General features: G+C 35.1%; 244 protein-coding genes, 1 tRNA gene and 1 pseudogene. 74 read left to right on the plus strand and 172 right to left on the minus strand.

What is annotated here, in order from left to right:
• Positions 1-10,821, minus strand: a 10,821-nt coding sequence (locus tag IJE64_RS05680; protein ID WP_292783275.1) for an Ig-like domain repeat protein, incomplete at its 3' end; no start/stop codon positions are given.
• Between the two features lie 875 nt (positions 10,822-11,696).
• Here IJE64_RS05680 and IJE64_RS05685 point away from each other — a divergent pair.
• From IJE64_RS05685 to IJE64_RS05705, 5 genes are all read left to right on the plus strand, one after another.
• Positions 11,697-15,986 (plus strand): right-handed parallel beta-helix repeat-containing protein, encoded by a 4,290-nt coding sequence (locus tag IJE64_RS05685; protein ID WP_292783277.1) that lies wholly within the window; start codon positions 11,697-11,699, stop codon positions 15,984-15,986.
• 152 nt (positions 15,987-16,138) lie between these two features.
• Complete coding sequence (locus tag IJE64_RS05690) at positions 16,139-16,591, plus strand: DUF308 domain-containing protein (RefSeq protein ID WP_292783279.1); 453 nt, start codon at positions 16,139-16,141, stop codon at positions 16,589-16,591.
• A 152-nt stretch (positions 16,592-16,743) separates the two neighbouring features.
• Positions 16,744-17,412, plus strand: a complete 669-nt coding sequence (locus IJE64_RS05695; RefSeq protein WP_292783282.1) for a hypothetical protein — start codon at positions 16,744-16,746, stop codon at positions 17,410-17,412.
• Positions 17,413-17,485: 73 nt separating this feature from the next.
• Positions 17,486-17,770 (plus strand): hypothetical protein, encoded by a 285-nt coding sequence (locus IJE64_RS05700; protein ID WP_292783284.1) that lies wholly within the window; start codon positions 17,486-17,488, stop codon positions 17,768-17,770.
• Positions 17,771-17,903: 133 nt separating this feature from the next.
• On the plus strand, positions 17,904-19,142 hold the full coding sequence (locus tag IJE64_RS05705; protein ID WP_292783287.1) for a KamA family radical SAM protein: 1,239 nt from the start codon (positions 17,904-17,906) through the stop codon (positions 19,140-19,142).
• Positions 19,143-19,181: 39 nt separating this feature from the next.
• On the opposite strand, the gene IJE64_RS05710 is transcribed toward IJE64_RS05705, so the two are convergent.
• The 3 genes from IJE64_RS05710 to IJE64_RS05720 form a co-directional block, all read right to left on the minus strand.
• Positions 19,182-20,210: a tRNA-dihydrouridine synthase gene (locus IJE64_RS05710; protein WP_292783289.1), complete on the minus strand. Its 1,029-nt coding sequence runs from the start codon at positions 20,208-20,210 to the stop codon at positions 19,182-19,184.
• A gap of 91 nt (positions 20,211-20,301) precedes the next feature.
• The gene (locus tag IJE64_RS05715) at positions 20,302-21,216 is read right to left on the minus strand and encodes a hypothetical protein (protein WP_292783291.1); all 915 of its coding nucleotides are present in this window, start codon (positions 21,214-21,216) and stop codon (positions 20,302-20,304) included.
• Positions 21,217-21,327: 111 nt separating this feature from the next.
• Positions 21,328-22,665 carry an NCS2 family permease gene (locus IJE64_RS05720; RefSeq protein WP_292783294.1) on the minus strand — a complete coding sequence of 446 codons (1,338 nt, stop codon included), beginning with the start codon at positions 22,663-22,665 and terminating at the stop codon, positions 21,328-21,330.
• 213 nt (positions 22,666-22,878) lie between these two features.
• On the opposite strand from IJE64_RS05720, the gene IJE64_RS05725 reads away from it, so the two are divergent.
• Positions 22,879-23,433 (plus strand): manganese efflux pump MntP family protein, encoded by a 555-nt coding sequence (locus tag IJE64_RS05725; protein ID WP_292783297.1) that lies wholly within the window; start codon positions 22,879-22,881, stop codon positions 23,431-23,433.
• A gap of 566 nt (positions 23,434-23,999) precedes the next feature.
• Here the strand turns inward: IJE64_RS05725 and IJE64_RS05730 are convergent.
• A complete protein-coding gene (locus IJE64_RS05730) occupies positions 24,000-25,013 on the minus strand; it encodes a hypothetical protein (RefSeq protein ID WP_292783300.1) in 1,014 nt (337 codons plus the stop codon).
• Positions 25,014-25,088: 75 nt separating this feature from the next.
• Positions 25,089-26,171, minus strand: a complete 1,083-nt coding sequence (locus IJE64_RS05735) for a tyrosine-type recombinase/integrase (RefSeq protein ID WP_292783302.1) — start codon at positions 26,169-26,171, stop codon at positions 25,089-25,091.
• 362 nt (positions 26,172-26,533) lie between these two features.
• On the opposite strand from IJE64_RS05735, the gene IJE64_RS05740 reads away from it, so the two are divergent.
• A complete protein-coding gene (locus tag IJE64_RS05740; RefSeq protein ID WP_292783305.1) occupies positions 26,534-27,649 on the plus strand; it encodes a chitobiase/beta-hexosaminidase C-terminal domain-containing protein in 1,116 nt (371 codons plus the stop codon).
• A gap of 224 nt (positions 27,650-27,873) precedes the next feature.
• On the opposite strand, the gene surE is transcribed toward IJE64_RS05740, so the two are convergent.
• Entirely contained in the window at positions 27,874-28,689 is an 816-nt protein-coding gene (gene surE, locus IJE64_RS05745; RefSeq protein WP_292783307.1) for a 5'/3'-nucleotidase SurE, read from the minus strand.
• A 226-nt stretch (positions 28,690-28,915) separates the two neighbouring features.
• On the opposite strand from surE, the gene IJE64_RS05750 reads away from it, so the two are divergent.
• Positions 28,916-32,458 (plus strand): DUF1565 domain-containing protein, encoded by a 3,543-nt coding sequence (locus IJE64_RS05750; protein ID WP_292783308.1) that lies wholly within the window; start codon positions 28,916-28,918, stop codon positions 32,456-32,458.
• A gap of 419 nt (positions 32,459-32,877) precedes the next feature.
• On the opposite strand, the gene IJE64_RS05755 is transcribed toward IJE64_RS05750, so the two are convergent.
• The 7 genes from IJE64_RS05755 to IJE64_RS05785 form a co-directional block, all read right to left on the minus strand.
• A complete protein-coding gene (locus IJE64_RS05755; protein ID WP_292783310.1) occupies positions 32,878-34,455 on the minus strand; it encodes a glycosyltransferase family 39 protein in 1,578 nt (525 codons plus the stop codon).
• A gap of 134 nt (positions 34,456-34,589) precedes the next feature.
• Positions 34,590-35,429 (minus strand): pyridoxamine kinase, encoded by an 840-nt coding sequence (locus tag IJE64_RS05760; RefSeq protein ID WP_292783312.1) that lies wholly within the window; start codon positions 35,427-35,429, stop codon positions 34,590-34,592.
• Positions 35,430-35,549: 120 nt separating this feature from the next.
• A complete protein-coding gene (locus IJE64_RS05765; protein ID WP_292783314.1) occupies positions 35,550-36,671 on the minus strand; it encodes a hypothetical protein in 1,122 nt (373 codons plus the stop codon).
• Entirely contained in the window at positions 36,661-37,794 is a 1,134-nt protein-coding gene (locus tag IJE64_RS05770) for an oligosaccharide repeat unit polymerase family protein (RefSeq protein WP_292783317.1), read from the minus strand. Before IJE64_RS05770 ends, IJE64_RS05765 begins: the two co-directional genes overlap by 11 nt.
• A gap of 65 nt (positions 37,795-37,859) precedes the next feature.
• Entirely contained in the window at positions 37,860-38,834 is a 975-nt protein-coding gene (locus IJE64_RS05775) for a DUF116 domain-containing protein (protein ID WP_292783320.1), read from the minus strand.
• 67 nt (positions 38,835-38,901) lie between these two features.
• Entirely contained in the window at positions 38,902-39,528 is a 627-nt protein-coding gene (locus tag IJE64_RS05780; RefSeq protein ID WP_292783323.1) for a TetR/AcrR family transcriptional regulator, read from the minus strand.
• Positions 39,529-39,622: 94 nt separating this feature from the next.
• On the minus strand, positions 39,623-40,876 hold the full coding sequence (locus tag IJE64_RS05785; RefSeq protein ID WP_292783326.1) for a zinc ribbon domain-containing protein: 1,254 nt from the start codon (positions 40,874-40,876) through the stop codon (positions 39,623-39,625).
• 150 nt (positions 40,877-41,026) lie between these two features.
• On the opposite strand from IJE64_RS05785, the gene IJE64_RS05790 reads away from it, so the two are divergent.
• From IJE64_RS05790 to IJE64_RS05805, 4 genes are all read left to right on the plus strand, one after another.
• Positions 41,027-41,689: a class I SAM-dependent methyltransferase gene (locus IJE64_RS05790; protein WP_292783329.1), complete on the plus strand. Its 663-nt coding sequence runs from the start codon at positions 41,027-41,029 to the stop codon at positions 41,687-41,689.
• Between the two features lie 80 nt (positions 41,690-41,769).
• A complete protein-coding gene (locus IJE64_RS05795; protein WP_292783332.1) occupies positions 41,770-42,729 on the plus strand; it encodes a PLP-dependent cysteine synthase family protein in 960 nt (319 codons plus the stop codon).
• Between the two features lie 23 nt (positions 42,730-42,752).
• Positions 42,753-43,667 (plus strand): hypothetical protein, encoded by a 915-nt coding sequence (locus IJE64_RS05800; protein ID WP_292783335.1) that lies wholly within the window; start codon positions 42,753-42,755, stop codon positions 43,665-43,667.
• A 13-nt stretch (positions 43,668-43,680) separates the two neighbouring features.
• Positions 43,681-43,860: a MarR family transcriptional regulator gene (locus IJE64_RS05805; protein ID WP_292783338.1), complete on the plus strand. Its 180-nt coding sequence runs from the start codon at positions 43,681-43,683 to the stop codon at positions 43,858-43,860.
• Between the two features lie 23 nt (positions 43,861-43,883).
• Here the strand turns inward: IJE64_RS05805 and IJE64_RS05810 are convergent, their stop codons facing one another.
• Together IJE64_RS05810 and IJE64_RS05815 are read right to left on the minus strand one after the other, a co-directional pair.
• A complete protein-coding gene (locus IJE64_RS05810; protein WP_292783340.1) occupies positions 43,884-44,213 on the minus strand; it encodes a hypothetical protein in 330 nt (109 codons plus the stop codon).
• Positions 44,214-44,225: 12 nt separating this feature from the next.
• Positions 44,226-45,674: an NAD(P)/FAD-dependent oxidoreductase gene (locus tag IJE64_RS05815; RefSeq protein ID WP_292783343.1), complete on the minus strand. Its 1,449-nt coding sequence runs from the start codon at positions 45,672-45,674 to the stop codon at positions 44,226-44,228.
• A gap of 117 nt (positions 45,675-45,791) precedes the next feature.
• On the opposite strand from IJE64_RS05815, the gene IJE64_RS05820 reads away from it, so the two are divergent.
• Positions 45,792-46,055, plus strand: coding sequence for a zinc ribbon domain-containing protein (locus tag IJE64_RS05820; RefSeq protein WP_292783346.1), 264 nt, complete (start codon positions 45,792-45,794; stop codon positions 46,053-46,055).
• Positions 46,056-46,074: 19 nt separating this feature from the next.
• Here IJE64_RS05820 and IJE64_RS05825 read toward each other — a convergent pair whose 3' ends face one another.
• On the minus strand, positions 46,075-46,803 hold the full coding sequence (locus IJE64_RS05825; RefSeq protein ID WP_292783349.1) for a hypothetical protein: 729 nt from the start codon (positions 46,801-46,803) through the stop codon (positions 46,075-46,077).
• A 117-nt stretch (positions 46,804-46,920) separates the two neighbouring features.
• Between IJE64_RS05825 and IJE64_RS05830 the strand changes: the two genes are divergently transcribed.
• Together IJE64_RS05830 and IJE64_RS05835 are read left to right on the plus strand one after the other, a co-directional pair.
• Positions 46,921-47,370 carry a MarR family winged helix-turn-helix transcriptional regulator gene (locus IJE64_RS05830; protein WP_292783352.1) on the plus strand — a complete coding sequence of 150 codons (450 nt, stop codon included), beginning with the start codon at positions 46,921-46,923 and terminating at the stop codon, positions 47,368-47,370.
• 15 nt (positions 47,371-47,385) lie between these two features.
• A complete protein-coding gene (locus tag IJE64_RS05835; RefSeq protein ID WP_292783355.1) occupies positions 47,386-48,777 on the plus strand; it encodes an MFS transporter in 1,392 nt (463 codons plus the stop codon).
• A gap of 39 nt (positions 48,778-48,816) precedes the next feature.
• Here the strand turns inward: IJE64_RS05835 and IJE64_RS05840 are convergent, their stop codons facing one another.
• On the minus strand, positions 48,817-49,275 hold the full coding sequence (locus IJE64_RS05840) for a pyridoxamine 5'-phosphate oxidase family protein (RefSeq protein WP_292783359.1): 459 nt from the start codon (positions 49,273-49,275) through the stop codon (positions 48,817-48,819).
• Between the two features lie 48 nt (positions 49,276-49,323).
• Here IJE64_RS05840 and IJE64_RS05845 point away from each other — a divergent pair, with 48 nt between their 5' ends.
• A complete protein-coding gene (locus tag IJE64_RS05845; protein ID WP_292783361.1) occupies positions 49,324-49,800 on the plus strand; it encodes a GNAT family N-acetyltransferase in 477 nt (158 codons plus the stop codon).
• A 39-nt stretch (positions 49,801-49,839) separates the two neighbouring features.
• On the opposite strand, the gene IJE64_RS05850 is transcribed toward IJE64_RS05845, so the two are convergent.
• The 4 genes from IJE64_RS05850 to IJE64_RS05865 are packed head-to-tail and all read right to left on the minus strand — an operon-like array spanning position 49,840 to position 52,366.
• Positions 49,840-50,568, minus strand: a complete 729-nt coding sequence (locus IJE64_RS05850) for a flavodoxin family protein (RefSeq protein WP_292783363.1) — start codon at positions 50,566-50,568, stop codon at positions 49,840-49,842.
• Positions 50,569-51,183, minus strand: a complete 615-nt coding sequence (locus tag IJE64_RS05855; RefSeq protein ID WP_292783366.1) for a GNAT family N-acetyltransferase — start codon at positions 51,181-51,183, stop codon at positions 50,569-50,571.
• A 4-nt stretch (positions 51,184-51,187) separates the two neighbouring features.
• Positions 51,188-51,796 carry a TetR/AcrR family transcriptional regulator gene (locus tag IJE64_RS05860; protein WP_292783368.1) on the minus strand — a complete coding sequence of 203 codons (609 nt, stop codon included), beginning with the start codon at positions 51,794-51,796 and terminating at the stop codon, positions 51,188-51,190.
• Between the two features lie 51 nt (positions 51,797-51,847).
• Positions 51,848-52,366: a YgjV family protein gene (locus tag IJE64_RS05865; RefSeq protein ID WP_292783370.1), complete on the minus strand. Its 519-nt coding sequence runs from the start codon at positions 52,364-52,366 to the stop codon at positions 51,848-51,850.
• A 56-nt stretch (positions 52,367-52,422) separates the two neighbouring features.
• Between IJE64_RS05865 and IJE64_RS05870 the strand changes: the two genes are divergently transcribed.
• A complete protein-coding gene (locus IJE64_RS05870; RefSeq protein WP_292783372.1) occupies positions 52,423-52,989 on the plus strand; it encodes a hypothetical protein in 567 nt (188 codons plus the stop codon).
• A gap of 139 nt (positions 52,990-53,128) precedes the next feature.
• Here the strand turns inward: IJE64_RS05870 and ung are convergent, their stop codons facing one another.
• The 9 genes from ung to IJE64_RS05915 form a co-directional block, all read right to left on the minus strand.
• On the minus strand, positions 53,129-53,788 hold the full coding sequence (gene ung / locus IJE64_RS05875) for a uracil-DNA glycosylase (protein ID WP_292783374.1): 660 nt from the start codon (positions 53,786-53,788) through the stop codon (positions 53,129-53,131).
• 7 nt (positions 53,789-53,795) lie between these two features.
• Complete coding sequence (locus IJE64_RS05880; RefSeq protein WP_292783376.1) at positions 53,796-54,224, minus strand: tetratricopeptide repeat protein; 429 nt, start codon at positions 54,222-54,224, stop codon at positions 53,796-53,798.
• Between the two features lie 31 nt (positions 54,225-54,255).
• Positions 54,256-54,960, minus strand: a complete 705-nt coding sequence (locus IJE64_RS05885) for an alpha/beta hydrolase (protein ID WP_292783378.1) — start codon at positions 54,958-54,960, stop codon at positions 54,256-54,258.
• Between the two features lie 7 nt (positions 54,961-54,967).
• Positions 54,968-55,402, minus strand: a complete 435-nt coding sequence (locus IJE64_RS05890) for a hypothetical protein (RefSeq protein WP_292783380.1) — start codon at positions 55,400-55,402, stop codon at positions 54,968-54,970.
• 1 nt (position 55,403) lies between these two features.
• Positions 55,404-56,546: a toxic anion resistance protein gene (locus tag IJE64_RS05895; RefSeq protein WP_292783382.1), complete on the minus strand. Its 1,143-nt coding sequence runs from the start codon at positions 56,544-56,546 to the stop codon at positions 55,404-55,406.
• Between the two features lie 9 nt (positions 56,547-56,555).
• Complete coding sequence (locus IJE64_RS05900) at positions 56,556-57,155, minus strand: zinc ribbon domain-containing protein (RefSeq protein ID WP_292783385.1); 600 nt, start codon at positions 57,153-57,155, stop codon at positions 56,556-56,558.
• 9 nt (positions 57,156-57,164) lie between these two features.
• Entirely contained in the window at positions 57,165-58,085 is a 921-nt protein-coding gene (locus tag IJE64_RS05905; RefSeq protein WP_292783387.1) for a hypothetical protein, read from the minus strand.
• 75 nt (positions 58,086-58,160) lie between these two features.
• Positions 58,161-58,604: a D-aminoacyl-tRNA deacylase gene (gene dtd, locus IJE64_RS05910; RefSeq protein ID WP_292783388.1), complete on the minus strand. Its 444-nt coding sequence runs from the start codon at positions 58,602-58,604 to the stop codon at positions 58,161-58,163.
• 4 nt (positions 58,605-58,608) lie between these two features.
• A complete protein-coding gene (locus IJE64_RS05915; RefSeq protein ID WP_292783390.1) occupies positions 58,609-59,565 on the minus strand; it encodes a malate dehydrogenase in 957 nt (318 codons plus the stop codon).
• Positions 59,566-59,729: 164 nt separating this feature from the next.
• Here IJE64_RS05915 and IJE64_RS05920 point away from each other — a divergent pair, with 164 nt between their 5' ends.
• Positions 59,730-60,380 carry a hypothetical protein gene (locus IJE64_RS05920; RefSeq protein WP_292783391.1) on the plus strand — a complete coding sequence of 217 codons (651 nt, stop codon included), beginning with the start codon at positions 59,730-59,732 and terminating at the stop codon, positions 60,378-60,380.
• On the opposite strand, the gene IJE64_RS05925 is transcribed toward IJE64_RS05920, so the two are convergent.
• Positions 60,377-60,799, minus strand: a complete 423-nt coding sequence (locus IJE64_RS05925) for a zinc ribbon domain-containing protein (protein ID WP_292783392.1) — start codon at positions 60,797-60,799, stop codon at positions 60,377-60,379. The genes IJE64_RS05920 and IJE64_RS05925 overlap by 4 nt on opposite strands.
• Positions 60,800-60,904: 105 nt before the next feature.
• Here IJE64_RS05925 and IJE64_RS05930 point away from each other — a divergent pair, with 105 nt between their 5' ends.
• Complete coding sequence (locus tag IJE64_RS05930) at positions 60,905-61,699, plus strand: amidohydrolase family protein (protein WP_292783394.1); 795 nt, start codon at positions 60,905-60,907, stop codon at positions 61,697-61,699.
• A 5-nt stretch (positions 61,700-61,704) separates the two neighbouring features.
• Here the strand turns inward: IJE64_RS05930 and IJE64_RS05935 are convergent, their stop codons facing one another.
• Genes IJE64_RS05935 through IJE64_RS05945 form a run of 3 tightly spaced genes read right to left on the minus strand, consistent with a single transcriptional unit; the run spans position 61,705 to position 63,856 of the window.
• Entirely contained in the window at positions 61,705-62,124 is a 420-nt protein-coding gene (locus IJE64_RS05935; protein WP_292783395.1) for an NUDIX domain-containing protein, read from the minus strand.
• A gap of 39 nt (positions 62,125-62,163) precedes the next feature.
• Positions 62,164-63,162: a GGGtGRT protein gene (locus tag IJE64_RS05940; protein WP_292783397.1), complete on the minus strand. Its 999-nt coding sequence runs from the start codon at positions 63,160-63,162 to the stop codon at positions 62,164-62,166.
• Position 63,163: 1 nt separating this feature from the next.
• Positions 63,164-63,856, minus strand: coding sequence for an iron-sulfur cluster assembly scaffold protein (locus tag IJE64_RS05945; RefSeq protein ID WP_292783398.1), 693 nt, complete (start codon positions 63,854-63,856; stop codon positions 63,164-63,166).
• 150 nt (positions 63,857-64,006) lie between these two features.
• On the opposite strand from IJE64_RS05945, the gene IJE64_RS05950 reads away from it, so the two are divergent.
• Together IJE64_RS05950 and IJE64_RS05955 are read left to right on the plus strand one after the other, a co-directional pair.
• Positions 64,007-64,303 carry a putative quinol monooxygenase gene (locus IJE64_RS05950; RefSeq protein ID WP_292783400.1) on the plus strand — a complete coding sequence of 99 codons (297 nt, stop codon included), beginning with the start codon at positions 64,007-64,009 and terminating at the stop codon, positions 64,301-64,303.
• A 187-nt stretch (positions 64,304-64,490) separates the two neighbouring features.
• The gene (locus tag IJE64_RS05955; RefSeq protein ID WP_292783401.1) at positions 64,491-65,273 is read left to right on the plus strand and encodes an NAD(+)/NADH kinase; all 783 of its coding nucleotides are present in this window, start codon (positions 64,491-64,493) and stop codon (positions 65,271-65,273) included.
• Here IJE64_RS05955 and IJE64_RS05960 read toward each other — a convergent pair.
• A complete protein-coding gene (locus tag IJE64_RS05960) occupies positions 65,266-65,505 on the minus strand; it encodes an ATP-binding protein (protein ID WP_292783403.1) in 240 nt (79 codons plus the stop codon). The two genes, IJE64_RS05955 and IJE64_RS05960, sit on opposite strands and share 8 nt — an antisense overlap.
• 39 nt (positions 65,506-65,544) lie before the next feature.
• The gene (locus IJE64_RS05965) at positions 65,545-66,087 is read right to left on the minus strand and encodes a flavodoxin family protein (protein ID WP_292783406.1); all 543 of its coding nucleotides are present in this window, start codon (positions 66,085-66,087) and stop codon (positions 65,545-65,547) included.
• Between the two features lie 78 nt (positions 66,088-66,165).
• Here IJE64_RS05965 and IJE64_RS05970 point away from each other — a divergent pair, with 78 nt between their 5' ends.
• The gene (locus tag IJE64_RS05970; RefSeq protein WP_292783409.1) at positions 66,166-66,888 is read left to right on the plus strand and encodes a PD-(D/E)XK nuclease family protein; all 723 of its coding nucleotides are present in this window, start codon (positions 66,166-66,168) and stop codon (positions 66,886-66,888) included.
• A 16-nt stretch (positions 66,889-66,904) separates the two neighbouring features.
• Here the strand turns inward: IJE64_RS05970 and IJE64_RS05975 are convergent, their stop codons facing one another.
• From IJE64_RS05975 to IJE64_RS05990, 4 genes are all read right to left on the minus strand, one after another.
• Positions 66,905-67,168, minus strand: a complete 264-nt coding sequence (locus tag IJE64_RS05975) for a hypothetical protein (RefSeq protein WP_292783412.1) — start codon at positions 67,166-67,168, stop codon at positions 66,905-66,907.
• Between the two features lie 5 nt (positions 67,169-67,173).
• Positions 67,174-67,599 (minus strand): class I SAM-dependent methyltransferase, encoded by a 426-nt coding sequence (locus IJE64_RS05980; RefSeq protein WP_292783415.1) that lies wholly within the window; start codon positions 67,597-67,599, stop codon positions 67,174-67,176.
• Positions 67,599-68,078 carry an isoprenylcysteine carboxylmethyltransferase family protein gene (locus IJE64_RS05985; RefSeq protein ID WP_292783417.1) on the minus strand — a complete coding sequence of 160 codons (480 nt, stop codon included), beginning with the start codon at positions 68,076-68,078 and terminating at the stop codon, positions 67,599-67,601. Before IJE64_RS05985 ends, IJE64_RS05980 begins: the two co-directional genes overlap by 1 nt.
• Before the next feature lie 290 nt (positions 68,079-68,368).
• Positions 68,369-70,105 carry a Na+/H+ antiporter NhaC family protein gene (locus IJE64_RS05990; protein WP_292783420.1) on the minus strand — a complete coding sequence of 579 codons (1,737 nt, stop codon included), beginning with the start codon at positions 70,103-70,105 and terminating at the stop codon, positions 68,369-68,371.
• Positions 70,106-70,373: 268 nt separating this feature from the next.
• On the opposite strand from IJE64_RS05990, the gene IJE64_RS05995 reads away from it, so the two are divergent.
• The 5 genes from IJE64_RS05995 (at position 70,374) to IJE64_RS06015 (ending at position 74,002) form a co-directional block, all read left to right on the plus strand.
• Positions 70,374-70,892 (plus strand): hypothetical protein, encoded by a 519-nt coding sequence (locus IJE64_RS05995; protein WP_292783423.1) that lies wholly within the window; start codon positions 70,374-70,376, stop codon positions 70,890-70,892.
• Between the two features lie 56 nt (positions 70,893-70,948).
• Entirely contained in the window at positions 70,949-71,899 is a 951-nt protein-coding gene (locus tag IJE64_RS06000) for a ketopantoate reductase family protein (RefSeq protein ID WP_292783426.1), read from the plus strand.
• A 201-nt stretch (positions 71,900-72,100) separates the two neighbouring features.
• Positions 72,101-72,586, plus strand: a complete 486-nt coding sequence (locus IJE64_RS06005; RefSeq protein ID WP_292783429.1) for a hypothetical protein — start codon at positions 72,101-72,103, stop codon at positions 72,584-72,586.
• Positions 72,587-72,626: 40 nt separating this feature from the next.
• Entirely contained in the window at positions 72,627-72,902 is a 276-nt protein-coding gene (locus IJE64_RS06010) for a hypothetical protein (protein ID WP_292783432.1), read from the plus strand.
• Between the two features lie 59 nt (positions 72,903-72,961).
• On the plus strand, positions 72,962-74,002 hold the full coding sequence (locus IJE64_RS06015; protein ID WP_292783436.1) for an acyltransferase: 1,041 nt from the start codon (positions 72,962-72,964) through the stop codon (positions 74,000-74,002).
• A 24-nt stretch (positions 74,003-74,026) separates the two neighbouring features.
• Here IJE64_RS06015 and IJE64_RS06020 read toward each other — a convergent pair whose 3' ends face one another.
• The gene (locus IJE64_RS06020) at positions 74,027-74,299 is read right to left on the minus strand and encodes a hypothetical protein (protein WP_292783439.1); all 273 of its coding nucleotides are present in this window, start codon (positions 74,297-74,299) and stop codon (positions 74,027-74,029) included.
• 9 nt (positions 74,300-74,308) lie between these two features.
• Positions 74,309-74,506, minus strand: a complete 198-nt coding sequence (locus IJE64_RS06025; RefSeq protein WP_292783442.1) for a hypothetical protein — start codon at positions 74,504-74,506, stop codon at positions 74,309-74,311.
• 118 nt (positions 74,507-74,624) lie between these two features.
• On the opposite strand from IJE64_RS06025, the gene msrA reads away from it, so the two are divergent.
• Both msrA and IJE64_RS06035 read left to right on the plus strand, forming a co-directional pair.
• Positions 74,625-75,518, plus strand: coding sequence for a peptide-methionine (S)-S-oxide reductase MsrA (gene msrA, locus IJE64_RS06030; RefSeq protein WP_394355593.1), 894 nt, complete (start codon positions 74,625-74,627; stop codon positions 75,516-75,518).
• A 4-nt stretch (positions 75,519-75,522) separates the two neighbouring features.
• A complete protein-coding gene (locus tag IJE64_RS06035) occupies positions 75,523-75,921 on the plus strand; it encodes a hypothetical protein (protein ID WP_292783448.1) in 399 nt (132 codons plus the stop codon).
• On the opposite strand, the gene IJE64_RS06040 is transcribed toward IJE64_RS06035, so the two are convergent.
• Positions 75,908-76,888 (minus strand): Mrp/NBP35 family ATP-binding protein, encoded by a 981-nt coding sequence (locus IJE64_RS06040; RefSeq protein WP_292783451.1) that lies wholly within the window; start codon positions 76,886-76,888, stop codon positions 75,908-75,910. The genes IJE64_RS06035 and IJE64_RS06040 overlap by 14 nt on opposite strands.
• Positions 76,889-76,916: 28 nt before the next feature.
• Positions 76,917-78,248 carry an FAD-dependent oxidoreductase gene (locus IJE64_RS06045; RefSeq protein ID WP_292783454.1) on the minus strand — a complete coding sequence of 444 codons (1,332 nt, stop codon included), beginning with the start codon at positions 78,246-78,248 and terminating at the stop codon, positions 76,917-76,919.
• Between the two features lie 91 nt (positions 78,249-78,339).
• On the opposite strand from IJE64_RS06045, the gene IJE64_RS06050 reads away from it, so the two are divergent.
• Positions 78,340-78,969: a CatA-like O-acetyltransferase gene (locus tag IJE64_RS06050; RefSeq protein ID WP_292783456.1), complete on the plus strand. Its 630-nt coding sequence runs from the start codon at positions 78,340-78,342 to the stop codon at positions 78,967-78,969.
• Here the strand turns inward: IJE64_RS06050 and IJE64_RS06055 are convergent.
• The 13 genes from IJE64_RS06055 to IJE64_RS06115 all read right to left on the minus strand — a co-directional run bounded on the left by IJE64_RS06055 (position 78,966) and on the right by IJE64_RS06115 (position 90,220).
• The gene (locus IJE64_RS06055) at positions 78,966-79,448 is read right to left on the minus strand and encodes a hypothetical protein (RefSeq protein WP_292783459.1); all 483 of its coding nucleotides are present in this window, start codon (positions 79,446-79,448) and stop codon (positions 78,966-78,968) included. The two genes, IJE64_RS06050 and IJE64_RS06055, sit on opposite strands and share 4 nt — an antisense overlap.
• Positions 79,449-79,454: 6 nt before the next feature.
• On the minus strand, positions 79,455-80,144 hold the full coding sequence (npdG, locus tag IJE64_RS06060; protein ID WP_292783461.1) for an NADPH-dependent F420 reductase: 690 nt from the start codon (positions 80,142-80,144) through the stop codon (positions 79,455-79,457).
• Between the two features lie 8 nt (positions 80,145-80,152).
• Complete coding sequence (locus IJE64_RS06065; protein ID WP_292783464.1) at positions 80,153-80,704, minus strand: DUF2284 domain-containing protein; 552 nt, start codon at positions 80,702-80,704, stop codon at positions 80,153-80,155.
• A 263-nt stretch (positions 80,705-80,967) separates the two neighbouring features.
• Entirely contained in the window at positions 80,968-82,332 is a 1,365-nt protein-coding gene (locus IJE64_RS06070) for an MATE family efflux transporter (RefSeq protein ID WP_292783467.1), read from the minus strand.
• Between the two features lie 4 nt (positions 82,333-82,336).
• Positions 82,337-83,701 carry a CCA tRNA nucleotidyltransferase gene (gene cca, locus IJE64_RS06075; protein WP_292783471.1) on the minus strand — a complete coding sequence of 455 codons (1,365 nt, stop codon included), beginning with the start codon at positions 83,699-83,701 and terminating at the stop codon, positions 82,337-82,339.
• Between the two features lie 4 nt (positions 83,702-83,705).
• Complete coding sequence (gene thpR, locus IJE64_RS06080; RefSeq protein ID WP_292783473.1) at positions 83,706-84,263, minus strand: RNA 2',3'-cyclic phosphodiesterase; 558 nt, start codon at positions 84,261-84,263, stop codon at positions 83,706-83,708.
• Between the two features lie 8 nt (positions 84,264-84,271).
• On the minus strand, positions 84,272-85,402 hold the full coding sequence (locus IJE64_RS06085) for a 3-dehydroquinate synthase II (protein WP_292783476.1): 1,131 nt from the start codon (positions 85,400-85,402) through the stop codon (positions 84,272-84,274).
• 8 nt (positions 85,403-85,410) lie between these two features.
• On the minus strand, positions 85,411-86,202 hold the full coding sequence (locus tag IJE64_RS06090) for a 2-amino-3,7-dideoxy-D-threo-hept-6-ulosonate synthase (RefSeq protein ID WP_292783479.1): 792 nt from the start codon (positions 86,200-86,202) through the stop codon (positions 85,411-85,413).
• 220 nt (positions 86,203-86,422) lie between these two features.
• Positions 86,423-86,935, minus strand: a complete 513-nt coding sequence (locus tag IJE64_RS06095; RefSeq protein WP_292783481.1) for a trans-aconitate 2-methyltransferase — start codon at positions 86,933-86,935, stop codon at positions 86,423-86,425.
• Complete coding sequence (locus tag IJE64_RS06100) at positions 86,928-87,773, minus strand: pantoate kinase (RefSeq protein ID WP_292783483.1); 846 nt, start codon at positions 87,771-87,773, stop codon at positions 86,928-86,930. The genes IJE64_RS06095 and IJE64_RS06100 overlap by 8 nt, the downstream gene beginning before the upstream one ends.
• Positions 87,774-87,798: 25 nt before the next feature.
• The gene (locus IJE64_RS06105; RefSeq protein ID WP_292783486.1) at positions 87,799-88,344 is read right to left on the minus strand and encodes a flavodoxin family protein; all 546 of its coding nucleotides are present in this window, start codon (positions 88,342-88,344) and stop codon (positions 87,799-87,801) included.
• An 81-nt stretch (positions 88,345-88,425) separates the two neighbouring features.
• A complete protein-coding gene (locus IJE64_RS06110; protein WP_292783488.1) occupies positions 88,426-88,932 on the minus strand; it encodes a flavodoxin in 507 nt (168 codons plus the stop codon).
• Positions 88,933-88,996: 64 nt separating this feature from the next.
• Complete coding sequence (locus tag IJE64_RS06115; protein ID WP_292783490.1) at positions 88,997-90,220, minus strand: FprA family A-type flavoprotein; 1,224 nt, start codon at positions 90,218-90,220, stop codon at positions 88,997-88,999.
• 85 nt (positions 90,221-90,305) lie between these two features.
• On the opposite strand from IJE64_RS06115, the gene IJE64_RS06120 reads away from it, so the two are divergent.
• Both IJE64_RS06120 and IJE64_RS06125 read left to right on the plus strand, forming a co-directional pair.
• Positions 90,306-90,971, plus strand: coding sequence for a histidinol phosphate phosphatase domain-containing protein (locus IJE64_RS06120; protein ID WP_292783494.1), 666 nt, complete (start codon positions 90,306-90,308; stop codon positions 90,969-90,971).
• Positions 90,968-91,432 (plus strand): DUF2115 family protein, encoded by a 465-nt coding sequence (locus IJE64_RS06125; protein ID WP_292783497.1) that lies wholly within the window; start codon positions 90,968-90,970, stop codon positions 91,430-91,432. Before IJE64_RS06120 ends, IJE64_RS06125 begins: the two co-directional genes overlap by 4 nt.
• Here the strand turns inward: IJE64_RS06125 and IJE64_RS06130 are convergent, their stop codons facing one another.
• The 5 genes from IJE64_RS06130 to metG are packed head-to-tail and all read right to left on the minus strand — an operon-like array spanning position 91,433 to position 97,210.
• Positions 91,433-92,101 (minus strand): 2,5-diamino-6-(ribosylamino)-4(3H)-pyrimidinone 5'-phosphate reductase, encoded by a 669-nt coding sequence (locus IJE64_RS06130; protein ID WP_292783500.1) that lies wholly within the window; start codon positions 92,099-92,101, stop codon positions 91,433-91,435.
• A 9-nt stretch (positions 92,102-92,110) separates the two neighbouring features.
• A complete protein-coding gene (locus IJE64_RS06135) occupies positions 92,111-93,124 on the minus strand; it encodes a glycosyltransferase 4 family protein (RefSeq protein ID WP_292783502.1) in 1,014 nt (337 codons plus the stop codon).
• A 36-nt stretch (positions 93,125-93,160) separates the two neighbouring features.
• On the minus strand, positions 93,161-93,625 hold the full coding sequence (locus IJE64_RS06140; protein WP_292783505.1) for a helix-turn-helix domain-containing protein: 465 nt from the start codon (positions 93,623-93,625) through the stop codon (positions 93,161-93,163).
• Between the two features lie 7 nt (positions 93,626-93,632).
• The gene (locus IJE64_RS06145; protein WP_292783507.1) at positions 93,633-95,210 is read right to left on the minus strand and encodes a DUF530 domain-containing protein; all 1,578 of its coding nucleotides are present in this window, start codon (positions 95,208-95,210) and stop codon (positions 93,633-93,635) included.
• An 11-nt stretch (positions 95,211-95,221) separates the two neighbouring features.
• A complete protein-coding gene (gene metG / locus IJE64_RS06150; RefSeq protein WP_292783510.1) occupies positions 95,222-97,210 on the minus strand; it encodes a methionine--tRNA ligase in 1,989 nt (662 codons plus the stop codon).
• 158 nt (positions 97,211-97,368) lie between these two features.
• Here metG and priL point away from each other — a divergent pair, with 158 nt between their 5' ends.
• Both priL and IJE64_RS06160 read left to right on the plus strand, forming a co-directional pair.
• On the plus strand, positions 97,369-98,712 hold the full coding sequence (priL, locus tag IJE64_RS06155; protein WP_292783513.1) for a DNA primase large subunit PriL: 1,344 nt from the start codon (positions 97,369-97,371) through the stop codon (positions 98,710-98,712).
• Positions 98,705-99,322 (plus strand): CatB-related O-acetyltransferase, encoded by a 618-nt coding sequence (locus IJE64_RS06160; protein ID WP_292783516.1) that lies wholly within the window; start codon positions 98,705-98,707, stop codon positions 99,320-99,322. The genes priL and IJE64_RS06160 overlap by 8 nt, the downstream gene beginning before the upstream one ends.
• Here IJE64_RS06160 and IJE64_RS06165 read toward each other — a convergent pair.
• The gene (locus tag IJE64_RS06165) at positions 99,311-99,826 is read right to left on the minus strand and encodes a hypothetical protein (RefSeq protein WP_292783520.1); all 516 of its coding nucleotides are present in this window, start codon (positions 99,824-99,826) and stop codon (positions 99,311-99,313) included. The two genes, IJE64_RS06160 and IJE64_RS06165, sit on opposite strands and share 12 nt — an antisense overlap.
• Positions 99,827-99,913: 87 nt before the next feature.
• Between IJE64_RS06165 and priS the strand changes: the two genes are divergently transcribed.
• Positions 99,914-100,891, plus strand: coding sequence for a DNA primase catalytic subunit PriS (gene priS, locus IJE64_RS06170; RefSeq protein ID WP_292783523.1), 978 nt, complete (start codon positions 99,914-99,916; stop codon positions 100,889-100,891).
• On the opposite strand, the gene IJE64_RS06175 is transcribed toward priS, so the two are convergent.
• Positions 100,892-101,476 (minus strand): thymidylate kinase, encoded by a 585-nt coding sequence (locus IJE64_RS06175; protein WP_292783525.1) that lies wholly within the window; start codon positions 101,474-101,476, stop codon positions 100,892-100,894.
• Positions 101,477-101,489: 13 nt separating this feature from the next.
• Complete coding sequence (gene cofH / locus IJE64_RS06180; RefSeq protein ID WP_292783528.1) at positions 101,490-102,632, minus strand: 5-amino-6-(D-ribitylamino)uracil--L-tyrosine 4-hydroxyphenyl transferase CofH; 1,143 nt, start codon at positions 102,630-102,632, stop codon at positions 101,490-101,492.
• A 154-nt stretch (positions 102,633-102,786) separates the two neighbouring features.
• On the opposite strand from cofH, the gene comD reads away from it, so the two are divergent.
• Both comD and comE read left to right on the plus strand, forming a co-directional pair.
• Entirely contained in the window at positions 102,787-103,278 is a 492-nt protein-coding gene (gene comD / locus IJE64_RS06185; RefSeq protein WP_292784114.1) for a sulfopyruvate decarboxylase subunit alpha, read from the plus strand.
• A 4-nt stretch (positions 103,279-103,282) separates the two neighbouring features.
• Positions 103,283-103,822, plus strand: coding sequence for a sulfopyruvate decarboxylase subunit beta (comE, locus tag IJE64_RS06190; RefSeq protein ID WP_292783531.1), 540 nt, complete (start codon positions 103,283-103,285; stop codon positions 103,820-103,822).
• 62 nt (positions 103,823-103,884) lie between these two features.
• Here the strand turns inward: comE and hdrA are convergent, their stop codons facing one another.
• The 7 genes from hdrA to IJE64_RS06225 all read right to left on the minus strand — a co-directional run bounded on the left by hdrA (position 103,885) and on the right by IJE64_RS06225 (position 111,146).
• Positions 103,885-106,194 (minus strand): ferredoxin:CoB-CoM heterodisulfide reductase subunit HdrA, encoded by a 2,310-nt coding sequence (hdrA, locus tag IJE64_RS06195; protein WP_292783536.1) that lies wholly within the window; start codon positions 106,192-106,194, stop codon positions 103,885-103,887.
• Positions 106,191-107,132 (minus strand): ferredoxin:CoB-CoM heterodisulfide reductase subunit HdrB, encoded by a 942-nt coding sequence (hdrB, locus tag IJE64_RS06200; RefSeq protein WP_292783538.1) that lies wholly within the window; start codon positions 107,130-107,132, stop codon positions 106,191-106,193. Before hdrB ends, hdrA begins: the two co-directional genes overlap by 4 nt.
• On the minus strand, positions 107,116-107,730 hold the full coding sequence (gene hdrC / locus IJE64_RS06205) for a ferredoxin:CoB-CoM heterodisulfide reductase subunit HdrC (protein ID WP_292783541.1): 615 nt from the start codon (positions 107,728-107,730) through the stop codon (positions 107,116-107,118). Before hdrC ends, hdrB begins: the two co-directional genes overlap by 17 nt.
• 9 nt (positions 107,731-107,739) lie before the next feature.
• Positions 107,740-108,993 (minus strand): methanogenesis marker 16 metalloprotein, encoded by a 1,254-nt coding sequence (locus IJE64_RS06210; RefSeq protein WP_292783543.1) that lies wholly within the window; start codon positions 108,991-108,993, stop codon positions 107,740-107,742.
• Positions 108,994-109,005: 12 nt separating this feature from the next.
• A complete protein-coding gene (comA, locus tag IJE64_RS06215; protein ID WP_292783545.1) occupies positions 109,006-109,776 on the minus strand; it encodes a phosphosulfolactate synthase in 771 nt (256 codons plus the stop codon).
• Positions 109,777-109,908: 132 nt separating this feature from the next.
• On the minus strand, positions 109,909-110,196 hold the full coding sequence (locus IJE64_RS06220; RefSeq protein ID WP_292783548.1) for a UPF0058 family protein: 288 nt from the start codon (positions 110,194-110,196) through the stop codon (positions 109,909-109,911).
• Positions 110,197-110,429: 233 nt separating this feature from the next.
• Positions 110,430-111,146, minus strand: coding sequence for a UPF0280 family protein (locus IJE64_RS06225; protein WP_292783550.1), 717 nt, complete (start codon positions 111,144-111,146; stop codon positions 110,430-110,432).
• A 45-nt stretch (positions 111,147-111,191) separates the two neighbouring features.
• Between IJE64_RS06225 and IJE64_RS06230 the strand changes: the two genes are divergently transcribed.
• Entirely contained in the window at positions 111,192-112,568 is a 1,377-nt protein-coding gene (locus tag IJE64_RS06230) for a 2,3-diphosphoglycerate synthetase (RefSeq protein WP_292783553.1), read from the plus strand.
• A gap of 15 nt (positions 112,569-112,583) precedes the next feature.
• On the opposite strand, the gene IJE64_RS06235 is transcribed toward IJE64_RS06230, so the two are convergent.
• Positions 112,584-112,844, minus strand: coding sequence for a transcriptional regulator (locus tag IJE64_RS06235; protein WP_292783555.1), 261 nt, complete (start codon positions 112,842-112,844; stop codon positions 112,584-112,586).
• A gap of 132 nt (positions 112,845-112,976) precedes the next feature.
• Here IJE64_RS06235 and mtxX point away from each other — a divergent pair, with 132 nt between their 5' ends.
• Genes mtxX through IJE64_RS06250 form a run of 3 tightly spaced genes read left to right on the plus strand, consistent with a single transcriptional unit; the run spans position 112,977 to position 115,270 of the window.
• A complete protein-coding gene (gene mtxX, locus IJE64_RS06240; protein WP_292784116.1) occupies positions 112,977-113,690 on the plus strand; it encodes a methanogenesis marker protein Mmp4/MtxX in 714 nt (237 codons plus the stop codon).
• 51 nt (positions 113,691-113,741) lie between these two features.
• Positions 113,742-114,506, plus strand: coding sequence for a polyprenyl diphosphate synthase (gene uppS, locus IJE64_RS06245; protein ID WP_292783557.1), 765 nt, complete (start codon positions 113,742-113,744; stop codon positions 114,504-114,506).
• Positions 114,507-114,508: 2 nt separating this feature from the next.
• Positions 114,509-115,270 carry a TatD family hydrolase gene (locus tag IJE64_RS06250; protein ID WP_292783559.1) on the plus strand — a complete coding sequence of 254 codons (762 nt, stop codon included), beginning with the start codon at positions 114,509-114,511 and terminating at the stop codon, positions 115,268-115,270.
• Here the strand turns inward: IJE64_RS06250 and IJE64_RS06255 are convergent.
• Genes IJE64_RS06255 through IJE64_RS06275 form a run of 5 tightly spaced genes read right to left on the minus strand, consistent with a single transcriptional unit; the run spans position 115,267 to position 117,247 of the window.
• Positions 115,267-115,635, minus strand: coding sequence for a hypothetical protein (locus tag IJE64_RS06255; protein ID WP_292783561.1), 369 nt, complete (start codon positions 115,633-115,635; stop codon positions 115,267-115,269). The two genes, IJE64_RS06250 and IJE64_RS06255, sit on opposite strands and share 4 nt — an antisense overlap.
• Entirely contained in the window at positions 115,636-115,947 is a 312-nt protein-coding gene (locus IJE64_RS06260; RefSeq protein ID WP_292783564.1) for a hypothetical protein, read from the minus strand. It abuts the gene before it with no gap.
• A 7-nt stretch (positions 115,948-115,954) separates the two neighbouring features.
• Positions 115,955-116,341 (minus strand): carboxymuconolactone decarboxylase family protein, encoded by a 387-nt coding sequence (locus tag IJE64_RS06265; protein ID WP_292783570.1) that lies wholly within the window; start codon positions 116,339-116,341, stop codon positions 115,955-115,957.
• Between the two features lie 16 nt (positions 116,342-116,357).
• Positions 116,358-116,855, minus strand: coding sequence for a Flp family type IVb pilin (locus tag IJE64_RS06270; RefSeq protein ID WP_292783572.1), 498 nt, complete (start codon positions 116,853-116,855; stop codon positions 116,358-116,360).
• A complete protein-coding gene (locus tag IJE64_RS06275; protein WP_292783575.1) occupies positions 116,852-117,247 on the minus strand; it encodes a hypothetical protein in 396 nt (131 codons plus the stop codon). The genes IJE64_RS06270 and IJE64_RS06275 overlap by 4 nt, the downstream gene beginning before the upstream one ends.
• Positions 117,248-117,342: 95 nt before the next feature.
• Between IJE64_RS06275 and cobM the strand changes: the two genes are divergently transcribed.
• Positions 117,343-118,095, plus strand: coding sequence for a precorrin-4 C(11)-methyltransferase (gene cobM, locus IJE64_RS06280; protein WP_292783578.1), 753 nt, complete (start codon positions 117,343-117,345; stop codon positions 118,093-118,095).
• A 55-nt stretch (positions 118,096-118,150) separates the two neighbouring features.
• Here cobM and IJE64_RS06285 read toward each other — a convergent pair whose 3' ends face one another.
• From IJE64_RS06285 to hypA, 8 genes are all read right to left on the minus strand, one after another.
• A complete protein-coding gene (locus IJE64_RS06285) occupies positions 118,151-119,095 on the minus strand; it encodes a methionine synthase (protein WP_292783587.1) in 945 nt (314 codons plus the stop codon).
• Positions 119,092-119,406, minus strand: a complete 315-nt coding sequence (locus IJE64_RS06290; protein ID WP_292783598.1) for a DUF1894 domain-containing protein — start codon at positions 119,404-119,406, stop codon at positions 119,092-119,094. The genes IJE64_RS06285 and IJE64_RS06290 overlap by 4 nt, the downstream gene beginning before the upstream one ends.
• A complete protein-coding gene (locus IJE64_RS06295) occupies positions 119,407-119,865 on the minus strand; it encodes a DUF1890 domain-containing protein (protein ID WP_292783601.1) in 459 nt (152 codons plus the stop codon).
• Between the two features lie 13 nt (positions 119,866-119,878).
• Entirely contained in the window at positions 119,879-120,961 is a 1,083-nt protein-coding gene (locus IJE64_RS06300) for a hypothetical protein (protein ID WP_292783604.1), read from the minus strand.
• 40 nt (positions 120,962-121,001) lie between these two features.
• Positions 121,002-121,074 (minus strand) — tRNA-Ala (locus IJE64_RS06305).
• A 53-nt stretch (positions 121,075-121,127) separates the two neighbouring features.
• Positions 121,128-122,159, minus strand: coding sequence for a DUF354 domain-containing protein (locus tag IJE64_RS06310; protein WP_292783606.1), 1,032 nt, complete (start codon positions 122,157-122,159; stop codon positions 121,128-121,130).
• A gap of 19 nt (positions 122,160-122,178) precedes the next feature.
• Entirely contained in the window at positions 122,179-122,835 is a 657-nt protein-coding gene (hypB, locus tag IJE64_RS06315; RefSeq protein WP_292783609.1) for a hydrogenase nickel incorporation protein HypB, read from the minus strand.
• A gap of 16 nt (positions 122,836-122,851) precedes the next feature.
• Complete coding sequence (gene hypA, locus IJE64_RS06320; RefSeq protein ID WP_292783612.1) at positions 122,852-123,229, minus strand: hydrogenase maturation nickel metallochaperone HypA; 378 nt, start codon at positions 123,227-123,229, stop codon at positions 122,852-122,854.
• Between the two features lie 167 nt (positions 123,230-123,396).
• On the opposite strand from hypA, the gene IJE64_RS06325 reads away from it, so the two are divergent.
• On the plus strand, positions 123,397-124,539 hold the full coding sequence (locus IJE64_RS06325; RefSeq protein ID WP_292783615.1) for an aldo/keto reductase: 1,143 nt from the start codon (positions 123,397-123,399) through the stop codon (positions 124,537-124,539).
• A 309-nt stretch (positions 124,540-124,848) separates the two neighbouring features.
• Here IJE64_RS06325 and IJE64_RS06330 read toward each other — a convergent pair.
• A pseudogene (locus IJE64_RS06330) lies at positions 124,849-127,419 on the minus strand (DEAD/DEAH box helicase); the annotation flags it as partial.
• A 326-nt stretch (positions 127,420-127,745) separates the two neighbouring features.
• On the opposite strand from IJE64_RS06330, the gene IJE64_RS06335 reads away from it, so the two are divergent.
• The 3 genes from IJE64_RS06335 to IJE64_RS06345 are packed head-to-tail and all read left to right on the plus strand — an operon-like array spanning position 127,746 to position 132,155.
• Positions 127,746-130,220: a DEAD/DEAH box helicase gene (locus IJE64_RS06335; protein ID WP_292783620.1), complete on the plus strand. Its 2,475-nt coding sequence runs from the start codon at positions 127,746-127,748 to the stop codon at positions 130,218-130,220.
• A gap of 11 nt (positions 130,221-130,231) precedes the next feature.
• The gene (locus tag IJE64_RS06340; RefSeq protein ID WP_292783626.1) at positions 130,232-131,449 is read left to right on the plus strand and encodes a PD-(D/E)XK nuclease family protein; all 1,218 of its coding nucleotides are present in this window, start codon (positions 130,232-130,234) and stop codon (positions 131,447-131,449) included.
• Between the two features lie 25 nt (positions 131,450-131,474).
• Positions 131,475-132,155: a DUF169 domain-containing protein gene (locus IJE64_RS06345; RefSeq protein WP_292783629.1), complete on the plus strand. Its 681-nt coding sequence runs from the start codon at positions 131,475-131,477 to the stop codon at positions 132,153-132,155.
• Here the strand turns inward: IJE64_RS06345 and IJE64_RS06350 are convergent.
• The 3 genes from IJE64_RS06350 to IJE64_RS06360 form a co-directional block, all read right to left on the minus strand.
• Entirely contained in the window at positions 132,147-132,800 is a 654-nt protein-coding gene (locus tag IJE64_RS06350) for an NTP transferase domain-containing protein (protein WP_292783632.1), read from the minus strand. The two genes, IJE64_RS06345 and IJE64_RS06350, sit on opposite strands and share 9 nt — an antisense overlap.
• A gap of 24 nt (positions 132,801-132,824) precedes the next feature.
• Positions 132,825-134,012: a hypothetical protein gene (locus IJE64_RS06355; protein ID WP_292783634.1), complete on the minus strand. Its 1,188-nt coding sequence runs from the start codon at positions 134,010-134,012 to the stop codon at positions 132,825-132,827.
• An 89-nt stretch (positions 134,013-134,101) separates the two neighbouring features.
• Positions 134,102-135,388 (minus strand): Mur ligase family protein, encoded by a 1,287-nt coding sequence (locus IJE64_RS06360; RefSeq protein ID WP_292783636.1) that lies wholly within the window; start codon positions 135,386-135,388, stop codon positions 134,102-134,104.
• Between the two features lie 126 nt (positions 135,389-135,514).
• On the opposite strand from IJE64_RS06360, the gene IJE64_RS06365 reads away from it, so the two are divergent.
• Positions 135,515-135,910 (plus strand): nuclease, encoded by a 396-nt coding sequence (locus tag IJE64_RS06365; RefSeq protein ID WP_292783638.1) that lies wholly within the window; start codon positions 135,515-135,517, stop codon positions 135,908-135,910.
• Positions 135,911-135,936: 26 nt separating this feature from the next.
• Here IJE64_RS06365 and IJE64_RS06370 read toward each other — a convergent pair whose 3' ends face one another.
• The 8 genes from IJE64_RS06370 to IJE64_RS06405 all read right to left on the minus strand — a co-directional run bounded on the left by IJE64_RS06370 (position 135,937) and on the right by IJE64_RS06405 (position 145,127).
• A complete protein-coding gene (locus IJE64_RS06370) occupies positions 135,937-138,684 on the minus strand; it encodes an AAA family ATPase (protein ID WP_292783640.1) in 2,748 nt (915 codons plus the stop codon).
• On the minus strand, positions 138,681-139,949 hold the full coding sequence (locus tag IJE64_RS06375; RefSeq protein WP_292783644.1) for a DNA repair exonuclease: 1,269 nt from the start codon (positions 139,947-139,949) through the stop codon (positions 138,681-138,683). Before IJE64_RS06375 ends, IJE64_RS06370 begins: the two co-directional genes overlap by 4 nt.
• 174 nt (positions 139,950-140,123) lie before the next feature.
• Positions 140,124-141,626 carry an ATP-binding protein gene (locus IJE64_RS06380; protein ID WP_292783648.1) on the minus strand — a complete coding sequence of 501 codons (1,503 nt, stop codon included), beginning with the start codon at positions 141,624-141,626 and terminating at the stop codon, positions 140,124-140,126.
• A complete protein-coding gene (locus tag IJE64_RS06385; RefSeq protein ID WP_292783651.1) occupies positions 141,620-142,693 on the minus strand; it encodes a DNA double-strand break repair nuclease NurA in 1,074 nt (357 codons plus the stop codon). Before IJE64_RS06385 ends, IJE64_RS06380 begins: the two co-directional genes overlap by 7 nt.
• A 65-nt stretch (positions 142,694-142,758) precedes the next feature.
• The gene (locus IJE64_RS06390; protein WP_292783653.1) at positions 142,759-143,511 is read right to left on the minus strand and encodes a geranylgeranylglyceryl/heptaprenylglyceryl phosphate synthase; all 753 of its coding nucleotides are present in this window, start codon (positions 143,509-143,511) and stop codon (positions 142,759-142,761) included.
• Positions 143,512-143,631: 120 nt separating this feature from the next.
• Positions 143,632-143,778 (minus strand): 50S ribosomal protein L40e, encoded by a 147-nt coding sequence (locus IJE64_RS06395; protein WP_292741479.1) that lies wholly within the window; start codon positions 143,776-143,778, stop codon positions 143,632-143,634.
• Positions 143,779-143,937: 159 nt separating this feature from the next.
• Complete coding sequence (locus IJE64_RS06400) at positions 143,938-144,471, minus strand: DUF367 family protein (protein ID WP_292783655.1); 534 nt, start codon at positions 144,469-144,471, stop codon at positions 143,938-143,940.
• A gap of 11 nt (positions 144,472-144,482) precedes the next feature.
• Positions 144,483-145,127, minus strand: coding sequence for a hypothetical protein (locus IJE64_RS06405; protein ID WP_292783657.1), 645 nt, complete (start codon positions 145,125-145,127; stop codon positions 144,483-144,485).
• 126 nt (positions 145,128-145,253) lie between these two features.
• Between IJE64_RS06405 and IJE64_RS06410 the strand changes: the two genes are divergently transcribed.
• The 4 genes from IJE64_RS06410 to IJE64_RS06425 are packed head-to-tail and all read left to right on the plus strand — an operon-like array spanning position 145,254 to position 147,135.
• Positions 145,254-145,961, plus strand: coding sequence for a hypothetical protein (locus tag IJE64_RS06410; protein ID WP_292783660.1), 708 nt, complete (start codon positions 145,254-145,256; stop codon positions 145,959-145,961).
• Between the two features lie 12 nt (positions 145,962-145,973).
• On the plus strand, positions 145,974-146,507 hold the full coding sequence (locus IJE64_RS06415) for a nicotinamide-nucleotide adenylyltransferase (protein WP_292783663.1): 534 nt from the start codon (positions 145,974-145,976) through the stop codon (positions 146,505-146,507).
• Positions 146,508-146,556: 49 nt separating this feature from the next.
• On the plus strand, positions 146,557-146,994 hold the full coding sequence (locus IJE64_RS06420) for a molybdenum cofactor biosynthesis protein MoaE (RefSeq protein WP_292783665.1): 438 nt from the start codon (positions 146,557-146,559) through the stop codon (positions 146,992-146,994).
• A gap of 3 nt (positions 146,995-146,997) precedes the next feature.
• Positions 146,998-147,135: a hypothetical protein gene (locus tag IJE64_RS06425; RefSeq protein ID WP_292783667.1), complete on the plus strand. Its 138-nt coding sequence runs from the start codon at positions 146,998-147,000 to the stop codon at positions 147,133-147,135.
• Positions 147,136-147,151: 16 nt separating this feature from the next.
• Here the strand turns inward: IJE64_RS06425 and IJE64_RS06430 are convergent, their stop codons facing one another.
• Together IJE64_RS06430 and IJE64_RS06435 are read right to left on the minus strand one after the other, a co-directional pair.
• Positions 147,152-147,358 carry a molybdopterin-binding protein gene (locus IJE64_RS06430; RefSeq protein WP_292783669.1) on the minus strand — a complete coding sequence of 69 codons (207 nt, stop codon included), beginning with the start codon at positions 147,356-147,358 and terminating at the stop codon, positions 147,152-147,154.
• A gap of 23 nt (positions 147,359-147,381) precedes the next feature.
• Entirely contained in the window at positions 147,382-147,588 is a 207-nt protein-coding gene (locus IJE64_RS06435) for a molybdopterin-binding protein (RefSeq protein ID WP_292783672.1), read from the minus strand.
• Positions 147,589-147,932: 344 nt separating this feature from the next.
• On the opposite strand from IJE64_RS06435, the gene tsaA reads away from it, so the two are divergent.
• On the plus strand, positions 147,933-148,418 hold the full coding sequence (gene tsaA / locus IJE64_RS06440) for a tRNA (N6-threonylcarbamoyladenosine(37)-N6)-methyltransferase TrmO (RefSeq protein ID WP_292783675.1): 486 nt from the start codon (positions 147,933-147,935) through the stop codon (positions 148,416-148,418).
• 26 nt (positions 148,419-148,444) lie between these two features.
• Here the strand turns inward: tsaA and IJE64_RS06445 are convergent, their stop codons facing one another.
• Together IJE64_RS06445 and IJE64_RS06450 are read right to left on the minus strand one after the other, a co-directional pair.
• Positions 148,445-149,476, minus strand: a complete 1,032-nt coding sequence (locus IJE64_RS06445) for a M42 family metallopeptidase (RefSeq protein ID WP_292783678.1) — start codon at positions 149,474-149,476, stop codon at positions 148,445-148,447.
• A gap of 211 nt (positions 149,477-149,687) precedes the next feature.
• Positions 149,688-150,764, minus strand: coding sequence for a Coenzyme F420 hydrogenase/dehydrogenase, beta subunit C-terminal domain (locus tag IJE64_RS06450; protein ID WP_292783681.1), 1,077 nt, complete (start codon positions 150,762-150,764; stop codon positions 149,688-149,690).
• Positions 150,765-151,011: 247 nt separating this feature from the next.
• Between IJE64_RS06450 and IJE64_RS06455 the strand changes: the two genes are divergently transcribed.
• Both IJE64_RS06455 and IJE64_RS06460 read left to right on the plus strand, forming a co-directional pair.
• Positions 151,012-151,770: a flavodoxin domain-containing protein gene (locus IJE64_RS06455; RefSeq protein WP_292783684.1), complete on the plus strand. Its 759-nt coding sequence runs from the start codon at positions 151,012-151,014 to the stop codon at positions 151,768-151,770.
• A gap of 120 nt (positions 151,771-151,890) precedes the next feature.
• Entirely contained in the window at positions 151,891-152,037 is a 147-nt protein-coding gene (locus IJE64_RS06460) for a hypothetical protein (protein ID WP_292783688.1), read from the plus strand.
• Positions 152,038-152,153: 116 nt separating this feature from the next.
• Here IJE64_RS06460 and IJE64_RS06465 read toward each other — a convergent pair whose 3' ends face one another.
• The 4 genes from IJE64_RS06465 to IJE64_RS06480 are packed head-to-tail and all read right to left on the minus strand — an operon-like array spanning position 152,154 to position 155,574.
• Positions 152,154-152,786: a hypothetical protein gene (locus IJE64_RS06465; RefSeq protein WP_292783691.1), complete on the minus strand. Its 633-nt coding sequence runs from the start codon at positions 152,784-152,786 to the stop codon at positions 152,154-152,156.
• Between the two features lie 60 nt (positions 152,787-152,846).
• Positions 152,847-153,017, minus strand: a complete 171-nt coding sequence (locus IJE64_RS06470; RefSeq protein ID WP_292783694.1) for a hypothetical protein — start codon at positions 153,015-153,017, stop codon at positions 152,847-152,849.
• A 3-nt stretch (positions 153,018-153,020) separates the two neighbouring features.
• The gene (locus tag IJE64_RS06475) at positions 153,021-154,526 is read right to left on the minus strand and encodes a HEAT repeat domain-containing protein (protein ID WP_292783697.1); all 1,506 of its coding nucleotides are present in this window, start codon (positions 154,524-154,526) and stop codon (positions 153,021-153,023) included.
• Between the two features lies 1 nt (position 154,527).
• Positions 154,528-155,574, minus strand: a complete 1,047-nt coding sequence (locus IJE64_RS06480) for a ribonuclease H-like domain-containing protein (RefSeq protein WP_292783700.1) — start codon at positions 155,572-155,574, stop codon at positions 154,528-154,530.
• 324 nt (positions 155,575-155,898) lie between these two features.
• Here IJE64_RS06480 and IJE64_RS06485 point away from each other — a divergent pair, with 324 nt between their 5' ends.
• Genes IJE64_RS06485 through IJE64_RS06495 form a run of 3 tightly spaced genes read left to right on the plus strand, consistent with a single transcriptional unit; the run spans position 155,899 to position 157,581 of the window.
• Entirely contained in the window at positions 155,899-156,282 is a 384-nt protein-coding gene (locus IJE64_RS06485) for a hypothetical protein (protein WP_292783703.1), read from the plus strand.
• A gap of 10 nt (positions 156,283-156,292) precedes the next feature.
• Positions 156,293-157,042 (plus strand): 4-phosphopantoate--beta-alanine ligase, encoded by a 750-nt coding sequence (locus IJE64_RS06490; RefSeq protein ID WP_292783706.1) that lies wholly within the window; start codon positions 156,293-156,295, stop codon positions 157,040-157,042.
• Positions 157,042-157,581: a nucleoside monophosphate kinase gene (locus IJE64_RS06495; RefSeq protein ID WP_292783709.1), complete on the plus strand. Its 540-nt coding sequence runs from the start codon at positions 157,042-157,044 to the stop codon at positions 157,579-157,581. The genes IJE64_RS06490 and IJE64_RS06495 overlap by 1 nt, the downstream gene beginning before the upstream one ends.
• Position 157,582: 1 nt before the next feature.
• Here the strand turns inward: IJE64_RS06495 and IJE64_RS06500 are convergent, their stop codons facing one another.
• From IJE64_RS06500 to rnc, 22 genes are all read right to left on the minus strand, one after another.
• Positions 157,583-158,263 carry a diphthine--ammonia ligase gene (locus IJE64_RS06500; RefSeq protein ID WP_292783712.1) on the minus strand — a complete coding sequence of 227 codons (681 nt, stop codon included), beginning with the start codon at positions 158,261-158,263 and terminating at the stop codon, positions 157,583-157,585.
• A gap of 6 nt (positions 158,264-158,269) precedes the next feature.
• Positions 158,270-159,031, minus strand: a complete 762-nt coding sequence (locus tag IJE64_RS06505; RefSeq protein WP_292783715.1) for a hypothetical protein — start codon at positions 159,029-159,031, stop codon at positions 158,270-158,272.
• 122 nt (positions 159,032-159,153) lie between these two features.
• Entirely contained in the window at positions 159,154-159,582 is a 429-nt protein-coding gene (locus IJE64_RS06510; RefSeq protein WP_292783718.1) for a hypothetical protein, read from the minus strand.
• Entirely contained in the window at positions 159,579-160,445 is an 867-nt protein-coding gene (locus IJE64_RS06515) for a prepilin peptidase (RefSeq protein ID WP_292783721.1), read from the minus strand. Before IJE64_RS06515 ends, IJE64_RS06510 begins: the two co-directional genes overlap by 4 nt.
• A 93-nt stretch (positions 160,446-160,538) precedes the next feature.
• Positions 160,539-162,140, minus strand: coding sequence for a CTP synthase (locus IJE64_RS06520; protein WP_292783723.1), 1,602 nt, complete (start codon positions 162,138-162,140; stop codon positions 160,539-160,541).
• Positions 162,141-162,245: 105 nt separating this feature from the next.
• Positions 162,246-163,031, minus strand: coding sequence for an alpha/beta hydrolase family protein (locus IJE64_RS06525; RefSeq protein ID WP_292783727.1), 786 nt, complete (start codon positions 163,029-163,031; stop codon positions 162,246-162,248).
• Between the two features lie 8 nt (positions 163,032-163,039).
• A complete protein-coding gene (locus IJE64_RS06530) occupies positions 163,040-163,210 on the minus strand; it encodes a hypothetical protein (protein WP_292783731.1) in 171 nt (56 codons plus the stop codon).
• A gap of 9 nt (positions 163,211-163,219) precedes the next feature.
• Positions 163,220-163,627, minus strand: a complete 408-nt coding sequence (locus tag IJE64_RS06535; RefSeq protein ID WP_292783734.1) for a GNAT family N-acetyltransferase — start codon at positions 163,625-163,627, stop codon at positions 163,220-163,222.
• Positions 163,627-164,982 (minus strand): MATE family efflux transporter, encoded by a 1,356-nt coding sequence (locus IJE64_RS06540; RefSeq protein ID WP_292783737.1) that lies wholly within the window; start codon positions 164,980-164,982, stop codon positions 163,627-163,629. Before IJE64_RS06540 ends, IJE64_RS06535 begins: the two co-directional genes overlap by 1 nt.
• A 4-nt stretch (positions 164,983-164,986) precedes the next feature.
• Positions 164,987-165,607: a flavodoxin family protein gene (locus IJE64_RS06545; RefSeq protein ID WP_292783739.1), complete on the minus strand. Its 621-nt coding sequence runs from the start codon at positions 165,605-165,607 to the stop codon at positions 164,987-164,989.
• Positions 165,608-166,819: a cofactor-independent phosphoglycerate mutase gene (locus tag IJE64_RS06550; RefSeq protein WP_292783743.1), complete on the minus strand. Its 1,212-nt coding sequence runs from the start codon at positions 166,817-166,819 to the stop codon at positions 165,608-165,610.
• Positions 166,820-166,851: 32 nt separating this feature from the next.
• The gene (locus IJE64_RS06555) at positions 166,852-167,871 is read right to left on the minus strand and encodes a homoserine dehydrogenase (RefSeq protein WP_292783746.1); all 1,020 of its coding nucleotides are present in this window, start codon (positions 167,869-167,871) and stop codon (positions 166,852-166,854) included.
• 8 nt (positions 167,872-167,879) lie between these two features.
• Entirely contained in the window at positions 167,880-168,365 is a 486-nt protein-coding gene (locus IJE64_RS06560) for an amino acid-binding protein (protein ID WP_292783749.1), read from the minus strand.
• 13 nt (positions 168,366-168,378) lie between these two features.
• Positions 168,379-168,594 carry an Asp-tRNA(Asn) amidotransferase subunit GatC gene (gatC, locus tag IJE64_RS06565; protein WP_292783752.1) on the minus strand — a complete coding sequence of 72 codons (216 nt, stop codon included), beginning with the start codon at positions 168,592-168,594 and terminating at the stop codon, positions 168,379-168,381.
• Positions 168,595-168,701: 107 nt separating this feature from the next.
• The gene (locus tag IJE64_RS06570; protein ID WP_292783754.1) at positions 168,702-170,156 is read right to left on the minus strand and encodes an asparagine synthase-related protein; all 1,455 of its coding nucleotides are present in this window, start codon (positions 170,154-170,156) and stop codon (positions 168,702-168,704) included.
• A 52-nt stretch (positions 170,157-170,208) separates the two neighbouring features.
• Entirely contained in the window at positions 170,209-170,934 is a 726-nt protein-coding gene (locus IJE64_RS06575) for an ABC transporter permease (protein ID WP_292783757.1), read from the minus strand.
• A 13-nt stretch (positions 170,935-170,947) separates the two neighbouring features.
• Positions 170,948-171,868 (minus strand): ABC transporter ATP-binding protein, encoded by a 921-nt coding sequence (locus tag IJE64_RS06580; protein WP_292783759.1) that lies wholly within the window; start codon positions 171,866-171,868, stop codon positions 170,948-170,950.
• A gap of 136 nt (positions 171,869-172,004) precedes the next feature.
• Positions 172,005-172,823, minus strand: a complete 819-nt coding sequence (locus IJE64_RS06585; RefSeq protein ID WP_292783761.1) for a DUF4013 domain-containing protein — start codon at positions 172,821-172,823, stop codon at positions 172,005-172,007.
• An 8-nt stretch (positions 172,824-172,831) separates the two neighbouring features.
• A complete protein-coding gene (locus tag IJE64_RS06590; protein WP_292783763.1) occupies positions 172,832-173,563 on the minus strand; it encodes a DUF4013 domain-containing protein in 732 nt (243 codons plus the stop codon).
• An 11-nt stretch (positions 173,564-173,574) separates the two neighbouring features.
• Positions 173,575-173,811: a helix-turn-helix transcriptional regulator gene (locus IJE64_RS06595; RefSeq protein ID WP_292783765.1), complete on the minus strand. Its 237-nt coding sequence runs from the start codon at positions 173,809-173,811 to the stop codon at positions 173,575-173,577.
• Positions 173,812-174,278: 467 nt separating this feature from the next.
• Complete coding sequence (locus IJE64_RS06600; protein ID WP_292783768.1) at positions 174,279-175,745, minus strand: homoserine O-acetyltransferase; 1,467 nt, start codon at positions 175,743-175,745, stop codon at positions 174,279-174,281.
• The gene (gene rnc, locus IJE64_RS06605; RefSeq protein ID WP_292783771.1) at positions 175,738-176,415 is read right to left on the minus strand and encodes a ribonuclease III; all 678 of its coding nucleotides are present in this window, start codon (positions 176,413-176,415) and stop codon (positions 175,738-175,740) included. The genes IJE64_RS06600 and rnc overlap by 8 nt, the downstream gene beginning before the upstream one ends.
• Positions 176,416-176,576: 161 nt before the next feature.
• Between rnc and IJE64_RS06610 the strand changes: the two genes are divergently transcribed.
• Positions 176,577-176,912 (plus strand): hypothetical protein, encoded by a 336-nt coding sequence (locus IJE64_RS06610; RefSeq protein ID WP_292783774.1) that lies wholly within the window; start codon positions 176,577-176,579, stop codon positions 176,910-176,912.
• Between the two features lie 40 nt (positions 176,913-176,952).
• On the opposite strand, the gene IJE64_RS06615 is transcribed toward IJE64_RS06610, so the two are convergent.
• From IJE64_RS06615 to IJE64_RS06625, 3 genes are all read right to left on the minus strand, one after another.
• Entirely contained in the window at positions 176,953-177,363 is a 411-nt protein-coding gene (locus IJE64_RS06615) for a hypothetical protein (protein ID WP_292783777.1), read from the minus strand.
• Between the two features lie 156 nt (positions 177,364-177,519).
• Positions 177,520-177,708 carry a 50S ribosomal protein L37e gene (locus IJE64_RS06620; protein WP_067042784.1) on the minus strand — a complete coding sequence of 63 codons (189 nt, stop codon included), beginning with the start codon at positions 177,706-177,708 and terminating at the stop codon, positions 177,520-177,522.
• A gap of 49 nt (positions 177,709-177,757) precedes the next feature.
• Complete coding sequence (locus IJE64_RS06625; protein WP_116591755.1) at positions 177,758-177,988, minus strand: LSm family protein; 231 nt, start codon at positions 177,986-177,988, stop codon at positions 177,758-177,760.
• A gap of 299 nt (positions 177,989-178,287) precedes the next feature.
• Here IJE64_RS06625 and IJE64_RS06630 point away from each other — a divergent pair, with 299 nt between their 5' ends.
• The 3 genes from IJE64_RS06630 to arfB are packed head-to-tail and all read left to right on the plus strand — an operon-like array spanning position 178,288 to position 180,016.
• Positions 178,288-178,776: a type II toxin-antitoxin system antitoxin SocA domain-containing protein gene (locus tag IJE64_RS06630; protein WP_292783779.1), complete on the plus strand. Its 489-nt coding sequence runs from the start codon at positions 178,288-178,290 to the stop codon at positions 178,774-178,776.
• A gap of 55 nt (positions 178,777-178,831) precedes the next feature.
• Positions 178,832-179,314, plus strand: a complete 483-nt coding sequence (locus tag IJE64_RS06635) for an RNA-binding protein (protein ID WP_292783781.1) — start codon at positions 178,832-178,834, stop codon at positions 179,312-179,314.
• Positions 179,315-179,323: 9 nt separating this feature from the next.
• Entirely contained in the window at positions 179,324-180,016 is a 693-nt protein-coding gene (arfB, locus tag IJE64_RS06640) for a 2-amino-5-formylamino-6-ribosylaminopyrimidin-4(3H)-one 5'-monophosphate deformylase (protein ID WP_292783783.1), read from the plus strand.
• A 26-nt stretch (positions 180,017-180,042) separates the two neighbouring features.
• Here arfB and IJE64_RS06645 read toward each other — a convergent pair whose 3' ends face one another.
• Positions 180,043-180,393 carry a hypothetical protein gene (locus IJE64_RS06645; RefSeq protein ID WP_292783785.1) on the minus strand — a complete coding sequence of 117 codons (351 nt, stop codon included), beginning with the start codon at positions 180,391-180,393 and terminating at the stop codon, positions 180,043-180,045.
• Positions 180,394-180,459: 66 nt separating this feature from the next.
• On the opposite strand from IJE64_RS06645, the gene IJE64_RS06650 reads away from it, so the two are divergent.
• Positions 180,460-181,059 carry a YigZ family protein gene (locus IJE64_RS06650; RefSeq protein WP_292783787.1) on the plus strand — a complete coding sequence of 200 codons (600 nt, stop codon included), beginning with the start codon at positions 180,460-180,462 and terminating at the stop codon, positions 181,057-181,059.
• Positions 181,060-181,077: 18 nt separating this feature from the next.
• Here the strand turns inward: IJE64_RS06650 and IJE64_RS06655 are convergent, their stop codons facing one another.
• The 5 genes from IJE64_RS06655 to IJE64_RS06675 all read right to left on the minus strand — a co-directional run bounded on the left by IJE64_RS06655 (position 181,078) and on the right by IJE64_RS06675 (position 184,056).
• Entirely contained in the window at positions 181,078-181,188 is a 111-nt protein-coding gene (locus IJE64_RS06655; protein WP_292783789.1) for a rubredoxin-like domain-containing protein, read from the minus strand.
• A 9-nt stretch (positions 181,189-181,197) separates the two neighbouring features.
• Positions 181,198-181,317, minus strand: coding sequence for a rubredoxin (locus tag IJE64_RS06660; RefSeq protein WP_292783792.1), 120 nt, complete (start codon positions 181,315-181,317; stop codon positions 181,198-181,200).
• Between the two features lie 79 nt (positions 181,318-181,396).
• A complete protein-coding gene (locus tag IJE64_RS06665) occupies positions 181,397-181,555 on the minus strand; it encodes a rubredoxin (protein WP_292783795.1) in 159 nt (52 codons plus the stop codon).
• 59 nt (positions 181,556-181,614) lie between these two features.
• The gene (locus IJE64_RS06670; protein ID WP_292784118.1) at positions 181,615-182,190 is read right to left on the minus strand and encodes an acyltransferase; all 576 of its coding nucleotides are present in this window, start codon (positions 182,188-182,190) and stop codon (positions 181,615-181,617) included.
• A gap of 1,017 nt (positions 182,191-183,207) precedes the next feature.
• Positions 183,208-184,056, minus strand: coding sequence for a DUF1002 domain-containing protein (locus tag IJE64_RS06675; RefSeq protein ID WP_292783798.1), 849 nt, complete (start codon positions 184,054-184,056; stop codon positions 183,208-183,210).
• A 244-nt stretch (positions 184,057-184,300) separates the two neighbouring features.
• Between IJE64_RS06675 and IJE64_RS06680 the strand changes: the two genes are divergently transcribed.
• From IJE64_RS06680 to IJE64_RS06690, 3 genes are all read left to right on the plus strand, one after another.
• On the plus strand, positions 184,301-185,107 hold the full coding sequence (locus IJE64_RS06680; protein WP_292783801.1) for a DUF169 domain-containing protein: 807 nt from the start codon (positions 184,301-184,303) through the stop codon (positions 185,105-185,107).
• A 54-nt stretch (positions 185,108-185,161) separates the two neighbouring features.
• Positions 185,162-185,851, plus strand: a complete 690-nt coding sequence (locus IJE64_RS06685) for a hypothetical protein (protein ID WP_292783804.1) — start codon at positions 185,162-185,164, stop codon at positions 185,849-185,851.
• A gap of 268 nt (positions 185,852-186,119) precedes the next feature.
• Positions 186,120-186,818, plus strand: a complete 699-nt coding sequence (locus tag IJE64_RS06690) for a thymidylate synthase (RefSeq protein WP_292783807.1) — start codon at positions 186,120-186,122, stop codon at positions 186,816-186,818.
• Between the two features lie 12 nt (positions 186,819-186,830).
• On the opposite strand, the gene IJE64_RS06695 is transcribed toward IJE64_RS06690, so the two are convergent.
• From IJE64_RS06695 to IJE64_RS06785, 19 genes are all read right to left on the minus strand, one after another.
• The gene (locus tag IJE64_RS06695) at positions 186,831-190,505 is read right to left on the minus strand and encodes a C1 family peptidase (protein ID WP_292783810.1); all 3,675 of its coding nucleotides are present in this window, start codon (positions 190,503-190,505) and stop codon (positions 186,831-186,833) included.
• Between the two features lie 110 nt (positions 190,506-190,615).
• Complete coding sequence (bsh, locus tag IJE64_RS06700) at positions 190,616-191,593, minus strand: choloylglycine hydrolase (RefSeq protein WP_292783812.1); 978 nt, start codon at positions 191,591-191,593, stop codon at positions 190,616-190,618.
• A gap of 9 nt (positions 191,594-191,602) precedes the next feature.
• A complete protein-coding gene (locus IJE64_RS06705) occupies positions 191,603-193,012 on the minus strand; it encodes a nicotinate phosphoribosyltransferase (protein ID WP_292783815.1) in 1,410 nt (469 codons plus the stop codon).
• A gap of 76 nt (positions 193,013-193,088) precedes the next feature.
• Positions 193,089-193,634: a rubrerythrin gene (gene rbr / locus IJE64_RS06710; protein ID WP_292783818.1), complete on the minus strand. Its 546-nt coding sequence runs from the start codon at positions 193,632-193,634 to the stop codon at positions 193,089-193,091.
• 104 nt (positions 193,635-193,738) lie between these two features.
• Positions 193,739-194,284, minus strand: a complete 546-nt coding sequence (gene rbr / locus IJE64_RS06715; protein WP_292783820.1) for a rubrerythrin — start codon at positions 194,282-194,284, stop codon at positions 193,739-193,741.
• Positions 194,285-194,395: 111 nt separating this feature from the next.
• Positions 194,396-195,367 carry a methenyltetrahydromethanopterin cyclohydrolase gene (mch, locus tag IJE64_RS06720; protein ID WP_292783823.1) on the minus strand — a complete coding sequence of 324 codons (972 nt, stop codon included), beginning with the start codon at positions 195,365-195,367 and terminating at the stop codon, positions 194,396-194,398.
• Between the two features lie 136 nt (positions 195,368-195,503).
• A complete protein-coding gene (locus tag IJE64_RS06725; RefSeq protein ID WP_292783825.1) occupies positions 195,504-197,777 on the minus strand; it encodes a BspA family leucine-rich repeat surface protein in 2,274 nt (757 codons plus the stop codon).
• A 99-nt stretch (positions 197,778-197,876) separates the two neighbouring features.
• Entirely contained in the window at positions 197,877-198,377 is a 501-nt protein-coding gene (locus IJE64_RS06730) for a nitroreductase family protein (RefSeq protein ID WP_292783828.1), read from the minus strand.
• Positions 198,378-199,934, minus strand: a complete 1,557-nt coding sequence (locus IJE64_RS06735; protein WP_292783831.1) for a ClC family H(+)/Cl(-) exchange transporter — start codon at positions 199,932-199,934, stop codon at positions 198,378-198,380.
• 85 nt (positions 199,935-200,019) lie between these two features.
• Positions 200,020-200,337, minus strand: a complete 318-nt coding sequence (locus IJE64_RS06740; protein WP_292783834.1) for a transcription factor S — start codon at positions 200,335-200,337, stop codon at positions 200,020-200,022.
• Between the two features lie 71 nt (positions 200,338-200,408).
• Positions 200,409-200,810 (minus strand): hypothetical protein, encoded by a 402-nt coding sequence (locus tag IJE64_RS06745; protein ID WP_292783837.1) that lies wholly within the window; start codon positions 200,808-200,810, stop codon positions 200,409-200,411.
• A gap of 8 nt (positions 200,811-200,818) precedes the next feature.
• Positions 200,819-201,250, minus strand: coding sequence for a hypothetical protein (locus IJE64_RS06750; protein WP_292783840.1), 432 nt, complete (start codon positions 201,248-201,250; stop codon positions 200,819-200,821).
• Positions 201,251-201,367: 117 nt separating this feature from the next.
• Positions 201,368-201,688, minus strand: a complete 321-nt coding sequence (locus IJE64_RS06755) for a DUF2149 domain-containing protein (RefSeq protein WP_292783844.1) — start codon at positions 201,686-201,688, stop codon at positions 201,368-201,370.
• Positions 201,689-201,695: 7 nt separating this feature from the next.
• The gene (locus IJE64_RS06760; RefSeq protein ID WP_292783848.1) at positions 201,696-202,340 is read right to left on the minus strand and encodes a MotA/TolQ/ExbB proton channel family protein; all 645 of its coding nucleotides are present in this window, start codon (positions 202,338-202,340) and stop codon (positions 201,696-201,698) included.
• Positions 202,341-202,353: 13 nt separating this feature from the next.
• Positions 202,354-203,061 (minus strand): DUF2162 domain-containing protein, encoded by a 708-nt coding sequence (locus IJE64_RS06765; RefSeq protein WP_292783851.1) that lies wholly within the window; start codon positions 203,059-203,061, stop codon positions 202,354-202,356.
• 144 nt (positions 203,062-203,205) lie between these two features.
• Positions 203,206-203,685 (minus strand): hypothetical protein, encoded by a 480-nt coding sequence (locus IJE64_RS06770; protein WP_292783854.1) that lies wholly within the window; start codon positions 203,683-203,685, stop codon positions 203,206-203,208.
• Positions 203,686-203,693: 8 nt separating this feature from the next.
• Positions 203,694-204,317 (minus strand): energy-coupling factor ABC transporter permease, encoded by a 624-nt coding sequence (locus IJE64_RS06775; RefSeq protein WP_292783857.1) that lies wholly within the window; start codon positions 204,315-204,317, stop codon positions 203,694-203,696.
• Entirely contained in the window at positions 204,317-204,781 is a 465-nt protein-coding gene (locus tag IJE64_RS06780; RefSeq protein WP_292783859.1) for a hypothetical protein, read from the minus strand. The genes IJE64_RS06775 and IJE64_RS06780 overlap by 1 nt, the downstream gene beginning before the upstream one ends.
• Positions 204,782-204,865: 84 nt before the next feature.
• Positions 204,866-207,421 (minus strand): FmdE family protein, encoded by a 2,556-nt coding sequence (locus tag IJE64_RS06785; protein ID WP_292783861.1) that lies wholly within the window; start codon positions 207,419-207,421, stop codon positions 204,866-204,868.
• A 518-nt stretch (positions 207,422-207,939) separates the two neighbouring features.
• On the opposite strand from IJE64_RS06785, the gene IJE64_RS06790 reads away from it, so the two are divergent.
• Together IJE64_RS06790 and IJE64_RS06795 are read left to right on the plus strand one after the other, a co-directional pair.
• On the plus strand, positions 207,940-209,241 hold the full coding sequence (locus tag IJE64_RS06790) for a phenylacetate--CoA ligase family protein (protein WP_292783863.1): 1,302 nt from the start codon (positions 207,940-207,942) through the stop codon (positions 209,239-209,241).
• A gap of 8 nt (positions 209,242-209,249) precedes the next feature.
• Positions 209,250-209,681, plus strand: a complete 432-nt coding sequence (locus IJE64_RS06795) for an acetolactate synthase (protein WP_292783866.1) — start codon at positions 209,250-209,252, stop codon at positions 209,679-209,681.
• A 105-nt stretch (positions 209,682-209,786) separates the two neighbouring features.
• On the opposite strand, the gene IJE64_RS06800 is transcribed toward IJE64_RS06795, so the two are convergent.
• The 3 genes from IJE64_RS06800 to IJE64_RS06810 form a co-directional block, all read right to left on the minus strand.
• On the minus strand, positions 209,787-210,770 hold the full coding sequence (locus tag IJE64_RS06800; protein WP_292783868.1) for a beta-ribofuranosylaminobenzene 5'-phosphate synthase: 984 nt from the start codon (positions 210,768-210,770) through the stop codon (positions 209,787-209,789).
• A gap of 89 nt (positions 210,771-210,859) precedes the next feature.
• Complete coding sequence (locus tag IJE64_RS06805) at positions 210,860-211,510, minus strand: adhesin (protein ID WP_292783870.1); 651 nt, start codon at positions 211,508-211,510, stop codon at positions 210,860-210,862.
• A gap of 43 nt (positions 211,511-211,553) precedes the next feature.
• Positions 211,554-212,054, minus strand: a complete 501-nt coding sequence (locus IJE64_RS06810) for a ferritin (protein WP_292783873.1) — start codon at positions 212,052-212,054, stop codon at positions 211,554-211,556.
• A 108-nt stretch (positions 212,055-212,162) separates the two neighbouring features.
• Here IJE64_RS06810 and nudC point away from each other — a divergent pair, with 108 nt between their 5' ends.
• Positions 212,163-212,954, plus strand: coding sequence for an NAD(+) diphosphatase (gene nudC / locus IJE64_RS06815; RefSeq protein ID WP_292783877.1), 792 nt, complete (start codon positions 212,163-212,165; stop codon positions 212,952-212,954).
• Here nudC and IJE64_RS06820 read toward each other — a convergent pair.
• Both IJE64_RS06820 and IJE64_RS06825 read right to left on the minus strand, forming a co-directional pair.
• On the minus strand, positions 212,925-214,103 hold the full coding sequence (locus IJE64_RS06820) for a MalY/PatB family protein (protein WP_292783879.1): 1,179 nt from the start codon (positions 214,101-214,103) through the stop codon (positions 212,925-212,927). The genes nudC and IJE64_RS06820 overlap by 30 nt on opposite strands.
• Complete coding sequence (locus IJE64_RS06825) at positions 214,090-214,608, minus strand: nitroreductase family protein (RefSeq protein ID WP_292783883.1); 519 nt, start codon at positions 214,606-214,608, stop codon at positions 214,090-214,092. Before IJE64_RS06825 ends, IJE64_RS06820 begins: the two co-directional genes overlap by 14 nt.
• Before the next feature lie 60 nt (positions 214,609-214,668).
• Here IJE64_RS06825 and IJE64_RS06830 point away from each other — a divergent pair, with 60 nt between their 5' ends.
• The 3 genes from IJE64_RS06830 to IJE64_RS06840 all read left to right on the plus strand — a co-directional run bounded on the left by IJE64_RS06830 (position 214,669) and on the right by IJE64_RS06840 (position 219,586).
• A complete protein-coding gene (locus tag IJE64_RS06830; RefSeq protein ID WP_292783886.1) occupies positions 214,669-215,154 on the plus strand; it encodes a DUF308 domain-containing protein in 486 nt (161 codons plus the stop codon).
• Between the two features lie 298 nt (positions 215,155-215,452).
• Positions 215,453-218,593 (plus strand): C1 family peptidase, encoded by a 3,141-nt coding sequence (locus IJE64_RS06835; protein WP_292783888.1) that lies wholly within the window; start codon positions 215,453-215,455, stop codon positions 218,591-218,593.
• Between the two features lie 582 nt (positions 218,594-219,175).
• Entirely contained in the window at positions 219,176-219,586 is a 411-nt protein-coding gene (locus IJE64_RS06840) for a hypothetical protein (RefSeq protein WP_292783891.1), read from the plus strand.
• Between the two features lie 848 nt (positions 219,587-220,434).
• Here the strand turns inward: IJE64_RS06840 and IJE64_RS06845 are convergent.
• Together IJE64_RS06845 and IJE64_RS06850 are read right to left on the minus strand one after the other, a co-directional pair.
• Positions 220,435-221,229 carry a hypothetical protein gene (locus tag IJE64_RS06845; RefSeq protein ID WP_292783893.1) on the minus strand — a complete coding sequence of 265 codons (795 nt, stop codon included), beginning with the start codon at positions 221,227-221,229 and terminating at the stop codon, positions 220,435-220,437.
• Between the two features lie 149 nt (positions 221,230-221,378).
• A complete protein-coding gene (locus IJE64_RS06850) occupies positions 221,379-222,011 on the minus strand; it encodes a flavodoxin family protein (RefSeq protein ID WP_292783896.1) in 633 nt (210 codons plus the stop codon).
• A gap of 149 nt (positions 222,012-222,160) precedes the next feature.
• Here IJE64_RS06850 and IJE64_RS06855 point away from each other — a divergent pair, with 149 nt between their 5' ends.
• Positions 222,161-223,456: a dicarboxylate/amino acid:cation symporter gene (locus IJE64_RS06855; RefSeq protein WP_292783898.1), complete on the plus strand. Its 1,296-nt coding sequence runs from the start codon at positions 222,161-222,163 to the stop codon at positions 223,454-223,456.
• Positions 223,457-223,698: 242 nt separating this feature from the next.
• Here IJE64_RS06855 and serS read toward each other — a convergent pair whose 3' ends face one another.
• Positions 223,699-224,976, minus strand: coding sequence for a serine--tRNA ligase (gene serS, locus IJE64_RS06860; protein ID WP_292783901.1), 1,278 nt, complete (start codon positions 224,974-224,976; stop codon positions 223,699-223,701).
• Positions 224,977-225,096: 120 nt separating this feature from the next.
• A complete protein-coding gene (locus IJE64_RS06865; protein WP_292783904.1) occupies positions 225,097-225,468 on the minus strand; it encodes a helix-turn-helix domain-containing protein in 372 nt (123 codons plus the stop codon).
• Positions 225,469-225,650: 182 nt separating this feature from the next.
• Between IJE64_RS06865 and IJE64_RS06870 the strand changes: the two genes are divergently transcribed.
• Together IJE64_RS06870 and IJE64_RS06875 are read left to right on the plus strand one after the other, a co-directional pair.
• Positions 225,651-225,824, plus strand: a complete 174-nt coding sequence (locus IJE64_RS06870; protein ID WP_292783907.1) for a hypothetical protein — start codon at positions 225,651-225,653, stop codon at positions 225,822-225,824.
• A 165-nt stretch (positions 225,825-225,989) separates the two neighbouring features.
• Complete coding sequence (locus IJE64_RS06875; protein ID WP_292783909.1) at positions 225,990-226,319, plus strand: hypothetical protein; 330 nt, start codon at positions 225,990-225,992, stop codon at positions 226,317-226,319.
• 48 nt (positions 226,320-226,367) lie between these two features.
• On the opposite strand, the gene IJE64_RS06880 is transcribed toward IJE64_RS06875, so the two are convergent.
• The 6 genes from IJE64_RS06880 to IJE64_RS06905 form a co-directional block, all read right to left on the minus strand.
• Positions 226,368-226,718, minus strand: a complete 351-nt coding sequence (locus tag IJE64_RS06880) for an arsenate reductase family protein (protein WP_292783912.1) — start codon at positions 226,716-226,718, stop codon at positions 226,368-226,370.
• Between the two features lie 22 nt (positions 226,719-226,740).
• Positions 226,741-227,385 (minus strand): HAD family hydrolase, encoded by a 645-nt coding sequence (locus tag IJE64_RS06885; RefSeq protein ID WP_292783915.1) that lies wholly within the window; start codon positions 227,383-227,385, stop codon positions 226,741-226,743.
• Positions 227,386-227,439: 54 nt separating this feature from the next.
• The gene (locus IJE64_RS06890) at positions 227,440-228,630 is read right to left on the minus strand and encodes an MFS transporter (RefSeq protein ID WP_292783916.1); all 1,191 of its coding nucleotides are present in this window, start codon (positions 228,628-228,630) and stop codon (positions 227,440-227,442) included.
• Between the two features lie 221 nt (positions 228,631-228,851).
• The gene (locus IJE64_RS06895; protein ID WP_292783919.1) at positions 228,852-229,277 is read right to left on the minus strand and encodes a hypothetical protein; all 426 of its coding nucleotides are present in this window, start codon (positions 229,275-229,277) and stop codon (positions 228,852-228,854) included.
• 69 nt (positions 229,278-229,346) lie between these two features.
• Positions 229,347-230,084, minus strand: coding sequence for a type II CAAX prenyl endopeptidase Rce1 family protein (locus IJE64_RS06900; protein WP_292783922.1), 738 nt, complete (start codon positions 230,082-230,084; stop codon positions 229,347-229,349).
• Positions 230,085-230,441: 357 nt separating this feature from the next.
• On the minus strand, positions 230,442-230,651 hold the full coding sequence (locus tag IJE64_RS06905; RefSeq protein ID WP_292783925.1) for a hypothetical protein: 210 nt from the start codon (positions 230,649-230,651) through the stop codon (positions 230,442-230,444).
• Positions 230,652-230,686 lie beyond the last annotated feature (35 nt).

A 230,686-nucleotide genomic window follows, 5' to 3' on the forward strand; every position in this document is an offset into this window, starting at 1 on the left:
GTATGGTTCGAAGCTACCGTTTTCGTAGGTCACTCTGCTGTGGATCTTATCGTTGATAGCGAATTGGATTGTGACATTGCTGATTGGGTTGCCGTTTATGTCAAGCAACTCGGTAGCGTAGGTCATACCTGTTTCGCCAGCTTTCTTATCGATAGCGTAACCTTTAATGGTTATTGAGTTTCCTGTGATGTTGAATCTGGATTCGGTTCTAACGATTGCAGGGGAAATTCCTTTCAAGGTAACTGAGAAGGAGGTTGGAAGTATTCCTTCATTTCCTGCATATTTCAACTCAACGCTGCCTGTTGCATTTTCAATTGCGACAGCACCATTGGAATCTGTCATGGCATTGACTGTCATGCCACCCATAGTGTATGTTACATTTGCATTGGCAATTGGAACTCCATTAGCATCTTTTAGAACAGCTGTAATTACCTTATCACAGACAGTAATTTCACTAAATTCACTTGCAATAGGCACAACATGGGAAACAGTGAATTCCTTAACAGTGGAGTTTGCGTTAAAGTCATTATCACCAAGGTATTTGATTGAAGCTGCGTAATTGCCGTCAGGCAGTACTATGCTGTATTTTGCTTTGCCATCTTTTACGGTAATGTAGACAACTTCACCACCGATATCGAACTCGACAAATCCGCTAGCATTATAATCAACTTCTACATCGATAGTGGCAAGGCTTCCATCAACGCTAACATCAGCGAAAATGCTTGTGTTCTTCTTGATGTGATCAACAACGGCAAATTCTTTTGAAGTGGAATTTGCATTGAATTTTTCATCACCCATGTAAGTTACAATAACATTGTAGTCTCCTGCAGGCAGATTAGTATTGAATGTTGCCACACCATTGTTTACCACAAGATAAACCGCATTGCCATCGATATTGAACTCAATAAGACCACTGGCGGAACTGTCAACCTTAACTGTAATTGTCACATCATTTTCAACTGCATCCACATCTACTGAAATTGTAGTGTTTTTCAGCTTGACATCCTGCTTGATTACCGTAAATGAAACAGAAGTGCTTGCATTATTGAAGTTATCATCACCAAGATACACAACACTGGCATTGTAGGTTCCCGGAAGGAAATCATAACTGAATAATGCTTTTCCGTTTTCTACAGGAACAATGAATGTCTGACCTAAAACAGCAATGGTAACATAACCTGTAGCATTCTCATCAACTCCGACTTCAATGCTTACAGTTCTTTCATCAACTTCAGGAACAGCATTTATGAATGTATCCTTTTTGATGTGGCCTACAACTGTAAATTCTTCAACAGTACTGTTAGCATTAAATTGGTTATCACCCAAGTAGGTTATTAGAACTGTGTAGTCTCCAGCTATTAAAACATCGTCAAGAATCGCTTTTCCATCTTTGAGTGCTACATAAACAATGTATTCTTCAGCGCCTGTAACATCAAATTCCACAAATCCTGTGGCATTAGAATCAACATTAACAGTTATTGTTATATTGTTGTCAAATATTTCAATGTCTGCAGTGACACTTGTGTTTTTAAGAACATCAACTATTTCAAATGTGACATCAGTTGAATTAGGGTTGAATTCTTCATCACCTAGATATGTTACAGTCAAGGTGTAATTTCCCACCTGATTAACACCTAATTGCATAACTGCTGTACCATTGTCGATTTTAGCATACATTGTTTCATTTTCAATTGTAAATCCGACAAAACCAGTAGCATCCAGATCAACTTGAACTGTCACAACAACAATATGACCATCAATGACAACATCCGAAGTTATTGTTGTATTCAATTTGACATGGTCCCTGACTGTAAATTCTTTTGCGGTTGAATTAGGATTGAATCTGAAATCTCCCAGGTAGGTAGCAGTAACATTATAGTCACCACCAGCCAATACAACATCATATACCGCTTCACCATTGTTTACTGCAATGTAAACTGCATTGCCGTCAATTACAAACTCGACAAGACCAGTTGCTGACTCATTAACTTTAGCAATAATGCATACGTCATTTTCCATCGCACCAACAACAATCTCAATGCTGGTGTTTTCCAGAGTAACGTTCTGCTCAACTACAGTGAAGGAAACAATAGACATATTGCCGTTGAAGTTATCATCACCAAGATAGAATACCTTGCCCATGTAAGTTCCAGCAAGGAAATCAGCAACTAAAATCGCTTTACCATCATTAACTGGAGCATAATACTTTTTACCAGCAATGTTGAACTCAACAAAGCCAGTAGCAGAATATTCATTAAGCACAACAGTCACAGCAACTTCATATCCGTCAACAGCAACATTACAATTAATGGTAACATTCAACATTACATGACCTGAAACTGTGAAATATTCGACAATTGAATTTGAATTAAACATGTCATCGCCCATGTATGTTGCAACGACTGTGTAATCTCCAGTCGCAAGCACATCATTCATTACTGCAATGCCATTTATGACATCAGCATAAACAACATATTCTTCACCACCTGAAACTTCAAACTTAACGATACCAGTGGCATCGGAATCTACATTGACGGTGAATGTGACATTATTTTCAATGCTTGAAACATCCAATTCAACAGTAGTATTCTTCTTAGCGGCTTCAACAACAGTGAAAAGCACTCTAGTGCCGTTTTCATTATAATCATCATCGCCAAGATATGTCACTTCAACATTGTAGCTTCCAGCAGGCAATACATCAGTGTAAGTTGCCACTCCATTTTCAACTGCTATATACATGACTGATCCGGATTGCCTTAAGCTGACAAAGCCTGTAGCGTTTTCGTCAACATTGACTGTTATTGTTACCCTGTTACCGTTTACTTTAGCATCGGCACGGATTGGAGTGTCCTTTTTGACGTGGCCCTGTATAGTAAAGCTTTCTGAAGTGATGTTGGAGTTGAATATGTCATCTCCCATGTATGTTGCAACGACTGTGTAGTCACCAGGTGTAAGGAAGTCTTCCATTACTGCAACACCGTTTATGACATCAGCATAGACCGTGTAGTCTTCAGTACCTGAAACCACAAAGCGGACAATTCCAGTTGCATTTGAATTAACATTGACTACGAAAGTTGCATAATCTTCAACACTTGAAACATCCAATTCAATTGAAGTATTCTCTTTTACAGGATCTACAATGACAAATTCCAAAGAGGTACTGTTTTCATTATAGTTGTCATCACCAATGTATCTGACTGCAATGTTATAGCTTCCTGCAGACAAAGTATTACTCAATGAAGCAACACCATTTTCCAATGCTAAGTAAATGATGGAATCCCTGGATGTTAGTTCTACAAATCCTGTTGCGTTTGGATTCACATTAACGTTGATTGTTACGAGATATCCATTTATTTTCACATCAGCATTGATTGTAGTGTTCTGCTTTGTGTGTCCTTTAATAGTGAAGCTTTCAGAGGTTACATTGGCATTGTATTTATCATCACCCACATATGTCGCAATTACAGTGTAATCACCATCATCTAGAATATCTACAAGTATCGCTTTACCATCAATGACATCCGCATATACCATGTATTCTTCAGTTCCGGTTACTCTGAATTTGACAAGACCAGTAGCATCAGAATTAACCTCCACAGTATAAACGACATCATTTTCATAGGAAGAAACATCCAAACTAATTGGAGTGTTATCCTTTACAAGGTCAACAATTGTAAATGTTACTGCAGTGCTGTTTTCATTGTAGTTGTCATCACCGAGATATGTTAAATCCACATAGTAACTTCCGGCAGCCAAAGTGGTAACCAATGAACCAGTACCATCGGTTAATTCAATATTAGCAATTGTATCACCCAGTTTTACCCTAACAAATCCAGTAGCATCAGAATCAACATTAACAGTTATAGTCACATGATAACCATTAATATTGACATTGGCATCAATTGCAGTATCCTGCTTTACATGACCTTTGATTGTAAATGATTCTGCTGTAATATTAGTGTTGAACCTTGCATCGCCCATGTATGTCGCAATTACAGTATAATCACCAGCAACCAGAATGTCTTCAAGTATTGCTTTACCATTTATGACATCTACATATACTGTGTATTCTTCGGTTCCGGTCACTTCGAATTTGGCAATGCCAGTAGCGTCAGAATCAACATCCACAACATAAACAACATCATTTTCATCAATCACAACATTTAAATCAATGTCCGTATTTTCTTTTACAGGGTCTACAATGACAAATTCCAAACTGGTACTGTTTTCATTGTAGTCGTCATCTCCAATGTATCTGATTGCAAAGTTGTAGCTTCCTGCAGACAAAGTATTATTTACAGAAGCAACACCATTCTTTAATGCCAAATAAATGATGGAATCCTTAGTTGTCAGTTCTACAAATCCTGTTGCATTCGGATTCACATTAACACTGATTGTTGCGAGATATCCATTTATTTTCACATCAGCATTGATAGTAGTGTTTTTCTTTGTGTGTCCTTTAATAGTGAAGCTTTCAGAGGTTACATTGGCGTTGTATTTATCATCGCCAACATATGTCGCAATTACAGTGTAATCACCAGCAACCAAAGTGTCTACAAGTATCGCTTTACCATCAATGACATCAGCATATACCATGTACTCTTCAGTTCCAGTTACTCTGAATTTGACAAGACCAGTAGCATTAGAATTAACCTTTACAGTATAAACAACATCATTTTCATAGGAAGAAACATCTAAACTAATTGGAGTGTTCTCCTTTACAGGGTCAACAATTGTAAATGTTAATGCAGTGCTGTTTTCATTAAAGTCATCATCACCGAGATATGTTAAATCCACATAGTAACTTCCTGCGGCCAAACTGGTAACCAATGAACCAGCACCATCGGTTAATTCAATATTAGCAACTGTATCTGCCAATTTTACTCTAACAAATCCTGTAGCATTCTGATTTACATTAACAGTTATGGTTACACGATAACCGGTGATATTGACATCAGCATCAATGTTTGTGTTCTGTTTTTCGTGTCCTTTGATTGTGAATGTTTGTGTTGTGATGTTGGTGTTGAATCTGTCATCGCCCATGTATGTTGCGATTACGGTGTAGTCGCCGGCATCCAATATGTCATCCAAAACTGCCTTTCCGTTTATGACATCTGCATATACTGTGTATTCTTCAGTTCCAGTTACTTCGAATTTAACGATACCAGTAGCATCAGAATCAACATCCACAATATAAGTGACATCATTTTCATTGCTTATGACTTCTAAACTGATATCAGTACTCTCTTTTGCAGGATCAACAATAACAAATTCCAAAGACGTACTGCTTTCATTGTGGAGGTCATCCCCAAGGTATTTGATTTCTACATTGTAATTACCCACAGGCAATGTATTATTGAGGGATGCGCTGCCATTTTTCAATGCCAAATAACATGCGAAATCATCATATGCCAAATAGACAAATCCATCTACATTAGGATTTACATTAACGGTTATTGCTGCATGATAACCATCTATTTTCACGGTTGAATCGATTGCAGTATTGATTTTTAAAACATTTACATTAACTGTATCGTTGAATGCGGCAGTATAGTTTTCATTGCCTTGGTAGGTTACATTTATTGCATATTCCCCAATTTCCATACCTTTAAATCTGAAAGTTTCAGTTTTCACATCTTCGGTTAAGTTGAATTCAAATGTGTTATCTCCAATCTTTATTGTGAATTTGCCTGTTGCATCACTGGTCGCATTAACAATAACGTCACCAGGATAGACCACATCAGCTGTGACCACATTAATTGTCGGAGTGTATTTGACGAATATGTTTAGCGATTCGGTTGTTTGTGTGTGATTTTCATCCACAATGGTGGTAATGTTTAATGTGTAATCTCCGGATGTTAAATCATTGAGTTTTATTGCGGTTTGATTTTTTGTGATTTTACTGATTTCTGTTGCATTTTGGTAGAGCTTTGCAGTGAAATCATCTGAATTTACCAATTCGATTTCCACAATCACATTCCAATAGTCCAAATAGGTGACATTTTTAATTATAACATCTGAATCTGCCTTTAAAACATTGACTTTAACGCTATCATTAAACGCTTGTGTATAATTTTCAGTTTCATCATATGTTACATTTATAATGTATTCCTGTGCTTTTAAGCCACTGAATGTTAACTGTTTGACCTCATTTACTGTTAAGTTTATTTCTTCTGCAACATTTCCTATTTTAACTGTGTAATTTCCAGCCACATCACTTGTAACATTTACAGCAACATCGCCCGGATAGGTCACATCTTCTGTAACAACCATGATTGTCGGTGTCGCTTTATTTACAGTGAATGTTTTTGTATCATTGCTTGAAACGATGCTTCCATTTCCCATGTTTGTAACTGTTATGGTATATATGCCTGCTGTTAAATCAGGAGAAACGATATAATCTGAAGTTAAATTCTCAAAAACAATGCCTCCAGTTTCATTAGTTATTGTCACATTGATAATTGTAGGATTTATGACCTCATATTCAATTGTAATATTTCCATATGTGAATTCATCCTGTGTTGTTGTGATTGTAGTGCTGCTTGGCAGGAACACTTCACTTCTTGTAACGGATGAGGTTTCAAAACTTGCTTTCAATGACCCTTTAATTGCTTTTAAAAGGTAGTCCACTTCCGCATATCCGTTTTCACCTAAAATAATGCTGTCAGCCACTGTTAAGTTTTCATTGGTTAATGTAATGTTAATTTGTGGCATTTTGCAGTTTCCATCAGTAGTAATTTTGTTATTTTCAAATAGGTTGTTTAATGTGATGTTTGCAGTTCCCTCGTTCATTGTCATGTCTAAAACATACCAGTTATTGACATCCACATCATCATTTACATTAGCCAATTTTTGATTGAAATCTGTTATGTTATTTCCCCACCAGTTATAATCTGCATTAACATTACTGCTAAACCATGATCCCTTATGATAAATGATTGATTTTGCATTATCTTCAAAAAAGACACAGTAATTGACAGGAGTTGAATCTTCATCCGTGTATATGGCGCTTCCTTCATCTGATGCGGAATTGCTTATGAATACTGACTGGGATATTGTTCCGCCTTCAAAAGTAGCGTAAAGCGCTCCGCCGTCTTTTGCTTGGTTTTTGATGAATGTGGAGTTTCCAATACTGCTTTTCTTGGCAGCAATATACATTGCCCCTCCATTATTCTGAGCACTGTTTTTTGAGAATATGGAATTGTCAACGGCATGTTGTTCGTTTTTAGTGAATTTTCCTTCGAAGAAGTAGATTGCCCCTCCATCTTCGTTTGCGGTATTTCTGATGAAAGTTGAATCAATCACTTTACCGTAATCGTAATCCCAGTAGATTGCTCCTCCGCTTTTTGCAGTGTTGTTTTCAAAGGAGCTTGAATCAACAGTTCCGTAATTTGCATTCCAGAAGACTGCTCCACCACCATTTGTAGCAGTGTTGTTTGTTAATTCACAATCAGATAGTTTACCATACCGTTTATTCCAATAGACAGCTCCGCCATCTTTCGCGTTATTGAGTTTAAATTTGCTGCCAGTTACAACACCATCTACATCATTCCAAAAGACTGCACCGCCTTCACTGCCAGCATTATTGTTTTCAAATTCACAATCAGATATTTTACCGTTCTTTTTATCCCAGTAAACTGCTCCACCATCTCCGGTAGCAGTATTGTATCTTAAGGTACAGTTTTCTACTGCAGCATCAATAGCATAAACATATACTGCACCACCTGATTTTGCACGGTTATTGGTGAATGTTGTGTTGGTAACTGTCATGTTTTTGCCTTGGAGGTATAAAGCACCTCCATCTCCTGCGACATTACCTTTAAACAGTGAATCTTTTATTAATCCATTTTGTCCAGCCCATGTTATTGCTCCGTTTAGAGCCCCGGTGTTGTTTTCAAAGGTACAGTTGTCGACCACACCATCATGTCCGCTCCAGACAACAGGCCCGTCATATCCACCCACATCTTCATTGCCTCCATTTACAAGAATGAGATTTTTCAATGTTACTCTTTCACCGGATACTGTAAATATTAATGATTTGCCGAGGGCGTTTATGGTGTGTCCGTTACCGTCAATGGTTATATTTGTAGCCCTTATGGTAATTCCACCGACACTGTCAATGCCTTCTGTGAAAGTATAATCCCTGTCAAGGACAATGGTAGAATTGTCATCAGCAAGAGATATTAAATCATTCAACAAGTCGAACTCTCCTTTTTGAGTGAAATTAACAGTGTAATTAACGTTTTCATAACTTGCTGTTAAAAATGCAGGTTTGGAAAGCATATAAACTCTGATTTGGATTTCACCATCATCAACGAAATCAATGCTTCCCTGACTGCTTGACATGTTGACAAGATATAATCCAATACTTATGTCTGGTAAAGTGTATCCGCAATTCCTTATGACTCTTTTATTGACATTGTCATATACGTTGTTTAGGGAAACATTTGCATAGTCATACATAAGTGTCATGTTTAAGAAATACCAAGTATTGGCATCAAGATTGACCTTATATGGACTGTTGAAATTGTCTGCAGTATTTCCTAACCAGTTATAATCCAAGTAGCATTCATGAGGTTGGCTTTCAGCATAAATTTCATATTCTGATTCGGAATTGATAATAATATTGTTTGTAACATTCAGTTTATTCAAAGTCTTTTTGGCATGAATGATTTTGTCAGCATCATTTTGAATAAAAATTGAACCGTTGATTTCCACATTCGAAGTTGAATTCAAAAGAATTAAGCTTTCGCCACCAACGTTATTGACAAATTTGGCATTATTTAAAACGCAACCGCCTTCAACGTTTAGGATTGAAGTGTTGTTTGCGATATTGCCCAGGAAGTAGCAATCATTTAAAACACAAAAGTCCTCAATGTTTAGGATTGAAGTGTTGTTTGCGATATTGTCAATGAATTGGCAGTCATTGAATTCACAATTGCAGCTGATTATGATATTTTCACTGTTTTGTTCAAATGTACAATTGTTAAATGTGATTTTCTGAGCATTTATGGCGTTTATCGGAATGTTACAGTTGACAAAAGTAATGTTATTGAATGTAATGTTGGCGAAAGGATTATTTATTTTGAATGCTGTACGGTTATTTCCATTAATTACATGTCCATTACCGTTTATTGTCAGACTTTTATCAATTAAAATTCCTTCACTGCCAATGTGTGAATCTCCGGCTTCACTATATGAAAAATCATTCTCCAAGGTTAATGATTCTGTTGCCTGAGTAACATTTGATTGAAGCGCAGTAAATGAAACAGGAGATGTTTGATCAAATTTAAAAACATATTCATAACTCATAAACTTGAAAGTTATTTCCCCATTATGAATTGACTCATTGGGAGTATATTCAAAAGAATGTTTGTTTAGGTCAAAGCCTATCTTGTTTGTATTTAGAGTACCTGTTGTTGTTTCAATAGTGAACTCTCTTGAAGGGAAATTGAACCAAATCGGTAATGTTTGAACGTATGTGAAATGTCCTGTTATAACATAGGGAGAATCTACATTCTTAACATATTCAAGTTTTAATTTCATTTCATTATTTATATAAATTTCCCGCCACTCTTTATCTTTTTTAATGTCATGTCCGTTTGGGAACCAGCATTCAGTGAAACCTACGGCATAAAATGAGGTAAAAATGGAATCCCTTGCAAAAAATATACAACTGGCAAAGGTATCTTGATTATCGGTTGTTTTATAAGGATAATCATATGAGCGAAGGCAAAACTCCATATAAGCATCTTTTCCCACCTCGGCGGTGTTCTTATCGAAAACTGAATACTGTATTCTTGGGTAATATTCCCTGGCGAAAATTGCACCTCCATCATCCTCAGCGCTGTTTTCTAGAAAAACACAGTGAAATACACCATCATTACCGTTAACACGTGCATATGCATAGATTGCACCTCCATCAGTATCGGCATGATTTTTATAAAAATAACAGTTTATCATTTCATTATGACAACCATTTGTGTAAATTGCTCCACCATAGTCTCCCTGATTACTGATAAAAGTCGAATCCCTAACTACATTGCTTCTTGAATATAACTCCCATGGATCGCCATCATGTTCTGTGAAATAAATGGCTCCCCCATAGTCTTTGGCTTTATTATTTTCAAAATAACAATTTCTGATGGTTGACTCTCGTACATCAAATTCTATAGCGCCACCATGGTCATCGGCGGCATTATTGGTGAATCTGCAATTTAGTATATTTGTTCTAACATATTCAGCATATATTGCACCACCGTCATCAGCATGGTTATTGTCAAAAGTACAATCAACAATATCTAATGTAGCTTCATTCCCTCGTTCACTTACACATCTTATTGCACCCCCACTGGTCCAGGTGACATCACCATTTTTAAAAGTAATGTTATTCAAGAACACATGTTTTTGCTTACCTAATTCTATATCAAAAATACGGTCTTTACCTTGCCCATCAAGATAATGGCCGTTTCCAACAATTGTAATGCTTTTAGAAAATTCAACGGTAGTAGTATCCTTATAAGCATAATCTTTATCCAAATAAATTGTAGAACCCTCTTCAGCACCGTTAATTAAGTCCTGCAAATCTTTAAAGCTGCCTTCATCGGCACTTAATTTGTCGCCGTCAGCAGCTGTCAAAATACTGTTGTTTTCATCAATCTGATTTTCGGTTGATTTTAAAACATCAACGCTTTCTATTGTCTGTTCGTTCGTAAGTTCGCAGATTGTACCTGTATCGTTTACCTCATTTGCGGCAGCCGTTGCCAACGAGAAAAACATGACAAGCAAAATTGCTGAAATTACCAAAATTTTGTTTTTCATGAATCAAAAACCTCATTTTTTTCAAATTTTAAAATATTTTCAATATAATATCTATTTTATTACTCATAGAATATAACAATTTTGAAAAATGACTAAGACTGTCAAAATTTATCTTAAAATATATATTATTCAATCATTTAATTTTTTAGGGCATTATCTGATTGGATGCTCATCTATAGTTATGAATTTCTTTTTTGTGTTTTTTAAGCATAGTCTTGCACATATAACATTCTATTCAGCCGTTTTGGTATTTTTCTAATTTTCTTTTGCATGTTTTTTCATGAAAAAAGAGAATGAATTTGTTTCTTGGGAAAAATTAACTGAAGATAATTGATTAGCATATCGTAATGCTTTTTAAAAAGAGTTAAGATGTAGACATTCCACCTGATAACAGTTACTATTAAAAAATCTGTTCTTAAAAAGCTTAAAGCAGATAAAATACCTACAATAATGTTCATGGCAAATACATGATTAATTATAATTAATTTATAATCTCGTGTAATATATATTTATCAAATCTATTTCATTTTTTTGCATTTTAAACCATTATTTTTCTAAAAATAGTTATATATAAATATATTCGTTGATAAATTATTAAATATATTTCATATTTTTTAAATAAAAAATCACTATTTTGTAATATGAGGGTTATTATGAAAAAGATAATACTAATTTTAACGTTAATTCTTTTAGCATTTTTCAGTATGGCCAGTGTATGTGCGGAAAATGTGAATGATACTGTGATATCCAATCAAGACGATTCATAAATTGAATTAACTGCAATAAAGGATAATATAGAATCAAATATTGATGAAAATCAAGCTATTGGAGAAAATAATGTAATTGACGAAGAGGATAATGGAACATTTACTGCATTGCAAGAAAAGATTGACAAAGCGGAAAATAATTCCACAATAATATTTGCAAATGATTATGCTTATGATAATGGATTTACAGCAAATGGAATTTTAATTAACAAAAGTTTAACAATTGACGGAAAAGGTTATATCATTAACGCTAACCACCAATCAAGAATATTTAATATTACAGCAGCCAATGTTACTTTGAAGAATATCAATTTCATTAACGGTAATGCATCTTATGGAGGGGCTATAATTTGGAACAATGCCGATAATGGAAAAATTACCGATTGCCTATTTGAGAATAACGAAGCTCATGATGGTGGGGCCGTATTTTGGGATAGTGGAACCGAAGGAAGAATAATTGGGTCTACATTCATAAGTAATAATGTAATTTGGAGAGGTGGAGCAATACAGATAGTCAATGCAAGCATTTGTGAAATCAAGGATTGTACGTTTGATAATAATAGTGCTAATAGGTCTGCTGGAGCGATATATGTAAATAACTGTAGTTGTGTCTCCATAGACAATTCAATATTTGAAAACAATGAGGTTAATTACTCCGGTGGAGCCATATATTTCGATGGTGACAATGGTGTAATTTCCAATTCAAATTTCACAAACAATAAAGCTCGCTATAATGGTGCTACATGTATGAATGGTGAAAATGGAAATGTAGTCAACTGTGTATTCACTGACAATTTTGCAACGGAAAGTGCAGGAGCACTGGGATGGGAGAGAAAAGGAAATGGAATCATTGAAAAGTGCACATTCACAGGTAACGCTGCACCAATAGGTGGTGCCGTATATCAAAACAGTGCAATCAACGTTTCCATAATAAACTCAATATTTGAAAGCAACACTGCAAGCAAAGATGGTGGGGCCGTATTCTGGGATAATGGAACCGAAGGAAGAATAATTGGATCCACATTTAAAAGCAATAATGCATCTTACGGTGGAGCCATTACTTGTGAAAACGAAAATCTAACAATTACAAACTGTAATTTTATGGATAACATCGCTTCCCGTCATGGTGGTGCAATTTTCTTTAATAATACTGGTACTGTAGAAAATTGTAATTTTACCTATAACAATGCAACCAAAGGTAATGGAGGTGCCGTTTGGATTAGATCAGGCAGTTTTGAAAATTGTTACTTTACCGATAACAATGCTTCCAATAGAGGTGGAGCAGTATACATTTTTGATGACGGCAATGTAACAAATTGTAATTTTGATGAAAACGTAGCTTCTGGCCGTGGCGGGGCACTTTACTTCTATACCGGAGGCAATGTAGAGAACTGTAATTTCACTGAAAACACCGCTTCCGACGATGGAGGTGCAGTCTACATCCATGATGAGTCAAGACTAATAAACTGTAATTTTGTCAATAACACAGCTTCCGATGGAGGTGCAGTTTACATTAATAGCAATGCTATTGTGGAAAATTGTGATTTTACTGATAATGTTGTAAACGATGGTAATGGCGGTGCAGTCTGGATTGGATCAGGCAGTTTTGAAAATTGTTACTTTACCGACAACAGAGCTTCCAATAGAGGTGGAGCAATTTACATTTTTGATGACGGCAATGTAACAAATTGTAATTTTGATGAAAACGTAGCTTCTGGCCGTGGCGGGGCACTTTACTTCTATACCGGAGGCAATGTAGAGAACTGTAATTTCACTGAAAACACCGCTTCCAACGATGGGGGTGCAATTTACTTCTATGACAAGTCAACAGTAACAAATTGTAATTTTATTGATAATGTTGCTTCTGGATGGGGCGGTGCTATAAGGATGCATTCCGGCAGTGTTGAAAATTGTGATTTCATTGACAACATTGCTTCTAATAACGGTGGTGCCATTTGCTTTAATGGTGATAGTAGCGTAATTAATTGTGAATTCTACGAAAACTGTGCAGACTATGGTGGAGCAATATGGAGTACAAACAATACCCTCGTAACCAATAGTAAATTCAATAAGAATACTGCCATAAGCGGAGGAGCAATTTATTCAAATAATGACGTGACTATTGAAAATTGCCAATTCAGCCAGAATGATGCCGACCATGGCGGAGCAATATTCACTTATTCCGGTGCAAATGTGACCGACTGTGAATTCATCGGAAATGGTGCAGACAACGGCGGAGCAATAGCTGCAATAACAGAACTGTATGTAAATAAAAGCGGATTCTTTGCAAATGAGGGTGATAATGGTGGTGCGATTTTTGCTGTTAACAATACTGTCATCGAAGATTGTGTATTCTACGATAACCATGCAGAATATGGTGGTGCGGTTTACCTTGTTCAAGATGGAACTGTAAACGGCAGCAGTTTCTCACTAAATGCGGCCGATTACGGTGGAGCAGTCTACAGTAACTCCACATTGTCAGTGGCAGACTCCAAGTTCATAAACAATAATGCTATAACCGGAGGAGCAATCTATGCCAATGAAGGCGAGTCAACCATATCAAATTCCACATTCAGCTACAATGAGGCATACGAGGGCGGTGCAATCTACAACAACGGTAGCAGTTCAACTATAATTGGATCCGGATTTGCATACAACACTGCTAAATATGGTGGAGCAATCTACAATGGTGCAGAGGATGCATTTATAAAAGGCACTACTTTCACAGCTAACAATGCAGAACATGGTGGAGCAATCTACAATATGGAATATATCGATATTTCAAACTCCAAATTTGAAAACAACACTGCGAAATACGGAGGTGCAATAGATAGCTATGACATTGGACTAGATATAAGAAACACAGACTTCACAAACAACACTGCTGCAGTATATGGTGGAGCAATCTACAATGAGAACTCCGAAATAGACATAGCATACTCCAACTTCACAAACAACACTGCAGAATATGGTGGAGCAATCGAAAACAGGTATTACATAACTATGGATAATTGCAGACTGGAAAACAACAACGCAAGACAGGGTGGAGCAATCGACAATGATTTAGGTGAAACAACCATAGAAAACACAGAGTTTACACAGAACACCGCAGGATATGGTGGAGCAATCTATAATGACAATGGTAAAACAACCATTAAAAACACAGAGTTTACACAAAACACCGCAGGATATGGTGGAGCAGTCAGAGTTTATGAGGGTGAAATAAGTATAGAAAACGCAGACTTCACAAACAATAGTGCTGCAGTATATGGTGGAGCAATCGACAATGATTTTGGTGAAGCAACCATAGAAAACGCAGACTTCACACAAAACACTGCAAGATATGGTGGAGCAATCAGCAATGATGGAAAAGCAACCATAAACGGTTCCAAATTCACTGCCAACAATGCAACTGAGGGTAATGCAATTCAAACCGAAACCGACATTTCAATCAGCAATTCCGAATTCATCAGCAATGGCGAAGATTGCATAGATGTTGGAGGTGGTGCCAAAATAACTTTAAATAACATTTCAAGTGATGTTCAATTGGTAAACGATGCAATAAGCATGAAAATCCTTGAAGCTGAAGATGTCATTTACGGCAATGACGTCAACATTAAAGTTCAGGTAAAAAGCAGTGCCATCGATCCAGTAAACAGTGGCAAAGTTGTTGTTAAAATCAATAATGTTGAATATAGCGTTGATGTAAAAGATGGAATCGCAACACTTGTTATTTCTAAATTAGATGCTGGAACCTACAATGCCAATGTCACATACATTGACAATGAGGGCATGTCACGAGCAGAGATTCCTGTCAATTTCACTGTCAATATAAAAAATATCAAAATTTATGCAAATTCCGCATCATATGTCATTAACTATGGCGGAACATACAGTGCAGATTTCATAAATGTAAATGACAACGATACAGTGACATTTACACTAAACGGCAAAAACATTGGAACATCAACTATCATAAATGGAGCTGCTTCAATAAAATTGACTGTAAATATCTTAAAAACCGCAAAAGCCGGTCAAAAGAACATGGTAATTACAATTGAAAACAGCAATTACTCTCCAACAAGTAAAACTGTCAAAATTACCATCAATAAGGAGAAAACAAAAATAACCGCTAAAGCAAAAAAATTCAAAAGAACAACAAAAACCAAAAAATACACAATAACCCTGAAAAACAGCAAAGGAAAAGCAGTTAAAAAAGTAAAAGTTTACTTAAAAGTTAAGGGTAAAACATACGCTGCTAAAACCAACAGCAAAGGTAAAGCAACATTTAAAATTACCAAATTAACTAAAAAAGGAACTTACAAAGCAGTCATCAAATATAAAGGAAACGGCTACTACAACAAAGTAACCAAAAACATTAAAATTAAAATAATGTAGGTGCAACACGCATCTACTCCCCTTCTTTTATTAGTGTAGCAATAATTAAATAGTCTAAAAAAGATATTTAAATGTAAAGAGCGTATTGCTTTTTGAATTTTTATATTTTTCACTTGAAAAAGTGGATATAACAAATTTTAGGAGGAGAAAATATGGAGTCAAATCAAATATCTGGAATATTGTCTGTAATTTTAGGATTAATCTTTATAATTTGCCCTATTTTTGGTGTTGCAGCAGTGTCTGTTCTTATTGGAGTAAGCTTAATATTCTTAGGTTTAATACTTATTCTAAGTGGATTTAGAGCACTTAATGTCATTATTGGAATTTTAGCCATTGTAGTTGGGTTAGTATTCGTATTTAACATTGCCGCATTGTCATTCCTTATAGGATTGCAATTCTATGTTATCGGTATCCTATTAATCTTGGCAGGTATTGCCGGTCTTATTTCAGATTCAGAAATGCCCAAATTTGCTTCAGTTGTGGTTTTAATCCTTGGTTTAATATCAATTGCTTTTGGAGCATTTTCATTTGGCAATCCAATGTTTGTTGCTATTCTTATAGGTGTGGCTTTAGTCATCGAGGGAATAGGATTATATCTACAATAGGGATCTAATAAGCAATCTTCGGATTGCTTTTATTTATATTTTTAAAGTTTTTCATTGAATTTTTTTATTTTAAATCTACTTTTTATTTGATATTTTTTAGGCAATTTTATATTAAACTTGTTATAAAAATATGTTCAACCAAGGTGATTAAATTGGACAGAAACAAGAAAATCATAATTGTCATATTGCTTATAATTTTAGTTATTCTAGTTTTATTTGTCGGATATGCATGGTTAAATAAGAATGTGGAATACAGAACAATCTATTTGAGCAACGCCACAACAATTGAAGTTCCTGCATCTGATGAAGCGAATTTTGTTGAGGATGATTTGGGAATCAAATACTACCAGGATCCCAAATATGATGTAAGCATCATCAGTTGGAACAGCCAGGAAGAGCTGTCTATTACGGGGGCTGTGGATGTTTCCGCTCAATTTGAAAAGCAGAAGGGAGGAAACACTCCAACAGTGGAGGATGGCGTTCCTATATATTATAACCCTGATACTGGCATGTATTGTATTGAAACTGGAAACGACACCACACACGACAACATATTGATAATGTGCAAGGACAAGGACATTGCTTTGAAGATGTATCATTCCATAAAATATGGGGTTTCAAGCATTAACAATGATGACGGACCTACCTTAACTCCAACACCGACCAATACGTCACAAATCGATGATTCGGAAGATTTGGATTATGATGACTATGACTACAATGATTACGACTATGATGATGATCATTCCAATAGTAATCACAATAATAATCCCGGCACTTCTGACGATTCAAATCCTAATGTTGAAACGACGACGGGATAGATGATTATAGCAAAAAATATTTCACAAAGAATACATAAAAGAAATTTAGATGATTTTAAAGGGGGATAAAAACATGTTTGAATGTCCAAATTGCGAATATGAAGTTGATGAGAATAATCTTGAATATGAATGTCCCTACTGCGGGGAATATGATGAGCTGTACGCTTTTGTGAGATGTGAAAACTGTGAAACCCTTTTTACAGAAAGTGGGGATTATTGGGAATGCGAAAATTGCCACAATGAAGGCATAAGCAAGCCAAAACCCAGATTCATAGATTATGATGACTATGATGATGACTACTGCGATGACGGAATTCCCGATGTCAACCAGGGTTGGCTTGGAGAAAACTACGGCTAGAGCATTATCATGTTATAAAAATGAAGATATTAGTTTTCAATTAAATTCAAATGTGGCCAATGCACCCCTCAACAAAAAATATATTATATAGATTAACAATAATATAATATATAAACTATAATAATATTACAAGATGAGGTATGATAATATAGACATCAATAGAGAAAAATCTTTAATCCGCTCAAATGAACTTGATGAAATAGCTATTGATGATATTGAACACAAATCAAAAGTTAGAACAGGATTCAGTGAATTTTCCAGAAAGATATATGATGATACAAAAAGCAAAATCCTAAAGGAATTGGATGCAACCGAAGAGGACTGGAACGATCCCAAATGGCAAATGAAAAATCGTATCAGCACTGTTGATGAAATCACAAAATACACAGACCTTACCGAAGAGGAATATGAGAACATAAAAAAGGTAAGTGAAGAGTACAGGTTTGCAATAACCCCTTATTATTTTTCACTGATTGATTTCAATAATCCCAATTGCCCAATAAGATTACAGTCTTTTCCAGACATAAGGGAATTGGATGAAGGCGGAATATTGGACCCGATGAATGAGGAACAGTCCAACCCGTCAGGAAGGATAACCAGAAGATATCCAAACAAGCTAATCATTAATGTTACAAATGCATGTCCTATGTACTGCAGGCACTGCCAACGCCGCAGGCTGATAGGCAAATCCGATAAGAACACTCCTAAGGAAGACATTGACGAGTCAATCGAATTCATAAAAAACAATGAGGCAATCAGGGAAGTGCTGGTTACAGGCGGAGATGCATTAATGTTGAGCAACAGTCAACTGGAAAGGATATTCCACAAATTGTCCCAGATAAGCCATGTTGAGGTAATAAGGGTAGGTACAAGAACATTGGCAACGCTCCCATATAGAATAGATGAGGAATTGGCCGTCCTTCTTAGAAAATACAGGGTTCAGCTGGCCACTCAATTCAATCATGCCTGTGAAATCACTCCTGAGGCAGTTAAGGCAATTGACATGCTTGTGGACGAGGGGGTTCTTGTCAGAAACCAGATGGTTCTGTTGCATAATGTGAATGATGACAAGTACTGCATTCAAAAGACAAATGAGGAATTGCAGAAATATCGCGTAATTACATATTATCTCTTCCACCCTAAAGACGTGAAAGGCATCAAACACTTCCAGGTTGACATTTCCAAGGGACTGGAGGTCATGAAACATTTGGAAGGAAGAACAAGCGGAATGTGCAAGCCGACATATGTATACAATTCACCTAACGGGCTTGGAAAAGTGCCTTTGGTTCCAATGCAAAATATCGAAAACGAGGAAAAGGGCTATAAGTTCACAACATGGGAAAACAGGACATTCATACAGTATTTCAAATGATTTAATAGTGAATGAACTTCCCATATAATTTTTTTTATATTATTTTACATTCAATGATGCTTTTGGATATATAAAACAGGTCGAGGTTTTCTTCCAGTAGCAGTTATTGCAGGTTTTGCATTTCACCTCTCCATCGCCGTCAATCTGCCAATCAACCAAAAAGCTGGTGTCTGCAACAAAAGGGCGCTGCATGGAAATGAACTCTACTTTTGTCTTGTTAAGTATATTGTTGATCTGCTTTTGGGTTCTAACGCCTCCTCCCATAATGACCGGAATGCTTACGTTGTCAATAATGTCGTTGCAGGCGCTTGCCAGAATTTTCTTTTCATAGTTTTCACGGGAAAAGTATTGGGGTGAGCGTGGACGTGTAATCTGAAGTGAATCCACTCCATTATCCTCAAGTATTTTAGCTATTTCCACTGTATCCTCAACAGTCATTCCTCCCTTTTGGATGTCAAAGGCGTTCAGGCGACAGTTGATGTGAAGATTGGTGTTCTGCTTGATTACTTTTATTATCTCCAAGACTATCCTTAAGCGGTTGTAGGTGTTTCCTCCATATTTGTCCTCCCTCTTGTTGAAATAGGGATTGATGAATCTTGTCAAAAAGTAATAGTTTCCCAAAGCTATCTGAACACCATCAAAACCCGCATAGTCTAATTTTTTACATGCTATGATAAAGTCTGTCTGGATTTTTCTGATATCCTCAATTGATATCTTTTCAACAGCAATGTGCTGTTCGGTGGGTTTATTGTACTGTACAAAACCAAGCTGTGCAAAGATGGGAACATCATATAGATGAACTAGATCTGTCAAATCCTTTGCCTCGCGTACAAATTGATTGTAGTTTAAAGTATTCGAATACTTGCTGAAAACATCCTTGGGATAAAGGGAGTACAATTCGGTAATTATCAATCCAACACCGCTAGCGGCAAGATTTTCATACCTGTCATATATCTCAGGAGTTAAATTTCCAGGCTGTTCTCTTTGGGATTCCCACAAACCTGTCCTGACAATTCTGCTGTTAAGTTTTAAATTTCCAAATGAAACAGTATCAAACAAATCTTTCATGTTTAATTATTTGATTAAAACAAGTATAAAAAAATTATTATAAAGTAAAAAAAAGGATTAGGAAATTATAGTTTTCCTAAACATTGTGTTCTTATATGAATATTATTAAGCAAACAATCAATATTGCTAAAATTGAAAGCAATCCATTATTCATATTAAAATCGAAATAGCTTGTTTCATTTTCAACATTGCCATTTGTTTTTGAAGTGTTTGATTCGCTTGAACCAACTTCATTGATTTTGCTTAAATCAATCTTTTTTTGCACTGGATTTAAATTGTGACCAATGTTTGAAGAGTAGGAATCTCTGTTTTCATCGCCAGCAGATCCTGAAGTAGGAGCTGCATAATCAGCCAATTGAGATGATTCTTCTTCAAAAGGATAACTGCCATCTACTGATTTTCCTGCACCTAAAGAATTAGCGTAATATCTGGTAAAATTACCATAAGCTAATTTTTTGTATACAGTATTATTGGATAACTCATCAATGTATCCATAGTCATAATACCAATCATCAGGATAAACTTCTCCATCCCAATAATCGTCATCTAGGTCTTCGTCGTCCCAGTAATCATCATCGTCCCAATAATCATCGTCTAGGTCTTCGTCGTCGTCCCAGTCGTCGTCATCTTCCCAGTCATCATCGTCTAGGTCTTCGTCGTCGTCCCAGTCGTCATCATCTTCCCAGTCATCATCGTCTAGGTCTTCGTCATCGTCCCAGTCATCGTCATCTAGGTCTTCGTCGTCGTCCCAGTCATCGTCATCTAGGTCTTCGTCATCGTCCCAGTCGTCGTCATCTAGGTTGTCGTCTTCGCCGTAGTCATCATTATCCAGATTGTCATCTTCATCGAGATAATCATCCATATCTTCATTAATTCCAGTGTCGAAATCATCTCCAATTTCACCAATGTGCGAATTGTCAACATCACTGGATGCGAAGGCTACGCCAGCACATGTTATAAGAAGCACAAAGAGAATAAAAATTCCAAAAATTTTTGTTTTATTCACATTTTCACCTCTATTATAATTGTAAATCATATTTTACAACTATTATATTAATATTTAGAAAATGTCATATATAAAGGTAGACTAAAAAAGAAGAAAACTATAGAAAAACACCTATAATCCGAAAAATAAGTAGATAAGGAATACTACAAACAATACCCAAACCAGTGGGTTCAATTCTTTTGCTTTTCCGTTAGCTACAGAGACGATTGTGTATGTGATAAATCCAAATGCAATACCTAGTGATATTGAATAGGACAGTACCATCATAATTATGGTTATGAATACTGCTGCAACAATAGATAGATTGTCCCAGTCGATATCTCTAATTTGGACAAACATCAGAATTCCTACGGTCACCAATGCGGCTGTAGTTACAGATGGAGTAAATAATGCAAGAACTGTTGGAGCAAAGAATACTGAAAGTAGGAATAATACTCCAATAGTGATTGCGGTAAGTCCTGTTCTTCCACCAAGACCGATACCTGTAGCACTTTCCACATAAGCAGTTACGGTACTTGATCCCATGACTGCACCTATAATTCCACCTAAAGCGTCACTGATAAATGCTCTGTTGATACCTTCGGTTGTGCCGTCCTCTTTTTCGTATCCACATTCTTTTGCAAGCGGGATCAATGTTCCGGTTGTATCGAAGAATGTAACAAATAGCATGGAGAATAAGATTATGACTAAAGTTGGAATATCCTTGAACAGTTCATTGAATCCCTGCATGAATCCTCCCAATACGCTCATGTCAAGGTTGAATGACACCCATTCTGTTGGCATGCTTGGCAATACCATTTCAGCGCTTCCGTATCCGAGAAGTGACATGACCACTCCTATGATGGCAGTTAACAGCAAACCTAAGAACACCGCTGCCGGAACTTTACGTACATATAAGATTAGAGTGATTACAATACCGAAAAATGCAAGCAAGATATGAGAAGAACTTAGTTCGCCTAACCCTATGATTGTTGAAGGGTCAGCTACAACGATTCCTGCATTGGCCAAACCTAGGAATGCCAAGTAAAATCCGATACCTGAACCGATTGCAAGTTTCAAGTCTTTAGGAATAGCATTCAAAATGGCTTCCCTTATTCCGATGATTGTAATTATTAAAAATATTATACTTGACAGAAATACTGCAGCAAGGGCAGCTTGCCATGAAAGACCCATGCCCAAAACAATAGTATAGGTGAATAATGCGTTTAATCCCATTCCTGGAGCAAGACCAATTGGATAGTTGGCTAAAAGCCCCATTATTATACAGGCAATACCTGACGCAATTGCAGTCACAATGAATACTCCTGAAATTGGCATTCCAGTTTCGGATAACAATCCGGGGTTTACGCCTAATATGTAAGACATTGCAAGAAATGTTGTTATCCCTGCAAGAATCTCTGTTTTAATGTCAGTCTTATTTGCATCTAGCTTAAACAATTTATTAAACATATAACTCCTCATTTCCTATGGTGATAAATTTATTACAATAAGAATATAAATCATTCGATATTAAATTCACCGTATTTTCATTTTTAATGGCATTTCATTCGATAATGAATGAAAATATTGAATCATTTTGATAAGTTCTATATTGCTGAAGATTTTCAAATTTCTTATAAGATACATCACATTTATATTGTTTGTACGACAATATTTTAGATAATGGCATTTAATCTAATTTCTACTTGTTTAATTGCAATAGCTCTTGCTATGGATGCATTCAGCGTATCCATGACCAAAGGTTTCACGCAAAAAAATTTGACCAGTTCGCAGATTTTGTATTATGGCTTGTTTTTCGGAGGCTTTCAGGCAATAATGCCTATTTTCGGATACTTCTTCGGCAATATCATATCCTCCATAATAGCTTCTCTTGCTTCTTTTGTAGGATTTTTACTGCTCTTGGGCATTGGTCTTAACATGATACGTGAAAGCCTTAAAAGTGATGATGACGAAATCACTGATGAGTTTTCATTTAAGGAAGTCACTTTGCTTGCGATTGCAACCAGCATCGATGCCTTTGCCGTAGGAATTACAATCGCTTTAATAAAGGATCCCATCTGGATATCTTCAGCGATAATCGGGATAGTTGCATTAGCCTTCAGCATCGTTGGAATATTCATAGGCCGTAAAATCGGTGATTATGTCGGTAATAGGTTCCAGATACTTGGTGGTGTTATCCTTATTTTGATCGGAATAAAGATTCTTTTAGGATTATAGCATGAACTTTTTTAAATTTTTTAATTTTCATGAAAATTAATAAATCTTATAAAAATGAAGGAATTAGATTCGTTGTTTTACTTTTATTCAAGTAAAAAATTAATTATTCATCATATTATAGATTATACTTATTTAATTTTATTGAATAATATATTTATGATTTTATTTTTCCAAAAAAACACTTAAATGGCTTTATTTTTAGTAAAATTAGTGTTAGTGTGATATTACAATAGTCGGCATAGTATTTCCGTATATTGTCCATATTTATATATTTATAGTTATATATCTATTCATAGTATTAATAGTTATTTTACTATAACATCTATAAGTATATGTTATAGTTGAACTATAATAATTATATATTTCCATATTATATAATTATACTTTTAATATATATTTATATATTTAAAGTAAATACAGATTGTAGTATTTATACATATTTTACCACTACTACTCAAGTAATATTTAGAAAATGCTATAAATCACTAACTCCATATATATCAAGCTATTGAAATAGAACATTTTCTTTAATTTTTCATATTTTTTATTAAATTTCATAAGATTTATTATTTTTTACGCCTAATTTTATATCTTATAAATCTTACAAATTTCAGCACTATGTAATATAGTATTCCGACAAATATTACAAATGAAATTAGTATAATCCAGTAGGCCAGCTTGCCAACGGATGTATTATTACTGTCTTCACTAAAGCTGAATGACCCTATATATTTGTAGTTGGGAGCCAGAGGAATGTCTTTTGCCTTAATTAGAGTATCGTTGAAATAAACATTGTCGATATAGATGGAATTGTCCACTCCAACAAGAGCTCCATCCTCATTTGAAACATAAACGTCAGTTGTGTTGTTGTTTCCATTGATATCAATGTCATAAGTTACAATTTCCCTTCTGTCAAGACCATATAAATCGGATCGTGACAAGTTATTCATTACTTCGATTTTATCATCATTGCCAATAGAAATGTTATTTGCCCGAGAATAGGAATACATGTTCGGTATTGAAATGTATCTTCCAGGCTCTAAAGTTCCAATTTTGACTTTATCAACTGTTGCAAAACCATAATTTCCATTAGGAGCCTTAATTACAACATGACCTCTACCATAAGGCTTTTTAATGTCCTGTATTTCCTTAAGGGCGCTTTCATTGATGGTGTTATTGTCATTGATCATTGTGGCTGTGATGTTTTCGCACCTTTCATTGTCAATGCCGTCATCAATGCCGCCCAGACCGATGACCCAGCCGTCGCTGGTGATGATAACATGGCAGAAATAACCGTCACTTGTCTTATATTGCTTTATTGCCTGCATGCCATGCCAATCAATCTGTTCAATATGAACGTCAGCATCCAATTCGGCATCACGCCTATAGGACATGAGGGTGTCATTCCCATCCAGTTGAAGAATTATTGAACAGCAGCCAAAAGAATCAGATTCATTATTGTATTGAGCTGTAGGCTGCAAATCATCAGTATTATGAAAATTAAATGCAGAATATGCTCCACATAATGAAATAAATATTAAAAAAACAACCAATATAAAAATACTCTTCTTTAAATTCATATAAATCAATAATTAACTTGTAACATTATAATATTTGACTCATATAGTATTTAAATTGAATTATTTTTATATTTATCAGCTGTTAAATCTCATATTGTTAACTTTTAATTTTTGCTTCATCTGCTCACGGTCAATGTGGATGTATTTGTCTGTTGTCTGTGAGTTGGAATGACCTGCAATGGACTGTACCTCTGCAACCGTAAGGATTTCAGCATAATGGGATAATGCGGTGTGTCTGAGGATATGGACACTTACATTTTCACCGTAATCTACAGGACAATCAATTCCTTCGCTTTCTATTCTCCTGTCACATTCATGAGCATACTTTTTAACAATATCCTGGACTCCACGCTTTCCAATGCGGTTTCCTTTAATGTTTGTGAATAGCTCTTCGCGAGTTTTTTCCTCTGCAGCCTTGTTTCTCTGGATTACGGGTCTATATACATTATTGGTGTTTTTTCTGAGTTTTGTGATCCTGTCATGCATCATATCATTCAAGCTTACCAATGTATCGAAGGTAATGAATGTCGTACGGTCCTTTAGCTCCCCTTTAGTGGTCTCTGCACGTAGATATACATCAATATATTCATTGGTGTCGTTTGGAAGAACATAAAAGCCATTTTCATCAATCGGAACTTGAATATCGCTTTTATTTAATAAGACCAGTTCCTTTAGCCTCATGCCAGAATCAATGAAAGTTCTGCAAATGGCGTAATCTCTTTTGTTACCGCTTTGTTCGATTGTATCTAAAAAAAAGTCGCTTTGTTGCCATGTCAGGCTTATCTTTTCAATTCTTTTTTTAGCGGTTTCAGGGTCTTCAGCTTTAACTTCAATTATATCCTTCATCTTGATTGGATCGTGCTGGATTTCTTCCTGAACGTCCTCTGAGTTGATGAATTCCAGGATGTTCATCATGTATGTTTTAACAGTAGTCCTTTTATTTCCGCGCTGCTTTAGACAGTACCTACGATAGTGACGCAGTTGCTTTTTTACATTACTGCTGTTCAGTTCATCTATTCCTTCAGATTCCAGATATTCTATGAATTTGGATATGTTAAATGTTTGCTTTTGCACCGTTTCTTGAGTTAAGTTTTTTACCTCTTGCTTTTCTTCTAAATACTCGTCCAGATAATCGGTTAGCTCATCTACTTCTATCATAAGCATTTCGCCTCCGGAAAATCTTTACTCAAACCCTTGTTATACTATTGATTTTTTGAGTATATAAATACTTCGTATCTTTTCTTTTTTAATGTATATTATTACATAAAATATACGTTTTATTTATATATAAAATTTGGCTAATTTGCGAGTTTCTTGTGAAATGTTGTAAGTGAAGTAATACATATACATCAAGTGATTGAAATATGGTAATTTTGTCAATTTTTGATTTTTGGAAGAATTTTATGAAAAAATTTGATTTTGAAATTTTTGAATTTTAACAAAAACTTTACAATAATCTAATACCTATTTATACACCCTCCAATAAAACAATTATTATAATAATAGAGGGAGGTTAAATCTTGTTTAATAAAAAATATTTCATATTAATTTTAATATTCTTGTCTTTACTTTTTTCAATTGCATCAGTCAGTGCTGAAAATAGTGTTTTAACTGACAATTCGAATATCAGCATTACAAATGATATCAGTTCACAACCTACTCTTTCTTTTGAGGAGGACACTAATCAAAATGCTAATGATTCTTCAGATATGAATGATACTGCTTCAGCCACTAAAAATACTTCTGAAAAATCCAAAAATTCAAGTGCAGTCATCAAAAAAATCCCTAATGTATGGATAAATAAGATGACTATTAAATCTGACAAGGAATTAGTTATAAAACTTAAATCAGATATGAAAGGAACAATCTACTATACCACAAACGGTAAAAAACCAAATGTTTACAGCAAAAAATATACAAATCCTATAACTTTAGCATCAAATCAAATTTTAAAGTTTTTTGCTGTTTCTAAAGATGGAAGCCAATCAAAAGTTCATACATATAAAAGAATTTTAGGTAAAACTTCAAAAGGATATGTTGAAAAGCTCTACTTCGGCAATCTGTCTTCAACAAAAACCATATCATTAATTGTTGGAGTTCATGTTCAAGAATGCGGAATGCACAAGGCAATATATAACAGCCTGATTAAGAATGACAATAAATTAAAAAGAAGGTATGTGCTATATTACATTCATGTACTCAAAGACCAGAGAAGTTATTCAAAAAGCAGAATGAACGGCCAAATATTAGGAAACAAATACATAATAAATGATATAGGTTATGAAAAACCTTTAATAACAACAGATGTCCATGAAACAAACTATAAGCTTAGCGGATACAAATATCCTCGATTCATCCATATGATTTCTAATAAGAACATAAAAAGTGTCAAAATAAGTAATGATCTCCATAAGAAATCTTCTCTTTATTTACAAAGGCTGCTAAAATTGACACCTCATATTAAAAGATTTGATCCGCAGTTAGGTTCAAGTCCTGCTTATATAACTGTACCTATTGCAAATAAGGGTTTAGTTTCTTATATCTATGAAACAGAGGGTAGTTACTCAAAAACCGTTAAACAGAATTATGCAGACAAATATATTAAAGCTTTGGATAAAGTCAATTTATCCTATTAGCTTTAATTTCAATTTTTTCATGATTCTAAAATTTTAAATGTATATTTTGTATAAAATAATTCAAAACAAGAATATATCATGATGAAAATATTATATTTTGTGAAATTTTGAATAACATTTATACATACTATTTTTAAATTTTATTACATTTAGCAACAAAAACTTAATATCAATATTAAAAAGAATTTTTAAAAAGGATGGAAACATAGGAATTATTAATTTGATTACCAATCCTTCAAATCTTTGCAGGTCATGTTAGCATTAAGGGGGGATAAGCTTGGACGCTTTTCAACTACTAATGCATATCCATCGCTACCTTCATCATATTCCTGAACCAGATTGGATGTGATCATAATCAAGTCGTCACTATCCTGATTTTCACCTAAAGGATAATTGAATAAATCCTCTTTTTCTTTATTTGTATTGTCGATTACTTCCTTATCCAGCATTTTATCCGCCAGATGGGTAATCATAACATCTTCTGATTCATAATTGGAAGGCACATTCAAGTTGAACAGGTCAACTCCATTCGGAAATCCGTCATTGATTATCTTTAAAACCAGATTGTGCAGGACTTTCTTTGATAAGGTGAAATCATAATCTATGTACCATTCGCCGTTTTCATCCTGTTTATAGGAAGTTTTCGGATCCATAAAAAGGGAAACCGCAATTGCAGGAATGCCTAAACTGACAGCTTCTAAAGCCGCACAGACAGTGCCTGATGATGTTATGTCGCAGCTTATATTGACTCCCTGATTAATCCCTGTTATAACCAAATCAGGCTTCTCATCCATTAAGTAATCGGCACCGACAATTACTGCATCTGCAGGACTGCCTGAAACAGAATAAGCAGGACTTCCATCTTCAAGTTCGCAGGAATTAATTTTTAAATGCTTGAATAAAGATAAACGGCGTCCAACGCTGCTGTTGTTTTTGTCTGGAGCTACCACACAAACATTACCCAAATCCTCAACAGCCTGTTTTGCAGCCAATATTCCCGGTGCAAAAACCCCATCATCATTAGATATTAAAATATTCATAATTGCCCAACCTAAAATTGTATATTAATATCTTAATCTTTTTATTTATAATTTCTGTGAAATTTTTTCGAATTTGCAATTTTTATAATAAGTAATAATTATTTATAAATATATCTTAAATAAGTAATACTAATCAATAGATAATTATTAATAATATAATCAATATAACAATAGTTGTATAACTTGGAAAAAAAGTTTTACAAATATAATTTAAGTGAGGAAAAAAATGAAGTTGAATAAAATATTACCTATATTGATTTTAATCACAGTATTATTTGTTTCAATATCAGCTATTAGTGCAGAACCTATATCTGATGAAACGGTAATCGCTGATGGTTCAAGTCAAAATGATGGTGATTCTGTCAATTATTATGTATCTGACGATGGTTCAGATAGTAATGACGGTTCTCAAAGTTCACCATTTAAAACTATTGGAAAGGCTGTCGAAAAGACCAGCGCCAATAAAACTACAAATATATACTTGGCAGATGGTATATATCAAGGAGACGGAAATGTTAACCTGACCATGGCTAGCAACATTAATTTAATTGGAACTTCTGTTGATAATACAATTTTGGACGGTTCCAATGCTAACTGGTTGGCAAACATGACCAATGGAGTATTGAATATTAAAGCTTTGACAATTAAAAATTTCTTCTTGACCATTAACAAAACTGGTACAAATGCCGGTATTATCACTAGTGACTCTGATGTAAATTTGGACAATGTAATCATCTCAGACAACATCATCAAGACAGTTTTAGGTGCAGATGAAGAAAAATCCACAATTTACACTGGTGTATTGCTAAGTACTGGAAAAATCACTATTTCCAATGTGGTCGGATTTAACAACTTAATCAACAATACACAAGGAACAACCTTAGCAGACTTAAGAAAATTAGCTGATTGGGGATGTGTAATCTGTTCATTTGACTCCGCAAGAGTTGACAATTCCTATTTCTACAACAATAAGGGAAGCAGGTCATCTGTAGTTTATGCACATACTTTATCCACTCTCGATGTCATGAACAGTGTATTTGTCAACAACACTGCAACATACTGTGGCGGAGTATTCTTATCTTACTTAAACACTACCACCCACATTAGCAACTCCTATTTCAAAAAGAACAACGGAACTAATGCTGGAGGTATTATTTACCAACAAAGATACTGTAACATGTATGTTGACGATTGTATCTTTGAAGACAACTACGCAAACACCGGTGGATCATTGTACGCACACCACTACAGTAACCTTACTGCAACAAACTGTTCATTCTCAACCGGCCGTGCAAGAACCGGTTCAGCTATAATCGGTGCTGACTTTGTTATTTTAAATGTATCTGATTGTGTATTTGATAGAAACACTGCAAGTGAAGGAGCAATCATGGGTGATGAAGGTTGTCAAATGATTGTCGACAATTGTGTATTCACCAACAACGTTGCAACTTTCGGAGCAGCAGTATTCGGAGACATGATCAACGATATTTCAGTTTCAAACTCTTTATTAGTAAACAACTCAGCTACATACGGTGGAGCAATATTCGGAACCTTTGAAACCACAGTCACTATAACCAACAATACTTTTGTTGGCAACACAGCTGTAAACGGTTCTGTAGTATTTGTTGACAATACTGGTAAACTTGATGAAGAGCCTGAAACTCCTGCACGTGACGGAATAACAAGTGAAATTATTTCAGAAGAAAATACATATATCAACAACACATCTGAAGACAATTTATTAATTGTTAACTATGGTGAACCTGTTAATTATTATGTATCCCCTCAAGGATCAGATAGCAATAACGGTACTCAAGATTCCCCATTTAAAACTATTGCAAAAGCTGTTGAAAAAGCAACTGAATATAAAATAACAAATATCTTCCTGGCAGAAGGAATTTACCAAGGTGAAGGAAACGTTAACCTAACTGTCCCAACCGGAATTATTTTAGTTGGTGTTTCTCCTGATAAAACTATTTTGGATGGTTCCAATGCTAACTGGTTAGCAAAAGTCAACGATGGAGTATTGTTTATTAAAAATTTAACTATACAAAACTTCTTCTTGACCATAGATAAAACAGGAACTAATGCTGGTATCATTACAAGTGACTCTGAAGTAATTTTAGACACTGTAGTCATCTCAGACAACACTATTAAAACAGTATTAGGTGCTGGAGAAGAAAAATCCACAATCTACACTGGAGTATTGTTAAGTACCGGAAAAATCACCATTAACAATGTGGTCGGATTTAACAACTTAATCAACAATACACAAGGAACAACCTTAGCAGACTTAAGAAAATTAGCTGATTGGGGATGCGTAATCTGTTCATTTGATGCAGCAACTATCAACAATTCCTATTTCTACAACAACAAAGGAAGTAGGTCATCTGTAGTTTATGCACATACTTTATCCACTCTCGATGTCATGAACAGCGTATTTGTCAACAACACTGCAACATACTGTGGCGGAGTATTCTTATCTTACTTAAACACTACCACCCACATTAGCAACTCCTATTTCAAAAAGAACAACGGAACTAATGCTGGAGGTATTATCTATCAACAAAGATACTGTAACATGTATGTTGACGACTGTATATTTGAAGACAACTACGCAAACACCGGTGGATCATTATACGCACACCACTACAGTAACCTTACTGCAACAAACTGTTCATTCTCAACCGGCCGTGCAAGAACCGGTTCAGCTATAATCGGTGCTGACTTTGTTATTTTAAATGTATCCGATTGTGTATTTGATAGAAACACTGCAAGTGAAGGAGCAATCATGGGTGATGAAGGTTGTCAAATGATTGTCGACAATTGTGTATTCACCAACAACGTTGCAACTTTCGGAGCAGCAGTATTCGGAGACATGATCAACGACATTTCAGTTACTAACTCTTTATTAGTAAACAACTCAGCTACATACGGTGGAGCAATATTCGGAACCTTTGAAACTATCGTGAAAATAATTAACAATACTTTCGTTGACAACTCAGCTGTAAACGGATCCATTGTATTTGTTGACAATACCGGTAAACTTGATGAAGAGCCTGAAACTCCGGCATATGACGGAATTACCAGTGCTATTTATTCAAAAGACAACATATATGTTAACAACACTTCTGAAGACAATTTACTAATTGTCAATTATGAAACAGAAAACAATCCTGTTTTAAAAGACACTCAAATAATTGTTTCAGATGTTACTACAACCGTCTACATCAAGTCAATTGATGGAAATAAAAAATCTAAAGTTATAATCACATTAAAAGACAATGAAGGAAATGTTTTATCAAACAAAGAACTCACCATAGTTCTAAACGGCGAAATTTTAACTCAAAAAACTGATGAAAATGGAACCTCTACAGTAGAAGTTGCCATTACAAAAGCAGGAACCTATGATTGTGTTGTCAGCTTTGCCGGTGATAAAAACTACAAATCCTCAATTGCAGCATCAAAAGTTGTTGTTAACAAGAAAACAGCAAAACTTATCGTGAAAAAAGCAACTTTCAAAGTAAAAGCTAAAACCAAATCTTACTCTGTTACTTTAAAAGATGCTAGCACCAGTAAGGTATTAGCTAAAAAACAAGTCACCATTAAAATCAATAACAAAACCTACAAAGCTACTACCAACTCCAAAGGTGTTGCTAAAATAAATGTGAAACTGACTAAAAAAGGAACATATAAGGCTACCGTAACCTTTAATGGAGATTCCTTCTATAAGAAAGTTTCAAAAACTGGAACAATAATTATTAAATAAGGAGATTTAATTATCTCCACTTTTTTTATTTTTTTATTAGATACATTTCTAACAATTAAAACATATTTATCGTTAATTAAATTAAAAGTAGGGTTTTTATTTTAATTTTATTCATCGTATTTTTCATTAACATTATGATTATTGAAAATTAATTTAATTTTATCTCGACCATATACATCAAACAATTCCCAAAAGTAAATTTAAACCATAAAATAAATTCTGTAATGTTAATTTAGAAATTTCACAAAAAATGGGATTAATCTTTAAGTTTAATTATTAATTTGCGGTGTTATTGTATTTGTATTGTAACAGTTGCCTCCATTCAAGAAGGGTATTACATTAGAAAAGGAAAAGAAATAGTGTAAAATTTAAAATGAAATAAATATTTGATTTTCTAGCTACAAGAAAAGCTAGAAAGTTCAAACATTAGTCCTCTCATATAGGTACAAGTCATTGAAGACCCGTATTTCAGTGAAGTTCTGCAACTCATACAGTCTGGACGACGCTATATAATACGATATATCGGCTTGATCGATTGCTGACTGGTTACGTGAGACAAGACCCATAGCGTTATCTCCATACAACCAAAGGTATGCCCTTTGATTGTAAACTCCAATTTTCACGTCAGGATTATCAGGATTCAATTCATGTATGTAGTCTATCACTTCCTGATGGGAATTGAATCTGTCTGTCTGCTCATATGTCATAGTAAATGCAAATCCTTGAATTGCAAATAGAATAATCAATACAATCGGAATTACATTCTTGTTGATTTTGAAATTAATTTGGATATTGTCTACAGCTTTCAATAGGAAGAATATAACGGCAGGCATTGCTGGAATTATGTATCTAGTTACTTTAATATTGTAGTTTGAATAGAATATCAGGTTTGAAAGAAGCCACATCATCATCAGAATTCCTATCTTGTGCTTCGAGTCTTGACCAATATAATAGAATGCAAGCATGACCATGAATATTGTAATCAGAGGACTTACATCGCGAACTATTAACACTGATAGAATCAACAATATCATCGGAAGTTTTTCAATCCTTTTCAGATTTGTTGTATTGTTCATAACCCAAATTCCTGCACCAACAACAAATATTGCTATAACAGCCCAAGAAAGTAATGTAGGGTTTTTAATTATTGGATTAGCGCTGAACAGAGTATTGGAATTTGATATGAAATTAGGCAGTTTTTCCAGATAATAAGTTATGCTAGGGTTGAATGCAGGGTCTGAATAGTATCCTGATTCTCCAGTGGCCCTATTTACCATCTGGTGACCTGCTTCAAATTGACCATGGCCCATAGCTACAACAACAGCTAAAATTATTATACCAATGACCGCTCCAATTATGAAAGCTTTTTTGATATATTTCTTATCTTCTTCATGTATTTTGAATCCTTTTTGATAGATATAATAAAGAATAAGAGGAGGCAATGTTAATACAACACTGTATCTTGTGAAAAATCCTAAAACAAATATCAAGCTTGCATATAGGTAAAATTTAGGATTCTCATCAATAGCGATTATGCCGAATAGTATAAGCCAAATTGTGAAACTAACAGCCGGAATGTCTAAAGTACCGTTTGCAAGCCAGACCAAATTTAGGGAAAGTGTTGAATAAACGATTACTCCTGTTAAGCTGTAAATCTTATTGAAATATCGTCTGAGGAGGAAATAGAGTCCAATATTACCTATAATTGCAAGCACTCCAGTTACAATATAGATTGCTACTGTATCAACCAATCCAAGTCTAAATAATATTGATGTTAAAAAGCACACTGTCGGCGACAGGAAAATGTTTTCTGCAGCGCATCGGTTTATTCCAGTATAATAAAGAGCATTTACAAGATATACATATACATCAGAACAAGTCACTCCAACCTTGAGGTTGAAATAGATGTAGTGTATAACAAGAAGTGTGCTAAAGAGTATTAAAAATACTAAAAAATATTTGTCCCTTTTATCTAACTTAAATTCCTCAAACATCATTATTATTTCTTTTACACTTACTATTTAATTATTTCTTAAAATAATATGGCTGATGCAATAATGTTGAGTATTAATAAAAATAGAAATGTTGCACTACAATATCTATAAAGTAGTACAAATCAAAAAAAATATAATTAATCCAATAATCCATAGAGTTCTGGAATTACCTGTTCAAATTTAACTCCATACTTGTGGTTTTCATCGCCGATGGTTTTTTCAATTGCTCTTTTTGTAAATTCACCGGCAATCTTTGCTGCCTGTGAAGGGGATTTGCCAATCATGGTTGATCCTACAAATGCTGAAGCGAAAACATCACCGGTTCCATGGGACACGTAGTCAATCTTATCATTGTATACGATTTCACAGGATGATTCATCTTTATCTAAAACAATCATTCCCAGTTCGTTTTGCCTGTGTGTATCTCCTTTTAATATCACATGCCTTTTTGTAAATGCGGAAAGCTCATTTGCCATTTCCAGCATTTCCTCTTTTGTGAATTCCTCTTTCCAAGGCTTGTGCAATATGTAGCAGGCTTCGGTTGTATTTGGAAGGATAAAATCTCCTAATTTGCATAGCTCACCCATCTTATCAGCGAATTCCTGATCGAATCCATTATAGAATTCACCATGGTCTGCCATTGCCGGGTCAACAAATACTAATCCTCCAGGCTTTAGTCTGGAGTCAATGATTTCTTTAATGTAATCAAGCTGTTCTATTGATGCGATGAATCCTGTATATATGGCATCGAAATATATTTCTTCTTTCTCCCAATGCTTTCTGATTTCAGGAAGGTCTTCTGTTAAATCTCTAACTGTGAAGTCTGTAAATCCTGCAGTATGAGTGGATAAAACTGCAGAAGGAAGAATTGCAGTTTCAATTCCAAAAGCGGAAACAATTGGAAGCGCAACAGTTATTGAGCATTGACCATAACATGAGATGTCCTGAATTGTTAAGATTTTAGTTGTTTCATTCATTTTTTCAACCTAATAATTAATAAATTTTATAAAAATCTTCATTCATAATATATAGCAAGTGTTATATATAGTTTTGTAGTATTAAAATGTACATTTTGCCACATTTTTTCCTAATTTCAATCATCTAAAGGCTTTTCGGCTGTTCCAAATTTCTTTAGTCGATTTAAAGCCACTTCTTTTTAGTGATTTTGGATTAAATTCATTTATTATATTAACTACCTTTTCAATAGAGTTTTCACTGTCTTCTAGAAGACTTGTATCGTTTTGAGGTGCCAAATTTTCAAATGCCTCGGGGATTTCATCAATCTTTACAATTGGAATGTTCAATGTTTTGGCCAAATCCACACTGCCATGGGTTTGGTGGAAACCTTCAATTTTTAGCGATGGAATGTTAAAAACGCCCGCTTCAATTGTCATGCCCATGCCTGCAGCATAGATGAGCTGTGATGCGGCATTCATAAAACTTAACAAATCAACATATTGGGGCAAGACCTTGATTCTTGAGGATGAAACTAGTTTTTCAACCATGTTCCTGTCGAATCTGTAAGGAGCAATCAATACGTTGCGGTCGAGTTTTTCAATGGATTTTATCAAGGGGTCTATGTCGCCATCCTTCAGGTCTCCCCCAAGAACAACCAAAACAAAATCTTCCATGCCATATTTGGCATAGATTTCCTCCTTATCAATTAAATTGTTGTCCCTGATATAGTCATCGACATATTTCGCCATTGGATAGCCGTTGATGTTCACTACATTGTCGAGTTTATAATTATTCTTTAGATATTCCTTGTATTCTTGTGATGGAACAGTGACAAGATTTGCTTGGGATATGACTTCAATAGGATTATATATGTCCTGTTCGATGTGTATGACAGGGATTCTTAATATATTTGCAGCCACAATTGATTTTCTAACATCTCCAGCATTCCCTGCAGTTATCAACAGGTCAACATTCTTTCCCCTGAGAGCGTTGAAGGACTTTAAGATATCCCTTGAAATTAGATAAACAAGTTTTGGCTTTGAATTCTTCTTACCTCTTCTGCCTTCTCCAATGTAGTATAGCTCATCGCAATAGGGTTTTAGGAAATCCTTTGCAGATTCTCCATGATAAAGGCCAATCATCTTATTTATCTTGAAGTTTAGTTTATTTTCCTTTTCCAATTCCATTAATCTTTCGATAATGGGAATAAATGTCTTGGCAGGTGTGATTTCGCCTGCAAGGGCTATATTTTTAGATATCATCAGTTGAACCTCTTAAATTTTTAATGATAATGCAGATACCAATCAAATAGAATAGCCAAACTACTATATCTGTCGGTCCTGTTTCAATCCATATAATGGTCTGTGCAAGTAAAATTCCATAAAATGCACTTGTAACTCTTTTTTTGTGATTCTGTATGGCATGCAATGTTTTTAAAATCAAACCCAATATAAACATCTGTATAATCATTCCGATTATTCCAAAATCAAGTATGGCGGGACCGAATATGGTGGCAGTGATTGAATGTTCCCTCCCGGTTGTAACATTTCCGACTATGACTCTTGGATCGACATGTGTGAAAAATCCTGTTAAAGTAGAGTAGAAAAGACTTCCACCTGTTTGAAACTGATTCTGGATAGCAGTGGAAAATATATCCAATGTAAATGCAGCCCTATGTGACACCAGCTCCAGCGGGTTTAAGGTCCAATGCTGCCAGCTGATGGCTTGGACAGCTATAAATCCAACCACTATAAGAACGACCGCAATCGATATGATAGCCAATAAAATGTATTTGAAGTCAATATCTCTTGTATAGTACAATGTGATTAGAGCGGATAGCATTATTGCAATTGGAGTTGTCCTGTAACCTGTCAGGACAAACAGAAATGCACCTACTAACAATAAGATATAATGGGATTTTCTGTTGTATTTTGCAAGTAGGATATTGATGAACGGCATGAATATTATATATGAAACAAGCCAAATTTTGGTAGTTGCCCTAGCTTTCAATGTTGCAGAAAAAAGTGGAATGCCTCCCAGATAGACAAGATTGACTATCTGCAGGATTATTCCAAATAAAACCAGTCCCACTAGAATCAATTCGTTTTTTGAATACTTTTCGAACAATGATAATTTTTGGGGATTTATTGAATTTTTATTTGGCAAGACAAATTTATTTTTCATCAGATAATTGCTGGCATATATTCCCAAGATAAAAAACGAAAGCCCCACTGCAATATATATGTATAAATCCATATTTGGGGCAGGAATCTGCTTGTAAAAATACCACATAGGCATGGCAATTAATATGAATAGGATTACCAATGCAACAATGATTAACGGATGGAACAAATCAAATAGCTTATCTTTAAAATTGAAATTCATAATAATCCCTTTTTTAATTGATTATTAATATGTTTTAACTATTATAATAATCTTATTTTAAAAATTCAAATTTTAAATTTCAACTCCTCCATATCTATATCACCGTATATGTCTTCATCCAGCCAATGACTTTTGCATGCTACATGATCAAGCAGGACACATTGTGGTGGAATAGATAGGTTAGATGATTTCCAACCTCCTGAGATTAAGTTCAATACGCATGTTATGCCAATGATTCCCAATTCATGTTTATCTTCCTTTTTGGCTCCCTTAAATGCAGTCGATTCATGAGAAACAATGTAGACTTCATGGTTGGGATACTCCTTAGAAATCTTGTATACATTGCATTTTGGATTGCAGAATGTGCAGACATATCCCAGTCTTTCCTCTTTTGCCCTGCATTTCTTATTGTTTGCATTCATGCATCCAGGTAGGATTATAGCTTTTCTCTGTCTTTTCTCATATTCGTCCTTGAATATCCTGTTCATTATCTCGGCTCCAAGCATGTTCAAGTGATATTCAAGTTCATGTCCATGATAGAAAATGACGTCCTCCTCCATTAGATGGCTGTTTCCATTATTTTCAAGATATTTTTCTAAGTCAGATGTATATTCCCCAAGATGCTTGCCGCTGTTTTTGCAAAACCATTTGGTTAAACTAAGGCAATCCTCCAGATTATGTGTAAAGTTTCTGAAATGAGGAATTTGATCCATATAATCTCCGGTAGCCTCCAGAAAATTAATTAGCAAATCCAAATTTTCCTGAGTTAGTTTTTCTTCATTTTTCTTGAAAGGCTTGAATAGGAATTTTGTTAATAGCTTTCCTCTAAGTTCATCGATGAATGGTTTATCCTCTGGAAAAGCTCTTCGATATTCAGCCAGATTTGCTAAGGCCTGATGTATATTGCTATCTAAATCTAAAGCTGTTGTTCCATATAGATACCAGTAAACACCAATGCATAATGCTTCAAGGGATTCTTCATCATTTTTAAAATTGAATTCTTGAGCGTAATCAATGAATTCATCTCCAAAAACTTTCACTCTTGTATAATAATCATGATTTAATTTGTAAGGGAAAATGCTTTCATCTCCTATTGAAAAAATTATTTTATTCCACCTTCACACATTCAAGAAGAAATTTAGCATGCTCTTCAGCCTCTTTAAAGAAATTATCCAGTGAACTTTTAGGGATATCATCATATTTTGCACAGATTTCCAGTAGAAGATATATTGGAAAGCTGTAATATTCCTTGGCCAATAGTTTAGGATTTGAATCCTTTTTGATAATTCCTTTTTCCTTTAAGATGGTGAAAAATCCGTTCCAGAATACCAATGGCTTTACTAGTATCTCATTTTGGAAAAATAACCTTATGTTCTCATTGTAATGCATTTGGATAAAAATCAGTTTCCAGATTTTAAGGTTCCTTTCGTTCAACAGCATTTCCTTTATTGCTTCAGATCCCTGATGATAGAACAATTCGGGGTTTTCGAGTAATATCTCATTGTCCATACTCAATACAAATTCCTTACTGTTGAGCAGCTCATCATATTTGAACAAGTCAGTGAAATATTCAAATATGTCCATTAAAATAGCTTCTTTTGATGAATAATGACTATATATTGAGCTTTTTTTTATTCCTACTTCCTCTGCTATTTCCCTGAGTGAAACAGAATCATAACCTTTCTTTGAAAATAAATCCAGCGATACATCAAATATCTTTTCTTTAGTATTCATGATTACCTACCTACCGTTCGTTAGGTATACTATTCAATTTATCATATATAAAATTAACTGAAAAAAAGAAAAATAAAAAAATAAAATGAAACAATTATCTAGATTCTTCAATCCTTTTCTTGATAATTGCAACATATAAATTGTCTTTATACTTGAAGTTTTGATTGAAGTAATTGTCACGGTCTTTAAATTTTAAGGCTCCGTTCGGAGGCAATTGAATTAATAAGTCGTAAGATTCCTGCAGGTTTCCAACTTCGTATGCACATGCAGCCTTAATCAGTTTAATTCTCTTATAGAGATTTTGTTGTTCTTCAGTTCCAGTCTTACCAGTCATCGCTGCAAATGTTTTGATACCTGCGACCAAACCCGAACCGGTATGTGAACCAATTCCCTTTTTATATACGATGTGCTCAAGCTGTAAAAGCCTATCGCAGTTTCTTAAGCATCCCTCATAATCGCCTATCACCATGAATGAAATCAATCCCCAGTAGCAATTTGATTGGAATTGTCTCCAATGGTCGTATAAACCAAAGTACATCATTTTTGGCACGCCTTCCATTACATACTGTGAAACCCATTGGTCAAAATACATGGCTGTCTTCCTGTATTCCTCCTCACATCTGGATGCTTCGAATACATCTTCTATAGGACAGAATTGCTTTGATATCTTATTGATAACCTTTTTTTCTTTTTTCAGAAATTTTGTGTTTGGACCATCAAAAACTTCCGGTTGCACTGGTGTTTGAACAGTTTGTGTTTCAGATTTTGGCTCATTTGCATCCAAATTGTTTCCGCAGTTTACGCAGAATGCTGTTTGCGCGCTGTTTTCATGACCGCAACTGGCACAGGTAATCATTTCACTTTCTTGGGCGTTAGTTTCATCATCCTCTTCTTCAACATCAGTTTGTTCTTCTTGTGGTTGGTCGTCCATTTTTGTTCCGCAGTTTACGCAGAATGCAGTTTCTGCAATGTTTTCATGACCGCAACTTGGGCAGGTTTTCTTTTCGCTTTCTTGCGTATCCTCTGCAGCTTCCTCATTAACAAGTTCTTCTTCATCAGCAACTTCAGGTTCTTCGACTTCTTCCTGTGCTTCAGTTATATCATCACTTTGCTCCCCCGCATTTTCCTGTATTTCCTCCTGTTTTTCTGGTTCTGGTTCTTTTGGGGTTGCATCTGATAGTTCATTTCCACAATTTACACAAAATTTCGTATCTACATTATTATGGAATCCGCATTGCGGGCATATTTTGGATTCATTTGATACGGCATTTTCTATATTATTTCCGCAATTTACACAAAATTTTGTATCATCATTGTTTTTAAATCCGCATTGTTGACATACTTTCATTTTACTCGCCTCAAAAAGGGGTTTAATTAAGACTATTTATATAAACTATTGGTATTATACTTTATGCACTATATATTCAAATCTAATGAAAATTAAAAATAAATAATAAATAATAATACGATAAAGATTAACATGGAAAGGGTGCCGGACATGTCTGATGATGATAAATACTTGAATGGAGAATTATTGATTAATGCACGCAAACCCGAAGGGGAATTGGGCAGTGAGTTGATTGACATGATGAATGAAAATCATGAAGGCCTTGCCCAATGGAGTTTAAGCCATTTGAACATATCCAAAAATGATGTTGTTTTAGATGTAGGATGTGGCGGTGGAGTAAACATCGAAAGATTTTTGAAAATGACGGAAGCCAAAGTATTCGGCATAGATTACTCCAAATTAGCAGTTGAGAGATCTGTTGAGTTAAACAGAAAAGCCATTGATGAAGGCAAATGTGAAATTATTCAAGGTTCCGTTTCAAATTTGCCTTTTGAAGATGATAGCTTTAATATTGTCACCGCTTTTGAAACCGTTTATTTTTGGCCGGAATTTGAAAATGATTTAAAGGAGATTTTAAGAGTCTTAAAAGATGGAGGAATATTTTTTATAGCCAATGAAACAGTTCCTAATGAAAATGATAGTCGTCAAAAGGATCTTATTGAATTATTGGACATGAACCTATATTCTGAAGATGAATTTAAAAGATACTTGCTTGAAGCTGGTTTTTTACACGTTACATGTTTCACTAAAGACTCGAAGGATTCCTTTACGGGTGATGATGCAGATTGGATATGTGTCATTGCCAAAAAATAGAGACTTGTTTTTTAAAAAAGTATATTATGATTAACACACAAATATAATAATTGTTATATTATTGAATTGGATGGAATGTTATGAATATTGAGAAATTAGTAGGCAATACACCAATGATTAAGATTAATTATGAATATGAAGGAAAATTACAAAGTATTCACACCAAACTTGAATATTACAATTATTCCGGAAGTATCAAAGATAGGATTGCTTTATATATAATCCAAAAGGAAAGGGAAAATGGCAACTTAACCGAAGGTCAAGCTATTGTTGAAGTTACAAGCGGAAACACTGGCATAGCCTTTAGCGCCATGGGTGCACTTTTGGGCCATGAGGTGCATATATTCATGCCGGATTGGGTTTCCCTTGAAAGAAGAAAGCTACTTTCAATGTATGGTGCTCATGTTCATCTCGTATCCAAGGAAGATGGCGGATTCAAAGGAGCTTTACAACTTGCCGAAAAATTTGCAGAAGATAATGATGCATTCAGACCGCTCCAATTTGATAATAAATTTAATGTAGAGGCCCAATATAAAACAACAGGTCAAGAAATCATCGATGCATTTCCAGAAGTAAATGCTTTTGTCTCTGGCATCGGGACAGGCGGAACTCTTATGGGCATTGGAAAGAGATTAAAGGACAATAATCCATCATCAAAGATATTTGCCCTGGAACCGTCCACACTATCCATCCTTAAGATGGGAATGGAAGAGGGATCCCACATGATTGAAGGCATTGGTGATGACTTCATTCCAGGAATAGTCAATCAGGATTTGATAGATGACATTGTATTGATTGATGATTTGGATGCAATAAACATGTCCAAAAGAATTGCTAAGGAATTCGGTCTTGGAATCGGCATTTCCAGTGGAGCCAACTTTCTGGCCAGTGTTTTAATGAATGATGATCAGTACAATATAGCTACTGTTTTTCCAGATGACAATAAAAAGTACATTACCACAAAACTATCTGAAAGTGTAGATGAAGACCCTGAATTGCTTTCAAACAAAATAAGATTGATTGATTTTGAAGTAATCTAAATTTTTCATTCAAAGTGAATATAATGGCTAGAAAAAAGGCAAGCTTACATAAAAAAGACAACAATAAAAGGAAGAGTGGCTCTGATTATATTGCACTTGTTTTGAGAGTCATATTTGTTATATTAAAGGTGTTGCTGGATATTATTATATTCATTTCAAGATATATCGCAAACAAAATATTGGAAATTCTGGACGAGGATAATAAAAAGGAATCAAACATCCAAATTGGGAATTTCAGGATTTCCATGAAAAGTATTTTAATAATAGCAATAATCCTGCTGGCCGTTTTTCTAATAGCCTTGGCAATCCCGAACAGCGATACATCCGATAATCAGACTGCTGCGCAAACTATACAATTGGGAAACAACAGCATTGGCTACGTGGAAAAGGAAGGTCCCTATGGAAATACAAGCTCTCCAATTAAGATTGCATATCTTGTAGGGGTCCATCCCCGTGAAAGCGGTGCCCATAGCCTGATGCTGGATGCATTCAACCAAAAACAAGAAAACTTAAGCTATTGCTATTATATCTACAAGGTAAATGTAACCTCAGATTCAAGCGATTTTTCACAAAGTAGAATGAACGGGCAGCTATTGGCTCAGGAATTCGCCGTGCCGGACATGATAAACGAATCATTTAATTTGGTTGTTGACTGCCATTACAGCAATGGGGCATGGGGAGTTTCTAGATTTGTTTTCACACCAGTAGAAAACAATACTCAATCCTACTCAATTGCTCAGGATATGGGCGATAATTTTGATTGGCTGAAATATTATCTTCCGCCGAATCCTAGCAGCCCAGAATATGTTACAACTCCTTTAAATGAAGGAGGAGTTCCGGCCATCATCTATGAGGCATACACTGAAGATGACAATAATGATACTCTTGAACATGACATTCAATTGATAGAGTTTATTGACAATTGGAATTTTAAATAAATCATGTGATATTATGGATAACAAGGAAAAAGTGATTGAAGCATTCAGAAACTCCGAAGACCCACTAAACGCTAAAGCGGTGAGTGAACTTTCAGGAGTCGAGAAAAAAGAAGTGGACAAAATTATGAAAGAACTGAAAAAGGATGAAACAATCGTTTCACCTAAGAGATGTTATTGGACTTTGAAAGACTAATAATGTCTTTTTTTATTTTTTTTTTAAATCATTTTGCGAACTTCATTAAGGTTAATTTCTATAAACTGCTTGTATTTAGGATTTGCCAATATTTTATACTGTTTCTTATTGCTTTTGTCATATGCATCCTTCATCAAGCTTTGAAGCTCATCAATGTCAGTTTTCAAAACTATATCCAATTTCTTTTGTTGTTCGGGGTTCAAGTTAGCCAAGTAACCTTTGACTTTTGATTCAAATTTCAGCACAAGATTCTTGTTCTTTTTTGCAAACCTCTCAAGTAAAAATGAAGGAGTCAATGTAAAAAACTTCTCATACTGCTTAATATCATCATAAGTAATTTTATCTTCACTCATTTAACTCACCAATTACAAATCATAATGTATATTGTGCAACTTATACAAACATACGGAACTGCTTGAAGGGAAAGCGTAAATCATATAGTCAAGCTCTTCCAGGGTTATTTTCTTATTGATAATGAAAGCAAACATGTTTGCGACATTTTCAGCATTGGCAGCATATATCTCAGCACCTACAATCTGCAGATTCTTATCTACAATTACTTTTGCCTCAGCAGTCAAATCGTTTTTAAGCTCTAGCGAATAAGACCTTCCGTATCTGATAGTGTGGACATCATATTCTTCACTGTCCTGTGCAATATAGGCAGGCACTCCCACTGTTGCAATTCTTGGTATGGTATATGCAACTGCAGGAACCACAGGGTATGTGATTTCATCCGCTTTGCCCAAAAGCTCTTTTGCAAGATATTTGGAATGATGTATTGCTACTGTTACAAGTTTGGCAACACCTGTATCGGCCACATCTCCTGAAGCATAAATGTTTGGAACTTCAGTTTGCAAGTGCCCATTTACCTTAATTCCGCTTTTGGTGTATGTCAAGCCTACGTTTTCAAGACCTATATCCTCTACATTGGCCTCTCTGCCCATTGCGGCTATTACATAGTCTCCCCTTAAGCTTAATCCGCTGTCGCAATTAACGGTGAATGCATCTTCATGGGCAACATTATCTATCTTCGCTTCAGGATCCCTTAGGCTTTCATCAGAATTCATTCCTTGGACAGTGTTAAGAACCTTATCTTCAGGATTCTCAATTTCAACATCACTTGTGATTTCCTTTACGGTTTGATTAAAGTGGAATTTGATGCCTTTGCCTTTTAGGATGTCAATTACATTCTGGACATATGGCTGGTGGAAGAACTTTAAAGCCATGTTTCCTCTGACGATTACATCGGCTGTTAAACCAGCTTCAGCAAGAATTGATGCAAATTCCATTCCTACAAAACCTGCACCAATGATAATTGTGTGTCTTGGAAGCTCTGCAATATCTAAAAAGTCTGTGCTGTCGTGCAGGTATTGCTTACCTGGAATGTCAGGCTTGATGGGTTTTAAACCTGTGCATATGACTATTTTATCGGTAGTGAATTTTCTATCTCCAACCTGAACTGTATGTTCATCCAATATGACTCCCTTTCCATGTGCAACGTCCAAATCATATTCATCAAACTTGCCATCCAGGAATATGGACATTCCGGCTATGCGCTTCTGTTTATATTTCATTAAGGCAGGCCAGTCAACATCAAAATCGCCTGACTTTCCAACGCTTTCAAAGTTATTGGTTAATGCTTTTATTTCATATGGCGCATCAAGAAGTGCTTTTGAATTGCATCCTCTGTTTGCACATGCGCCTCCATATAAACTTTCTTCAACTATTAATATCTTGAGCCCTTCCTTTCTTAAAAATCGGCCCCCTTGCCATGCGGCGTTTCCACTACCAATATAAATCACATCATATTCCATATAATCACTAAGTTTAAAATTTGTCCAAAATCGTATATATAATTAAGTTTACTTTTCAAATGCTCTTTCAAAAAGTATATCTAATTAAAAATAGTTAACATATTGTAGGTGATTAGAATGGATTTTGAAAACATGAAATTTTGCCAATCCTGTGCAATGCCTATGGCTGATGATGACTTTGGAAGCCAAAAAGACGGTTCGAAAAGTGAGGATTACTGCAAATACTGTTACCAGAACGGTGAATTTACCAGTGACATTACAATGCAGGAAATGATTGACTTTTGCGTTCCAAAAACAGCAGAAGCTACTGGCATGAGTGAAGATGAAGCAAGAAAAATGTCTGAAGAGATGTTTCCAAAACTCAAAAGATGGATGAAATAATCCATCCAAACTTCTTTTTTTAGAAATTCAAGTTATCGACTGCATTGATCAGTTCCAGCATATGCTCATCCTTTACATCCTGAGGGGCGAAGCTGTATTCTTCATAGTAAAATGCAGGAATTCCATTTTCATTTAAAGGAATAGTCAAGTAAGGTCCGCTTGTTGTTGATGGCGGTGCATAATAGGTTATATTTTTACAATTTTGAGCAACCTGATTTGCATAATCTACACTTTTTCCTTCTTTAACAGGACTGAATACAAATGTTTTATATTCATATGCACCTATATTCGAATGCACATCAATAGCCAATTCGTAATTTCCATTCAATATTTCGGGATATACGTATTTTTGAGCTAGATTTTGACCGTTCTGCCTTCCTGGATTTTCATAATTGTTCAATCCATCTCCATAATAGCCGATATCTTCAGTTACGTTGATGATGTAAATGTCATAGCAGTAATTGAGATTTGTCATGTTCGGCAGTAGTTTTACAAGAGTCTTATGTGTTTCATTTTCCAATGGATGGACTCCAACGACATAAGCTATTCGTTTACCGTTAGGATTTCCAATATTCCTAATTACTTCAACAGTGCCTGAAGTTTCATTAGAATCATTCACTAGAACTTCCCTATAAATATCGTTGCTGTCAGTATTATTATCTGCACTGTTCAAAGAGATAATGGCTATGGAAAATGCAGAAATAATAATCAAAAGAATTATAATTAATATATGTTCCTTTTTAATCATTAGTTAAACTTTTATTTTTCTAGTTTATATTTTTAATTTGATTTTTGTTTCATTTTCAACTGTTTCATTAGAAACATTTATATTCCTTTACCGATATATGATAATATAAGTGATAAAATGGAAGGGGAAAACACTCAACATTTGGCTAAAAATTCACCGTTCATTGCATGGATCCACAATATCTCTTTAAATCAACAGAAATATATGAAAGCAAGGATAGAAGAGCTGGATTTTGACCATAATGTGAGATATATAATGTTTATATACGACAATCCCAATTGCTCCCAGGATGATTTGGTAAACATGTTTGGACAAAGCAAGGGAAATATTGCCAAGATATTAAAAAAATACGAGGACGAAGGATACATAAAAAGAAAAACCAATCCCGAAAACAGACGGAAATACATGTTGAATACAACTGATAAAGGAAGTAAAATCGTTCCGAAAATCAGGCAAATCTCAAAAGAATGGGATGAGCAGGTAGGATTGACAGACGAAGATTTTGAAATCAAAAAAAGACTTATGGAAATTGCTATTAAAGGCATGAAATTAGTAGAGGAAAAATAAAAGAGGGAAATAATTATGAAATTCGATTTGGAAACTGTTGTAATATTTGTTTCATTTATTACATCGTTTTTTGCAGTATTTTTATCAAATGGGATTATTATAGGGGTTCCAGCCATTGCAAGCGAATTTGCAATGAATAATGTTATTCAAAACTGGGTTCCTACAATATTCTTCTTAGTAGTTGCTGTTTTTACAGTTCCGGCAGGACAGATTTCAGGGAAATTCGGCGTTAAGAAATCATTGTTGATGGGAGTCATCGTTTATTTAATTGCATCAATCGGTGCTTGTCTTTCATTTTCAACAGAATCATTTTTGGTTTTCAGAATACTTCAGGGCGCAGGTGTTGCATTCCTAAACGTGTCTGCAATGGCAATGGTAGTCCATGCAGTAAAACCACAAAACAGAGGAAAAGCTTTAGGATTTACCGTTACAGGCGTTTATCTTGCAACTTCACTATCACCTGTGCTTTGCGGATTTTTGGTGCATAACCTGGGTTGGAGATCAATGTTCTACTTTGTAATTCCATTTTTAGTCTTATGTATTCTATTGATGGTATTCAAGATTCCAGGAGAATGGAAAACATATGAAAAGGACAAAATCGACAAGTTCGGTTCCATTTTATATGGTCTTGGAATATTGGCATTCATATATGGATTTACAACACTGACAACAACTAACGGTTTGATCCTAACCATTATCGGATTAATCATTTTAGTGATATTTGGAGCTTATGAGCTAAGGCAAAAATCTCCTGTATTCAATATGAATCTATTCAAGAACAAAAAGTTCACTTCATCAAACATTGCCGCGCTATGCAGTTACATTGCAGTAATGGTAGTCACAACAATACTAAACTATCATTTCCAATATGTCAGAGGATGGAATGCACAGATGTCCGGTTTGATATTGATTATCACACCAATAATAATGGCAATAATGGCCCCTAATGCGGGCAAGCTTTCAGACAAGATACATCCTCAGAAGCTTGCAGCTTTAGGAATGTCTATAGCTACAGTGGCTCTTTTGATATTGACCTTCCTGAATAAGGACACTCCGCTTTATCTAGTTGTTATTGCAATGATTTTGCAGGGTTTCGGAATGGGACTCTTCTCAAGCCCAAACATGAATGCTATAATGAGTTCAGTGCCTCCAAAAGATGCTCCGACAGCTTCAGCATCACAGGCAACAATGAGGACTATAGGACAAACTATGAGTCTGGGCCTTTTGACTTTGGTATTTGCTTGGGTTATGTCCAATTTGGAATTGGCCCCCCAATATGCAGGCATGATTGTTAATGCGTCCCAGATAATATGTGGAATTTGTACTCTAGCATGTATTCTGGCAGTGTTCGCTTCACTTGTTGGAATCAAATCAAAAGACAAATTCAACACTGACAGACCAAATTAAAAAAAATAGGGTTAGTTATTAATTTAACTAACTTTTAACTTATTTTTCAACGGTAATCTTACCGCTCATATGTTCAATTGTTATTTCAAAGACTTCAGTCTTATCCAACAATTTGTTTATTTCATTAACAGTATCCTCATGAGTCGGGAAGAACTTGTCTCCCAAGTGAGTTAACTTGTCTATTTTCTCATCTCTTTTTGTCAATGTCTTGATTTTTCCAAAGACAATCACACTCTTGAATGTATACCACCATTCACCATCGTTTTTAACACCTTTGTCAACAACACAATATGAAACCTTCTCATGCTTTTTTGCAGCATCCAATTTGTGGCCTTTTTGAGCTCCATGGAAGTAAATCTTTCCATCAACATATACATGGCTCATTGGAATTGCATATGGATAGTCATCATCACCCAATAGGCCGAGAACACCTCGAGGCTCATTAATCAACATGCCGATACATTCTTCAGCTGAGAGTTCCTGTTTTTTTCTTCTCATCTCCCTAAACATATTAATATATTAATTAAAACTTATTAAAATAACTACATGGCAGAATTAACTTTTAGAAATGCGAGAGAGGAAGATGTCGGTTTGATTTTGGAATTCATCAAAAAGCTGGCAGATTATGAAAAACGATTGGATGAAGTGATTGCAACTGAAGATGAATTGAAAAAATGGGTATTCGACAAAAAACAGGCTGAAGTAATCTTTGCTCTAGAAGACGGTAAAGAAATTGGTTTCGCTTTGTTCTTCTTGAGCTTTTCAACATATATCGGCAATGTCAATCTTCACCTAGAAGACCTCTTCGTCGACCCGGAATATAGAGGCAAAGGATATGGAAAGGCATTGCTTAAACAACTTGCCAAGATAGTTGTCGAAAGAGGATATGGGAGATTTGAATGGACATGTCTTTCCTGGAACAAACCAAGCATTGACTTTTATCTGTCTCTTGGAGCAGAACAGAAAGATTGGAATGTGTTTCACCTGACCGGTGATGAATTAGAAAAATTAGCTAATGAATAAATATATAACCCATTCAAATAAGAGAAAAAATTTCTCTTATTACATTACTCTTTTTAATATATTGAACATCAATTTTGCAAAAATCTTTTTGATTATGCCTAATTTTACTTCAGGTGCAAAATCATATTTAACTAGCTCTGTTTTAAACCAAAATTCCTTGTCTGCAGGAATAGGTTCATCTGTTAGCGCCATAGCTCTCCAGACATTGTAAAATATAATGTCCATAAATTTAGGGGAATGCAGTTTTTCTGAATCCATGTCCTTTCTGAACTTTTTAGCTATCTTATCAATTTTTTCTCTCTCAAGGCTGTCTTTTCCACCGCATGCAAGAGAAATTTTATATACTTTATTTACTCCCCAATGCCTTAATGTCTCATCAATGTAATTTGCCACTTTCTTCTGGCCTGCACCGGCTGTAGATACAACCACGATGGCTTTTTTTGTGAAAAATTCTGGCCTGTGATATAGATAAGCCGTATGGTCTAAGAAATTTTTAAGAAGTGCGGTTACATTCATTGCATAAACAGGAGAAGCAATTATCAGTCCGTCAGCCTCTTTTATCTTTTCCACAATAGGCATTATCAGATTTTTATGCGGGCAGAATTGCTCGCCTTTCATGATGCAATTGTAGCAACCTTTACATAAAGGAATTTCCTCTTCAAATAAATGTATTTCTTCAAAAGAACCATCTAAATTCTTTTGAACTTGCTGTACCATCATCCATGTGTTCTTCTTTCTTGGAGATCCATTAATAATCAAATATTTCATTTAAACACCCAATTGCCCTTCTTGAATCTTTTTTTCCTTATATTCAAATTTTCTGTCGAATTCTTCAACATCGTTTTCATCCACGTCAAACACGTCCGGATTTTGAAACGTTGCTTTTGTGAAATCAGGTTCAACATCATTGAATATTTTTATCATGAAAAATTCGCATTCTTCGCTTTCATCCGTTCCTTCTAGAAATATGCTGTATCTTGATGCGCTTTCAAATCCGAATCTGTGATAGTAGTTCTCATCACCTATTACAAATACATAGGGAATTTCCTTTTCGCTGATTAATTCTAGTGTATATTCAATTAGTTCAGATCCATATCCCTGATTTTGATAATTTTCATCAATTGCTATTGGTCCTAAAACCAATGCATCGATGCCGTTTCCATCATCACAAATAATCTTGCCCTTCGAATAATTGATATGGCCTATAATCTTATTGTCCTTTTCAATCACATATGCCAAATCCTTAACGAACCTTTCATCATCTCTTAAATTGTGCACTATAAAATGTTCAAAAGCTCCAGGTCGATATATATTCCAGAAGGAATTTCTAACCATGTTTTCAACGTCAAAATAATCATTTTCAGTTTCTAGTCTTATATTCATTTAATCACTCAATTTTCACAGAATCATAAATCAGATTCATGTGCTTTTGGGACTTTATGGCCAAATCATTTAGAAATTTTTCATCATCTTCAGGATAATTAATTATGAAATGTTCAATCAACAAGAACAATCCGAAATAATAGAATGACTCTGCTAGTTGTCGAGTATCGCAATCCCTTTTAATCAATCTTTTTTCTTTCATTAATTCAAATATATCCGTCCAACCGTCGATAGCATTTTCGATGATTTGTTTTTTTACATAACTTTTTATCTTTTCATTGTGATACGATTCAATTAAAAAGATCCTTGTTATTTTCATCATTTTTGCTTCGCTTAACTTAGAGATATATAAATCCAGGCCAACCTTGTAGAAATAATCAAAACTAATGTCAAGATTTTTGCCCACATTAACAAGAGGAATCTCATCTTTTGTCATTTCAAATATATAATAATCCAGTATTTCATCCAGAATGGATTCCTTGCTTTTGAAATGATTGTATATTGAACTTTCTTTGATTCCAACTTCAGAAGCAATTCGACGAATAGATACATTATCATATCCAAACTCAGAAAACAGATTTACCGAAGCATTAAAAATTTTATCCTTAGTCATATTCTCAACTAACAGTTGTTAGTTATATTAAAGTTTTAGGACAATATAAAATTAACTATCGGATTCATCTTTAATCAATTTCACAAATGAAATCAGCCCTACCAATGCAGTAAAAAGCTCAATTACTGAAGAGGAAATGTCATAGATTGCAATGAAATAGATGATATAGAATACTTCATTGACAATGAAACTCAATTTAATCCATTTAATTGATTTTAAGCAATAATTGCAAATCGTAATCTGAATTATTGCAATGATAGGCAACAAACCAATAAAACCCATTGTATTTACCATCAAACCAATGACAACAGATAAAATAATGAAAAATACAGTCCAGTTAAATGTTAATCTATCCTTATATACAAAAGCATTTCTTGTTGCTGCTATTGCCATTGTAGTAACGCCGGTCCAGGATAAAAAGAAAATGGATGATATCATCAAAACGAAAGCATTCAAAAACTGATGTTTATATGCTCTTTTCTCATCATTGACCCACATGCTCAATATGAGAAAAATACCGGCTATTAGGGATATTACATTTCCAATTATGATGTTTAACGGCAAATTCATTATTAATTTATATGAATTTAAACATTTAAATAGTTAAAGTTAATTAAATTAGAATAATGGATATTACAGCTAGTGAAATGAAAGAATCAATAGAAAGAATTTACAAAAGACTCGATAAAGTCTCTCCAGTAGATTTTGATTGCGGGAAACTTTGCGGTGAAGTCTGTTGCGTATTCGACAGTGAGGAATATCCAAATGATGAGCTTGCGCTTTTCCTTCTTCCCGGCGAAGAGTTGATGTATGAGGATTCGGATGATTTTGAACTATACTATATAGATGCAAGGGAACTTGAATTTCCGCATTCATGGAAAGGCGATGTTTGCCTTGTGAAATGCAAAAATCCTCCTAGATGTGACCGATCAATAAGGCCCATACAATGCAGGACATTTCCATTAGTTCCACATATCACCAAAAGGGGCGAATTCCATCTAGTCTTGGATGACTCCGAATTTCCATATAAATGCCCAATCATCGAAGAAAACATTGCCTTTAGAGACGATTTTTTAATTGAAACATATAACATCTGGAGGATTTTAATTGAAAATCCATTGGTTTATGATTTTGTTGACTATGATTCCAGAAAGCGAGAAAACAGAAAAGTTGATTTTGAAATCGTAATCTAGAAAACTGCAAAATAATTAATAATTCAATGAATTAAATGACATGTTTTTATAATAAACATTAATTTAATAATATCTAATTTTAAAAATATCCGTATGACAATAAATTTCTAAAAAAGTAATCCCCAATATGTAGATAGCCTTACAGTTTCCAATCAATCTCTTCCAAGTTGTTTTCCTTAAGATATTCATTGGCCAGTCTGAAATGATTGCAGCCAAAAAAACCTCGTCTTGCAGAAAACGGAGAAGGATGGGAAGTTATTAAAACCAAATGCTTTGGATTGTCTATCAGTTCCTTTTTCTTTTCAGCTTGCTTTCCCCAAAGCAGATAAACGATAGGCTGGTCCTGTTTGTTCAGAATCCTGATAACATTATCTGTGAATGTTTGCCATCCGCATTTGCTGTGTGAGTTTGCATTGCCCTTTTCAACAGTCAAAACAGTATTGAGCAGAAACACGCCTTCACGAGCCCACTTTTCAAGACATCCTGATTCTGGAATTGAGTATGAGAACTCTTCATTGATTTCCTTGAAGATGTTTTTAAGTGATCTTGGTATCGTTCTTCCGTCAGGTGTTGAGAATGCAAGTCCATGGGCCTGTCCTGGTTCATGATATGGGTCCTGGCCCAAAACAACAACTTTAACACTGCTTAATGGAGTCAACTTAAATGCATTGAAAATGTCTTCATAGGGAGGATAGACAGTTTTTGTTCTATATTCCCCATCTACAAATTCATTTATTTTTAAAAAATAATCCTTTTTAAATTCTTCCTTAAGCGCCAAATCCCAATCATTGCCTATCATAATAATCTTAATTGTTCAATTCCTTTAAACGTTTGATTAGCTCATTTTTATCCTTGCTATTGCTGATATTACTAATGCCAGATTTTAAAATGTCGATTTCACTGCCCTTATCATTCTGCAGGCTGTAAATATCAGCAAGCCCAATATATGCTTCGCTGGATTCTGGCATGATGACTATTGCCTTTTTAAATAAAGGTATGGCCTCGTCGAATTTCTCAGACATCATCAGATTCTGGGCTTTATCAATTAGCACGGACACTTCTTTTGTTTTGTCCATCTCTTTTTTTAGATACTCGGGAGTGTCCCTTTTCTTTTTTGCTTTCACATTGTCCAAAGCGTCAAAAATTCTATCTGCTTCAGACTTGTCAAAATTATCTCCCACTTCTCTTTTGGACTTTTCATCTTCTTTTTTAAATATCTTGTCAGTTAATCCCATAATACTAATATGATTTTTAAAATAAAAAAAGTTAAGTGTATTGGCTGATGAACTTGATTATTTCATCGACACATTGCTGCTGTTGACTTTCAGCAGAAATGCTGGCCTGCCCGTCACCGGATTGAGGGCCGTAGTATCCAAACTGGGCATGGTTGCCCCCTTCAATTATGAATTCGGTGAAATTACCTTGAATTAAAGATTCTGTCTTGTTGTAATTTTCCATATTCAGAACTGTATCGTTTGAGCCATATATTGATAATGTAGGTACAGTGACATTGTTGCTCGGATATGCTGCAAACAATATCAGCCCATCAGTTGAATTGGAGTGTGCAGCATAATCGGCAGCCATAACCCCTCCCAAGGAATGGCCTGAAACGAAATAATGTTCATAAGTGGAATTGTTAATTATTGAATCCGCACTGTCCTTGCCGAGAAATGCCAAATTGAATGGCATTTCAACTATATAGCAATCCACTCCCTGGCCGGCAAGCTGCGTAAACATTGGCAAATAGGAAGTGTATTCCACTTTAGCTCCAGGATAGAAAATTAATGCAGTATCATTTCCATATCCATCCAATAGTAAACCATTGGACGTTTTAACGACACTGACATTGTCTGTTCCATTCAAGTAATCAGTAGCAGTCGGCTCTGCATGCTGATAATCAGATAGATATATTCCAATAGCTATTGTTAGTATGATTAGAATTATAATAGATATTTTTAGTTTTTTACCCATAAAATCACTATAAAGCAAACAATGCAAAACATATGAACAAAATGAAAATACAAAGACAGCATGCAACTTTGCTTGATCTGTCATTGTTATTATTGGCCATGTTTGGATTATTGAAAGAAGTTGTCTGGATTCTATACATCTCTTCATTCTTATATACATCAATCAACTTCACTGCGACCCAAACAGACCGGATAATGCCTATGAACATGATTAGCATTGCAAGAAGTGAATAAAATCCAGTTATATTTGAAATAAATACGTTTCCATATAATCTATCGGCAATTAGATATATAAACCATGGCAGCTCATAAAGTACGCCTTCCAAAATCCAATTCTTATTATTGTACTTTGTACCGATGTAGATGAATCCAACTCCATTTATATACATTATAATGGAGAAGATTACCCACCATGATTTTTTAATCTTATCAAAAGCATTCATATTATTCAATCAAATTTTTATTATTTGTTTCTATTTTGTCGACAACTTTCTGACCTTCATCAGCCATATCAGAGAACATGTTGATTGTTTCTTTCATCTTAGGAAGTGCTTGTTGCTTATATGTGCTTACATCTTCAATTGCCTGAATAGCTTCAGCAAATGAAGCTTTCAAGACATCCGGGGAAATCATGGTTTCTGCACTGTGCTTTTGGATTTCACTTCCCTGTTCCTTAAGCATGTGCGAAGTTGTCTCTATGATGTTTTCAGTGGTTTCGTTCAGGATATTTATTTTATCCATAACTATTTTTTGGTCATACAATGCACTTGCAACCATTACACCTGTTCTTAAAGCTGAAACAGTCACGTTCTTTGCCCTGTTAACTCCACGAATAAGTTCCTTGTTGTTTCTTCTAATTACATTAAGGGAAACTATTCCCTGTTGGTTTACAACAATCATCTGTTGCATATCCATGATTCTTTGCCTTAAAGGGAACAAAATCTCTTCACGTACAATGGCTATCTTATTTTCATCGACACCATTAATCTCAGCTTCCTGAATTTGAGCTTCGATTGATTCATCCATCTGTTTACCGAGTTCAATATCGGCCATCAGCTTATTTGTAACTTCCCTTAAGTAGTTCTCTTCACTTAAAAGAGTGGTGTTGTCATTCTGCAAGACTTTGCTGCTGTTGTCAAGTGATTGGATGATATTGGAAATGGCCACTTCCGCCTTTTCATATTTTTCGAAGTATTTCCTGACAGGATGTAAAAGATTGCCCAATACTCCTTTTTTGGCAAAGTCGACCTTGCTTGGATCCAAATCTTTCATTTGTCTGTCCAGTTCGGATAATTTCTCCCCAATATTGTCAGCGTCTTTTCCGCCTTTGGACAAATCAACAAATCTTGTTGCCAGCATCTCATTTCTGGAAGCGGATTTGGACATGTCAGTCATACCAAAGTTTTCTATTGGCTTCAGGATATTTTCCCTTTCCTGAGGGTTGTCTAAATCAGCTTCAAAAATGGCAACAGCATTTTCGCTTGCCTGATTTTTTATATTGGAGTTTTCTAATTTCTTTTCTTCCTCTTTCATAGAGGTTTCCACATCACTTTTGATTTCATCTATATCTAAAGAGAATTCTGCCATCGTATCACCTTAATTTAAAAAATCAATACTACTTTGATCTATTGTTGAATTAAACTTTTCTACTACTTCACCATCTTTAATTATTTCCACAACTACATAATCGGGATTTGGCATTATATAAGTTGTATAATGACCAAAACTAAGCGCATAATCACTATCATAATAAATGTCTTTTAATGTTTCTATTTCATGACCTATTTCACTACCATTCCTATCGTAATATGTTGTTTTAACATTATATCCGCTTAAATCGGAGGGAACCTTGTTAAAAATTGCTTTAGTATAGAGAGTATATGAATTTCTACTATAACTATCACTATCCCAACCACCAACCCCCGTAATTGTCAAATCGACAACATGTTCAACTGTATTGCCGGAATTATCATTTCCATCTCCACCCAATCCAAAACTAAGCAGAATAACGGCACCAACAATAATGATAACAACAATTAAAATCAAAAAAATCTTTCCGTTTGTAAATATACTGTCTTTATTTTTAATATTGGTAGGTTTGGAGTTATCTGTTTGGAAAAAGTCATGTCCGCATTCAAGACAGAAATGCGCTTCATCAGGCAATTCCTTTCCACAGTCAGGACAATATTTAGTCATCTTAAACACCTAATATTCCTTTACAGATTCAATTAAGTTTTCCATATCATCTAATAAAATCTCAACATCATCTTCAGATTGGCTTTCGGAACTGATGTTGATTACCAGTTCGTTTGTCAATTCCTCAATCTGGTCAATGATGGTTTTCATGTTCCCAATTTTATTTTCTATTTCTTCTTGAATTCTTGGCGTATCTTCAACTGCCAAATCAATAATGGTTGTAGCCGCATCGACCTGCTTGTAAAACAATTTATGGCAGCTATCGACCATTGTAATAAACCTGTCATAGGTTATTTGTGGCGGTTCGAATCGTTTTTTGATTAGATCCCTAACAACACCTTCCTTAACATCATACAATACTTTCAGATTATTGATTTCAGTTTCATATCTTTTCAATGAAGGAATTCCCTTATTTGCTTCCGCTTGTTGGGAGACAGTAACTTTCGGCTGTTTGGATTGCTTAGAAACGTCAGGCTTAGGTGGAGGACTAGTCTTTTTAGATTTTTTCTCATAGCTTTTCAAATTGAATATGTAATATGCGTAAGCTAATGGCAATATAAACAATACCAGAAGTATTATTAGAAATACAGTATGTTTAGCAACGATTACGGGACCTGCCAAACTAATCAAGATTAAGTAATATAATGCAAAAATCCATGGAATGGATTCATGTACATACAGCACATCCTCCATGTTTCCAAATCCCCTTTTCAATCTAATTCTAGCTGCCGCTTTAGATTCCGGAGCATATTGGATTATTTCATCATCACTTAAAATACCTTCTCTTGGTTCAATAACGAAATTCACTTTCGATAGGGTTTCAACACAGTTTATTGACTGCCCTTCGCTGTCATAAGCTTTGGAATTTAAAAACTTCAATGGTGTCGTAAGTCTTTTAATCTCCTGAGCCTTTTGATTCTCACTAGCCATTTGCCAAGTCTCCAAGAATTTTGTATTAATATATATTAAATTATTGCTTTTTATAATTTTGTATTTATCTTGTTACTAACTTTCAAATTCCTTTTCAAGCAGTATCGTAACCGGCCCATTGTTTAACAAATCAACTTTCATGAAGGCTCCAAAAACTCCTGTTTCAACACCGACATGTTCTCTGCACTTATCGGCGAAGTAACCAAACAATTCTTCGGCCTTATCTGGTGCTAATGCCTTATGAAATGATGGCCTGTTCTTTTTTGTATGGGCATACAATGTGAATTGGGGAACCAACAGCAATTTGGCTCCAATGTCTATGGTGGATTTGTTCATCCTGCCGTTTTCATCTTCAAATATTCTCAGCTTAGCCAGTTTTCGAGCCAGGTAATCGGCTTCCCTTGTCGTATCGTTCTGGCCAAATCCAACCAGAACCATTAATCCTTGCTCTATCTCGCCAGTGATTCTGCCTTCGACTTCAACGCTTGCATGGGAAACCCTTTGAACAACAAGTTTCATCTGTTTACTCCTTATAGTTAAGACTTTCTAGAACTTCATCCGTGGTTTCTCTGACAACACCTGCAGCTTCCCTAAACTCCTGACGCTCAAAATCATTCATATGGATTGGAACAATCATCGCTACGCCCTTTTTGGATAAGACAACTGGAACACCCAAAGATACTCCATTTACATCAGCTATCTCACCATCCAGATAACATGAAACTGTCAAAATCTTATGTGTATCAGTAATTATTGTCGAGATAAGGTTCGAAATAGCAAAAGACGGTCCGTATTCCGTTGCTCCTTTTTTAGAGATTATGGTGTTTCCCGCATTCTTAAGCCGGTTTACAAGTCTCACCACATCTATTTCAACCTCTTTCATGAAATATTTTAAGGGAATACCACCAATTGTTGTTGAACTTAAAAGAGGGACCATATGATCTCCATGCTCCCCTACAACACGTGTGTGCACCTCTGAACTGTTGATTCCCAAGAATGCTGAAAAATAAGTCTTCAGTCTTAATGAATCCAAATGGTTGCCTATTCCAATAACTTTTCTTTTATCGAAACCTGAAGCCTTCAGAGCAACTGTTGTCATTACATCAACCGGATTTGTCGCCACCAATATAATCGAATCAGGTGCATGAACGGCTATCTCTTTTGCATACTTTTCCACGATTTTAGCATTCGGCAATGCCAAATCACGTCTGTTCATTCCCTCTTCACGTGGAGTTCCAGCCGTAATCAATACTATTGCTGAGTTTGTCAAGTCATTATAATCAGATGATGGAGTTAACTTGCAGTCAATATCTTCAGCGGCAAGCGCATCATACATGTCAAATGTCTCACCTCTAGCCTTTTCAACGCTTTCAGCCCTTGCAAACATTACAATCTCATCGACTGTATCTGCTCTTGCTAGAGTAAACGCAACATTTTTACCGATAATACCTGTTGAACCCATTATACTAACTTTAACCATAAGATTATATTAGTTTTTATTATAAAAATAACTTACTATATGAAAAAATGACTAAAAACAATAATTAAATATTTAACATTAATTAAACAAAAATAAGATTATATAAATTTTAATAAAAACTGTTAAATCAAAGATTAATAATGCCAATTGATTGAGTTGATTGCATGGCCAATGAAGAATTAAAAATGGAAACAAAATGCTTTGATGCTAATGAATATGGATACCTCTACGGATTGAATAAGAAAATACCCGATGAGGAGTTTGAAAAAGTAAAGCCCTACTTTAGAAAATTCAAAAGAATGGATTTTATTGAGGGAAACGTCCAGGTAACCGGAAGGCCTGAAGGATATAGGTGCCTTGAAAAAGACGTTTCCAAAGTGGAAGAGATTTTGGGAATTACAAATACATTGGAAAAAAGACAGAACAAAGTTAACGAAGCATTTGCCGATCCTATCAAAAAGGCAAATCTCAAAAACAAGTCCTATGAATGGCTTACAATGCTGTTTCAAAGAACAGGGACAAGACCAAAGCAGGATCTTTCAAGATTGGTTATCCATTCAACAAAGATATATGACCCACAGGACAGCTTTAAGAACGGGGCGAAAGACGGGGAGGGAGAGCTATTCATATATACTCCTCATGGAATGTGGTATGTGATAAATAATAGCGGCGAATATGCCGATTTGAGTTTGAATAATTTAAAGACAAAAGATGGCGGAGCAATTGGCTACAGGTTGATGTATGAGGACCTAATAGACAGGTTAATAAGAATCTATACTGAAGAAAATGAGTACACCGGTGAAAAACTATATTAATTTCTCTCTGACAGCCATCTGATGAACAACCCAATAGCAAAAGCGGGAAGGGCGAATATGGCTCCAAAAGCAACAGCTGCTAAAAATAATACCAATGCAGAATAACCTGCACCACCCATGGAAACGCCTACTGAAAACATCACGAAAAATATTATAATACTAATTACTTTCGTTTTTGCAACTGTCAGTTCACCTGTGAACTTGTTTCCTTTAAAAAACAATATTGCAACGATTGAATTGGTTTTAATAATTGGCGTTTTAATTTGCGGCGTGACTGGAGGGGATTGCTTTACTGTTGTTATATTTTTTTGAGGGGGTCGAGATACAGGATTTATATTTCCCTTAAATCTTAAGCCACAATTACGACAAAACAAAGCCTCATCAAGTGTTTTACAACCGCATTCAGGACAATATTTCATAGTTACATATTTGTGTCAATAATGATAAAAGTTTTCCGAAATTCATTAAATTTTTTATATTTGAAGATTATAAAGTATTTATGTACTAAAAGGTGGTTTAATTATATGCAAAAATTAATAAATGCACATTGTCACATATATCCGGAAAAGATTGCAGAAAAAGCTGTGCTTGGAATAAGGGATTTCTATGATTTGGACATGTCCCTGAACGGCAAATTAGATGATTTAATAAGAGACGGCAATAAGGTAGGCGTAACACATTACCTTGTACATTCAGTTGCCACAACCCCAAAGCAAGTGAAATCAATAAATGAATTCATTGCCGAAGCCGTAAACACCCATCCAGATATATTCACCGGTTTTGGAACACTGCATCCAGACAGTGAAGACATTCAAGGAGATCTTGATTACCTAATCGAATTGGGATTGAAAGGCGTTAAGCTGCATCCCGACTTTCAGCAGTTTGCAATGAATGAGGAGCGTGCATTTAAAATAGGGGAAGCTGTTAGTGAAGCTGATGTGCCAATGCAGGTTCACTGCGGTGATTTCAGATACAACTATTCAAATCCAAAACAGATTAAACCATTTTTAGATGAATTTCCAGACATAACCTTCATCGGAGCTCATTTTGCAGGATGGAGCATGTGGGAAGAGGCAACAGAAAAATTGGCAGGAACACCTAACCTTTACGTTGATTTGAGTTCTAGCCTATATGCGCTTACGCCAGAAACTGCACTGGACTTGATTCATGCCTACGGTGCCGACAGGGTATTGTGGGGAACAGATTATCCAATGTGGGAATCAGATAGTGAAATGGAATACTTCAATAAAATTGATTTAACAAAAAAAGAGAAATCTCAAATTTTTTATGATAATGCCGCTAAAATATTAAAAATTTAAAAAAATTATTGATTTAAAAAAGCTTCAACAGCAGGCGGTGTTAATAGACCTTTGGAAATCATCTCTTCAATTTCATCAAAGGAAAACCAGCCGTAATCATCATGCTCTTCACTGATTGTGACCTCATCTGATGTGCATGTTACCTTCATAATAAGTTGAATAGACTTTACATCTTCATTTGTTTTGCATGCAGTATAATCTCGTCTGACTACATTCAAAAGTGAATCCACATCTATATCAAGGCCTGTTTCCTCAAGGTATTCTCTTTTAAGAGCATTGTCAAAATATTCGCATTTTTTGACCTTTCCACCGGGAATTTCCCATCTGCCCGCATCGTGGGAAGATCTTGACCTTATTTTTAAAAGTAAATATTTGCCATTGAATTCGCAGATTCCACGAACAGCCAAACCCCACATTGTAGCCATGTTAATACACCAAAAAATAAGTAAAAAGGGAATTAATCCCTATTTCATAGCTTTTTCAACCGCTACAGCCACAGCAACTGAAGCTCCAACCATCGGGTTGTTTCCCATACCAATCAATCCCATCATTTCCACATGAGCTGGAACGGATGATGATCCTGCAAATTGGGCATCTGAATGCATTCTTCCCAATGTATCTGTCATACCATAGGAAGCCGGTCCTGCAGCCATGTTGTCAGGGTGCAATGTTCTTCCTGTTCCTCCGCCTGATGCAACTGAGAAGTATTTCTTGCCTTGCAGGATGCATTCTTTCTTATATGTTCCTGCCACAGGATGCTGGAAACGTGTAGGGTTAGTTGAATTACCGGTTATGGATACGTCAACACCTTCCAGATGCATGATTGCAACGCCTTCACGCACGTCATCAGCACCGTAACACCGTACCTTTGCCCTTTCACCGTCAGAATATGCCTTTTCCTTGACGACTTTAACTTCTCCTGTGAAGTAGTCAAATTCGGTTTCAACATGTGTGAATCCGTTGATTCTTGAGATGATTAATGCCGCATCCTTTCCAAGGCCATTCAAAATTACTCTTAGCGGTTTTTCCCTCACTTCATTTGCAGAGTTTGCAATTCCTATTGCTCCTTCAGCGGCCGCAAAGCTTTCATGACCTGCAAGAAATGCAAAACATTCGCTTTCATCACTTAAAAGCATTGATGCAAGGTTTCCATGTCCAAGACCTACCTTTCTATCATCTGCCACACTTCCTGGAATGCAAAATGCCTGAAGACCTTCGCCAATGGCTTTTGCCGCATCTGATGCTTTAGTGCATCCTTGTTTTATGGCTATCGCAGCTCCAAGGGTATATGCCCAGCATGCATTTTCAAAACAAATCGGCTGAACTCCCTTTACAATTTCAGCAGGGTCAAATCCTTTATCAAGACAGATTTGCTTTGCTTCTTCGAGGTCTTTAATATCATATTTTTCAAGTACTGGAGTGATTTGGTCTATCCTTCTTTCATAACTTTCAAATAAGCTCATTTTATTCACTCCTTGGATCTATTTTTTTAGCTGCATCATCGAATCTTCCGTATTGGCCTGTTGCCTTTTCGATGGCTTCAAGAGGGTCGGCACCATCTTTGATTAAGTCCAGCATTACTCCTAAGTTAATGTATTTGTATCCGATGATTTCATTGTCTTCATCAAGCCCTATTTCAGTGATGTATCCTTCTGTGAGTTCCAGGTATCTTGGACCCTTTTCTTTTGTAGAATAGATTGTTCCGACTTGGCTTCTGTGACCTTTCCCCAAATCTTCAAGTCCAGCGCCAATCTGAAGACCGCCCTCTGAAAAAGCGGATTGTGTTCTTCCGTAAACAATCTGTAAGAATAATTCGCGCATTGCAGTGTTGATTGCATCACAGACTAAATCTGTATTCAATGCTTCCAGGATTGTCTTTCCGACCAGAATCTCACCAGCCATTGCAGCTGAGTGGGTCATACCTGAACAACCCAGTGTCTCAATCAATGCCTCTTCAATAATACCCTCTTTAACATTCAATGTTAATTTGCAGCATCCTTGTTGCGGTGCGCACCAGCCTATACCATGGGTAAAACCGGAAATATCTCCAATTTGCTTTGCCTTTACCCATTTTCCCTCTTCAGGAATTGGAGCCGGGTCATGATTTGCACCTTTGCGAACAAGACACATATTTTCAATTTCTGTTGAATATATCATTGTTTTTCTCCAAAAGTTTTTGCTACTTTACTATATCTGTTTTTTAATTAAAGTATTTTTTTAAATATTACCTTACATTCAAAATTAAAATAGAATATCTTTAATAATATGAAATTAATAATATTTTTAAGAAATACTAGGTGAGTAGTTATGGATTTTGTTTTAGTTTTAGCAAAAGTTGAACCTAAAGAAGGTTGTCAGGACAGCATTATTGAAGTTGCAGACGATTTGATATATGAATCATTACTTGAAGAGGGCAACATTGATTATCAATTACTGAAACCTATTGAGGGAAATACATTAACATTTGTTGAAAAATGGGAGTCACCTGATGCTCTCAAAAAACATATGGCTTCACCACACTTTTTAAACTTCGGAGAAGAGAGTGATGAATTCATTGAGAATATGACTATTCAAGTTATAGGTGCCGACGAACTCGACCTATAATTCTATTTTTTTATTTTTTAATGTAGATTTCACGATTTAAGATTCTTGTTTTTCACTACTACTTATATAATTTTAAATATATGCTAAATTAAAATGTAGTACAATATATTTTCTATTAAAATTCTTAACTATTCCATTAATTATTTGGATAGAAAATATTTTATTAAATATTAGATAGATTACTATTATGAAAGCATACATCAATGCCGACGATGCAAGGAAACTTGCCCAAGATACAAAAGAAAAATTACTTGAAGCTTCAAAAGAACTTGAAATTGAAATTGCAGATAACACTAATGATGCAGACATCATAATCTCCATAGGAGGGGACGGCACATTTCTCAAATCTGCAAGATTATCATTGGGAAAACCTATATTGGGCATCAACACAGGAACATTGGGTTTTCTAACTGAAGTTTCGCCTGAAAACATCACAAAAGCGCTCAAAGACATTTCAGATGGAAATTATAAAATAGAAGAGAGAATGATGCTTGAAGGTGAAATCATCAAAACAAACGGCGAGACAATTGAAATACCTGAAAGCCTTAACGAAATAGCAATATCTAAAAATACTTTTGGCGTTGTTAGATTTGACGTGACAGTCAACGGAAAACTAATCAATTCATATACTGCAGACGGCATGCTGGTATGCACTCCAACAGGCTCAACCGCATACAACCTATCATGTGGCGGCCCAATAGTGGATCCCACCGCCCAAATCATCACATTGACTCCAATAGCTCCACATACAATACTTAACAGAAGCGTTATTCTATCTGACAATTCGACAGTCGATATTAAAATAACTGAACTGAGAGAAGATACATCATCTTATGTGTTATATGATGGCCTTCCAATAGAAGTATATAGTGGCGATAATGTACGGATTAAAAAATCAGATAACATTACAAAAATAATCAAATTAGAGGACCGAAGCTTCATCGACAATGTCCGCGAAAACATCAATTAACTGTAATGCAGTCATTAGGACAAATTGCCATGCATACCTTACAGCTTTTGCAGACTTGAGGGTCTCGAACTGTAGATACGTCATCCACAATAATTAGAACATTGTTAGGACATGCTATAGAACACTTTTCACATCCTCCGCAATCGTCAGTGTTGATGTCAATGTGAGAGTCTTCAACAACTTCCTGCTTTTTGTCCTTTTTGTCTCTTTTAAATAATGAACCCAATCCCATGAAAATCAATTCTTGAAAAAAAAAATAAGAGATTAAGGTTTAAAATTTTAAACCTAATTCGTAAGCTTCTTTTAGTTTATCTGGTTGTTCTTCAGCCACAATTCCTGCAGGACCTGCGCTGCCAGCATCAACATGGCCCAACACTTCATATCCCATGAATGTGAATGGTGAGAACTTTGTAAGTTCTATGTAACTTTCATAGGTTCCTTCAGGTTGGTTTTCTGTGAAAATCAATGCTGCCTTACCGGAAAGGCTCTTGTCAGGGTTTTGACCGATTGCATAGAATCTGTCAATGATCAGTTTGCCTTGTGCTGACATTTGACCGTAGTAAATAGGTGTTGCAAATATTACTCCATCTGCAGCAACGAGCTCGTCAATGATCTTGTTTCCATCATCCGCCCTTATGCATTCAGGGTTTTCAGCGCAGTGCATGCATGCCTTACATGGTGCAATTTCGCATTTTTCCAAGTAGAATTTTTCTACTTCACCACCGTTCTCCTCGATTCCCTTAATCATCTCATCCATCAATACATCACAGTTTCCGCCTTTTCTAGGACTTGCTTGAAGTGCTACAATTTTCATTTAACTACTCTCCAATCGTTTAGTTATATAATATTATTTTTAATTAATTATATAAATCTATTATACAAAAATAGTACTATGAAATTATCCAAATCAAAAGTAAACACTTATCTCAAATGCCCCCGTGAATTCAAATTTCAGTATATTGATGAAATTGAAGTGGAACCCAATAAGTACATGGCATTGGGAAGTGATGTCCATCTGATTGCCGAGAAATTCACAGACAAGTTTGAAGACGATTTAGATGATGTTGATATTCAAAATGAATTGATAAAAGTGGCTGGCGATTTGGATATAGGATATGGTCTTGAAGGCCATATTGACAATTTAGGATTGTTCTTTAAGGAAGTCTTTGTTGACAATGACTACAAACTGTTTTCTAATGAGGAATACTTAATTGACAAAAAACACCGCTTTTCAGGCATATGCGACATCATTCTTGAAGATGAAAATGGTTATTTGGTTGTAATTGACTATAAAACAAGTGATTCCAGTTCTTTTTCTAAATATCGTCTGGAGTTGTGCTACTATAAACTGCTTGTTGAAAACGTGTATCACAGGCCGGTTTCTCAAGTTGGCGTGTTCTTTACAAAAAATGGCCGTTTACGTTTGCTGGATGTTTCCAGTGAAGAGAACAAGCGCAAGTACCTAAGCCATTCGGAGATTGATGAAGCCATCGATACGATGCATGATGTTCGTGATAAAATAAATAGAAAAGAGTTTCCTCGCCAAAGACAATTTTTATGCAGGTATTGCACTTATAAACACCTTTGTGAAGATGAATTTTACTTTTTCAGATGACTATAATCGTTCTAAATTATTTTTGAGCAACAATTGTCGTCCATTCCAAGAACCTGTCAGAAAATGACGCTTTACTGTAATCATCATCCACTCTAGATTGGCTCCCGTCCATTTTTTTAATTATCTCCTGTTTGTTTTTACCGTCTCTTAAAAAGATTGTAATGTCTGAATAGTCATTGTTTTTGAGAAATCCCTTGATTTCATTATCTTTATACATTGTCATGTCTATGAAATGATTCCAAAATCTCATGATTAAATTATCTGATCCATTGGTTTCCATACCTATTAAAAATTTTCCTCCAGGTTTAAGGACTTTTTTACCTCACCAAAGCATTTTTCAATATCCGGCCAGAAATAGACTGTTTCAAATGCTGTTACAACATCAAATGTATTATCTTCAAACGGCAAATTGGCAACATTGCCCTCTAAAACTTCTACTTTTCCCTCTTCGATTTCCTGCTTGTTGACTTCACATGACAGCTTAACACTTTCAATGCTGTAATCAACTCCATAGACCTTTTTTGCTTTTTTGGCCATTCTGTTGATGTTCATTCCACCGCCGCAACCAATATCCAATATCACATCTTCATTGTTAATATCAAGATGTTTCAAACCCCATAGTGAAACTGGAGTGTGTTCCTTATTCATTGATTTCAATTGAATGTTGCCTAATTTTCCTTTTGGTTTTCGCATATTGTCAAAAAATCCCATCAAATCACCTTTGGAATGAACCTATTAACCTTTTTTGAATATATTATATATTCATCACCATATAGATCAATTAACCATTTCTCCTCTGTTTTTTTCATTACCAAAGATAAAAATGCCCAGAAAATCTCCGGCAATATAAGTAGGATGATATTTTGTGAAATTAATATCAATCCTACTGAAATATAGAGAAATGTTGCATATATTGGATGCCTTACATGAGCATATATTCCGGTTGTGACAAGTTCATTATTTTCAATTCTCTTATCTATTCTTGAGTTGAATATTGCCAATAACCAGAAAACAGCTCCAATAACAATCATTACTACTCCCAATGATATGAGAACCATATTTAATTCTTTTATAGTTATAACGGGTATTAAATGATAGTATGTCAATATTATGGAGGTTATTGTTGAAATCCCCATTATCAAAACCAAATATGGTCCAACACCAAAGAACGGCAAATGATTTTCATCCATGTTTATACTAAGATTCTCATCATATATAAAATTTAGGTATACCTAAATTTAATCGAATTAATTAAATCGAAAAAAGAATCGAAAACAATTCTAGAATTGATATTCATAAAAAATAGTTCCTTTTTAATAAATAAAATAAGAGAATTTCATAAAAAACTCCAAAAATCTGTTTAAATTTTAGTTAGTTTTCATTCCAGCCAATTTAAAAAGATTTGATATTAAAAAAAGGAAATAATTGAATGTAAAATAATTTTTACATCAGAAACTATAAAAAATAAAAAAGTTGAAGTTTATGAGGAGGCCTCATCAACTTCTTCAAAGTCAACCTTTTCACCCAGCAGCCGCAGACCGACAAACAATACTACAATACCGATTGGAATTGTAATGTACCATGCCACTCCTAAACCTGCAGGGATGTAACCTATAAATATTGTTACACATGCTACAAATATAGCATAGTAGATTTGTGTCTGAACGTGGTCAATGTGGTTACAGCTTGTTCCCATCGATGACAGGATTGTTGTATCCGAAATCGGTGAACAGTGATCCCCAAAAATAGCTCCGGTCAACACACCACTTGTACATACAATTGTAAAGTTCATGTCACCTGAACTGATTGACCATGCAAGAGGGATTGCAAGAGGCATTAATATACCCATTGTACCGTAGGATGTACCTGTTGCAAATGAAATGACTGCACCCAACAAGAAAATCAATGTAGGCACAATAAATGCAGGTATTGTGTCTGTTAAAACACTTACCAGATAATCTGCAGTTCCAACTTCACCTATAACAGTACCTAGAGACCATGCTAGAAGCAGGATTACACCAGTGATGACAATGGTTTTCATACCACCGACCCATTCGGTAATAGCTTCTTCGAGTTTGAGTATCTTTTGTCCAACGGCCATTACAATGGCAACGATGGATGCAAGAAGTGCTGCCTGGAATAAAGCTATGGATGCATCTGATTGGGACAACGCTTGGAAAATACCATCGAATGATAATGGTGAAGTTTGCATTAAAGTAATGAGAGCTTGGTCTTCTCCACCAAGGATGGTGGTGTATCCGCTCCAGTAAAATGCGATTAGCGCACCGATAATCAATGTTCCAATAGGGATGATTGCATTCCATACTGATAATTTAATTCCTTCCACTGGTTTGACTTCATCAAAACCAGGTGCTTCAGGTACAACGATTTCTTCGTCCTCTTTTCTAGCACGTGCTTTTTGTTCTGCCTTTTTCATTGGACCGAATTCGTATAATGTTAAAGCGGAAATCACAATGAAAATCAAAATGAAAATGTTGTAGAATCTGTAAGGAATTGTCTGTAAGAAGATACCGAATCCAGTTACATTTGTAACGCCAATTGACTCGAAACCAGCAGCAATTAAACTTATTTCCAAACCAATCCAGGTGGATATAATTGCAATACCAGCAACAGGAGCCGCAGTTGCGTCTACAACAAATGCTAATTTTTCTCTTGACACTTTGAGTTTGTCCATAACTGGCCTCATGATAGGACCGACAATTAAAGAGTTTGCGTAATCGTCAAAGAATACACATAATCCTAAAATCCAAGTAAATAGCTGAGCTTTTCTTGGAGTGTCAGCTCTTTTTGCAAATGCATCAGCAAGAGCCTTCGCTCCTCCCATCTTGGTTACCAATTGTATGATACCTCCAATAAGCAAACATTGAAGAATGATACCGGCATTCCAAGGATCAGCCATACATCCAATTATATGTGAACCCATTTGTAAAAAAGCATTGATAGCAGTGCTAATAATGTTCATGTCACTAACACATAGCATGAATTCCCCAACAAATACTCCGATGAACAGTGATACAACTGTTTCTTTTGTAATAAATGCTAGACCGATTGCCACGAGAGGTGGTAAAAGTGTCAGTATTCCAAATCTAACAGAATTATCTGCATCGGCTGGTGTTTGAGAAATCCATAAAGATAATATGAAAAGAGCTATTATTGAAATAGCTGCTATTAAACCAAATTTCACATTGTCATTCATTTATTATCACACCATTTTCCTAAAAAATTATAATTCATTAGTATAATTCTCTATTTCCTTTAACAATATTTTTATAAGTAATAATTTTATAATAAATATTATTAAAACCATAATTAATAGAATTATATTAATAATTTAGTTCTTTTTAATATAAATAGTATAATTATTTAATTTCGAAAAAACAGTTAATTTTAAGGTCCAAATCAATGAAAAAAAAATAATTATTAAATAGTTAAAATTCAATATTAATAAATAAGGTGAAAAGACAATGAAGAAACTTTATGCATTACTAGTATTTTTAATCATTTTATACATCGGCATCAATGTTGGTGCAAATAATATAAACCTGCTCGGCTCTCAAACTGCTGTGGATGATGCCGACAATGCTTCTGCGGGAAACACCAGCATTCCAACATTGGAAAACTTCACAAGCACTCAAGTCGATGCAAATACGACAAGTTACTTTGATGCAAATTACAACATGACCATTAATTTAACTCTGATTGACAATAGTCAGAACGTATCGGACATTGCAAATAAATTAATAGATTCCGAATCATACACATCAAATCAGGTCATCGATCAAAATGCTGTGACCGCTTACTTCCTATACCAGGAAGGCGTGGATACATACAATGCAGACATCTACTTCAACAAAAACGATCAGAACTATCTAATCAGCGGAAAAGGAATATCCTATGAGAACAGTGACTACTTCATCAATCACTGCAAACTCATAATCGATTCGATTGGCTCATCCCAAGATTCAGGTTTAAGCAGATGGTAGGATAATTTTTATTATCATTATTTTTTCTTTTTTTTAAAATTTATTGAGGTATTTAAATGAATATTTTAGTTATCGGTTCTGGAGCAGTTGGAATTGGTCTTGCAGCGTCAATGCTGAGTCAGGATGCAAACATATCAATTTATGCAAGGGGTGAAACCGCAAAAGCCATCAAGGAAAATGGCATCAAGAGAACTGGATTGTTTGCCCACTATTCCTTTGGAAGTGATGGGGTGAATGTATATGAAAATTACGAGGAAATACCTGAAAACACATTCGATTACGTGTTTATAACCTCAAAGACAACAGCAAATGACGACATATCAAGAAAGCTAAATGAATATAGGGACATCCTGAAAAACAAATTCAAGATAATCATATTCCAAAACGGATTTGGAAACGATGAGGCATATCTGCGATTTTTTGGCAAAGATGAGGTTTTCTCAGCGCGTGTAATCACAGGATTCACCCGCCCCGAAAGGCACATCAGCGAAGTGACAGTATACACAGAACCTATTCTAATAGGATCCCTTCAAAAGCAGGACCCAAGCGATTTGCAGACAATAGCAGACATGATCACATCATCAGGCATCAACTGTGAAATTACATATGAAATCGACAAATACCTCTGGGCAAAGATGCTTTACAACTGTGCACTCAATCCGCTAGGGGCAATACTTGATGTAAATTACGGGAAGCTTACCGAAAACGAATACTCAAAGGAAATAATGGACAGCATCATAGAGGAAATATTCAACGTGATTGACGCAAGCGAATATGAAACCCTTTGGAGCTCATCAGATGAATATAAAGACATATTCTACTCAAAGCTCGTTCCTGACACCTATGAACACTACTCCTCAACCCACCAAGACATTCAAAGAAAAATAAGAACAGAGATTGACTCTCTAAATGGCAAGGTAATTGAACTGGGCGAGATAAATAATGTTGATGTGAGCACAAATAAAATTATCTACAACCTAATAAAATCTATTGAAAGTGATTTTTAATTACTGAATGGATACTAAAACTTTATATATGTGGAAATTTAAAATAGTATTGTTCATATTGTTATATACTATTTTTTTATAATATGAACAATGGTGATGGTTGAAATGAGCATTCGTTTGTATTCCTTTAGTGGTGTTTAGGAAGAGAATGTTCATTTGTTTTTAAAAAACTTATTTTTACAATTTAATTTCAGTGATATCATGAGCGAATTAAAGCAATTAATTGAAAAATTCATAGAACTTGACGATGGCTTAAATGAAAAAGCGGAACAATTGGACGAGTCCGAAGAGGCTTTCCAAAAATTTGAAGAGGAACATATCGAACAGATAAACGAATTGAACGAGACATATCATGAAATCGAGCATATGGTATTTCATGAGGAGTTCATAATAGTTTCAAACAACTCAGCTGATGAAAAGGAAGTCGTTGCTTTAATAATAAGTGATGAAGATGATGAGGAAGAGGAATTTGTTATTCCGGTTTTCACTGATGAGGAAGAGGCCAACATTGCAATAGAAGAGTTCAAACAACAGTTTGGCGATATCGAATTTACTTGTGATAAAAAGGCAGGCAATGAAATAGTTGCAGATCATCACGATGATGAAGATTTCATCGGCCTTGCCATCAATGCGCCCCAATGGGATTTCGTGATTGCAACCGAAGATGTGCACGATTGCAGCGGGTAGACATGGACCCTACCATTATTAACCAGAATCAGGTGTTTTGATGAAGTTTATCTGTCCGACAATCGGTGAAGATGACGAAAGGGACTTTCTTGTAACTGGCAATCTTGAAGATTTTAGGATTATTGTTTTTTCTGACATTGATGAATTTAAAAGTGGCATTGACTACCTTGAAGTTGTTGGATATCAACCGACCGAAGTATCAATCAAGCTATTTAAAGAATTATCTAAAAACGATGATGAATTTAAGGGGATAAGATTGAATCCCCACAATGAAAATCTATTCATTTCTAAAAAAGAGATATTGGACAAATTTTAGCTAAACTCTTTTTTGAATTCCTTAAAATTTATATTGCATTAATTATATAATATGAACATATGGCAAATGAAAGATTGATGTGGGTAGATTGGATTAAATTTATAGCAATTTTTGGCGTGATTGGTGTTCACGTTTCATCATCACTTCTAAACCCCGATATCATATTCACATCAGAATGGTATCAGGGCGTCTTTGCCAACTCATTCTTCCGTTTTGGAGTGATTCTATTTATAATGACTTCAGGATTTTTAATTTTGAGAAGACAGCAATCTGTCAGCGAAATTCCAAAGCGACTTAAAAGAGTGCTTTTACCATTTATCTTTTGGCTGATTGTATATGCATTCGTGAAAGTTGCATTCCTAAAGGAATTAGGTCCGAATTGGAATGTTGGAGACATATTTATTTTTATATTGAAAGGCTTTTTAGACCCTACCATCGTTTCAATTCAATTCTGGTTTGTCTATATGATTCTTGGATTATACATCGTATCCCCTATTCTCAGCAGATGGATTCAGAATGCACCTATAAAAGAAATCGAATATGCACTCCTTGTTTGGGTTATTGTCAGCCTGCTGCAATTCATTAATGTTGATTCCATCATAATTGATTATCTTAGATATTTCACCGGAGCTATAGGTTATTTTGTCTTAGGATACTATCTGACAATCAAAAAGAACGACCTGACACAGAACAGGAAATTCGGATTAATCCTGTTCATAATAGGAACTGCAATAACATTCATCGGAACACTTGCATTCAGTTTCATGTCAGGAGAGCAGTCATTGTTCTTCATAAAACTAGGAGACATTACTCCAGGAGCATGTCTGCAGGGAATCGGATTGTTCATAGTTTTATACAATACCAACTTTGACGGAATCAATGAAAAAATAAATAATGTCATTGTTAAAATTAGCCTGTTGAGCTATGGAATGTACTTATGTAACATTTTATTCATTAAATTCTTTGAAAAAATTCATTTAATCAACTTAAGCGGCTTTACATTGCTCAATGTTTTAATTTCATCAATTATAGTCCTTATAGTTTCGGCTGTTGCAATTGAGATAATGAGCAGAATTCCAGTTTTAAAAATTTTTACTTAAAAAAAAAGAAATTTAAAGAGAAGATTATTCATCCAAATCCTCTTCATCTTCTTCAATGATATCCCCTTCAATATAATATCTTATTCTGTATGACCTTTTAAATCCATTCGCCACTTCACGTTTAGGTCTTCTTTTGCGTTTTATGCGTGGCCCATTCATGTCTTTGAAAGGATCTTGAAAAGGTTTGGCAAGATTTTTGTTTTCACGGTAATATGTGGAAATTCTACTTCGAGTATGTGGTGCTCGATACATTCTTTTTCTTAAAAGGCGCCTTTTACTTGAAACACGTCTTATCACAAGAATCACTTATTTTTTATTTCTGTTTATGTTTTTTGTTGCAGATTTATCTAAAGTTGCTTGAATTTCATCAATTCTTTCAACTACAACTTTAATTGCTTGTTCACCTTGACGGGTAGGGTTGATACCTTGTTCAACAAGCAATGCATCCCTAATATCTCTTAATCTATCAATTGAATCAATTTTCATTATGGTACTATAAAACATCCTAAATATCTCCTAATTAACTTATAGTATAATATGAATTTTATTATAAAAAATGTTTTTGACGGAAATCCATTTTCCAATAGCTAAATTAATTAACAAAAAAGAAGAATTATTAAATATGTTTGAAAAATTAGAAGTAATCTACTTGGCGGGAGGTTGCTTTTGGGGTGTTGAGGCATACATCTCAAGGCTCAAGGGAGTCAATCAGACTGAAGTCGGATATGCCAATGGCCGAGATTTGAGTCCAACTTATGAAAAGGTATGCACTGGAAAAACAGGACACGCCGAAACGGTAAAGGTAACATACAACCCTAAAGTGATTGCCCTTGAAAAACTGTTGGAGGAATTCTTCAAGATTATCGATCCACATTCCAGAAACAGACAGGGCGGGGATATTGGAACTCAATATAGAACCGGCATTTACTGGCAGGACCCCAAGCAAAAAGACATTGTCTTGAAATTTCTAGCCCGAAAGCAAAAGGAAGATAATAAAAAAATTGTTGTTGAAGCCCATCAGATCAGCAATTTCTATCCTGCTGAAGACTATCACCAAAAGTATCTGGAAAGAAACCCTCAGGGTTACTGCCATGTTGATTTAAGTTTAATAGACGATGAAGAATTCAAGCACTTGACGACAAAACAGTATCAAATAACACAGCTATCATTAACAGAACCACCTTATAGTGGTGAATACAATGACTTTTTTGAAGATGGTGTATATGTAGATGTCGTAGATGGTGAAATTCTATTCAGTTCAGATGACAAATTTGACTCAGGATGCGGTTGGCCTGCATTTTCCAAACCAATTTCAGATGATGCAGTTACTAAAAACAGAGATTTTTCCTATGGCTCAACACGCATTGAGGTTAGAAGCACAAAGTCAAACTCACATCTGGGCCACGTATTCAATGACGGGCCCGGTGGCTCAAAAAGATACTGCATCAACTCAGCCGCCTTGAAATTCATACCGAAAGATGAAATTGAAGACTATATTAACAACAAAAACAAATAGTGATATGATGAAACTAGAAGAGATAAAACACCCTGAGCTTAAAAATCATATCAACATGATTTATATGCATGGTGAAAACCAAAATCAAAAAGCCATTGAAAAAACCGAAAGTGACATTAGAGAATACATCAAAGACAAGTATTTTATAATATCCATTGAAGATGAGAAACCTGTAAAAATCCCTTATGGCAATGATGGATTGTATATTGTTCCCATCTTTACAGATGAGCAGGAATACATCATAGGAATGCAATATTTTTCACTCAATGTGATGGATGAAAATAAGGAATATATAATTGAAACATTAGATTACTTTAAAAAATTAAAGGAAGATCCTAATTTCTTAGGATACATCGTAAATATAGCAAGAGTAAGTTATATAATTAACACTACTCTTTTATAAACTCTTTTTGGATGTCAGAAACTATTTCAACAAATCTTTTTGAAACTTCATCGCTAGGGTCCAGTGTTGAAATGACACCGTCCCTATTCGGTGACTGGGAAACCTGCTCCTCTATTGGAAGGTCACCTAAATAGGCAATTTCCATTTCCTCAGCAAAGGCTTTTCCGTTACCTTCACCAAAGATATGTAATTTTTCACCGCAATGAGGGCAGACATAGTAAGCCATGTTTTCAATAAGACCTATTTTGTCAATGTTCATCATTCCAACCATCTTAACACATTTCAATACATCCTCTTGAGATACGACATTCGGTGTGGTTACCATGATTACAGCATCTGCATCAGGAATGGTTTGCAAAACTGTTAACGGTTCATCTCCAGTGCCAGGAGGATTATCAATGATTAAATAATCAAGTTCTCCCCAATGAGCATCGGAAATCAACTGTTTGATGGCTCCTGTTTTTTGAGGACCTCTCCAGATGATAGGAGTGTCAATGCTGTCCAATAAAAATGCCATAGACATTACTTTCAATCCGCTTTCAATAGTTACAGGGAACATTGAATGTTTGTACTCTTCTTGCTTTGCTTTAATGAAAGCAGCCTGTTCCTCTTCACTTTCAAAAGTTTCTTTTGCCATAGCATCTTCTGTAAGTTCCTTGAAAACTTCAAATTGATAATTGCTGAATGATTCACCATACAGTTCAATGCCCAACATTTTTGGAATATTCGGTCCGTGAATATCGGCATCTAGGATACCAGTTTTAAATCCCAATTTCTGCAATGTTTCGGCAATGTTGGCTGCTACGGTAGATTTTCCAACTCCTCCTTTTCCACTCATGACCACTATCTTATGTTTAATCTGGCCAAGATTCTTTGCAAGTCTTATTTCTTGTTCAATCATTTGTCTTTGTTGTTCAGGTGTCATCTGGCCTCCGTGACCATGATGACCATGTCCATGTTCAGGCATTAGTATCATCTCCTCCAAAATATTTTATTTAAGTAAATTTCTTGCTTACCTCTTCAACAGCAAGGATTAATGGGTCTGTAACCATTGATACTGGAGGTGCATATGCAAATTCCATATTGCTTAAATCAAAGCAGGTCAATCCTTCAGTAATAGCTAATGTCATTGTATCGATTCTCTCAGCTACCCTTTCCTCAGCGATGATTTGACATCCTATAATGGTTCCATTTCCATCACATATAACTTTAATATCCATTGGTTTTGCATTAGGATAGTAGCGGGCTCTTGTAAGTGCTTGTACCTTTTGGACTACAGGCCTGATTTGATTCTGTTGGGCGAAACTGGTGGTATAACCTACAGCACCAAATTCCAACTTGCCCACTTTTGATACCATTGAGTTCAATACTGGGTTAAATTTGGATTTCTTGCCGCAAATTGTACGTGCTAAGGTTTTTGATTCCCTAACGGCAGTGGTTCCCAAGTGGGAAATAGTATTTGATCCCAAAATTAAATCTCTTGATTCAACACAGTCCCCTACCGCATAGACATCTTCCACTGATGTTTCCATCCTATCATTTACAATGATTGCCCATCTTCCAATGTTGCAACCAGCCATTTCAGCCAGTTTTAGTTCAGGTCTGACACCAGTTGCCATGATGACCATATCTGCATCATAGAGTTCCTCATCTCCAAAGCAAGCCTTTTCCACTTTTCCATCACCAATCAATTTTGTAATCGGTTTTCCAAGCACAACCTGTATGCCTTCCATTTCCAAGTATTCAACTAGAATATCAGACATGTCTTTATCAATAGATCTTGGAACAATTTGAGGCATCATTTCACTTAAAATAACGTTCAATCCTTGCTTTTTAAGTGCGAAAGCTATTTCAATACCAATTAAACCTGCACCAGTTACAATAGCGCTTTTAGCTTCTTTCATTGCTTCCTGTACTTTGATACCATCATCAATGTTTCTGATTTTAAATACACCATCCAAGTCTACCCCTTGCATAGGAGGTACAAATGGATTTCCACCGGTTGCAAGAACCAATTTGTCATAGTCAATGATATTTTCTTTTCCATCTTTTACATATGTAACTGTCTTTTTATCTGAATCGACTGCAGTCACTTCTGATTCTATGATAACATCAATATCTTTGTTTTTATAATCTTCAGGAGTTCTCATGACAATATCATCAAAGGATTCGATTGTACCTGACAATACATATGGAATGGCACATGGAGAATATGCCACCTTATTATCCCTTGTGAGAACTGTAATTTCTATATCCTTATCAATTTTACGTATATTTGAAGCTGTAGAGATTCCTCCAGCTCCTCCACCTACAATTACTACTTTCATTATAACAAAACCACTTTAAGATTTATAACAGTAATATATATTATTGAATACATATAAAAAAGTAACTATTCATAAGTTTTTAGGTTAAAAAATGAGAGAAATTGAATTTAATTTAGATGAAAACCCGTTCATCGAATTTTTGTCATCAAGATATTCTATGACCGCCAGAGTCAACGTTGAAAAACTATGGAACTTCTGTCATGACAATAACAAGTCATTCTTTATAATGTCACTTGGATGTCTGATGAATGCCGTTAATAAAGTTCCCCAGTTAAAAAGAAGAATAATTGATGGTAAAGTCGTGGAATTTGACTACCTGGAAGGAACAACACCAATAATGGATAAGAATAAGAATATTTATAGAGAAATGAGAGTTGAGACACCACAAAATTTTGATAATAATTTAAAGTGGCACGATTATGTAAAAGACCTCTCAAAAAGCATTCTATCAGGTGAAAATGATAGTTTCCTTTTAGATATGCATAAAAGAGATGCTGAAAATATTGCGAATTTCTCATGCATTCCATGGGTTGATTTCGACTCAGTTACAAATTGCGTAGTTAATCCAAACCAGATACAACCGCTGATAACCTGGGGGAGAGTTAACAGGGACTATGAAATGAGCATTTCAATAACAGTAAGCCACATCTTTGTCAATGGCAGGGAACTGGGATATTTTTATGAAAACACTCAAAAAGAGTTTAATCAATTAACTGATTAATATTCATATTTTATTTCATTTATAATCTTTTCCAAATATTTCTTTTTTAAAACAAGTTCTCTTTTATTAGCTAATTTATCATTGTTAGGTTGAGGTACTTTTTCTTTCATGCGGGAAGCTCCCAAATATTTTGTATCCCCCTCCCGTAATTTATGAGCCTCACCCAAATCAATTGCCTTTTTAATAATATAATAATCACCGAAAAGCACATCAAAATCATTGCTTAAATAGTAGACTTCCAAATCTGTTATTAAACGACTTTCATCAAACCATATTATAAAAAGAGCTTCTTTTTTGAATAAATCAGAAAAGGAAATCAAGTTAAAATAATCTAAACTAGCCAGTTTAAATTTTGAAGCAGGATATCTCCTGCCGCAATTCTTATAGATATAACCAAGTTTTGCAAAAATAAAGTCTTCGGATTCATCTAAACGAATTTCATCAACATTTCTGCCAATCAATTCTTTAAATGAATCCATATGAATCTAATCTTTGTCTAATGCTGGAATTCCAGTAATTCTTAAACCACCATAATGGGACTTATACTTAATGTTAAGGCCGATTAAAAGTGGAGTGATTTTCTCGATGATTCTAGCCTTTTCCAGAATGCCTGTATCGATAGTTTTTACGCCAGGTATCTTGTCGATTATCTCAGCGGCAGTCTCTTTAGCTTCCTTATCGTCACCTGCAATTAGGCAGTCACAGTCAATTTCTTCCGGAATGTTTGCCAAGTGAGAGTTTGAGATGTTACAGAATGCACAGATTACTTTTGCACCAGTTCCTTCCAAAATGGAAGCGGTTCTCTCAGCTGCAGATCCTTCCATCAAGTCTATGAACCTGAATGGTTTTCCCCCAATTGCTGTTTCGAGAGGCACAGTTGCATCCATGACAATCTTGTCATGACAGAACTCTTTTATTCCTTCAATGGTTGGCTTTTGAGCGGCTAAAGGCACTGTTATTATTAACACATCACCCTCTTTTGCAGCATCCTCATTTGCCATACCCTTCATATTGGACAAATCATAGTCCGCCAGGTCTTCTTTTGCTTTTGCAACAACGTCAAGTGCTTTTTCTTCTTTTCTAGAACCTACAATTACATCCACACCAGCAATAGCCAATCTTTCTGCAATTCCAAGTCCCTGAGGTCCTGTTCCGCCTATAACACTAACAATCATTTTATCACCTATTTTTTATCGTACAGCAAACCACCAACGAATATCAGATATTCAGGTAGTTTTCCGTCTTTTGCATATTTTATTTTATAACCGAAAAGATCTTCAATTGCCTTATCCACATCGCCACCCAAGGCCTCTATAGGATATCTCATCTTGAATGGCATTTTGCAAGGCATGTTAAATTCCCTTGTGCATCTCATGCACAGGTTGCATTTTCCCAAAAATAGTCCTAAAGCATTTTCATTTTCAAGAGCATAAATATCATTCATCAGTTTGACTTTCATTCTCTCAAAGCGCTTTAAAACAAACTCCAGTTCATTATCTTCAAATGTATGTGCCAGTTCCTCTTCGGAAAAATCAATCTTGAAAGCGATGATTTTAAGTTTATTGTATGAGTTCCAAACATCATCCACATCAAATTCGAATGGAGGGTAATTCCAGTTGTATCCCAGCAATTCCTGTTCTTCTATGCACAATTTAGAAATCCTTTCAAAATCGACATAATTTTTGTAAAAATCTTCAACATCAACATCGACTGTGAGTTTTTTAATCTCAGACATATTTATTAATATTGTAATTAAACATTATAAAACTTACTCTGAAAACAAATATTATTCATATATTTTCAATATTTTTTAAATTATACTGAACAAATTTAAAATAAATATTTTAAAATATGTACTAAAATTATATGGCCCTTATTGAAAATTTAATTAAAAAATATTTTACAATCCGAAATCTTCCACCATATAAATGAAAACAGCGAAAATAATTTAATAACCTACTTAAAACATTACAAAATAACCATATTTGCTAAACAGTTTTAATTTTTAAAATAGCTTTTATGCTTATTTAGATAATAATTGATGTAGATATACCCAACAATGGAACCTACGGACATTCCACATACGAGTCCCGCATAAACTCCAACCACTCCCCAAGCGAATACAAATGCAAATAGGCCGGCAAATATCACTTCAAGAATGAATGACCTCAATATTGTCAATATTAATGAAAGTGTTCCTTTTCCCATTGATTGGAATATGTTTCCTGCAAGTATACCGAATGGCATGAACAATATGAAGAAGCACAATATTCTTAGGCATTGTGTTATGCTTGAGGCCAGAACGGCACTATCTGCAGAATATGAGAATATGAATGACAAAGGATCTGCACATATGAAGAAAAATGAAGACACGATAATCGATGAAATCAATCCTAATTTAATTCCATAATTAAGTGCTGTTTTTAAATTGACTAGGTTACGCGCTCCATAAGCAGCCCCTCCAACTGTCAAGGCCGCCACACCGATACCTATCAATGGAGACATTCCAATTGAAACCAGCCTCCAAGTGGCAGTATATGCGGCAACTGCAAGGGTTCCGGATAATATTGTAAGCCAATAATTCATTAGAATGGACACAAATGATATGATGAACTGTTCCAGGCTTGCTGGAATACCGACCACCAGAATATCCTTATATATTGAAAAATCAGTTTTATATTCACTCATTTTGACTTTCAAAAAGCTGTCCTGCTTGATGAACATCCAATATACCATAGGCAATGCTGCAAGCACTCCTGCTAGAACTGTAGCAAGGCCTGCGCCGGCCACTCCCAAAGATAAATAGTAAATGAAAATCGGATCCAGTATCATGTTAATAATAGCTGTAAGCATTAACGGATAAGATGCCCTTTTCACCTCACCCTGAGCCCTGAAGATGGCAGCCATCATTGCAGGCAGAAATACGGAAAAGATACCTCCAATAACAATTGAACCATAAGCCATAGTTTCTGAAATTACTTCACCAGCACCCATCATTAAAAGCAAAGGCTTCAGAAGTATTAGAATTAAAATTGTAGAGATGATTGTCATTATGATGGAAAGCATTATAGAATGTATTGCACTGTTTCCAGCCGCCTTATAGTCTTCAGCACCGATGCATCTTGCAATCAAACTGTTTGAACCTGCACCCAGACCATTTGCAAAACCCACCAAAGCTAAAAACAAAGGCGTTACAAATCCGACAGCCGCAAGAGGGTGCGGACCCAATCCAGAAACCCAGATACCATCGATGATATTGTTCATCATCATGAACAAATAGCTTATAATGATAGGCAATGCCAACTTATTTATCGCCTTTTTGGGATGGTTTACAATTAAGTCAATGTCTTCTGTTTTCTGCATCAGTTCACCTTACAATATACTGTCCAGGATGAATAAAATCGTCTAAGAATTCAAGATAATCATCATTTTCGATTTCATCGACATTTATAAATTCATAAGTATTAATAATATTCTTCTTGAGGTTTTTTCCAACTTTAATAAGTCGAATATTCTCTTTTGTGAAAATATGCTTAACCAAATCAATGGCTTGGCTAAATTGCCTTTTCTGTGAGTGTACCAGGAAGTCGCCTTGAATATAGCAGTTTTCACGACCGTATTTTGATGTGAAGTTCTCGCAGGCCTTGTTAATGAATACTTTTGGACCGACATTTACTTTAATGTCATTTAATTTTGATGAAGCCATTTCAAGTAAAATCACACCTGTAAATACCTCATCGCTCCAATAATCAGCTTTAAACACGTTGAATTCCTCATCGTTTAACTTGCGCTCCAATGCTTCACAGGTCTTCTTGAGCTGAGGATGCAATGTATCAAGAGGAATGTCCGGAATCTCAAATCTGATTGCAATGACATCACTATTCCTTTTTGCAAATTCATTGATTAAATCATCTTTATTCAAATTCCTTTTAAGAGGGTAAAAATAGTCTTTCTTATTGTCTGAGAACAAATAATTTCTGCAGGACTGAATGAATTCCGCCATTTTGTTCAATCTCAAAGCGGCCGCAACATTTCTGTTTGCATCTGTAGGGTCGATTACAATTAATGGATCATCGAACAGCTGTGCAGTCCCATAGTTTTGCAAATCTATTACATGGCCATATTGCCAGTTGATGGCTGCATTCAGAGTGCTTTCAAAGTCACCATATTCCAAAATAAGCAGCTCGCATAGATAACCTGCAAACCCTCCTACCTTAAACTCTGAACCATAAGTTCCTGTCATTGCCATGAACCTTTTAAGCAAAAGGACTTCATCTTCCTGAACTTGGGTTAAATTCTCTTTAATGTAACGAGTATGCAAGATTGTTCTATCGACAGCTGATTTGAGTTCACTTCCCTTGCTTATTGCATAACATGGCACGATGTCAACCTCAAATCCTTCAATGTCTGCTGTGACGTATGGGTGTGAAGCATAATGATGTTCAGCATCACCGTCAAATTCATCACAACATTTATGGGCCAATTTAAGGCCAGCTTTTTTTAAAAATTGTTTATCTGTATCCAGAGGAAATGCAATGAATATGTCTATATCCGATTTTCCCTTCAATGCAGTGTTTTTTGCAACAGAACCAACAAGAGAAACTTTTGCATCAATATTTTCGTCATCACATATATCCTGCAGGTAATTCATCAGATTATGTGATAAGCTATCGATTTCCTTTTTCTCTTCAGAAGTTGGCTTGATGTCTTTTAAAATTAGATTATAATCCATGAAATCACAATTCAAAAACTTTCAAATCTTCATATATTGGACCTGCAGGCGTTAGGGTAGATTTCTTTAGAGATATCCTGTCAACAGTCATCTGACCAATTTCAACATTGCTAAACTCTTCAATTGTTTTTTTGACCTTATCTTTATTTTTTGCCGTTTTCATGCGCCCGATAGTCAAATGAGTAGAGAATCTCCTGTCCTTATCAAAGCCCAATTTGGAAAATTCGCCATCCAGTCTATCATGCAATTGCCTGATAATGCTGTCTTCATCGATTCCAATCCATATCACTTTTATATGATTGTTATTCGGAAATACTCCGCAACCTTTGATTTGAATGTCGAAAGGTTCGAAATCAGATACGGCTTCTGCAATTTTATTTTCAAGCAAATTCAAACCGTTTGTATCTATATCGCCAAAGAATTTCAAGGTCAAATGCAGGTTAGCCAATTCAACATACTTGATTTTGGTATTGATGGACTTGAACTCTTTAATAATTCTATTAATCCTTGGCTTTAAGTCATCATCCAAATCAATTGCTAAAAATGCTCGTACCTGTGACATTTTCACACCTACTGTTCAATAATTGTTTCATCAATAGCTATTCCAAAGTGACGTGCATTATCTTCAACATAGACCTTTACCTTATCGCCCTGCTTTACATCAGCTACTGAGAGAGGTTCGTCATTTGCATCAACAATTCTGATTGTTTCTGCATTTTGCAGGAGAGTCCTTATGGTTTTTCCTTCATAGTCCGCTTCTATTAAAATCAAAGGCCTTCTTTCGATTTTGCTCCTTCCAACATAAGCTGTTCTACTTTCCCCTTTTGTATTTACAATCAATACTTCGTCTCCTGCAACAAGTTCTGATAGGTATCTTGTTTTGTTTCCTGGAACCATTACATATGCCTGAACCGGCCCAGCATTTACTCTAAACGGTCTTGATGCCACATATTCACTTTCCAATGATTCTGAGTGTACTAAAAACATGGATTTTGAATATGATCCTATAAGCATTCCTTCTCCAGGTTTCATCATGTCTGTTGTATCAACACATACTCTGTCGCCAGAGCCTAAAGGTTTTACATTAGTTACAGTAGCTATTTTTAATTCATAGTTAGATTGGGATGCTTTAATAACTTCTTCAGCCATTCTTTTAGTTTGATTGAAATCATTGGCTTCAAAAATGATTCCATCAGTTCCATGTTCCAATGTCTCCAAAGCTACCTTTGCACCATCCAAGTCACGCACTGCAGCGATAATTTCCACATCTACTTTCTGCAAATCCGCTATGATATTTTCCAGGGGGATGATTGTCCAGTCAGTTCCAACCAATATTATATAGTCGACAATAGAACCTAATTTAACGGCCAGCTGTTCATGTGCCTTATCTGTAATTTTTATATAAGCACATACAGTTTTGCCTTCGCTTTTTGCCTTTTTGGCATTCGCGATGTCAGTTGAATCTGTAAAATCATCTTTTAAATCTAAAAATCCGTCTCCTTCACCATTAATGCCTACAAGATATATGTCTGCATCTTCATTGTTCGCAATGATTTTTACATTGCCTAACTTTCTGATGTTTTCTATATCATCAAAATCCAATACATGGTCGATTCCGGATTCCAATGCAGTGGTAATCATTTCTTTTTTATCTTCCCACAATTCATCAGGAGTACTAATCCAAGCGAATTTGTTTTGCATTTAACCACCTATTTTAAGAATTTCAAAGCTTCTTCAACTTCTAAATCATGGTGAACTACTTCTGCAATAGCCCTTGTAATTTTACCAGGATTTTCAGCCTGGAATAAATTACGTCCGAAAGCAACACCTGCTCCGCCAACTTCAAGTGAATCCTTCACCATATTCAACAGGTCTTCATCTGTGTCAACTTTAGGACCTCCTGCAATGACTACAGGAACGATAGCACCTTCAACAACTTCCCTAAATGAATCTGGATCACCAGTATAATTGGTTTTTACAATGTCAACTCCAAGTTCTGAACCTACACGTGCGGCATGCTTAACGAATTCCACATCATGCTCGTTTTCCACTTTTTGGCCTCTTGGATACATCATCGCTAGAAGCGGCATTCCCCAGTAGTCACAAGTCTCAGCTATTCCACCTAATTCCTGCAACATTTGACTTTCAGTTTCGCTTCCAAGGTTTACATGGATTGATACTGCATCCGCACCAAGTTGAATGGCTTTTTCCACACTTGTTACGGTTACCTTATCATTTGGATCCGGTGCAAGTGATGTACTTGCAGATAAGTGTACAATAAGACCAATGTCTTTACCGTAACCTCTGTGTCCTTGCTTTACAATACCCTTATGCATTAGTATTGCATCTGCTCCACCTTGGGAGATTTCATCAACAGTCTCGTCCATGTCTATAATTCCCGGAATCGGACCGCTAGATACACCATGGTCCATCGGTGCAATTACAGTTCTTCCAGTATTTCTGTTAATGATTCTTTCTAAACGAATCTTTTTACCTATCATATTAAAACCTCATTATTTATGAATTATATTTTCTCAATTATGGTATATAATAGTTATTGTACAGATAACGACAACAAATAAGTAAATATTATAAATTTATTAATATTATACTAATTAAATTAAACAAAAATATAATTTATTGTTGGAAACTATTATTCCATAAATGTAAATTTAGATAAAAATATACAAACAAAATTATTTTAAATTTAAAACTAATTAACTATTTTTTTAGAGAGGAAGTCCACAAATCAAATTCCTTAATTTGTGGAGGAATGCCAGAATCATGATAGCTTTCAAGATAACCTTCATTTGATGAAATATCCTCACCGCTGACACTTGCCGAATTTACAAATTCCAACAGCCCACGATTTCTGATTGCAGCATGCTTTGGTTTAAAAGTAGAAGACCAGATATAAAATACTTTAAAAACAGTGTCCGGATGATAGCCTCCACCCAAATCAATAGCAAGCACATCACAGGATTGAGTTATTTCAAACACATTAGCTATAACATCATGAAGACGAACATCACCAGAAATGAATTCAACATCCAGTTTGGCCATTTCCCCAATAGCTTCAGGGGAATTGTCAAGTGCAATGACCCTGCACCTATCTGCCAGTAGCCGGGTTGTCCCTCCAACATGACATCCCAATTCTATAACCGTATCGCCATCTTCAACCAGACCAAGTAGATTTTTCCTGTAGTCATTTATGTCGTAGCTAAGTTTAATCATAAGTTATCCCAAAATTGTTGAGTTTATCTATATGTAAGTTTTCAATGTTTAGGTTTTTGAGGGCATCTTCATCATATGCAAAGGCAAATGCAGTATTTCCAAGCATTGCCATGGAACTGCCCAAAATATCACTCGAAGAATTAAAATAATCAATTAGATTTTTAACTTCGTCTGAGATTAAATCAATCTCTTTAGAAAATTCCGCAGAAAATGTCAAAAAATTCTCCAATGTTGGTTCATCCTCAAATTTTTCAAGGAATTTTGAACCTGAAGTGGTGATTATCTCTTTAAAATGAGAATCCGAAATGATGTCCGATGTTTCAATACCTCCAAAGGTTTTCCATCCTACAAAGACATCCTCATTAAATGATTTTATCTCACCAATGCCAGGAGCACCAGGTTTGGTTCTTAAAACTAATCCATTACCAGTTTGGGCTATTACATCACCTAAACCTGCCCCCAAATTGACTTCAGCCATATGCGCAATCTGGCCGCAAAGCTCCAGCGAATATCCTAAGTTCAAGAATTCATTGATGGCCAGCGTTAAACTTAAAGCGGAAGCTGCTGATGTTCCGAAACCTGCACCTATCGGCAATTGAATGTCCTGAGTTATTCTAAAGTTACTTTCAATTTCCAAAATGGACAATACTTCATCAATTACGGTTGAATCCCCCTGATTAACATCAATCTCAAGTTCGTCAGAGGGCGAAATTGTTGTCTTTACTCCTTTGGAAAGTAAAAAGCCGGCACCGCATGATCCATTTTTCAATTTGATTTCATGGCTATTGATTGTAAAAAAGCCTGTGATGTGGCCCGGCACGAATACTGAATTTGTCATGTTAAATAATTTGTTTTCAGTTTAATTAAAATTTTTGACCAATTTCATATGCCTTTTTAAGGTCTTCCTCTTTTTCATCTGCATCGCCAATGAACTTGACGCCTGCAACCTCTAAAGTCTCTATAAATTCAAGTTCAGTGTTATTTATAAATGGTTGTGCTTCAGTGAGCTTAATATAGGTTTCATATATATCCTTGCCAGGATATGCATGAGTAATTATCATTGCGGCCTTACCATCAAATTTCTTATCCGGATTGTTGAAAATGGAATAGAACCTATCAACTATTGTCTTTGCCTGCGCTGTTATCTGTCCAAAATAGATTGGTGAAGCAAGAATTATGCTAGCTCCTTCAGCCAATTGATTGATAATTTCGGCTCCGTCATCTTCGTATCTGCAGTCTTTACCTTTTGCACAGATTTCACAGCCACTGCACGGATTAATATCTAAATTTTGCAAATAGTATTTAATCACTTCATGGCCATTGTCTTCAGCGCCTCTAATCATCTCATCCAGAACTCTATTTGTATTGCCTTTCTTTCTAGGACTTCCCTGTATAGCTAAAATTTTCATGATATAACCTCTAAATCTAATTAATTTAAAAAAAGTATTTAAAAATTACTAAAAAAATTTAAAAAAAAGTGAAAAAATGAATTATTCATTTATCCATGTTTCGACAGTATCTTTTGAATCATATACATTTGCACCTGGAATTGATAAACCCTTTTTGATTTCAGCTCCCGCACATAACTTCTTCAAATCTTTTTGTGCAAAACCAAAACCAGAACCCTCATGGGTCACGAATGCCTTAACTGTCTTATCTGTGAAATCAAGTTGTTCCAGTTGTGTAAACATAGGCATTGGAAGAGTTCCCCACCAATTTGGAAAACCAATGTAAATTGTATCATATGATGCTATATCACCTAACGCTTCTTTAATTTCAGGCCTTGCATCATCCTGCTGTTCCTTTTTAGCCACATCAATACATTTCATATAATCTTCAGGATAATCGACTATTGGTTCTACTTTGAATAAATCAGCGCCAGTAATTTCTTGTATATATTCAGCAATCACTTCAGTGTTTCCCTTTTCAATATTTTTTAGCTCGCCGCCGAAGTAGTTTTCACCACTTCTTGAAAAATAGATTATCAAATCTTTCATGATAATTCCCCATTAAGTAATATATCACAAAACTGTAAAAATAAAAAAATAAGAATAGTTAAAACTATTCCTTAATAGATCTGGCCAATTCTGCACCCTTTTCAAATGCTTCGGCAAGCACATCTTCATCAGGTACAAACAACACATCTAAAGTATCGCTTACAGTGAAACCTGCCTCTTCCAAATCTCTTTCGAGTTTTTTAACAGCTCCACCACCCCATCCTTTAGATGAGAATATTAAAGCATTTTTCTCGCTGCCTGTTCCTTTAAAGTTGACACAATCCAACCAATACATCATGTTTCCGATTCTAGGGAATGGCTTGTTCATCATGGTAGGGGCACCAAGTGCTATGGCTTTAGAATCTAAAATATCGGTAATTACATCATCAGGACCGTCTTCCTGCATAAAGTACATTACGGCTTCAACACCTTCACTCATAATTCCTTCAGCAATTTGGAAGGCTAGTTTTTCAGTTGAATGATGCATTGTATCATAAATGATTGTGATTTTATCCTTGCATATGCCGGATCCCCATTCACCATATTTTTCTACAATTGGAGCAGGGTTTTTCCAGATTTGACCGTGGCATGGCGCAATCATTTTAATGTCATTAATCAAACCGGTATTTGTCAATTCATCCAGTTTCATCCTAAGCATTGGAGAACCTAATGTTACAAGATTTGCATAATATTTTTGCGCTTCCCTAAGCAAGTGGTCTAAAGAATAATCCTCATCAAATCTTTTTGAATAAGCCACATGCTGTCCGAATGCATCATTTGAAAATAGAATTCCATCTTCGGCAAGCAAAGTGAACATGCTGTCAGGCCAGTGCAACATTGGAGCGGATATGAATTTTAAGGTTCTGCCACCGATATCAAGTTCATCACCTGTTTGAACAGCATTCATTTCTAAATCTGAGAAATTATGATATTGTGCTTCCAAGAATTTAATACAGTTAGCAGAAGCATATATTTCTGCATCAGGATTATATTCTTCAATTGTTTGTCTTAAAAAAGTGGAATGATCCATTTCAGAGTGGTTTTGAACAAATACATCGATTTTGAAATCTTTTCCTTCTTGAGCGAAAGCGTCTTTTACTCTTGCATCAAACTGTTCAAACATTCCTCTATAAACATTATCTATCAATACAGTTTTTTCTTCACCAAATACTAGATAAGCATTGTAGGTAGTGCCTGGAATGCCATATCCATGGAAGGTTCTACTGTTCCAGTGAATAACACCAACCCAGTATACACCGTCAGCTATCTTTACTGCTTTAGCTTTCATATTATAACCTCAAATATTTAAGTTATATAAATTTATATCAAATGTGATATATATAATATTATATTTACTAAAAGGAGTTATTATTTTGAATAAAAGAATCGATTTACATATGCACAGTTTATTCAGCGATGGAGAATTATTGCCATCCGAACTTGCAAGAAGAGCCTTAAAACTAAATCATGAAGTCATAGCCATTACAGACCATGTTGATTACTCCAATGTTGACACAATTACAGCCATCCAGGATGCAATTGATGACATTAATGCGAATTGGGACATCACTGTTGTTCTGGGCGCTGAAGTAACACATGCCCCATGCGAGTCAATCGACGGAATCGCTGCAAAAGCAAAGGATTTAGGAGCAGAAATCATTGTCGTGCATGGTGAAACATTAAACGAGCCTGTCACCCCCGGAACCAATAGGGCTGCAGTAGAGTCAAGCCATGTTGACATACTTGGACATCCAGGATTGATAACAGTTGAAGAAGCAGAAATCGCAAAAGAAAACGGCATTTATCTAGAAATTTCTGCCCGTAAGGGACACTGTCTTGGAAATGGCCATGTGGCAAACGTTGCTCGTGAAGTCGGAAACAAACTACTGGTAAACACAGACACACACTCACCGGACAACATCATCACTTTTGAAAAGTCCTATGAAATTGCTAGAGGTGCAGGACTAAGCAATGAAGAAGCTATTAAAGCAATCGTTGACAATCCACGTGAACTTCTAAAAAGCAAAGGAATTTTATGAAAGCATCAAAACTTTTAAAAATCATTCAAAAGGATTTGAAAGATTATCCCATCGATTACTTGAGAAATAAGGTAACTGATGAGCGATACAAAGACCCCCTCACCAAAAAACTTGCAAAATACAACTCCGGCGTCTATGACGACATATATGCTACAGAAATAATCGATGATTTTGATATTAAGGACAATGTAATCAAAAATATGCGCTCAGATATAGGCTATTATTTCGATACCTATGCAGGCGGTGATGAGCAAACCAAACGGTTCACCGAGAACATTTCACTCTTTTTAGCACTAATCGATAAAAAACCGCTTCATCCATACAGTGAAGATAAAAGCGATGATGTGTATTACTTTAATGGAGATTACTACTGTAAAGGACGGATCAAATACATCCACGACAAAAGATCCTTATGCAAATATTGTATTTGTAAAAATGTAGGGTTTAGTGGCTTGTTTTAATTATTTCAATACTTTATATGTTAAAATTAAATCCTTACCCAATGAATAAGAGCCAACTAGCTCCAATCTTACAGCTTCATCCATTGTGTCAAAGCCTTCACCGTCAAAGAAAGTCTTTGCATTAGCACCCCCAACCACCATAGGAGCAACGCAAATTCTTATCTCATCAATAAGTCCTGCTTTAATCATGGAAAAGTTTAAAGTTGATCCGCCTTCAAGCATCAGCTTCTCGATTCCTTCCTCATGAAGATAACTCATTAGAGAGCTTAAATCCACCCTTTTATCCCCACTCCAGAAAAACTTCACTCCTCTTTTTTTGAATGTTTCATACCTATCAGAAACCATAAAATCATATTTATATTCATTGGCGCCTGCAATTATTGTTTTTGCATCTTTATTTGTGATTCTTGCGGCAATTGGAGTCCTGCATTTACTGTCGACTACTATCCGAACAGGATTATCCTCTGGATTTGCGTCAACCTTGTGAACTGTTAGTCTTGGATCATCAGCAAGCACTGTTCCGATTCCAACCATTATCCCATCGCAGTCCTTTCTAATTTCATGAACCCTTTTTAAATCCTCTTCACCCGAAATATTTGAACTTCCGGTTTGAGTAGCAATCTTGCCGTCTAATGTCATGGCAGCATTTAAAATTACATATGGCCTCATTATTTCACCTTATATATGATAGAACAGCTCCTTTATTTGCAAGAAGTTCATCAATGTTTTATTTTCAAGCATTCCCGGCATTATCAATGCAACAATAATACCCAATATTCCAAAAACAATACCTATTGCCCAAATTATCTTTACTGCATCCTTTTCTGCAATCGGTTTTCTCAAAATTAATCTAATCAATGATTTGAAGCCAACATCAGGCCTTACCAATTTTCCTTCATCATTCAATTGCGTTGGTGTTTGCTGCTGGCGATTCATCACACCTGCTGAATAGAATTTTAAAGCAGCATCAATGATATGCGGCATCAGAACTATAATGGCAATCAATTTTACCCTGCCTATAAATGCGATGCACACGACGGCTGCACCAATAATCAATGTACCTGTATCTCCAGGGAAAATTTTAGCAGGATACCGGTTAAAGTATAGAAATGCAATCAAGGCACCGAGCATGCTCATAGAGATTATGGTTACATCATACTTTCCCAAGATTATACATGCGATTGTCAGTGATGCCATTGAAATTATGCCCAATCCAGATTCAATTCCATTTAAACCGGCCAGCATATTAGTCAAGTTGGATCCGATTGAAAGTGCGATAGGCATGCTGATAAGATAGAATATGCCCACATTAGGTGGCGCTGCCCAAATCAATGGAAGGCCTGCCAAAAACAATAAGAAGAATTTTTCCTTAGAGGACAATGCAAGCAAGTCATCAATAATGCCTATCATGCCAACAAGCAAAATTACAAGCAAGACAACTACTAGCTTGAAGGTCAAATCCTCATGCATGCAGATTCCGGAAAACATCCCAATTATAAATCCAAACAGAATCCCAAATCCACCCATCTCAGCAACAATGGGTTTCCAGGATTTATGGATATCTTTTCCAACAATACCCACTTCCTCAAGTTTTTTAATGATATTCGGCATGGATAACCGTGTTACAAAAAAAGATATAAGACCACAGATTATTGCTATTGCATACAAAGGAAGTTGTGGTAGAATCATCATATTTAATTATTTAACATTCATTATTAAAAAAAGTAATTATTTTTTATTTAAGATATAATAAACGGTCCTAAGTGGAATATCCAATTTTTCTGAAATCTCTTTAGCGGATAACCCCTCATCTTTTAGGTTAATAACTTCTTCATGATTATATTTTCGTTTTCTATTGTCAAAATCAGCACCGCTTTTATTTAAAAGATAATAAACTCTATTTATCGATAAATCCAGCTCATCTGCAATTTCACGAGCCGATAAACCCTCATTCGATAATTTCAATACTTCAAACTCGGCCCCATTAGATTTTGATTTAGATCCCCAGTTATATTTTTTAACCACTTCAATATCAAGTTGTGATAGAACATCGATATACGTTTTTGATGTTCTGCCATAAACGCTGGGAGGACAAGTAATCTCCTCCAAATTCGGATATTTATCTATCAGTTCTACAATCAAAGAAGAAGAAAGAGCCTTTGATATATGAATTGTTCTTGTATTATCATCCATATAATCACTATTTTTTTATTAAATCCAAAAATTTCTTAGATTTATCGCTTTTCGGATTTTTAATTTGGTCAATGTTTTTTATTTCTTTTTTTATTCTTGATTCATTAATATTGAATGCATTACTAATCTCTTCCATCTCAACTTCACCGTTTAAATGAATCAAAGCGGCTCCCAAGGCCACCTGATTAAATTTGATATTTGAGTTTCTGGATTGCTTTTCAAATTTGAATTTCTCATACAATAACAAATCCATTTCATATATTGACATTATTTTAATATCAGTGAAATTATTTAAGGTTTCGATGACTTTAGCATATGTAGTTTTGAAGACTTTTCTCTGTTCACGGTCAAGTTCCACCCTAATGTAAGGGAATGGCCCATTTATAATTTTACGGGAATTATTGGAAGTTGTAAGATAATACTTAAAAATATCCCACATTATCAGAGTTGAAGCGATGTTTTTAAAAGTATTTTTATAAATGGAATCCTTAATTTTTATATCCCTACTTAAAGACCTTTTGATATTTCCAAAACGATCAATGTAATTTAATTTTTTAAATTCCTCTTGAATTTGAGCTTCTCTCCAAGTTTCAATTGCATTTAAATCAAATTTATCTATAAAATCAGGAGTTAAATTTTCATATTTTGCAATCGTATCATAATATTTATTTAACCTTTTAAAATCTGTTAACCTTCTTTTTAGAATATCATCTTTAATGTCGTTTATGATTTCTTCAGAATATTTGACATATCCAAGAGCAAGAGCAGTTCTGGCATGCTTATCATCAATAATGGCGGGTTTAGTTCTATGGAACCTCAAAGCCTCTATCCTAACGTTTCGACCATAAATGCGCCTTACTTCCTCCTCATAATTATTCACATATTCAGAATCAAGGGTGAAGTTCTTTCTTATCAGACGGTTATTCTTATCTCTGAATCTAACAACAAGAGAGATTGTTTTTACAACACCTTTACGCTCTTGTTTAAGAATATTTAAAACTTGCTTAAAAGATTCACGGCCATAATTTGAAAGTTCTCCCATCAATACCATATAATTTCCGGACAATGGTAAAAATGGAATTATTTCAAGCCTATGAGTTGCTTCCTTATTTATTTTGAATGTAAAACCCATTGATCCGCAACTGCATTTGGCATCAAGTTGTTTATAGTCATTGATTGAATATTTCTTATAACATGAATTGCATTTCACATACCCGAATTGTTCTAGATTTCCAATTGCAATCTTATGAGAGTCAATAGCTGATTTGACCCTATCCAAAATATTTTTTTTAGAATTCGCTCTCATTCTAAAAATCTGATTGTGGCGGCTGTTTTCGCCTACCTCCTCAAGAGATACGTCAGCCACCGATTTAGTACCGTACCGATTCAAGGATGTAAAAGGAGCAGTATATCCTTGAGCATCCATATCATCCTTTAGGTTTTGTAAATAATCTAATCTGTCAACTAGCTTAAAATAAAGATTTTTGAAATTGTCAAAATCCTCAATATCATCCAATATGATTTGGTCATTTGAAATTTCTTTTAAGAATTTCTCGGCTTTATTTACTAGGACAGACTCTTCCATATCAATCAAATTTATTGAATTCTTTCGCCGACTTTTCCTGCTTCATCTGGATATAGTAAAGCACCTGTTTCACCTGTAGCCAAAATCATGCCTTCAGATAAAGTTCCGAATAATTTTGCTGGCTGCAAATTAGCTACAACACAGACTTTTCTATCGACTAACTCTTCTGGTGAGTAGAATTTTGCAAGGCCTGCAACAATTTGCCTTGGCTTGTCTTCTCCAATGTCAACTTGTAATTTTAATAGTTTATCGGATTTCTTTATTTTTTCAGCTTCCAATACTTGTCCTATCTTAATTACGACTTCATCAAAATCATCAATACTAATTAAATCGCTCATGTTTTCATCCTCTTTTTCTTTTAGGTTTTCCTGTAATTTTGCTTTTTCAGCCTCGATTACTTCATCATCAATCTTTTTAAATAATGGTTTTGCCTTGTTTATTTCATGGCCTGCAGGTAAAAATACACTTGCATCTTTCCATTCATTTAAATTTTCTATATTCATAATTTTAGCTATCTCATCAGCTTTGGTTGGTAGATATGGTTTTAAAGTGAAAGCCAATGTTTTAGCCAGTTGATTTGATAAATATAAACAATTAGCTGCTTTTTGCATGTCCTCTTTTACAGCTTTCCATGGTTCCTGATCGTTGAAATATTTATTTCCTTTTTTAGCCACTTTAAATATTTCAAGCAAACCTTCCCTAAATTCGAATTTAGAGATATATTCCCCTGCTTTTGAAGGCAAGTTTTCAATGGCACTCTTGAATTCCTCATCCTCCGTAGACGGATTTGCATATTCAGGAATCTTATTGTCAAAATATTTGCGGGTGAATGTAAATGTCCTGTGCAGGAAATTGCCGATTACATCAGCCAATTCATCATTGTTTCTTCTTTGGAAATCATCCCATGAGAAGTCTGAATCCTTATTTAAAGGAGCATTGATTGTAAGGTAATATCTTAATAAATCAGGATTGAAATCCTTTACAAAATCAGCTATCCAAATTACCCAATTTTTACTTGTAGACATTTTTTCCCCTTCAAGAGATAAAAATTCCCCAGCATAAATCATGTCAGGCAACTTGCATCCATATGCCTTTAGGAGTCCCGGCCAGAAAATTGAATGGTGGTAAATGATATCCTTTCCAATGAAATGCACTACAAAATCATTCCAGTATTCTTCCCATTTCATGCCTGATTGGCTGGACCATTGGCTGGCTGAAGAGATATAACCTAAAAATGCTTCAATCCACACGTATAGTACCTTACCTTGAGCTTCATCAAGAGGCACTGGAATACCCCAGTCCATATCCCTTGTCAAGGTCCAATCGTTTAAACCTTCCTTTAACCAATTAGAAGCATAATTTTTTACATTTGCCGGGAGGTTTTCGTTTGAAGAGATGTATTCCTTTAAATCGTCCTCAAATTCGGACAACTTAAATGCATATTGGAAAGTGTCCTTGATTATTGGAGCTGTACCGCATGTAATGCAGTGAGGTTCATCAAGCTCCGTTGGGTCAAGTGCCTTTCCACATTTCTCACAGTGATCCCCTCTTGCTTCAGACCCACATACAGGACACAGGCCTTCAACATACCTGTCAGGCAAGAACTTATTACAATTAGGACAATATAACTGTTGAATGTCTTGCCTGTAAATTAACCCCTTTTCATACAGGTCCATGAAGAAATTCTGAGCAATCTCATAGTGAACTTCATCTGTAGTTCTTGTAAAATTATCGAGAGATATGTTCATTGATTCTACATCTTTAACAATCATATCATGATATCTTTTAGAAATTTCAATTGGTTTTTTATTTTCCTTATCCGCCTTTACTGCAATCGGTGTTCCATGTTCATCAGTAGCGCAAACCAACAACACATCATTACCAATCATTCTATTATACCTTGCATAGATATCTGCCGGCAAATAAGTAGAACGAATATGGCCTAAATGACATGGACCATTTGCATAAGGAAGTGCACATGAAATAAATATTTTAGACATTTATATTTTCCCCTTATTTATTTTAAACATTTAATAATTATGTCGTTTATATATAATAAATTATTATTTTTAACGTTGTTATAAAATGCTAAATCCAAGTAAAAATTGATTTTGAAAATGAGTTAGCTATTTAAAATATAAAATAAAAAGTTAAAATCATGGCTGAAGTTTCATATATCAACCCATTGTCAAATGAAGGAAAACAGATTATAAGACAATACGGCGATTTAAATCAAATATTTCAAGAGGATGAAACCCTAGTTGAAATTATAACTCACACTACAAATCAAAAAATATCTGATGATGCCATAATTCCCAAATCATATCATGATTTGGCCATAAAACGTATACAATGGGCCATTGAGAAAAAAAACAATAAGAACTTCACACAATCTGAATTCGAATACTTGACTAATGAAGAGCTCTTTATGCAGGACGTGGTCACTTTTCATATACTCTGCCAAGCCATTGCAATCCAATTCAATACCGGCTCACGCGAGACAAGGCTTTTTGTTGAATCACTTGGAACATTAATCCTTGAAAGATTGGCCAAAATTCCTCCAATGTCAAGAGCAGAAATAATTGATGAAGTGTTAGATGAAGTGAAAACAGACGGTGCAATCCATTGGAAATCTCTAAGAGATGTGGTGGCTTCAAAAAAACTAAAATTAACTGATTTATTGATAGATGATGGAGACATTATTCTCCAGCAAGACGATTTTCTTGAAAGATTTTCTGATAAATTCCATGACAGAAGCCCCGATAGAATGTATGGAATATTAATAGGCGATACTGTCAAGGAACAGATTCTATCCAGACTCATTATGCAAAAAACCGAAGAATACATTGCAAGAATTAAGGAAATGTCTGCCAGAATTGAAATTCACCCCGCCATCATAAAAATAGGCGAAGAGCTGAAGGACTTCATACCTGATGAAACCAGCAAATATAATCAATATTATGCAGGAAGTGGTGGAATTTACGGAAGTGTGCAAGCTGGAAAACTTAATCCCGATGCATTTCCACCGTGCATCAAAACAACAGTTGAAGGTGTATCATCAGGAGGACGTAATGATGCAATCGTGCTTCTTTTGACATCATTTGCATCATATGCAAGGTTATATCCTAGAATATTTGCCTCAGATGAAAGCGTGAAAGTGTCAGACATGGATCCTGATTTGTCCATTACTGAAAATGAAATCCTTCCATTAATCTTTGATGCTGCAGACAACTGTACACCACCACTATTCGAAGACCAACCCCAAGAAAAAATAAATATCATATCAAAATTAGGTTTTGGAATGCACGATAAAGTAGACATCAACCATGAAGGCGAAACAAAATGGTACACTCCAATGAGCTGCGAGAAAATAAAAATACATTTGCCTCACCTATGCCATCCGGACAAATCATGCAAAGGAATAAATAACCCATTATCCTGCTATGGGCGTAAAAAATTCCAATTGGACAACACAAAAACTGAAGGTAAAAATAATGATTAAAGAAAAATTATTTACATCCAATAAATTCACAAGAAAATTTATCATTTGGTTTTTATCTAAAAAAGAAAATGGGGAATGGAATTCAAAGACATTAAGAATTCTATTTAAGAAATATAGAAGAATTGACGTTGATTTTGCTTCTTATGGATGGGCTCGTGACGGTATCGATGGGCCGCTTACAATTGGAAAATATTGCAGTATTGGATCTAATTTCAGAAGAATATCATTTAACCATCCTATAGATGGAGTTTCAACTCACCCAATTTGGTTCAATCCTAAATTTAATTGGGTTAAAAAAGATTTTAGAAAAAGAGCACATCTTAAAATTGATAATGATGTTTGGATAGGCGATAATGTAACAATCCTTCCAAATTGCAAACATATCGGAAACGGAGCAGTAATAGCGGCAGGCGCAGTTTTAACAAAAAATGTTGGACCATATGAAATTTGGGGCGGAGTTCCCGCAAAATGTCTTAAAAAAAGATTTGACGATGAGACCTGTCAAAGATTAGAAAAAAGCGAGTGGTGGAATTTACCAGAATCCCAATTAAAAGAATTAATAGAAGACTTTTCCAATCCTAACCAATTTCTGGATAAATTACAAAGATGACTGTGAAAATTGAAATGGATTGTGGTCCTCATATATCGCATCATAATATCTATTTAAAATCTTAGATTCCCACATGTTATAATTGGCTTGTTCCTTTTTTTCAAAATTATATGCTAAAATTCCAATTGTGCGTTCATACTCGTCTATGCCTTTTTTCTCGCAAAAATCAGTTATAATATCAGGAACATATTCACATGGGTCATCACTGCTGAATTCCAAAAATTCCTCATATTCACTTTTAGAAAAGAAATCCTCTTCTGAGACTGGTTCTTCATGGGATTCAATGGAAAATAATTCAATATAAATTTCTGCAGCTAAGGGTAATTGATTCAATTCAATGCCCAATCCATAAACATTGCCTGTTTCTAAGTTTAATACGGTATGCCCTGTTCTTTGGCAAGCTAACCAATTATCATAAGCCGGTTTTACAATATCTTCAGGTGTTAAACTTGATAGAATTGTTTTTAAGTGTTCAACACCTATTACTTCAACATACTCCTCCATATGATTATATTATTTGACATGACTAATAAAAGTGTGCAAAAACACATCTGCCCAAATAATATATACTTTGAAAATAAATTTATAATCATGTTCTCTAAATCCACCATCAAGGAGCGAAGGCAATATTATCGTGAGGAATGGAACCCTAAGGACTTGCCAGACTTCATAGCCAAAGATATTAAAAAAAGGGAGTTCGGTTTTGACCATAACGGCAGAGGTCCTAACGATAGATACAAAGTATTTAGAGGAACCGAGTCTTTGCGAAAATTTTTAAGATTTAAAGCCCCTTTTGCTGCATACATCTCCGTTGCATTTTACAATAATCCTAGAAGAAGGGAAGATTGGCTTAAGGCGGAATATATTTTCGATGTTGATGCAAAAGACATTCCAATCAGGTCCTGCCAATGCGATGGCGTTTGTGAAACATGCCTTGGTGAAGCCTTAGAAATCGTCAATAATCTCATCGACACGCTGCAAGGTGATTTGGGCCTTAAAAATATACATTTAATATATTCTGGAAGAGGGTACCACATTAGAATTTTAGATGAGGAAATGATGTTGGCCAACAGTGAACTTAGATCAGAGGTTTTGAAGTATGTTGCAGGTGCAGAAGTTCCTAAATCTCAATTCATAAACTCTGAAATATCAAATCAAAGCTTTAACTTTGAACACTTCTCCATTCCAATTGGATATTCCAAAATATTTACCAATAAGGTTAAATTCAATATTCAGCATTTAGTTGGAAATGAAAAACTAGACGGAATTAATCCCAAATTAATGAAGGACATTATTGCTTCAAGACACCATTTAGAAAATGACGATTGGGGATATTTCAAAAGAGACATCGGCCCAAGACGTTATAAAAATCTTGTTGAAGCAATGGCAAGAGTCAATCTGGCAACAATTGACGCTAAAGTTACAATAGATTTGAAACGTATCTTAAGACTTCCTTCATCCCTTCACTCAAAAGTCAGCATGAAGTGCATGGAAGTTAAAAACAGAGAAACTTTCGACCCATTTGATAAGGCAGTTCCAAAATTTGTTTATGAGAGAAAAACAGCTTAGTTAAGACAATAGCTTATCTGACTCCAGGCATTTGGATACTATTTTTTCGGATATGACTTCAGCAGAATCATCAGCAGGAATTACATTCCAGTTGTAGGTAAATTTTTGTGACCTTTGGCGATTTTTAGTAAGGGATTCCATATTTTCGAACATTTCAGTCTCCTCACCACGAGAATCCATCCTTCTAAGGGATTCCTCTGGACTTACATCCAAAAAGAACATGCAGTCGGATGTAGGTAAAATAAAATTAACGATTTTATAAACAAGAGTATTTACACCATTTGGAAGATACATTACCGCTAAGATATACCTTGAAAAAATAACAACATCCGTATTTTTATTATAGCAGAACATTTGAACAGACCTAATTGCATCTAAACCAAAATAGATTGTGGCTTTTATATGGTTAATTTTTCCCTCCTTTAGAAGAGATTGCTTTGATTTTCTACCGTATTTATTGTCGCAGCATGGATGGGACCTTATAGTAACATCCCTTCCTTGCTTCTTATACACTTCAGCAATCAGATTAACTTGAGTATCCTTTCCAGAGCCATCTAAGCCATCAATGACAATGAACTTCTTCATTTTTACACCTAGATTATTTTGAATTCATCTCCATTGCATCTTCAATCGGATAAAATTCCGTGTATTTGGAATTTCTTTCTATCGGATTTCTATCCAAATCTCTAACCATCCTACTCAATGTATCAATTGATGCTTCAACTCCATCAGGCGCTCCGGAAGCTTCGGACAATTCATCCCCACCTAATGTTCCTCCCAGATCATTTGCACCAGCAGTCAATACAACCTGTGCAAATCTGAATCCCATTTTTACCCATGAAACTTGAATATTCGGGATTAAATCTTTAAGCATCAATCTTGAAACAGCATACAGTTTCAAGTCTTGAGTTCCTGTAGCTCCAAGGTTTGACTGGCCTTCCAAAAATATTGGAGAGTATTCATGCATAAAAGTCATTGGAATAAATTCTGTAAAACCGTTAGTATCCTGTTGAATCTGTCTGATAATGTCAATATGCTCTACCCTTTCTTCTAGATTTTCCACATGGCCGTACATTATTGTTGCAGAACCTGGAATTCCAACTTCCTGAGCTGTTTTTACAATATCTATCCATTCAGCTACACTAACTTTTTCAGGACAGATTATTTCTCTTGACCTGTCGGTCAATATTTCTGCAGCAGTTCCTGGCAATGTATCAAGCCCTGCTTTTTTTAGTATTTCAAAACCTTCAGCAATGTCTATTCCAGATAATGAGCAAGCATCCTTTATCATTGTTGGTGAAAATCCATGAATTGAAACGTCATGATATTCATCTTTCAATAATGTAAGCAAATGTTCATAATAATCAATGTCCGCATCGGGAAGTACTCCACCCATCAATGTAAATTCACGAGCGCCATTCGCCACGGCCCCCCTTGCCTTTTGAAGTATTTGCTCATCATTTAAAATATAAGCATCAGAGTCTCCAACATCCCTTCCGAATGCACAGAATCCACATCTAACAGTGCATATGTTTGTGAAATTAATATTGCAGTTGTTAATGAATGTTACATTGTCTCCAACAATTTGGTGTCTTAAAAAATCAGCAGTTGCCAGCAAGGGATATAATTCCTGCCCCTTAATATTCATCAAATAATTTGCTTCTTCAACATTAATTTCTTCATCCAAAGATTTTGTTAAAATTTTTTCTGTTTTGGAAGAAATCGGAAGTTTGTCAAACATGATTTTATATTACTTTAAAGTTAAATAAAAAGGTTACTATTAAGTTTCAGTAATGTATAATAACCTAAATTAATTAAATTAAAAAATCATTATCAAATAGCTATTTATAATATTTTTAATATAATACTAATATATATTAAATTGAAGTGATATGATGGACAGTACAGAAGCTATTTATAATGGCCTAAAAGACGCTGGAATTGATTTCATTGTAAGCGTTCCATGCGTAAACCTATCAAAACTGTTAAACATGATCGATGAAGATGATGAAATAATCCACATTCCAGTTACCCGTGAAGAGGAAGGAATTGGAATATGTGCTGGAGCTTATCTTGGCGGCAAAAAAACTGCCATTTTAATGCAAAATTCAGGACTTGGAAATTCTATAAATGCTTTAAAATCCCTTATGGAGCTGTATGAATTTCCACTGTTAATGATAATGAGCCACAGAGGAACAGAAGGAGAATCTATTTGCGGACAAGTCCCCATGGGCCAGTCTACACCAAGAATCCTGGAAGCCATGGACTTTAAATTCTTCAAACCTGGAACTCCTGAAGCAGCTTATGAGGACATTAGGGAATCTTGGGAATTATCTCTTGAAGATGGAAAACCTGTTTCAGTACTTTTAGAAATTAAATATTGGTGATAATATGGCAAGAAGAGAAGCAATCGCAGAAATAATGGAACATATTGATGATGAACTTGTTGTATGCAATATCGGGTTTCCTTCAAGAGAATTGTATGACATAAAAGACAGGGACGAGAACTTCTATATGATTGGGTCAATGGGCCTTGCATCATCAATCGGATTTGGTCTTGCACTTGCAAAACCTGAAAAGGATATTGTCGTGATTGATGGAGACGGTTCTCTTTTAATGAACATGGGTTCTCTTGTAACCATTTTTGCAAACAATCCTCAAAACCTAACATGGATTGTTATCGACAATGGCGCTTATGGTTCTACTGGAAATCAGGATACCTATTCACAGTTGATTGATTTGAAAGATATTGCAAAAAGCGTTGGGTTCAAAAACAGCCATAATTTTGAAGAAATTAATCTAAAAGAAATTATCAATAGCAAAGATTCTAGATTTATTGTATACAATACAGAAGCCGGGAATTCAACAGCACCTATCATTGATTTGGAACCTATTGAAATCAAAGAAAGATTCATGAAAGCTATAAAGTAAACTGATAGCTTTTATTTATTATATTTTAAAAAAATAAAGAGGATATAACTTAATTAGATAAGTTATAATTTAGCCTCATTCAATTCTTCTATTTTTTTATCAAATTCCGTTAGCTTGCGGGCAAGCCCTGAGAAGTAAGGGATATAAACTTTTGAAAATGTCAACCTTTTAGGGTTTTGATTTAACTCAGATATTCTATTTTTAACCCTTTGGATTTTCCTTTCAACCTCATCATACATTAAATCTCCAGGGAATTCACCAATAAATACTCCATCTGCACCGTTATTAAGTGCATAGTGAATATGGTCTGGACTTACACGATTTACGGAAATGACTTTAATTATATGAATGGATTCCGGATATGAAAGCCTATTTACTCCAATATTATCTGCAGCAGTATAACCAATATTATCTAAAAATACAAGAATCATACGTTCGCCTTCTCGTTTTTTAGACAGAACCCCTTTAATGGTTGCCAAAATCTTTTCATCTATATTGCCGTTTACATGAATAGCTCCAGTATTACATCCAACAAGACATTTTCCACAACCGTTACAGCTCATCGGATCAATATAAACTTCATCATTTTGAATACTCATGGACTTGTATTTACAACGTTTAATACATTCTCCACAAAGCGTGCATTTTTCTTTATCAATTTCTGCAATGAATGGCTCGATTTCAACTCCGCCATAGTTATATTCTCCAACTTTTGCTGCAGCTGCAGTCGCCTGCATTATTGAATCAGTGATGTCTTTTGGATCGTGCGCTGTACCACACACAAATATTCCCTGTACATCGGTTGCTATCGGTTTTATTTTTGGATGTGATTCCTTAATGAATCCGTCTTCAGTTACCCCGACATTTAAAATTTGAGCTATTTCACGAGTGCCGTCTGATGGTTCCATTGCAGTTGACAACACTACCATGTCCGCTTCTATTTCAACAAATTCACCTTTAAGAGTATCCTCTGTTCTTACAATGAAATTGTCTCCTTTTTTGACTACCTCTCCAGGACGTCCCCTCAAGAATCTAACTTCATTTTCCTGAGTGTGCTTGTAGTATTTTTCAAACATACCTGGAGTTCTAATGTCAGTATAACAAATCAAAACATCAGTATCAGGATACTTATGCTTAATGATATTTGCATTCTTAAGTGCAACTGTACAGCATATTTTTGAACAGTATTTGTGTCCATCCGGCTTTTCATCCCTTGAACCAACGCATTGTATCATTACTACACGCTTTGGAACTTCGCCATTTGCCTTTAGAAGTTTGCCTTTAGTAGGACCATTTACCCCTGTGATACGGCCAAGTTCGGATTGGGTTATTACGTCATCATATCTAAGATAACCATATTCCGGGCGCTTTTCCATATCAAATAATTTATGCCCTGTTGCAACGACGACAGAACCTACTTGAAGAGGTATCCTTTCTGGCTTTCCTCTAAGCTTAATTGCTTTCATGGTACATGCTTTAACACAATTACTGCACTTATCACAATTTTCCATGTCAATTACATAAGCCTCAGGATATGATTGTCCAAATGGCCTATATATAGCCTTTCTTGTTGACAGGTTGTCATTCCAATCGTTTGGAACTTCAACTTCACATGCTTCCGCACATTTACCGCATGCGATACATTTTTCTGTATCAACATATCTTGGAGATCTCTCTAGGATTAAGTTATATGTCCCAGCTCGTCTTTCAGCTTCAATAACTTTGGTATTTGTTAAGATTTCAATGTTTTCATTCCAGACAAGCTCATTTAAAATTGGATTTAAAAGACACATTCCACATTCTTCAGCAATTTTAACCGGTGAGAAAACCTTACCTATTTTTGCCATGTGCCCGCCAATTGATGGTGACTGCTCTATGATAGTTACTTTTGTTCCTTGCTTTGCAATGGATAATGCAGCATTCATTCCTGCAATTCCACCACCGATAACAGCAACTTCTTTAGGAGTTTGACAATAAATTGGATCTACGGCATCAGATTGCTTAACTTTCTCAATAGATGCATTTATAAGAGTTATGGCCTTATTAGTTGCTTTTTCCTTATCAGAGTGAACCCATGAACATTGTTCCCTAATATTCGCCATATCCATCAAATATGGATTTAAAGGTTTTACATAATCTTGAAATGTTTTTTCATGACTTATAGGAGAGCATGCAGCAACGACAACCCTGTCCAGGTCATGTTCAAAGATTGCATCACGAATGATTTTACGGCCGTTTAGAGAACATAAATTCTCAAACTGTCCAATAAACTCAACATCAAGTTTCTCACGAACCTTATCCAAATCAATTACATCTGCAATGTTTCCACCGCATTCACATAAAAAAACGCCAATTTTTAATTCATCCCTCATTTTTCAACCTCCCTTAACTCTTTAATAATAGAATTTATAGGTACTGTATGTGCTTTTTGACCTATGACTTTATCCAAATCTCCTCCCATTGCCAATGCAATAAATTGGGCAATGTTTAAATGAATTGCCTTGAATTTTCTTCCTTCCCTTTCAGAAATTAAGTGTTGATATCTATCGAATTGAATATGGCAATTAGGGCATAAATGAACTAGTATATCAACATCTTCATCTTTAATGGCATTCATTTTATCCGCTGTAGCCGTAAATGACAAATCAGGATTAGAGTATCTTTGTCTAAAACCTGTTCCGCAAGTTGCTCTTTTGTGGTCATACCATCCAATTGTTTCGCATCCGCATGCTTCTATCAATTCATCCATCACGTTAGGGTCCCTTACACCGCCAATGGTGTCTTCATAATGTACTTTACAATAATGACATCCATGATGAGTAGCTATCTTATAATCACTTAAATCATATTTGATATGCTTTTTAATTTCATCTTTTTTGTTGTATAAGATATCGACTACATGATAGATGTTTTTTGTTGGATCCAAGTCATTTTTGTTATATTTCAAATGACTTAAACCGTTTTCATCAAACAATTTGTTGATGTGCTCTCTTAAATCATCTTTCTTATTTAATAATTTCACTGATTTTTTATTGATTGCATAGCAGGTAGCGCACATCATCACCATATTCGGCCTTCCCAAATCCTTTGCGATTTTAAAGTTGCGCGCTCCAATTGCTGATGTATCAACTTGATTGAAGACATCCGAATAATGGCCGAGGCCAGTGCAGCAAGTCTGCTTTTCGGAAATTGCATAGTCGATTCCCAACTTATCGAAAACGAATTTTGTAGATGCCTCAACACCAGGATATTCAACACTGACGAGACAACTTCTAAATAAAAGAATATTGCTATCAGGAATGTACTTCATCTTTAGCCTCCTGAGATTCTCTTATATTTTCAATTTTTTCTTTAAAGCCTGTAATTGTTAAAATTAAACTAACTTCATCAATAACATCTTGAGGCGGCATTAAAGGAGGGTTCAATTCAAGTTCTTCTCGAATTTCTGTTAGATTTTGTCTGAAATCCCACCAGCCCGGCACATCGCGGTCTATATCTGCAAAGAATATTTCCGGTATCGCACCAATCGCTGCATTAAAATAGCTATCTGCAAATCCTAAATATTCATAAAGCTTGTCCCATGCAATGCCATTTTCAATTGCAAATTGCTTTAAAATCTGATTTACTTCACAAACACTGTTTCCAACGGGGCAAACACTATGGCAAGTGTAACAGTAAAAGCAATTCCAAATGATTTCATCCTCTAATATTGTCATATCACCCTCCAAAACTCTCTCCATTATATCCCTTGGATTGTATTCGGAGTGTCTTGCAGCAGGACATGTGGATGTGCACATTCCACATTGCACACATTTTAAAACACCTTCATCCTTTGAATTTTTTACATCATGAATAATGTCTTCTGCAAAATTTATGGGCGTATCCGTAATTTTCTGTTGGCTAGTCAAATAACCACCTCACAATTTAAATTCTCTGTTCTCGATCATTTTCTTTAATTTTAAAGACAGTTTGTTTCCTCTCAACCTATCTGATTGCCTACATATAATCGGAATATTTACATTTTGTCCGTTAATTTCCAAATCCACATCACCAGTATTCATGTCAAATGCATCATGAGAGCAGAAATTAGCACACATTCCACAACCATAACAGTGAGCGATATTCAGACTGCCTTTTTCAAATGCATTTGTAGGGCAAATTTCCTCAACTATACATTTATCACAGCTTGAACATTTGTCTCGATTATATTGAGGTCTCAAATCATAATTTTCCCACATTTCCTGATAATTGGTATTGTCCAATGGCAGGTGACGCCCTTTAATGTCTGCAACGGGCAGGTCAATTTTATCATCTGTTATCAATAGATTATTGTAAATTTCTTCAGATAATACCGGTATCGGAATGGCTACAGTGTCATATATCTCTCCGCCTTGACCTGTCTTAAATCCTCCCATATAATATGGATCCATTTTAGTTAAATCACCGGATAACATTAAATTAGGCTTTTCAGCACTTGATCTTGTACCATCGCCTAAAATATATCCTACAGTGCCATTCAAAAGTACTCTCTTACCTTCTTTTATGACATTATGAGGAATATCATTTTGAAGGGGATTCAAGTCTCCGCAACCTGAGAATGTTAATCCTGACAGATTGCCTTCCAGAGGAGTTGCTGCAAATATTGATGATACCGCATCAGAATTTGGATTTGTGAATGCAGTGTAGTTTTTAAATGCCATACGGGCACCTATTATCTGTCCACGTGTGATATCATCTATTGTAATTGTATTATTGATTGTCTTTCCATCTACACTTTCAACAACCACATCAACTTCCCTACCTTCAAGAATGTCTTTAAGAAGGAATCCTCCACCATAATTTTCATCATGAATTGAGTGGGCAGTTCCATGCAAAATAACGTCAACAGAACCTAACCATTCATTAGGGCAAGGCCCTGCATAAGCCGGAACCCCATTTAAATAAACTTCACGGGCCCTTATGAATTCCCCTGGTTTGGACACTATGAAATTTAGAATAGCTGCAGTTCCGCTCATGACTCCACAAGTTCCAGTGGTAACTACATCCACTTCTTCAAAACTTGGTGTTTCACCTTTTTTTATGAGTTTTTTAAACTCTTCTGCAGTGTAAATATTAGCTTCGCCCTTTTCAATTTTTTCATTGATTTGGCTTATTGTACGTGAATTATTCAATTTAAAACTTCCTTAAATTTTTCCTAATGTATCTCCCCTAAGGCCTCTCCTTAATGTTTCAAGAGAGGTAATGTCATCACTTGAAATATTTCCCAAATTAACGGCATTTCCTAATTTCAATATGAAAAATACTTGTTGGTCTTTATTTGGAGCTTCCCAAAGGATTTTGTTTCCATCAACATTATCTAGAATATAGTCTATTTCATCCTCTTTGGCATTTCCTGACTTATCGAAAATTCCAATGTTTTTTCCGCCTTCTCTTGCTTCCACAATGATTAATGATGATCCTGCTTTCAGCTCTTCATCCATATATTTGATCCTGTCATCCAATGATAATTCCTTATCCAAATCAGGATTTTTTTTGCCGACTTCAGATAATACCTCAAAACCTTCATCCACCGCCATTTCGATGCAATCCAATTTATCTTCGCGAGGAATATTAACAGACCCATCTGATACCTCAATTGCCGGAAATCCAAGGTCATGGGCTTCTTTGAAATATTCATTTAATTTGTCATTTTTATAAGCCAGTTCAAATAATGTTCCTCCAGTGTAAGGAGTAATTTCATGCTCTTTATACATTTCAACTTTTGCTTTAATTATATTCTGTTCATGGACAATGGATGTTCCCCAACCGAATTTCAAGTAATCCACATATTCTCCAGAGATATCCATTAAGCTATTAGCAGTTTCAAGGCCTAAACCTTTGTCTAAAACCATTGTGATGCCACAATTTCTAGGTTTTTCTTCTCTTTTTTTGGATAAAAATTCAAAAGATTTCAAAATATCACGCGTGTTAATTTTAATGTTTTATTTATAAATAATAAATTATAGTATATAAATATTATTAAGATTTTGCTTTTTTGAAAAATATAACAAGCATAATTAAAAAAAGTTAAAAAAAAAATAAAAAATTTAGTTCGCATTAATCTCATTTTCAGATCTGGTAACTAAATCAGATAAGGAATTGCGAACGTTTTCAGGAATAGAATTGTCTTCTTTATCAGCTATTACCTGTGAAATAATTTTACATAGAACAAAAATAGCATGTTTGTGTTCAGCTTTTGTTTTGTGAATGTGGTGAGGGCTTATTTTTAGGGTGATATATTCACTACAGTCATTTGTAATTTGGTCATCTTCTGCTAAATATTTTAAAACATATACTAAAAATTGATGTAATTGTATCATTTCGTCTTTGTACATAGATATCTAACCCAATTAACTAATTTAAATTTAGTTAAAAAATTAACTCCTTTTTCTATACAATAATATTGTATGCTAATCATATTTAAACCTTGCATTATAAAATACATTACAAAAATTGCAAATCAATTCAAATTAAGATTTATTAAATTATTCTTTAATGAAATGAAAATATTAGAAAATTCAAGGGAATAACTAATTCTAATGACAAATAAACATGCCAAAAAAAACAGTCATAATTTGACTTGAAATTCATCGACCTCAACGATCCTTGGCAACTTACCAATGGTTGCAACATTCCCGCCACTAATTATCAAAGCACCGAAAAAATGCTCTCTAAAGTTTTCACAACATTCCAATGCATTTGAAACTTTATCCTCACTTGTTTCGCCAGCAACTTCATTTGCAATTCTAGTGGCAAGACCATCACAGACAGCCGCCGAATTACCGATAACAGTTACACTATCAGAATCACCGAAACTTATGGAATGACCGATTTTCCCCGAAGAAGTGCAAATTCCTAATGGGGTTTTCCTTTTTTTAATTTCAAATGCAATATTATTGCCTAAAAATTCATTGTTTGAATAAATTCCACATAATACCTTTTTATCGTTGACAATAGCAATGTCCCCACCATTTTCAACAACGGAATATGAAGATTTTTTATTCATCAGATATCTTAGGGATAATTCGGAAATTGTTCCGGCAACGCATGCCATCGGCCCAACATCGGCAATTTTGGATGATTCATACATCTTGAAAACAATATATGGCAATTCCTCCTCGGGAATTTCAAGAGGATTTAAAGAGAGTGAAAAATAATTATTTTTCAGAATATAATCTTTAAGATCTCGGCGAACAGATAAAATAAATCTTTCCAGATTATGATTCTCCAAATCAGTCGTTAATCTAATATGAGTTTCATCCAAATCAATTTGTGAAAAATTCATATTTAATAATTTAATTTATTAATTATTAAACCTATATTAAATATCATGAAAGCCCTTAACAAAATGCTTTGTTTAGTCGACGGCGAACATTACCTGCCAGTCACTCAAGAAGCAATAGATACATTAAACAATCTGGAACACATCGATATAGTTGCCGCTGTTTTTATAGGAGGAACAGAAAAGCTAAGAGACGATTCAGAAGAGTCTTATTCGGAAAAACTTGGAATTCCCGTTAGATTTGCAAATGACAAGGAAATTCCATATGACCTTATAGCCGAAATGATTAGAGACTTCAATGTTGATACCGTGATGGATTTAAGTGATGAACCCATCCTAGATTATTCAAAAAGGTTTAAAATTGCTTGCAAAGTATTAAACGAAGGAATCAGCTATGAAGGCCCTGATTTCAAATTCGAACCTACTTCCCAATATGACATTATGAAAAAGCCTTCAATTACAATTCTTGGTACAGGCAAGCGGATTGGAAAAACTGCCGTTTCAGGATTCGTTTCCAGATTAATTGATAAAAAGGGGTATGAACCATGCGTTATTGCCATGGGTAGAGGAGGACCTGAAGAGCCGGAAATTGTTCATGGCGAAAAACTGGAAATCAATGCAGAATTTTTACTTGAACAATCTGAAAAAGGAGTTCATGCAGCAAGCGACCATTGGGAAGATGCATTAATGAGCCGCATATTAACTATCGGCTGTAGGCGTTGTGGAGGAGGAATGGCTGGCGAAGTATTTCTCACCAATATGAAAAAAGGAGCGCGTCTAGCTAATGAAGTTGATTCCAAATTTGCCATTTTTGAGGGCAGCGGTGCCGCAATACCTCCAATCAAGACTAATAAAAAAATATCATTGATTGGAGCCAACCAGCCTTTGGAGAATTTAACAACATATTTCGGACCGTATAGGATAGGGCTTGGAGATCTTGTCATCCTAACAATGTGTGAAGAGCCTATGTGCTCATTGGAGAAAAGAGAAAAAATAGAAGAATTCGTCAATGAGATAAACCCCGAAGCGACTGTCATCTCAACAGTGTTTAGGCCTAAACCACTTTCAGACATCTCAAACAAAAAAGTCTTATTTGCTACAACCGCTCCAGAGGATGTCAAAGAAAAATTAGTTGGATATCTGGAGGAAAATTACAATTGTGAAGTCATTGGAACCACATCAAATCTATCGAATAGACCTTTACTTCGCAAAGATATGGAAAAATACATATCTAAAGCTGATGCAATGCTAACTGAACTTAAAGCAGCTGCTGTGGATGTGGCAACAAAAGATGCCATAGCAGCAGGCCTTGAAGTTATATATTGCGACAATATTCCTGTTGAAATTAGTGACTCTTATCCTTCTTTAAGCGATAGCGTTATAAAATTAGTTGATTCTGCAATTGATGATTTTAAATCATCATAACTTCATATGCTTTAATTATAAATATTTTAGAACTTCAAATGCTAAATCCGTGTTTTTATATAATCTACCTTTTCTAGCATTTTCATTTAAGCAAACTACAAGATTTTTATCCTTTAAATCTTTTAATACATTAGAAACATGATTTGTTCTCAAACCTATTTCTTCCGCAATTGCAGATGGGATTTTTATATTTTCACCAATACTTTTTAATATTTTGGTCCTATACTCAGAAGCCATTATATAACCAACCAAATCAAAAATCTCATCATTGTTCATATTACTATTTAACAGAGATATTTATTATAAATGTATGTATAAAAAATACATTTTTTAAACATTTTTAACAACACAATGTAAAATTTTTGTAAAGAAAAGTTTAATTAATTATAACTAAAAAATAATTAATTGATGAAAAAAATAGCAATAGGAATCGGGAAAAATAAAAATATTTTAAAAGCCATTCAACTATTTGAAATGGAAAACAAAATTGACATAATAACTATCGACAATGATGATGACCTAGTCAAGGCAATCCTGGATGACGATATTGATGCAGTCATAAGAGGTTCACTTCCAGCCTCAGGAGTAATCAAGGAAGTTAAAAAACACTACCCTGATATCTCCAGAGCGACTTATGTGAATGGGAATGGCTACGAATTTTTACTAACACCAGTAGGCATAGATGAAGGAAACACAATTGAGGATAAATTAAAATCAGCAATAAACTGTGCAGAATTTCTTGAAAAATTATCTAAAAAGCCCAAAATAGCCATCCTGGCAGATGGAAGAAAGGGAGATTATGGAAGAAGCGAAATTATTTCCCAATCCATTGATGACAGTGAAAAATTAACCCGATTAATTCAAGAAAATACAAAATACGAAGTTAAGAATTATTATATCCTCATTGAACAGGCCCTAAAAGACAATTGCAATGTAATCATTGCCCCAGATGGAATCATTGGAAACATCATTTTTAGAACTCTCATTTTAGTAAATTCCTGGCCAAGCTGTGGAGCGGTAACCTTTGGAATAAAAGGAATATATATTGACACAAGCCGTGACCAAACCACTGAAGGATATCTCAGAAGTCTAAAATTTGCATACAATTTAGCCAAACTTTAAAAACTTTAACTTATATATTATTAAACACTATTAATTTTAAAGGGATTAAAAATGGCAGAAAATATACTTTACAGAATTTATGAATGGTATATATCTAGAGATTTAGTTCCAGAAAAAATGCCAAAACATGTGGCAATTATCATGGATGGAAACAGAAGATATTCCAAACTTCAGGGAAACATTGATGTTCTTAAAGGACACGAACTTGGAGTAGATACTTTAGAAAACGTTTTAGATTGGAGTATCGAACTTGGAATCGAAATTATAACTGCCTACGCTTTTTCAACAGAAAATTTCAACAGGCCGAAACATGAAGTTGATGGATTAATGAGACTGTTTGTAATAAACTTCAAAAGATTGGTTGACCATGAAAAGATTCATAAAAATGAAGTCAGGGTTAAAGTTGTAGGAAGAACAGAACTATTGCCTGAGGATGTGAGAGAAGCAATTAAGGAAGCAGAAGACGCAACTGCCCACTATAACAAAAGATTATTTAACCTGGCAATTGGATACGATGGACGTTTGGAGATTATTGATTCATTTAAAAAGATTATTAGCGATGTCCAGGCAGGCAAAATTACAGTCGATGATGTTGATGAAGAACTTGTCAGCAAAAATCTCTACACCGAAGGGTTAGACGATCCTAATTTAATTATCAGAACTAGTGGTGAAGAGCGTTTGAGCGGATTTCTACTTTGGCAATCCTCTTATTCAGAGTTGTATTTCTGTGAAACATTATGGCCCGAGCTTAGAAAAGTTGACTTTATAAGAGCAATCAGATCATATCAAGCTAGAGATAGACGATTTGGGGCTTAAATATGATAGACACTCATTGCCACATTGATTTTGAAGACTTCGACAAAGACCGTGAAGAGGTAATAAAAAGGGCTCAGGACAAACTTGATTGCATTGTAGCATCTGGCTTTAGCAATGACAGCAATCGTGAAGTGTTAAAGCTTTCAAAAGAGTATGAAGGTTTCATTTATCCTACTTTTGGTTTTCATCCAGTTAGCTCACAAAATTCCACTCCAGAAGAGTTAACCAAAGCCCATAATTATCTAATTGAAAATTTAGACAACATTGTGGCTGTTGGCGAAGTTGGAATGGATTACTACTATGTTACCGATAAGGCCTTGCGTGAAAAGCAAAAAGAGATATTCACCAGTTTTTTAGAGATAGCCAATGAGCATAAGGTTCCCATTGTAATGCACGTTAGGGACTGTGAGAAAAAAGCAGTGAATATCATCGAAAACTACGATGACATTCCTTATTTTGTTTTCCATTGCTACGGAGGCAGTTTTAAAACCGCAAAAAGAATTATGGATAAGGGCAATGCGTACATGAGTTTTTCAACAATGCTTTGTTACTCAAAACAGCACCAGAATCTGGTTGAAAAGATTGATGTCGAATATATTTTAACAGAAACTGATAGTCCATATCTAGCCATTACAAAAGAAGAGCGAAATGAACCTGCCAATGTAGTGAATGCAGTTCATCAAATAGCAAAGCTTAAAGATATGGATGTTAATGTTGTAGATGAGATAACCACCAGCAATGCAAGAAAAGTCTTTAACATTTAGTAATGAAGTGTAAAATTAAGATTAATCAATACATCCCTATTCTCTTTAACGGCTTCTATTTCCAATTCAAAATCTGTTAAATCTTGTTTTACTAAATTTATTAAATGCCAATCAAGAAGTGAATCATTTAAATAAATTATAAACTGATTTCTATCAATCTTCACTGTTTTTCTGCAGAATAACTTAAAAGCATAGAAATACAATTCCAACCTGCAAATAAGGTCTTCCTTATCCCCTTTGCCATTTACAAAATAATCCTTCAAGTCTTCCTGTAGTATTTTACCTTCATCACCAACATCAGCTTTAAATGTTTCCATTTCAGCCAAATCATCCATCAATTGCTGTTTTTCTTCATCACTGTACATCTAATCACCTTTAAGTGCGAATTTCAATTTCAAAATATCATATGAATTGGGCATGAATGAAATATCAAATCTGTCAAAAACATCATCTAACTTTCTCAACAAAGCAAATTCCAAATCATCAGGAATAATATATAAAATAAATGAATCTTCCTTAATTTCAATGCCGAAATCCTCTAAAAGAGGTATTTTAAGCTCGCTTATGAAAATATACTTATATACAATAAGTTCATATTCATTTACATCTTTATTCTTTTCAATAATGTCAGTTAATTCCTCTTGAAGTTTTAAAGCTATTGAATCAAAATTTTCCACAGTAATGTTAATCCCCCTCAAGTGGAAGCAAATCCCTATCTTCAAATACTTCTTTTGCAGCTACAACACCATTGATTGACTTTGGAAAACCACAATAAGCACTCATCTGCATTATAATCTCAACTATTTCAGTAGGTGAGTTTCCAACATTTAAAGCAGCACCAATGTGGTCTTTAAGTTGAGGAGCGGTCCCCAATACTGTCAGTGCCGCAACAGTGCAAAGTTCACGTGTCTTTAGGTCAACTTCACTGCGAGTGTATATTTCAGAATATGGAAATTCAACTAAAAATCTTGACAAATCTGGAGCCACGTCTTCCAAATCCTTGAAAATCTCTTCAATTGACCTTTCCTGAATTCCTTCTAAAACTTCTTTTCCTTTTTCATACCTTGACATAATATAGAATATATACCTAAACCCATTTAACATTAGCTGTTGTAAAAACATAATGGGGTGAAAAAACCGGATTGAACAAATTATTTGTTGAAGAAGTAGAATTGAAACTAATGGCTATTGATTTTCTTAGATTATAATTAATTCTATCTCCAATGGAATCCAGTTGCTTTTTAGAAAAGCTTTTAGAAGCATTTGCATAAACCTTAAACTGGATTTTCTTTTTACCATAATCATCATCATAACCCAGTTCCCTATAGGTTATGTTTACGATTTCAACAGAATAAGGAATCAGCAAATCGCTTTCAGAAGTTGAATAATCATTATACGTGTCCTTTGGATAAATTCCCGAAGATGAACTTCCAACACCTTCATTGACCCCATTTCTTGCAGCTTCCATTGCCGTATTCAACTCGCTTTCTGATGCAATATAAACAGAGGAAATCATAAGAATCAATATTAAAACCCCTGCTAAAAACAAATATTCGGCACTGGTCTGTCCGGATTCATCTTTCATGTTATCACTATTTTCCCATCACTATTTTTTGAAATCATATAGCTTCTTCCGGAATACAATTTATATTTTGCATCAACATTTGATAGGCTAAGCAATGTTTCTCCCTTTTTACCGTCATATTCCATTGTCAGCTTATTCTTTTCAACAGTTATTTCATAATAACGCTCATCTGAAGGCAATTCAATATGTTTCGAGTACCCTTCGCCATTTGAATTTACCTGACTTATGGAATTTGCAACATCATCAAGAATAGCCCTATGAGTAACACTATCTTCCATATTTAAACTTGATTCAATAGTCGATTGTGATAAAAATAACAATGGAATGGTTATAATTAAAATTACGAAGAGTGCAAACAAATATTCTATTGAAATAAAACCTTTATCATCCATATTTTTTAATTAATTTAATAATTTATAAAGTTTCTCTGATTAAAAATCAATTTTGATACAAATTATTAAATATTATTTGAAATAAACAATTAACCATGAAAGGAAAAGTAATTTTTATTGGTGCAGGCCCTGGAGATCCTGATTTGATAACAGTGAAAGGGAGAAAAGTAATTGAAAAAGCTGACGTGATCATTTACGCTGGTTCGCTTGTCAATAAGGATGTTTTAAGCCCTGCAAAAGACGAATGTGTTATTCATAATAGTGCTTATTTAAATCTAGAAGAAACCGATGGAATTATAACCGAAGCAGTGAATGAAGGCAAATTGGTTGCGCGTGTCCATACAGGAGACCCTTCAATTTACGGTGCAATCGGTGAGCAGATAAGGGAACTTAAAAAGCACGACATCGAATATGAAATTATTCCCGGAGTAAGTTCACTATTCGGAACAGCCAGTGTTCTTGAAGCCGAACTAACCTTGCCTGAAATCTCACAAAGTGTTATTATTACTCGTCCTGAAGGAAGAACTCCAAAACCTGCCGGAGAAAGCATAGCAAGTTTTTCAAAACATCATGCAACCATGTGCATCTTTTTAGGAATAGGCATGATTGACAAAGTTGTCGACGAATTACTTGAAGGATATGAAAAAACCACCCCCGTGGCAGTTGTCAAAAAGGCAACTTGGAGTGACCAGCAAATAATTAGAGGGACCCTCGAGGATATTGCACAAAAAGTAAAAGATGCCAATATTACAAAGACTGCAATGATTGTAGTGGGAGATGTCCTTGACCCCGGCGATTTTAATGCATCCAAGCTATATGATAAAAACTTCAAACACGAATATCGTTAAAAAAAAATATTATTCAAAGATTAATTGATGAATTCATAATATACCAGTGAAAAAATTAGCTGTACTTATCCTTAATCTGATTCATCAATTTTAATTTTTTAAAGGCAACATCCTTTGGCGCTCTTCTCAAGCCACAATCAGGATCGATGATTAAATTGTCTTTTCCAACAATTTCAACAGCTTTTGACACTAACTCATCAATGTCAGAAATATCATCCACCTCATTAACAGATGAATCGACACATCCGAACCCTACCTTTTTAGAGCCCAATAATGATGCATTTTTTTCTAGAACTCCAAGATTAACATTATTTCCTGCAAATTCCATATCCAAAATATCAACATTAAATCTAGTCAAGTCCTTAAATGCATTGTCAAGTATTCCGCATACATGCATTGCCAGAGGTATTTCCAAACCTTCATGGATAATGTCAATAGCCTCACGGGCAGTTTTCATGTCAACCATTCCAGTTGATAAAAACGGTTCATCAATCTGAATATAAACTGGTTTGACCTTTTTTGCTATTGCATCAACTTCAAATTTTAAAGAATGCGCTAAATCGATTATTGCATCCTCTTTGTTTTTATAAAAAGACTGTATCCTTGATGAGTGAACAATAGTATTTGGACCTGTGATGATTCCTTTTATTCCTTTACCCTCCGGAATACTGCCGCCATAGTATTCCTTCATCACTTTTTTGGCATATTTCATATCATCAATTGATATCTCCTGAGTCGGATTTCTAATTTTCGATACGATGACAGTATTTCCATCCTCAATTTTCATTCCAGGAATGTATTTTGTAAAAATGGAAACCATATCACCTCTGACTTGACCGTCAGAAATAATGTCCACTCCTGCATCAAGCTGAGCGATGACACTGTCTTTAATAGCTTGCTTGAATGGATCAAAAGAACCTACGGAATTTAATAATTTTTCCTTAAAATTAGATGGAGAGCTTTCCTCAGCGGGAAAACTGCCTACAACAGTTGATTTCATTTCTTATTACCAATATCCAATTTTCTTATTTTTTCAACTTCATCTTCATCAATTGGCAATTCCACAACTGAAGTTCCATGACACGGTTTTGTGTATGGTAAAAAAACAGTTCCTTTCTCATTGTCGAAACCAATTGGTATAGGAGGGATTCCAATAACCCTAACACCTAAAACCTCATCTCCAGGTTTTATATATACCAAGTCATCAGCCTTGAATCTAATAATCATGGCACAATCTTTAAAACCTGCTTTTGAGGCATGAATCTCATAATTATCAGATTGTTGAAGATACGTGTCTAAACAGAATGACATTTATTCAAACTCCTTAATCGCTTTGTCAAATTTAACCTTAATTGGAGATGGATTGTGGAATGCTCTAACTGCAACGATCTTTGCATTGCTTCCACTTTCCTCAATCATATTAATAAATTCTTCAACTTCATCCATATCTCTTGAAAATACCAAAGCAAGAGACTTGCATTGCAAAATCTGTTCAAATGTTACGAAAAATGATGCCGCAGCATCTTTGTGAACAAAACCAACTAATAAATCGTAATCTCCTTCATTAATGTCTCCCAAACTTCTCTCCAAATCAACTAGGTTAAGGTCATAATGGCCTTCAGGATCAGATATCCTTACCAATTTGGAAGCGGCAGGATTTGCAGCTATTGTAGTATCATAACCCATTTTTGTCAACTTATTAAATACATAAACAGCCATTGGAGTTTGGGATGGAGTTTCAGGACATCCAAGTAAAACTAAAGCTTTCATTTAAATACCTCTGTTAAGACCTTGATTTGAGCGTTACACCATTAGCTAAAATCAATGCTCCTATAAACAGGAACGTTAAAAGAGCCATACCGTTTATTGTCCTGTTAAATACGAACATACCAATCAACGCTTGAGAACAAAATGCGGCCAAAGCCCCAGTCAATAAAACTTCTCTTCCCAAGTACTTTTTATTATTTTTCTCTCTTTTCTCACGGTACATGCTCAATATTTTAAAACCAATAACGATTGTGCCCAAAACAAATACCATCAATCCGATAAGACCTAAATATCCGAAATCGAATCCATATCCAAAAATACCTGGAAGCATGTAATCTATTGTATCCTTTTGGTTTACAAGAACACCGAAAAACATTGGGAAAGGCAAACCAAAGAATAAAATCAATTGCATCGGTAAGGTAATATACCCTTCAGCAAATGCCGTTCCTTCAGCACCCCAATAAGACGCATTGGCATTATGCCCAATCAGCTGGATATTATTCAATACAGTTTTGATACTGGACATGGAATACTGTTCGATTCTTGTTAATCTTAAAATAGGGGAAAAGATTGTCATTCCCGTTAATCTGGAAATACCTTCCAAAAGAACAAAACCCGCAGCCGCTGCTCCGAAAAACATTAATATTCTTTTACCGGTCAAGAAGGATTTTTCCCTAAATGATTTTGAAATGATTAGGTAACCTAGGAATAAACCTAAAATCCATAATATTAAAAAGGACCTGTGCATTAATCCACCAAAGACTGTAATGCCCGCTATGAATAAAATGACAAACCTTCTAAGCGGCCTTATATCAACACCCGATTCCTTCATTACCTTAAGCGACGCTAATGCGGTAACAGCTCCTAGAAGTGCAATTGGACCAAAAGGGTGCGTAAATTCTGCTTGACTTGACGATATTACTAGAAGAACAATATCTGCTCCAAAAACTATTGTGAAACCTCCAATAATAAACAGGGATAAAAAGGTTACCACACTTAAAGATAATGGAATCAAGTTAAGGGAAAATACCATTGTAACAAATAATATTAGTCCTACTTCCACTATTAATTGTAAATGATTTTGAGCAATTAATAACATATAATAATCACAATTTTGATTTATTTCTAAAATTTATAAATGGACTGACCGGGATTTGAACCCGGGGCCTCCGCCATGCCAAGGCGACGATCTACCATCTGAGCTACCAGCCCAAAAAATCTAAATTAAAATATCATATAATATATTTGATTTTTACCAATATAAACTATTTGCCTTTTTTGGCCAAATCATATAAATTATCAATGATGATTTGGAACAAATCATCTGTTTTCAAATCAATTTTTTCATGAGGATTTACTATAAAATCCAGTGCTTTATTGATTACCTCTTCAGAATCAATTGACCTGAACATTAAACCATGGTTAATGTAATATTGATCTACAGACAAAGTTTCACCAGGATAACATGAAATTACTGGAGTCTGCAATAATGCTGATTCCCTATTCATTGTTCCGCCAGCCCCTATAACCAAGTCACATTTTTTTATTATGCTTGAAGTATCTACTGGAGGCTTTAATATAGAAACGTTTTCAATGCCTTCAAAGATTTCAGACTGCTCCTTAAATCTAGGCAAAATTAAAATATTGGCCACATTCTTCAACTCATCAACGATTGGAGATAAAACAGATTTTCTGCAATCGGCATCCAAGTATGATGCAAGTGAAGGTTCAGGCCTCATCAATATTGTTTTTGGATGTTTTAAATCAAGATTTAATTCATTTAAAACATTATCATTATATTCAAAGCTTTTAAAATGCATCAATTCAGAGGTTCCATCATATGTAATGATTGTGTTCGGATTGGCTCCAAATCTCAGTAGCTTCCATATGTCAATTATTTTAGGTGAGATGATTCTATCACATAACGGGAGTGTTAATTTATTAGCTGCAAGCGCATGTTCATTATCTAAAACGTATAGGCTTGGGATTCCCAAACCAAATGAAATTCTGGGAAGCTCAATAGAATGCTTGCTAAGGGCAACATCCACCTTTTCAGCAGATATTATATCAACAAGATTATCCACTCTCGATGTACTTTCTTTTAGCTTATCGTGTAAACTGACACCATGTTTTCCGACAGATATGAAATCAATACCGTACATTTCCAATAATTTATGGATATCACCGAATTGCCTTGCAGTGACAATTACATCCTCGCCCTCACTCTCCAGATACTTAATTACATCTTTAAAGAACCTTGCATGAGGAGCATTTGAGATATCTATCCATACTTTCATGAAACCACCGAAAAGACAGTTATAAACTTTCTTTTTTATCTTTTATAATTTGTATAATTTCATCCAATCCGACGCCTTCTTTTAAATTGGATGCAATGATTTTGACATTTGGATTTAATTTTTTAGCATCGGCCACCATTTTGTCAACATCTGCTCCAACAGCATCAGCCAAGTCAATTTTATTGATGACAATGACATTTGATGTTTGGAAGATAATTGGGTGTTTTTCCACAGTATCATCACCTTCAGTGACACTGACAACAACTATTCTCATGTGAGAACCCAATTCAAAATCAACAGGACAAATCAAATTACCTACATTTTCGATGATTACCATGTCCAAATCATCTAAAGGCAAATCATGAAGTCCGTGATGGACCAAATGTGCATCTAAATGGCACTCTTTACCAGTGTTTAATCCTGCAACAGGAACATCGTGAGCTTCAATACGCTCAGCATCGAATTTGGAGATTACATCACCAGCAATAACACCTATATTATAATCGGTATTGTCAATGATTTCCTCAATTAAAGTTGTTTTACCAGATCCAATTGCTCCTACAAAATCAACACAGAAAATTCCTTTTTCTTCTAAACTTTTTAAATTTTTATCTGCTAATCTTTTGTTTGCATCCATAATATTTTTTGCTACTTCTACATCTGCTACTTGGTGCATATTTTCCTCTCCATAATTATGTATCGTCAGGTTTTTCAATTATAATGTTTTTGACAACAATGTCTTTTCCATTTAAAACTTCAACTTTTAAACTGTCGCATTCAGGACATTTAACAAGGGGCGCATAATGGTCGCTTTCATCTAAAACAGCTACCCCCTTAAAATTACAATCCTCACATTCAATTTCTGCCGGAACATCTTCAATAGAGACTTTAGCATCTTCCATAATTGTGTTTTCAACCAAAACGCCCAGCATAAATTGCAATTGTTCAGGATTTATCATAGCCAGTCTTCCGATTTCAACAGTAACTTCAGTAACTTCAGTTGCATTATTACTTTCTGCAGTTTCCAAAACCGCATTAATAATACCTTGCGCCATAGATAATTCGTGCATTCTACAACTCCTTATATATAAATATTAATATTATAAATTTGGTTTTGTTTATTAATAAAGCTATTTAATATTTGGATAATATTCAAGTAATACTGGGTATTAATGAAAAAAACATTTTCCATTGCAATCAAAAACCCTTAAATAAATATGCTTTTAAAAATAATAACATGACTTACAAATCAAAATTCGGCTTTGGATGCATGAGACTTCCGCAAACCGATACGAATGACCCGACAAAAATAGACCAGGAACTATTCAATGAAATGGTAGACATTTACATGAACAAAGGATACAATTATTTTGATACTTCCTATGCCTATCATGGAGGAATGAGCGAAGTAGCTATTAAAAAAGCAGTGGTTGAACGGTATCCTCGAGAATCATTTCAAATCTGTGATAAAATGCCAACATGGGCATTGACCTCCCCAGAAGACAATGACAAATATGTGGATGAAATGCTTGAAAGATTGGGAATCGATTACTTTGATGTGTTCTTCATTCACAACATCAACATTCCATGGTATAGACTAGCGGAGGAGAACAACTCTTTTGAATATATCAAAAAAATGAAAGAAAATGGTGTGGCTAAAAAAATTGGAATTAGCTTTCATGACGATTCAAGATTATTGAAAGAAGTTCTTGACAAATATGGAGACATTCTTGATATAGTGCAGTTAGAACTTAATTATCTTGACTGGGAAGATCCCGTTATTGAAGCCCACAAATGTTATGACCTATGTGTAGAATATGGGTTCGACGTCTATGTAATGGAACCCCTGAAAGGCGGAGTTATCGTAAATACCTCAGATGAAATAAAAAATGACTTCAATAATTTTAATCCCAACAAATCAATAGCTAGTTTAGCAATCAGATTTTGCGCCTCACTTGAAAACGTGAAAATTGTTCTGTGTGGAATGAGCAATATGGATGATTTGATGGATAATTGTGATACATTCGATGATTTTGCAGTCATGACTGATGCCGAAAAGGAATTTTTAGAAAACATGGCATCCAAACTTAGGGCGAATGTTGCTGTGCCATGCAGTGAATGCGGATATTGTACCGATGCCTGTCCGGAAATGATTCCGATAGCTGAATACTTCAATTTGTACAACACATCCAAAAATCAGCCTGAATCAAATATTTATAGACATTATTTCGACAAATTAGGTGATGAAAAGGTACCTGCAAGCGAATGCAACTACTGCGGAACATGTCTGGATTATTGTACCCAAAAAATAGACATTCCTAATGAGCTCGAGAATGTGTGCGAACATTTCGAAGACGGTTTCAGTGCTTACGGCAAGTGATTGTTAAGAAACCCTCAATTTCAATTCCTTAACCATTTCACCATTCTTATTTATTTTTGATGCCATCCTGTAATACTCAACCGCTTTTGGAAATATTCCTGAATGATAATAAATTAAACCCATTAATGCCAGGGCATCAGCATTCCTATCATCAAAATCAAGCAATTTTTCCAAGATTTCAGCTGACGTATCCAAATCTCCCTGATTGTATAAATCATAGGCTTCCTCATACATCACTTCAACATCATCTAGAGAATCAAGCTCGCCAATATCTTTTGAGTTGTCTTTTTTATTTGAAAGCAAAACTTCGAGTTCATTGGCCATTTCATTTGATTTATCTTGAGATAATGCTTTTTTTGTAAAATAAAGTGAGATATCCTTTTGATTTTGATTGTATAATATCTGCGCCATTAATGCAAGTGAATCTACATGATTCTTGTCAATCGATAAGATATTATTCAAGAGGTCTTTGGATGTCGAATAATCTCCATCAGCAAATGATTTTGATGCCTCATCAAATAACTGGGAAACCTCATCATTTTCAGTTTTATCAATGACCTCATCAATTATCTCCCTACTCCCTTCAAAATCATTCGAAATCAATTGGCACATGTAGTTGAGAATGTATTTAGTTGCATTTTTGTGAAGTGGCTTGTTATCATTGCCGCATTTTGGAGAGTATATGCAAGCTGGACAGCCGCTTTTACAATTACAATTATTAAGAAGATCCATAGTGGATTTGAGCAATTCGACAAAAACATCCACTGCTTTTTCACAAATTCCAATTCCACCCTCATATCCGTCATAAATAAATATGGTCGCTTCCTGCGTATCTTCATGATAATTTGTAGAAAGTCCTCCAATGTCAAACCTATCACACATTGTATGAAGCGGGAACAGGCCGATTAATGCATGCTCGGCACCATGAAGACCGCCTGCAAAAACTTCCTCTTCTGCGAACATATCTTCCAAGGTATCTTTAACCTGTTTTGGAATTGTAAACCACAGCCCCTTGGTTTTGAATTTTAAGGGAGGTAAGTCAAGAGGATATGTTCCAATGGATTTTGAAAAATGCATTTTTTTATACTTGTAATAATCTTCACGAACTGTCAGTTCCCCAAAGTGAATCGTAAAGTCACCATATTTTGTTTTTGACAATTTCTTTTCTATTCTGATTTCAGTCTGATTCAAGACCATCGTATGATAGTCGACAGTCTTTTGTGAAACATTAACGAATCCATTTTTCAAATTTACGCTATTGACAACATAAGTGTCTCCCTTGTTGATTAAGATTGCACCTTCATGAGCTTCCCTATATACTTGAGACCTCTCCATTGTCTCAAGAAGCCTTCCATTATTCATCACCTTGAATTCCTGACCTGAAATCTGGTCAAGGGAATGGTCCAATGCAGGATTGTCATCATAGGGATACATATAATCCCCTCGAATGTTTTTATGCAAGTCCTTTTGCGAAACCAATTTATCCAAAATCTCTTCATTTACCTCGAAGTATTTGGAAACTTCCCCTTCCTTTATTGCCAATTCCTTGGCGGCGCATAGGATATGTGCTTCCTGCAATATGGGATTTGTTAAATCTATAATCGCATTTTCATGGGGCTTGTCAAAGAAGAATGATGGATTATTCATGAAATATTGGTCAAGCTGATTTTCAAAAGCAATTAAAATGGCCAATGACTTCTGATTACTTCGCCCAGCCCTTCCTGACTGTTGCCATGTGGAAATCATGGTTCCAGGATAACCGGAAATAATTACTGCATCAAGAGAGCCTATGTCAATGCCCAATTCCAAAGCGTTTGTGCATGTCACACCCAAATACTTTCCGCTTTTAAGACCCTCTTCAATTTCACGACGCTCATGAGGCTGATAACCTGCCCTATAAGCTGCAATCCTGTGAGCTAATTTGCCCTTAATTTGAGTCATATCCTTTTTAGCCCACATGGCAATCAATTCTGTTGTTTTCCTTGAAACAGTAAAGCATAACGTTTGAATCCCTTTAAACATCATATATATGAAAATGTTTTCCGTTTCCATATGGACAGAAGGGGCATTTTGCATATTGACCTTGTTTCTTCTGTAATTTTTAAAAGGGTTATACAAGATAAAATCTTTCTCGCCATTGGGGGAGGCATCCTCATCAATTAAAATGAACTCTTCACCAGTCAACCTATTGGCCAGCTCCAAAGGATTTGCAAGAGTTGCTGAAGATAAGATAAACTGAGGATATGAACCGTAAAAATTGGCTATTCTCTTTAATCTTTTTATTAGAAAAGCCACATTAGAACCGAAAACTCCTTTATAGTAATGTGATTCGTCGATGACAATATACCTTAAGTTCTTATAGAATCTGCTCCACTGATGGTGCCATGACAAAATGAGATGCAATTGATAGGGGTTTGTTAAAACTATTCTTGATTTATCCCTGATTCCCCTTTTCTCATCTCTTGGGGTGTCTCCATCATAGGTTCTTGGATCAATTTTAATCTCAAGTTCCCTTTCAAGGTTTTCCAACACATGAAGCTGGTCATTGGACAGGGCCTTTGCAGGATAAATGTAAAGTGCAGTTGCATCCTTATCTTCAATCATGGACTCCATGATTGGTAAATTAAAGGCCAATGTCTTTCCAGAGGCCGTTGGTGTCGTGATGATTACATTTTCGCCATTTTTAATAGCTTCATATGCATCTGCCTGATGAGAATATAACTTAACATCCTTGGAATCCAAATATTCTACAATTTTTTCATTTAAATTATCGACTTTTTTAAAATTAGCTTCTTTAGCCGGTAATGTCTCAACATGTGCAATATTATCCCTAAATCGGACATCATTTTTAAACATATCAATATTGTTGGGCTCAGACATAGTATCAGCTAAATTAAATTAACAATTATATTTTAAATTAAAATCATATTTAAAATATTCGTTTAATTTGAAATTGATTTAATTATAAAAATAGGATATTAAAATAAGTTAGGAATAATCAAATTCCTAACTATCTACACATATTATGGAAGAATTATACCCCCATGTTAAATTGTTTACTTTTTTTAATTTATAATGTTTTTTGCTTATTACATTTAGAAAAACTCAAATATATTTTAATGAATAATACTTTTCAAATGCTCTCACATTCATTATATAAATAAGATTTAACCATAAATTAATTATTATACATCATGAGGGAAAAAATGATTTCATATGATAAATTTGAAGATATTGTAGTAAATACGCTTAAAAGAGACATATCTTCAAATGAAGACCAGAAAAAAGCAATACTATCCGACAAAAACAAATCCCTTTTTATCGTAGCAGGACCCGGATCTGGAAAAACAACAGTAATGGTGCTGAAAATATTAAAATACATCTTTGTTGACGGCATCAATCCCCGTGAAATACTGGCTACAACATTCACAAGAAAAGCCGCTGATGAGTTGTATTCAAGAATATTGGGCTGGGGAGATGAAATTAAAAATCAGCTCGCAAGTGAACTTGACGATAGTGACTTTGAAGATATCGCTAAAATCATTGAAATTGAAAGAATAGACTTTAACCAGATCAACATAGGAACAACAGACAGTATAGCTGAAGAACTATTAAGAGATTATAAAAAACCTGGAGAGACACAACCTGCAGTTATTGAAGATTTTGTTGCAAATTCTGCAATGATTAAGATTCTCCTAAAAGATGAAAGATACCTTAATAAGAATCTTGTAGAATACCTGAAGGAATTAAGCGGAAGGGCAAAACTGGAAGAACCATCAAAAATGAGTGAAATTCTAATTGAAATAAAAAATAGAATCTATTATGACCAAGTTAATTTAGATGATTTATACAGTAAAACAGAGCCGGAAAGCGGTTTTAGAGTTGCATTGGACTGCATTAAAGAATATGAAACAATTTTAAGTCAAAGAAATACAATTGATTTTACAATGCTGGAGTCAGCATTTCTCAAGAAGCTGAAAAATAATGAGCTGGACACGTTCCTGGAAGATATTCAGATTGTCCTAATAGATGAATATCAGGACACCAACTTAATCCAAGAGGACATCTATTTCACCATTGCAGAGTCTGCCTTGAGAAACAACGGAAACATCACCGTTGTCGGAGATGATGACCAGTCACTATATAGGTTCAGAGGCGCTACAGTGGATTTGTTCACCAATTACAAACAGCGCATAAATGAAAGATTGGGCATTGAGGTTGAAGAGATTAACTTAAGAACAAATTACAGGTCTACTGAAAACATCATAAACCATTGCAACCGCTTTGTGGAGCTTGATGGCGAATATCAATATGCCCGAGTTGAAAACAAACCGAAAATCATAGCCCCTGATTTCGATAAGGAAAAAATGCCCATCTTGGGAATGTTTAGAAATAACCCTGAAATGTTAGCCAATGACTTATCCAAACTGCTAAATGACCTTATTAATAAGGGAGAAAGTGAAATAAAAGTTTTGCAAGTTTTGGATGAAGAATATTATAAAAAAATGAATGGGGAAATAAGCATTGCAAGATTACAGGAACTCAAAAGGCAAAAAATCCAGCAAGGAAAAGAAATGGATAAGATTACCCTTAAATTAGATGGAGATTACGGGTCTGCGTCAGACATAGCGGTATTGTCATATTCCCCAAAAGAGATTAATTTCGGAAACAGGACATTCCTCTACTATTTGAGGAAAAATCTTAAACGCTTAAGAAAGCCCATTGAGATGTTCAACCCAAGGGGGCAGGATTTACAGGAAATCGATAATGTTGCAATATTCTGCGGTTTGATTTTGGAATGCATTGACCCTGAAGGAGAAATACAGAAATCAGATAAAACCATTCCAAATCTAGCAAAAAGGAATATGTATAGATGGAGACTTAAGGCTAAGGAGTACATTAAATTAAATCCTGAACCCAGAGAACCAATTTCCCTAAACACTTTTGTCACACGCTGGCAACTCAGAAGGCCATATCCTGAAACAGACGATAGCGGTAAAAAAACCGAATGGCCAAAGACTGCAAGCCTAATGGAACTCGCATACAAGCTTACAACCTGGATTGAAGAGCTGCAGGATGATGTGGAAGGAGTGGTGTATCTGGAAGCCATAACAAAATCAATTACTCAAACTGGATTTTTCAATGAATACCATTCGGACATATCCTTTGAAAACGAACAAACCGAAAGGGATTCTGTCCTTGAGGCAATATGGAACATATTCATACCATTATCCACTGGAGGAGTTAAAATAGATGAGTCCCTTCTGGAAACATTGCCTGAAAACAGAGTCAATGTCCTATCCATACATCAATCCAAAGGGCTTGAATTCCCATTGGTTATCGTTGATGTCGGTTCCAAATTTAAGACAAACGATATTAAAACTCAAAGATTGAGATTTCCAAAAAAACTAAAGGAAAAAGTCACAATTGAGGACAGCATTAGAAAACATTCAATACTGGGTGAAAGTGAAAGAAGCGAAAAAGACAGGTCTTTTGATGATTTGACCAGACTCTATTTCGTTGCATTTTCAAGGGCTGAAAGTGTCCTGCTGTTAGTCGGACTGAATCCTGCCATTGAAGGCTACAACAAGAAAAATGAACATTTCAATATTCCGAATGTGGCTCTTGGATGGAGCAGAGATGAAAATTACATTGGATTTGAGGAGATTTACTTAATTTAGGAGAATTTAACATGAAATTACCTTCAAGATCAAAATCATACATGATTCCAGAGTACAGCTTAACTGGAGACTTGTTATCTTACATTACATGCGGCCTTCAATACAGGTATCAAAATAAAGGAACCCTTCCTCCTTCAAAACCAGTGCAAAGGTGGTTTGGTGAATTTATCCATGGAGTGATGGAAGAAGCCTACCTCGATTGGAAACATCAACAAAAGGAATTCCCTTGGGACTGGAAAAAGGATATACGGCCAATTGAAGATGAAATAGATTTGAGATTGCAAGTCAGAGGCCTTTATCCCCATGATGAAGATTTGTTTTTCAGCATTAACAGGCCTGGAAACGACCTGGAACTTGATGATTTGAATGAACATGACCATAAAAAACTAGCTAGCGCAAGAGCCGAAAAGGCAATAAACATTTGGGGAAAACACCTATTCCCACTAATAGATGCATCCGAACTATTGATAAAAGGGGTTCGGCCAATGCCCAACTATGATAAAAATATAAGCAGGTCTAATTATTATGGGATTAATGGCGTTGTCGATGTTTTAACATCCACAAAAATCAATAAAATACATGACCAGAGCACACTATACAACTACGACAACAAAATCGTCAATTTCATAAAAGAGAATCTTCATGAAACCGATATTGAAGATTATGAAATAATCATTGACTACAAAGGAATGAAAAGACCTCCAATAAAAGTTACAACCCCAAATAGCGAAGACAAATGGGAACATCACAAACAGCAAATATTGACCTACTCATGGCTCAGGTCCAAACAAGAAGATGCAAAAAACATTTCAGCAGGAATCATTCTTTATCTAAATGAGCTGGTGCCATCGAAAGAAGACTTGGTGCTGATTAAGGATGAAATCAACAATGACTTAACTGACGTTCCATGCGAAAATGAGTTTTATGATGATGTGGAGTTAATTATGCAATGGGAGGAAGATGAAAAAGCTCCAAACTTAAGTGATGAATTCAAAATAGCCCGGTCAATCAGATTCATCAAAATAGATGATGAGGAACGCCGAAAAGCACTTGACAAATTTGATGAAGTTGTGTCCAATATCGAAAATTCACTGATTAAAGAGATGAAAGGGTGCAAAATACAAGAGGCATGGAAAGCGGAGGCTGACAATAGAACTTGTTCAGCTTGCGATTTCAAGACATTTTGTAAAAATAACACTGACATAACAAAAAACTTTAAAATTCCATAATACAAAATATTAATTAGGCGATAATATGGCGGATTCTAGTTTAGAAAAAAACAAAAAATATTGTGAAGTTATTGAAGGTAAAATCAAACTTGATGCCAAACCGGTTGCAATGAAACTGATCAAGACTGAAGAAGACCTTCCTGAAGGTTACGATTTAATTGATGAAAAAGTAAGACATTGCGAAATGGTTAGAAAAGCATCACTTGGCAACAAATTTTACTCTACAATCGATGAACAAATGTGTTTAGGTGGAGCTGGAGCTATCGGATTGAGAGACATGCCTGAAAAATTGGCTAACGGTGAAAAATACTTCTCTCTCGGAAGATTCAAAGACTTGGAAACAGCCAAAAATCTTACCGGCAAACTTTCCATTATTGAAGATAAATCCTGGGGAATAATCTATGCTCCATTGGACGAAGCTGACTTTGATGCTGATGTCATACAGGTTATTACAAAACCAGTCGGGGGAATGCTGCTTGCTCAAAGTATCGTTTATAAAACTGGTGAAAAAATTGAACCTTCATTTGCAGGCATCCAATCATTGTGTGGAGATGCATTTGCAAACCCATATCTTGAGAAAGGGGTTAATTTCACATTAGGTTGTGACGGTTCAAGAAAAGCAGCAGACATTAAAGATTTTGAAATGACAGTAGGAATTAGTTCTGAAATGATTGAAGAAGTAATTTCCGGTCTTGAATCAATCTAAAAGATTTAAATAATCTTCATAATGATTAATATTTAATAATTCTTTTTTATTTTTTTCCTTTATTCCATAAAACGTATAGCCATCGGCAAAGATTTTTCTCAAAATCGGGTTCAGATTATCATCCTCATTTTCCAAATAGCCCATCAGATTTAATCTTGGCGCTACAAAAGGCATTCCCAAACCTTCAGCAGTGTCTAATAGTCCTGTTTTTCTCCTTCTTAAAATTGAAATCGTGTGGAAAGGATCTTCACTATTCAAACAAACATCAATTAGATTGTCAAAAGTCTCTGTTGAAACTGTAGGTTGGTCAGCGGTAATGCACAATGCAAAATCAGAACTAATATTTGACAAGCCATTGAAAAGAGATGTTGATAAACCTACATCAACAGGATTGTTTTGAATGAATTTTACACTATCTTTATAATTATCAAAGATAGCTTCTTTTATTTCACTAGAATAATGGCCAAGTACTACAATACATTCATCAATGTTTGCATTTAAAGCATTGTCAATAGTTGTCTCTATAACGGTCGAATCTTTAAAGGGCAGAATAAGTTTATTTTTCAACTCAATGTTTCTTGCTAGCTGATCATTCCTCATTCTGGAATTTTTTCCGGCCGCTGTAATAATGGTTGAGATTGACATAAAAAAAATAAAAAAAGGATATATTCACTCGTTTGGAATATATCTAACGATTCTCGCATAAATACCCATTCCTGTACCTGAACCTTCTGTCCACATTATGATTTTTACAGGATAATCATGAGTATTTGTAACGGTAATATCACTTGCAGGATTATATCCGAAAAGCACTGCATTTTCAGATGAATCCATTCCAACAGGCAATGAGAATCCTTCTGCAAGCACAGCTGCTCTTAAAGCTCTAGCAGATGGACATACACCGTGAGCTGCACTTCCACCTGGAGCGGATGCATCATTTGCAGACTCAAAGTAAACATAATCCCTACCGGAACTAGTTGAATTAGGTGGAATGATTGTGCCATTCCAGGCCTCTACAAATTGCCTTGCATTAGTTTCCCTAATAGAATTTCCATATTCAGGGTGAGAACCTAAAGTTGTTCCATAAACTTCACCATATTCCTCAGTGTAATTGCCTGAATAAAGAAGAATTGGTGAGCCAGTTGGGTATTCAGAAACATAATCAGTTACATCCTGACCGAAAATAATAGGAACCTGATCTGAACTAATATTAGCTCTTCCATCTGAAAATCTAACAATTCCCTTTTCCAATACAAATTGGGAACCCACAGACGCATCGTAATTGTACCAGCTGACAATTGTATCATTGTTATAATAGTCGCTTGAATAGTTTATGTTTTTAATTTGGTCTGTAGGAATTGACTCAATTACTTTTCCCCCTTCAATAACGTCAACACCATCCTCAGTCTTACATAACAATTTATACGGAGTACTGTATCCCCATATATATGTATCAGGACCTTTGACAGCTAATTGATCTCCTTCAAATGTCAAATATCCCGGTCCGTCAATATCAATAGCGTTTCCATATGAATCAATACCCTCACTAGATACTGAAGTAAAATCGAAAGGAACTACACCTGTAGACAGGGTCATGAAAATCCCCTGAATATCCAATGCCATGAACTGATGAGTAATAAAACCGAAATTTTTTAGTAAAGGAACTTCAGCAGTCCTATTAACCCCTAAAATGGAATCTCCATTAAACATGGATTGGCCTACAGTGATATTGTAATCTTCAGCAACAGATTGGCCAGTGTAAGGAGTACTGCTTACCAATGAAAAAGCGAATAAAAATGCGCACACGAATAATAATACAAAAAATATTCTAACTGATGTTTTTCTCCAACTTCTCATTTATTTACACCCATAACATGATTAGATTATGGTTACTATAATTTAATAACATTGTAAAATTTCTTTTTTATTATATAAATATATTTGTATCAATTGGATAACTTCTCAGAAATCATCTTTATCCTTTCCTGAATATCAATAATGGTGTCCTGACCATTACCTCCAATCAGTATGGCATCCTCATGTGAATACTCTGCAACCAACTCTATTATCTCATCAAGAGTATTTACAGTGATTATATTGCCCATATAACCCAATGAATTGAGCCTGTAAATTGCAATATCTAAAGTGTCATCCAATCCAGGGAACAATACGATGACTTCAGGATTATATTTTACCGCAACATCCAATATATCTAACCTGTGCTCTTCATTGTGGCGAGGAGTGCCAATGAATATGGCATAAAAGTCTTTTTCAGACAATATTGAAGCTAAAGCATCAGAATTGTCAGTCTTTCCAACATAAACTGAAGCATCATTTATTTTATAAACATCTAATCTACCTTCAACTGCCCTGAATTCGGCAAGGCTGGATTTTATAATTTCTTTAGGCACTTTTAGTTCTCGAGTAATCGCATAAGCCAGTCCTGCATTAAGCAGATTGAATTTGCCAAAAAGTTGCAATTCATCCTGATATTCAAAATAGAGTATTGTCTTATAAGCGGATTCCTTAAAATCTGTGTTAAAATCTTGATTGAAGGCAGTGAATATCAGTTTATTGTCAAAAAATCTAACTAGAGAATTTTTATAATTAGCTATGGTCTTGTGAACATTCATATGGTCATTTCCAATATTGGTTAGGCCAATCATGTCAAAATCAAATACATGTTTGCAGAAATCCAGGGTCATGTCACAAACTTCAACAAGCAGTATATCATATTCGCCTTCACTTGCTTCCAATATCAAATCGTAATATCCTGAAAATCCTCCGCCGCCATTTCCGCCAACTAAAACTTTTTTGCCGGAATTTTCCAAAATGCTTTTAATCATGTGAACTGTTGTTGTCTTGCCGTTTGTTCCTGTAATGCCAATTGTGAAAATGTCCTTATGCTTTTCTAGAACATCACTTAAAAGATTTCCATTTTCCAATAATCTTGTTGCGAATGTCCCTCCATACATGCTGGGACTGATAGCTATTGCATCACACTGTTCAATGGCATAAGGGTTTGTAAAACCCAAATCCAAAGTTATGTTTTCACCAACAATGGAAACAGTTTGTTCACTATCCATCATATTCATGGAAAGCAATGGCAAATCCAAACCTTCTAAATCAACATTAATATTCAAATCAGTAGCATAAACTTCCCAACCATGTTTTAAAAGGGAATTTACTGCTTTTTTACCCTCTACACCTAAACCAATAACCGCCGCTTTCATAAAAAACTAATCCTTAAAAAAATAATTCATATAATTACTTATTACTTTAGAATTAATAAATATTTTGTAAAAAGAAAAGAAATTAATTTATAGTATTATGGTACATAATTAAAGCAAGGTGGTTAAATGTTTGAAGATGAAAAAGATGATAAAATTTATAATTTGATAATTTCCAACGGCATTGACCAAAATAATGAATACGGCCAATTTACTCAAAAACTATACTCCAAAGTAGATTTCCTATGGAAAGAATCTATTTCCGGTTCATATTCCTTAGCTGGAGAACAGTTCTACTCAAAAGTTGATCGGATAATATTGCTTGCAGGACTCTACAATGACAATAAGGAATTGTTTGAAGATCTTCTAAACGCTAGTGAAAAATATGACATCCCAATTGTTTTGGTAAGGCCTTTAGGTGTTGAAGAAGTTCCGGAAATTCTAGAAGAAAAAGCTGCAACCATCGTCGGATGGAATGCTAATTGCATAATCGATTCAGTTAAAAATGCTGATGAACTAATGTAAAAAAAGAAAAAAATAAAAAATGATATTTATACAATAACATTAGAAATACCATTTTCTTTTTCAACTTTGATTAGATTGTCAGCCGCATTTTCAAGCTGACTTTCATGAGTTACAATAATCATCTGCGGCAATACAGACATGTCCTTTAATAGATTAATAAGTTCATGCCTTCTGGAACTATCCAAATGAATTGTAGGCTCATCTAACAATATTGTATCCAAATCTCCTTTGGACATGGCTTTAGTGATACCAAGTCTTAAAGCCAATGCAATAGCTATTTTTTCACCACCACTAACCATACTCAAAGAGGATTCACCTTCCGGGCCGTATACAGTAACGTTATACTCATCATCTAAAGTCAAATCAGAATAATTGAAATTGAACTCATTGAAGAATTCCTTAGTATACTTTTGAATTAAAGGTTTTGAAATGGCTCTCAACTCTTTTTGGATACCATTTTTATCGAATAAATCTCTAATAGTCTTTAAAATATTAATATATTCTTCAACATTACTGTGCTCCTTTTGGAATTTGTCGGCTATTTTTATCTTTTCGCCCAATTCTTTAAGATTTGTAATTGATTCACGAGCTCTTCCTTTCAATTCGGAAAGTTCATTATTAAATGAATTTTGTTTTTTCTCATACATCTCATAGCGGAACAGAATTTGCTCATATTTTTCCTTATCATATGAAGATGCCTCAATCTTATTTTTAGTAATGTCCATCTGATTTAGACTGACACCTATCTCCTCTTTAATAGTATCATGTTGAGTCATCAAAGAATTTTTATTTTTAATGAAACCTTTTAACTGATTAAATTCTTCATTCTTCTGTTTTAAATCAGATATGCGATTTTGCAGTTCAATTGAACTAATATCTCCACTCAAATGAGAATCTTGCTCAAAAGCCAATTTAATGTTTCTGACATGGACATCGATTTCATTTTTGACTTGTTTCAATTTATATTGAATCTCGGTTTCATCACCTAAAACTTCCAAAGCACCTTTAGCCTTATTGAAATCATCATAGGATGTTTTATAGGATTCACGAGCAGTTTTTTCCTTAGAAATGCTTAATATGATTTCGCCTAATTTATCGCTAATTAACTCTTTAGATTCGAGGTTTTCATCGACTTTATTCAATTTAACCAATTCGTTTTCCAAATGGTTAAACTTCTGTTTGTATTCTATGATGCTTTTAGACAAATCTTCAATCTTTTCAAGTTTTTCTTCATAATCTTCTTTATCTTTAGTGAGTATGCGTACATCTTCGCTGAATTGTGAAATTAATTTTTCATTTTCATCGATGTTTGATTCATACTGCTTAATCAATTCCTGTTTTTTAGTTGAATCGATATCAGACTGGCAGACAGGACATTTATTGTCAACGTCTTCAAGTTCTTCTAAAGGCTTTTGAGAGGATTTGATGTTTTGTTTAAATACAACAATGTCCTCATTTTTAGAAATGATTTCCTGTGACAATTCTTTAATTTTTTTAGAAGTTTCATCAGATAGATTGTTTGTAGTTTCTTCTAAGTTATTGAAATCATCTACCTTATCCAAATCATCTTTAGATAAACCACAATCATCTAATTCATCTTTAGCGCTTGAAAAGAAGTCTTCTATGTCATTTCTTTCAGATTCAATTCCCTTTAGCAAATCTTTTTTATCTTTTTCCAATTTGGCCATTGTAGCCAAATCTTTTTCGTATTTAACTTTCTGATTGTTTAATCTTGTAATCTTTTCATCAGAAGCCAGGAACTTATCATGGTCTTCCTCATTCTCAGCGACAATATTCTTTTGCTGGCTAATTGAATCTAACTTGTCATAAATCTCATCCTCATCCTCTTTTAGTTTCTGAATACTGATTACTGACTTTTCAAAATCAAGATAGATATCCAATTTTGAGACATATTTTTCCAATCTACTAATCTGTTCTTCTGCATCACGAATCTTATCTAAATTTTCTTGAACTGATCGTTTATTTTCTTCCAATTTAGCTAAATTCGCCTCTTCAGTTTCCAAATTATGAACTTGATTATCGTAAATTTCCTTTTCTCTTTCCATATCCCTCTTACTTTCAGAAATTTCATTTAGAGCATTTGAAACCTCTTCAATATTGCTTTCAAGTTCATGACCTCTGTCTTTGAGAGCTGTTAATTCATCTTTCTTGCGTTCATGCTCTTCTTTTAGTTCTTTTGAGTTGTATAACTTGCCTTCAAGTTCAGCGCGTTTTGTTTCATAATTATTTATAAATGGAAGTAAGTTTTTCCATGATTTTCCAAGAGAATCAATGCCCAAAAGCTTAGCAATCAAATTTTTTTTCTCAGCAGGTGTTTTATCAACCAACTCAGCAATCTCACCTTGCCTGATATAGATAGCATTTAAAAACAAATCAGAATCTATGTCTAAGATCTGGCGAATTTCATCATTAACTTCCTTATCTCCTGTGCATATATGGATAAAACCGCTATCAGATGAAGTTTTAGCGAAAAGTGAAGATTTTAGATTGGATTTTTTTTCGCGAACAATTTTATATTCTTTGCCGTTTGAAACAAATTGCAATTCAATAGACATTGTGTCTGCATTATTTCTAACCAAATCATCAATTCTTTTAGCGGTGTGCTGTTTGAATAAAGCAAAACTTATGGCTTCCAATATTGTTGATTTTCCTGCTCCATTTTCACCAACAATGACGCTAATTCCTTTATTGAAATTAATTGTAGTGTTTTGATGGGATTTAAAATTATTTAACCTTAATCTTGTGAAAATCATTCTGGAACCTCCTTAAAGGTTACTTGAGTATCGTCTGTTTCATCTTCAGAAATTTCATCTTCGCTTTCGGCCATTTCATCCTCGAATTCATCTTCAATAGTTTCTATAGTAACCTCCATGTCTTCATCTAAAGGATAATGTTCAGCATAATACTGGTCTATTACTCCTCGTGCATCCTCAAGCTTATCTTTTGATAAAAGGTCGTATATGTCAATGGCTAATTTTCCAATGTCCTCATTTTCATAATCTTCTAGTTTTTCTAAAATCAATTCTTTTGGACCTACAGGAGCTTCTCTAACAATAATATCTTCAATTTCCCCATCAACCATGTTAAATGTTGGTCTAATCATCAAAGATAATTCTCCAAGTTCTTCATTTATCGTATCATAAATGATACCAGTATCGGAATCAACATTATTGATTTCCAAAATCAATATCGGCTTGTTATCTAAATCTCTGATAGTCTCCTTAATGCCTGCAATATTTGATTCCAGTTTATTGTAATCAATGGACCTTTTAATAAATTCACGAGAAATATCAACCTTAACTCTCTTAACAAGTGGTTTTGCACCATCAAAATCGACCACTACAAAACCCTTACCATTTTCATGGTAATCTGCCAGTTCATCTGTTTTCCAAACTTCGGTGGACCCAGGATAAACTAATTTTCCTTTTCCAAAATCAGTCATGGTGTATTTATGAATGTGACCTAATGCATAATAATTAAAATTATCAGGAATATCTCCAGTTTCCAATTCATATTGGTAATCAAAATAATTGTCCACACCTTGATGTAACACTAAAATTGATTTATCATGATCAGCAGCCTTTTTAGATAATTCCACCAATTTAGATTTTAAGACATTACTTTGAGATGCGGTATAAAACGGCAAACCTCCAATGAAAATATCACCATGCATATAATTAGTATTAATTGGGCTGATAACTTTTAAACCCATCTTTTTAAAAATTACATGTGGCGGAATTGATCCCTTACTTAATGCGGAATCATGATTTCCTGCTATTGCATACATAGGAATGCCGGCACCTTTCAGTTTTAGCAACCCTTTCTGAAATTCTAAAAGTGCCATTGGAGATGGTTTTGGGTTTTCAAATAAGTCCCCACTATGTATTACAAAATCAACTTTCTCTTCTATTATTTTATCTATAACCTTTCCAAATACTTCATAAAAGTCTCTTTCTCGCTCAATTAAACCAAATTGGCGATAACCTAAATGAGTATCTGCTAAATGTGCAAATTTCATTATATTACCTTTTTTATTCAATTGTATATAACCAATTTAAACACTATAACAGCATTTAATTAAATAATAATATATTGGATTGCATATTTAATGGTTTGCCAAGAGAGCATTTGAAAAGAAATAAAAATTGATGTATAAATGTTTAATTGAAAAATAAGTAAAATGGATATGAAACTAATAATCATATCCCATGTCCAAAGTTTCTTGTTCCTGAATCCTTAACTGTTCCGCTTCCTTTTCTTTGATGTTTTTAAAGTGGGAAACAATATCCATGTCATCACCATGGCGACGACCTTTAAATTCATCAATTTTAACGAGTGTCGGCACTTTACTCATCAATCCCAGCACGACAGCTTCTCCAACATTTAAAGAAGGTAGCTGATTTACCAGATCCTGCGACAAGCTTTCACTAGCGGACTGGACATGCCTTTGGTCTTCGGGTTCGACCAGCCTCAGGATGATCATGTTATTCATTTGGGACAATGCATCATGGTCAACCGTTTTTGGAGATTGACTCACCAAACACAATCCAAGTCCAAATTTACGGCCTTCACGCGCAACTCTTTGAATCCATGTTTTAGAATCAGAATCGCGTTTGTTTGGAGCTAAAATATGGGCTTCTTCCAAAATGAAAAATATTGAATTATCCATCAATTCATCCTTGTTCCCGCTATTAGCCGCATCTTTAGACCTTTGAAGTGAATTTCTTAGAATATGGCTTACAAGCACACTGGCCACTGATTCATCCACTTGGCTTAAATCCAGGACATTAACATGAGAATGTTTTATATTGGATAGGATATTTGCAGCATTCTTATCAAATAGTTTGGAATACCTGTCCATGGAATCATCAATCTTGTTCATAACATCTATAATCTGCTTATCCGCCTTTTCATCCAATGACTCCTCATGCAAAATGTTATGCATTATCTGCAAAAAGTTATTGGTGTTGGCCCGACCATCCTTAAGCATGTCATTGGCTGTCCTGAATGCCCTTCTGAAATGCCTTTCCTGAATATAACCATTTTTAGGGATATTGACCAATCTCCTAATCTCATTAAAGGTCATGTATCTTGGATTTATTTTAGGTCTGATAAGATTAACATCACCGTTTGGAAACTCCGCATCCCTATACTCACCATGCATGTCAAATACGAATACTGGAACGCTATAAGACAATAACTGGTCAATCAAAACAGATACAGTGTTGGATTTTCCAGCACCCGTCATTGCCAAAATGGCAAGATGCCTTGATAAGATTGGATTTGCATCGACATTTACTTCAACATCACTCTGATTCACAAGACAACCCAATTTTAACGGATTTCTAACTTTAAATATCTCTTTTAAAATTTCCCTATCTGCCAATTTGATTTCAGTTCCTGGAAGCACTGGAGTTCTCGGCAATTTCAGATTATCATTGACATCTCCAAGAATCTTTACTTTACCGCGTATATAATTGTCTTCAACGCCAATTCTTGAAATTTTTTGAATCGCTTTAAAATCGTTTATATCAACATTTAAAGCATCATTTCCTCTAATTAAATTTTCTATCATGCCCAATACTTTTTTGCCGTCATAATCTATTGTAACATATTCGCCTACTTTCGGCATCTTATCTGAAATGAATGTTACTTCTGTAAGTGAAGTTTCCCCTACGCAAATTCCAACTACCATGACATCACTTCCCTGTTTGTTGTTTCATAAATCTTAGCTATTTTCATTAATTCCTTCATATTCCTATCCGTAATCACAACATCGTTATGTGCTTTATTCAGCAGGTAAGGATAACCTTGAACTGACAGGACATTGATCTTTTTGACAATCTCAAAAACCTCTTTTTTAGAAGCTTTATATGGCAATTCAACCTTTAAGACATTCTTATTATCCTGAAGTCTCACATAAAATACTGTGAACTTCAATTGCTTGAAAAAGTCGTTGTAAAATGGAAATGGTGCTTTTTTAAACACTCTCCTATATTCTATTTTAGAGATTCCCTGCTTTTTTGTGAATTTATCGAGAAATGAAATGTCCGGAATATTCCATTTGAATAATTCATTGTCTGAAGATGTTTTGGATATTGAAATCATCTTCCCCTTATAAGTCAAGAGCTCTTTCAACAGTATGATCTTTTCGACAGCCGCCAAATGCAGGTTATATTCTTCAATCTTATTTGAATTTTCGCGTTTTGGCATTTCCACCAATTTTAAGGAATCCCTGATATCTGGAAATACCAATCCAAAATGCCTTTGATTCAGCCTTCTTTCAAATTCATTTAAAAGGCTGTCATCCATATTCTCTCTAAGTTTATCAGGTAGCTTGGCACCTCTTGGAAAAGCATTCTGCAAGTCCCCCAAGATGGATCCATCGAACATGTAATAATCAACATCATAATCCTTAATGGCCCTTAAAGCGCATTTCAATTCATAAATCGCCATATAGCTACCTAAAAGTTCATCTAGAAAGGATATGTGAGATATGTCAAATATATCCGAGTCATCTATTTTTTTTATTTCCCCGTCATAGATTATTGATTCTGCACCGACAGCACAGAAGTTAGTTGTCAAAAACTTCTTTTTGTTGAAACTTCCATCTCCTGCCGCTATTGAAAAATCATCAGAACTTTCACCGATATCCCTATTAAACCATTTGTATTCCAATTGAGATTCAACATCCGTCTCAGAACCAATATCCTGAATAAATCCTCTTTTAGCGATGGCTTTTTCATATAGTGAATTTAACATAATATCTCCTTAAATAACTATTATGTTAATATAAATAAAAAAAGTATGGTAAGAGCAGTTGAAAACTACTCTAGTGAAGCCTTTCTAATGGCTCCGGCTAATTCCTGAATTTTAGCTTTAACATCATCAGTGTCTTCAACGACAGTACCTGTTACTATGATGTCTCCTCCAGCTTTTGCAGCCATATATGCTGCTTTTGCATCACGGATCCCTCCGCCGACAACAAGAATATTTTTTGGAGCGGCCTTTTTGGAATATGCAATCATTTCTGCCGGAATCGGTTCATCTACACCGGAACCAGCTTCAAGATAGAAGAATTTAATTCCAAACAGTTCTGCAGACATTGCATAAACTGCAGGTATCTTAGGCTTATTTCTAGGCACCATATTAGCATCGCCAACCCATCCGACAGTTCCGCCAGGAGCAATAACCATATAATGCATGGATAAAATCTCCATTCCAGAGGCCTTCACAGCAGGTGCTGCAATGGCTTGGGCTCCGTTAATCCAGTGAGGATTTCTGGAGTTAACATAACTCATATAAAAGATTGCATCCGCATATTTACTTACGCTGCTGGTATTTCCAGGGAAAATAATAATCGGCACTGCAATATTTTCAGATAGAATTTTACAGGTATTGTCCACATCATCACCATTAACAGTAGACCCACCAATCATTATTCCATCGGTTCCACCTTCAATAGCCTGAGTAGCTATTTCCAAAGCTTCTTCAGGAGTTTGTTCATCAGGGTCAATCAAAGTAAAATGGATTTTTCTAGTTTTTAAAATATCTCTAATATAATTTTCTACGTCCTTCATAAAGATTACCTAAAATAAGATTTATAAAAAATAATATATTAAATTAATTGTTTAAAACTAGAAATTGATTAATTAAAAAAAAATTGTAAAAAAAATAGTAAAAAAAGTAAGAGAATAGGATTATCCTCTTGGTTCTTTTGCTTTATATCTTAAACCTTTGTAACCACATTTTCTGCAAGTAGTTGCACCAGCAGGGTTACGTGCATTACATTTTAAGCAGATTTTTACATTAAACATTCTGTTTTCTGCTACTTCAAATCTTGCCATTAATAATTCCTCCTATAATCATGAAAACTTAATTAATAATTAAAATAACCGTTATGAAATAAAAAAATAATATTTTCACTTTCCATAACTATTAATAAATTATTTTAACTTAATAGTATTTAAAGGTTTAGGAAAAAAGGGATAATTAAAGAAAAATTATTAATCATTTTCAAAATTAATGCCCTTTTCTGATAGAAAATCATTTTGAACTTTGACAACATCAGAACTTGTATCAACTTCACTGTAATCCTCAAGAAGATCATGGTTAAGTTCAAGAAAAGTATGGCCCCATTTAAAGCCATCCATCAATTCACGAGCCTCATCCTTAAAACGAGTGATATACAATGTCGCTGCAATGGCTTCAACGGTTGATAAGATACAGGGCTTGCCATAGTTTACAGGATTTGTAGCTATTAGAAATGGCAAGGATCTATGGTATTTTGAAAGAGAAAAGAATTTTTTAGAGCTTGTCACTTCATTCCAGGAACAGTCAAGCCCTACAATTCCCCTCCTTTGAACATATCTGTAGTCTTCATAGGATACTGCTTTTTCAGCATATGGATTTAGGACAATTGCACCTGACGGAATCTTATTGATATTGTAAACTAACCTACATTTACCTTGCTTTTCCATTTTAATGGAGGTGCATTTTTTCCTATCACATTCATCCGCATGAAAAACTGTAATTTTCATATTTAACCATTTTAAGATGAATAATTGCCTGACTTATACTGGCGAATCAATTCCATTTGATGAGCAAATTCCTGTTCGGACAGTCCATACTGTTCACTGATTAATGGAACATCATCACTTTTCTTCAGAGTTATGCTTTTAAGCAATGGTTCTATATAATCCGTATATGCCTCACCGAATGCATTTCCTGTTGAATTGACATCACTGTCAGCTTCGAAAATCGCAAATATCAGATAACCTTGATTTTCGCCTTGGCATTCGCAAATTATTATATTCATCGTATTATTAGCAGTGCTGTTTAAGTCTTCTGATGGAATCGCCTCACTGAAATATATTTTCCACTCATTTCCATTGAACGTTCTCTCATCAGGATTTGTAACTCCCTGAAGCTCATAAATCTCCATCAAAGCTGATGAATTATCTATAGTGGTGACATTGTAAGTGATATTATGCTGTTTATCCTTATAGGAATGCAGGTAGCCTAGAGAATCATTTACCAGACTGACATTTCCTACAAAAGTACCGTTCATAAAATCTGTTTCAAATTCTGTGACCTGCTTATTGCCATTTAGTATGCCTGTGGCAAAAATAACACCTACAACAGCAATAACCGCGATGATAGCCACAGCAATAATGATTATTTTTTTATTTTCCATTATGAGAACTCCATAATTTATTCATGTTCTATTTAAGTAAAAAGTCTTTAATAAAGTTTCTTCGATTGAAAAAATATTTTAATAAAAAATAACAAAAGATATTAAATAAAAAAATATGGTCATCATATGAACAAGAAAAGACAATATCAAATATTGCTGATAGTTTTAATAATTATCGTAATATTTAATATCGCAATTATGCTAACAGCCGACAACAATTCTTCAAATGTCTACAATGTTACTACTGTTGGCAATAATTCATATGGTACAGTCTATAAAATCATTGCGGGAAATCCCTCATCAAATGAGACAATAGCCATTATTTTAGGAGTCCATCCTCGAGAACATGAAATCCATGATGCAATAAACCAGACAATCTATAACATTGCCGGGGAGGATGGTGCTAAAAACTTAACTAAGAGATTTGTGATTTACTTTATAGACGTGAACGATACTTTCACTTCACGGGGAGACACAAGAACTGCCGGAGAAGCCCTGGCCAATGAGTTCATCGTTCCCAACATTGAAAACGACAATCCATTTGTTGTTGTTGATGTTCATGAAATCGATCCTATTTACGAGTATTCAAATTTCCTCTTTAGCCTGTCCAATAGAACTCCACAAATAGATAGTTATATAAATAAGCTATCGGAAGACGTTGATTTGGTGGACTTTAACTTTACTGAAGGAACAAGCCCTGAAAAAGTTACAATGCCTATAGCAGATAAAGGAATTCCTACAATACTGCTTGAAATATCAATTACAAATGACTATTCACAAAAACAAGATGCCGCAAATAAATTGATTGCAAGTTTAGATGAGTTAGAGCCTTAAAACGTGATTATTATGCAAAAATCCAGAGCAATACTAATTGGTAGAATGCAACCTGTTCACAATGGACACATGCAAGTTATCAATAAAATTTTAGAAGAAGTAGATGAGCTGATTATTGGAATTGGCAGTGCCCAAATCAGTCATGAGAAAAAAGACCCATTTACTGCAGGTGAGAGAATTGTAATGATAAGTCAAGCTTTAGCAGATGCGAATGTTGACCCATCAAGATATTACATTATCCCCATGCAGGATATTAATTTCAATGCCATTTGGGTTTCACACGTCAAAATGCTGACTCCCCCATTCTCAATTGTCTATACTGGAAATTCTTTAGTCAAACAGTTATTCAAAGAGGAAGGATTTGAGGTTAGGCAACCCCCACTTTATGACAGACTGCATCTATCCGGTACCGAAGTAAGGCGAAGAATTATTAATGATGAAAATTGGCAAGAGTTGGTTCCGAATGCAACAGTTGATGTTATGAGTGAAATTGAGGGTGTTGAAAGAATGAAAAACCTGTCAATCAAGGAAATTAGCGACATATAACAATAGTTATTTATACTAATTTGACAATAATATATTTGGAGATGACATAATGGTTGTAAGAGTAATAGAAGCAAAGGAAGATAAAGTTACAACAGCTGATTTAATAGCTGATATTAAAAAAAGCAATAAAATTGATTATTCAGGAGCTATTTTCACCTTTGAAGGAATCGTGCGTGGAAAAGAAGAAAATATGAACCTGAAAAAATTAATTTTAACTACTCCCGATAAAGAAAAAACCCAAGAAGAAATTGAAAAGATAGTCGAAAACGCTAAAATCAAATACAATGTCCATGAGATTTCAGTTGTTCACTATATCGGTGAGTTTTATACTGGAGATTCATTGTTTTTAGTTGCAGTTTTAGGTAACCACAGAGGAGAAACTCTCGATGCATTAAAAGAAGTTATTGAAACTGTGAAATATGAAGTCGAATTTAAAAAAGAAGAAATATCAGAACAAGGAACAAAAACAATCCTTGCAGGAGGTTAAACCATGTTTTTAATGAACATTATAAGAATTGCAATAATATTCATTATTATTTATGCAGTTTTAAAAAATTTAAAAACCCTTTTAAAAGCAGGCGTAATTATATTCGTTATTTTGTTATTGTTAGGATTTATAGGGTTTTAAAACCCCTATCCTAAACTTATTTTCCGATAATTACTTCAGTGGATTTAATTATTGCAGTAACATCATCACCTTCACTCAAACCTAAATTCTCAGCAGATTCCTTAGTAATGACAGCAGTGATAACGCTTGGATCTGTTACTTCAATTTTAATATTAGCCATTACGGCACCTAAATCGATATTTGTAATTTTACCATTTAATTGATTTCTTGCACTAAGCTTCATTTTATAATCCCCCATAAACAAATTTATTTACCGATAATTACTTCAGTGGATTTAATTATTGCAGTAACATCATCACCTTCAGCCAGACCTAACTTTTCAGCAGATTCCTTAGTAATAACCGCAGTAATAGTATTTGGTTCGGTGATCTCAATTTTAATATTAGCCATTACAGCACCTAAATCGACATTTGTAATTTTACCATTTAATTGATTTCTTGCACTAAGTTTCATTTTCACATCACCTTATGTTTTACAATAATAAATTGTATCGAATTGTATATAAATGTTTCGTTTTTTACTAAATAAAGGTATTTGAAAACGATTACCTTATTTAGTTCATATCGATATAATCTTATAATAATATTATTTTAAAAAGAAGTTATAATTATTCTATAATAAATATTATGAAGTTTATAGAAATATAACTAAAAAATAAATAATTAAAATTATTTATATTAATATATAATAAAAATTAATCCTTAAAATTAAATTTTATCGAAATTCATAGACTATCATCGATGAAATTATGAAACTCTAGAAAATTATATTAAATTATAAATCGAAAAATACTATTTATGAAAATCGAAATGGAATCAATAGGAACAATTCATACGGAATTTACAGAAATTGAAGGAATGCCGATTCAACCAACCGGCGCAAAAGGAATTAAAGGAACTATTGAAATTAAAGAAAAATACGTTGACGGCCTTAAAGACCTAAATGATTTTTCACATATTCACATAATATATCTGCTTCACAAAGTGGATGGATACATGCTTGAAGTGAAGCCTTTTATGGATGACAACACACATGGAGTGTTTGCAACAAGATCTCCCAAAAGGCCAAACAGAATTGGCATGAGCGTCGTTAAAGTCACAGACGTTAAAGATAATGTAATTTGTGTTGAAAATATAGACGTTCTAGACGGAACCCCACTTTTAGACATAAAACCATATGTGCCTCAGCTTTACGAGGATACAATCGGTGAGTTAAAAATCGGATGGTTTGAAACAAATCACAAAAAAGCAAAATCACAAAAGTCAGACGACAGATTCAAATAGAATCATTAAAAAAAGTAAAAAAATAGCTATAAATTATTTATAGCTTCTGTAATTAATTGGATGGTTGATTCGACATCATCCATGCTACATACACTTACGGGAGTATGAATATACCTTGTAGGAACGGATAAAACCCCTGTTGGAATTCCTTCACGAGTCAAGTGAATTGCAGTTCCATCAGTTGTTCCGCCATCACTCACTTCAAGTTGATAGTTAATATCGTTTTCATCACCAGCCTTGATGAGCATGTCCTTTACTGATTGTTGAGTTAATATTCCTCTTCCGCTTGCATCTGCCAAGATGATGGCGGGACCTTTGCCCATTACGACAGGTGCCTCTTCAGGTTTGATGCCTGGATGGTCACCAGATAATGTTACATCAAGCGCAATGGCCAAATCAGGATTTAATCTGAATGAAGAAGTTTTTGCTCCTTTAAGACCGACTTCCTCTTGGACTGTACCTACACCGTAAACAGTAGCTCTTGTTTTTACTCTTTTTAGAACTTCAATCATTACATAGCATCCAACACGGTTATCAAGTGCCTTACCCATGACAAGATTATTCGGATACTCTTCAAAAAGAGCATTGAAGGTCATTTTATCTCCAATTCTAACCATCTTTTCTGCTTCTTCCTTGTCTTTTGCACCAATATCGATAAACATGTCTTCGGCTTTTACCACTTTGTTTTTCTCTTCAGCTTTAGTAACATGTGGTGGTTTTGAACCGATTACACCTACAACATTCTCTCCAATAGAAGAATGAATGGTCACTGTTTGGTTCATTAGCATTTGATCGTTGATTCCACCGATATTTGAAAATTTGATAAAACCGTTATCATCAATGTATCTTACCATCAAGCCTATTTCATCCATGTGAGCTGCAAGCATTACAGTAGGAGCCTTTTTTTCACCTTTCTTGGTTGCAATTAAGTTTCCCATACTGTCCTTTTCAATATTGTCAGCTACGTTTTCCAATTCACGTGTAATAATTTTAGCGATTTCTTCCTCAGATCCAGAAACACCTGACGCTAAAGATAGTTCTCTCATTAATTCCATCATATCACCAATTGAACTTTATCAACATTAATAAGTTGAATAAACTTACTTAACGGCCATATAACAATTGTCGGCCATTCCCCTCATCTTGAAGGTTCGGACAATCATATTATATCGTCTTAAAAAAGTTTAATTATTGTCATTTATTATTTTATTATCTTTAATATATAAAATTAAATAAAAAAAAGTAGAAAATATGTAAAAGATTACATATCTATTTATTTTCCAAAGCCTTGAAACCGATAGGTGTTGTACTGTATTTTGTTCCGGCTGCAGTGATTACATCCTGAACTGAAGAAGTGAGTTTTGATTGTGGTCTCCAAGGTGCATCTTTGTCTTCTCCAACAACAGACACTTCATCGACTATCTTATTTTCAAGAAGATATACCAAGATAGCTGAAACTACCCCACCATCCTGACCTATGATGGAATCCGCTTTAACGGAGTAGATGTCCAAGTAGTTTCCAAGCGGCTTTTCATCAATGTCTGATTCATAGATTTCTTCACTGACGAATGTTCTAGGGCATGCAAAATAACATGCATGACAATCCTCATCACATTGCCCCTTAATCACTGGTTTCCTATGGTTGATGTGGATTATGTCCTTTGGGCATACATATTCACAGGCTCCACATAAAACGCAGGATCCTACACTGATGACATCATTCTGTAAATTTTCAAATTGGCATAGGCTGCATTCTTCTATAAATTCTTCCTCTGTTACTGCCCTTTTAGACAATACAGGTCTTGCAACAGCTTCCCTTTTTTTATAACGTTTTGTGTTTCTTGAGATTTTTTGATTTGCAATGCGTTCCAATAGATTCAATCCTTTTTCAGACATTTCATCAACAGCAATATATCCCTTTTCAATGCAATCCTCAATTATTTCTCTTCCTTTCTTGGACCTGACAATAACTGTGGAATATCCGCTAGGAGAACCTACTGAACCTACTGAAATATCAGAAACATCAGAAGTATAATCAGTACAGATATGGCAATTCTTACGTGTGAAAGGTTCTGTTTCTGCAATTGGAATTGAGAATACATTACCGTCTATTAGATTTGCAACAAATCTGCCCTTGTCTATTCTAAATTCTTTAACTTCGTATAATTCTATGCCTTGTTGTTTTAAATATTTCTCCAGATAGGAATATGAAAAGTTTTCCATGCAGAATAATCCTATTTTTACATCAATAGGTGAGCCGCCGGTTTGTTTTTCGTATTTGTTTATTTTGGTTGCGGCCAATATCTGACAGGGTGTTCCCACCATTGCTGTTTTAATTTCACTCACTTTTTACACCTCTTTATAGACCGGAAGATATCTTCCACCAATACTTATTTTTGCATTTAACATATATAAAGTTTTTCCAAAATTGAACAAAAGCAATCAAATCCAAATCGTGAAAATGATTAGTTTAAATTTTCAAAACAAATAAAATTAAAAATTAAACAAAAATACAATTAATTATCATATAATTGAAAATAACCATTCGAAATTATTAAGTTAATGCAAATCCAATATTAAAACAGGTGAGAGTATGTCAAATGTAACAAAAATTTATTTCAGCCCGTCCGGCACCACCAAGCAAGTGGTCGACCAGATAGCCGGCAATTTTTCATCTGAAAAAGAGACTTATGACTTATTGAATTTCAACTCTGCAAAGGAGTTTGCAAGCGACGATGTTGTTATTGTTGGAATGCCTGTTTTTGCAGGAAGAATCCCAAAAAGCGGACGCGAAAGATTATCCAAACTCAAAGGAGACAACACCAAAGCGATAGCAGTTGTAAACTATGGTAATGCTCATGTAACCGATTCATTGCTCGAATTAGTTGACCTTCTTAAAGAAAATAACTTCAATGTCATCGCAGCCGCTTCAACAATAAGCCATCACTCAATATTCAGTGGCGTTGCAGTCGGAAGACCTGATGAATCAGACATTAAAAAAATAAATGAATTCAGCAAAAAATGCATGGAAAAAATAGAGTCTGGCGAAAGTTTAAGAAGTGAAATACCTGGAAACAAGCCTTACACCGACTATAAACAATTGCCGTTTGTAATTTCATGTGATGACATGCTTTGCGCATTCTGTTATGACTGCGTTTCAATCTGTCCTGAAAAGGCAATTCCAGATGACGACCCAATCGACACAGACCTCGATTTATGCTCAAGATGCACAGCATGCATTCATATCTGTCCTGAAGATGCACGCATGTTTACAGGAGAAGCTTTTGAAGCTAAAAAACCAGCATTCGAAGAGGCGAATAGTGAAAGAAAAGAGCCTGAATTATATTTCTAAATTTATCTTAAAGTGCCTAAATTTCAATTTTTAATCGTGACGAAACTAAATCTCTAGTTTACAAATCTGAACAAATTTAGACACTTTTAAAAATATTTTACTTATAAACTCATCCTCTTTTTGGCTACCGTCGGAAAAAAAACAGGCTATACTCTAAACGATGATGGGACATGCTCAAGCAAGTCATGTGAGCTTAAGTTTGGGGATGTATGCTGTGAAGAGAATCTGATGCATTATATCCACCACATCATGTTGAGAGATAATTAAATATTGGGCAAGTCGTCATGTTTGTAAATTCAGAGAGTTTATCAAAAACTGCATTAAACGGTGAGGAATTAGCAAACCCTTAAAAAAAAAGAAAAAAATAGTTATGAAAATAACTATTAGTATTTGAATTTGACTTTAATCAATTTTATAGGATAGTCATTGATATATCTGTGATATGCGTGGTCAACACCACCATGTCTCCATCTCGGCCACCATTTCCATTTGCCATTCTTTTTGTATTGGTATTTTGAAATATAACTACTGCATGGAAGTTGCTTGCCGTTTTTATACAATATGATGTCCAGATAATTTGTATATCCACCATAATACATCACTCTCCAGAGACGAGCTTTGATTGTATATTTGCCTACTTTTTTGGTGGTCCATTTATATTTTACTTTCATCTGAATAGTTTTTGTTTTATATGCCTTTAAAACAGGTTCTACTTGATAAGAATCTGAATTAACGGCACCAAGCACACCTTCAGTATTTTTTTGTGAAGCATCACTTGCACTTAAAACCTCAACTGTGCTAGCGACGCTTGAGCTAAGAATAGGCTCTTCATTTGATGCATCTGCCTTCAAGACATTGGATTTCAGAACATCTTCATTATCATCCACACTAATCTCACCATTGTTTTCTACACTGATTGCTTCATTTTCATCACTTAAACCTACAATGTCATCAGTTGCATTGTCTGTAGCTGAAACTGCTGAAATAGCCAAGAGACTTACAAGAAATATAGACATTAAAATTATTTTCTTTTTTAACAATTTTTATCCCCCAATTAATTATATCATTAGTATAAGTTATGTATAATATATCATATAATCTTTTTTAAATTCTGCAAGTCGGATTGACCAAATTGTCTTTAGGATTTTGTCCTTAAACCTGCAGTGGGTTTTCATGAGTGTGCCGTGAATGGTTTTGTCAGAGGGGCAATAATATTCTAGATTTGTATTATTTCTATATTTATACATCACCTATAAACTCATTCTTTTTTTAGCAACAGCCCTTACATATTCATTTTCATCTGAAAGTGAAATTTCCTTTAACACTTTTTTACTTACTATTTTTTTGCAAGCGGCCTCACGAACTCTCCATGTTTCGTCATTTTTAGCTATTTTAGTTAAAACCTTCTGATTTCTGATTAATGAAACAGCCCTTACAGAGATGTTTTCGGAAATTCCCTGTTCATAAATCTTTATTATGCATTTTTCAACCTTAATCTTGTTTAAAGCCTTTAGGGAAAACTCTTCATCCTCATTTGCAAGGACAATCCTAATCAATGTTTCCAGATCAGTGATATTGTCCAAAGTCGATTTTCTTATACTTTCCAATTTCGCATTTTTCAATATCTCAATGAAGTTTTTCTCATCGGCAATGTGTTCCATTGCTTCAAATGCCACATCTTCATGAGTTGTATTAATTGCAATATAAGTAAAGTCACTTTCATTCGTTAAAGCCTGATTTGACAGAGCATGGTTTCTTACAAACTGGTCATCATCATTTAATGCAATCTTAATCAATTCCCGAGGATTGTTTAAGTTTTTAACTGCAATCTGCCTTACAAACGGATCCTTTTCATTGGATATTATTCTCAATAATGTGTCTTCATTTTCTATTTTCTTAACAGCTTCCGTTCTGACAACGCTGTCATCATCATTAAGGGCAATTTGGGTTAGCAAATCCTCATCATCCAATTTACTTACAATATCCAACCTAACATCCGACTTATCCGATTCGATTGCAATATTTTTTAAGATATCAATGTCCTGAATCTTACCAAAAATAATTGACCTAATCTTTGCGTTTTCTTCATCTTTAGCTATTTTTGCCAAGATTTCCTCATTTTCAATTTTTTTAACAGCTGCGATTTTAACTGATTCATCCTTATCTTCACTGACAACTTTCAAAAGAACTTCCTCATCCTTAAATTGCTCTTTATTGATTGCTGATTTTCTAATAGAAGAGTCCTTCGCTTTAAAAACCAAATCATACAAAATGTCTTCATCTTCTATTTTCTCCAAAGACAATCTCCTATAATTCTTGTCAATCGCGTTGATAGCTATATCCTCCAAAGTCTCTTCATCTGCAATCTTTTCGAATATCTCGTCCACATTCTTGTTTTTCTTTGTGTTCTTTACGATTTCAGAAATGGATTTGTTGTTCTCGCCCAATCTTTCATAAGCGAAGCTTCTCACATCAAAGAACTTTGAGTTCTCAGCCGCATCCAGTAGCAACCTTTCGTCTTTCAGTTTATTGGCGGCAATCAATCTTATTGCGCGGTCCTTTACGTTTTTTGCAATGTCAAGCGCAACAAATTGGTCTGTGATTTTATCTGCAGCCACCGCCCTTTCTGTTCTGTCTTTGCTGTTGATGGCTATTTCTTTAAGCATCAGCTGATCTTTATCTATTTCAATTTCATCCGGAATGAAATCCTTTTCTTTTTTATTATCTTTACCTTTGAATCTATCTAGAAAACCCATTTTAATTTACATCCTCATACATTCTCTCTAGAAAGCTTGCAAGTGAAACGATGTCCTGCCTGTTATGTTCTATTATTGGAACGATTGGTCCTATATTTTTTTCGGATAAATAGGTATTATAATAATCCGGAATGTGCTGGCCCGGAACATCCCCTTCACGCTCAATTCCAAAAACCTCTTTTTCAATTGTCTGAAGCTGACAGTTAGGCAATTCGTCACGCCATAGGTTTTTGGCAAAATACATTAAATCCAAATGAGGCAAATCAAGATTGCCCTCCATTCTATTGGACAAGCATCTGTTTTTAATGAAGGGCACATCGAAACTTTTCCCGTTGAAGGTAACGTGTACCGAATCCCCGTCCAAATGTGACAGATATGCTTCAATGACTGCGGGCTCTTCATATATGTCCCTTAAGAAGTACTGTGAAGAAATGATCTTGCTGCCCTTAATCTCTGCAACTCCAATCAGTATTATCGGAACATTTGATAGCCCCAAAGTTTCAATGTCCATAAACTTAAAGTTTTCGCAGTCCGTTAAGCTTATTGACTTGAGCAGGTTATCCCTGCATTTTCTGCTGTACTTGTTGTTGTCCAGCAGATCGATGATTTCGCCGAATGACATCTCATCGATTTCATCAATGAACTTTGATGCGATATCGCAATACTTATCATGGTTTTTAAGTGATTCTATGGTGGTGAACCCTTTGTTTTTAAGGTTTTGCTCTGTCTTGAGCCCGATTTTTGGAAGCAACTTGAGGTTACTGTTTATTTGGCTTTTGAAATCATTGTCTTTAATTTCAAAATCTATTTTTTCCTTTTCGGTTATTTTCAATGTATCCCCATAGGAAGTGGAAACAACATGTGAGTTTGTGATATCCGTTAATTTTTTACCTTCATACTCTTTTAGGAGATTTTGCTTGTAATCCTGGAAATATGAACTGGATAATTTCCTTGCCTTTCTTTTTGTATCTTCAGATGGATTTTGAGAGCTGATTGAATTGGACAGGACTCTTTTTAGATACATTTCATGTTCTTCATATTGACTCATTCAATTAAACTTTATAAATTTATGGAATATATAGTTTTTTAGTAAAGTATACTTGAATTTTTATAAATTATAAATAACTTTATATATTAGAAGAACATAAATAAGAATTGGCTACTATGTAGCCGGAGAGATAGATTAAACAGCCAAATTTTAAAATTCATTTCTCTAAAAACTTGTAAAAACAAGTTGTTAGGTAGTCAATATATATTATTACTACCTAACCATCCCAAATCTTTTTTTGTGAAAACTAAATTTAAAATACAATTTAGAAAAGCTTATTATATTCTCAAACAAATATTATAATAGTAAATTTAAGGTTTTAATATGAAATTAAAATTAGCTATTATATTTGGAATATTGATATGGGCAATCACATACATTTTAACAAGCATCATTAATCCAATTTTTACAAAAAACTTGCCTGGCATCAATATAATAGTTCCAATAATATTAATCATCACAACAACATTCTTTGGAATATTATATATAAGAAACATTGATTCAAACGAGGTTATTGAAGGATTGACAGCCGGTTTGATTTTTATTATCGTCGATATAATATGCGATTTCATATTCTTCTTATATCCGAATAACCAAACCTTAATTTTCACAGATTATACTTTGCATCTATTCTCAGTGATTGTCTTAACATTACTTATTACAACATTTTTAGGATATCTAGCTCAAATGAATATTGATTTAAAATAGGTGATTGAATATGATACCGAAATCCCATCCGCGCTATGAGTCATTATTATTAAGAGACAAAATTGTAAAAGCTTCCGAAAAAGGCTATCTGGCCGATTCAGCAATGATAGCCCATGGAAGAGGGGAAGCCTTTGATTACTTAATCGGAGAGAAAACAACTTTTCCAGCAAAAAGAGCAATGTATGTTGCAGTTGCAGCTTTACTCTTATCAAATAACCCAGTTATTTCAGTTAATGGAAATGCAACTGCACTGGCTATTGATGAAATAATTGATTTGGCCAATGCAGTCAATGCAAAAATAGAAATAAATCTATTCTATAGAACTGACGAGAGAGTGCAAATCATCACAAAGCTATACAAAGACCACGGATACAATGACATTCTCGGGTCATTGGATGACGACATCGAATATTTAAACGACATCAAGAACAACAGGTCATCTGCAAGCAAAACAGGGATCTATACGGCTGACACCATATTAATTCCACTTGAAGATGGAGACAGAGCAGAAATACTTAAAAAAAGTGGCAAAAACATTATCACAATTGATTTGAATCCGCTTTCAAGAACTTCAAAAATGTCCGATGTTTCAATAATGGACAATATCGTCAGGGCCATTCCATTCATGACAAAAATAGCTGAAGATTTAAAAACTCAAGACAAGAAGGTCTTAATTGAAATGGTCAATGAATTTGATAATGAAGAAAATCTTAAAGAATCAATCGAACAGATTAAAATAAAACAACAGCGAGGATTATAATGCAAATAATAGGAGTATCTGGCCTACCCGGTTCAGGAAAAAGTTTAGTATCAGACATGGCTATTGAAAGAGGAGCCATCATGGTAAGTATGGGAGATATCGTAAGAGAAGAGGCTAAAAAGAGAGGGGAAGACAGCAAGGAAACAGCCAAAAACCTGAGAAAGGAATTCGGAGAATTCATTATCTCAGAGCTTACAATCAAAAAAATCAAGAAGCTGATCGATGAGGGCAATGACAAACCTATCATTATCGATGGAATCAGAAGCCATCACGAAGTGGACATGTTTAAGGAAAACTTCGATAACTTCATGGTCCTTTCAATATTCACCAATCCAACTTTACGATTCGAAAGACTTAAAAAGAGAATGAGAGAAGATGACTCTACAGAATATAGCGAATTCAAAAAAAGAGATTATTCCGAACTAAACTTCGGTATTGGAAATGTCATTTCACTTTCAGACAAAATAATTATCAATGAAAGCGATATGGAAAGCTACAAAGAAAAAATTAATGAATTTTTAGAAGAGATTGATTTGTAAATCACTTATCTTCTAAAATCGCTTCCTCTATAATGTAAACACCACTGTCACGGTTCCATACTTTTTTATCATTTAATATTCTTATTCTCTTCTTAAATATAGGCCCGTCAATAGCTAACGTTTCTGCTTCGCCGCCTTCAAAAGCCAAATCAATGTAATATTTTTCATGAAGCTCGACAAGCTCATCAATGGTCTCGTCATCAATTACCCTTCCAAGCCATGATTCATCCAATCCCCAGGCCGCAACTCCAGAAATAATAATTTTAAATCCAAGAGAAACTATTTCCCTCATATATTCCAGCTCATCGACATGCCAGTATGGAGAAACAATTTCTAAACCGACTTCCCTGCCCAATCTTTCAATCCTTGACTTCTGATAGACTGAATAAAGTGCCCCCGTATATATGCACTCGACACCTGAACTTTTAAGTTTTTCAAAAGCAAGCTTTAAATCTGCAAGTTCCTCTTCCTTAACGCCGTCGGTTTCAACAGACATTATTGGAATATCAACTGCCTGTGCAAGCAAATCGGTTATATGAATGTTTGGCACATGAAACATGTATGACTCATCATTGCGGGATTTCATGGAAAGAAGATATTTTACATCTTCCCCCTTGCTTAAAGCATAATACAAAGCCATTGTACTATCCTTTCCTCCCGAAAACAAAACGGCAGCATTCATAAGCTATTACCTTTTACGTTTTTCTCTCATGAATTTTTTAAATTTTCTTGTGAATACTCCAAATGACTCATAATAGATTCCAATTAAAGCGACTACCACACCAAATGCACCAGTTATTAAAATAAAGTGAGTATTTGGAATCATTGATGAATTAGTATTGTTCAAAGTATCCTGAACAGGACCTGATTGGTTAGATGCCACAATTCCTCTTTCAAGCAAATCATGTTCAAAGGTATCAAGAGAAGCTGATGAAACAACTAATTCCGCATGTATTTGAGCATAGGAGAGAGTGTCTCCATAAACCAATTTGTACCAATCGGAAAATGATTTTAAAGCATCATAAGATGAGTAATTTTCTTCAATAGCTATTTCAATTTTCCCGTCTTCAGTTACATTATAATCCTTAAAATGAGAATTTATATTTCCAATAACAGAATTGAAATACTTCATTTCCCTTTCGTTAAATTTCCACAGTGGAATCGTAATGCTTGTCTCCTTAAAAGAAATAAACCCTTCGGTTGCACTTAAATTTTCTTTTAATTCAGTTATATCTGTCGAAGATGACAAATCCAAATATAACGTTTCTTCATTTCCAGGTACATTTTTTTCAACCATACTAGCCATGGCGGGTAATTCTTCATAAATCGGTTCTAAAAAGAATGCACCGCCGATTGCGCCAATTAAAAAAGCTACAACAAGTACTAAAATAATTTCTTTTTTTGGCATGTAATTTCTAAGCATTCCAATTGAAAAAACAAATACCATCATTATTATAAACAAAATGATATAAACTATTGCGACTATTATATCCATAAATTAACACAGCCGTTTTTAACTATTAATTTTATATTTTAAATTGAATAGTTAAATAGGTTTGTATAAAATATCGCCTATTTGTGATAAATTACCATGTTTTCATTGCCGACAGGCCATTCAACTATAAAAATATTTGCACCTTTATCCAGATTAAATGAACTGGCCTTCAGTTTTGATTTGAAGCTGAGGTAAATTTTCTTATTATCTCCATTTTTTAGCTTTAGATTAGATGAAATATGATTATTTGATACAGAAACCCTTATTGGCTTATCTATGTACAGCTTTACAGTTTGCTTTGAACCCTGACCCTCACCATAAACCTGTTTTATTGCAAGCGCCAATTTAGACAAATCCGATTTGGTTTTGATTGAATCGGATACGTCAAACGTGTTGTCCATACTCTCCTGCAACAATGGCAGCGTAAAAGCTATCATTATTATCAATGATATTGAAAAAATCAGCAGATACTCAAGAGAGACTTGTGCCCCCTGCTCTTTCATCATATCACCAACACCAGATTTTTAGTAATCAACATCATCAAATCACCGTAACTCAAGGCAATAATCAACCCCAACAGTATTGCGGGAGTGAAGGGAAATGCGATTTTAATACACAATGAGTCTGAAATGAACTTTTGAGAGGACATGATCTTCAACAGGTACATGTCCTCCCTGGTGATTCCCCCTGCGCTTTGGGATTTGAAATAATATTTAAAATCATTATCCTTACTTTTATAGACCTTCAGATTTCCTTTTGAATCATTAATGAGTTCACGCACATATTCATCATTAAAATTGTATTTGTTTACAATCATGCCTTCCTTTAAATCCTTAACCGATACTGCTTTGTTTAGGGTCGTTTTTATTATCACATGCAGGCTTTCATAATTGAAAATATTGAATAAGAAATCGACATTATTCTTGAATATCTTATTTTTCAAAATCAAATGAATCGTGAAGACAAGCAAAAATGGAAAAGACACCAAAATGCTATTGAAAATTACGCTAAACGCAAAAGGGTAAATTGATAAGACAGGGAAAATATTCAAAAATTCAATATTTAATCCAAATGGTATAACTGTAGCAATGGAAGTAAATAACTTTACATCACCACCACCCCACAAATGCAATTGCCATAACATATAAGATATGACATAAGTAATAACCATTGAAATAAATGAAGCTAAAAAGTATTTAAGATTATTCGTAAACAATGATAGAATTAAGTTCGTTGTTAATCCAAAAAATATCAACAAATAATTTAACCTATCCGGAACAAAACCCTTTTTAATATCAAAAATTGAAGCCAAAAAAGCGAAAAGGATTGTAACAATAATCTGAATTAAAAATATCGCACTAAAATTCATGATTATAGTTTAAACTAACTAGAATATTAATTAGATAGAAATTCAACTTGTTAAATTGATTTTATCTTGTGAAATTGCAAAAAAATAAAAAAATTAATTTTTAGAAAACTCATAAATAGCTTCTAAAAATGCTTTAAATAATGGATGAGGCCTATTCGGTCTTGATTTAAATTCTGGATGGAATTGACAGCCGACAGCCCAAGGATGATCTGGAAGTTCAACAATTTCCACTAAGAAATCATCAGGACTAGTTCCGGAAATTATCAAGCCTTTATCCTGCAACTCTTGCCTATAATCATTGTTAAATTCATATCTGTGTCTGTGACGCTCTTCGATATCAATTTCACCATAAGCTTCATAAGTTTTAGTTCCTTCAATGATTTTACAATCATAAGAACCTAAACGCATAGTTCCGCCCATGTTTTTGATTTTCTTTTGCTCTTCCATCATATCTATTACAGGATATTGCAAGTTATCATCAAATTCAGAGCTGTTCGCATCATCATAGCCATTTCTTCTTGCAAATTGAGTTACCATGGATTGCATTCCAAGACAGATTCCGAATAATGGGACATTATTCTCAATAGCGTAATCAATGGCATCCAGTTTTCCTTCAAAACCACGTTCTCCAAATCCGCCAGGAATTAAAATACCATCAAATCCAGCCAATTCATCAGAATCAAGCTCTTCAACATCAGAACTCAAGTACTTGATTTTGGCTTTAACACCAATGCTTGCAGCGGCATGAAGTAAAGACTCCCTAATACTAATATATGAATCTTCAAGCTCCACATATTTGCCCACAATACCAATAGTAACTTCAGGATCTGTGATTCTTAAAGAATCAACTATTTTTCTCCATTCATCCAATTTAGAAGAATCCGGATCGACATCTAAACCTATTCTATTTACAATCAGCTCACCGATATTCTTATCTTCTAAAACCAGAGGCACTTCATAAATTGTGCCTGCATCAGGAGTATTGACTACTGCATTTACATCAACGTCACAGAAATGAGCCACTTTTCCAAGCAGGGCATCATCAATATGCACCTGTGACCTGCATACAATAACATCAGGATTTATACCGACACTTCTCAATTCTTTTGTGGAATGTTGGGTTGGTTTTGTCTTGAATTCTCCAGCTGCATTTAGGTAGGGAATAAATGTAACATGGACAAACATGACGTTTTCACGCCCTTCTTCATTTCTGAGTTGTCTTAAAGCTTCAAGGAAAGGTTGACTTTCAATATCTCCAACTGTACCACCAAGTTCGACCAGAACCACATCATAATCAGCACTTTCAGAGTTTTGCCTAATCATCTCTTTAATGCGATTGGTAATGTGCGGAATTACCTGAACACATTCTCCCAAGTACCCGCCTTCTCTTTCCTTAGCGATAACAGATTCATAAACTTTTCCAGTTGTAATATTAGCTATTCCATCAAGTTCAACATCTAAGAATCTTTCATAATGGCCCAAGTCCAAATCTGTTTCCATACCATCATGAGTAACATATACTTCCCCGTGTTGATATGGATTGAGTGTTCCGGAGTCCCAGTTTAAATAAGGGTCTATTTTAATAGCTGAAACCTTTAAACCATAAGACCTTAAAATTCTGCCCATAGATGCTGAGGTAATACCTTTACCTATGGAACTAACTACCCCACCAGTTATAATAATATATTTTGTCAATAAATCCTCTCCTTAGATTAATAAAATACATTTATAATTTTAGTCATTAATGATATATAAAAATTTAATATCACATATAAATCAACATGAAAAAGTTGTTATCCATTATTTTTTTAAGTTTAATGTTTTTATAAATTCTTTAATGTACTTATCACAAAATTCCCAAGTATGTTCCCCATCGGCTTTTATAAAATCAACATTAACGTTAGCTGATGATAAAAACTCATAAAAATCAGCATTTTTTCCATATAAAAAATCATCAACGCCGCAAGCCATAAAAATTTCCGGAACATCGCTGCAATTCTTGATCAATGCTTTCGGATCCATATCAGAACCTTGCAACTCGTCCAAGTTGCCAAAAATTGATTCATAAAATTTTCTGGAACGCAATACATTATTATCATCCGTATAATTAACAATATCATCAGTTATTAATGCCGCTGAAATCATGCCTATTTTTGAGAAGTTTTGAGAGTATTTTAATCCATTTCTGATTGCCCCATATCCTCCCATTGAAAAACCTGCTATAAATGTGTCTTCACGTTTATGCGAAAGTGGAAAGATATTCCTTGTAATATCCAAGAGCTCCTGGCCAACATACTCTCCATAATAAGCATGGGAATTTGCATTGTCAACATAAAAACTGTTTTCGCCACATGGTATGACAATAGCTATTCCATTATCCTCTGCAAACTTCTGAATGGAAGTATTGGCCAGAAATATGTCATCACTGCCATACAATCCATGCAGCAGATACAATGTCTTATACGGTTGAGGCACGATTTCCTCCGTGTCCTGTAAAAAGTGAATATTGTCCGAAGGCAATATCACACTGATGGATGTTCTTCTCTGTAAGCTTTTACACTTAACGTCTCCTCGAAATAGAACCATTGAAGCACCTATTCTTCCAATATCTTATCTAATTTTTCATTTAGTTCAGTCAATTGCTTTGATAAGATTTCCTGATTTTTCAAAAGCAAATTCTGGTTATCAACAATCACCTTGAAATGTGCATCGTTTAAGTTCACCAAACCAACTACCTTATTGAATATGTCTTCAATTTCAATCATGTTTACACCTCATGTCCATAAATCAGTTATGAAAAGTGGACTTGCGTCTTCCGCCTTTTCAAATCCGCAACTTTCATAAAATCCCACTTCTTCATCATATCCCACTACAACAATGCGGAGATAATCCTTATAGATATCTTTAACTTTATTCACTAAATGCTTTCCTATTCCCTTGTCCTGATAATCGGGATTTACCAAGAGATAATGGACATATGCAGTCATTATGCCATCATCCATAGCACAAATCATGCCAACTAATTTATCCCCATCCCATGCGGAAATCACTGTTTCAAAGTTTCTCATAGCTATTTGAAGTTTTTTTGGAAAATGACCTGAAGACCACTCCACAGACAAAAACAAATCCTGTAAATCCTCTACACTAAATTCATGAATTTCCTTGTATACAATTTCTGTCATCATACCACCCTGTATTCTGTCCATTTATTTGAGAAATATCTGTAAACATAAATCGCAGCCCTCACATACCAATCTATAAACATCGCTATCCAAGTCCCGAATACTCCAATTCCCATCCAGTCAGCTATTACATATGACAGGCCAATTCTGCATGCAAACATCACCGCAAGACTGATGTACATTACTGATTTTGAATCTCCCGCTCCCCTAAATGTTGAAGGCAACGTGAATGATATCGGCCAAATCACAATTGCGAATATCCCATGCCAGATTATCATTTCAGTGGCCATGGCTGCCGTTTGTGAGGACAAATTGTAGATTCCCAATATGAACGGCAACCCTGCAAAAATGATTATGTTGATGATGATATGTGAAATGACAACGATGATTAAAATTTTTTTATTGTAATATCTTGCCTGCTCATAGTCATCTGCACCAACACATCTTGAAATTACTGCAGTCAAACCCAAATTGATTGCAAAACCCGGAAGAACTGAAAATATTCCGATTGCATAACCTACGGAGTTTGCAGCTATTGCCATTGTTCCGAAAGTGGAAACAATACTTAAAACAAGTACACGGCCCAATTGGAACAGCCCATTTTCAACACCGTACGGAATGCCCACCTGAAGAACCTTTCTAAGTATATGGAAGTCGAATTTATGCTTTAGAGTCTTTTTGATATGCAGCTTATAGTCGTCATCGGTAGCGAGATACATTATTAGAACTGCCGAGAGGGCTCTTGATATTACAGTCGGAATAGCCACTCCCCTTACATCCCAACCCAAATAATAAATGCAAATCGCATTGCCAATAACATTTAAAACATCACAGACAAGCAGTATCTTCATCGGCAAGTCTGCATTATTTGTTGTTCTGAAAATGGCAGCTCCAGCATTATAGATTGCCAAAAATGGAATTGATAAAGCAACAATGTATAAATATATTTCCGCATTCTGCCAAACATCGGCTTCAATCTGACCAAATAGGATCCCTATTAGAAATCGTCTTAAAACAATTACCAGAATCATCAATAATGTTGATAAAATTGTTGAAAACCAAACGAGTTGCGTTGCAGAATTCTGTGCCTTATCAATCTGTTTATCGCCCAAATACTGTCCGGCAACCACAGCTCCGCCTGTTGCAAGAGCTGAAAAAGAAAAAATAAGCAGTTGAACTAAAAAGTCAACTAATGATACTCCTGAAATTGCAGCTTCACCTAACGATGCCACCATGATGGAATCGGCCAAACCCACAAAGAATTCCAAGCCATATTCAATCAAAAGCGGAATAAATAAAGCCAATAAAGCCCTATTTGAGTATATGTAACCTTCAGGAGTTTTAAAAATATTCATAATATTATCTTATAAAGTTTGTACCTATCTTTGGCTCTACTTCACGTTCCAATCCTTTTTCCTGACCTGCTTCGATACATTTGAGGAAAAATGCCATGTTACGTCCAAGCTGTCTCATGGTGCATAGGCCCTCTTCATCCTGAAGAACCTCATCGGGAGTGTTTCCATGAACCATGTTCCAGTAATAAGATGTGATTATCGGCATTTGGGAAATTCCCATAAACTTATTGAGCTGGTCAAAGGTTGCGGTAGTTCCGCCCCTTCTTGCAGAACACACCATTGCCGCCGGTTTGAATGCAAACGGCTCTGAATTGGAATAGAATGCCCTTCCTAAAAAGGATGTTATTGCTCCGGTAGCTGCCGCATAGTGAACCGGTGAGCCGAATATGAAACCGTCAGCATCATATGCCTTTTTGACAAATTCATTAACCTTATCATTGCCAAAGGCACATTCCCCTTTTTCACGGCATTTCAAACATGCAGTGCAACTCATCAACGGTTTGGTTTCAATCCAAAATATTTCGGTTTCAATGCCTGCCTCATTTAAAGTTTTTTCAACTTCGCAAAGTGCAGTGTATGTACAACCCTCCTTGTGAGGGCTTCCATTAAGCAATAATACTTTCATTTAAAATTCTCCTGATATCAATCTTTGAATTAAGAAGTGTCCCGGTTTGGTTTCAAGTGAACCTTTTTTAACTCCCTCTTCATCAAATGATTCGCATTCATCACCGTCTAAGTTAGAATCATATATCACTAAAGGCACATCATCGCGAGTATGGGTACCAACACTGATTGGTGTTGGATGATCCGGCAGGATTGCTGCTCTGAAGTCCTCATCTTTTAAACTTTCGACAATCGGACCAACAATGAATTCATCGATTCTTTCAATGGCTTTAACTTTTTCTTCAGTGTTTTGAGCATGCCCCGCTTCATCAGGAGCTTCAATATGAATTAATAATAAATCAGTTTCTTTTAAAGCTTCAATACCATATTCTCCTTTTTGCTTGTAATCAGTGTCAAAGTATCCTGTAGCGCCAGGCACATTAACGATGTTCATTCCTGCAAAGTTTCCGATGCCCTTAAGCAAGTCCACACCTGTAATCACCGAAGCTGTGATTCCATAAGTCTCTTTGAAATTAGGCAAGCTTGGTGTTACACCTTGACCCCACAACCAAACCATATTTGCAGGTATTTCCCTTTTTTTATTGATTTCATGACTTTCAAGATACTCTCTTGACTCAAACATGATTTGCTGGATTTCCTGGGCCAATTCACAGTCCCCAAATAAGTTATCAGCAAGTTTTTCACCCACTATATCATGAGGAGGCAGTGTCTTGATGCTGGATAAAACTTCGGCATCTTCAATGCTGTCACATGAATATATGAACAGATGCCTGTAGCTTACGCCACTGTAAAACTTGCCTTTGAAATCAGGATATTTGCTTGTGAAAAACTCATTCAAACCTTCCATTAATTCTGCAGCCTCTTCAGTGGAAATGTGACCTGCATTAAAGTCATCCATTGAATCATCTTCACTGAATATTGTATTGCATCTGAATATTACATCAGTTGGAGTTGTTGGAATTCCTTCACTGCCTGCTTCAAGAGGTCCACGACCAGTATAATAATCGGCAGGATTATATCCAAAAATGCTCATATTGGCAACATCAGAACCAGGAGTGTATGCATCAGGAACATTATTTGTAAATCCTCCAAATCCTTCTTTTGCTAATTTATCAATATTTGGTGTGTTTGCCACCATCAAAGGAGTTTTTCCATCTAGTTCTTCAACCGGATAATCACTTGCCCCATCGGGGATAAAAATTACATATTTCATACTATCAAATAAAAATAAAAAAAAGAAATTAATTAGTTTTTATTATCTAAAATACTAATTAAATCAGTCAACATCGCAGAAGCAGTTTCAAGAGATCCTGCTCCAAGTCCCATTACGGTTATATCTCCAGCCAAGTCTGTGTGGATTGTAGCCATATTCAAAGTTCCTCCAACATCATAAGAACTTCCTTTTTTAACCAGACGTGGAGATACGCGTAAATTGTCATGAGATACTTCAGCTATCAACTTAATCAGGTAATCGTCTTTTTTAGCCAGTTCAATGGCATCGGAATTGATATTTGAGATGCCTGAAACTGTCACATCGCTGTAAGTTGCATCGATTCCTAAAAGAGAGTTAGCTAAAATTACGGTTTTACAGGCAGCGTCAATACCTTCAACATCCTGGGTAGGGTCTGTTTCGGCAATACCCAATTCCTGTGATTCGATTAATGTTGATTCATAATCTGTACCTTCAGTGGTCATTCTTGACAAGATATAGTTTGTAGTACCGTTTAAGATACCTATGATTGATTTGATCTCACAGGACGCAAGTGTTTGCTTGGTGAAATTGATAATTGGCATTGCACCGCCAACGCTGGCTTCATATTTGAATTCAACACCTGCTTTTTCAGATGCACTAACAACCTCTTTAAATTTAAGTGCCAAATGTCCCTTGTTTGAGGTCACCACATCTTTTCCTTGGCTGAAAGCTTTAAGAGTTAGTGAAAATGCAGGCTCTGCATCAACGATATTGGTAGGAGTTGCTTCAATGAGACAATCATATTCAACAGCATCCAATACATCCTCACCGCTTTTATCGCATCCGAATTCAGGATAAGCTGATAATTTTCCTTTGCTATTCTTTGTTTCAACAAGTAACTTTTCATCCAAACCGTCAGCTGATATTGCTGATGAAGATGAATCTGCGGCCGCTACAACTTTTACAGCCACACCTGTTTTTTCTAAAATTAAATCCTTTTTCATGGAAATCGCATTGGCCACACCTTGACCCACTGCACCGAATCCCATTATAATGACTTTACATTCATCCATAATAATCCCTAAACTTCATTAATCATAACTAAATCTTTTTCTTCAGCAATTTCTTTGATCTTATCAAAAACAAATTGTTTTTTACCGTAATCGGTTTCAACAGTAACTAGTGCAGTAGATTCTTTTTCACCATCTAATTTAATATCAAATCCGGCTACACAAACACCTTTCAATGCATTGATTCTATCCATGGTGTCCCTTACATCCCTATCGACAATATGGCCGTATAATATTGTACTGACCATTTCCTTTTTAACCACACCATCCATCTCGACAATGGAAAATCCCAAATCATCGAATTTTTGAATTACATTAAAAAGGTTTTCGCGTTCCCCTTCAATTGTAAGGTGAACCGGAACCATGCCTTGCTCATTTTTTGACTCTCTTTTGTGAATGACAGTAACCAAGTTTGCACCAAGACTACTAATAGGTTCTAATGCGGAAACCAGTTGACCAGGAACATCCAAAAGCTCTAAAACTAAGTTCATTTTCATTTAAATCCCTCTTTTAACCTGTCCAATCCGCTTTTTTAACTTTAAGATTGCCTTCTTTGTCAATACTGGCATTTCTCAAAATTTTTTCAGGGTTTTTCTCGTGAGATTCATCCTCACGTGTTAAATTTAAATTATCAGTAATATACCATGTTTCATCTGAATCAGGAATATCCTCTAGAATCTTTGAAAATTTTTCGATAATGTCTTCAGCATCTTTTTCGATTGTCATGAATCAAAACTCCTATAATTATACTAATGATTAATATATTATTTTTTAATATTAATAAAGTTAAAGATTATTTAAAAAATATTAGAAAAAATCTATTGCCCATATCTTTAACAAGTCAAAAACGAACTGATATCAGTATCCTTTAAGATTTTCTTTCTTAAAATCTTATCGATTCCGGTTCCGTATTGGGCTGCCTTTTTAGGCCTGTAGGCAATTTCATAGTCAAGACCCTCTTCAAAAGCCAATTTACGCAAAATACTTTTTCTCATGTCATCATGCATGGAAACAATTTTTTTATTGTCAGGAATGTTCAATACCAACTCCACAAGCTTCTTGTCTAAAAATGGCAATCTAAGCTCCACTGAGTTGAGCATTGAACATGCATCATCCCTTTCAAGATTGACATGATACATGTTTGAGATATCATGGCGCAAATCATAGTTAAGAGTTCCATCAACGAAACCTTTAACATATCGTTTATACCCTCCAAACAGCTCGTCAGCACCCTGGCCTGAAATGGCTACCTTCAAACCATCCTGAGCGACCATTTTAGTTGCAAAATAAGTGGTGAGGCCAACACCCACCTTCATGAGATTATCATCACCAATGGCTTTAACCACTTGAGGAAGCGCTTCACGCACCAAATCCTCTGTAACCTCACATATCTCCAAATCAAGGTTAAGGAATTTTGAAGCATAGATTGCAGCTTCAACATCTTTTGAGCCTTCAACCCCAACAGCATACAATTTAATTTTTAAGGGAACATTTTCAGCCATTTCCTTTAAAAGCAATGCCAAATATGAGCTGTCCACGCCACCTGAAAATATCACACCAATTTCCGTAAGGCTTTCGACCCTTTTAAGAACACTCAATCTAAGCATCTTGTCTATTTTTGCAACATCCCCCTCAAAGACCTTTTCATATATTGCCTGAGCAGGGGCAATGTCCTCGCCATTGTATAAGATATGTTCCGGCTTTAATGTGCTGATGTCAGTTATGCCAACTTCCTTTAAGCTTTGCTTTGCAGATGCAAATCCTTTCAAAGTATCGTTTTCCCCGTAAAACAAAGGCTTGACCCCTAAAGGATCACGTGCAAGAGCCAGATTCTCACCATCCCATACAGCAAAGGCATAGTCTCCGTCGATTAGCCTAATGGCTGATTGAACAGCTTTCAACAAGTCAAGTTTTTTAGCATAAAAATCAATCAAATAAAGTAACATTTCAGCATCAGAGGTGATTTCAGCCTCAACGCCGACTTTTTTTAGGAAGTTCCTCATTGTGTAGAAATTATATATCTCCCCATTGAAAACCAAAACAAGATTATCATTTCCAACAGGCTGCGCTTTTGAAACCCTGTCGTTTAGATCATAAATGGAAAGCAAGTTATGGCCAAATCCGATTGAATAGGTATTGTCATCATTGAATTCATCAATGTTGATGTCTATTTGAATTTCATCTAAAAAAACGCCTGATGAATCCGGACCCCTATCCTTTGAAGTTTTAAGCATTTCAACAATATCATTACCTTCAAAATTACCCTGCAAACCAACAATTGAACACATGATATAACATTATAGAAATTATTATACTTAAAATTAATTTAAAAAAAGGATGTTAAATAGCAACATCCCTTTTAGTGAAGTAAATATAAGAAACAGCCAACCCAATTAAGAAAGTAGCTAGAATAACACCATAGGACACTCCAATTCCGGCACTATATTCGGCTATTTCACCTGATGCAATCAAGTATGGGCAAACCCAAGGGACATATGGAGCCCAACTTTGGGAATACACCATCAGGTTCACCAATGTCAAACCTGCGCCTCCAACCATTGCAGGGACCATGTTTGTAATGAACAATGACAGGAATACAAATGGGGAGAATGTCAAAAACAAAAGGACATTTGCATAGAGAAGCTGGGCAAAGCTATCGATGAATAGCTTTAGCGTAAATCCTTCAAGGCCTAAAATAAAACCTAAAATTGCTGTTGATATGCTTGTGACTGCTGTCAAAATCAAGACCCATGCCAAAAACATGACATATTTGGACATCAGGAATTTTCCTCTGGATATTGGGATTGTCAGCATGGTCTTTAGAGTGTGCTCATTGTATTCCCTTCCAAAAAGGTATGATATTATAATTGAGAAGAGCAGAACTGCAAATATTGCAGACATGTACATATTAACATTAGTAAATAATGCTTCAAAGCTATTGGCTTCACCAAAAGCAAAAATTGCAATAAACATCAGAAGGGGAGGAGTGATGGCCCCTATCAAGCTCAATATAAAAATATTTGATCTTTTAAGTTTTAAAAATTCCATTTCAATAAAAGTTAACATCAAATCACCAAAATTAATTATTATTAATCATCCTAGTAAAGAAGTCTTCCAGGTTCTCTTCGCACAAATTTACTTTTCTAACGTCAATTCCTGACTTAACAAACAGTGCATTGAATTTATCCCTTAGGGCTAAATTAGAGTGCAAACGAATTATTCCACCATTTGCATAAGTGAAATCCTTATTTTCGTTAAGTTCCAATTTTTCAAGAATCATGACTGCCAAATCAACGTCGGACACTTCAAATTCAACGAACTTATCCAGCTTATTGTGCAAATCACCCTTGGAAATCTCTTCGATTAAAACACCTTCATCCATGAACCCTATTACGTCTGCAATGTTTTCTATTTCACTTAGGATATGGCTTGAAATCAGAATCGTTATTCCAAACTCATGGGACAATCTTTTAAGCAATGCCCGGATTTCCTTAATCCCAAAGGGATCAAGGCCGTTTATAGGTTCATCCAAAATTAACAAATCCGGATTATGCATTATGGCGGCGGCGATTCCCAAACGCTGCTTCATGCCTAATGAGAAATCCTTGTATTTTTTGGATTTCGCATCTTCCAAATTGACCATTTCAAGAACAGATTTGATACAATAAGGATCGAAATCTCCCCTCAATTTTGAAACTATCTTCAAATTTTCATATGCGCTAAGATTCTCATAAAATCCTGGAGTCTCTATTATGGAGCCTACTTTGGAATAAACCTCTTTTGAATACTTTTTGGGGTTCTTTCCAAAAAGGAGAATTTCACCGCTGCTTGGATATGTAAGATTCAAGAGCATGCACATTGTTGTGGTCTTTCCAGCCCCATTCTTTCCCAAAAGGCCGTAAATCTTTCCTTTCTCAACATGCAGGTCTAGAGAATCTACAACCAAATCCTTTGAATATTTTTTTGATAAATTTCTTGTTTCAATTACATAATCAACCATAGTATCACTTAACAAATTAAATAACTTTCTAATAACAACTTATTAACATGCAACATATATTTTTAAAGATATGACTAGTATTGCAAAATCATTAAATAAAAAAAATTAAAAAAGAAAATAGAATGTTTAAAACATCCTATTTGTTCGCTTCCAGGTAAATGGATCCGTATACTCTTGAGAAAAATAGGCTAATATATGGAGATACCAATAATCCTTCAATAATTGTCATTATGGCAGATATGACTATTGCCTGATTAATCACCATAGCAACAACGCCTGATAGCAACATTAGGATTATGCTAACTGAAATCAGCACTATTGCAGAGATTAAGAATGTGAAAAGGATTATTCCTATATATTTGCCCCATCCAAGATTGGCAATCTTATCCAATACCTCTCTTAAATCGAACGCCTTTGTGAATTTATCTGCATCAATCATGTTTGCCATGGCCATAATAAGGAGGAAATTAAATATTATGAACAATATCGCTGCTAGAATGATTAGATATTCGCCATGTGATCCATTAATTAATATAACCCCCACAACGCATAAGACGATCGGAATGATATTGTAAGCCAGACTGACAATGAAATACTTTATTCCGTTTGCGAAAATATTCAATACGTCACCAAATCCGGGAAGCTCATTCTTTTTATCAATAGAGAATTTAATCACGTTATATTGATAACCCATTATGAAGAGGGTTATTATAAAGCTTATCACAGACAATGCCACAATGAGATAGATGTCATTAGCAGGAATCTGTGATAATTTCAAAGCTAAAGAATCGCCATTTGCAATAGTAACTTTTCTAAATGCGTTAACAGCTATTTGAGAAGTCGCAAATGAGATAACATTGATTATTGCAAACAGCATTCCAAAGCTTAAAATCTTTTTTACATCATTAAACGGATATTTCAATCCTTCACTAACGCAATCGGTTATACTTGCCACATTACCACCTAAATCTGCATTGAATATAATAATCCGATGGATCTTGAATTAAAAATGCTCAAGTAAGGTCCAACAATGAAAGTGATTATCAATGAATTTATTAATGACCCAAAGACAAATACTCCAGTCGCATTTATTCCCAAAGCAAATCCTGAAAGTCCGAATACGGCAAATATTGCAGCAATAATTGCTGTAACAACAGCTGCTATAACTACAGTTATTATTATTAAACCCAAATAGGTTGCAATGCATCTAAACCAACCGATTTCATCAATGACTTCCTTTATTTCGCCTATTGCAAATGCTTTGGAAAGTGAGCCATCATTATAGGCCATGTGACAGAGTGCCATTTGCTGCATTAAGCAGGCAACGATTCCCAATATGAAGGTAATGAAACCTCCGATTATAAGCAATGCAGTTGCCATTATTCCTCCAAGGAAACCTGCAGAAAATGCAAATATCAAAAAGATTAACGCCGGCACAATCAAATAAGCGACCTGTACTATTACAACTTTAACCCCGTCAACAAACATGTCAATCAAATCATCGAATTCAGGCAATGGATCCCTTCCATTGATTACTCCGTGAACTGCTGTGTCAATAACTCTATAATTGTATCCTGTGATTAAGAATACTGGAAGCAATAAGAAACTGAATAAGCAAATTACACCTAAAATCACTAATTTTTTCCAGTCCTTTGCTGAATATTCAAGTGCATCTTTATATATATCTAAAATCATTTTTTCAACTCCTAATAGTAATCATCATCGAAAATGAAAATATCTTCCATGACGAAATATTGTTCTCGATCTCCTTTAAATAACATTTTATTAAAAACCTGGGTTATTTCATAAGCTAAAAATAAAGAAGGATTATATCTCCCGTTTTCCAGTGCATTGATCGTTTGACGGGTGACTCCAACTTTATCCCCAAGTTCTTGTTGGCTCATTTTGAGCTCTTGTCTTAAATATTTAATCATGGTTCTCATAGTATTCCCACAAATTAAGTCATTTTTGCAAAAAGTATTTAAGTACTTCAAGTAATTTTGTCAAAATCTAATTACTTATGTTAATGTTACATTACATAGTATATAAACTTTACTATTTTTAATAAAATCATTTAAAATGTATAATATAATAAATATAACCATAAAAAAGCATTTAATTTAAATTAATAATAATATATTAATTTTTTTATGTTAAAAAGAATTTATTAATAGTTATATTAAATATAAAAAAATTTAATTAATATTTAATTAAAAAATTAAAAACAAAACATTTATATACTAGGTAAACCATCTTTAACATATGTAACATTTCTATAACAGATTATTGTTACAAAGAAGTTCCAAGCAGACACTTAAACTTATTCAATTATCGACCCATTTTTCCTCTAAAAAACCTCTGCTTGGGACTGATAACTATTTCTAAAAAAATAATAAAAAAAGGAAGTTATTTAACTGAGTAAATTACTAATCTGGTCTGTTGTAATAAGACCAAGAACTTTCATGTCTTCATTAACAACTGGAAGACAGGAAATGTCAAATTTACGCATTTTTCTTGCGATGTCTTCAATGGAATCATTAGCATGACAATATTTGACAGTTGTTGTCATGATGTCTTTCAGGTGATTTGAATTGGTCGCAATTGATTTGGATAAATCCCAACTTGTAACAATACCAATCAGTTTATAATCATCAGTTACAACAGGAATGTGTGTTACATGTTTATCCAGCATTAATTTAGCTGCATCTTTAACATCAGCATCCTCTTTAATTGTGGCGATTTCCTCCATCATTATGTCTTCAACAATGTTGTCTGATAGGAATTTTGAGAAAATGAAATTGAGCTGTCCTTTTTCAAGTAAAAACGCATCGTGACCGTAATTAGATTTGATTTCTGAAAATGATGTTTCAACATCATTAGCATTAAGGGCGGTCAAAATCTCTTTATTCTGTTCTGTTGGGTATAGCCAATCAGAATCAACAGAAATCACTTCTACTTTAGCTTCAACATCCTTAAACCCATCGCTTATTGAATTATTAACTGAAAGGTCAAACAAGTCAACGGCTTTTGTAATGTATAGATAGCTGTTTGCATCAAAACGTTTCACAAATGTTCTTCCCTGATGTCTTAGGTAGCTTTCGACTTGAAAATCGATTGTAAAGTCATAGCTGATTTCATCCTTATCCTGCAAGCCCCTTCCAAATTTGATGTCCATTGATTCATCACTTAGATAAGTAATGTGAGCAATCATGCGGGCTAGAGACAATCCGTTTTCGGGTTTCTTGCCAGTTTCATAATAATTTCCGCCGTTCCAGTTTGGATCAGAAAAGATTGCCTGGCGGCCTACAGCATTAAAAGCTATCTGCTGAGGGTAAGACATTGCCGAAGTTGCTATAGGAATTGCCTTTTTCATCATTTTAGGATATGAGACCATCCATTGCAGAACCTGCATTCCACCCATTGATCCGCCAATGACCGCAACTAGCTGGCTGATTTCAAATGAGTCAATGAGTTTCTTTTGAACATTTACCATGTCCTTAATGGTTATTACCGGAAAATCAAGGCCGTATTCCTTACCGGTTTCAGGATTGATTGAACTTGGACCGGTTGTTCCCTTACAACCTCCCAGCACATTAGAACATATGATAAAATACTTTTCACTGTCGATGGCTTTTCCAGGCCCGATTACAATTTCCCACCATCCGGGCTTTTTATCTCCTTTATGCCAACCTGCAGCGTGAGCATCTCCTGTTAATGCATGGCATATCAAAATAGCATTGGACTTTTCCTTGTTAAGCTCACCATAAGTTTCATAAGCAACAGTAACATTGTTTAGAGTTTCACCACTATCCAAACTAATCGGTTCATCGATATTAAGATATTTTGTCTCAACAATGCCAACAGATTCATCATTCATTTAAAACACCAATATTCAATTTTTCAATCGCAACTTTTGCAGCAGCTTGTTGTGCTTCCTTCTTATTCTTTCCTTTTCCAACACCCATTTCCTTTCCATTAATCAAAATGGATATTATGAATGTCTTGTCATGGGGAACACCATATTCGTGTATGGTTTCATAGGATATTTCCAGTTCTTCTGCATCAGCGTATTCCTTTATTGCGGATTTATAGTCTCTAAAGAATACCCTTTCTTCATCAATATATTTGAAAACATGTCGGGATATAAATTCTTTTGCGAAATCAATACCCTGATCAAGGAATATTGCCCCTAAAAATGATTCGAATACATCCGCAGTGATGGATATTATCTCATTTCTTGTCAGGTTTGACTCATCAGCGTATAATCTGATATATTCATTCAAGCCCAATTCATGAGAATAATAAATCAATGCGTTTTGACACACATAATTGGACCGAAGCTTGGTTAAGCTTCCCTCCTCATATTGAGGGTATTTTTTGTAGAGATACTCGGATACAATCAAACTCAAAATGGAATCTCCTAAAAATTCCAATCTTTCATAATTATAATCCAAATGATATTCTGTACTATATGAGCCGTGTGTAAATGCAATCTCATACAAATGTTCATTTTCAGTTTCAATCCCAAATTTTTCAAATAGATTCATATAAAAGCCCAAACTTAATCGATATAATATTAATTATGAAATTTGACTTATATATATTATTTTATTATATAACTATAGTTATAAATATTACTTTTCAAATGCTCTTTCTCTTTTTTTATATATCTTCCAGATTAAATTAATAGCAAAAAGGATTTGGTAACATGATATTGAATTGGCAAGAAGAAATTACAAAAATTGATCCAGATATAAAATTTAGGGCACAGGGTGGATGGCTGAAAACCATTGATGAACTAGACAAAAGCGTCAGGAACGGATATTCACTTGTTGGAGACTTTGTTCAAGCGGGAAACTTTGAAGCTGAATACAGCGAAGGAATATATCTGGATTGCAACAAAGAAGGAACAAAAAGAAAGCCACAGCAAGATTATAGGTTGTTCCGTTTTAGAGACGGTAAAATAAGACTATTGGATATGGTAATCGATGCCAACCAAGGCTGGGCAGTTGACTTATGGGAAGCCGTCGAAGACGAACTATAAAAAATTAATTAGAGATATTATCCCTAATTTTAAAACAACTCTATTCAATATGGCAGAACTCGCAGCAATCACATGTAGGCTCAAAGTAATTGTCATCAGGCACTACAATAGCCTTTTGTGCAAATAGAGTAATGTTAAATTTTGGTTCGTATTCAACACTGACCTCCTTAGTCATTGGAGACAATCCCCTATAATAGACAGGTCGATACCCAGTTTGTGAAATATTAAAATAGAACTTTTCGCCTGTTGCAAACTTGGAAAAATATTTTTCTAAATCCAATGCCTGTTTTGGAGTAATTGAAAATGTGAATCCCATTGTATCATCACTTCTTTGCCTGATTCCTGCATTGGAAATATCAACAGCCAATATGTCATCTTTTCCTCTTACAAAAACTACGCAATTTTCTAAATTAACATCATTTTCTTGAGCAATATCTTTTAGTTCACTCATGCCAACACCTCAATTCAGCAATGTTTAACCTAATATAATCTCAATTATTATATAAATATATCTAAAAATAGTTCATAAAATATACACTGAATGAAAAGTAACTTGAAAAATAGATTTTGAGTGAAGATTAATTAAATAATCTTCAAAATTACCAACTTACACTAATCTTTGCCTAGTAGTTGGTTTTTTATTTTGCCAGCTGTACCTTCTTAATTTTTTGGATTTACCGAATCCACAAGAAGCACAGACTTTTTTACGTATGTGATAAGTGTTTCTACCACATCTTCTACATCTGATATGGGTCTTTTTATTCTTTTTACCCATTGATGGAGTTCCCTTTGACATCGATACACCTCCCTAACTTCTCGTTGAAAATATAATCTAGAAATAATAATTATGGTGAAATATAAACAATATTGTCCCCTCTAATGAGTACAACACCGAGTCTTCTAGTTACTTCTCCATCTTGTAACTCTTCTGCATCATTAAGAACTAAGTTCATGTGTAAATCAAAGCTCTTAAGTATACCTCTAAATTCACGATCTCCTTTGAGTTTTATTAAAACTGGAGAATCCACAGATTTTCCTAATGCGTCAAGTGGTCTTTGAACATTTTGTCCGCTCATTATATCACCTTATATTATCAAAATTTTAGTTTTTTAATCTGAATTGAGTAAAAATAATACTCATAGACATAATATAATCAAGTTAAGATAAGACAAAACCTAATTAAAACTAATACTAATAATTATAACTTACCTACTATATAAATGTTACCTTATTTTAGGCTAAAATAATGAAAAAATAATGTCAATACTAAATAATTAGTGCAACCACTATTTAAATTATTTTTCAAATGCTCTCAGACATCCCTTAAATAGAAACCCCAACATAAATAGCCACACCAACCATCACGGGCCATCATATGAAATTCGATGAAGAAAAGTATACAAGCCTCATAATGTACATCCTGGCCAAATGCTATGGCAAGCCGAATATAGGAAAGACCGTGCTTTGTACAGTGATGTATTTCATTGATTTTGACTATTACGAACTCTACGGGACTTACCTTACAAATGAGACATACATCAAATCAAAAAGAGGCATAAAGCCAAAACACTTCAGAAAGATTACGCAAGATCTAATAGACAGAAACAAGCTGTTCATGCGAAAAGAGCCCTATTATAATCGAATCCTTCACAGATACTATCTAACCATCCTCCCCAACCTAAAATTCACAGCCCAAGAGCTTCTTGTTATTGACTCCTGCATTGAAAAACTATGCGACAGCAATGCAACCACAATAACGAAATACGCCTGCGGCGACAAGCCTCTTCTTAAAGCAGGATTAGGGGAAGAAATCAACTACAATGATGTTTTCCTAAGAGATGAAATATACTCCATTAACAAATAGATTTATTAATTTTGAATAAAATAATATTATTCATTAAAAATACTATGGGGTAAACATGGCAATAAAAGTTAAAAAAAGAAATTTCCTGAAAAAAAAGAAAATTAAAGAGATAAAAGCACAATTAGGAGAATATGAAGGTTTGCTTCAAGGAAAAAAGAATGTTGAAATACTCGAAGCGGAACCTAATTCATTCATCTTGGTGGATGGCGAACCATACATCATAATTATTGACGACAAACCATTCCCAACCCTAAAAGCGGCTCTTGCCAATGAAATTGATGGTAAAAAAGTAACTGTCGACATGGGCGCAATCAGATTTGTAAGCAACGGCGCTGACATAATGAGTCCTGGAATTGTAGATGCCTCCGAAGGCGTTGAACCTGGAGACATCGTATTGATTATAGATGAAACTCATGGAAAACCGCTGGCAATCGGTGTAAGCTTAATCAGCGGTGAGGAAATGGTTGCAAACGATTCCGGAAAAGCCGTTGAAACAAAACACTATGTCGGCGACGACATCTGGAACTTTGAACTATGAGGCGATTATATGGCAGAACTGAGATACAGAGCCGGAAAAGTCAAAGACCCCCAAGTCCATAAAATTGGAATTATAGCTTTAGGTTCCCATCTTGAAAACCATGGCCCCGCACTTCCAATTGACACCGATGCGAAAATCGGAGCCCACATCGCATTTCAGGCATCCCTTCTAACCGGAGCCAAATTTTTGGGAATAATCTTTCCCGCCTATGAACTGGATACAATTGACCATGGAGTTCATGTTTCCCTTGATGTGCTGAAAGAAAATGTCATCAACACCCTTAACTCTGCAAAGAAATTCCTGGATATCGAAAAAGTCGTTATAGTAAATGCTCACGGTGGAAACATACCGCTAATGGCCGAGATGTGGGACATTGAAGATAAAACCGATTTGGCAATAGTTTTCAACAATAAAGTAATCTCATCAGAAGGCCCTCATGGAGGAAGCGGCGAGCTGTCCATGGCCAAGGTCCTCGGAATCATTAATGAAGATGAAATAGTCAATCAGGCAAATGTCAATGAATATGAAGAAGTTGGCCTGCATGGATTTACCCAAGCCCGCAGAGATGACCCGAACATTGAGGAAGGCGCAATAGACATTGAAGAAAACGGCGTTTATGTAGACGAAGACTATGGAAACAGATTGTTTAGTTTAGCCATCAACTCAGTGATATTTGACATTGAAAAATTATTGGATTTTTAAAAAAAAAAGAGAAAGGATAAATAAGATTATCCTGTTGTAGTTTCTACATCTGGATTAGAATCATCCGGAGTGTCTGGATTATTATTTCGATTACTGTTCGAATGACTATTCGAATCATCAGTCGTAGTCTCTACATCTGAATCGTCAGTCTGAGGATTGTTATTGTTTGAATGTGAATTACTGTGAGAATTGCTAGAGCCGGAATTGTCATTGGTATCGTTAGGATTTATAATATCCGAAAGGTTGTCCAGAATTCCATCATCAGTATCATTAGAAATTGATATTGGTCCAGTCATAGCTCCAAAAACGCTAGCCAGACAAAAAGCAATGCAAGCCACTATGAATATTACCAAAACTGTAGCGGATCTACTTGACAATATAAACACCTTCTAAAATTTACTAACAATAATATATTTGATTAGATATATAAAGATATTGATACAATGAAAACTATTAAAGAACCTGTCCAAAGTGAAATTAACGTGAAAAAATCACAATTCATATGTTCACTATATCCGACAAGAACAAAAGCCGAATCAAAGGAAATCATCCAAAAGTTAAACCAGCAGTACAGCGACGCCACCCACAACTGCACCGCATACATCGCAAGTGACGGGGAAGGCTTTGATGATGACGGCGAACCTGGAGGAACTGCCGGAAAACCGATGATCAATGTCTTAAGGAAAAATGAACTTCACAATGTAACAGCCATCGTCACAAGATACTTCGGCGGAATCAAACTTGGCGCTGGAGGATTGGTTCGAGCATATTCAAAGTCCGTTATGGAAGCTATCGGCGAGGCTGAAATACTTGAAATAGAAGAGTATGAGGTTTATGAAATAATATTTGAATATTCTGATATTAAATTAGCGGACAGTGAAGTCAGAAACAATAATCTGGAGGTCATTGACAAACAGTACTCTGATAAGGTCATCTATGAAATCGTATCAAAAGATGGTAGAGACATTTTGAAAATATTTGAAAAATACTCCGGAAAAATAAATACTAGTTTTAAAAATAAGCAGTTTTTGGAAAAAAAATAAAAAAAAAAATGAAGAAACTTATTGTTCTTCAAAGTTTGCTGCAGGTACACCGCACACAGGGCAGGTGTAGTCTTCAGGTAATTCGTCTTCTTCGAGAACAAATCCGCATACTTTACAGACGTAAGCCATTGAGAACACCTATTCCACTTTTTCAAACATGTCAGCGGTAGCGCCGCACATAGGACATTTGTAGTCTTCAGGTAATTCATCAAATTCTTCGGTTACATAACCGCAAAGTTTACATTTAAATTTTGCCATAATAACAATCTCCTTAAATCTACATTAAATGTATATTTATCTTAATAATATTTTATCCAATTGTAATATATAAAATTATTTAAATTTTTTCAAACATTGATTTTGGCATGCGACATTTAGGGCATTTGAAAGAGGCAGGCAAATCCTCAAATTTAGTTCCCTTAGGAATGTTCAAACCTTCCTCAATGCTATCCTCATCAAAAACATATCCACATATCTTACATTTATAAATAGCCATAAAATAATCTCCTTAATATCTAATAAATAATCAATATATAAAATTTTAGTCTATGCTAATCAGAATCTGTTTGGAACTTTTAAGTGGTCTGGAAGCGGTTTGATACGAGCCGGTGTTCCGATAGCCAAATAAAACGGCGGAACAGAGTGTATTACAATAGCTCCAGCAGCGACGATAGAACCTTCCCCAATTTCGACATTTGATAGAAAAGTGGTGTTGCCTCCAATAGAAGCTCCACGCCTAATTTTAGGTCCTTGAAGTTCATAATTAATCCTCACAGGGTATTTATCATTAGTAAAACAAGCACAAGGTCCGATAAATACATTATCCTCAATTACAGAATTGGTTGGAATGTATACGTTGGACTGGATGCTGACATCATTTCCAATAATCACGTCCCCCTCAATGACAGTGTTGGTTCCGATTAACACATCATCACCAATATTGGTGTTTTCACGAATGACAACATTGTGTCCTGTTCTGAAATTGTCTCCAATGACCACATCATTATAGATAATTGAATTTGACCTTATTGTGTAATTATTACCAATGACTGGTGGTTTTGAATTTGGAGCATACTCAACACCGAACTGAATATTCTGGTCTTTTGGAAATTCCAATTCCGGTTTGGACATGTCAGGCTTTATAGATTCCCTTTCAATGATAGGCTTCTCATAGATAATCTCCTCAAGATCTTCCATTTGAGGCTGCCTATAGATATTTTCCTGTCTTTGATAGCTAGGAGACTCTTGATAAACTGGTCTAGGAGGTTTGGCATATAATCTATCATCCCTACCTTGAACTGGACGAGGTTGTGTTTGTTCACGAGCTGGATAACGATTCTCCTTGAGTTGTTCGTAAGGCCTTTCTTTACTTCTTGCTTGCCTCTCATCAAGAGTTTGTGAAAATCTAACCATGATATCAAACCTTTTTGTTAAGTAAAATTAATCTATTAATGAATTAATTTATGTTTTTAATTAGTATATATACTAAATGGTTTATTTTATAGCATTATTGTGAAAAATTAAAAAATAATAAAACTATGATGTCACAATTAGAATTAACATGATGGACATATTCAATAAAAAAAAGGTTTCATGAATTGAATGGGTTGGAACCCATTCATTTTATATAAATATCTTATCCCATGACAAACATGGTTTTAAACATCAATGATGTCTGTTTAATATTATGAATTTAATCATATTTAAATCCTTTTATTCCTTTTATCTTAAATTTGTTTATTTTCATCTAAAAACAATATTACAAGGTCATTACAATTTTATTTAATGAAATACTGACCATATTAAATATTATAGACCATATAAAGATATATTCTAAATGTTGGAAAAACTTCTATAAATATCTTATCGTGTTAATTATGAACTATGAATTAACGGTGATAAACATGATGGAAGATATTTGTGTAGCAATTGCCTATTGTGTAATTGCTGCACATTATATCCACCTAGCTATAGGTTAAATAGCATGGTTGTGTGAAAAACCTAGTTTAGTAGTTTAAATGAATGATATTGACAATGTTAATTGACTAGTTTTCTCTCAACATTTATAGTTTGGAACACAACTATTAATTGTTAAATCCAAAAACTTCGAAAATAACTATTAAAAAAAAGAAATGGAATTAAATCCCCTTAAAAGAAGGATTTAATCCAGTCAAACAAGGAATCCAATGAAAAGTCGCCACTGGTGGCATTATCCATGAAATCGCTTACCTGACTTTGATAATTGCTTACATCATCCTGTACGTTTTGAACTTGTTGAATACTGTCAGCCAAGTTTTCAATATCGCTGTTTGTAATGTTGATGTTGTTGGTTTGAACATAATTGTTAATGATGTTTACGATTGTTGAGTGATCTGTAACATTATCGTTTGAGACTTCTTCTTTTACATCATCGACCAATTTTGACAAATCATCTGCAGATACATTGGAATTGTTGATTATCTCAGCTTCTGTATAAATTTCATCGTTTGCAGCTTGTTTTACGCTGTCTGGAATTTCAACATCAGTTACCTCTTCATATGAATTCATTATGCCTGCTAAAGCGGATTCCCCACTGGCAGACACAGGGCTTGTCACATAGACATGGCCACTAGTAATTCCGGCGGATTTCAAAGCGGATATGTACATATCGCCAGTGATTACTGTAATCTTTGACTTGTCAACGCTTACCTGAAGATTGTCATTGTCATTTAGATCCACAAGTGCTGATGACAATATCTGGTTTGAATTATAGGTCCTTCCTGTTATGGAACTTGAAACCTTGTTAACCTGATCGGCAGTGATTATTTTTGAACCTACATTGTCGACATCATAGTTTGTTTGACTTTCAAAGAATGAATCGACATTTGATTTATAGTTTGAATTTGCATAGGTTGTCTCACCATAAGTTATTACAACATTGGAATCAGTTGAAAATCCTACTGGGATTAGCATGCCCACAAGGATTAAAGCTAATATTGCTATAGTAATCTTACGCATTTTTATCACCTCTTTTTGAATTCCTATTTTAAATTAGCAGAAGTAGTATATAAATGTATAGTTTTTTGAAAAATATCAATGAAAATTTAAATATAAAAAAATCTGTAAAAAATATACAAAGCAATAACCAAATATTTTAAAAAAATGTTCATTTGTTCGAAAAATTGAAATTAAAAAAAGGACTTAATATAATTTAGATATTTCAAAAGGAAAACATTCCAAGAATTCAAATTGAGGAGAAATCATGAACAGCAATATAGCAAAAGAAATGAACTTTAAATTACCGCCAATCGTCTTGATTAAATCAAATATAAAACCCGAAAATGCAGTGGGGCCTAAAAAAGGTAAAGGCGGATGCGTGATGAGTTTTGTTGCACAAACCATAGCCAAGCGAAAGGTCACATGTTTCGGAAAGGAAAACATTACCTGCGGAGGGATTGCCTCAGCTTTCGGTTGGGGAAGCGGACTTGCAGATGAGGATGCTATTGACTTTCAAGCGACATTCCTCTCCTGCGGTGTTGAATCTGCACCAGACAAGGACAGCTACAAAAGGAGACTTGAAAAGATGAACCGCCACACAAGCGAAATGTTTGTTGAAGGCGAAAGGATTTTTGCAGACTTTGAAACAGCAAAAACAAACATTAAAAATAGGCCCATCTATGACAGCGAGAATTATGTAATCTTTAAAGGTCTTGAAGATTTAGATGAAGGAGAAATTCCGAAATCCGTTATATTTACTGTCAATCCCATTGAGCTGACCGCATTGATACAGCTGAACTCCTCATTCAGGGTTAAGGATTCATATATCCTGACTCCTCAGGCGTCAGCCTGTCAGGCAATCGGCAATTTTGTCTTTAAGGAGGATGAAAGTGAGGACCCAAAGCCTATATTAAGTCCAATTGATTTTGCAGGGCGAAGCAAGATGAAACACTTCATACCAAATGATTATCTCATATTATCCATGCCCTGGAAGTTATTTTTGAAATTAGAGGAAATTTCTCAAAAAAGCGTTCTTCAAACTGAACTGTTTAAAAAATTCAAAACACAATGAAATGTCAAAAAAATATTATAGTAAAACCGACAAACATTAACTAAAGGTGAAAATTTGCGAAAGAAAACTAAAATAATACTGATTGTGGTTATTCTGTTGATATTTGCCGGCTTATTTTACTATGAAGAACATAGGTTATTGCCTACAAGCAGCCACATCCTTGCAGATAATGAATACGGAACCGTTGAAAAAGACGTATACGGCAATGCAAGCTCAAATACCACAATAGCTTTGATTACTGGAATCCATCCAAGGGAAACATTGTCTATTGATCCTGAAATTCAGGCCGCAAAGGAATGGGCGGCTGAACATCCTGACATGAAAATAATTAACTATAAGGTTACGGTAACAAAAGACCCTGATGATTACAAAAAAGGAAGGGCAAATGGGGAAAGTCTCGTTCACAACTTCGTAAATCCGGACATCATGTCCTCAGACATCGACTGCGTAATCATAAGCCATTCCCATATCGCAGGTTACGGTGAAGGATTCTATTTGGCAACACCTGAAATGGACAATGCATCAGTTGAAATAGCTGAAAAAATCGACAATGCAAGTGATTTCAATTATTATCACACTACCGGGAACGAAACATACAAATCAACCTCAGCAGTGCTCGTGTCCAGGCCGCTAGCGCAGGCCGGCTATCCAACATTCGTATATGAGATTCCGGAAGACATTACCGAGTGGGATTCAACCGGCAAAACAAAAGAACTGTTTGATTTGTTTGTGAGATTCATCTAAATTTCATCATCCCCTTTTTTCAATTATTTCATGCATAATCATATGACTTTTTAATTGAAAATATCCTTGATTAAAGTAATGGATATTAAAAAAAATATCTAAATCATCACATCAAATTAGAATATACTAAAAAGTATGGAGAACATCCTATAAAACAAACTGTAATAGATATATGGAAATAAAATATTTAACTATTCTTTTCAAAAATATCAACTATTAAATACGATTATAAACATAATTTTAATTAATTTAAAAAGGGATGTTTTTTATGTTAACTATCAATCAATGTTATATAGATTTTGTAGATAAAATCTTGAAGCAAGGAAAAGAAACTTATAAAGACTCAAATCATCATTTGGTTGAAAGTCTAGGTAATTTTTATATAATTGATGACCCATTCAACCTAAAATTCAGAGCCAAATATCAACACTATACACCTGAAATGTTGTTGAATGACATCAAATCCGGAAAATTCGACATGGAAGCATGTCCCATTAAAAGTGATGCATTATACGAATATGTAAAATCAGCCGAAAATCCGGATGACCAAGGTTTTGTATACACCTATCCAAATCGTATCTATGCACACTTCGATATTGATCAATTCAACACAATGAAAGAAAGAATTTTGACTGCAACCGGCTCAAACAGGGCAGTGGCAGTTACAATTGACCCTCAATTAGATTCTGACAGGGAAGACATACCTTGCCTTCAATTTCTGCAATGCCTCGTGCGTGAAAATGAACTGACAATACACTGCATATTCAGAAGCAATGATATTTTCGGTGCATTCTACTCAAACATGTTCTTCATCGCATACCTTGGCTTGAAAATGAAAGAAGAAGTTAACAAGGAGATTGTCGGTGAAAAATTAAACTTTGGTGGAGTCCACTACCACTCAACCTCAGGCCATATATATAACACTGATTTAAGAGCAGCCCGTAAATTAATTAAAGCAAACAAATAAGGTTTTATAACCTTATTTTTTTACTGTTATTGTTTTTGTGATTTTTGCATTTCCATAAGTTGCAGTTAATGCATATTTACCAATAGCAGAATTGACTTTTATCTTGTATGTAGCTATTCCCTTTGAATTTGTCTTTGCACTGTAGGTTTTTCCTTTGAATTTGACCTTAACTACTTTTGATTTTAAAATAGATCCTTTGGAATTTAGCAACTTTACAGTGTATGAAAATGTTTTAGACCTCTTAACAGTTTTATCTGACATGACCAAAGTAGGCTTAACGACTACCTTATTTGAAACCTTGAATCCTTTGTATGTGGCCGTTATCGTATATGTATTTGGAGCTAGATTTATTGTCAGATAGACATAACCACTATCGTCCGTGTACTTGTAATAATTTTTGCCATTTAGGTTAATTACCACCTTAACACCTTTTGCAATGTTTCCATTATCGTCATATGCCCTGACCTTATAGGTGGTTCCGGCACCATAATACATTGTAATGTCTTTATTTGAATTTAACCTATCAACTACAGTGATATCCTGGCTTTTGACATCACCAGTGACATTATTCACAACATAAATCGTATATAAACCTGATGCCAAATTGACATTGAAATTAATTCTGCCTTCCGAATCGGTGTTTAAATCATATGCTGTGGAATCAACAATGACGCTTGCGTCCTTATTTTTTAATGGAATTCCATTATGGTCATATAATGTAGCCTGATAATTGGAGTTTAAAGTGTATTTGGTAACTTCAGGCAGGCTTATGGTGGATTTGACGGTTATTGTTCTAACCAAATCCAAATAATGGTTGGTATCATAATTTAATCCTACAGTAACATTATATATTCCAATATTCAAATTCAAATCAATGCTGGCTATTCCTTTAGAATCTGTTTTTTCAACATAATTTTTATTGTTGACATTGAATCTGATTTCCTTGCCGCCTACAGGATTTGAAGAACTGTCAATTAATGCTACCCTATAGTTAATTGCATCCGTATAATATGAAACAAGATTTTCAGCATTTAAGTATACGCTTTTTACGGTTGCATTCAGTGATGATGAGCTTGAGACATAACCGTTTGCATTGAATGTGGCTTTGACCACATTGCCTGTAGGGTTTTTAAAGAGGTAATTTATCTTGGCCACACCATTTTTAACATTGGATTTAACATTTTTTCCTTCCACATTAAATATAACTACACCACTCTCGACAAGATTTCCATAGCTATCCCTAACTGTTGCGGTTATTTCAGCAGGATTCACTGGATCTGATACATCTAAGCTTAAAGAGGTGTTGATTTTATCAAAGATTGTGAATGCCTTAATGCATGCAACTTGGGAATCATATGTATGATTCGGATATTCCCAAACCAGCTCATATAAATCCGCCCAATTCTTGCCGTCGTAACTAATAAATGAAATATCTTCCCTGTAGGTTTCCTCGTTAAGTGAAATTGATTCTGAAATAGGAACCCCTGCATCCCCATCGACAGTTATCTTGAATACTACTTCAAATACATCCCCTTCTTTAAGGGTGATGAGTTCGCCTAAACCAATTGTTGAATAGCTGCCTGGTGATTTTCCGGATTTTGTAAGCTTTAATGCATTATTAACATAAACTGATAAGACCCATGATGTGTCTTTTGCGAAATATGTTGATACTGCCGCCAGATATTCGTCAGAAGTTGCAGTAAATTTATTCTTATACCAAACAGTGCTGGTGGTATTGTAGAAGAAATCTGTCCTTCCCTGAACATCATACTGGTAATTCTTATCATATTTAATTGAATCATTTAAAATAAATGCATATGAACAGTATTTTCCAGGTTCTGCAAATCCAGTATCATAATAAGATATATACCAATATCCTCCGTCACCGGAACCTACCCCATGACTATTCTTGATAATCCATGCCCCATCACCATCAGGCATTACTGTAGAATTGCCTTTAGTGTAAGCGAAATTGCTTCTTGAGTAATTGTCATCCCAACCAACTATGGCTACAGAGTGATCAGCATCGGGAGTGCCATCATAATATCTATTATTGCCTTTTACATGAACTCCAGTCCACTTAATGCTTGCTGATACAGCACCATAATCCATTATTGCTTTTTTAATTGCATTATTGTCTGTTAAATTGTCCCTTTTGAAAAATACAATATTTTGAACATGAATAAAACTGGTTAACAGAGGAGACAACCTGGATTTAGGATTATACGGGTTATCAGTTTCGTTTACAGGACCTAACCAACCGGTCAAATATCCTATAGCCATCCTGTCATATCCTCCAGTATTGGTTTCCATTGCCCATCCGTAAGAGGAATACATGGATATCAAATTTTTCATATTCTCTTCAGATAAATCGTAAGTTGTATTCATAGCTTTTAAAATAGCTGATTCGAGTGCTGCAATAGAAGAAAATGCCCAGCAGTTTCCTCCACTGCCCTGATCTTTAACAGGAGACACCTGACCAAGATCCCTTAAATCATACTTATCAGGAAGGGTTCCGTTAAAAGAAGGATTGTATTTAATGAGGATGTATTGGTCATTTTCAAAGGTAATGTTCAATTCATCAGATGAATATGCATCATTGTTTACAAATGAATTGTTCAGTGCACTGTCATAAAGGGAGTCATAAAAGAAATCGCTGATAACAGAATAGACTGCGCCTCCAACAGTTGCGGTATTGTTGATGAACCTGTTGTCGCATATTCTAAATATCTCGACACCTTCCGCATATAATGCTCCTCCATTTTCTGCAGAATTATTCACCAATGTTGAGTTGAATATGTAAAATGTGTCATATAGGCTGTATACTGAACCGCCGTAGTATTTTGCCTTATTGTTTCTAGATATGAAATTAGTTAAATTAAGTTGTGAACTAAGTGAAGTTATTGCTCCTCCGAATGATGCTGAACAATTGCTTATCTCTACGCCATTTGTCTTCAAGACTGAATTTAGCAGGAAAATTGCGCCTCCGCCATCAAACCCTTTAGAGTTATCATTTATAAATTTAGAGTCATAAATTTCCATATGAGCATTATCTTCACAGCTAATGGCTCCTCCGTAATTATTTGCATTACAATTGATGAATTGTGAATCTTTAATGTATAAATAACACTCATTTATATTAATGGCACCGCCGCTATTTCCCGAATTGTCTGTGAAAGTGCAGTTATTGAAATTGTTTATGGACTTCTTAATAGCAGTAATCATGCTTAATGATGAAGATGAAAAACCTTTAAATATCGCATTGTTTGCCGTCAGATTATATCCGTTGTTTTTGATTCCAGTGTAAAGTAGAGTGACATTATTTAATGTAAATGTCCCTTTTAATTGGAATCCTACTGTAGGATATGTAATGATTGTATTTTCAGGATCACTCCCTATGATAGTCACGTTATTAACATAACTGACCCTATCCAATACATACCTTCCGTTGGCTAGGTGAATAATAGAGTCACCCTTAATTCTCCCGGACGTTAATGTCTTGTAAGGATTTTCCTGAGAGCCGTCTCCTGAATCATTTTCAACACTTGCATCAAAGTAGTAATCATGAGAGGTGGTATCCCCTCCCACAATAACCGTATCATTATCCATTGCAAAGCTTGTCGGGATTACAATAAACAAGCATAATATTGAAAACAATGCGAATATCTTAATTTTATTCAACAACATTCCTCCACTTAACAATTTAAACACATGTTTTTGGTTAAATTGTATAGAATATTGTTATTTCTAATTTTTATAATATAAATAATGTTTGAAAAAATACAAAAAAAGATAAGTTAATTAATGAAGTTAACCTGTTCTTCATTAATTAATAAATAGTTAATCAAGTCAGCAGAATCCAAATTCTCATTATTTAAGCTAACTGCAGTAATCTGAGAGTTATTATAAGTCCTGTAATATAACACTGCCTTATTGGTGTTGTAACAGGAAGTGTAGATTGTATATTCATATAAGTTAGGATCTGAAATGAATGTGCATCCGTTTTGCTGTTCAACAGAGCCTAGAATATGGAAAAATTGGCTGACACTGCTTGCCTCATCATCTCCGGAATATGAATTTGCACGGGTAAAGGCGACCTTTGCAAATCTTGAAGCAGAAGACAAATCACCAGGAAGGCCTATACCTCCCATTCCCCTTGAATACTCATCCAAATCTATATCTCCTCCAAATGTATTTTCAGGGTTCTTATTTGATAGATTTCTATAGTTGTTTAAATAAAATAGCTGCTTATCGAATGGAGGGTTGTTTGTTAAAACGCCGACAGGATTATCATAGACTTTCAAACCATCTTCAAGAGGTTCAACCACAATCGATTCATTCTCATCAGATATCATCCAATGAAGAGGAGATAACGGAAGCTCATCAGCGAAGTTGATGTCCACAAGATTAATCTCTGAGATAAGTTCGCGTGCCTCAGCCACATTTGCTGCCTTTCCAAGCAAATACGGTATGAACTCAAAGGGAGTCACATTGACCATTCCTTCCTCAAATTCCTTGTAAACAGCATTTCCTGCAAAATTTAACCCTGCAATAGCCAATCCCTTTTCATTGCATGCGTCATAGTATAAAGGATATGAATCAATGCCTGCCGCTATTCCGATTATGGCATAGTGGGATTCGATGGAATCTATTTTTCTAAAGTCAAACTTATAATTTCTTGGAGTAATTGTTACCCTTTCGTTGTATGAAATCTCATAGTCAAAATTACGGCCAAAATAATGGCCATCTGTTATATAATTGCTTGCAGTGCACATTTTATCACATCATAAATAATTTGAATAAACTAAAGCCCTTCTTTTAATATTTGCAAAATCATCATCAATTAACAATTCACCATCCCTAAATACAGTTTGTAGACAATCTTCACCTTCATCATCAATCGAAACTGTTTTAAATGAATTATTTTGATTAATTAATTTAAATCTGCCAGTTTTTGATTTTTTGCTTGAATCAAGAGGGTTTTTAAATATATCATGCCATTTTCCATCCCTCAGTTGGGCGGAACATTTAAATGCATTTCTTTGAGTATCACGATTTACTGCGGTGTGGAGGCCTCCACCCATACCGAATATAATATTTTCAGCGGCCCAGCCATTTGATTTCATCGCAAATAGGATATCCCTTATCTTTTGATAATTAAGACCGTCACCCCATAAAAGACCAATATTCAAGTCAAATACATTATATCCTTTTGAAGTTAAATGGGATCCAAAACCATCAGATAGTAAATTCAGACAATCAATTGTTGTTGATACCGGATCTCCACTATCTGGCCTGAATACAACCTTATTTGTCTCTCCATCCAAGAAATTCAAAATAGCTTCATTCAACTCGCTTCCTGATTTTCCAGCCTCTTGCAAGAAATTCCTGTAGTTGTATGAATCAATAACCAAAGACAGCACTCCATCTTTGGCCTTTTCGATGACATTTAGAATTTGGGATAGTTCCCCGTCAGGACCCAATGAAGTCATTACGCTATGTTCTGTAGCCTGGACAGAAAAACCATATAATTGAGAGTCATTATAGTAGTTTTCAGGTATTGAAAGGGAAGGAATTGTGTCAGTTCCTGAAAAACTAAGCAAATGCGCCGAACCGGACAGCATTGCGGATTCTGTTGAAGATGCTCCCCTATATCCAAAATCATGCAACATGAAATCCAGGTTATCCTTGCTGGAGCCTGTCACCTCCAGATAGAAATTTGCGAGTTTTCTAACTTCAGCGGAAAGAGTTGCAACAGTTGACGGATACCAGACCTGCAAAAGCAATGGTTCAAGGTAATTTGGAAGCCAATATGATTTCTTGTCAGTATTTTCAACAGTCATCAACGCATTGCTTACATCAACAGGAGTCCCTTCAGCCACTGCCTTAATTTCGATTGGAAGCTTACCACAGTGTTTGTCTAAAATATACTCCCATCCTTCCTTGTTGAATATGCCTTCGCCAATGTGAGATGAGATTATCTTATCTGCCTCATCAATTTTCTCCTGACTGACGACTTGGCCTTCCAGGTACTTTTTGATAATATATTGAAGTCCATAAAAAATAGTTTTATTAAATTCGGCACCCACTCTGCTTTCAAGATACGAATAGATTTTTTCTGTGCCCTTTGGATAGAAATAGTGATGAGTTACCTTGTAACTATCGGTTAATAAACAAATATTATTTTCAATCATAATATCCCTTACTGATATGTTAGTAAGATGATATTAATATAAATTATCAAAAAAAGAAAAGAAAATGAAAAAAAAATTAGATATAACTTTCATCCTTTTTTCTAAAGTGGGCTTGTGGGTGATCGCATAACGGACATACTTCAGGAGCATCGGTTCCATAATGGATGTATCCACAGTTATTGCATTTCCATGCAATTTCCTCATCTTTCTTAAATACTTTACCTGCTTTAATTTTAGCGGATAATGCATTGTATCTGTCTTCGTGTGCTTTTTCAGTAGCGCCGGCTGCATCGAATAGTTCTGCTATGTCATCGAATCCTTCTTCACGTGCAACTTCAGCAAATTCTTTGTACATGGAAGTCCATTCTTCATGTTCGCCTGCAGCAGCATCTGCAAGATTGGTTTCAGTGTCAGGTACTTTCCCATCGTGCAATAATTTAAACCAAATTTTAGCATGCTCCTTTTCATTGTCAGATGATTCCTGGAAAATGTCTTTTATTTCCACATAACCATCTTTTTTAGCTTGAGATGCATAAAATTCATATTTTACACGTGCTTGAGATTCGCCTGCAAGTGCAGCCATCAAGTTTTGTTCAGTTTTTGAGCCTTTTAAATCTGTCATTTAAATCAACCTCTAAATTATGATTTAAATTAATTGAGTATATAAACATTTGGTGAAAGTTTGGTAACTAGGAATTAAAAAAAAAGGAATGAAAAAGAGTAAAATTATTTATAATTTTGTGCTCTTTCTTCAAAGTGTGCTTTTGGAAGTCCGCATACAGGACATTTTTCAGGTGCGTTAGGTCCTGAGAAAACAAATCCGCAGTTTTCACATTTCCATTCAATGTCTGCTTCTTTGTTAAATACCTTGTCAGCTTCGACATTAGCTAGTAAGGTTCTGTATCTTTCTTCGTGTTCTTTTTCTATTGCACCTACTTTTTCAAATAAGAAAGCAATCATTGGGAAACCTTCTTCTTTAGCAGTTTCAGCGAATTCTTTGTACATTGAAGTCCATTCTTCATTTTCGCCGTCAGCTGCAGCATTAAGGTTAGCTATTGTATCTGGAATTTCTTCATCATGCAACAATTTAAACCAGATTTTAGCATGTTCCCTTTCGTTTTTAGAAGTTTCCATGAATATGTCATGGATTTGAACATATCCTTCTTCTTTTGCTTTAGCAGCAAAATATTGGTATTTTGTATGTGCTTGAGACTCACCAGCAAAAGCTGCTTGTAAGTTTGCTTCAGTTTTTGTACCTTTTAAATCAGTCATAATATACATCTCCAATAATATTAGATATGGTTGTTATTATTTAAAAGGTTTGTTAAAAAAAATTGAATGAAATTTAATTTTAAAAAAAAAGAAGAAATGATAGATGAAAATCTATTCATCTACGCCAAAGGATTTTTTAAGTAAATCTGCGTTTACGAATCCTTCCTTATAAATTTTACCAGTGGTTAAATCGTTGATTACTACTTCTGCAGGAGCAAACATTCCTTTATCGATTTTATAGAAGTCAAATTCGGCTTCTTTAAATACATCAAAGAATGGTTTACCATATCCGTCAGCAGCGGAAGATGGTAATTTGGCTGCTACATCAGCAACATCATCGTTTTCATCAGATTCAACATAGTAATAAGTTCTTCCACCGAATAAAACAGCATCATTGGTTTTACCCATAGCTTTAAGTCCATCTGGGTCAACCGGTGCAATTGGAGCGATTCCGGCAGCATGTTTTACTTTGGTTACGTCGAATTTAATAGCTTCCAACATTTTGTAGGTTCCGTTTTCAACAACTCTTCCGGAAATTTGGATGGATCCGACAAGGGAAGAAGTAGGAGCTACAAGCAAGTATACATTTTTAACGTCAACTTTACATTCATCAGCAATATATTGAGCGACATCTTCACCAGGCAATACATCAGCTTCCAAAGTTAAGATTGCCAAATCAGCTTCACTATCTTCATAACCGATTTCTTCATAGGTTTCTGCTGGCTTTAAAGCAATTGCTCTAGCAGGTCCTGAACCTAATGCAAAGAAATCTCCTACAGATACAGACCAGCCTGCTTTTTGAGAACCTAATGTTGAAATGGAAGGTGAGTCAGTTTTAATTTTTACTGAAGGAAGTGCGAATTTTTCAGATAAGTCTCCAGGAATTGAAATTCCTACATCAGCAAGTCCACCAAGACAAACTTTAGTATAAAGTTCTCCTGCTTTAAAGCTTCCATCTACATTTACACCACAATCTAAAACAGTAGCACCATTTCCTAAAGTTTCTACAGCGATGTTCAATTCATCTGCTTTTTCAATCATTACATCTACGGTTTTTTTAGCTTCTATGTTTACACTTACCATAGTTTAACCTCATATTAAATTCTAACTTATAACTTTTAAGTTAATGATTTAAAGTTTATATTTATTATTATATAAAACTGTCTAAATGAATTTAAAAAAAAGATGAGTAACTCAAAGCATGAAAAAATGCTAATCATTATTTTTTCTTATACCATTTTGGATATTTTTTCAAGGAAGTGCAACCATAAAATATGTCCTTCATATCCTTAACGTTGGAGACCTTCCACGGATTTAAAAATGAAATATTTTCCAGAGAAACGCATCCGAAAAACATTGTTGCCATATTCTCCAGATTGGAAACGTTCCAGTTCGGCACTGGAGTGCTTATCAAAGAGCTGCAATTCCAGAACATTGCCCTCATGGACCTTACATTAGAGACATTCCAATTGTTCAAGGAGGAAATTTCAAAAAGGGACCTGCATTCCAGAAACATTCCTGCCATATCATCCACATTAGACACGTCCCAAAATGACAATGGAGAGAGATTCTTAAGAGACCTGCATTTGTGGAAAGTGAACTTCATTTTAGACACATTGGACACATCCCAAGATTTCAAAAAAGATATGTCAACTAAAGATTCACAGCCTGAAAACGTTCCATTCATCTTCTCCACTTTATTTGCACCGAAAGCGTATATCGCCTTAAGGGAAGTTAATCCAGCGTATCTCTCACTCAAATCGGTTTTTCCAGACAGATTTTCATTAACATAAATGATATCAGACCTGTTTCTAACATCACTCCAACTTGTCAGGTTTGTACCGTCCTTTAAGATAATGAGAACCTCCAACTCACCTAGATCAAATAAATTTCCAGTGGTCCTGTTAAGGCTACTGAATTCTTTTAGATAAACATTGCTTTCATTGAATCCATCTTCCCCATACCATTTAGGATAAAATCTTAAATTATCGCAATTTTCAAAAACATTATAAGCGAACTTGATGCGCTTGAAAATCCAATAATCAAGACTGTTTAAATTAACAAGCTCTTTGCAGTCCTTAAACATTTCATTTATATTTTCCAAGCCAGACACATTCCATTTTTTTAAATGTGACACATCATTTAAAGCTTTACAGCCGGCAAATAGCTTTTCTGCAGAGACAATCCGGGACACATCCCAATTTGCTAAAGCGGAAAGGTCCTCTAATGATTCGCATCCCTGAAAAACTCCTTCTAATGAAGATAAACTTGAAATATCCCAAGATGCTAAAGCAGTAATGTCACTTAAAGCACTGCAACCATTGAATAAATCGTTTGCAGATGTCATGTTAGATGCATTCCATGATTTTAAAGAATTTAAATCAGCTAAAGATTCGCATCCGCTAAACATCAAACTGATATCGCCAACATTAGAGACATCCCAGCTCTCAAGAGCAGAAATATCCTCCAGCTTACCACAGCCATTGAATGCTGAGGCCATGTCGCCCACCTTAGATACGTCCCATGAGCTTAAGGAAGAAATATTTTCCAATGATTCGCAACCGCTAAATAAATCTTTCATAGCGATTACATTTGACACATCCCAAGACTTCAAGGCGGAAACATCTTTTAGTGAACTGCATCCTTCAAATAATCCGTCCATCTTTGAGATTCCTGAAACGTCCCAAGATTTCAATGCAGAAATATCCTTTAGGGATGTGCAGTTATTAAATAAAGATAAAAGACTGGAATTGCTGGTCATGTTAGTCAGATCCCATTTTGATAAAGCGGAAATATTTTTTAGAGAAACGCAACAGCGAAACATTGCGGTTATATTAAACACGCTTGACAAATCCCAATTTGCCAGAGCGGAAATATTTTCCAAAGACAAACAAAAATCAAATATGCAACCCATGTCCCTCACATTGCCTACATTCCAATTAGCAAGAGGAGAAATATCTCTAATGGAACTGCAATCTGAAAAAATATAATGCATATCTTCTACGTTGCTTACATCCCAATTGGTCAGGGCAGACAAATCCTCCAGTGAAGAACAATACAAGAACATGCAAGACATGTTTCTTAGATTATTAACCTTCCAGTTAGCCAAGGCAGATATGTCTTCAAGGGAACTGCATCCGCAAAACATGTCACTCATGTCATACACGTTTGATACGTCCCACGATTCCAAAGAGGAGATGTCCATCAATGATTCGCATCCTGAAAAAAGCCCATGCAAATCATCAATCTTGCCAAAACCTGAAGCAATGACTGCCTTTAAATTTGTCAAACCAGCATATCGCTCAGCCAGATTAGTTTCACCGAACAAATCTTCGCTTATATAAATAATATCTTCTTTATTCTCAACTTCACGCCAGCTAGTTAAGTTAGATCCGTTTTTCAAAATTATAAGAACTCTCAAACCGTTTAACTCATAGATACTTTCAGTAGTAGTATTTAAAAGTTCAAATTCCCTTAACTGCTTGCTAATCATATTTCTCAATTCCACTTTAAAAAAATTAGATATTAGTAGTTATGTTCAACTCAATATAAAAAGTTATATTATTTTTAGACAACCATTAGGAATTATCAATTAAAATCTGTCGAAATGAACTTTGGATTCATCATATCTGCTTTTTACCTCACTTTCATGAGCAGGATAGCCAACGCAAATAACTGAAAATGGAATGCAATAATCAGGAATTTCCAAATACTCCTTTAATTTAAATGTCCTATCTTCAATAGGATGAAAACCCAACCATACAGCTCCAAGCCCTTCATGAGTTGCTTGAAGGAGGATATTTTCATTGCATGCTCCTAAATCCTGTTCAATCATTCCATGAACTTTAGATTCATTTAGATTTCCCAATGTTATAATCAGATGAGACGCTTTTGCAGCGGGACCTGCGAATCTGTGCATCTTGGAAATGGCCAATTTGTCCTCATCTTTTGATACGACAATGAACTCCCATGGCTGCGCATTACAAGCTGATGGAGCCTGCATGCCTGCCCTCAATAGATTGTTAATCAATTCATCACTAACTTTTTCATCTGTAAACCTGCGAACACTATGCCTTTTGAAAATAATACTCATTTAACCACCGAATAACCTTTCAATCTCTTCACGTACATACGGATAGTCATTAACATCCGTCAATATATTAATCTGGTCACTATATTGAATGTTAAAGTCCTCAGTAGGAATTATATATTTTCCATTGCGAATTATAGAAACCACAATTGCATTTTTAGGGAAAGGAATATCTTTAATTTTAAAGTTGATGTAATCACAGTCCAGCGGAACAACATATTCTGATAGCACATGTTTTGATGGCTTTTTGACATATTCCCTGTTTTTGTTTAGCAATAACCTACCATATAATGATTCATAAATTGGCTCGTTTCCTAAAAGTGTTGGAACCACATAGGCTATCAGCGAAACGATAATCATTGCAACAAGGGATTCTGTTGAACCGCACATCTCAGCTAGAAGCACCACACCCGTAATCGGCGAACGTACTGTAGCTGCGAAAAATCCTGCCATGGAGATAATGACAAACTTATATATTAAGGCTTCCTGCCAACCGAATGCAGGAACAACAATGGACCCGAACACTGCCCCGATATATGCTCCCAATACCAGGATTGGCAAAAATATTCCTCCTGGAGCTCCAGATGAGAATGAAAACATTGAAAACAGATATTTCAACAATAACAAGAATATTAAGACACCAAGGGATGGAATGCCTACATTCAACATGTCCATCATAAAGTGTCCCCCATCGCTTATTTCAGGTATTGTCAATGCTATGACGCCTGACACCAAAAACACCAATACGAATTTAAGCCATGATGGGATTTTCAAGTTGGAAACAAAATCGCTGGACTTTATCATTCCGATGTTGTAAATATAGCCCAAAATACCAATTATCAGACCTAAAACGATTAAAATCCAATAGCATTCAAGAGGAATGTTTAAAACTGGAAATGTCAATGCAGTTGACTGTCCAAAAATAACTTTGGATATGAAATCAGATACAATGGCCGATACCAATGCGATAAAAACCAAAGTCTTGTCAAATCCATGATTAATCTCTTCAAAAACGAATATCACACCTGCAAGAGGTGCATTGAATGCTGCCGTAATACCCACAGCAGAACCTACCAGTATCAATCTCAATTCATCAGTTTTAGAACCTTTAAATAGTTTGGCAATGCCTTTTCCAGCCATACCGCCGATTTGGACTGATGGACCTTCAGGACCAAGTGATAGGCCACCTAATGCAGTTAGCACACCCGAAACGATTTTAGAGAACAATACCTTCGCCCAATTAGCTTCCATATGGCCTTTTACCTCAGCATAAACTTGGGGAATGCCGCTTCCTGCAGAATCGACTTCCCATCTAGTCAGCCAATCCACTAAAAGACCCATGATAGTCAAGGCAATGAAAAATAGAATAACATAAAATATATTGTCATGAATAATAGTCAAATAATCTCGTAAAACATGCTCTGAACCATAAAGTAAAAATCTGTAAAGACAAACCATCAATCCTGCAAATATGCCCACCATGATTCCCTGAATGGTTAGCTTAAAAATATATTTGGGATTTTCACTCACAGATTTCAATGTTTTTTCAAGATTTTTCATTAATTAATATTTTATTTTAAATCATATAAGTTATTTTCATAGTTTTCAACAAAATATTTTATACTTGCCATATAATCCATTATCTCTAATTAGAGCTTCTCCAGGTATTCCCGCATTTTGCGCATCTTATAAAATTAGTTGGAGCCTCATCGGCAGACCTTGTTTGCACTGTCCACCAGTACCCCTTTGTTCCGCCACATTTATAGCAGGTTATTTTTGTAGTTGGAAGAGCCACATTATTCCTATCGGTCACAATAACCTTTGCTTCAGGATTAGTTTCTCCTTCCATATGATATTGATCCTCAATATCTTCATTACTCAATGATTTTTCATAGCCGCATCTACATTTAATCTTGCCATTTTTAGGCATTAACATTTTACCGCAATCAGGACAGAATTCCATATAACTAAACACCATTAAAAATTCGTAAGTATTAATTTAATCAAACAACTTTATAAAATAATCGGTTGAAATTATTTGTAGTCAAAGTAGTTTGCAATCAGAACTATCAATCCGAAAATAGTCAATATCACATTATTGTCCAACACCAGATTGAAATTCCCAAAATTCAAACTGAGAGGATCCGGAAACACATTCGCTCCAAACACCATAGGCATTATATAGAGAAATGCAACAGAGAAAACAACAATGCATAGAATGGCCAAAATGAATCTCAGATAGTTGTTCGGAACTATATTATCATCAACCACGCGATTCACGCCGAATGCTGCAAAGACATACATTCCTAATAGAGCTCCCAAATATTGAATATAATCAATTTGTGAAATGGCCAAGAAAAACCAAAACATTATTGTTATTGCAATTGACCCTGCAAATGTCATGAACATTGATTTGAAAAATTCGGAATAATTCATCTAAACCCCTATTCAACATGTTTATAACGTCTATATATCAAGAAATTGAATATCAACATCACTATAGCAAAGAGTGCTAAATAAAATTCTTTGCTTAAAACTATCTCAAATGGAGCGCCATTATAATTCATTGAGAGGTATTCAGTTGCAGGAAATGCATTTGGACCGAACAATAATGGAATAATGAAGAGGAATACAGCATCAAATAACAGTATATAAGCCATGACAACAATGAATCTTGAAAAATTGTTTGGAATCTCCCTAGCCTCAATAAGGTTATTAACGCCATAAACAACTAAGAAATACAATCCAAACAGGTTACCTAAATACATTCCCCCATAAAGATGAAAGGAATATAATATATCGCAGGTAACGATAGCAATTATTAATGAAGATACAAAATTCAGAATTATTACCCTAAAGAAATGACCGCTCTTCATTAACATCACCAAAAAAATATTACTCAAAAATTATTATTATATTTGTCCCTTAAAACATATAAGGATTATTTATTATTTTTAAAAAAAATAGTTAAAAAAAGTTTTGATGTGAAAGGATTAACCTTCCACCATAATCAGCTTACCCGTAGCAGGGTCCTGATAGACTTTACCCATTTCAGTATAGCCCTGACCGGAGCTATTTGAAGTATCAGGTGTTTCATTTAATTGCTGACCTTGATCTACTTCGGTCACTTGATGTTGCATCTGTTCTTGAATAGAACTATCAGGGTCAATCATTGCTTGCATGTTCCAGCTAATTATAACAAAAACCAAAAAGCCAACAGCAATAACAAGCATCGCATCTACAAGGTTAGCCGTACCTGCCATAGGATCTTCTTCAACTCGTTTAGACCTACGTCTACCGCCTTTTCTTACCATAAAATCACTATTTACCCATATAATCAAGAACTGCATCAATCAAAGCATCCAAATCTGATAAATATCTGTCATACCATCCGGATCTTATTTTTCCAATAACATAACACAATGCACCGGAACCAATACCTACAATTGTGGTGTTGAATGCAACAGTTAATGAATTTGCAAGAGTGTTAATATCTCCAGCACCCAAAGCCGCAAGTCCTGGACCCATAGGTATTAAGGTACCCATCAAACCTAATGTCGGCCCGATACGGGTAATGATATCTGTTTTTTGCAATGCAGATTCAGTTTTCTCTTCTTCATGCTCAAACAATTTACGAGCCAATGCCTCTCTTGAACTGTCACCTAAATTTTCTGAGGATGCAATTTCAGTTAAAACCTTCTTTTGAGCTTTCGGAATATTAGCTGAGGAAATTACGCTTTTTAATTTTTCTTGGGATTCAGCTGAATTAATCTCATAAATCAAATCCCTTATAGTTCCAACAGGGACTTTGCGTCTAGAAGTGTACTCTGAAATTATCCCACCTAATGAAATAATAGTTATTACAACAATTACAAGTAAAATTACAAGTACGGGAATTGTCAAACTTTGTGAGATTACATCCAGAGAGCCTGTTAAAAATTCTCCACCAGTAACATTTAAAACCATATTTTTCACCTAATTAACTTAAAATACCGCTTCTTCTATTTATAATCACGCCACCGACCAACAATATAGCAAATGCTAAAATTATCATCAGTAAATCTTGAGGAGAACCAATGGTAATAGGAGTTAAGTCTTTTGCTAAAACACTGGCGATATTTGGAATCACAATTGATGAAATCAGGAAATATGCACCAAGCAAAAGCATGAAATTACCTAAAACAACAGGATATGGTTTTTTAATAAATCTAATAATTACATTTGATGCTAGATAAGTAACAATCATTACACCAACCAAAGCCGCTGCAGCATACCAACTCAAATTAAGTGAACTGACACCAATTGTTGGTGCAACAACCAGAACGCTTGCAATAATGGATCCGAAACAACAAGGACAAGGAGCTATAATCGCTATAGAAGTTGCCTTAGATGTGTTCTTATCATGTATTTTCCATTCCCTAATTGTGAATAAACCTGCAACAATCATGATAGATGCCATTATAATATAAAAGATTGTATTATAACTATAAATAGCTTGAACCAATTGTTCTGCAAACAATGAAGCAATAGCGGATATTAGAATTACTCCTCCTCCATATGAGATACAAATTATTGCAAATAATTTTTTAGGCAAATTAGCCAAACCTGATGCAAGCCCTATCTTTATACCGAAAACAAGAACTGATGCAAAAATACCAACTTGCCATAAAACACTCATCATATCCATATTAATTTCTCCATAATCAAATTAAATTTAATTAATTACAATTAAGTATTACTCTAATAAAGTATTTAAATTTTTAAAAATCGATGTGTATATAATAAAACATCAATATTATATTCAACATCGATTAATATAACATTTTCCTTTTTATTTTTTCGATTTAATTAAAACTCCAATACCGACCCCAATAATTACTCCAATTATTAATCCTGAAATCAAAGGAGTAATAAAACTGGAATCCCCATCAGAATTTACATTAACATTACTAATCTTAATCAACCCATCCTTAAGGGTATCATTATTTACATCATCGATAATTATTAACCTATCTGATACCTCAGAATGATTATCTAAAAACTTATGAGCAGTATCCTGATAAGCTGTGACAAGAATCCTTTTGTTTGAATTGTTCAACATGTGTTCAAGCTGATGAGCAACCTCATCATCGGAAGTGAACTTGTAAACACTGATGTTGATATCATTTGCATCGGCAATTTCTTTAACCAACACGCCATTGTCATTGTTTGCAATAACCATCATGTCTGCAGTGACATCAACTCCATGAGCATATAGCCCCTGAACAGCAAACAAAAGTACGATAAACATAATTAAAAATTTCTTCACCATATAAACACCTACATTTTGCTTAATTCCATTATTTCGGGTTTTATTTTTTGAATTGAATAAATTATAATGATGTTTGCAAAACCCTCAATAATTCCTATAAACAGATAAAATGGAACCAAAGTTGCTAAAAGGCTATTGAAATTCATAGCCCCTGACAATATTAAAATAAAAACTTGACCAAATGTCGCAAATATAATTCCAATGACTGTCGCAAAAAATATTGCCATCTTATCATTAATATCCTCCAATAAACAATAAAATCCATAAGTCACGAATGCAACAATGACACCAATGACTAAAAAATTAGCTCCAAAGCAAACAATTCCGCCCATATTCAATGCTAATGCCTGAACCAGTAATCCAAAAAATGACACTATTGACCCATTGAAGGGACCTAAAAGAATGGCCACCAATGGAATTAAAAAGAAATGAATCGGAACGCCTAAAGGAGAAGGAATGGATAAAGAGGTCACGACAACGAAAAATACTGAAAACAGCGCAATTGACACTATTGTTTTTTCCTTGTCTTCATTTCTAGAAAATTTATATAAGAATATTGCAATAATGACTATTGAAATACACCAATACACTATAGATTGTTCTATTGGAATTATACCATCCGGCAAATGCATTAAATCACCTTTATCTTACGTAAAAACACGATTAATCCAAAACCAATTATAAATGCTAATATAAGAATAATTACAGTTGTTATATTAAAAAATGAATCGTCATTATTCGCAGAAACATTAGTATTATTATCAGATGCATTTGTTGAACCATTGCTCAAAACGACTTCACTAACCCCACTATCTCCACCATTTCCACTGGATTGTGATGAAGACTGAGAACCTGAAGAATCAGAACTTCCACCACTAGAACCTCCGCCAGACGAACTTGAAGAAGATCCGCCACCATTAGACCCTGAGCTTCCTGATGGGCTTGAAGAAGAACCGCCACCGAAACCTGATTGGGATGGACTTGGGGAGTCAGAACCGCTTGAAGGGTTTGTAACTTCATCAGGATAATAGTTCCCATGTCCTGGATGCGCTGCAATGCAAGATATGGACATCGCAACAGTAACTAAAATTACCAAACAAAATAAAACTTTATTATTGATTTTTATCCCTCCAATAAAATAAAAAAAAATAAAAAAAAATATTTCACAGATGTGAAATATCTAGTCTTTACGTTTTAAATATCCGTAACCTAAGATAGCACCTAAAATACAAACAGCTGCAATTGCAACTAAAATTGCATTATCTGCAGATTTTGCGGCTGGTTTTTCGCTGATTTCATATGCATCACTGTCACTTGAATCATCGTCAGAAGGACTGTCTGATGAATCAGCACTAGCTGCACTAGCTGCACTAGTAGCTCTAGCTAAAGCACTTGAAGATCTACCAACTGCACTTCTACCAGATGTGCTTGAACCACCATTTTGAGAGTTAGATGAAGAGCCTCCATCCACTACTACATCAGAGTTAGTGTTTTCAGAGTCATCTTGGCTTTGAGTATTGTCTGTACTTTGAGCAGGTCTTTCTGGAAGTTTATCATCTAAACTCATTATATATGCTATTGAATTTCCTTGTTCAGTTTCTGTAGCTCCCGCAACAATCTGACTAAGCATGTCGCTGTCTATTTCTTTTTTAGCGGTTGCTTTGAGAACTGGCATTTTAACGATGTTTGGAGAAGAAGTGTCTCCTTTATATAATCTGATATATTCTTCATAGGAATTGGAACCTTTAGCAAAACTAGGCCATTCGCAATAAACAATCATTGCTTCACCAGTGTTTGTTGCTGAATTCCATTTAATAGCAATACCCACATTAGTACCGTTAGTGTAGGTTAAGTTATATCTTAAGTTATAGTAGTTTTCCATACCTGGAGATACACCTAAGAGTCTTGAAATAATATCGTCCTTACAATTGTCGTCAGTGGTAATGTAAATGTATGATTCATTTTCATTTGTTATTGGAAGTTCATCGTAAATAAAGTCAGTGATTAAATAACCAGGAGAACTTCCTCCGCAAACATGGTTGTGGAATAACCATGCAACTAAGACATCATAAGGAGGGTCATATGCCAATACGTTTTGAATAACGTAATTAGCGGTTCCAGTTGTATTTCCAGTTTCGATTAATTTACCAGTAGAAACATCATATGCTAAACTGTAGGATAAAGTATCTTTGTTGTTTGTACTGTTAATCCAATAGAAATCAAATACTAAATCTTTCCATAATGAAGCGTGTACAGGTAATAAAGTTTTTTTACTTAATCTGGAACCTAATACTTCAGTGATTCCATCTAAAACCATTTCACTGCTGGTTCCGTTAACCCTTACATAACTTGCGGAAGTCAATGCAAATAAATTAGGACTATCTTTTTCAACAACAACACCTTGTGATTTGAAGTAATCTAATGCCATGTTACTAGCATCGACTCCAATCTGTTTGAATTGTTCAGGAGTTAATTGGGTAACTTGTTTTGCATCTTGTTCTTCACGGGTTGCTTTTTTAAGGCTCAAGTTAAGTATATAATCCATATCTAAACCGTGAGCACTTTTTATGACATTACCTTTACCTACTTCCTGACCCATTATGTAATAAAGGTCATCTTCACTGAGACCATCTAATTCATATAAGACATCTACAAGGGAAGTTGGATTGTCTTGTAATGTTTTTATTAACCAGTTTTGGTATTTTAAATCATTTGTTGCACTTGCATCTGGATTTAAACCAGTCTTTGATTTGAAAGTTTCTTTGATTTTTGCTTCGTCATAGCTCATTATGACAATTAAACCGGTATTTGAGGTACTATTCCATCTGATAAATCCAGTCATGGATTTATCAACCATTGTATCTACACCAATGTACGCCCTTTTACCTGGAGTGATATCCATTGTCCAAGTAAATGCATCATCATCAGAGTCACCAGGAACTCCTATTACATAATATGCAGTGTTTTCAAGAGGTAAACCTGATTCCCCACGAGGTGGATAATATTTTAATAAGGTTTGTATCATGGCTTGTCCGCTGATAAGTCCTGTACAGACATGTCCGTGATAGGTCGCTTGCATCAGAATATCTTTTGAAATTCCGTTAGCCCATGAATTTGCAATACTGATGTATGAGTATGCATCATCATTTCCTAACAGCTGTTGTAATTTTTTCCATTCTTTTGCAGATAATTCTGGGCCTGCATTACCATAATACAGAGGAGTAGTTTCACCGTTTTTATAAAATGCCATAGTGAGCTTGTCACCGTTCTTAACGATGAATGCAATATTGGTTGGATCAGTTCTTATTGCGGATAAAGTCAAAAGGTTTCCTTTACCTAGAGAAACATATCCATCAGCTGCATCTAATATTCCATTCAAAACATTTTCAGTGGTAACGTTATTAATCCTTGTTAAACCTGCGGTTGTGATTACTAAAACATCATCTGCAGATTTGAAGTTTAGTTTTTTATCAGCAGCCATTGTCACATTATAACCAAGTTGATAGTTACTATCACCTTGCAATTTATCATCAACAGCTGAATTTGCTGAATAAACTGAAATTGAAGTTCCGACATTGTCATGGGATGCGTCGTCTGCAACTCCAAGCTGACTATCGGAAATTACTGCTGAAGAGTCCTCTGTTTGACCAGCAATATCTTCACTAGCTGAAACAGCAGTTACTAAACTTAGTGCCAATATTAATAACATCACTATTACAACACTATGTTTTTTCATTAACAAATCTCCTAAAATTTCGATATAATTACACTTTAATTATATCATTAGAAAGTTTAAAGTAATAACTATATAAATATTGATTATTACTAACATATGAAAAAATTGATGAAAAATAATACTTTTTGAACATTTTAAAAAAATGATTGAAAAAAATGAAAATTATTTAATCAAATTTTTTAAGTATTATTTTTTAAAAACAAATAAAAGCCATTAAAAAATAAAACCTATGCTCCAGATATCCCCAATCTAAATTTTATAAAAGTATTACAAAATAAAAAAGTAATAAAAAATTAAACCAATATAACAAAGTTAATTTAAATCAAACAAGCGATTTATCAATAAAATTTCATTTAAAACCCTTTGGAATAAACTAACATGAATATAACACTGTTAACCAATAATGTAAGATAAACCGTACAACCAGAACCATTTAAAAAAATCAAAAATATCCCTTTAGAAAATTTTATAGTAATCAAAAATTAAACATTAAAACATAAGATTTAATGAGGCAAAATATGTTTTGGAACGAAAAGATTGAAACAATGCCAAGGGAAGACCTTGAAGAACTGCAATTGAAGAAGCTTCAAGAGACTGTAAAAAGAGCATTCGATAAAATTCCTTACTATAACAAAAAGTATAGTGAAGCTGAAATTTATCCTGAGGATATAGAAACTCTAAAGGATATAGAAAAACTTCCATTCATTACAAAAGACGATTTAAGGGAAAGCTATCCTTTCGGATTGTTTGCAGTAGACATCAAAGAAATCAAAGAGCTGCACTCCTCATCCGGAACCACAGGAAAACCTGTAGTATCAGGATACACAAAAAAGGATCTGGATACCTGGGCAGAAACAATAGCCCGTGGACTGACCATGATGGGAATCGGTGAAGATGACATTCTCCAAAATACACACGGTTACGGAATGTTTACCGGAGGATTCGGCGTTCACTACGGATCACACAAGGTCGGTGCAGCAATCATCCCAATATCAACAGGCCAGACAAGAAGGCAAATTGAAATCATGAGCGATTTTGGAGCTACAGGACTAATCTTTACCCCATCATACGGGATTCACCTCGGCGAAGTTGCCCTTGAAGATGGAATTGACCCTAAAGACTTAGGAATCAAGGCAATCGGATTTGGAGCTGAAGGATGGACTGAAGAGATAAGACAAAGAGTGGAAGAAATCTTCGGTTGTAAAGCATATAATATCTATGGTCTTACAGAGTTAATGGGTCCTGGTGTCGGCGTTGAATGTGAAGCGCAAAAGGGCTTGCATATTGCAGAAGACATTTACTATCCTGAAATCATTGACCCGAATACAGGTAAAGTAATAGGTGCTGAAAAGCCTGGAGAATTGGTATTGACAAACATAGATAGAGAAGGAATGCCAGTAATAAGATTCAGAACAAAAGACTTGACCAGACTCACCTATGAAAAATGTGAATGCGGAAGAACACATGCAAGAATGAGCAGAATCACCGGAAGATCCGATGACATGATTAAGGTTAAGGGAGTAGCTATTTTCCCATCACAAATCGAAAAAGCATTGCTTAAGGTTGGCGATGTAGAGCCTCATTATATGATTATAGTTACAAGGCCTGAAACCTTAGATGAAATAGAAGTCAAGGTAGAAGCTTCACAGGATATCTTCTTTGACGGCGTGAAGGAAATGATGGCAATACAGCAGAAAATTGCAAAATCAATTGAAAATGAAACCGGAATCAGAGTAAAAGTAACACTTGTTGAGCCAAAGACTCTACCGAGATTTGAAGGAAAAGCAAAAAGAGTAATCGATGAAAGGAACTTGCATTAGGTGAGAAAATGAAAATCAAACAATTATCAATATTTTTACAAAACAAAATGGGAAGCCTATCAAAGCCATTGGAAATACTTTCCGATGCTGACGTCAACATAAGGGCAATGTGCATGGCAGATACCTCTGAATTCGGTATCCTAAGACTTGTTGTAGACAATCCTTTAAAAGGAAAGGAAGCACTTGAAGAAAATAACTTCCTAGTGAAGATTACTGACATCATAGGCGTTGAAATGAATGACACACCAGGAGGCCTTACAACAGTTTTAAAAATTATCAAGGATAATGAAATAGATTTGGAATATCTCTATGCATTTACACATGAAAAAGCTGGAAAAGCCATATTATTGCTCCATGCAGACAATATCGATGAGTTGATATCCTCATTGGAGAAAAATGATATAGTTATCGTTCCTGCTGAAGAAGTTTATAATCTATAACTTCTTTTCCATTCTTTTTTTTTTGAAATAAAAATCAGTTAAAATAAGCAGTCAAATTAAAAACATCTTAATTTTGCTAAAAAAAAATAAAAAAATGGGAAATTACTATTTTTCAATAGTAAATCCGTGATTTTGAGCTTTGGTAACAAAGACTGTTCCTTTATCTCCAAGAAGCTCTTTGGTTTTTTCTACAATTTCCTCATTTGATTCATCAAATATGGTGTATAAAACCGGACCGAATGAAGATATGCCGACTCCATATGCACCCAATTTCTCAATAGCTTGCATGGTTGGCAGGTAACTTGCATCAAGTGAGTGTTCCAATTTGTTGAATCCGACTTTTTGAAGTTCACTTATGGCCCATCCGAAGTTTTTAATATCCTTTTCAAGCATGAATGGGATAAGATTCATCAAAATTAAATGGGATACCTGTTCAACTTCTTCTTTTGGAATAGGGCAATAAGTCTGAAAGACATCCACTTCATCGTCACCTTCCATATGCTTTTCAATTTCAGGAATGGCTATCAATATTTTCCATTCTTCAGGAAAATCATATCTTGCAATCAATGTTGCAGGTTTTGCTTTTGAAGCACCTGAAGGTAAAAACAAGGGCTTTTCTTCCTTGCTGTGTCCACCATCCACAATAAATCCGCCTAAATCATGAGTATAGGTTCCGATTCCAGAGGTTCCTCCTCTTCCAACAATGGTACTTAACTCCCTACTTTCAACTTCAATGCCCATTGTTTCTGTTATCAAATGGGCAGTGGAAACTGCAATTTGGGTTCCGCTTCCGAATCCTGAATGAGGAGGATAAGTCTGATGAACAATAAATTTAAAACCTGCATCAATGTCGAAATAATCTATGGTTTTTTTAGCCGCATCGGGAATTTTTTCCCTGCATTCCCCAATAGCTTCTTCATCTGTAACAGTGTCGGCAAATTCAAGTTCGATTCCACTTTCAATTTGCTCTGATTCCAATATAAATTGTGGGTCAGCCAATGCTAAACCAATACCACCATCAACTCTCCTATATGACCCATTCAAGTCAATTAGGGACATATGTATTCTAGAAGGTGCTTTAATAATCATTTTTTCACATCCATATATAAATTATAAACAATTAATTTTTGTATTTAAAGTATATATAATTCTTTTCATGATTAGAAAAATAGATTTAATTAAAATTGCAGATTATCTACGATTTCAACCAACTTCAAGGCCAAATCATAGCTAACGTCCATCGCTTCACAGGAAAAACATTCATATACTAAAGTAGGTATTCCCTCATTTGCTGTCGGTTCTGTAATGTATGGCGGGCTGGATCTGAATTCCGGCGCATAATAGACAATCTCTTCAAATTTATCCAAAATTTGATTCATGAAACCTGTTGACTTTTCATCAAAGCCCGGTGCAAATAAAAAATTAGTAATCTGATAGTCTCCAGGACCGTTCGGCCCCCTATTAGAGTGAATATCTAAAAACAAATCAAAATTTTTATCGATTATATCATCCTTGACAAACTCCTGGGCTAAAAGCTGGCCTTCAAGTCTGCCTTCGGTTTGTGAGTTTGAATCATTGACATTTATGTTGTACAAATAGTAGCAATGCTTCAAATCATCTTTTGCAGTTAATTTATCGAATAATGACCTATGAGACTTGCTTTCCAAAGGATGCATTCCAATCAGATATGCTATTTTAATCTCTGAAGTCTCATCACCAAAAGGACCGTGAATATGCACGCTTCCCCAATCATTTTCTCCCAGTAATCTGGCTTCATACAGTTTGGAATCAACTTGGGCGGCATCGGTTGGGCCTTTAGGATATTTCATGAAAATCAACTCAAAAAAAAAAGAAGTGATGACTAGAAAAAATCTAGTCTTCGGATGGTGCACGTGCACCTAATTCCTTGTTCAATTCGTAAATCAATCTGTTGTCGCCATCGGCGAGTTTTATTTTTGCAACTAAATCCATTGCATTTTCTTCTTCTTCAACTTGTTCTTCAACAAACCATTGTAGGAAATTGTTGGTTGCATGGTCTTTTTCTTCAATGGCCAAATTGACCAAATCATTGATTAGGCCGGTTACCATCTTTTCATGTTCAAGCACATGTTCAAATGCTGCAACTGGAGAGTCCCATTCAGTTTGAGGACCGTCAATTGCAGTCAAAGTTACGGAAGCTCCTCTTCTTATGATGTAATCATAGAATTTCATTCCATGTTCCAATTCTTCTTCTGCTTGTACTCTCATCCAGTTAGCGAAACCTGCTAGGTCTTCATCTTCAAAGTAGGCTGCCATGGATAAGTATAAATATCCTGAGTAAACTTCAGCGTTTAATTGTCCGTTTAGTGCTTTTTCCATTTTTTCGGATACCATTAATAATCACCAATATACAATTTGTATGTGATTTCTTATATATTTTAAGTAACTGTCCTGTAATCTCAAAACATTAAATTAATTAGTCTTGATTATAGATTATTAAACATGATAGAAAAATCCATTTATGAAGATTATGAAATTGATTTCAGCGATTCATACTCAAGCGATGACGCTTACTACTTTATTTTCAACAACGAAAGGGAGTTGTATTTAACTGAAGATAATACGTTGCCCTCTGACTTTAACAACTATAATACTGATTTCAAGCTTTATATAGGAAAATTCAAACAAAAAGATGCATTTGTAGTGAATGTCAAAGAGGATGATGCTTTTTTTAACTTAAAAGAAGTTTACGATATTGACCATGACATCTATCTAATGGCTGCAAAGGCAGTTTTGGTTAGGGACTGGTATATCTCACACCAGTTTTGCGGAAGATGCTCTGCAAAGACCATCCTAGATGAAAAGGACATGATGTTAAAATGCCCCGAATGCGGCCAGGTGCACTATCCAAGAATCGCTCCTGCAATTATTGTGGCGATAAGAAAAGGCGATAAACTTCTCATGGCAAAACACAGCTATCATGACAATATCAGATATGCGCTGATAGCAGGTTTTGTCGAACCCGGCGAGTCAATTGAGGAAGCCGTGCATCGCGAGGTTTTAGAGGAAGTGGGCATTAAGATCAAAAACCTAAAATACCAAAAAAGCCAATCCTGGCCATTTCCCAACTCATTAATGCTCGCCTTTACAGCTGAGTATGACTCAGGAGACATTAAGGTTGACGGAGATGAGATACTTAAGGCCAGATGGTTTGGAAAAGATGAAATAATCAGGTACGATTCAGACATCAGCATTTCCGACTGGCTAATACAATCCTTTATTGATAATGTTTAATGCAGTCACTCCCGCTTTCAGTCTTGCCAAACCCTCTTTCAATAGCTTTTGAGGGCATGCTATGTTCATTCTCAAGAAACTGTCGCCACATTGTCCAAAATCACTTCCAGAAGACAGGAACAGTCCCTGATTTTCCCTTAAAAATCCGGACAAGACATTTGATGCGACGCCTAAAGCAGAGCAATCAAGCCACAGCAAATAGGTCGCATCGCATTCGACCAATTTTATAATCGGCAATTCATTGGCCAGATATTCCCTGACAATGGATTTGTTTTCATAAAGAACTTCTTTAAGCTCTTCCAGCCACTCTTCAGACTCATCATATGCTGCAATGACTGCAGATGTTGCAAAAACATTGCATGAATCCGAATTGTCAACATGCATCTGAGTTTTAATCATATCCAAAAGTTCCTCGTTTCTGGTGTGAACAATAGAACTTTGAAAGCCTGCGATATTGAATGATTTTGAAGGGGACAAACAGGTAATGACATTATTGTAGTCACTTGATGTTTCAAAGGGATTGTATTTGACATCGGGATCTGTCAAATCGCAGTGAATCTCATCGGAAATCAACACCACATCATGTTTTCTGCAAAGCTTGCCAATTTTGGCCAAATCCTCTTTTGACCATATTCTGCCGACGGGATTTTGAGGATTGCACAAAATCATCAGTTTGACTTCAGATAGCTTTTCATCCAAGTCATCGAAATCGATTTTATACTCATCATTCTCATAGATTAACTGATTTTCAACAACTTTGCGATTGTTGTCTTCAATCACATAGAAAAATACATGATATACTGGTGATTGGATTAGGATTTCATCGCCCTCATCAGTCAAGCACCTAATCATTGAGGATATCGAAGGCATCACTCCTGTTGAGTAGAGCATGTTCTCTTTTGACATTTTAAAGCCATATCTTCTATCCCACCAGCTGATGTATGATTCAAACAGTTCATCGGGCACTATGGTATATCCATATATCGGATGTGAAACCCTTTTTTGAATTGCCTCCTGTATTGCTGGAGCCACCTTGAAGTCCATATCTGCAACCCACATCGGAACATCATCTCCGAACAAATCCCATTTTAAGGAGTTTGTTCCTTTCCGCTCGATTACGCTTTCAAAGTCAAATCTAGTATTTTTCATAGTGAATCCTGCTTTCATCAAATTTGTCCATGAACTTGTTTTCCCAACCTTCTGCGGGATAGCCGACTGTAATTATGCAGTATGGTTTCAGATTGGTGATATCTGAGATTCCAACAATTTCAGCTATCTTTGCCATCCTCTCCTCATCGGGCGCCACCCCATTCCAAAGTCCTCCTAAACCCAAGTTTACCGCTTCAAGCAGCATGTTCTCTGCTGCGGCACCCATATCCTGTTGCCATACGGCCTTGAAAAATGCCCTTTCAATGTTTGCTATCAATACAATGGCCAATGGAGCTGTGGACAATCTGGGTTTGATTTCGGCAAGTTTATCCAGTGTTTTGCTGTTTTTTATTACGATGAATTCCCATGGCTCAGCACCCAATCTTGAACCTGGAGCCTGCATTCCTGCCCTTATAATCTTTAGAACATCTCCATCACTAACTTCCCTATTCGAATATTCACGAATGCTTCTTCTTGTGTTTATAATCTCTTCAAAATCTGACATAATTATAAATAATAATTTATTTATATATAAAATTAGCTTAGCTTAACGGAGGTGACAATCATGAACATCAATAAAGGTTTCGGAATACTAATGATTATTTTAGGATTAATCTGCATAATATTCCCGATATTTTTTGAGAGCTTGATTTCAACAATTGTTGGTTTGTCTTTATTACTCTTCGGTATTTCCTCAGTATTCATGGGCATCAACATGAAGTCCTATTTTAAAAACTTCTATAAGGTTTCCCTTATTATTGGACTTATTTCAATTATTTTCGGATTCCTGTTTATATTCTATATCGATGCACTGTCTTTCCTTGTGGCAATTGAATTCTATCTTGTAGGATTGATAATGATTGTATTTGGAATATCAGGATTACTGGCAAGAATGGATTCAATAACCAATTTCACATCAATTTTTGTTTTAATAATGGGAATAATTACCATAGCTCTTGCAATATTTACTGCAAGCCAACCGATATACATTGCAATAGTTATTGGAATCGTTTTAATAATCCAAGGAGCAACCCTATTCTTATTCCACTAACGATTGCTCTCTATTTTTTTATTTTTTGTTTTAATGACTTGGCTAACAATTTGAAAAAAGAAATAGAATAACCAATATGATACAAACCATCAATCACCATTGAAGAAAAAATCAAATTATCAGCCAAGCCATATTTGATTGACCTTAACAGTCACCGTTTTTGGTTTTGGATTTAGATTTTGGATTGGGATATATATGCAAAGGTTTCAGAAAGTTAGTTTTGAATAGCTGATGGTTAATGTAGGTTATGTTTCCATAATTATTAATTATATATACAGTATATTACATATATCATATTATGAAGTTTAAATACATGTTTATAGCGGGTTTAATGCTGGCTATTCTTATGGTGGGTGCGGTTAGTGCAACCGACACCATTTCTGAGGATATCATCTCGGATGCGGATGATACTCCTTTAGAAATTACGGACAATGATGTTTATACGATAAAAGAAAGTTCATTCAGTAACTTGACTGATGAAATAGAAAACACAGGTACGTCTTTAGATTTAAATCAGGACTATGCCTTCAACAGCGAAAGCGATAAGGGATATGTTGAAATCAGCAAAAGCGATTTTACAATAAACGGAAACAACCATGTAATTGATGGAAACAAACAATCAGGAATATTCAACATAACTGGAAACAATGTAACAATTAACAATCTGATTTTTAAGAACGGAAAATCCGAAACTGGAGGAATCATAGACTCCACCGGTGAGGTGACCTTGAGAAATGTCACATTCATCACCAATAACATGACATTCCTCAGTGACCATATTACATATAAGGGTGGAGCCATAGCAAATCATGGCGGAAAGATCAACTGCTATGATTCCCGGTTCATTGACAATCACGCAGAATCGGGTTCGGCCATTTTCATCCAGAATGGGGAGTTGAATGTCAAAAACACCAACTTCACATCATCCATATCTAACAAATACGGTCAGATTTGGGTAAAGGATTCCTCAGCCACTATCGATGGGGCTAACTTCATAAACATATCCGCCATCTATTCCCCTGCCATATCCTTCGAAAAATGCGAAGATATTGTAATAACCAATTCAAGATTCATCAATTTAAGCGCCGAGATGTCTGCAGGAGCATTTGGCTTGAAAGGGAAAGGCAACCTTTACATGAGGGATTGCAAGTTCATCAACACCAAATCCTCCAAAAATGCGGGGGCCATAATGATGGATTATGAAGTCGAGGATTGCAATGTCACAATTCTTGATTGCAGCTTTGTCAATTCATCGGCCATGATTGGCGGAGCATATGTTCAATTGTGCGGTAAACTGTTCATGAACAATTCAGATTTCACAAACTGCAGGGCATCCTATAATGGAGGGGCAGTTTATCTTTCATTCGCCAAAAGCAGCATCTACAATTGTACATTCAATTCCAATGCGGCATCCCTATCCGAGGATTATACAGCCTATGGCGGCGCAATATACTGTGACATAGGCACCATAGAACTGGCCAATTCCAGTTTCATAAACAACTCCGCATATCTTGGAAATGCAGTGTATGCCTGCGATTCGAAATATAACATCACAAACTGCACATTCGCCAACAACACCAATGCGATATACACTGATTTTGATGGTGATGAAGTCAATTTGGATGGCAATGATTACGGCGATGACAGCGTTATCACCAATCAGACCTACTCATATCAGACATTCATCGATTCCGTTGCACAGGAGTGGATATCCCTTGACAATATCATAAACGTTGAAACTCTTCCATCCCGCTTCGATTTGCGAGATTGGGGATGGGTAACTCCCGTCAAGCATCAGGGACATTTGGGTGCCTGCTGGACATTCGCAGCGATGAATGCAGTGGAATCCGCAATGTTGAAGAAATATGGGGTGAGCCTTAACCTTTCAGAATCAAACCTGATTCATACCATGTTGAAATATTCTCCTAATGGCTTTAAACTAGCCGAGGAAGGAGGAAATAATGTAATGTCCATTTCATATATTGTGGACTGGTTTGGCCCTGTTTTTGAAGAGAATGACCCTTATGATGAGGTCGGAAAGCTTTCACAGTTCCTGCCGAGTTCGGATATCATCCACATTCAGGACATGATTTTGGTTCCTAATGATGAGCCAGGAACTTCCAAAATGAAAGAGGCAATCCTTAAATACGGTGCATTGGTTGCAGGTTATCATGTGAATCCATATAAGCCATACTACAATCCTAAAACTTTCGCAAATTATGTCAATGAAAGCTTAACTTCAAACCATGAAATCTCAGTAGTCGGATGGGATGATGATTTTTCTGCAGACAATTTCCTCATTAAGCCTGAGGGCGATGGGGCATGGATAGTCAAGAACAGCTGGGGAACCGGTTGGGGTGAAGAAGGGTTCTTTTACATTTCATATTATGACAAGTCATTTTTAGGAGATTCGAATGTTTTCAGTCATGCCGCTGCAGTAATACTTGAAAATGATGTGGCCTACACCAAGAATTACCAACACGACTTCTCATGGTCAGGCCAGTTTGTAGATTACACTGAGCAATATGGAGTCAATGGCACCATGATTTATGCCAATCAGTTTGAAGCGGCTGATGATGATTTGATTGCAGGTGTGGGAACCTACTTCAATCAAAGCGGTGTAAATTACACTGTGGAGATATATGTAAACGAAGAGTTGAAATTGATCCAGAATGGAGTGTCCCCATTTTACGGATTCCATACCATCAAGCTGAACGAATATGTTTCAGTTAAAAAAGGGGATGTGTTCAAGGCAGTCATTACTTCAAACGCAGTGCCTGTTGTGAATTTGAAATATTCCAAAACGCATTATGGTGAAAATCTCTCCTTCCTATATTACGGAGGCAAATGGAACGACATGTATAAAGATGAATGTATTGCCTGCCTAAAGGTCTTTACAGTCAATGACACAAGCAAAATCATCAACAATCGTGACATTTCAGTTGACTACGGAGGGGAGTCCTACTTCAGCGTCAATGTAGCGACTGGCGATGGCCACGCCGTTGTGGGTGCCGCTGTCAAGTTCACAATCAACGGAAAAACCACACCAGTGCAAACTGATGCTAACGGTATAGCTAAAATCAAAATAACTGATGTTCCTAAAAAGTACACCATGACAACCACATACAACGGAAAATCAGTCAAAAACACCGTTACTGTAAAGCAAGTCCTCACAGCAAGCAAAGTCACTATCAAAAAGACAGCCAAGAAATTTACCTTGAAAGCAACCCTTAAAATCAACGGCAAACTACAGAAAGGCAAAACCATCAAATTCAAATTGAATGGTAAAACCTACACTGTCAAAACCAATGCCAAAGGAGTTGCACAAAAGACATTAGGCAAAAATGTCATCAAAAAGCTCAAAAAAGGTAAAACATACACTGTCAAAGTAACATACAAAAAAGACACAATAAAAACAACTGTTAAAGTTAAAAAGTAGATGATTTTTATCTACTTTTTTTCTATTTTTTATTTTCTATTGGTTTCCTTTAAGATACTGTTGATAAAAAACAATAGCTACTTTTTTTAGATTTGATTTAATGAATCAATATTAACCTTAACGACCAAGATATTGGAAATCAAATCTGATTTTAAACCATAATATATGCACGAGTTCCATAATACAAGTTTTGAATAGCAGATTTCCAACTTTAATGTTAATTTCATCACAATTGCATTCCTTGTACGAACTTGCTTTTTTTATTCATTTCGTACCTGCGCTTGACCCAAAATGCTTAAACATTCTTGTATATTATAACTTCTCAACTTTGAATGTATTTGCTCAGGCCATTAGTTGCATATGTTGGATGTTAATTTTTTTTATGCGAGCCCGCAAGAACCTCCAAAATTCCGCAATTACCTCCCTGCATATGTACGGACCTGCTTTTTTTCATTGCATCGTTAGTTGATGTTGCAGATACTGAAGGTCTTGTATCGTTAGGTTGGATGTGATTAGGAAACTATCATTTTAACAAAGGCCGAATTCAATAAGATTATTTGTTGATAAGTTCAATTTATAGATATGAGAAAAGTAAAAGAGAATCCTGATTGGAAATTTCCAAAAACACGCAGAACTGATTTTACCAAGGAAGAGATGTTGGACATTATAGATTTTTATTTGCAGTACAAACCAATGCTTGAAAATCGAGAACTCTTTGATCCTCATGATTTTACAATGTTGTTATATATGTATGAAATGGTGGATGTGAATTATATTGACAATATGACTGAAATCAAAGAAAAATATGGAAAACGATATGTTGAAGATCTCTCTAAAGAAAAGTTAGATTTCCTGGAAATAATAACTATTTTTACATTAATACATAGGGCTGAACGCCATTCTGGTGGTGGATGGTATGAGGATTGCGTAGAAGATGGCACATACTATAACTTGCTTTGCAGATTAGAGGAAATAAAAGCGGAACTGGAATAATTTGATATATACGAAATTATGCAACTAACTCTTCTGGAATCAACGCCGCAATAATCTGAAGGTTAGATATCACCATAGTGAAAAGCAACAACTTCAATCAATTTTAACAGCGCCAACTTTCAATATATGTGGCACTTGAAGCATGTTAATAATTCCCAATTCTCCAATCTATGCAAGACACTATGCAACTCCGCAAGCATGCTCTAAATCCCCAATGTGTAGTTACTACACACTTGGCCTAAAGTGCATAGGGTGACAGTTTTGATTGATGTACTTTTTTGTGGGTGAATGTACAAAAGTGTACGTTATTACCATTTTTTATTGTAAAATATGTTGTCACATATACTTGCAATCATGAATGCAACCATGAAAGACCTTGCATTCGCCAGATTAGCAGGAAGCAGGAGCATTTGGGTAGGGATTGGTGTTGATATTGTTAAATGAATAGGAATTGTGTTTATAATAGAAATGACTTCACACATAATAAACTGATTAGCAATAATGTTAATCTAATGCAATTATAAAAAATGATTGGGTAATAAAAAAACTTGCACAAAATTCATACAATATTTTGAGTAAGGTGGCAAGTTCCGCACACCTTGACCTTAACAATCAAATCAACATACTAATTCCAAATTTGACATAACATGATTATCTCACAATTCCTACGAGAAAATCCACATGTCCAAGTTGCCATTTTGGCTTGGATATCGTCAAATCAGCAAACTCAAACATGTAATTAGTATTATGATTTTAGTTTTTAATAAAAATAGTTGAAGTGCGAAAATGTGCTTTTGCACACTTCCACAAAGTTTAAATAGATTTTACAGGTTCTAAACAAAATGAACCTAATCCCCAAAGATAGATGAATCAATAGCCTGGAATTGAATCTCGTTTTCACTACAGAACTCTTCGATTTCTTTTAGAATCTCTGAGATATCCTCTCTTGAATATTCATTTTTAAAGTAGTAAACAATCGGTTCTGCATTGGTGTAGACTCCGATAGACAATACTTCATCTGAATAGACGCGAATTATCAATGTATTGTATATCTGAATATCCCTTATAATATTATTTTTAGCCTTTCCGATTGAAGTTTCATTTCCAATTGCCTTGATTTCAGAGGATTCATATTCCTGCTTTAATTTCAGGATCTTATCCTGGTCTGTTAAAACATCCATTTTAGGTTCCATTTCACCTAACTTTTCCTTGAAGAGCTTTGCATTGTGCAACCTTTCCTGAACATCATCAAGCTCCTTTTGCAGATTTTTTTCATCCTCTATAAGGGAGTTGATGAAAGCTTCGGATCCGTTGTTGAAGTTTTCATACATCTCAAGGACATCCCTTGGAGACAATATGGAATGATTCTTGAAGAATTCCTTGGTGTGTGATTTTACGCGTATGCTCAATGGCTTGAGCTTTTCCTTTTTGGATTTCTTGTCGAAGTCAAAGAATTCCTCTGCAAAATCATTGCCTCTCCTGTGTAGGGCATTCATCCTTCTTGAAAACATTTTTTCAAATTCTTCACGGGACATGTCTTCAGGGAAATTGAACTCGAATTCACCTGGAGTGTATGACCCTCCGAACCTTTCGTTTCCGAATACGAATTTTCTTGGGTTTTCTGTTCTTTTTTGGTTTGACATTTTTTCACCCCATTAATTGTATTACAAATTTGATTTTTGTATACAATTAAATATTGTGCTGAGGTAGTATATAAATGTATTCATTTTTAAAAAATGTATACTCAAAAATTTCAAAAAAATAATGTCATAACCGTCTTTCAATCAGAAAGCTACTTGCATAACTCTGCACTGATCTTGAAAACTTCTTCAATGTCTTTTGGATATTGGAGCACGAGCTGCTTTTCCTTGAGTTCCTGTGAAAAACCGGCCATGTTGTATTTTGAATAATCTCCAACCTGCAGAGTGTCGCAGACAGGATAAGACTTTATCTCGCCATTCAGGTAGGAGAACAGAAACTCAATGCTTGATAGATTGTCCTTCATGGACTCCTCATAGAACTTTCTTGGAGCGTTCATGGTATAGAACAGCCCAACATTGACCTTGCCTGTGAAATAGCTGGACCCATCATCATAAGACATCACGCAGAAAATAAGTCTCTCAAGCAATGCCCTGAACTCGCTTGTAGGCTCTCCAAAGTATATTGGCGAACCGATAAGCAATGCATCGGCATCCAATATCTTTTCAATCACAGGAGTCAGGTCATCCCTCCAATAACATTTTCCTTTGGTTTTGTCTTTCATTTTGCAGACAAGACAACTTCTGCAACCCTTAAAGACCAAGTCGCATAAGTTTATATATTCAGTTTCGGCACCGACTGATTCAGCACCCTTTTGAGCTGATTGCATAACCTCAGCAGTATTCCATTTCTTTCTTGGACTTGCATTAATCACAATTGCCTTCACATTAACACCAACTAATTAACTTTTTGTCAAGGATAAATAAATAATTGATGAAAAACAGCTCTTATCAAAACATTTCAATTTTTATCTTGAAAAATTTATTAAATTAAAAAATCTTATATAAATTATATGATAACTAATGGAGTAAAAGAATGATTTCAAGATTAAAGGAAATAAGTCTGGGTAACTGGATGCTAATCGGAATGATTTTAGGTTTAATTGTAGGCCTAATATTGAATTTTTATGTTAACGACCCATTTATTAAAAATGTGATACTCATTGATAATGTCTTCACATTAGGGGGAACCGGATTTATTAAGCTAATGAAAATGCTTGTTGTGCCTCTCGTTTTCTTCTCGATAGTCGTTGGAGTGGCTTCAATTTCCGACATTAAGAAAATCGGTGCAATCGGAGGACGGGCAATACTGATATACCTCGTCACAACTGCATTGGCAGTTACAATTGCTCTTTTGATAGCAGGCTTGATAAAGCCAGGTGTCGGCTTGAACATGGTTGGCCTTGCACATACCAATGTCACAACAAACGTGACCCTGACAGACACCGTTTTAAGCATGATTCCGGACAATCCGTTTAGCTCCCTTGCCAATGGGGAAATGCTGGCGGTCATCATATTCGGATTGCTTGTTGGAATAATATTGGCCAAGTTAAGGGATGAAACAAATGTGGTTAATGACTTCTTCACCCAAGCAAACAAGATCATGATGGAGATGACACGTATCGTCATGAAATTTGCGCCTATTGGAATATTCTGTCTGATGGCGAAAACATTTGCCTCACTCGGATTTGAAGGAATACTGCCTTTAAGCAAATATGTAATCTGCGTGCTTATAGGTCTGGCCATACAGGCTTTTGTCGTCTATCCATCCCTGCTTGTTATCTTGACAAGATTAAATCCAATCAGATTCTTCAAGAAGTTCTTCTCAGTAATGTTTTTCGCATTTTCATCATCAACATCGAATGCGACAATCCCTCTGAACATAGAGAAACTTTCAGAGCTTGGTGTTTCACGTGAGGTCTCATCATTTACAATCCCACTAGGGGCCACCATCAACATGGATGGAACAGCAATCATGCAGGGCTGTGCCGTGATGTTTGCAGCCCAGGCATACGGTATGGATCTGGGAACAACAGCGCTCATTACAGTGATATTCACTGCAGTAATGGCTTCAATCGGAACCGCAGGAGTTCCTTCAGTAGGATTGATCACATTGAACATGGTGTTCAATTCCGTAGGCCTGCCTGTGGATGCCATCGGAATCATAATGGGAATAGACCATATTCTGGACATGTTCAGGACTGCCGTGAACGTGACTGGAGATGCGATATGTACAATCATCGTTTCATTCAAGAACAAGTCCGTGGACCTGGACATGTTCAAGGGCAAGAAGAAACCGGGAAAAACATGGGACGATATAACCAGATTTTAAACAATTATTGACCACACCATTACCATTTTTTATTTTTTTAACTCAATGAAATTTCTATTCTTTTATTTATCATTGAATAAAATCAGTATTAACAATCAGGGATGGTTTTGAAATTAAAAACAGAAAAAGTATTGTTATTTTGCCGCACTAACTCATCAATAGAATATAAGATAAGTGAAATCGGCAGTCTTGCATTTCACATAGAATTTTAAGTAATGAAAAAAGTTAAAAAATAATATGAATTATTTTTTAGCTTCTATTTTTGTTTTTCCATTCATGTAAGGGACCAACACTTCAGGAATCTTAACGCTGCCGTCAGCCTGCTGATAGTTTTCCAGAATGCAGCACATTGTCCTTTCGGTTGCAATGGCTGTACTGTTTAGGGTGTGCAGGATTTGGGCATCTCCAGAGCCTGCCCTTCCGACACGTGTCTTGGTTTTTCTAGCCTGATAATCCTTACAGTTAGTGCATGAAACCAATTCCCTGAATGCTCCTGAGCCTGGGAACCATGCTTCAAGGTCGTATTTGATGGAAGCATTATCGTTAAGGGCTGATGACACGATAGCTATTATCTGATATGGAAGGCCCAATTTCTGATAGATTCTCTCGGTCACTTCCATCAGGTGATCATGCTGATTTCTTGAATCCTCAGGGGTTGAGTAGATGAACTGCTCTATCTTTTCAAACTGATGGACCCTGAATATTCCTAGGGTGTCCTTTCCATGTGAGCCTGCCTCTTTTCTAAAGCAGGTTGAAAGTGCGCAGTATCTTAAAGGCAAATCGTCAGGTGATATGATTTCATCCCTGTGAAGAGCGGCCAGGGTCTGTTCTGCAGTTGCAATAAGGTACATGTCCTCGTTTTCCACCTTGTATAAGGTCTCTTCAAATTCACCAAGCTCTGAAGTTTCCGCTGCAACTTCCCCCTTTACAAAGAACGGTGTCTGCATTGGGATGTATCCTTCAGCTTCAAGTTCGGAAAGCGCAAATTGAATCAGGGCCAGATTAAGGTGCAGGATGTCTCTTTTCAGGTAGTAAAAGCGAGCCCCTGCAATGCTTGCCGCAGTTTCAAGGTCGGCTCCGTCAATCTTGTTTATCAAATCAACATGGTTTAAAAGTTCAAAATCATGCTCAGGGATTTCGCCGTAGGTCCTCACGACCACATTGTCATCTTCAGTGTCGGAAATAGGAACGTCCTCATCGATTATGTTTCCTACCTTGTATCTGTAATCCTCTCTGAGTTTTAAATATTCAGCATTTTTAGCAGTCAATTCCTTGATTTCGGCTGCCACTTCTTTAGACCTTTTGATTACCTCGTCCAAATTGCCTTCTTCTTTTGCTTTTTTAAATGATTTGGACAATTTGTTTTTTTCAGACCTTAAAGAATTCAGTTTTCTTTCACCTTCTCTCCATAAGGTGTCATACTCGATTACCTTTTCAACATTTTCTGTGTCTCTAAATCTTTTCTTTTCAGAGTCAATGATTAATTCTGGATTTTCTCTGAACAATTTAATATCTAACAATTTTTGTCCCCTAAATATTTTATACACTTTTAATTTTGATTTTTTTGTTTTTTAAAGTTATTGATGAAAATTAAAAAAAGTAGGTATAATATGGCTTCATCAGCCATATCATTAAAGTTATCATAACAATGCTTGCCTAAATTCAGCTTTCACATCATTTTTAATCTTATCTGAGTAGGTTTCCTCATTGACCCCCACCATAGCTATTTCATACAGTATCCTGTTTAGGGATTTTCCCTTTTCAGTCAATTTGTATCTTACATTTTTCCTGTCATACCGATCGGCAATACGATGAATCAAACCGTTTTTCTCCATATCTTTCAGGCAGTTGCTTAAGACCTTGTTTGAAAGTTCAGGTTTATCTTCCTTAAATTCATGAAAACGGGATTTACCAAAGAATAAATCACGTATGATCTGAATTACCCATTTCTTATTGATTAATTTGACAACTAATTCTATAGGGCATGATTTAATATATTTATTAGTTTCCATGATGGCATCCTCCTAAAAATCGATAGGCTATAATGACTTGTTTTTAAAGTATATAAACCTTTCGTTTTTTGGTGAGTGAATGGTTACAAAAAGCATTTATATGCCATCATTATAAGTTGTTATTGAAAGCTACACCCATGGCTTTCAACTTTGAGGAGATAGCACAGTTAAACTGAATGAAAATGAGTAGTTTTTCTAAACATAACGCAGGATGTCTTGAATATGAAATCAATAAATATTCTTTAAGTTCTGTTAGAAACAACATCAATAGAATTGACTTTGCATCATGCCTAATGAACCACCATAGGATTATTTCCTCCATATATTCATTGGATTTCAAAAAAGGAATTTTTTGATATGCATTGCGCATTACCTCCAAATTCGAACTCAAATAACCCATTTTCCTACAAAAAAAAGGTAAATCAAAAAAATTCCTGCTATCTCACCTTTTTTTAATATTAGTAAACTATTTATCTAAATATGATACAAACTATTTATAAGAATTAAAAAGGTGACATGATATGGAAATTAAATACAACCAAAGATCTTTCAGCTATCCGAGCATAATCAAGGGTCTAATCCACGAAGTGAGCAAAAAAGATTTTGACTTCTTCCAGATAGTATATTCAAATGACAATTATGGAGATTTCTACAAGGAAGAAGACACCCTAATAGAGTTCAGAGAGGACCACATCAAGGAAACCTGCGAAAATGGGGATGTAATATACTGGAATTACTCAAACATCTCCAGAATTGTGGTGTCCAACAACTCACAGTCAAAAGAAGATAAAGAAGAGACAGATGTCTTTGAAGACGATGACGACTGGACAGGACACAGAATCCAGTTTTAAAAAATAATTTGTATTGAATTTGACAATTCAATACTCAAAAACCTTTTTTTATAATAATTTTTCTTCCCATTCCTTGACTTTGAATCCGACCAGAACAAAGTCGTCGCCAACGACGATTGGCCTTTTTACAAGCATTCCATCTGTTGCTAAGATTTCAAACTGTTCCTCTTCAGACATGTCTGGGAGCTTGTCCTTTAACTTGTTTTCACGATATATCTTGCCGCTAGTGTTGAAAAATCTTTTCAACGGCAAGTCAGACTTTTTATACCAGGCCTCGATTTCACCAGCATTCGGATTGTCTTCGACAATGTGTCTGGATTCATATTCGATGTCGTGTTCATCTAACCAGTTTTTTGCTTTGCGGCAAGTTGAGCATTTTGGGTATTGTACGAATAACATAATATTTAATTTGGTTTTGAAATTAGAAATACTTTATTATTTCAGACATGTCATCGACAACACCTAAAACATGCGGGTTTTCAAAGTCCTTTTGATTTCCATATCCCCATCTTACCAAAATGCAATCTATTCCTGCATTTTCAGCAGTTTTGATGTCTGTTGCGGAATCCCCTATATAGATTGCTTCATCAGCATCGACACCGGCCTTTTCAAGAACTCTATTGACTCCATAGGGATTTGGCTTTGACGGATTGGGATAACTGTGGCCTTCGATGGCTGTAAAGTCAATGCCTGAAAAATGCCTTTCAACGAACTCATTTAATGAATAGTTCAATCTGTTTGAGTTGATGGCAAGCAATATGTTTCGGTCTTGTAGATTTTCAAGAAGATCAAGAGAATCAGGAAACGGAACTGTCAAATCCTTTTTAGATGAATTGTAAAAATCAAGATATGTTTCCTTCACTTCCTCTACATTTTGGGGAGTGCTGTTTTCCCCCAGCACCAATGAGACAATCTCATCGATGTTTCCGCCCAAGCATGGAATGTATTCCTCGCGCGTCATGGTGGGAAATCCATAGATTTCCAAAACCCTGTTAAAACAGATTACTACATCACATATGGAATCGAACAATGTTCCATCAAAATCAAAAATTGCGAGCTTTTTCATGGTTTAGAATCTGTAAAAGTAAATATTTAAAACTTTCTTAAATCCTTTAAAGGTTTAATTTCCCTTCCTTAATGCATACACTGCTATTGGAAGGGCCAATATTGTGATGAATGAGGATATTAAATAAACGGGAGCATATCCGCTGGTTGCAGAAACAAAGCTTCCAAGCAGTGCCGGACCGAAGCCCATTGTCGCATCACAGAATATGAAAAATGTGGATACCGCATAGGAGCGGCGATGTTCGGAACTGTTTCTTGTAACAATTGTTGTGCATGCCGAATTAAGTGTTCCGAATCCTAAGGCAGCACAGACTGCACATACAATGACCGTCAATGTTGAAGGATATACTGCAATCAAAAACAAACCTACTGACTGTGCTATGATGCCTGTAAAGCAGATTATTCTATCCCCATGCCTATCCTGAATCTTGCCTGCTATCGGCCTTGACAGGACCAGGACAACCGAATAGATTATGAAGAACCATGAAAATGCAGTTGTCAGGTTAACCTCAACGGCATAGAGCCTGTAAAATGAGAGGATTGAAACGTAACCGAGACTTGTCAGTGCGGTGAAAAGGGATACTGGAATTGCCTTAATTTCAAAGACCTTTTCAATTCCACTATAGCCATCATCCTCTTTTTTAACCTTCTCAGGATTGTTTCCAGGGTCGTGTGCACTCACATCGACAAAATAAATAAAAATCAGTGCAAGTGCAGAAAAGACACTTGCAGCTCCAAAACAGCCGTATGGGCCAACGCAGTCATATAGAAATCCACTGATATATGGGCCGAGTCCCACAGCTATTGTGGTTCCAAGCATGAAATAGCCGAAAGCCTCTCCGAAACGCTTTTTTGGAAGCACGTCAGAGGCTATTGTAACTATCGCATTGGCCGTTGCTCCAAAACCGATTCCGTGAATGAATCGAACCGCCAAAAGCAAGGTCACGTCACTGACTACAAAATACAAAAGACATGATAGAAAATGAATGCTCATGAATACCAAAGCTATCTTTTTCCAGCCGACTTTTTCCAAGGCATTTCCGGAATAGATTCTGGAGCAAAGCCCTCCGAAAATATACAATCCAGACACTAGCCCGGCAATGGTGGCTGATGATCCTAGAGCTGTGGCATACTCTGTTACAGTTGACATTAAAGCATACATCACCAAAGCTGAAAACAGCAGCGCCCCAAAGACCAGAAAGAATGGCTTCGTAAAAATCTTTTCATCGTTCACATTGGCATTCATTAATTATAATTAGTAAAATGAAATTTAAAATAGTTTCTATGAAAAAAAGAGGGAAAAAAGTAAAATTTTGAGTTGAGGTTAACTGAAGCTGGGAACAGTCAATATTTCATCATGCTGTTCAACTTCTCTGGGCATAACATCCATTTGCCATACCTCTTCTTTCAGTTTTCAACTGGATTAATTGCTTTATACAAGAACCATAAATCCTGTTATAAACAAGTCTAAGTTAATTTAAATGATTCTAAAATTGCCTTTCCAGAATTCAAATCATCAAAAATCACTGCAACCCAATAATCATCACTGAAATATACTCCTTCATACCCTCCATAGTTAGTTTCTAGAAGTGTAAATTCTCCAACGGACCCGATTTTTTTATATCCATCATCTTCAATAAAACTGTTGATGACTTCATCCGCATCCTTTTTAACGGACATGATCAAAACTGAGACATTTCCGTTTGGAGTGTCATAATCATACATTTCCGTATTATTGCCTCCAAGATCAAAAGAAATATTTCCTGTTCTCTGGCCATCTATAAATAATGTAAATTTTCCGAAATTCTCTTCATGAGCCACTGCACTAACTGCAGCGGCACTTGCCATAATTACAAAAATTACAAACAATGCTAAAATAATTTTTCTCTTCATGCTTTCCCTCCTTATTATATTTTAAAAAATATTTAAAGTTAAATTATTAAAATCCTTTTTAGAGCGATGCTACATTGCCCCCATTATCATGAACGGCAGGAATATCACAAAATCTATCATGAGATGTGTAATGTATGAGTTCACGATATTTTTTGTTTTAACATATGGGCATATGTGGAATACGCAACCGATGCCTATGAGCAACATGCATTGCGCAATATTGAAGTCATAGGTTGGCATATGAATCAAACCGAACAATATGCATGCACCCACAATTCCTACAATAATTGAATTTTTCCTGTTTTTTGTGACGTGATAAGCCGCTGCCATAACTATCAGGAATATGGTGATTTTAAATAATTCCTCACCAAACAATGAGACCAGCAGATCGACTGTGACCAATAGCGGAGCTGCAGCTGCCGCTTCACCCAGAGGATTGCTTGTTCCAACAACTCCAAACATCTCCAATATCATGTTAATCGCCATTGTAGAGACTAAATAAGCTATTGCACATAATATTACTACCTTCATGTCCTTTAATTTTGGCATTTTAATAATCAGGCCCAATTTTCCCTTGCAGCAGTACGCCAATGGTATCAAGATAATCAGAATGTCCACAATAGCTGCCAATGGAAACGGCCAATGCTCATATCCTGGAATATATGCTGCCAGTCCAAAATAGAATGCGATTGTCAATATTACTCCAAACGTCAATACCGCCCATCCTATTATTGAAACTGACGGTTTACCGTTATAAAATGGAAAATCCAAATCATTTTCCTCAAATTTAAAAAAATCATTGCCCATGCATAATTTCTCCACAGATGTTATGATGTTATTTTTTTATTTCATCGTATTAAACTTTTTTTTCGACTTTTCAAAATTAAATCATTAAAAGCAGTGGTTTGATTCTGTGCAGAATTTGTCATATCTTAATGCGAAATGCGATTCGACTAGCTCAAGCTAATGGTTGAAATAGCTTTGCTGATATTCATTAAAACTAGCCCTAATTTAATTAAATAGACTATTTATCGTAAATTCTAATCATCAATTATAAAGTTATGGATAATTGATTAACTAATCAGTTAAAACACTAAACGTTTCACAAAACAGACTGATTTTTCATTTCCCTATTTAATCATGTCTTCAAGCAAATGTACCAGTTCACTTTTTCGAATTTCTGTATGCAAAATATGCTGCAAGTATCAGGCAGACTATTGCAATCACGGCAAATATCATGGCATATAGATAAAACATTGATGCATCATGAATATGAATCATCATGTCATGATGATGCGCTGTCGCATAGCAGTATATCGCAACTATTGCTGAGATGACTCCTGCAATCGCTGAAATTATTAGTTTTGCATCCATAATCCCCTCTCCTTTTTTGTTATGGCATTCTTTTT

It is taken from the genome of Methanobrevibacter sp., assembly GCF_017409525.1.
Classification (GTDB): domain Archaea; phylum Methanobacteriota; class Methanobacteria; order Methanobacteriales; family Methanobacteriaceae; genus Methanocatella.

Bases quoted from the DNA above. Each gene is read 5' to 3' on its own strand.
- IJE64_RS06525 (WP_292783727.1), bottom strand. From the start codon at position 163,031: ATGGTTCTATTTCGAGGAGACGTTAAGTGTAAAAGCTTACAGAGAAGA.
- IJE64_RS06835 (WP_292783888.1), top strand. From the start codon at position 215,453: ATGAAGTTTAAATACATGTTTATAGCGGGTTTAATGCTGGCTATTCTT.
- IJE64_RS05820 (WP_292783346.1), top strand. From the start codon at position 45,792: ATGGATTTTGAAAACATGAAATTTTGCCAATCCTGTGCAATGCCTATG.
- IJE64_RS06515 (WP_292783721.1), bottom strand. From the start codon at position 160,445: ATGAATTTTAGTGCGATATTTTTAATTCAGATTATTGTTACAATCCTT.
- IJE64_RS06110 (WP_292783488.1), bottom strand. From the start codon at position 88,932: ATGAAAGATTTGATAATCTATTTTTCAAGAAGTGGTGAAAACTACTTC.
- IJE64_RS06470 (WP_292783694.1), bottom strand. From the start codon at position 153,017: ATGTATAAATATAGAAATAATACAAATCTAGAATATTATTGCCCCTCT.
- IJE64_RS06410 (WP_292783660.1), top strand. From the start codon at position 145,254: ATGAACAAGAAAAGACAATATCAAATATTGCTGATAGTTTTAATAATT.
- IJE64_RS06090 (WP_292783479.1), bottom strand. From the start codon at position 86,202: ATGATAGGTAAAAAGATTCGTTTAGAAAGAATCATTAACAGAAATACT.
- IJE64_RS06370 (WP_292783640.1), bottom strand. From the start codon at position 138,684: ATGATTTTCACAAGATTAAGGTTAAATAATTTTAAATCCCATCAAAAC.
- IJE64_RS06290 (WP_292783598.1), bottom strand. From the start codon at position 119,406: ATGTCATTCTGTTTAGACACGTATCTTCAACAATCTGATAATTATGAG.
- IJE64_RS06500 (WP_292783712.1), bottom strand. From the start codon at position 158,263: ATGAATGCTGCCGTTTTGTTTTCGGGAGGAAAGGATAGTACAATGGCT.
- IJE64_RS05920 (WP_292783391.1), top strand. From the start codon at position 59,730: ATGGCCAATGAAGAATTAAAAATGGAAACAAAATGCTTTGATGCTAAT.
- IJE64_RS06135 (WP_292783502.1), bottom strand. From the start codon at position 93,124: ATGATGATTCTACCACAACTTCCTTTGTATGCAATAGCAATAATCTGT.
- IJE64_RS06035 (WP_292783448.1), top strand. From the start codon at position 75,523: ATGATGAAACTAGAAGAGATAAAACACCCTGAGCTTAAAAATCATATC.
- IJE64_RS06435 (WP_292783672.1), bottom strand. From the start codon at position 147,588: ATGAAACTTAGTGCAAGAAATCAATTAAATGGTAAAATTACAAATGTC.
- mtxX (WP_292784116.1), top strand. From the start codon at position 112,977: ATGAAAAAAATAGCAATAGGAATCGGGAAAAATAAAAATATTTTAAAA.
- IJE64_RS06545 (WP_292783739.1), bottom strand. From the start codon at position 165,607: ATGAAAGTATTATTGCTTAATGGAAGCCCTCACAAGGAGGGTTGTACA.
- IJE64_RS06660 (WP_292783792.1), bottom strand. From the start codon at position 181,317: ATGGCAAAATTTAAATGTAAACTTTGCGGTTATGTAACCGAAGAATTT.
- IJE64_RS06100 (WP_292783483.1), bottom strand. From the start codon at position 87,773: ATGACAAATTCAGTATTCGTGCCGGGCCACATCACAGGCTTTTTTACA.
- IJE64_RS05795 (WP_292783332.1), top strand. From the start codon at position 41,770: ATGAATATTGAGAAATTAGTAGGCAATACACCAATGATTAAGATTAAT.
- IJE64_RS05805 (WP_292783338.1), top strand. From the start codon at position 43,681: ATGGATAACAAGGAAAAAGTGATTGAAGCATTCAGAAACTCCGAAGAC.
- dtd (WP_292783388.1), bottom strand. From the start codon at position 58,604: ATGAAACTTGTTGTTCAAAGGGTTTCCCATGCAAGCGTTGAAGTCGAA.
- IJE64_RS06705 (WP_292783815.1), bottom strand. From the start codon at position 193,012: ATGATTGAAAATAATATTTGTTTATTAACCGATAGTTACAAGGTAACT.
- IJE64_RS06750 (WP_292783840.1), bottom strand. From the start codon at position 201,250: ATGAAGAGCGGTCATTTCTTTAGGGTAATAATTCTGAATTTTGTATCT.
- IJE64_RS06650 (WP_292783787.1), top strand. From the start codon at position 180,460: ATGAAAACTATTAAAGAACCTGTCCAAAGTGAAATTAACGTGAAAAAA.
- IJE64_RS06770 (WP_292783854.1), bottom strand. From the start codon at position 203,685: ATGGTGAAGAAATTTTTAATTATGTTTATCGTACTTTTGTTTGCTGTT.
- IJE64_RS05755 (WP_292783310.1), bottom strand. From the start codon at position 34,455: ATGATGTTTGAGGAATTTAAGTTAGATAAAAGGGACAAATATTTTTTA.
- IJE64_RS06105 (WP_292783486.1), bottom strand. From the start codon at position 88,344: ATGAAAATTTTAGCTATACAGGGAAGTCCTAGAAAGAAAGGCAATACA.
- ung (WP_292783374.1), bottom strand. From the start codon at position 53,788: ATGATAGGCAATGATTGGGATTTGGCGCTTAAGGAAGAATTTAAAAAG.
- IJE64_RS06495 (WP_292783709.1), top strand. From the start codon at position 157,042: ATGCAAATAATAGGAGTATCTGGCCTACCCGGTTCAGGAAAAAGTTTA.
- IJE64_RS05945 (WP_292783398.1), bottom strand. From the start codon at position 63,856: ATGATATATTCAACAGAAATTGAAAATATGTGTCTTGTTCGCAAAGGT.
- IJE64_RS06005 (WP_292783429.1), top strand. From the start codon at position 72,101: ATGAGCGAATTAAAGCAATTAATTGAAAAATTCATAGAACTTGACGAT.
- IJE64_RS06375 (WP_292783644.1), bottom strand. From the start codon at position 139,949: ATGAAATTTGCACATTTAGCAGATACTCATTTAGGTTATCGCCAATTT.
- IJE64_RS06040 (WP_292783451.1), bottom strand. From the start codon at position 76,888: ATGCCTGAACATGGACATGGTCATCATGGTCACGGAGGCCAGATGACA.
- IJE64_RS05925 (WP_292783392.1), bottom strand. From the start codon at position 60,799: ATGAAATATTGTCCTGAATGCGGTTGTAAAACACTTGATGAGGCTTTG.
- IJE64_RS06820 (WP_292783879.1), bottom strand. From the start codon at position 214,103: ATGAAAAATACTAGATTTGACTTTGAAAGCGTAATCGAGCGGAAAGGA.
- IJE64_RS06670 (WP_292784118.1), bottom strand. From the start codon at position 182,190: ATGTCCAAACCGGAATTGGAATTTCCAAAAGACCAGAATATTCAGTTC.
- IJE64_RS05815 (WP_292783343.1), bottom strand. From the start codon at position 45,674: ATGGAATATGATGTGATTTATATTGGTAGTGGAAACGCCGCATGGCAA.
- IJE64_RS06825 (WP_292783883.1), bottom strand. From the start codon at position 214,608: ATGTCAGATTTTGAAGAGATTATAAACACAAGAAGAAGCATTCGTGAA.
- IJE64_RS06805 (WP_292783870.1), bottom strand. From the start codon at position 211,510: ATGAAATATCCTAAAGGCCCAACCGATGCCGCCCAAGTTGATTCCAAA.
- IJE64_RS06890 (WP_292783916.1), bottom strand. From the start codon at position 228,630: ATGAATGCCAATGTGAACGATGAAAAGATTTTTACGAAGCCATTCTTT.
- IJE64_RS06480 (WP_292783700.1), bottom strand. From the start codon at position 155,574: ATGAGTCAATATGAAGAACATGAAATGTATCTAAAAAGAGTCCTGTCC.
- IJE64_RS06870 (WP_292783907.1), top strand. From the start codon at position 225,651: ATGAGTAGTTTTTCTAAACATAACGCAGGATGTCTTGAATATGAAATC.
- IJE64_RS06430 (WP_292783669.1), bottom strand. From the start codon at position 147,358: ATGAAGCTTAGTGCAAGAAATCAATTAAATGGTAAAATTACAAATATC.
- IJE64_RS06595 (WP_292783765.1), bottom strand. From the start codon at position 173,811: ATGAGAACCATGATTAAATATTTAAGACAAGAGCTCAAAATGAGCCAA.
- IJE64_RS06115 (WP_292783490.1), bottom strand. From the start codon at position 90,220: ATGAAAGCTAAAGCAGTAAAGATAGCTGACGGTGTATACTGGGTTGGT.
- IJE64_RS05880 (WP_292783376.1), bottom strand. From the start codon at position 54,224: ATGGGATTAACTGACAAGATATTTAAAAAAGAAGATGAAAAGTCCAAA.
- priL (WP_292783513.1), top strand. From the start codon at position 97,369: ATGGCTGAAGTTTCATATATCAACCCATTGTCAAATGAAGGAAAACAG.
- IJE64_RS05785 (WP_292783326.1), bottom strand. From the start codon at position 40,876: ATGAAAGTATGTCAACAATGCGGATTTAAAAACAATGATGATACAAAA.
- IJE64_RS05830 (WP_292783352.1), top strand. From the start codon at position 46,921: ATGGAAGGGGAAAACACTCAACATTTGGCTAAAAATTCACCGTTCATT.
- IJE64_RS05950 (WP_292783400.1), top strand. From the start codon at position 64,007: ATGGATTTTGTTTTAGTTTTAGCAAAAGTTGAACCTAAAGAAGGTTGT.
- IJE64_RS06900 (WP_292783922.1), bottom strand. From the start codon at position 230,084: ATGGGCAATGATTTTTTTAAATTTGAGGAAAATGATTTGGATTTTCCA.
- IJE64_RS06385 (WP_292783651.1), bottom strand. From the start codon at position 142,693: ATGTTAAATTCACTATATGAAAAAGCCATCGCTAAAAGAGGATTTATT.
- IJE64_RS06590 (WP_292783763.1), bottom strand. From the start codon at position 173,563: ATGATTTTAGATATATATAAAGATGCACTTGAATATTCAGCAAAGGAC.
- comD (WP_292784114.1), top strand. From the start codon at position 102,787: ATGGACAGTACAGAAGCTATTTATAATGGCCTAAAAGACGCTGGAATT.
- IJE64_RS06405 (WP_292783657.1), bottom strand. From the start codon at position 145,127: ATGGAAAATAAAAAAATAATCATTATTGCTGTGGCTATCATCGCGGTT.
- IJE64_RS06475 (WP_292783697.1), bottom strand. From the start codon at position 154,526: ATGGGTTTTCTAGATAGATTCAAAGGTAAAGATAATAAAAAAGAAAAG.
- IJE64_RS06600 (WP_292783768.1), bottom strand. From the start codon at position 175,745: ATGAATGATGAATCTGTTGGCATTGTTGAGACAAAATATCTTAATATC.
- IJE64_RS06795 (WP_292783866.1), top strand. From the start codon at position 209,250: ATGAAAATCAAACAATTATCAATATTTTTACAAAACAAAATGGGAAGC.
- IJE64_RS06800 (WP_292783868.1), bottom strand. From the start codon at position 210,770: ATGATTATTAAAGCACCTTCTAGAATACATATGTCCCTAATTGACTTG.
- IJE64_RS06580 (WP_292783759.1), bottom strand. From the start codon at position 171,868: ATGGTTGATTATGTAATTGAAACAAGAAATTTATCAAAAAAATATTCA.
- IJE64_RS06335 (WP_292783620.1), top strand. From the start codon at position 127,746: ATGATTTCATATGATAAATTTGAAGATATTGTAGTAAATACGCTTAAA.
- IJE64_RS06325 (WP_292783615.1), top strand. From the start codon at position 123,397: ATGACTTACAAATCAAAATTCGGCTTTGGATGCATGAGACTTCCGCAA.
- IJE64_RS06885 (WP_292783915.1), bottom strand. From the start codon at position 227,385: ATGAAAAAGCTCGCAATTTTTGATTTTGATGGAACATTGTTCGATTCC.
- IJE64_RS06880 (WP_292783912.1), bottom strand. From the start codon at position 226,718: ATGTTATTCGTACAATACCCAAAATGCTCAACTTGCCGCAAAGCAAAA.
- IJE64_RS06530 (WP_292783731.1), bottom strand. From the start codon at position 163,210: ATGATTGAAATTGAAGACATATTCAATAAGGTAGTTGGTTTGGTGAAC.
- IJE64_RS06250 (WP_292783559.1), top strand. From the start codon at position 114,509: ATGATAGACACTCATTGCCACATTGATTTTGAAGACTTCGACAAAGAC.
- nudC (WP_292783877.1), top strand. From the start codon at position 212,163: ATGATAGAAAAATCCATTTATGAAGATTATGAAATTGATTTCAGCGAT.
- IJE64_RS05760 (WP_292783312.1), bottom strand. From the start codon at position 35,429: ATGAATGAAACAACTAAAATCTTAACAATTCAGGACATCTCATGTTAT.
- IJE64_RS06875 (WP_292783909.1), top strand. From the start codon at position 225,990: ATGGAAATTAAATACAACCAAAGATCTTTCAGCTATCCGAGCATAATC.
- IJE64_RS06395 (WP_292741479.1), bottom strand. From the start codon at position 143,778: ATGGCAAGATTTGAAGTAGCAGAAAACAGAATGTTTAATGTAAAAATC.
- IJE64_RS05980 (WP_292783415.1), bottom strand. From the start codon at position 67,599: ATGGGATTTTTTGACAATATGCGAAAACCAAAAGGAAAATTAGGCAAC.
- IJE64_RS06125 (WP_292783497.1), top strand. From the start codon at position 90,968: ATGAAAGCATCAAAACTTTTAAAAATCATTCAAAAGGATTTGAAAGAT.
- IJE64_RS06025 (WP_292783442.1), bottom strand. From the start codon at position 74,506: ATGTTTTATAGTACCATAATGAAAATTGATTCAATTGATAGATTAAGA.
- IJE64_RS06625 (WP_116591755.1), bottom strand. From the start codon at position 177,988: ATGAGCGGACAAAATGTTCAAAGACCACTTGACGCATTAGGAAAATCT.
- IJE64_RS06745 (WP_292783837.1), bottom strand. From the start codon at position 200,810: ATGAATTATTCCGAATTTTTCAAATCAATGTTCATGACATTTGCAGGG.
- IJE64_RS05735 (WP_292783302.1), bottom strand. From the start codon at position 26,171: ATGATAGAAGTAGATGAGCTAACCGATTATCTGGACGAGTATTTAGAA.
- priS (WP_292783523.1), top strand. From the start codon at position 99,914: ATGTTCTCTAAATCCACCATCAAGGAGCGAAGGCAATATTATCGTGAG.
- IJE64_RS06000 (WP_292783426.1), top strand. From the start codon at position 70,949: ATGAATATTTTAGTTATCGGTTCTGGAGCAGTTGGAATTGGTCTTGCA.
- IJE64_RS06730 (WP_292783828.1), bottom strand. From the start codon at position 198,377: ATGAGTATTATTTTCAAAAGGCATAGTGTTCGCAGGTTTACAGATGAA.
- IJE64_RS06905 (WP_292783925.1), bottom strand. From the start codon at position 230,651: ATGGATGCAAAACTAATAATTTCAGCGATTGCAGGAGTCATCTCAGCA.
- IJE64_RS05905 (WP_292783387.1), bottom strand. From the start codon at position 58,085: ATGGCTAGTGAGAATCAAAAGGCTCAGGAGATTAAAAGACTTACGACA.
- IJE64_RS06365 (WP_292783638.1), top strand. From the start codon at position 135,515: ATGTTTGAAGATGAAAAAGATGATAAAATTTATAATTTGATAATTTCC.
- IJE64_RS06295 (WP_292783601.1), bottom strand. From the start codon at position 119,865: ATGAAAGCTTTAGTTTTACTTGGATGTCCTGAAACTCCATCCCAAACT.
- IJE64_RS05780 (WP_292783323.1), bottom strand. From the start codon at position 39,528: ATGAATACTAAAGAAAAGATATTTGATGTATCGCTGGATTTATTTTCA.
- IJE64_RS06145 (WP_292783507.1), bottom strand. From the start codon at position 95,210: ATGGAAGAGTCTGTCCTAGTAAATAAAGCCGAGAAATTCTTAAAAGAA.
- IJE64_RS06310 (WP_292783606.1), bottom strand. From the start codon at position 122,159: ATGAAAGTATGGATAGATATCTCAAATGCTCCTCATGCAAGGTTCTTT.
- IJE64_RS05845 (WP_292783361.1), top strand. From the start codon at position 49,324: ATGGCAGAATTAACTTTTAGAAATGCGAGAGAGGAAGATGTCGGTTTG.
- npdG (WP_292783461.1), bottom strand. From the start codon at position 80,144: ATGATTGTTAGTGTTATAGGCGGAACAGGACCTCAGGGACTTGGAATT.
- IJE64_RS06275 (WP_292783575.1), bottom strand. From the start codon at position 117,247: ATGGATGATAAAGGTTTTATTTCAATAGAATATTTGTTTGCACTCTTC.
- IJE64_RS05970 (WP_292783409.1), top strand. From the start codon at position 66,166: ATGAAATTATCCAAATCAAAAGTAAACACTTATCTCAAATGCCCCCGT.
- surE (WP_292783307.1), bottom strand. From the start codon at position 28,689: ATGAATATTTTAATATCTAATGATGATGGGGTTTTTGCACCGGGAATA.
- IJE64_RS06755 (WP_292783844.1), bottom strand. From the start codon at position 201,688: ATGGTAAGAAAAGGCGGTAGACGTAGGTCTAAACGAGTTGAAGAAGAT.
- comE (WP_292783531.1), top strand. From the start codon at position 103,283: ATGGCAAGAAGAGAAGCAATCGCAGAAATAATGGAACATATTGATGAT.
- IJE64_RS06175 (WP_292783525.1), bottom strand. From the start codon at position 101,476: ATGAAGAAGTTCATTGTCATTGATGGCTTAGATGGCTCTGGAAAGGAT.
- IJE64_RS05940 (WP_292783397.1), bottom strand. From the start codon at position 63,162: ATGAGCTTATTTGAAAGTTATGAAAGAAGGATAGACCAAATCACTCCA.
- IJE64_RS06895 (WP_292783919.1), bottom strand. From the start codon at position 229,277: ATGAAGAGAAAAATTATTTTAGCATTGTTTGTAATTTTTGTAATTATG.
- IJE64_RS06540 (WP_292783737.1), bottom strand. From the start codon at position 164,982: ATGAATATTTTTAAAACTCCTGAAGGTTACATATACTCAAATAGGGCT.
- IJE64_RS05770 (WP_292783317.1), bottom strand. From the start codon at position 37,794: ATGAATTTCAATTTTAAAGATAAGCTATTTGATTTGTTCCATCCGTTA.
- IJE64_RS06255 (WP_292783561.1), bottom strand. From the start codon at position 115,635: ATGTACAGTGATGAAGAAAAACAGCAATTGATGGATGATTTGGCTGAA.
- IJE64_RS06380 (WP_292783648.1), bottom strand. From the start codon at position 141,626: ATGGTAGTTGGAATTTGCGTAGGGGAAACTTCACTTACAGAAGTAACA.
- IJE64_RS05895 (WP_292783382.1), bottom strand. From the start codon at position 56,546: ATGGCAGAATTCTCTTTAGATATAGATGAAATCAAAAGTGATGTGGAA.
- IJE64_RS06840 (WP_292783891.1), top strand. From the start codon at position 219,176: ATGAGAAAAGTAAAAGAGAATCCTGATTGGAAATTTCCAAAAACACGC.
- IJE64_RS05810 (WP_292783340.1), bottom strand. From the start codon at position 44,213: ATGAGTGAAGATAAAATTACTTATGATGATATTAAGCAGTATGAGAAG.
- IJE64_RS06570 (WP_292783754.1), bottom strand. From the start codon at position 170,156: ATGTGTTCAATTGTTGGTTTGCAGGGTAATTTTGAAGGTAATGATATT.
- IJE64_RS05935 (WP_292783395.1), bottom strand. From the start codon at position 62,124: ATGGCTACAATGTGGGGTTTGGCTGTTCGTGGAATCTGCGAATTCAAT.
- IJE64_RS06690 (WP_292783807.1), top strand. From the start codon at position 186,120: ATGTTAACTATCAATCAATGTTATATAGATTTTGTAGATAAAATCTTG.
- IJE64_RS06790 (WP_292783863.1), top strand. From the start codon at position 207,940: ATGTTTTGGAACGAAAAGATTGAAACAATGCCAAGGGAAGACCTTGAA.
- IJE64_RS06160 (WP_292783516.1), top strand. From the start codon at position 98,705: ATGATTAAAGAAAAATTATTTACATCCAATAAATTCACAAGAAAATTT.
- IJE64_RS05885 (WP_292783378.1), bottom strand. From the start codon at position 54,960: ATGGGTAAAAAACTAAAAATATCTATTATAATTCTAATCATACTAACA.
- cofH (WP_292783528.1), bottom strand. From the start codon at position 102,632: ATGTTTGACAAACTTCCGATTTCTTCCAAAACAGAAAAAATTTTAACA.
- IJE64_RS06865 (WP_292783904.1), bottom strand. From the start codon at position 225,468: ATGGAAACTAATAAATATATTAAATCATGCCCTATAGAATTAGTTGTC.
- IJE64_RS06535 (WP_292783734.1), bottom strand. From the start codon at position 163,627: ATGACAGAAATTGTATACAAGGAAATTCATGAATTTAGTGTAGAGGAT.
- IJE64_RS06725 (WP_292783825.1), bottom strand. From the start codon at position 197,777: ATGATTAGCAAGCAGTTAAGGGAATTTGAACTTTTAAATACTACTACT.
- rbr (WP_292783818.1), bottom strand. From the start codon at position 193,634: ATGACAGATTTAAAAGGCTCAAAAACTGAACAAAACTTGATGGCTGCA.
- IJE64_RS05710 (WP_292783289.1), bottom strand. From the start codon at position 20,210: ATGAAAGATTTGTTTGATACTGTTTCATTTGGAAATTTAAAACTTAAC.
- IJE64_RS06785 (WP_292783861.1), bottom strand. From the start codon at position 207,421: ATGAAAAAACATAGTGTTGTAATAGTGATGTTATTAATATTGGCACTA.
- IJE64_RS06560 (WP_292783749.1), bottom strand. From the start codon at position 168,365: ATGAAAATGAACTTAGTTTTAGAGCTTTTGGATGTTCCTGGTCAACTG.
- IJE64_RS05900 (WP_292783385.1), bottom strand. From the start codon at position 57,155: ATGACTAAATATTGTCCTGACTGTGGAAAGGAATTGCCTGATGAAGCG.
- IJE64_RS06620 (WP_067042784.1), bottom strand. From the start codon at position 177,708: ATGTCAAAGGGAACTCCATCAATGGGTAAAAAGAATAAAAAGACCCAT.
- IJE64_RS05960 (WP_292783403.1), bottom strand. From the start codon at position 65,505: ATGGGATTGGGTTCATTATTTAAAAGAGACAAAAAGGACAAAAAGCAG.
- IJE64_RS06300 (WP_292783604.1), bottom strand. From the start codon at position 120,961: ATGTTATTAATTGCTCAAAATCATTTACAATTAATAGTGGAAGTAGGA.
- IJE64_RS05965 (WP_292783406.1), bottom strand. From the start codon at position 66,087: ATGAAAATTGTAGCACTTCAAGCAAGTCCTAGAAAAGGCGGAAACTGT.
- IJE64_RS05840 (WP_292783359.1), bottom strand. From the start codon at position 49,275: ATGAGAAGAAAAAAACAGGAACTCTCAGCTGAAGAATGTATCGGCATG.
- rnc (WP_292783771.1), bottom strand. From the start codon at position 176,415: ATGAATCTATTTGAAAAATTTGGGATTGAAACTGAAAATGAACATTTG.
- IJE64_RS06390 (WP_292783653.1), bottom strand. From the start codon at position 143,511: ATGAAGGACGTAGAAAATTATATTAGAGATATTTTAAAAACTAGAAAA.
- IJE64_RS06235 (WP_292783555.1), bottom strand. From the start codon at position 112,844: ATGAACAATGATGAGATTTTTGATTTGGTTGGTTATATAATGGCTTCT.
- metG (WP_292783510.1), bottom strand. From the start codon at position 97,210: ATGTCTAAAATATTTATTTCATGTGCACTTCCTTATGCAAATGGTCCA.
- IJE64_RS06845 (WP_292783893.1), bottom strand. From the start codon at position 221,229: ATGTCAAACCAAAAAAGAACAGAAAACCCAAGAAAATTCGTATTCGGA.
- IJE64_RS06345 (WP_292783629.1), top strand. From the start codon at position 131,475: ATGGCGGATTCTAGTTTAGAAAAAAACAAAAAATATTGTGAAGTTATT.
- IJE64_RS06735 (WP_292783831.1), bottom strand. From the start codon at position 199,934: ATGAAAAATCTTGAAAAAACATTGAAATCTGTGAGTGAAAATCCCAAA.
- IJE64_RS06015 (WP_292783436.1), top strand. From the start codon at position 72,962: ATGGCAAATGAAAGATTGATGTGGGTAGATTGGATTAAATTTATAGCA.
- tsaA (WP_292783675.1), top strand. From the start codon at position 147,933: ATGAAAATCGAAATGGAATCAATAGGAACAATTCATACGGAATTTACA.
- IJE64_RS05825 (WP_292783349.1), bottom strand. From the start codon at position 46,803: ATGATTAAAAAGGAACATATATTAATTATAATTCTTTTGATTATTATT.
- IJE64_RS05765 (WP_292783314.1), bottom strand. From the start codon at position 36,671: ATGATATCTAAAAATATAGCCCTTGCAGGCGAAATCACACCTGCCAAG.
- IJE64_RS06415 (WP_292783663.1), top strand. From the start codon at position 145,974: ATGCAAAAATCCAGAGCAATACTAATTGGTAGAATGCAACCTGTTCAC.
- cobM (WP_292783578.1), top strand. From the start codon at position 117,343: ATGAAAGGAAAAGTAATTTTTATTGGTGCAGGCCCTGGAGATCCTGAT.
- IJE64_RS06045 (WP_292783454.1), bottom strand. From the start codon at position 78,248: ATGAAAGTAGTAATTGTAGGTGGAGGAGCTGGAGGAATCTCTACAGCT.
- IJE64_RS06230 (WP_292783553.1), top strand. From the start codon at position 111,192: ATGAAAGCCCTTAACAAAATGCTTTGTTTAGTCGACGGCGAACATTAC.
- IJE64_RS05955 (WP_292783401.1), top strand. From the start codon at position 64,491: ATGAAAGCATACATCAATGCCGACGATGCAAGGAAACTTGCCCAAGAT.
- IJE64_RS05995 (WP_292783423.1), top strand. From the start codon at position 70,374: ATGAAGAAACTTTATGCATTACTAGTATTTTTAATCATTTTATACATC.
- bsh (WP_292783812.1), bottom strand. From the start codon at position 191,593: ATGTGCACTGCAAGCAATTATATAACAGATGGCCATTATTTTGGCCGT.
- IJE64_RS06665 (WP_292783795.1), bottom strand. From the start codon at position 181,555: ATGGCTATTTATAAATGTAAGATATGTGGATATGTTTTTGATGAGGAT.
- IJE64_RS05720 (WP_292783294.1), bottom strand. From the start codon at position 22,665: ATGTTTAATAAATTGTTTAAGCTAGATGCAAATAAGACTGACATTAAA.
- IJE64_RS06010 (WP_292783432.1), top strand. From the start codon at position 72,627: ATGAAGTTTATCTGTCCGACAATCGGTGAAGATGACGAAAGGGACTTT.
- IJE64_RS06400 (WP_292783655.1), bottom strand. From the start codon at position 144,471: ATGAAAATTACAGTTTTTCATGCGGATGAATGTGATAGGAAAAAATGC.
- IJE64_RS06505 (WP_292783715.1), bottom strand. From the start codon at position 159,031: ATGATGGTATTTGTTTTTTCAATTGGAATGCTTAGAAATTACATGCCA.
- thpR (WP_292783473.1), bottom strand. From the start codon at position 84,263: ATGTCACAGGTACGAGCATTTTTAGCAATTGATTTGGATGATGACTTA.
- IJE64_RS05750 (WP_292783308.1), top strand. From the start codon at position 28,916: ATGAAGTTGAATAAAATATTACCTATATTGATTTTAATCACAGTATTA.
- IJE64_RS05865 (WP_292783370.1), bottom strand. From the start codon at position 52,366: ATGAATTTGCCGTTAAACATCATAATTGGAAATGTAATATCCCTAATA.
- IJE64_RS06455 (WP_292783684.1), top strand. From the start codon at position 151,012: ATGTCAAATGTAACAAAAATTTATTTCAGCCCGTCCGGCACCACCAAG.
- hdrB (WP_292783538.1), bottom strand. From the start codon at position 107,132: ATGAAGTACATTCCTGATAGCAATATTCTTTTATTTAGAAGTTGTCTC.
- IJE64_RS06055 (WP_292783459.1), bottom strand. From the start codon at position 79,448: ATGGATTCATTTAAAGAATTGATTGGCAGAAATGTTGATGAAATTCGT.
- cca (WP_292783471.1), bottom strand. From the start codon at position 83,701: ATGGATTATAATCTAATTTTAAAAGACATCAAGCCAACTTCTGAAGAG.
- IJE64_RS05985 (WP_292783417.1), bottom strand. From the start codon at position 68,078: ATGGATGAAAATCATTTGCCGTTCTTTGGTGTTGGACCATATTTGGTT.
- IJE64_RS06810 (WP_292783873.1), bottom strand. From the start codon at position 212,054: ATGGTATCCGAAAAAATGGAAAAAGCACTAAACGGACAATTAAACGCT.
- IJE64_RS06655 (WP_292783789.1), bottom strand. From the start codon at position 181,188: ATGGCTTACGTCTGTAAAGTATGCGGATTTGTTCTCGAAGAAGACGAA.
- IJE64_RS05730 (WP_292783300.1), bottom strand. From the start codon at position 25,013: ATGAATTTAAAGAAGAGTATTTTTATATTGGTTGTTTTTTTAATATTT.
- IJE64_RS05930 (WP_292783394.1), top strand. From the start codon at position 60,905: ATGCAAAAATTAATAAATGCACATTGTCACATATATCCGGAAAAGATT.
- IJE64_RS06070 (WP_292783467.1), bottom strand. From the start codon at position 82,332: ATGCAGAAAACAGAAGACATTGACTTAATTGTAAACCATCCCAAAAAG.
- IJE64_RS06225 (WP_292783550.1), bottom strand. From the start codon at position 111,146: ATGAATTTTTCACAAATTGATTTGGATGAAACTCATATTAGATTAACG.
- hdrA (WP_292783536.1), bottom strand. From the start codon at position 106,194: ATGAGGGATGAATTAAAAATTGGCGTTTTTTTATGTGAATGCGGTGGA.
- IJE64_RS06140 (WP_292783505.1), bottom strand. From the start codon at position 93,625: ATGGATGATAATACAAGAACAATTCATATATCAAAGGCTCTTTCTTCT.
- IJE64_RS06340 (WP_292783626.1), top strand. From the start codon at position 130,232: ATGAAATTACCTTCAAGATCAAAATCATACATGATTCCAGAGTACAGC.
- IJE64_RS06510 (WP_292783718.1), bottom strand. From the start codon at position 159,582: ATGATGAAAGAGCAGGGGGCACAAGTCTCTCTTGAGTATCTGCTGATT.
- IJE64_RS06050 (WP_292783456.1), top strand. From the start codon at position 78,340: ATGAGAGAAATTGAATTTAATTTAGATGAAAACCCGTTCATCGAATTT.
- IJE64_RS05850 (WP_292783363.1), bottom strand. From the start codon at position 50,568: ATGAAATATTTGATTATTAATGGATCTCCAAGAAAGAAGAACACATGG.
- IJE64_RS06095 (WP_292783481.1), bottom strand. From the start codon at position 86,935: ATGATTAAACTTAGCTACGACATAAATGACTACAGGAAAAATCTACTT.
- IJE64_RS05990 (WP_292783420.1), bottom strand. From the start codon at position 70,105: ATGAATGACAATGTGAAATTTGGTTTAATAGCAGCTATTTCAATAATA.
- IJE64_RS05705 (WP_292783287.1), top strand. From the start codon at position 17,904: ATGAGGTATGATAATATAGACATCAATAGAGAAAAATCTTTAATCCGC.
- IJE64_RS06775 (WP_292783857.1), bottom strand. From the start codon at position 204,317: ATGCATTTGCCGGATGGTATAATTCCAATAGAACAATCTATAGTGTAT.
- IJE64_RS06760 (WP_292783848.1), bottom strand. From the start codon at position 202,340: ATGGTTTTAAATGTTACTGGTGGAGAATTTTTAACAGGCTCTCTGGAT.
- IJE64_RS06490 (WP_292783706.1), top strand. From the start codon at position 156,293: ATGATACCGAAATCCCATCCGCGCTATGAGTCATTATTATTAAGAGAC.
- IJE64_RS06285 (WP_292783587.1), bottom strand. From the start codon at position 119,095: ATGAAATCAACTGTTGTAGGCAGTTTTCCCGCTGAGGAAAGCTCTCCA.
- IJE64_RS05835 (WP_292783355.1), top strand. From the start codon at position 47,386: ATGAAATTCGATTTGGAAACTGTTGTAATATTTGTTTCATTTATTACA.
- IJE64_RS06635 (WP_292783781.1), top strand. From the start codon at position 178,832: ATGGCAATAAAAGTTAAAAAAAGAAATTTCCTGAAAAAAAAGAAAATT.
- hypA (WP_292783612.1), bottom strand. From the start codon at position 123,229: ATGCACGAATTATCTATGGCGCAAGGTATTATTAATGCGGTTTTGGAA.
- uppS (WP_292783557.1), top strand. From the start codon at position 113,742: ATGGCAGAAAATATACTTTACAGAATTTATGAATGGTATATATCTAGA.
- IJE64_RS05700 (WP_292783284.1), top strand. From the start codon at position 17,486: ATGTTTGAATGTCCAAATTGCGAATATGAAGTTGATGAGAATAATCTT.
- IJE64_RS06740 (WP_292783834.1), bottom strand. From the start codon at position 200,337: ATGGAATTCTGTCCTGATTGCGGTAAAATGTTAATGCCTAAAAATGGC.
- IJE64_RS06165 (WP_292783520.1), bottom strand. From the start codon at position 99,826: ATGGAGGAGTATGTTGAAGTAATAGGTGTTGAACACTTAAAAACAATT.
- mch (WP_292783823.1), bottom strand. From the start codon at position 195,367: ATGGTAAGTGTAAACATAGAAGCTAAAAAAACCGTAGATGTAATGATT.
- rbr (WP_292783820.1), bottom strand. From the start codon at position 194,284: ATGACTGATTTAAAAGGTACAAAAACTGAAGCAAACTTACAAGCAGCT.
- IJE64_RS05690 (WP_292783279.1), top strand. From the start codon at position 16,139: ATGGAGTCAAATCAAATATCTGGAATATTGTCTGTAATTTTAGGATTA.
- IJE64_RS05790 (WP_292783329.1), top strand. From the start codon at position 41,027: ATGTCTGATGATGATAAATACTTGAATGGAGAATTATTGATTAATGCA.
- IJE64_RS05975 (WP_292783412.1), bottom strand. From the start codon at position 67,168: ATGGAAACCAATGGATCAGATAATTTAATCATGAGATTTTGGAATCAT.
- IJE64_RS06555 (WP_292783746.1), bottom strand. From the start codon at position 167,871: ATGGATGAATGTAAAGTCATTATAATGGGATTCGGTGCAGTGGGTCAA.
- IJE64_RS06485 (WP_292783703.1), top strand. From the start codon at position 155,899: ATGAAATTAAAATTAGCTATTATATTTGGAATATTGATATGGGCAATC.
- IJE64_RS06085 (WP_292783476.1), bottom strand. From the start codon at position 85,402: ATGCAAAACAAATTCGCTTGGATTAGTACTCCTGATGAATTGTGGGAA.
- msrA (WP_394355593.1), top strand. From the start codon at position 74,625: ATGTTTGAAAAATTAGAAGTAATCTACTTGGCGGGAGGTTGCTTTTGG.
- IJE64_RS06355 (WP_292783634.1), bottom strand. From the start codon at position 134,012: ATGAGAAGTTGGAGAAAAACATCAGTTAGAATATTTTTTGTATTATTA.
- IJE64_RS05870 (WP_292783372.1), top strand. From the start codon at position 52,423: ATGGATATTACAGCTAGTGAAATGAAAGAATCAATAGAAAGAATTTAC.
- IJE64_RS06270 (WP_292783572.1), bottom strand. From the start codon at position 116,855: ATGAAAGATGAATCCGGACAGACCAGTGCCGAATATTTGTTTTTAGCA.
- IJE64_RS06130 (WP_292783500.1), bottom strand. From the start codon at position 92,101: ATGAGGCCATATGTAATTTTAAATGCTGCCATGACATTAGACGGCAAG.
- IJE64_RS06615 (WP_292783777.1), bottom strand. From the start codon at position 177,363: ATGAGTGAACTAAAAGATATTGCTCAAGAAAATGATGTTAATTTAGAA.
- IJE64_RS05800 (WP_292783335.1), top strand. From the start codon at position 42,753: ATGGCTAGAAAAAAGGCAAGCTTACATAAAAAAGACAACAATAAAAGG.
- IJE64_RS06350 (WP_292783632.1), bottom strand. From the start codon at position 132,800: ATGTCAATCTCAACCATTATTACAGCGGCCGGAAAAAATTCCAGAATG.
- IJE64_RS05860 (WP_292783368.1), bottom strand. From the start codon at position 51,796: ATGACTAAGGATAAAATTTTTAATGCTTCGGTAAATCTGTTTTCTGAG.
- hypB (WP_292783609.1), bottom strand. From the start codon at position 122,835: ATGCACCAAGTAGCAGATGTAGAAGTAGCAAAAAATATTATGGATGCA.
- IJE64_RS06695 (WP_292783810.1), bottom strand. From the start codon at position 190,505: ATGTTGTTGAATAAAATTAAGATATTCGCATTGTTTTCAATATTATGC.
- IJE64_RS05855 (WP_292783366.1), bottom strand. From the start codon at position 51,183: ATGAATATAAGACTAGAAACTGAAAATGATTATTTTGACGTTGAAAAC.
- IJE64_RS06680 (WP_292783801.1), top strand. From the start codon at position 184,301: ATGAACAGCAATATAGCAAAAGAAATGAACTTTAAATTACCGCCAATC.
- arfB (WP_292783783.1), top strand. From the start codon at position 179,324: ATGGCAGAACTGAGATACAGAGCCGGAAAAGTCAAAGACCCCCAAGTC.
- IJE64_RS06445 (WP_292783678.1), bottom strand. From the start codon at position 149,476: ATGATGGAATTAATGAGAGAACTATCTTTAGCGTCAGGTGTTTCTGGA.
- IJE64_RS06630 (WP_292783779.1), top strand. From the start codon at position 178,288: ATGAAATTCGATGAAGAAAAGTATACAAGCCTCATAATGTACATCCTG.
- IJE64_RS06220 (WP_292783548.1), bottom strand. From the start codon at position 110,196: ATGTACAAAGACGAAATGATACAATTACATCAATTTTTAGTATATGTT.
- IJE64_RS06830 (WP_292783886.1), top strand. From the start codon at position 214,669: ATGAACATCAATAAAGGTTTCGGAATACTAATGATTATTTTAGGATTA.
- IJE64_RS06575 (WP_292783757.1), bottom strand. From the start codon at position 170,934: ATGTTAACTTTTATTGAAATGGAATTTTTAAAACTTAAAAGATCAAAT.
- IJE64_RS06550 (WP_292783743.1), bottom strand. From the start codon at position 166,819: ATGAAATATGTAATTTTTATCCCCGATGGGGCAAGTGATTATCCGGTT.
- IJE64_RS06610 (WP_292783774.1), top strand. From the start codon at position 176,577: ATGATATTGAATTGGCAAGAAGAAATTACAAAAATTGATCCAGATATA.
- IJE64_RS05890 (WP_292783380.1), bottom strand. From the start codon at position 55,402: ATGAATGCTTTTGATAAGATTAAAAAATCATGGTGGGTAATCTTCTCC.
- IJE64_RS06265 (WP_292783570.1), bottom strand. From the start codon at position 116,341: ATGTCAAGGTATGAAAAAGGAAAAGAAGTTTTAGAAGGAATTCAGGAA.
- gatC (WP_292783752.1), bottom strand. From the start codon at position 168,594: ATGACAATCGAAAAAGATGCTGAAGACATTATCGAAAAATTTTCAAAG.
- IJE64_RS06420 (WP_292783665.1), top strand. From the start codon at position 146,557: ATGGTTGTAAGAGTAATAGAAGCAAAGGAAGATAAAGTTACAACAGCT.
- IJE64_RS06675 (WP_292783798.1), bottom strand. From the start codon at position 184,056: ATGCGTAAGATTACTATAGCAATATTAGCTTTAATCCTTGTGGGCATG.
- IJE64_RS06360 (WP_292783636.1), bottom strand. From the start codon at position 135,388: ATGAAAGCGGCGGTTATTGGTTTAGGTGTAGAGGGTAAAAAAGCAGTA.
- IJE64_RS05725 (WP_292783297.1), top strand. From the start codon at position 22,879: ATGGCATTTAATCTAATTTCTACTTGTTTAATTGCAATAGCTCTTGCT.
- IJE64_RS06465 (WP_292783691.1), bottom strand. From the start codon at position 152,786: ATGTCTATATTTCTTGTAAGTCTCTTGGCTATTTCAGCAGTTTCAGCT.
- IJE64_RS06765 (WP_292783851.1), bottom strand. From the start codon at position 203,061: ATGGATATGATGAGTGTTTTATGGCAAGTTGGTATTTTTGCATCAGTT.
- IJE64_RS05915 (WP_292783390.1), bottom strand. From the start codon at position 59,565: ATGGTTAAAGTTAGTATAATGGGTTCAACAGGTATTATCGGTAAAAAT.
- IJE64_RS06855 (WP_292783898.1), top strand. From the start codon at position 222,161: ATGATTTCAAGATTAAAGGAAATAAGTCTGGGTAACTGGATGCTAATC.
- IJE64_RS06065 (WP_292783464.1), bottom strand. From the start codon at position 80,704: ATGTCTGAGATTAAAAAACTCACAGTCGATGTTGATGTTGAAGATTTT.
- IJE64_RS06425 (WP_292783667.1), top strand. From the start codon at position 146,998: ATGTTTTTAATGAACATTATAAGAATTGCAATAATATTCATTATTATT.